The organism is Burkholderia lata, from assembly GCF_000012945.1.
Lineage (GTDB): Bacteria > Pseudomonadota > Gammaproteobacteria > Burkholderiales > Burkholderiaceae > Burkholderia > Burkholderia lata.
This window is the reverse complement of record NC_007509.1, coordinates 1-230,686: the sequence shown is the minus strand read 5'-3', so window position 1 is coordinate 230,686 and position 230,686 is coordinate 1. Positions and strand designations below refer to the sequence as shown.

General features: G+C 63.0%; 189 protein-coding genes, 2 tRNA genes, 3 rRNA genes and 3 pseudogenes (1 of these 197 cut by a window edge). 78 read left to right on the top strand and 119 right to left on the bottom strand.

What is annotated here, in order from left to right; genetic code table 11:
* The 3 genes from BCEP18194_RS00960 to BCEP18194_RS00950 form a co-directional block, all read left to right on the top strand.
* Nucleotides 1–682: the 3' portion of an amino acid ABC transporter ATP-binding protein gene (locus BCEP18194_RS00960; RefSeq protein WP_011349405.1), read on the top strand. 44 nt of this gene lie to the left of the window's left edge; the window shows 682 of its 726 coding nt (coding positions 45–726); its start codon lies beyond the left edge, outside the window; it ends in the stop codon at nt 680–682.
* A 49-nt stretch (nt 683–731) separates the two neighbouring features.
* The gene (locus BCEP18194_RS00955) at nt 732–1,646 is read left to right on the top strand and encodes a LysR substrate-binding domain-containing protein (protein ID WP_011349404.1); all 915 of its coding nucleotides are present in this window, start codon (nt 732–734) and stop codon (nt 1,644–1,646) included.
* 366 nt (nt 1,647–2,012) lie between these two features.
* Nucleotides 2,013–4,028: a glycoside hydrolase family 3 protein gene (locus BCEP18194_RS00950; protein WP_011349403.1), complete on the top strand. Its 2,016-nt coding sequence runs from the start codon at nt 2,013–2,015 to the stop codon at nt 4,026–4,028.
* Nucleotides 4,029–4,076: 48 nt separating this feature from the next.
* Here the strand turns inward: BCEP18194_RS00950 and BCEP18194_RS00945 are convergent, their stop codons facing one another.
* The 4 genes from BCEP18194_RS00945 to BCEP18194_RS00930 all read right to left on the bottom strand — a co-directional run bounded on the left by BCEP18194_RS00945 (nt 4,077) and on the right by BCEP18194_RS00930 (nt 9,693).
* Nucleotides 4,077–5,198, bottom strand: coding sequence for a Rieske 2Fe-2S domain-containing protein (locus BCEP18194_RS00945; RefSeq protein ID WP_011349402.1), 1,122 nt, complete (start codon nt 5,196–5,198; stop codon nt 4,077–4,079).
* Nucleotides 5,199–5,221: 23 nt separating this feature from the next.
* The gene (locus BCEP18194_RS00940; RefSeq protein WP_011349401.1) at nt 5,222–6,922 is read right to left on the bottom strand and encodes an NAD(P)/FAD-dependent oxidoreductase; all 1,701 of its coding nucleotides are present in this window, start codon (nt 6,920–6,922) and stop codon (nt 5,222–5,224) included.
* A gap of 72 nt (nt 6,923–6,994) precedes the next feature.
* The gene (locus BCEP18194_RS00935) at nt 6,995–8,080 is read right to left on the bottom strand and encodes a monodechloroaminopyrrolnitrin synthase PrnB family protein (protein WP_011349400.1); all 1,086 of its coding nucleotides are present in this window, start codon (nt 8,078–8,080) and stop codon (nt 6,995–6,997) included.
* Nucleotides 8,080–9,693 carry a tryptophan halogenase family protein gene (locus BCEP18194_RS00930; protein ID WP_011349399.1) on the bottom strand — a complete coding sequence of 538 codons (1,614 nt, stop codon included), beginning with the start codon at nt 9,691–9,693 and terminating at the stop codon, nt 8,080–8,082. Before BCEP18194_RS00930 ends, BCEP18194_RS00935 begins: the two co-directional genes overlap by 1 nt.
* 592 nt (nt 9,694–10,285) lie before the next feature.
* On the opposite strand from BCEP18194_RS00930, the gene BCEP18194_RS40955 reads away from it, so the two are divergent.
* Nucleotides 10,286–10,447: a hypothetical protein gene (locus tag BCEP18194_RS40955; protein WP_157687084.1), complete on the top strand. Its 162-nt coding sequence runs from the start codon at nt 10,286–10,288 to the stop codon at nt 10,445–10,447.
* 88 nt (nt 10,448–10,535) lie between these two features.
* Entirely contained in the window at nt 10,536–11,138 is a 603-nt protein-coding gene (locus BCEP18194_RS00925; protein WP_011349398.1) for a LysE family translocator, read from the top strand.
* Between the two features lie 83 nt (nt 11,139–11,221).
* On the opposite strand, the gene BCEP18194_RS00920 is transcribed toward BCEP18194_RS00925, so the two are convergent.
* The 13 genes from BCEP18194_RS00920 to BCEP18194_RS00860 form a co-directional block, all read right to left on the bottom strand.
* On the bottom strand, nt 11,222–11,776 hold the full coding sequence (locus BCEP18194_RS00920; protein ID WP_011349397.1) for a GNAT family N-acetyltransferase: 555 nt from the start codon (nt 11,774–11,776) through the stop codon (nt 11,222–11,224).
* Between the two features lie 9 nt (nt 11,777–11,785).
* Nucleotides 11,786–12,655 (bottom strand): class I SAM-dependent methyltransferase, encoded by an 870-nt coding sequence (locus BCEP18194_RS00915; RefSeq protein WP_041492399.1) that lies wholly within the window; start codon nt 12,653–12,655, stop codon nt 11,786–11,788.
* A 47-nt stretch (nt 12,656–12,702) separates the two neighbouring features.
* Nucleotides 12,703–13,875 carry a citrate/2-methylcitrate synthase gene (locus BCEP18194_RS00910; protein ID WP_011349396.1) on the bottom strand — a complete coding sequence of 391 codons (1,173 nt, stop codon included), beginning with the start codon at nt 13,873–13,875 and terminating at the stop codon, nt 12,703–12,705.
* 14 nt (nt 13,876–13,889) lie between these two features.
* On the bottom strand, nt 13,890–14,561 hold the full coding sequence (locus tag BCEP18194_RS00905) for a class I SAM-dependent methyltransferase (RefSeq protein ID WP_011349395.1): 672 nt from the start codon (nt 14,559–14,561) through the stop codon (nt 13,890–13,892).
* A gap of 44 nt (nt 14,562–14,605) precedes the next feature.
* A complete protein-coding gene (locus BCEP18194_RS00900; protein ID WP_011349394.1) occupies nt 14,606–16,069 on the bottom strand; it encodes an MATE family efflux transporter in 1,464 nt (487 codons plus the stop codon).
* The gene (locus tag BCEP18194_RS00895; RefSeq protein WP_011349393.1) at nt 16,062–17,297 is read right to left on the bottom strand and encodes a hypothetical protein; all 1,236 of its coding nucleotides are present in this window, start codon (nt 17,295–17,297) and stop codon (nt 16,062–16,064) included. The genes BCEP18194_RS00900 and BCEP18194_RS00895 overlap by 8 nt, the downstream gene beginning before the upstream one ends.
* A gap of 25 nt (nt 17,298–17,322) precedes the next feature.
* On the bottom strand, nt 17,323–18,789 hold the full coding sequence (locus BCEP18194_RS00890; protein WP_011349392.1) for a class I adenylate-forming enzyme family protein: 1,467 nt from the start codon (nt 18,787–18,789) through the stop codon (nt 17,323–17,325).
* The gene (locus BCEP18194_RS00885) at nt 18,786–20,060 is read right to left on the bottom strand and encodes a beta-ketoacyl-[acyl-carrier-protein] synthase family protein (protein ID WP_011349391.1); all 1,275 of its coding nucleotides are present in this window, start codon (nt 20,058–20,060) and stop codon (nt 18,786–18,788) included. Before BCEP18194_RS00885 ends, BCEP18194_RS00890 begins: the two co-directional genes overlap by 4 nt.
* Complete coding sequence (locus BCEP18194_RS00880; RefSeq protein WP_011349390.1) at nt 20,057–21,154, bottom strand: beta-ketoacyl synthase N-terminal-like domain-containing protein; 1,098 nt, start codon at nt 21,152–21,154, stop codon at nt 20,057–20,059. The genes BCEP18194_RS00885 and BCEP18194_RS00880 overlap by 4 nt, the downstream gene beginning before the upstream one ends.
* Before the next feature lie 95 nt (nt 21,155–21,249).
* Nucleotides 21,250–21,606, bottom strand: a complete 357-nt coding sequence (locus BCEP18194_RS00875; protein ID WP_011349389.1) for an acyl carrier protein — start codon at nt 21,604–21,606, stop codon at nt 21,250–21,252.
* 25 nt (nt 21,607–21,631) lie between these two features.
* Nucleotides 21,632–22,360: an SDR family NAD(P)-dependent oxidoreductase gene (locus tag BCEP18194_RS00870; protein WP_011349388.1), complete on the bottom strand. Its 729-nt coding sequence runs from the start codon at nt 22,358–22,360 to the stop codon at nt 21,632–21,634.
* Complete coding sequence (locus BCEP18194_RS00865) at nt 22,357–22,728, bottom strand: hotdog fold domain-containing protein (RefSeq protein WP_011349387.1); 372 nt, start codon at nt 22,726–22,728, stop codon at nt 22,357–22,359. Before BCEP18194_RS00865 ends, BCEP18194_RS00870 begins: the two co-directional genes overlap by 4 nt.
* Nucleotides 22,725–23,108, bottom strand: a complete 384-nt coding sequence (locus BCEP18194_RS00860; protein ID WP_244272819.1) for a hypothetical protein — start codon at nt 23,106–23,108, stop codon at nt 22,725–22,727. The genes BCEP18194_RS00865 and BCEP18194_RS00860 overlap by 4 nt, the downstream gene beginning before the upstream one ends.
* Nucleotides 23,109–23,551: 443 nt before the next feature.
* Here BCEP18194_RS00860 and BCEP18194_RS00855 point away from each other — a divergent pair, with 443 nt between their 5' ends.
* Genes BCEP18194_RS00855 through BCEP18194_RS00840 form a run of 4 tightly spaced genes read left to right on the top strand, consistent with a single transcriptional unit; the run spans nt 23,552 to nt 27,720 of the window.
* The gene (locus tag BCEP18194_RS00855) at nt 23,552–24,259 is read left to right on the top strand and encodes an ABC transporter ATP-binding protein (RefSeq protein WP_167315999.1); all 708 of its coding nucleotides are present in this window, start codon (nt 23,552–23,554) and stop codon (nt 24,257–24,259) included.
* Nucleotides 24,256–25,653, top strand: a complete 1,398-nt coding sequence (locus BCEP18194_RS00850) for an ABC transporter permease (protein ID WP_011349383.1) — start codon at nt 24,256–24,258, stop codon at nt 25,651–25,653. Before BCEP18194_RS00855 ends, BCEP18194_RS00850 begins: the two co-directional genes overlap by 4 nt.
* 15 nt (nt 25,654–25,668) lie before the next feature.
* A complete protein-coding gene (locus BCEP18194_RS00845; protein WP_011349382.1) occupies nt 25,669–26,454 on the top strand; it encodes an outer membrane lipoprotein-sorting protein in 786 nt (261 codons plus the stop codon).
* Nucleotides 26,455–26,457: 3 nt separating this feature from the next.
* Nucleotides 26,458–27,720, top strand: coding sequence for a hypothetical protein (locus BCEP18194_RS00840; RefSeq protein ID WP_011349381.1), 1,263 nt, complete (start codon nt 26,458–26,460; stop codon nt 27,718–27,720).
* 216 nt (nt 27,721–27,936) lie between these two features.
* Here BCEP18194_RS00840 and BCEP18194_RS00835 read toward each other — a convergent pair whose 3' ends face one another.
* Entirely contained in the window at nt 27,937–28,470 is a 534-nt protein-coding gene (locus tag BCEP18194_RS00835) for a hypothetical protein (RefSeq protein ID WP_041492398.1), read from the bottom strand.
* A 237-nt stretch (nt 28,471–28,707) separates the two neighbouring features.
* Here BCEP18194_RS00835 and BCEP18194_RS00830 point away from each other — a divergent pair, with 237 nt between their 5' ends.
* The 3 genes from BCEP18194_RS00830 to BCEP18194_RS00820 are packed head-to-tail and all read left to right on the top strand — an operon-like array spanning nt 28,708 to nt 30,929.
* On the top strand, nt 28,708–29,781 hold the full coding sequence (locus BCEP18194_RS00830; RefSeq protein WP_011349379.1) for a sensor histidine kinase: 1,074 nt from the start codon (nt 28,708–28,710) through the stop codon (nt 29,779–29,781).
* A gap of 1 nt (nt 29,782) precedes the next feature.
* Nucleotides 29,783–30,514, top strand: coding sequence for a LytR/AlgR family response regulator transcription factor (locus BCEP18194_RS00825; RefSeq protein ID WP_011349378.1), 732 nt, complete (start codon nt 29,783–29,785; stop codon nt 30,512–30,514).
* Between the two features lie 16 nt (nt 30,515–30,530).
* Nucleotides 30,531–30,929 carry a LysR substrate-binding domain-containing protein gene (locus BCEP18194_RS00820; protein ID WP_011349377.1) on the top strand — a complete coding sequence of 133 codons (399 nt, stop codon included), beginning with the start codon at nt 30,531–30,533 and terminating at the stop codon, nt 30,927–30,929.
* Here BCEP18194_RS00820 and BCEP18194_RS00815 read toward each other — a convergent pair.
* The 11 genes from BCEP18194_RS00815 to BCEP18194_RS00765 all read right to left on the bottom strand — a co-directional run bounded on the left by BCEP18194_RS00815 (nt 30,917) and on the right by BCEP18194_RS00765 (nt 46,089).
* Entirely contained in the window at nt 30,917–31,702 is a 786-nt protein-coding gene (locus BCEP18194_RS00815; RefSeq protein ID WP_041492397.1) for an ABC transporter substrate-binding protein, read from the bottom strand. The two genes, BCEP18194_RS00820 and BCEP18194_RS00815, sit on opposite strands and share 13 nt — an antisense overlap.
* 507 nt (nt 31,703–32,209) lie before the next feature.
* Nucleotides 32,210–32,533, bottom strand: a complete 324-nt coding sequence (locus BCEP18194_RS40950) for a hypothetical protein (RefSeq protein WP_011349374.1) — start codon at nt 32,531–32,533, stop codon at nt 32,210–32,212.
* Nucleotides 32,534–32,951: 418 nt separating this feature from the next.
* Nucleotides 32,952–33,542 carry an NUDIX hydrolase gene (locus BCEP18194_RS00805; protein WP_011349373.1) on the bottom strand — a complete coding sequence of 197 codons (591 nt, stop codon included), beginning with the start codon at nt 33,540–33,542 and terminating at the stop codon, nt 32,952–32,954.
* A gap of 513 nt (nt 33,543–34,055) precedes the next feature.
* Nucleotides 34,056–35,558 carry a flavin-dependent monooxygenase QhpG gene (qhpG, locus tag BCEP18194_RS00800; protein WP_244272862.1) on the bottom strand — a complete coding sequence of 501 codons (1,503 nt, stop codon included), beginning with the start codon at nt 35,556–35,558 and terminating at the stop codon, nt 34,056–34,058.
* 14 nt (nt 35,559–35,572) lie between these two features.
* Nucleotides 35,573–36,985, bottom strand: coding sequence for a radical SAM/SPASM domain-containing protein (locus BCEP18194_RS00795; RefSeq protein ID WP_011349371.1), 1,413 nt, complete (start codon nt 36,983–36,985; stop codon nt 35,573–35,575).
* On the bottom strand, nt 36,975–37,838 hold the full coding sequence (locus tag BCEP18194_RS00790) for a hypothetical protein (protein WP_011349370.1): 864 nt from the start codon (nt 37,836–37,838) through the stop codon (nt 36,975–36,977). Before BCEP18194_RS00790 ends, BCEP18194_RS00795 begins: the two co-directional genes overlap by 11 nt.
* Entirely contained in the window at nt 37,828–39,264 is a 1,437-nt protein-coding gene (locus tag BCEP18194_RS00785; RefSeq protein WP_011349369.1) for a hypothetical protein, read from the bottom strand. The genes BCEP18194_RS00790 and BCEP18194_RS00785 overlap by 11 nt, the downstream gene beginning before the upstream one ends.
* Before the next feature lie 9 nt (nt 39,265–39,273).
* Nucleotides 39,274–40,800, bottom strand: coding sequence for a ferritin-like domain-containing protein (locus BCEP18194_RS00780; protein WP_011349368.1), 1,527 nt, complete (start codon nt 40,798–40,800; stop codon nt 39,274–39,276).
* A 213-nt stretch (nt 40,801–41,013) separates the two neighbouring features.
* A complete protein-coding gene (locus BCEP18194_RS00775; protein WP_011349367.1) occupies nt 41,014–43,005 on the bottom strand; it encodes a hypothetical protein in 1,992 nt (663 codons plus the stop codon).
* Between the two features lie 33 nt (nt 43,006–43,038).
* On the bottom strand, nt 43,039–44,235 hold the full coding sequence (locus BCEP18194_RS00770) for an FAD-dependent oxidoreductase (RefSeq protein WP_011349366.1): 1,197 nt from the start codon (nt 44,233–44,235) through the stop codon (nt 43,039–43,041).
* A gap of 963 nt (nt 44,236–45,198) precedes the next feature.
* Nucleotides 45,199–46,089, bottom strand: coding sequence for a LysR substrate-binding domain-containing protein (locus tag BCEP18194_RS00765; RefSeq protein ID WP_041492395.1), 891 nt, complete (start codon nt 46,087–46,089; stop codon nt 45,199–45,201).
* 282 nt (nt 46,090–46,371) lie between these two features.
* Between BCEP18194_RS00765 and BCEP18194_RS00760 the strand changes: the two genes are divergently transcribed.
* The 4 genes from BCEP18194_RS00760 to BCEP18194_RS00745 all read left to right on the top strand — a co-directional run bounded on the left by BCEP18194_RS00760 (nt 46,372) and on the right by BCEP18194_RS00745 (nt 50,666).
* On the top strand, nt 46,372–47,808 hold the full coding sequence (locus BCEP18194_RS00760) for an amidase family protein (protein ID WP_011349363.1): 1,437 nt from the start codon (nt 46,372–46,374) through the stop codon (nt 47,806–47,808).
* 6 nt (nt 47,809–47,814) lie between these two features.
* The gene (locus BCEP18194_RS00755) at nt 47,815–48,024 is read left to right on the top strand and encodes a DUF3311 domain-containing protein (RefSeq protein ID WP_011349362.1); all 210 of its coding nucleotides are present in this window, start codon (nt 47,815–47,817) and stop codon (nt 48,022–48,024) included.
* A 16-nt stretch (nt 48,025–48,040) separates the two neighbouring features.
* A complete protein-coding gene (locus tag BCEP18194_RS00750) occupies nt 48,041–49,432 on the top strand; it encodes a sodium:solute symporter family protein (RefSeq protein ID WP_011349361.1) in 1,392 nt (463 codons plus the stop codon).
* A gap of 202 nt (nt 49,433–49,634) precedes the next feature.
* Nucleotides 49,635–50,666 carry a porin gene (locus tag BCEP18194_RS00745; RefSeq protein WP_157687082.1) on the top strand — a complete coding sequence of 344 codons (1,032 nt, stop codon included), beginning with the start codon at nt 49,635–49,637 and terminating at the stop codon, nt 50,664–50,666.
* Here BCEP18194_RS00745 and BCEP18194_RS00740 read toward each other — a convergent pair.
* Nucleotides 50,654–50,887 carry an Arm DNA-binding domain-containing protein gene (locus BCEP18194_RS00740; RefSeq protein WP_157687081.1) on the bottom strand — a complete coding sequence of 78 codons (234 nt, stop codon included), beginning with the start codon at nt 50,885–50,887 and terminating at the stop codon, nt 50,654–50,656. The genes BCEP18194_RS00745 and BCEP18194_RS00740 overlap by 13 nt on opposite strands.
* A 301-nt stretch (nt 50,888–51,188) precedes the next feature.
* Between BCEP18194_RS00740 and msrB the strand changes: the two genes are divergently transcribed.
* The 4 genes from msrB to BCEP18194_RS00720 all read left to right on the top strand — a co-directional run bounded on the left by msrB (nt 51,189) and on the right by BCEP18194_RS00720 (nt 55,785).
* Complete coding sequence (gene msrB / locus BCEP18194_RS00735) at nt 51,189–51,719, top strand: peptide-methionine (R)-S-oxide reductase MsrB (protein ID WP_011349359.1); 531 nt, start codon at nt 51,189–51,191, stop codon at nt 51,717–51,719.
* Between the two features lie 35 nt (nt 51,720–51,754).
* Entirely contained in the window at nt 51,755–53,626 is a 1,872-nt protein-coding gene (locus BCEP18194_RS00730; RefSeq protein ID WP_011349358.1) for a cytochrome c biogenesis protein DipZ, read from the top strand.
* Nucleotides 53,627–53,749: 123 nt separating this feature from the next.
* Nucleotides 53,750–54,445 carry a peptide-methionine (S)-S-oxide reductase MsrA gene (gene msrA, locus BCEP18194_RS00725; RefSeq protein ID WP_050781524.1) on the top strand — a complete coding sequence of 232 codons (696 nt, stop codon included), beginning with the start codon at nt 53,750–53,752 and terminating at the stop codon, nt 54,443–54,445.
* Between the two features lie 224 nt (nt 54,446–54,669).
* Nucleotides 54,670–55,785, top strand: coding sequence for an aromatic ring-hydroxylating oxygenase subunit alpha (locus tag BCEP18194_RS00720; RefSeq protein ID WP_011349356.1), 1,116 nt, complete (start codon nt 54,670–54,672; stop codon nt 55,783–55,785).
* A gap of 28 nt (nt 55,786–55,813) precedes the next feature.
* Here the strand turns inward: BCEP18194_RS00720 and BCEP18194_RS00715 are convergent, their stop codons facing one another.
* From BCEP18194_RS00715 to BCEP18194_RS00680, 8 genes are all read right to left on the bottom strand, one after another.
* Complete coding sequence (locus BCEP18194_RS00715) at nt 55,814–56,203, bottom strand: cytidine deaminase (RefSeq protein ID WP_011349355.1); 390 nt, start codon at nt 56,201–56,203, stop codon at nt 55,814–55,816.
* A 103-nt stretch (nt 56,204–56,306) separates the two neighbouring features.
* Nucleotides 56,307–57,623, bottom strand: a complete 1,317-nt coding sequence (gene deoA / locus BCEP18194_RS00710; RefSeq protein ID WP_011349354.1) for a thymidine phosphorylase — start codon at nt 57,621–57,623, stop codon at nt 56,307–56,309.
* 38 nt (nt 57,624–57,661) lie between these two features.
* Nucleotides 57,662–58,936 carry a NupC/NupG family nucleoside CNT transporter gene (locus BCEP18194_RS00705; RefSeq protein WP_011349353.1) on the bottom strand — a complete coding sequence of 425 codons (1,275 nt, stop codon included), beginning with the start codon at nt 58,934–58,936 and terminating at the stop codon, nt 57,662–57,664.
* Between the two features lie 341 nt (nt 58,937–59,277).
* Nucleotides 59,278–60,735, bottom strand: coding sequence for a dihydropyrimidinase (gene hydA / locus BCEP18194_RS00700; RefSeq protein WP_011349352.1), 1,458 nt, complete (start codon nt 60,733–60,735; stop codon nt 59,278–59,280).
* A gap of 70 nt (nt 60,736–60,805) precedes the next feature.
* Nucleotides 60,806–62,314 (bottom strand): NCS1 family nucleobase:cation symporter-1, encoded by a 1,509-nt coding sequence (locus BCEP18194_RS00695; protein ID WP_011349351.1) that lies wholly within the window; start codon nt 62,312–62,314, stop codon nt 60,806–60,808.
* Nucleotides 62,315–62,414: 100 nt separating this feature from the next.
* A complete protein-coding gene (gene preA, locus BCEP18194_RS00690) occupies nt 62,415–63,731 on the bottom strand; it encodes an NAD-dependent dihydropyrimidine dehydrogenase subunit PreA (RefSeq protein ID WP_011349350.1) in 1,317 nt (438 codons plus the stop codon).
* A gap of 73 nt (nt 63,732–63,804) precedes the next feature.
* Nucleotides 63,805–65,142, bottom strand: coding sequence for an NAD(P)-dependent oxidoreductase (locus tag BCEP18194_RS00685; protein ID WP_011349349.1), 1,338 nt, complete (start codon nt 65,140–65,142; stop codon nt 63,805–63,807).
* A 135-nt stretch (nt 65,143–65,277) separates the two neighbouring features.
* Complete coding sequence (locus BCEP18194_RS00680; RefSeq protein ID WP_011349348.1) at nt 65,278–66,558, bottom strand: Zn-dependent hydrolase; 1,281 nt, start codon at nt 66,556–66,558, stop codon at nt 65,278–65,280.
* Between the two features lie 356 nt (nt 66,559–66,914).
* On the opposite strand from BCEP18194_RS00680, the gene BCEP18194_RS00675 reads away from it, so the two are divergent.
* The gene (locus tag BCEP18194_RS00675) at nt 66,915–67,607 is read left to right on the top strand and encodes a TetR/AcrR family transcriptional regulator (protein ID WP_011349347.1); all 693 of its coding nucleotides are present in this window, start codon (nt 66,915–66,917) and stop codon (nt 67,605–67,607) included.
* 108 nt (nt 67,608–67,715) lie between these two features.
* On the opposite strand, the gene BCEP18194_RS00670 is transcribed toward BCEP18194_RS00675, so the two are convergent.
* The 3 genes from BCEP18194_RS00670 to BCEP18194_RS00660 are packed head-to-tail and all read right to left on the bottom strand — an operon-like array spanning nt 67,716 to nt 71,382.
* On the bottom strand, nt 67,716–68,906 hold the full coding sequence (locus BCEP18194_RS00670; protein ID WP_011349346.1) for an acetyl-CoA C-acyltransferase: 1,191 nt from the start codon (nt 68,904–68,906) through the stop codon (nt 67,716–67,718).
* Between the two features lie 18 nt (nt 68,907–68,924).
* Nucleotides 68,925–69,692 (bottom strand): 3-hydroxyacyl-CoA dehydrogenase, encoded by a 768-nt coding sequence (locus BCEP18194_RS00665; RefSeq protein WP_011349345.1) that lies wholly within the window; start codon nt 69,690–69,692, stop codon nt 68,925–68,927.
* A 22-nt stretch (nt 69,693–69,714) separates the two neighbouring features.
* The gene (locus BCEP18194_RS00660) at nt 69,715–71,382 is read right to left on the bottom strand and encodes an acyl-CoA synthetase (RefSeq protein ID WP_011349344.1); all 1,668 of its coding nucleotides are present in this window, start codon (nt 71,380–71,382) and stop codon (nt 69,715–69,717) included.
* Between the two features lie 144 nt (nt 71,383–71,526).
* On the opposite strand from BCEP18194_RS00660, the gene BCEP18194_RS00655 reads away from it, so the two are divergent.
* Nucleotides 71,527–72,546 (top strand): AraC family transcriptional regulator, encoded by a 1,020-nt coding sequence (locus BCEP18194_RS00655; RefSeq protein WP_011349343.1) that lies wholly within the window; start codon nt 71,527–71,529, stop codon nt 72,544–72,546.
* Between the two features lie 18 nt (nt 72,547–72,564).
* Nucleotides 72,565–73,938 carry an SMI1/KNR4 family protein gene (locus tag BCEP18194_RS00650; protein WP_244272817.1) on the top strand — a complete coding sequence of 458 codons (1,374 nt, stop codon included), beginning with the start codon at nt 72,565–72,567 and terminating at the stop codon, nt 73,936–73,938.
* Nucleotides 73,939–73,950: 12 nt separating this feature from the next.
* Here the strand turns inward: BCEP18194_RS00650 and BCEP18194_RS00645 are convergent, their stop codons facing one another.
* The 3 genes from BCEP18194_RS00645 to BCEP18194_RS00635 form a co-directional block, all read right to left on the bottom strand.
* Complete coding sequence (locus BCEP18194_RS00645; RefSeq protein WP_011349341.1) at nt 73,951–75,360, bottom strand: purine-cytosine permease family protein; 1,410 nt, start codon at nt 75,358–75,360, stop codon at nt 73,951–73,953.
* A 300-nt stretch (nt 75,361–75,660) separates the two neighbouring features.
* Entirely contained in the window at nt 75,661–77,052 is a 1,392-nt protein-coding gene (locus tag BCEP18194_RS00640; RefSeq protein WP_011349340.1) for an aspartate aminotransferase family protein, read from the bottom strand.
* Nucleotides 77,053–77,133: 81 nt separating this feature from the next.
* Nucleotides 77,134–78,639, bottom strand: coding sequence for an aldehyde dehydrogenase (locus tag BCEP18194_RS00635; RefSeq protein WP_011349339.1), 1,506 nt, complete (start codon nt 78,637–78,639; stop codon nt 77,134–77,136).
* A 384-nt stretch (nt 78,640–79,023) separates the two neighbouring features.
* On the opposite strand from BCEP18194_RS00635, the gene BCEP18194_RS00630 reads away from it, so the two are divergent.
* The 3 genes from BCEP18194_RS00630 to BCEP18194_RS00620 all read left to right on the top strand — a co-directional run bounded on the left by BCEP18194_RS00630 (nt 79,024) and on the right by BCEP18194_RS00620 (nt 80,661).
* Nucleotides 79,024–79,623: a hypothetical protein gene (locus BCEP18194_RS00630; protein ID WP_011349338.1), complete on the top strand. Its 600-nt coding sequence runs from the start codon at nt 79,024–79,026 to the stop codon at nt 79,621–79,623.
* A 92-nt stretch (nt 79,624–79,715) separates the two neighbouring features.
* Nucleotides 79,716–80,087: a nuclear transport factor 2 family protein gene (locus tag BCEP18194_RS00625; protein ID WP_011349337.1), complete on the top strand. Its 372-nt coding sequence runs from the start codon at nt 79,716–79,718 to the stop codon at nt 80,085–80,087.
* A gap of 109 nt (nt 80,088–80,196) precedes the next feature.
* The gene (locus BCEP18194_RS00620) at nt 80,197–80,661 is read left to right on the top strand and encodes a GNAT family N-acetyltransferase (RefSeq protein WP_011349336.1); all 465 of its coding nucleotides are present in this window, start codon (nt 80,197–80,199) and stop codon (nt 80,659–80,661) included.
* A 50-nt stretch (nt 80,662–80,711) separates the two neighbouring features.
* Here BCEP18194_RS00620 and BCEP18194_RS00615 read toward each other — a convergent pair whose 3' ends face one another.
* Nucleotides 80,712–82,541, bottom strand: coding sequence for a methyl-accepting chemotaxis protein (locus BCEP18194_RS00615; protein WP_011349335.1), 1,830 nt, complete (start codon nt 82,539–82,541; stop codon nt 80,712–80,714).
* Nucleotides 82,542–83,084: 543 nt separating this feature from the next.
* Between BCEP18194_RS00615 and BCEP18194_RS00610 the strand changes: the two genes are divergently transcribed.
* The 4 genes from BCEP18194_RS00610 to BCEP18194_RS00595 all read left to right on the top strand — a co-directional run bounded on the left by BCEP18194_RS00610 (nt 83,085) and on the right by BCEP18194_RS00595 (nt 85,111).
* Complete coding sequence (locus BCEP18194_RS00610) at nt 83,085–83,669, top strand: RNA polymerase sigma factor (protein WP_011349334.1); 585 nt, start codon at nt 83,085–83,087, stop codon at nt 83,667–83,669.
* A 12-nt stretch (nt 83,670–83,681) separates the two neighbouring features.
* Nucleotides 83,682–83,990: a hypothetical protein gene (locus tag BCEP18194_RS00605; RefSeq protein ID WP_011349333.1), complete on the top strand. Its 309-nt coding sequence runs from the start codon at nt 83,682–83,684 to the stop codon at nt 83,988–83,990.
* A complete protein-coding gene (locus tag BCEP18194_RS39020) occupies nt 83,987–84,289 on the top strand; it encodes a 4Fe-4S dicluster domain-containing protein (protein ID WP_011349332.1) in 303 nt (100 codons plus the stop codon). Before BCEP18194_RS00605 ends, BCEP18194_RS39020 begins: the two co-directional genes overlap by 4 nt.
* Nucleotides 84,290–84,394: 105 nt before the next feature.
* On the top strand, nt 84,395–85,111 hold the full coding sequence (locus BCEP18194_RS00595) for an O-methyltransferase (RefSeq protein ID WP_011349331.1): 717 nt from the start codon (nt 84,395–84,397) through the stop codon (nt 85,109–85,111).
* A 132-nt stretch (nt 85,112–85,243) separates the two neighbouring features.
* Here the strand turns inward: BCEP18194_RS00595 and BCEP18194_RS40945 are convergent, their stop codons facing one another.
* The 6 genes from BCEP18194_RS40945 to BCEP18194_RS00570 form a co-directional block, all read right to left on the bottom strand.
* Nucleotides 85,244–85,537 carry a hypothetical protein gene (locus tag BCEP18194_RS40945; RefSeq protein ID WP_157687080.1) on the bottom strand — a complete coding sequence of 98 codons (294 nt, stop codon included), beginning with the start codon at nt 85,535–85,537 and terminating at the stop codon, nt 85,244–85,246.
* 426 nt (nt 85,538–85,963) lie between these two features.
* Nucleotides 85,964–86,076 (bottom strand): 5S ribosomal RNA (rrf, locus tag BCEP18194_RS00590).
* 131 nt (nt 86,077–86,207) lie between these two features.
* Nucleotides 86,208–89,089 (bottom strand): 23S ribosomal RNA (locus tag BCEP18194_RS00585).
* A gap of 287 nt (nt 89,090–89,376) precedes the next feature.
* Nucleotides 89,377–89,452 (bottom strand) — tRNA-Ala (locus tag BCEP18194_RS00580).
* Nucleotides 89,453–89,549: 97 nt separating this feature from the next.
* A tRNA-Ile gene (locus BCEP18194_RS00575) sits at nt 89,550–89,626 on the bottom strand.
* Nucleotides 89,627–89,690: 64 nt separating this feature from the next.
* Nucleotides 89,691–91,223 (bottom strand): 16S ribosomal RNA (locus tag BCEP18194_RS00570).
* Together the 16S, 23S and 5S rRNA genes with 2 tRNA genes alongside form the textbook arrangement of a ribosomal RNA operon.
* A 612-nt stretch (nt 91,224–91,835) precedes the next feature.
* Between BCEP18194_RS00570 and BCEP18194_RS00565 the strand changes: the two genes are divergently transcribed.
* Nucleotides 91,836–92,306, top strand: a complete 471-nt coding sequence (locus BCEP18194_RS00565) for a hypothetical protein (RefSeq protein WP_011349330.1) — start codon at nt 91,836–91,838, stop codon at nt 92,304–92,306.
* A 172-nt stretch (nt 92,307–92,478) separates the two neighbouring features.
* On the opposite strand, the gene BCEP18194_RS00560 is transcribed toward BCEP18194_RS00565, so the two are convergent.
* The 8 genes from BCEP18194_RS00560 to BCEP18194_RS00525 form a co-directional block, all read right to left on the bottom strand.
* Nucleotides 92,479–93,165: a DUF429 domain-containing protein gene (locus BCEP18194_RS00560; RefSeq protein ID WP_011349329.1), complete on the bottom strand. Its 687-nt coding sequence runs from the start codon at nt 93,163–93,165 to the stop codon at nt 92,479–92,481.
* A 9-nt stretch (nt 93,166–93,174) separates the two neighbouring features.
* Nucleotides 93,175–93,699, bottom strand: a complete 525-nt coding sequence (locus BCEP18194_RS00555) for an HD domain-containing protein (RefSeq protein WP_011349328.1) — start codon at nt 93,697–93,699, stop codon at nt 93,175–93,177.
* Between the two features lie 121 nt (nt 93,700–93,820).
* On the bottom strand, nt 93,821–97,291 hold the full coding sequence (locus BCEP18194_RS00550) for an ATP-binding protein (protein ID WP_011349327.1): 3,471 nt from the start codon (nt 97,289–97,291) through the stop codon (nt 93,821–93,823).
* 3 nt (nt 97,292–97,294) lie between these two features.
* The gene (locus tag BCEP18194_RS00545; RefSeq protein WP_011349326.1) at nt 97,295–98,545 is read right to left on the bottom strand and encodes a metallophosphoesterase family protein; all 1,251 of its coding nucleotides are present in this window, start codon (nt 98,543–98,545) and stop codon (nt 97,295–97,297) included.
* Between the two features lie 64 nt (nt 98,546–98,609).
* Entirely contained in the window at nt 98,610–99,152 is a 543-nt protein-coding gene (locus BCEP18194_RS00540) for a CbrC family protein (RefSeq protein WP_011349325.1), read from the bottom strand.
* 54 nt (nt 99,153–99,206) lie between these two features.
* Complete coding sequence (locus BCEP18194_RS00535) at nt 99,207–99,803, bottom strand: hypothetical protein (RefSeq protein ID WP_157687079.1); 597 nt, start codon at nt 99,801–99,803, stop codon at nt 99,207–99,209.
* Between the two features lie 160 nt (nt 99,804–99,963).
* Nucleotides 99,964–100,734, bottom strand: coding sequence for a hypothetical protein (locus BCEP18194_RS00530; protein ID WP_011349323.1), 771 nt, complete (start codon nt 100,732–100,734; stop codon nt 99,964–99,966).
* A 273-nt stretch (nt 100,735–101,007) separates the two neighbouring features.
* Complete coding sequence (locus tag BCEP18194_RS00525) at nt 101,008–101,625, bottom strand: HAD-IA family hydrolase (protein ID WP_011349322.1); 618 nt, start codon at nt 101,623–101,625, stop codon at nt 101,008–101,010.
* A gap of 310 nt (nt 101,626–101,935) precedes the next feature.
* On the opposite strand from BCEP18194_RS00525, the gene BCEP18194_RS00520 reads away from it, so the two are divergent.
* Entirely contained in the window at nt 101,936–102,880 is a 945-nt protein-coding gene (locus BCEP18194_RS00520) for a LysR family transcriptional regulator (RefSeq protein ID WP_041492390.1), read from the top strand.
* Nucleotides 102,881–103,338: 458 nt separating this feature from the next.
* Nucleotides 103,339–103,956: an MlaC/ttg2D family ABC transporter substrate-binding protein gene (locus BCEP18194_RS00515; RefSeq protein ID WP_050781523.1), complete on the top strand. Its 618-nt coding sequence runs from the start codon at nt 103,339–103,341 to the stop codon at nt 103,954–103,956.
* Nucleotides 103,957–104,163: 207 nt separating this feature from the next.
* Here BCEP18194_RS00515 and BCEP18194_RS00510 read toward each other — a convergent pair whose 3' ends face one another.
* From BCEP18194_RS00510 to BCEP18194_RS00495, 4 genes are all read right to left on the bottom strand, one after another.
* Nucleotides 104,164–104,706, bottom strand: coding sequence for a hypothetical protein (locus BCEP18194_RS00510; RefSeq protein WP_011349319.1), 543 nt, complete (start codon nt 104,704–104,706; stop codon nt 104,164–104,166).
* 301 nt (nt 104,707–105,007) lie between these two features.
* A complete protein-coding gene (locus BCEP18194_RS00505) occupies nt 105,008–105,376 on the bottom strand; it encodes a hypothetical protein (protein WP_011349318.1) in 369 nt (122 codons plus the stop codon).
* Nucleotides 105,377–105,455: 79 nt separating this feature from the next.
* Nucleotides 105,456–107,441 (bottom strand): gamma-glutamyltransferase family protein, encoded by a 1,986-nt coding sequence (locus BCEP18194_RS00500; protein ID WP_041492389.1) that lies wholly within the window; start codon nt 107,439–107,441, stop codon nt 105,456–105,458.
* A 239-nt stretch (nt 107,442–107,680) separates the two neighbouring features.
* Nucleotides 107,681–108,637 carry a LysR family transcriptional regulator gene (locus tag BCEP18194_RS00495; protein WP_011349316.1) on the bottom strand — a complete coding sequence of 319 codons (957 nt, stop codon included), beginning with the start codon at nt 108,635–108,637 and terminating at the stop codon, nt 107,681–107,683.
* Nucleotides 108,638–108,739: 102 nt separating this feature from the next.
* On the opposite strand from BCEP18194_RS00495, the gene BCEP18194_RS00490 reads away from it, so the two are divergent.
* The 4 genes from BCEP18194_RS00490 to BCEP18194_RS00475 all read left to right on the top strand — a co-directional run bounded on the left by BCEP18194_RS00490 (nt 108,740) and on the right by BCEP18194_RS00475 (nt 113,096).
* Nucleotides 108,740–109,864 carry an aryl-sulfate sulfotransferase gene (locus BCEP18194_RS00490; RefSeq protein ID WP_011349315.1) on the top strand — a complete coding sequence of 375 codons (1,125 nt, stop codon included), beginning with the start codon at nt 108,740–108,742 and terminating at the stop codon, nt 109,862–109,864.
* 58 nt (nt 109,865–109,922) lie between these two features.
* Nucleotides 109,923–111,278, top strand: coding sequence for a uracil-xanthine permease family protein (locus BCEP18194_RS00485; protein WP_011349314.1), 1,356 nt, complete (start codon nt 109,923–109,925; stop codon nt 111,276–111,278).
* A gap of 285 nt (nt 111,279–111,563) precedes the next feature.
* A complete protein-coding gene (locus BCEP18194_RS00480; RefSeq protein WP_041492388.1) occupies nt 111,564–112,076 on the top strand; it encodes a DUF2165 family protein in 513 nt (170 codons plus the stop codon).
* Between the two features lie 81 nt (nt 112,077–112,157).
* The gene (locus BCEP18194_RS00475) at nt 112,158–113,096 is read left to right on the top strand and encodes a tyrosine-type recombinase/integrase (RefSeq protein ID WP_011349312.1); all 939 of its coding nucleotides are present in this window, start codon (nt 112,158–112,160) and stop codon (nt 113,094–113,096) included.
* A 41-nt stretch (nt 113,097–113,137) separates the two neighbouring features.
* Here the strand turns inward: BCEP18194_RS00475 and BCEP18194_RS00470 are convergent, their stop codons facing one another.
* From BCEP18194_RS00470 to BCEP18194_RS00460, 3 genes are all read right to left on the bottom strand, one after another.
* Nucleotides 113,138–113,617, bottom strand: a complete 480-nt coding sequence (locus BCEP18194_RS00470; protein ID WP_011349311.1) for an RES family NAD+ phosphorylase — start codon at nt 113,615–113,617, stop codon at nt 113,138–113,140.
* Nucleotides 113,614–114,069 (bottom strand): type II RES/Xre toxin-antitoxin system antitoxin, encoded by a 456-nt coding sequence (parS, locus tag BCEP18194_RS00465; protein ID WP_041492387.1) that lies wholly within the window; start codon nt 114,067–114,069, stop codon nt 113,614–113,616. The genes BCEP18194_RS00470 and parS overlap by 4 nt, the downstream gene beginning before the upstream one ends.
* 412 nt (nt 114,070–114,481) lie before the next feature.
* Nucleotides 114,482–115,390: an alpha/beta fold hydrolase gene (locus BCEP18194_RS00460; RefSeq protein ID WP_011349309.1), complete on the bottom strand. Its 909-nt coding sequence runs from the start codon at nt 115,388–115,390 to the stop codon at nt 114,482–114,484.
* Between the two features lie 87 nt (nt 115,391–115,477).
* Between BCEP18194_RS00460 and BCEP18194_RS00455 the strand changes: the two genes are divergently transcribed.
* Nucleotides 115,478–115,864, top strand: coding sequence for a MerR family transcriptional regulator (locus BCEP18194_RS00455; RefSeq protein WP_011349308.1), 387 nt, complete (start codon nt 115,478–115,480; stop codon nt 115,862–115,864).
* A gap of 193 nt (nt 115,865–116,057) precedes the next feature.
* On the opposite strand, the gene BCEP18194_RS00450 is transcribed toward BCEP18194_RS00455, so the two are convergent.
* A complete protein-coding gene (locus BCEP18194_RS00450) occupies nt 116,058–116,699 on the bottom strand; it encodes an HD domain-containing protein (protein ID WP_011349307.1) in 642 nt (213 codons plus the stop codon).
* A gap of 214 nt (nt 116,700–116,913) precedes the next feature.
* On the opposite strand from BCEP18194_RS00450, the gene BCEP18194_RS00445 reads away from it, so the two are divergent.
* The 3 genes from BCEP18194_RS00445 (at nt 116,914) to BCEP18194_RS00435 (ending at nt 119,544) form a co-directional block, all read left to right on the top strand.
* Complete coding sequence (locus tag BCEP18194_RS00445; protein WP_041492540.1) at nt 116,914–117,879, top strand: GlxA family transcriptional regulator; 966 nt, start codon at nt 116,914–116,916, stop codon at nt 117,877–117,879.
* 316 nt (nt 117,880–118,195) lie between these two features.
* The gene (locus BCEP18194_RS00440; RefSeq protein ID WP_011349305.1) at nt 118,196–118,507 is read left to right on the top strand and encodes a DUF4148 domain-containing protein; all 312 of its coding nucleotides are present in this window, start codon (nt 118,196–118,198) and stop codon (nt 118,505–118,507) included.
* Between the two features lie 323 nt (nt 118,508–118,830).
* On the top strand, nt 118,831–119,544 hold the full coding sequence (locus tag BCEP18194_RS00435; RefSeq protein ID WP_011349304.1) for a dienelactone hydrolase family protein: 714 nt from the start codon (nt 118,831–118,833) through the stop codon (nt 119,542–119,544).
* 141 nt (nt 119,545–119,685) lie between these two features.
* On the opposite strand, the gene BCEP18194_RS00430 is transcribed toward BCEP18194_RS00435, so the two are convergent.
* The 4 genes from BCEP18194_RS00430 to BCEP18194_RS00415 form a co-directional block, all read right to left on the bottom strand.
* The gene (locus tag BCEP18194_RS00430) at nt 119,686–121,218 is read right to left on the bottom strand and encodes an efflux transporter outer membrane subunit (RefSeq protein ID WP_011349303.1); all 1,533 of its coding nucleotides are present in this window, start codon (nt 121,216–121,218) and stop codon (nt 119,686–119,688) included.
* 2 nt (nt 121,219–121,220) lie between these two features.
* Nucleotides 121,221–124,412, bottom strand: coding sequence for an efflux RND transporter permease subunit (locus BCEP18194_RS00425; protein ID WP_011349302.1), 3,192 nt, complete (start codon nt 124,410–124,412; stop codon nt 121,221–121,223).
* A 15-nt stretch (nt 124,413–124,427) separates the two neighbouring features.
* The gene (locus BCEP18194_RS00420; protein WP_011349301.1) at nt 124,428–125,684 is read right to left on the bottom strand and encodes an efflux RND transporter periplasmic adaptor subunit; all 1,257 of its coding nucleotides are present in this window, start codon (nt 125,682–125,684) and stop codon (nt 124,428–124,430) included.
* Nucleotides 125,685–125,916: 232 nt separating this feature from the next.
* Nucleotides 125,917–126,801 (bottom strand): LysR family transcriptional regulator, encoded by an 885-nt coding sequence (locus tag BCEP18194_RS00415; protein WP_011349300.1) that lies wholly within the window; start codon nt 126,799–126,801, stop codon nt 125,917–125,919.
* A 65-nt stretch (nt 126,802–126,866) separates the two neighbouring features.
* On the opposite strand from BCEP18194_RS00415, the gene BCEP18194_RS00410 reads away from it, so the two are divergent.
* Nucleotides 126,867–128,378 (top strand): AraC family transcriptional regulator, encoded by a 1,512-nt coding sequence (locus tag BCEP18194_RS00410; RefSeq protein WP_244272815.1) that lies wholly within the window; start codon nt 126,867–126,869, stop codon nt 128,376–128,378.
* A 9-nt stretch (nt 128,379–128,387) separates the two neighbouring features.
* Here the strand turns inward: BCEP18194_RS00410 and BCEP18194_RS00405 are convergent, their stop codons facing one another.
* Entirely contained in the window at nt 128,388–129,335 is a 948-nt protein-coding gene (locus BCEP18194_RS00405) for a LysR family transcriptional regulator (protein WP_011349298.1), read from the bottom strand.
* A gap of 282 nt (nt 129,336–129,617) precedes the next feature.
* On the opposite strand from BCEP18194_RS00405, the gene BCEP18194_RS00400 reads away from it, so the two are divergent.
* Nucleotides 129,618–130,022: a hypothetical protein gene (locus tag BCEP18194_RS00400; RefSeq protein ID WP_011349297.1), complete on the top strand. Its 405-nt coding sequence runs from the start codon at nt 129,618–129,620 to the stop codon at nt 130,020–130,022.
* A gap of 374 nt (nt 130,023–130,396) precedes the next feature.
* Here the strand turns inward: BCEP18194_RS00400 and BCEP18194_RS00395 are convergent, their stop codons facing one another.
* From BCEP18194_RS00395 to BCEP18194_RS00375, 5 genes are all read right to left on the bottom strand, one after another.
* Nucleotides 130,397–130,960: a GNAT family N-acetyltransferase gene (locus BCEP18194_RS00395; RefSeq protein ID WP_011349296.1), complete on the bottom strand. Its 564-nt coding sequence runs from the start codon at nt 130,958–130,960 to the stop codon at nt 130,397–130,399.
* On the bottom strand, nt 130,957–132,135 hold the full coding sequence (locus BCEP18194_RS00390) for a hypothetical protein (protein ID WP_011349295.1): 1,179 nt from the start codon (nt 132,133–132,135) through the stop codon (nt 130,957–130,959). The genes BCEP18194_RS00395 and BCEP18194_RS00390 overlap by 4 nt, the downstream gene beginning before the upstream one ends.
* 5 nt (nt 132,136–132,140) lie before the next feature.
* Nucleotides 132,141–132,497: an ASCH domain-containing protein gene (locus BCEP18194_RS00385; RefSeq protein ID WP_208457223.1), complete on the bottom strand. Its 357-nt coding sequence runs from the start codon at nt 132,495–132,497 to the stop codon at nt 132,141–132,143.
* Nucleotides 132,481–133,548, bottom strand: coding sequence for a hypothetical protein (locus BCEP18194_RS00380; protein ID WP_011349293.1), 1,068 nt, complete (start codon nt 133,546–133,548; stop codon nt 132,481–132,483). Before BCEP18194_RS00380 ends, BCEP18194_RS00385 begins: the two co-directional genes overlap by 17 nt.
* A 773-nt stretch (nt 133,549–134,321) precedes the next feature.
* Nucleotides 134,322–137,420 carry a hypothetical protein gene (locus BCEP18194_RS00375; protein ID WP_063712402.1) on the bottom strand — a complete coding sequence of 1,033 codons (3,099 nt, stop codon included), beginning with the start codon at nt 137,418–137,420 and terminating at the stop codon, nt 134,322–134,324.
* A 520-nt stretch (nt 137,421–137,940) separates the two neighbouring features.
* Here BCEP18194_RS00375 and BCEP18194_RS00370 point away from each other — a divergent pair.
* From BCEP18194_RS00370 to BCEP18194_RS00355, 4 genes are all read left to right on the top strand, one after another.
* Nucleotides 137,941–138,303, top strand: a complete 363-nt coding sequence (locus BCEP18194_RS00370; RefSeq protein WP_244272813.1) for a TIR domain-containing protein — start codon at nt 137,941–137,943, stop codon at nt 138,301–138,303.
* 62 nt (nt 138,304–138,365) lie between these two features.
* Nucleotides 138,366–138,656 (top strand): H-NS family nucleoid-associated regulatory protein, encoded by a 291-nt coding sequence (locus tag BCEP18194_RS00365; protein ID WP_011349290.1) that lies wholly within the window; start codon nt 138,366–138,368, stop codon nt 138,654–138,656.
* A 178-nt stretch (nt 138,657–138,834) separates the two neighbouring features.
* Nucleotides 138,835–141,477: an AAA family ATPase gene (locus BCEP18194_RS00360; protein WP_011349289.1), complete on the top strand. Its 2,643-nt coding sequence runs from the start codon at nt 138,835–138,837 to the stop codon at nt 141,475–141,477.
* 24 nt (nt 141,478–141,501) lie between these two features.
* Complete coding sequence (locus BCEP18194_RS00355; protein ID WP_011349288.1) at nt 141,502–143,766, top strand: hypothetical protein; 2,265 nt, start codon at nt 141,502–141,504, stop codon at nt 143,764–143,766.
* Between the two features lie 299 nt (nt 143,767–144,065).
* On the opposite strand, the gene BCEP18194_RS40940 is transcribed toward BCEP18194_RS00355, so the two are convergent.
* The 6 genes and pseudogenes from BCEP18194_RS40940 to BCEP18194_RS00345 all read right to left on the bottom strand — a co-directional run bounded on the left by BCEP18194_RS40940 (nt 144,066) and on the right by BCEP18194_RS00345 (nt 155,035).
* Nucleotides 144,066–144,527 (bottom strand): hypothetical protein, encoded by a 462-nt coding sequence (locus BCEP18194_RS40940; RefSeq protein ID WP_157687078.1) that lies wholly within the window; start codon nt 144,525–144,527, stop codon nt 144,066–144,068.
* 117 nt (nt 144,528–144,644) lie between these two features.
* Nucleotides 144,645–145,346: an OmpA family protein gene (locus tag BCEP18194_RS39010; protein WP_081436514.1), complete on the bottom strand. Its 702-nt coding sequence runs from the start codon at nt 145,344–145,346 to the stop codon at nt 144,645–144,647.
* Between the two features lie 89 nt (nt 145,347–145,435).
* A pseudogene (locus tag BCEP18194_RS42410) lies at nt 145,436–145,712 on the bottom strand (YadA-like family protein); the annotation flags it as partial.
* Nucleotides 145,713–146,131: 419 nt separating this feature from the next.
* A complete protein-coding gene (locus BCEP18194_RS39000) occupies nt 146,132–146,815 on the bottom strand; it encodes a response regulator transcription factor (protein WP_011349286.1) in 684 nt (227 codons plus the stop codon).
* 569 nt (nt 146,816–147,384) lie between these two features.
* Nucleotides 147,385–151,365, bottom strand: a complete 3,981-nt coding sequence (locus BCEP18194_RS00350) for a YadA-like family protein (RefSeq protein ID WP_011349285.1) — start codon at nt 151,363–151,365, stop codon at nt 147,385–147,387.
* Nucleotides 151,366–152,098: 733 nt separating this feature from the next.
* Nucleotides 152,099–155,035 carry a Tn3-like element ISBusp1 family transposase gene (locus BCEP18194_RS00345; protein WP_011349284.1) on the bottom strand — a complete coding sequence of 979 codons (2,937 nt, stop codon included), beginning with the start codon at nt 155,033–155,035 and terminating at the stop codon, nt 152,099–152,101.
* Nucleotides 155,036–155,460: 425 nt separating this feature from the next.
* On the opposite strand from BCEP18194_RS00345, the gene BCEP18194_RS00340 reads away from it, so the two are divergent.
* From BCEP18194_RS00340 to BCEP18194_RS00285, 12 genes are all read left to right on the top strand, one after another.
* Nucleotides 155,461–156,120, top strand: coding sequence for a carbonic anhydrase (locus BCEP18194_RS00340; RefSeq protein WP_011349283.1), 660 nt, complete (start codon nt 155,461–155,463; stop codon nt 156,118–156,120).
* A 304-nt stretch (nt 156,121–156,424) separates the two neighbouring features.
* The gene (locus BCEP18194_RS00335) at nt 156,425–157,036 is read left to right on the top strand and encodes a sigma-70 family RNA polymerase sigma factor (RefSeq protein ID WP_011349282.1); all 612 of its coding nucleotides are present in this window, start codon (nt 156,425–156,427) and stop codon (nt 157,034–157,036) included.
* Nucleotides 157,033–157,767, top strand: a complete 735-nt coding sequence (locus BCEP18194_RS00330; protein ID WP_011349281.1) for an anti-sigma factor — start codon at nt 157,033–157,035, stop codon at nt 157,765–157,767. The genes BCEP18194_RS00335 and BCEP18194_RS00330 overlap by 4 nt, the downstream gene beginning before the upstream one ends.
* Before the next feature lie 132 nt (nt 157,768–157,899).
* Nucleotides 157,900–158,733: a DUF1295 domain-containing protein gene (locus BCEP18194_RS00325; protein WP_011349280.1), complete on the top strand. Its 834-nt coding sequence runs from the start codon at nt 157,900–157,902 to the stop codon at nt 158,731–158,733.
* Entirely contained in the window at nt 158,730–159,830 is a 1,101-nt protein-coding gene (locus tag BCEP18194_RS00320; RefSeq protein WP_011349279.1) for an SAM-dependent methyltransferase, read from the top strand. Before BCEP18194_RS00325 ends, BCEP18194_RS00320 begins: the two co-directional genes overlap by 4 nt.
* A gap of 8 nt (nt 159,831–159,838) precedes the next feature.
* A complete protein-coding gene (locus BCEP18194_RS00315) occupies nt 159,839–160,447 on the top strand; it encodes a lipocalin family protein (protein ID WP_011349278.1) in 609 nt (202 codons plus the stop codon).
* Between the two features lie 92 nt (nt 160,448–160,539).
* On the top strand, nt 160,540–161,847 hold the full coding sequence (locus BCEP18194_RS00310; RefSeq protein WP_011349277.1) for an NAD(P)/FAD-dependent oxidoreductase: 1,308 nt from the start codon (nt 160,540–160,542) through the stop codon (nt 161,845–161,847).
* Nucleotides 161,844–162,698 (top strand): DUF1365 domain-containing protein, encoded by an 855-nt coding sequence (locus tag BCEP18194_RS00305; protein WP_011349276.1) that lies wholly within the window; start codon nt 161,844–161,846, stop codon nt 162,696–162,698. The genes BCEP18194_RS00310 and BCEP18194_RS00305 overlap by 4 nt, the downstream gene beginning before the upstream one ends.
* Complete coding sequence (locus BCEP18194_RS00300; RefSeq protein ID WP_011349275.1) at nt 162,695–163,924, top strand: SAM-dependent methyltransferase; 1,230 nt, start codon at nt 162,695–162,697, stop codon at nt 163,922–163,924. The genes BCEP18194_RS00305 and BCEP18194_RS00300 overlap by 4 nt, the downstream gene beginning before the upstream one ends.
* Nucleotides 163,914–164,441, top strand: a complete 528-nt coding sequence (locus tag BCEP18194_RS00295) for a chalcone isomerase family protein (RefSeq protein ID WP_011349274.1) — start codon at nt 163,914–163,916, stop codon at nt 164,439–164,441. Before BCEP18194_RS00300 ends, BCEP18194_RS00295 begins: the two co-directional genes overlap by 11 nt.
* 58 nt (nt 164,442–164,499) lie before the next feature.
* On the top strand, nt 164,500–165,036 hold the full coding sequence (locus tag BCEP18194_RS00290; protein WP_063712408.1) for a DUF2878 domain-containing protein: 537 nt from the start codon (nt 164,500–164,502) through the stop codon (nt 165,034–165,036).
* A 569-nt stretch (nt 165,037–165,605) separates the two neighbouring features.
* Complete coding sequence (locus BCEP18194_RS00285) at nt 165,606–166,499, top strand: alpha/beta hydrolase family protein (protein ID WP_041492385.1); 894 nt, start codon at nt 165,606–165,608, stop codon at nt 166,497–166,499.
* A gap of 118 nt (nt 166,500–166,617) precedes the next feature.
* On the opposite strand, the gene BCEP18194_RS00280 is transcribed toward BCEP18194_RS00285, so the two are convergent.
* Nucleotides 166,618–167,172, bottom strand: a complete 555-nt coding sequence (locus BCEP18194_RS00280) for a fasciclin domain-containing protein (RefSeq protein ID WP_011349271.1) — start codon at nt 167,170–167,172, stop codon at nt 166,618–166,620.
* A 380-nt stretch (nt 167,173–167,552) separates the two neighbouring features.
* Here BCEP18194_RS00280 and BCEP18194_RS00275 point away from each other — a divergent pair, with 380 nt between their 5' ends.
* Nucleotides 167,553–168,530: a ferritin-like domain-containing protein gene (locus BCEP18194_RS00275; RefSeq protein WP_011349270.1), complete on the top strand. Its 978-nt coding sequence runs from the start codon at nt 167,553–167,555 to the stop codon at nt 168,528–168,530.
* 90 nt (nt 168,531–168,620) lie between these two features.
* Entirely contained in the window at nt 168,621–169,919 is a 1,299-nt protein-coding gene (locus BCEP18194_RS00270; RefSeq protein WP_011349269.1) for an Nramp family divalent metal transporter, read from the top strand.
* Between the two features lie 24 nt (nt 169,920–169,943).
* Here BCEP18194_RS00270 and BCEP18194_RS00265 read toward each other — a convergent pair whose 3' ends face one another.
* From BCEP18194_RS00265 to BCEP18194_RS00255, 3 genes are all read right to left on the bottom strand, one after another.
* Nucleotides 169,944–170,192: a hypothetical protein gene (locus BCEP18194_RS00265; RefSeq protein WP_011349268.1), complete on the bottom strand. Its 249-nt coding sequence runs from the start codon at nt 170,190–170,192 to the stop codon at nt 169,944–169,946.
* A gap of 163 nt (nt 170,193–170,355) precedes the next feature.
* Nucleotides 170,356–171,675 carry a chloride channel protein gene (locus tag BCEP18194_RS00260; RefSeq protein WP_011349267.1) on the bottom strand — a complete coding sequence of 440 codons (1,320 nt, stop codon included), beginning with the start codon at nt 171,673–171,675 and terminating at the stop codon, nt 170,356–170,358.
* 57 nt (nt 171,676–171,732) lie between these two features.
* Nucleotides 171,733–172,920 (bottom strand): MFS transporter, encoded by a 1,188-nt coding sequence (locus tag BCEP18194_RS00255; RefSeq protein WP_011349266.1) that lies wholly within the window; start codon nt 172,918–172,920, stop codon nt 171,733–171,735.
* A gap of 404 nt (nt 172,921–173,324) precedes the next feature.
* Here BCEP18194_RS00255 and pal point away from each other — a divergent pair, with 404 nt between their 5' ends.
* On the top strand, nt 173,325–173,828 hold the full coding sequence (gene pal, locus BCEP18194_RS00250) for a peptidoglycan-associated lipoprotein Pal (RefSeq protein WP_011349265.1): 504 nt from the start codon (nt 173,325–173,327) through the stop codon (nt 173,826–173,828).
* 71 nt (nt 173,829–173,899) lie between these two features.
* Here pal and BCEP18194_RS00245 read toward each other — a convergent pair whose 3' ends face one another.
* The 10 genes and pseudogenes from BCEP18194_RS00245 to BCEP18194_RS00200 all read right to left on the bottom strand — a co-directional run bounded on the left by BCEP18194_RS00245 (nt 173,900) and on the right by BCEP18194_RS00200 (nt 182,438).
* On the bottom strand, nt 173,900–174,154 hold the full coding sequence (locus tag BCEP18194_RS00245) for a hypothetical protein (RefSeq protein WP_041492384.1): 255 nt from the start codon (nt 174,152–174,154) through the stop codon (nt 173,900–173,902).
* Nucleotides 174,138–175,981, bottom strand: a pseudogene (locus BCEP18194_RS00240) (chloride channel protein). The gene BCEP18194_RS00245 and the pseudogene BCEP18194_RS00240 overlap by 17 nt, the downstream one beginning before the upstream one ends.
* Nucleotides 175,982–176,134: 153 nt before the next feature.
* A complete protein-coding gene (locus BCEP18194_RS00235; RefSeq protein ID WP_011349262.1) occupies nt 176,135–177,736 on the bottom strand; it encodes an APC family permease in 1,602 nt (533 codons plus the stop codon).
* A gap of 125 nt (nt 177,737–177,861) precedes the next feature.
* Complete coding sequence (locus BCEP18194_RS00230; protein WP_011349261.1) at nt 177,862–178,287, bottom strand: MarR family winged helix-turn-helix transcriptional regulator; 426 nt, start codon at nt 178,285–178,287, stop codon at nt 177,862–177,864.
* A 549-nt stretch (nt 178,288–178,836) separates the two neighbouring features.
* On the bottom strand, nt 178,837–179,265 hold the full coding sequence (arsN2, locus tag BCEP18194_RS00225) for an arsenic resistance N-acetyltransferase ArsN2 (protein WP_011349260.1): 429 nt from the start codon (nt 179,263–179,265) through the stop codon (nt 178,837–178,839).
* Nucleotides 179,266–179,287: 22 nt separating this feature from the next.
* Nucleotides 179,288–180,025, bottom strand: coding sequence for an arsenical resistance protein ArsH (gene arsH, locus BCEP18194_RS00220; protein WP_011349259.1), 738 nt, complete (start codon nt 180,023–180,025; stop codon nt 179,288–179,290).
* Nucleotides 180,003–180,425 (bottom strand): arsenate reductase (glutaredoxin), encoded by a 423-nt coding sequence (gene arsC / locus BCEP18194_RS00215; RefSeq protein ID WP_011349258.1) that lies wholly within the window; start codon nt 180,423–180,425, stop codon nt 180,003–180,005. Before arsC ends, arsH begins: the two co-directional genes overlap by 23 nt.
* A 21-nt stretch (nt 180,426–180,446) precedes the next feature.
* A complete protein-coding gene (arsB, locus tag BCEP18194_RS00210; RefSeq protein WP_011349257.1) occupies nt 180,447–181,520 on the bottom strand; it encodes an ACR3 family arsenite efflux transporter in 1,074 nt (357 codons plus the stop codon).
* 64 nt (nt 181,521–181,584) lie between these two features.
* Complete coding sequence (locus tag BCEP18194_RS00205) at nt 181,585–182,079, bottom strand: arsenate reductase ArsC (RefSeq protein WP_041492382.1); 495 nt, start codon at nt 182,077–182,079, stop codon at nt 181,585–181,587.
* Between the two features lie 23 nt (nt 182,080–182,102).
* A complete protein-coding gene (locus BCEP18194_RS00200) occupies nt 182,103–182,438 on the bottom strand; it encodes an ArsR/SmtB family transcription factor (protein ID WP_011349255.1) in 336 nt (111 codons plus the stop codon).
* A gap of 663 nt (nt 182,439–183,101) precedes the next feature.
* Here BCEP18194_RS00200 and BCEP18194_RS42350 point away from each other — a divergent pair.
* Nucleotides 183,102–183,230: a hypothetical protein gene (locus BCEP18194_RS42350; protein ID WP_341864752.1), complete on the top strand. Its 129-nt coding sequence runs from the start codon at nt 183,102–183,104 to the stop codon at nt 183,228–183,230.
* Between the two features lie 312 nt (nt 183,231–183,542).
* Here the strand turns inward: BCEP18194_RS42350 and BCEP18194_RS38995 are convergent, their stop codons facing one another.
* From BCEP18194_RS38995 to BCEP18194_RS00160, 7 genes are all read right to left on the bottom strand, one after another.
* Entirely contained in the window at nt 183,543–184,457 is a 915-nt protein-coding gene (locus BCEP18194_RS38995; RefSeq protein WP_011349254.1) for a LysR family transcriptional regulator, read from the bottom strand.
* A gap of 357 nt (nt 184,458–184,814) precedes the next feature.
* Nucleotides 184,815–185,720, bottom strand: a complete 906-nt coding sequence (locus BCEP18194_RS00185; RefSeq protein ID WP_011349253.1) for a LysR family transcriptional regulator — start codon at nt 185,718–185,720, stop codon at nt 184,815–184,817.
* A 1,159-nt stretch (nt 185,721–186,879) separates the two neighbouring features.
* A complete protein-coding gene (locus tag BCEP18194_RS00180) occupies nt 186,880–187,350 on the bottom strand; it encodes a MarR family winged helix-turn-helix transcriptional regulator (protein WP_011349252.1) in 471 nt (156 codons plus the stop codon).
* Nucleotides 187,350–188,834: an MdtP family multidrug efflux transporter outer membrane subunit gene (locus BCEP18194_RS00175; protein ID WP_011349251.1), complete on the bottom strand. Its 1,485-nt coding sequence runs from the start codon at nt 188,832–188,834 to the stop codon at nt 187,350–187,352. Before BCEP18194_RS00175 ends, BCEP18194_RS00180 begins: the two co-directional genes overlap by 1 nt.
* 2 nt (nt 188,835–188,836) lie before the next feature.
* Nucleotides 188,837–190,927 (bottom strand): multidrug efflux transporter permease subunit MdtO, encoded by a 2,091-nt coding sequence (gene mdtO / locus BCEP18194_RS00170; protein ID WP_041492534.1) that lies wholly within the window; start codon nt 190,925–190,927, stop codon nt 188,837–188,839.
* 7 nt (nt 190,928–190,934) lie between these two features.
* Nucleotides 190,935–191,990, bottom strand: a complete 1,056-nt coding sequence (mdtN, locus tag BCEP18194_RS00165; RefSeq protein WP_011349249.1) for a multidrug transporter subunit MdtN — start codon at nt 191,988–191,990, stop codon at nt 190,935–190,937.
* Between the two features lie 13 nt (nt 191,991–192,003).
* Nucleotides 192,004–192,318 carry a YtcA family lipoprotein gene (locus tag BCEP18194_RS00160; RefSeq protein ID WP_011349248.1) on the bottom strand — a complete coding sequence of 105 codons (315 nt, stop codon included), beginning with the start codon at nt 192,316–192,318 and terminating at the stop codon, nt 192,004–192,006.
* 474 nt (nt 192,319–192,792) lie between these two features.
* On the opposite strand from BCEP18194_RS00160, the gene BCEP18194_RS00155 reads away from it, so the two are divergent.
* The 6 genes from BCEP18194_RS00155 (at nt 192,793) to BCEP18194_RS00130 (ending at nt 200,159) form a co-directional block, all read left to right on the top strand.
* Nucleotides 192,793–194,193, top strand: coding sequence for a cytochrome ubiquinol oxidase subunit I (locus tag BCEP18194_RS00155; RefSeq protein WP_011349247.1), 1,401 nt, complete (start codon nt 192,793–192,795; stop codon nt 194,191–194,193).
* 3 nt (nt 194,194–194,196) lie between these two features.
* Nucleotides 194,197–195,204 (top strand): cytochrome d ubiquinol oxidase subunit II, encoded by a 1,008-nt coding sequence (gene cydB / locus BCEP18194_RS00150; protein WP_011349246.1) that lies wholly within the window; start codon nt 194,197–194,199, stop codon nt 195,202–195,204.
* 44 nt (nt 195,205–195,248) lie between these two features.
* Nucleotides 195,249–195,755, top strand: a complete 507-nt coding sequence (locus BCEP18194_RS00145) for a sugar dehydrogenase complex small subunit (RefSeq protein ID WP_041492380.1) — start codon at nt 195,249–195,251, stop codon at nt 195,753–195,755.
* Nucleotides 195,755–197,374, top strand: coding sequence for a GMC family oxidoreductase (locus BCEP18194_RS00140; protein WP_011349244.1), 1,620 nt, complete (start codon nt 195,755–195,757; stop codon nt 197,372–197,374). The genes BCEP18194_RS00145 and BCEP18194_RS00140 overlap by 1 nt, the downstream gene beginning before the upstream one ends.
* Before the next feature lie 2 nt (nt 197,375–197,376).
* Nucleotides 197,377–198,654: a cytochrome c gene (locus tag BCEP18194_RS00135; protein ID WP_011349243.1), complete on the top strand. Its 1,278-nt coding sequence runs from the start codon at nt 197,377–197,379 to the stop codon at nt 198,652–198,654.
* 263 nt (nt 198,655–198,917) lie between these two features.
* Nucleotides 198,918–200,159, top strand: coding sequence for a PucR family transcriptional regulator (locus BCEP18194_RS00130; protein WP_011349242.1), 1,242 nt, complete (start codon nt 198,918–198,920; stop codon nt 200,157–200,159).
* Between the two features lie 630 nt (nt 200,160–200,789).
* Here BCEP18194_RS00130 and BCEP18194_RS00125 read toward each other — a convergent pair.
* From BCEP18194_RS00125 to BCEP18194_RS00095, 7 genes are all read right to left on the bottom strand, one after another.
* On the bottom strand, nt 200,790–201,026 hold the full coding sequence (locus tag BCEP18194_RS00125; RefSeq protein ID WP_041492379.1) for an antitoxin Xre/MbcA/ParS toxin-binding domain-containing protein: 237 nt from the start codon (nt 201,024–201,026) through the stop codon (nt 200,790–200,792).
* Nucleotides 201,027–201,156: 130 nt separating this feature from the next.
* The gene (locus BCEP18194_RS00120; protein ID WP_011349240.1) at nt 201,157–202,125 is read right to left on the bottom strand and encodes a TniQ family protein; all 969 of its coding nucleotides are present in this window, start codon (nt 202,123–202,125) and stop codon (nt 201,157–201,159) included.
* On the bottom strand, nt 202,122–203,030 hold the full coding sequence (locus tag BCEP18194_RS00115) for a TniB family NTP-binding protein (RefSeq protein WP_011349239.1): 909 nt from the start codon (nt 203,028–203,030) through the stop codon (nt 202,122–202,124). Before BCEP18194_RS00115 ends, BCEP18194_RS00120 begins: the two co-directional genes overlap by 4 nt.
* Before the next feature lie 10 nt (nt 203,031–203,040).
* Entirely contained in the window at nt 203,041–204,990 is a 1,950-nt protein-coding gene (locus BCEP18194_RS00110; RefSeq protein ID WP_011349238.1) for a Mu transposase C-terminal domain-containing protein, read from the bottom strand.
* Nucleotides 204,971–205,606 carry a TnsA endonuclease N-terminal domain-containing protein gene (locus BCEP18194_RS41945; protein ID WP_011349237.1) on the bottom strand — a complete coding sequence of 212 codons (636 nt, stop codon included), beginning with the start codon at nt 205,604–205,606 and terminating at the stop codon, nt 204,971–204,973. Before BCEP18194_RS41945 ends, BCEP18194_RS00110 begins: the two co-directional genes overlap by 20 nt.
* Before the next feature lie 282 nt (nt 205,607–205,888).
* Nucleotides 205,889–206,245 (bottom strand): helix-turn-helix domain-containing protein, encoded by a 357-nt coding sequence (locus BCEP18194_RS00100; protein WP_011349236.1) that lies wholly within the window; start codon nt 206,243–206,245, stop codon nt 205,889–205,891.
* A gap of 503 nt (nt 206,246–206,748) precedes the next feature.
* Complete coding sequence (locus BCEP18194_RS00095; protein WP_041492531.1) at nt 206,749–207,039, bottom strand: helix-turn-helix domain-containing protein; 291 nt, start codon at nt 207,037–207,039, stop codon at nt 206,749–206,751.
* A 115-nt stretch (nt 207,040–207,154) separates the two neighbouring features.
* On the opposite strand from BCEP18194_RS00095, the gene BCEP18194_RS40930 reads away from it, so the two are divergent.
* Nucleotides 207,155–207,547 (top strand): hypothetical protein, encoded by a 393-nt coding sequence (locus tag BCEP18194_RS40930; RefSeq protein WP_157687076.1) that lies wholly within the window; start codon nt 207,155–207,157, stop codon nt 207,545–207,547.
* Between the two features lie 114 nt (nt 207,548–207,661).
* On the opposite strand, the pseudogene BCEP18194_RS00090 reads toward BCEP18194_RS40930, so the two are convergent.
* Nucleotides 207,662–208,060, bottom strand: a pseudogene (locus tag BCEP18194_RS00090) (response regulator transcription factor); the annotation flags it as partial.
* Nucleotides 208,061–208,370: 310 nt separating this feature from the next.
* On the bottom strand, nt 208,371–209,177 hold the full coding sequence (locus BCEP18194_RS00085) for a helix-turn-helix transcriptional regulator (RefSeq protein WP_011349233.1): 807 nt from the start codon (nt 209,175–209,177) through the stop codon (nt 208,371–208,373).
* Between the two features lie 132 nt (nt 209,178–209,309).
* Between BCEP18194_RS00085 and BCEP18194_RS00080 the strand changes: the two genes are divergently transcribed.
* Genes BCEP18194_RS00080 through BCEP18194_RS00065 form a run of 4 tightly spaced genes read left to right on the top strand, consistent with a single transcriptional unit; the run spans nt 209,310 to nt 217,781 of the window.
* Nucleotides 209,310–210,689, top strand: a complete 1,380-nt coding sequence (locus tag BCEP18194_RS00080) for a hypothetical protein (protein ID WP_011349232.1) — start codon at nt 209,310–209,312, stop codon at nt 210,687–210,689.
* Complete coding sequence (locus BCEP18194_RS00075; RefSeq protein WP_011349231.1) at nt 210,689–211,471, top strand: hypothetical protein; 783 nt, start codon at nt 210,689–210,691, stop codon at nt 211,469–211,471. The genes BCEP18194_RS00080 and BCEP18194_RS00075 overlap by 1 nt, the downstream gene beginning before the upstream one ends.
* Before the next feature lie 13 nt (nt 211,472–211,484).
* The gene (locus tag BCEP18194_RS00070; RefSeq protein WP_041492378.1) at nt 211,485–216,677 is read left to right on the top strand and encodes a hypothetical protein; all 5,193 of its coding nucleotides are present in this window, start codon (nt 211,485–211,487) and stop codon (nt 216,675–216,677) included.
* Between the two features lie 6 nt (nt 216,678–216,683).
* Entirely contained in the window at nt 216,684–217,781 is a 1,098-nt protein-coding gene (locus tag BCEP18194_RS00065; protein ID WP_011349229.1) for a hypothetical protein, read from the top strand.
* Nucleotides 217,782–218,070: 289 nt separating this feature from the next.
* Here BCEP18194_RS00065 and BCEP18194_RS00055 read toward each other — a convergent pair whose 3' ends face one another.
* Nucleotides 218,071–219,384, bottom strand: a complete 1,314-nt coding sequence (locus BCEP18194_RS00055) for a hypothetical protein (protein ID WP_050781519.1) — start codon at nt 219,382–219,384, stop codon at nt 218,071–218,073.
* A gap of 73 nt (nt 219,385–219,457) precedes the next feature.
* Complete coding sequence (locus tag BCEP18194_RS00050; RefSeq protein WP_011349227.1) at nt 219,458–220,285, bottom strand: hypothetical protein; 828 nt, start codon at nt 220,283–220,285, stop codon at nt 219,458–219,460.
* Between the two features lie 557 nt (nt 220,286–220,842).
* On the opposite strand from BCEP18194_RS00050, the gene BCEP18194_RS00045 reads away from it, so the two are divergent.
* The 3 genes from BCEP18194_RS00045 (at nt 220,843) to BCEP18194_RS00035 (ending at nt 224,827) form a co-directional block, all read left to right on the top strand.
* Nucleotides 220,843–222,174, top strand: coding sequence for an MFS transporter (locus BCEP18194_RS00045; protein WP_041492376.1), 1,332 nt, complete (start codon nt 220,843–220,845; stop codon nt 222,172–222,174).
* Between the two features lie 149 nt (nt 222,175–222,323).
* Nucleotides 222,324–223,379, top strand: coding sequence for a porin (locus BCEP18194_RS00040; RefSeq protein WP_157687075.1), 1,056 nt, complete (start codon nt 222,324–222,326; stop codon nt 223,377–223,379).
* A gap of 29 nt (nt 223,380–223,408) precedes the next feature.
* Entirely contained in the window at nt 223,409–224,827 is a 1,419-nt protein-coding gene (locus tag BCEP18194_RS00035; RefSeq protein ID WP_011349224.1) for a M20 family metallopeptidase, read from the top strand.
* A 12-nt stretch (nt 224,828–224,839) separates the two neighbouring features.
* Here BCEP18194_RS00035 and BCEP18194_RS00030 read toward each other — a convergent pair whose 3' ends face one another.
* From BCEP18194_RS00030 to BCEP18194_RS00015, 3 genes are all read right to left on the bottom strand, one after another.
* Nucleotides 224,840–225,811 (bottom strand): aliphatic sulfonate ABC transporter substrate-binding protein, encoded by a 972-nt coding sequence (locus BCEP18194_RS00030; RefSeq protein ID WP_011349223.1) that lies wholly within the window; start codon nt 225,809–225,811, stop codon nt 224,840–224,842.
* 266 nt (nt 225,812–226,077) lie between these two features.
* On the bottom strand, nt 226,078–227,019 hold the full coding sequence (locus tag BCEP18194_RS00025) for a LysR family transcriptional regulator (protein ID WP_011349222.1): 942 nt from the start codon (nt 227,017–227,019) through the stop codon (nt 226,078–226,080).
* A gap of 299 nt (nt 227,020–227,318) precedes the next feature.
* Nucleotides 227,319–228,617, bottom strand: coding sequence for an adenylosuccinate synthase (locus BCEP18194_RS00015; protein WP_011349221.1), 1,299 nt, complete (start codon nt 228,615–228,617; stop codon nt 227,319–227,321).
* A gap of 139 nt (nt 228,618–228,756) precedes the next feature.
* Between BCEP18194_RS00015 and gcvA the strand changes: the two genes are divergently transcribed.
* Entirely contained in the window at nt 228,757–229,662 is a 906-nt protein-coding gene (gene gcvA / locus BCEP18194_RS00010) for a transcriptional regulator GcvA (protein WP_011349220.1), read from the top strand.
* A gap of 179 nt (nt 229,663–229,841) precedes the next feature.
* Here gcvA and BCEP18194_RS00005 read toward each other — a convergent pair whose 3' ends face one another.
* Entirely contained in the window at nt 229,842–230,150 is a 309-nt protein-coding gene (locus BCEP18194_RS00005) for a hypothetical protein (RefSeq protein ID WP_011349219.1), read from the bottom strand.
* Nucleotides 230,151–230,686: the final 536 nt, after the last annotated feature.

Sequence of the window (230,686 nt, the reverse complement as noted above, 5' to 3'; positions counted from 1 at the left end):
GGTCCTCACCGACTGCACGACCGAGGTCAAGAAGGGCGAAGTGGTGGTGGTGTGTGGCCCGTCGGGCTCGGGCAAATCCACGCTGATCAAGACCGTGAACGGCCTCGAGCCGTTCCAGCAGGGCGAGATCCTCGTGAACGACCAGTCGGTCGGCGACAGGAAGACGAACCTGTCGAAGCTGCGCTCGAAGGTCGGGATGGTGTTCCAGCATTTCGAGCTGTTCCCGCACCTGTCGATTACCGAGAACCTGACGCTCGCGCAGGTCAAGGTGCTCGGCCGCGGCAAGGACGAGGCGAACGAGAAGGGCCTGAAGCTGCTCGACCGCGTCGGCCTGAAAGCGCACGCGCACAAGTTCCCGGGCCAGTTGTCGGGCGGCCAGCAGCAGCGTGTCGCGATCGCGCGCGCGCTGTCGATGGACCCGATCGCGATGCTGTTCGACGAGCCGACGTCCGCGCTCGACCCCGAGATGATCAACGAAGTGCTCGACGTGATGGTCGAACTCGCGCAGGAAGGGATGACGATGATGGTCGTCACGCACGAGATGGGCTTCGCGAAGAAGGTCGCCCATCGCGTGATCTTCATGGACAAGGGCGCGATCGTCGAGGACGACCGCAAGGACGATTTCTTCTCGAATCCGAAGTCGGAACGCGCGAAGGATTTCCTCGCGAAGATCCTGCACTGAGCGATACCGCGGCGCGCCGCCGCGCGCCCGTTCCACCCCGACGCTACCGATGAAACGACTTCCCTCCCTCAACGCGCTGCAGGTGTTCGACATCGTTGCCCGTCACGGCAGCTTCACGCGCGCCGCCGAGCACCTGTGCCTGACCCAGGGGGCCGTGAGCCGGCAAATCCTCGCGCTCGAGAGCTTCTATCAGTTTGCGCTGTTCAAGCGCACGCCCAAGGGGCTGACGCTGACGGCCGAAGGCGAACTCCTGTTGCCGACGGTACGCGAAAGCTTCGCGCGCATCGAGGAGGTATCGATGCGCCTTTCGCGCAGGCGTACCGAACTCGCACTGAAGGTGCCGACCTGCATGATGCAGTGGATGCTGCCGCGCATCATGCGGTTCCAGGCCGAACATCCCGAACTGCAGGTGCAGATCACCACCACCTGGGATCATCAGGTCGACTTCCGCATGGAGCCGTTCGACGCGGCGGTGATTTACGCGGCCGGCGCCGGCCCCGACATGCATGCGATCCCGTTGTTCGAAGAACGGCTCACGCCGGTCTGCGCGCCGGGCTTGCCGGACCGGCAGCCGCTCGCGAGCCTCGACGACCTGGCCGGCCACACGTTGCTGCATCCGACCCGCGATCACCGGGACTGGAAGCGGTGGCTCGATCATGCGGGCGCGCCGCACGTCGACTCGACGCGCGGCTTGAGCTTCGAAACGCTCGATCTCGCGACGCACGCGGCGATCGACGGCTACGGCGTCGCGATCGGCGACAGGACGCTCGTGGACGAAAGCGTGGCGGCGCACCGGCTGGTGATGCCGTTCGACCTGTCGTTGCCGACGGGGATGGGCTATTTCTTCGTGTATCCGGACGGTGCGGAACAGCAGCAGAAGATCCAGTTGTTCGGCGGCTGGATCGCTGACGAACGCAAGAGCGCCGTGGGCGTTGCGGGTGGCGCGGGTGGCGCTCCGGCCTGAGCGGATACCGCATCTCACGCATGCGGCACGACCCGACGAAATGTGTGATTGCGCCGGCTCGGGCGACCGGATCCGGCGCTCGCGCACATCGCGCCGAATCGTTCGAAAGTCCCGCCATGAAGGAGGGCAATGAGCGACCGCCTATCGCACGGTCGCTCAGCACGCCCGGATATCCTGCCTGACCTGTCCGTGCCGGCCGATCGGCTTGAAAGCCCGACGCCCCCATTGCCTCAAACATCGCGCCCCATCGGGGCAAAAACTGCACCCGCCGGTAAAACGTCCCCTGAAACAGCTCGGTAAAGTGGCCAGCGGCCATTTGTCACGCATCACGGCCGCGCCTAAAAAAATCCGATTCAGGAGACATGAATGCAACGTATCACGAGATCAGCCATTCGCCGATCGGCATGGACCGCGTCGGGCACCGCGCTCACCCTGGGGCTGTTTGCCTGCGGCGGCGTCGATTCCTCTTCCACGCCGGTCACGCAACAGGACTTTGGCTATACGACCTTGAACCTGATCACCAAGGACGGCCTTAAGTTCAAGGACATGGACAAGAGCGGTCAGCTCGAACCCTACGAAGACTGGCGGCTGAGCGCCGACGTGCGCGCGCGGGACCTCGTCGGCCGCCTCACGCTGGCCGAGAAAGCCGGCCTGATGATGCACGGCACCGCGCCGGTGCTGAACGACACCACCGGTGCGGGCACCGGCTCCGCTTACGATCTGGCGGCACTCAAGACGCTCATCAATCAGCGGGGCGTCAACACCTATATCACGCGCATGAGTGCCGACGCGCACACCATGGCCGATCAAACCAACCAGATTCAGACGCTGGCGGAGCAGTCGCGGCTCGGCATCCCGGTGTCGATCAGTTCCGACCCGCGCAACCATTTCCAGTACACGCTCGGCGCAAGTGCAGGCAGTAGCGGCTTCTCGCAGTGGCCGGAAACGCTCGGCTTCGCCGCAATCGGCGACGCGGCACTCACGCGAAAATTCGGCGATATCGCGCGCCAGGAGTATCGCGCGGTCGGCATGACCGAAGCGCTTTCGCCGCAGGCCGACCTGGCGACCGAGCCGCGTTGGTCACGCATCAACGGCACCTTCGGCGAGGACGCCGATCTCGCGCGCACGCAGGTTCAGGCCTATATCGAAGGCTTCCAGGGCGGCAGCAACGGCATTCAGGCCAATAGCGTCATCGCCGTCGTCAAGCACTGGGCCGGATATGGCGCGCAGAAACTCGGGTTCGACAGCCACAACTACTACGGTCGCTATGCGACCTATCCGGGCAACAACTTCGCCTACCACCTGAAGCCGTTCGAAGGCGCCTTCGCAGCCAACGTCGGCTCGGTCATGCCGACCTACTCCGAACCGGACATGACGGTCACGGTCGACGGCATCACGCTGGAGCCCGTCGGCGGCGCTTACGACAAGGCATTGCTGACCGACCTGCTGCGCGGGAAATACGGCTTCAAGGGCGTGATCGTGTCCGACTGGCTGATTGCCGACGACTGCGACGCGAATTGCATCAACGGCGTGTCGTCAGGGTCCCCGTCGTTCGTCGGACTGGGCATGCCCTGGGGGATGGAAGGCGCGACCCGCGTGCAGCGTTTCGTGCGAGCGGTCAACGCCGGCATCGACCAGTTCGGCGGAGACGACGATCCGAGCGACCTCATCGACGCCGTCAATCGCGGACAGTTGTCGGAAGACCGTCTGTCGGAATCGGCCTATCGCGTCCTGCTGCAAAAATTCCAGCAAGGCTTGTTCGATCATCCGTATGTCGATGCCGACGCGGCCGGCAAGATCGTCGGCAACGCCGACTTCCAGGCCCAGGCACTCGATGCGCAGCGCCGCTCGATGGTGCTGCTGCAGAACAACGGCAAGCTGCTGCCGATGACGGCGTCGGGCAAGAAAGTCTGGCTGTACGGTATCGATCCCGCGGTCGCACGGCAATACGGGTATCAGGTCGTCGATACGCCGCAAGCCGCGGACGTGGCGATTCTCCGCGTGAGCACGCCCTATCAGACGCTGCACCCGAACTACATGTTCGGCTCGATGCAGCACGAAGGCAGTCTCGCGTTCGTCGACGGTAGTGCGGACTACGAGGCAATCAAGCAGGCCGCGCTTGCGCCGAAGTCGATCGTGTCGGTGTACATGGATCGCCCCGCGATCCTGACCAACGTGCAGGACAAGGCCACCGCGATCCTCGCCAATTTCGGCGTGACCGATGCCGCGCTGTTCGACGTGCTGACAGGGAAAGGTCAACCGCAAGGGAAGCTGCCGTTCGAGCTGCCGTCGTCGATGGCGGAAGTCGCAGCGCAGCGGGAAGACGTGCCGCACGATACCGCGCATCCGCTGTATCCGTTCGGATACGGTTTGACGTATTGATGCGCTGACGCGTTGTCGATGCCGGCTCGCTGATCGGGCCGGCATCGACTAGGACCTTCGACTCACGCCCTGCCGCTCACCTGCGACGACACGTTCAACCCACCCCCGGTAAAACGCGCGGTACTTGAGCACGAGCTTGTCGTACTTGCTGTACGCGCCGCCGCCGTCCGGTTTCATCCCGTTCCAGATCTTGACGTCGTACCCTGCGGCCTGCCGGGTCTGCAGCCCGAACAGCACGAAGTCGGTCGCGCGGCGCAGCGGGCCGCCCACCTTCTTGATCGAGATGAGCATGTGCATGACGTTCTTGCCGTCGCTCACCGGCGTCACGCACTGGAGCAGCTTGTATTTGGCTTCACCGTCCAGTGCAACGGTCATGACGCACCCGCCGGGGTAGCCGTCGAAGTGCAGGTTCATCTGCGACATGTTCAGGCCGAGCGCGCGCGACAGCATGCCGAGGGGCCCGAAGTACCGGTTCACGGTGAAGTCGATCCCGGCGCCGAACCACGCGCCCGCCCGCGCCAGTGACTCGACCTCCGGCCACGGGCGCCAGTCGTCGAAGAGCTTGAGCTCGAACGCCGAGATCGGGAGCGCATGGACGGGGTGCGCGTGCTGCGCGTCGTAGAAGTTCTCGACGATCCGCAACACCGCCGTCGTCGTCTCGAACGCGAAGTGCAGGTGCATGAAGTCGCCGTTGTCGACGTCGGCCGCGGCGATTTCAGGCAGCGGATGCAGCGGCTGCGGGGAGCCGTACCAAACCCACACGTAGCCGTACCGCTCGGCGGTGACCAACGTCGGCTGACGCGCCCCGCGCGGGACAGGCTCCAGCCGGCGCACCTCCGTACTGTGGCCCGGAATGTGGACGCACTGGCCCTGCTCGTCGTACTGCCAGTGGTGAAACGGGCATTGAATGCACCCGTCCTTCACCTGCCCGTCGGCCAGGTTCGCGCCGAGGTGCGAGCAGTGGCGGTCCATCACCACGGCTCGCCCCGTCGCGCCGCGCCACGCGACGCATGGCCGGCCGAAGAGCGTCAACGCCGTCGGCTTGTCCTTGAGGTCGTCCGAGCGCATCGCGACGTACCAGCTCGCGGCGAGCCGCGTGGTCGCGTCGTACGCCCCCGCGGGATGCGCGCCGGCATCCGCTTGCTGCAATTTAAATTGAACGTCGTCCATGGTCTCGTGGCGGTGTCGGCCGGCTACTTCAGCGCCAGGCCGATGCGGGTCGTGACGTACGCCCTGAGCAGCGCGAACATCGGGTTGTAGTCGAAGTACTTCTTCACCTCCGCCGGCGCGCTGGTCTGCGTCCAGTGCAGCAGCTTCATCGCCGGCACCAGGCTGTACTTCGAGTTGTTGAGCTGCGGCCTGGCCCCGGTGATGCAGTACCCGAAGCCGAACATCGGCTTGGCGAACTCCCGTTCGTTGATGAGGACGTGAATCCGCGCCGCCGCCTCCCCGGCCGGCTTGCGCCCGGCGCTCACGGCCTCGACCTCGGTTTTGGCGTCGTTGAACAACTGGTAGTACCCCTCCATGTCCGCGCACAGGAAGCCGAGATACGGGGCGTTGTCGTCGAGGTGATCGAGGTCACGCTCGTTACGCGACGCACGGAACCTCGCGTGGGCCTGCACGAGCCGGAACTGTCCGAGGATCGTGCCGACCGCCCACAGCCTGTGGAACGCGTCCCACAGGCGGAAATCCGAGAACGCCGTGTAACAGCAGCTGACGAAATCGTCGTTGTGGTCCAGAAGCTTCTGCTGCAGGCGCTCGATGTACTCGAAGCGCTCGGGCGAGAAGTCGTCGTCGCGCAGCGCCTTGATGAGGCGCGCCGCGAGCGCGTGGATGGTCACCGCGGTGTTCTCGAGCCCGCGGGAGAAGAGCGGGTCGATGAACCCGTTCGCGTGCAGCATCAGGCAGTAGCGATCGCCGACGCAGGCGCTCGACGAGAACTGCAGGCGGTCGGTCTTGACCCAGTCGCGCACCGGCACGGCATCGCGGAACTGCGCCCCGATGCTCGGGAACCGCGCGAGAAACTCGTCGAATTCCTGCTGCGCGGGGATGTCCGTTTTCGGGTGGACCCGCGGGTCGAGCTGCAGGCCGACGCTCACCAGGTTGTTGGTCGACCGCGCGTGGTTGTTGAACGGAATCACCCAGAGCCAGCCGCCCTCGAACATGTGGTGCAAGGTCCCCTCGTGCCAGCGCCAGCGCTGCCCCTTGACCTTGAAGATGTCGTCGAACGGCTTGACCCCGAGCATGTGCGTGTAGAGGCTGCGCGAATGCGTCTTGAAGCGACACGGCTCTTCGCGGAGCCCGAACTTCGTCGCGAGCGGCGCGCGCGGTCCCCCGCAGTCGATCATGTACCGGCCGGTGAACCGTTCGCCCTGGGCGGTGGCCACCGCGACGCCGTCCTTGTCGGCGTGGTAGTCGGTCACGCTCGTCTTCTGGCGCACCGTGCAGCCGTATTTGATCGCGGCTTGCAGCAGGTACGCGTCGACGTCCTGCCGGTAATAGTGGCTCTCCGGCCCCCACGGCAGCTCGGGAATGACGCACTGCGTGAACTCCTTCGGGTCGTGCTCCTGGCCGGGCTTGTGGAACACGAAGCCGAAGTTGCGCTTGATGCCCGTGCTCGATGCGACGTAACGCTGCGTCGCATAGAACGACGTGATGTGGTCCAGCTCCGGAATGCCGTAGCGATCGGCGATGATGCGGTTCATCAGCGACGTCTCGGGGATCGACGATTCGCCGATCGTGAACCGTGGGTGCGACGACTCCTCGACGATCAGGACACGAAACTTCTGTTTGGCCAGGATGGCCCCCATCTGGGTGCCGGACATGCCCGAGCCGAGGATGATCACGTCGAAGTGGTTGCTGTCGTGCTCGTTCGCAGTGCGCTTCTGAGTCATGGGGGCAAGCTCTCCTGGTGAGATGGAACACATGGCCGCACGCGTCGGGCGCCAGGTGTCAGGCGTCGGGTGTCAGCGCTCGTCGAGCGCGGCGTGCAGGCGGGCCCGCACGGCCCGCGTAAGCGTGAGCAGATCGCCGAGCATGCTGGGCGCATACCCCCCGCTGCCGATCGCGGGGCCGCTTTGCCCGGCTTCGTACGTCCGCTCCGCCAATTTGAGGTGAGGCGCCCGGAAGTGCAGCAGGATCTCGAGGACCAGCTCGAGGGCTGCCAGCCCTGCCCCGACAGGCTCGCCCCGCACGCGCGCCGCCTGCGCCTCGGCGAGCACGCGGTCGACGAGCGCCGGCCTCCCGGCGAACCGGGCGTAGACCGCCCTGAACGCGGGAAGCACGTAGGGCAGATACGTCTCCTTGAATTCCAGATAAGCCGGGTGATCCGATTGCGAGCCCCACAGGACGTGCTCCAGCACGAAGAGGGGCATTTCCACGGCACCGGGGCCGAGGTAGCTTTGGCCCCCGACTCGAATCGGTTCGTAGAAGGGGCGGAGCTCGTCGTAGAAGACTTGCGGCGAGATGAAGCGGTAGGCGTAAACGATCGAGTCGACCATTTTCTGAAGGTAGACCGCCAGCTCGACGCACCCTTCCTCGAACGCGGGCGACCGCAGCGGCACGTCGGACAGCTCGACGGTCAACGCGATGGCCGCCTCGAGGGACGCCATCGAGATGCGCACGCTCTCGAGCAGGTGCGCTTCGTCGCTGAGCCCCGAGTAGCTCCGCTGCGCGTCGGCCGCCGCGGGGTTCCAGACCGTCACATGCAGGAGCGTCTCGCGCGGCGGCAGGTCGGTCACACGCGCCAGGTCGAGCAGCACCGGCTCGAGCCCGGGCACCACGTCCACGGGCTCGTGCCCGTGCCGCTTGAGCGACCCCAGGAAGAACCCGATGTCCCGCATCGCGGCGGCGGCTTCGACGAAGCCCCAGCCGGACGGCACGCCATGCGCCGGAAGGAAATCGCGCAACAGGCCGACGATGCCGGGCACGTCCTTCTTGCGATTCAGGCCCGGCAGCTGCAGCACGAGCGCCCGCGCCTGCAGCGGATCGCAGGCCGCCACCGCGGCGTGCGTGGCCGCGCATGCGCCTACCCGGCCCAGGGCGCGCTCCACTACTGGATCTCCGGCGCCGCGACCGCCTGCCCGGGCTGGCTGCGTGACCGCCCCGCCCCCTCGCGCAGCGACCGCAGGTAGTCGTAGTTCGTCGGCAAGCTCGTCCGCAGACGCTCGGACTCGCGCCGGATGCGGGCGAACATCGCCTCGGCCTTGTCGATCGACTCTGGCCGGTGCCGCAGGAGCGGCAGCGACCGGTCGGGCAGCATCCCCAGGCCGGCAAAGATGCAGTAGTAGTTGCCGTTCAACCAGAAGTTCTTGAATTCGAAGTCGAACGTTTCGTAGTACGTGGCGTCGTCGAACGACGTGGTGGTCAGCGGCAGCCCCGCCTTGTAGCGTTCGACCTTCTCCTTGATGGCGTCCGAGAGCCGCAGGTCGTGCCGGTTCGCGCGCCAGAACGGTGTGTCTTCGCGCGACGTGGTGAAATAGTGCGCCTGCACGAAATCCCGGCAGTCGTCGAACATGTAGACGATCTCGGCGTTGAATGCCTCTCTCAATCGCGGATCGAACGACGTGTCCGGGAAGTGCTTCACGAGCTGGTAAAGCGCCGCGTAGATGAAGTAGATCCCCGTCGATTCCAGCGGCTCCAGAAAGCACGACGACAGCCCGATCGCGACGCAGTTGTTGACCCACGCCCGCCCGTTGCGCCCCACCCGGAACTTGATCTGGTTGAGCGGCTGCTTGTCCGACAGGTTCCAGAGATGGAGGAAGTCGGCGGTGGCCTGGTCGCGCGACGTGAACTTGCTCGAGAACACGTAGCCGCTGCCGAACCGGCCCAGCATCGGAATCTTCCAGGTCCACCCCGAGTTCATCGCGATCGAGGACGTGTACGGCTCGATCCCCACACGTGCGTCGTCGTTGGGCACCGCGCTGGCGACCGCGCTGTCGCACAGCAGGTAGTCGGACATGTCGATGAAGGGCTCTTTCAGCGCCTGGTTGATCAGGAGCCCCCGCATGCCGGAGCAGTCGATGAACAGGTCCGCCTCCAGCGTCCGACCCTCCTTGGTGGACAGGCTGGAGATGAAGCCACGCTCGTTCAGGCGCACCTCCACGACCTCGTCGACCACGCGCTTCACCCCGCGTTCGACGGCCCAGCGCTTCAGGAAATCGGCCACCAGGTGCGCGTCGAAGTGCCACGCGTGGGGCATCTGGCGGGTGCCGTCGGGCAGGCACGGTGCCAGCTTGGCATCGAGCGCGTCGGGTTGCGGATAGCAGGCGTATTCCATCGGCTGCTGGAAGCCCTGTTCGCGCTTGCGCAGCCAGTAGTGGGTCAGCGGCACGCCGTCGCAGTTCGGCACGCTGCCGAACAAATGGTAGAAGTGGTCGTCGCGCGAGCGGTCGGGGGCCTTCCTCCAGTTAACGAACTTGATGGCGGCCTTGAACGCGCCGTTCACCTGGGGCATCCACTCCCGCTCCGGTATCCCGAGGAAGTCGAAGAACACCTTCTGCAAATTCGGGATGGTCGCCTCGCCCACGCCGATCCGGGGGATCGCCTCGGACTCGATGAGCGTGATGTTCGCCTGCTGCTGGAGCGCCCGGACGAGGTACGAGGCGGACATCCAGCCTGCGGTGCCACCGCCCACGATGACGATGTTCTTGATCGGATTGCTCATGACACGGTTCCCATAGGATTTAAAACCCGAATGGACCTCTGTGAGGGTGACCAATTGATCCGCATTCAGAATAGGTCGGCGATTACTTAAATTAAACTGATAAATTTGACAGGATTTTTATTTGCTTTCCGACGGATTTAATTACGCCATCCCAACACTGAGCACCATGCACATCACAAAGGAACGGCGCGATATCAAACCCGGAATTTGTGATCAATTTCATGATTAATGCATGATCGTTAAACTATCCCCATTTGCACGCCCAATATACGCATCAGTGACGCACGATCACATTGCCATGCGTGAACAAGGAGAAATTACACGAAGGAAAACAGGGATCCGATTATTACGGAAACTTCGACCTGGAACCTTAAAATTTCCGGATCAATAGCCATTACTATTGCATATCCGCCGGTCTAAATTGAGTACCGAATAAATCACGGCCCGGCCTCATTTATCACGATGAATAAATGAAGCAATCGCTCGCGGCATTTCAGGATCTCAAGCACGAGGAAGAAGGGTTGTCAGTGATACGCCCCAGCACCTATGATTCCCTGACGGATATTCCGGGAACCTGCCTGGCCTGACAAATATGGGTACCGACACCACCGCCTTGCATGCCATTTCCTGCTTTGCCGGCGTGGCCCATCGGAATGGCGAAGTCGATGAAGGTGGTTATTTTGCCGCCGGCGCCGCGCCATCGTTCTCGTCGTCGAAAAATCAAGTTATCGTGCGCGCGTCGAAATTCCGCTAACTCGCGACAGATTTACGCTCCGCCACTCGCAACCATCGCACCATCGGCAATTTCACGAAGCAAATCGTTGGAAAGACGAGGTTAGCCCATGCTGACATTGAGTCCCATGCTAAAAATGTCGTTCTACGCCGCACTCGTGCTGCTGGTACCCGGGCCGACAAACACGCTGCTGCTTTCTGCCGGGCTCAAGCTGAATCTGCGTGGTGCGTGCAGGCTGGTCGCGGCGGAGGCGTCAGGCTATGTAATAGCCATCACCGTCTGGGGATTTTTCCTCTGGTCGTTGGCGACGCAATATCCGTGGATCGTCAGTTGCGTAAAGTTGATCAGCTCCCTTTTCATCTTCTACCTCGCAGTGAAGATGTGGCTTAAAGGTGCCAACTTTGGCGCTACCGACTCAGCGCCACTCGGGTTCCGGGCGCTTTTCCTTGCGACCCTGATGAACCCCAAGGCTTTGCTGTTTTCAAGCGCAATCTTCCCGGAGTCGGCCTTCAGATCGCTCGAGATCTTCTTGTTGTCGATGGGCGCATTTCTGATCACCCTGATTCCGATCGGACTTCTATGGTCCCGGTCGGGGCGGCTGCTGATCATGAATCGCGCGGAGGGTCGCTTGGCGTCTATCGTGTTGCGGTGCTCTTCGCTCGTGTTGCTGACGTTCGCAGCAACGCTGGCCAGTTCGGTGCTCAATCGATGAGGCGGTGATGGCGCGGTCCGGCGGATCCCGATGATCCGCCGGACCGCCTACGCCACCCGAAACCGGCCATTTCCACCCAGCCGCTACACGCGATACCGGAAATACTGCTTGTCGACACACTCGACGCCGCGTCGCCCGTCGGCGAGCATCTCGTTTTCCACGCGTACCGAGCCGAACGGTTCGAACCCAAGCCGCTGGTAAAGCCGGTGCGCGGCGAGCGCATTGCTGTTGCTGCGCACGATGATGTCGCGGTAGCCGGGCGCTGCCTCGCCGATGCAGCGCCGCACCAGCGCTTCGCCGAGCCCGCGTGAGCGCCAGTGCGGGGCGACTGCCAGTTCGGCGATCGACATCACGGGCCCGTCGCCGAGCGTGGCGCGCAGCGACACCGGCAATTTGCGGTCGTAGCCCGCTTCGGCGGAGAGCAGGAAACCGGCCAGCGCGTCGCCGGCCACCCACAGATGGCAACGCGCGGCATGCTCGATGAAGAGTCCGTAGATCCAGCCGCGCTCCGCCGCCTCGTCCAGGTAGTGACCGGCATACGACCCCGTCGTAAACGCGTCCATGTAAAGCGCGAGCACCTGCCGCTCCCATGCATGGAACAGGCCGATTCCGCCGGAAAGAATCTCGTTCGTCGTCATCTCGCCCGCCTACCAGTCGAGCCGATAGGCCGTGCTCACCAGCAGCGACGAGCACAGCGTGGCCTGCTTCACGAGCGGCAGCCCGGCCGGATCGAACCCGTAGTTCGGATAGAAATACTGGCCGAGCCCCTGCACCTGTCGCTCGATCACGATCACGCTGCGATCGCGCGGCGCCGTCTCGATGATCCGTTCGACGATCTCCACCTTGTTCTCGATATGAATCGACAGGATGACGATGTCGCACGCACCGTAGTCGTACGCCGCGCCATCCGCGTGAACCATCTCGATCGCCGCGCGGCGATAGCGCGCGGGGTTCGATGCGCACAGGTGATCGACGAACCGCTCGCCGGTCCTGAGCGATTCCTCGCTGAGATCCAGCCCGACGATGCGGGCGCCGCTGAACGCCTGCATGAACAGGATCGACAGCGGCATCCCGCCGGAGCCGACCATCGCCACCGTCGAATCGGCGGACATGTCCGACAGGAAGATCTCGGTTCGCGCGAGCAGCCGGTAAATCTCGGCGTAGTACTCCTTGATGATCAGGAGCAGCCCTTCGCTCGACGGCCCCGCGCGCAGCACGTCGCTCATCTGCCGCTCGAAGCGGACCTCGTTGTCGAGCGACAGCGCCTGAAAGCGCTTCATGTACTCACGCACCGTCGCGTCGCGCAGGAAGCGCTCGGTCTCGATCGCATCGAGCACCGGGGACAGCAGGTAGTTGCGGATCAGCAGCGTCTTCGCGAAACACGCGCGCAGATCGTGCCGGTCGGGAGACGTGAACATCTCGTCGATCCAGCGATGGATCTGGCTCTTCACGAAGTCGATGCGTTGCTGGGTATCGTTGGCCGCACAATGCGGCGCCAGCGGCAGGTTGGTCAGCATGTCGGTGTCGATCCAATCTCGGGTTGAGGGGCGCCGGCGAGCCGGCGTCAGATCCAGGCCTTCGGCAGCGCGGCGAGGCGTTCGCGCGCCACCGGCCGGGTCTGGCCGAACGGCGGGTGCGCCTTCTTCTGCAACGCGTGCGCGAGCATCGTCGGCATCCGCGCAAACAGGAACACCGGCGTGGCCAGCACGGCGGGCACCCCCAGTTCGAGCAGGGTCGCCGCGGCGGCCGCATCGATGTTCGGCGGCAGCCCGCGCAGGTCCTGCATCGCGCCGCATACGGCCCGATACGCATCGAACGCCGCGCCGCCGACACCCAGCCGTACCGCGTGGCGCTCGAGCGCGGCCGGTCGCGGATCGCATTCGAGCAGCGGATGGCCGAAGCCGGGAATCCGGTCGCCCGCCTGCACGCGCTGCGCGACGCGATCGCGAATCTCCGCAGGCGGCCGGCCGACGAGGCTTGCGAGAAACCGCGTCGCGTCGCTGCACGCGCCCACATGCGCGGAACCACTGCCCGTCAAGCCCGCGATCAGGTTCAGGTCGATGCTTGCGTAGGTGCTCGCCGAGAAGCGCGGCAGCGCGATGGTCGGCGCGACGAGGCCGAAGCCGCCGTGCAGCGCCACCAGCAGGACGTCGAACAGGCGGGCCTGTGCGTCGCTCGATTCGCCGCCGAACAGGCAGTCCAGCACCGATGCGCTGAAACCTCGCGCGACGTCCGTCGGTCGCACCCGGGCCGGCGTCTCGTCGTCCGTCGCGCGCCACACCGCCAGCAGGCGCGGCAACGCGGCGACGATGCCCAGGCCCGTCGCCACCTCGTCGCCCTGCCCGATACCGGACAACGCGTCGGGCCAGGCGACCGGCCGCGCACGCGGCCCGGCGGCCAGCCCGGCCGCGATCGCCGCGACCAGGAACACCTCGGGCCGGCGCTGGCGGCGGGCCAGTTGCGCGACGAGCAGGCCGTCGTCGGTCGGCCCGTCGTCGGCAAGCCGCGCCGCCAGTGCGCGATCGAGTGCGCGCACGTCGCCCGCGTCCGGCATCCGGCCCGCGAGCACATGCAGGATCGCGGCAGGGAAATCGACGGACTCGATCAGCTGCAGCAGATCGACACCGCGTACGGAAAGCCGGTCGGGCGAGATCGAGACCGCATCGATCTCGCTTTCGTCGCGTGCGGCGCGCGGACGGGCGGCGTCCGGCGCCGGCAGATCGTGATCGGTGCGCATCGGCGAGGCCCCGCTTACTGCTGCGCCGGTTTCGCGATCAGCACCTCGAAGCCGATCGCGAGCATCCCCGATCCCTTCGATACGCTGGCGTGCTCGCCGATGCCGGCTTCGTGCAGGTGCCCGATCGACTCCGCGACGGTGAACTTGCCGTCGAGATGGACCGGATGAACGCCCGCGGCCGCGCGTCGCTCGTTGAAGAACGCGAGCGCCTCCGGCGCCGGATCGCTGCAGGGTTCGTGAATCAGCGCGAAACCGCCGGGCGCCAGCGTGCGGAAGATCTCCCGGTACGCGCCCACAGGGTCGGCCCAGTGATGCACGACCGAGCGGCCGATCACCGCGACGAACGTCCCGTCGTCGAACGGCAGCGCGTGGACGTCGCCCGCGCGTATGTCGATACGCCCTTCCAGCCCTTCCGCGCGCACGTTCTGTTCGGCGCGCCGCACCATGTCGTCGTAGTAGTCGACCCCGACGAAGCCCAGCGGCGCGAGCGACGGGACGCGGGCCAGCTCGATCAGCGTCCGCGCGGTACCGGTGCCGACATCGAGCAACCGGCCCGACGCGATGCGCCGCTGCGCGAGCTCGTGCTCGACGCGCTGCACCAGATTGCGGTTCCATTCGAGCGTGAACGTGTCGACGTAGTGATCGTAGGTGTCGGCGTTGACTTCGGCGGGGGTATTGGTACGCATGCAGGTCTCCGGTCGTGAGGTCTAGGGATACAACGGTCGTGGAATCATCCGGCCGCGGCGTGCGCGCCGGCCGGCGGTGCGGCCGGCGCGGCGCCGAGCCTGCGCATGAGCCGCAGGAAAATCGTCAGGTACACGGCCTGGCGCACGACGCTCACGCCCGCGAGCAGCGCGAACAGTTGCGTGAGCGCGAGATGGTGCGTGACGCCAAGGTAGATCGCGCCCGGGGTGACGACCCATGAAAAGAACAGCCCGAGCGCCATCGCGCGCGCCGGGCGTTCGAGAATCTGGAAGCAGCCGGTCACGAGGTTCGTCAGCAGATAGCTGAAGACGAACAGCGGCACGTAGTCGAGCAGCGCGGACGCAACCGCGATCACGCCCGCGTCCGACGCGAGAAAGCGCAGCGCGAGCGAGCGCAGCAGGAAGAACGCGATGCTGATCGCCGCGGTGAACAGCACGCCCAGCAGCATCACCGACTGCAGTGCCGCACGGGACGGCGCCCGGCTGCGCACGAGATGACCGATCCGGATCATGAACACCATGCTCAGGCCCTTGATGAGGATGAACCCGATCGTCATCAATTCGAAGCCGATGCCGTACCCGCCGATCGCGCGCACGCCATAGCGGGCGATCAGCGAATAGACGGCCGTATTCGCGAGAAAGGTCAACGCCTCGAGCGCGGCCGAGGGCAGGAAGATGCGCAGCAGCCGTCGCTGCGTCGGCCATTCCACGCCGGGACGCGGCAGCACGACCTGCTCGCGGCGCAGCCGCGGGCGGATACACCGGACGCACCAGCCGAGATACAGGCTCTTGGTGATCCACGAGGTCAGCGCGAGGCCGAACAGCTGCAGCGACGGATGCTGGCCGAACAGCCCGAACACGAGCAGCGGATCGAGGATGTTGTTGACCACGCCGCACGCGATGCTGATGCGGGCGGGCGACTTGGTATCGCCGTACGTGCGCATCGCCGCGGAAAGCGCGGTGCTGAGCAGCGTGAGCGGAAAGCTGCCGATCACGAGCGCGTAATAGCCGAACATGCGCTCGCCGTGGAACTGGCCGCCGGAAATGAACGTCATCAGCGGTGCCCGCGTGCCGATCAGCACCAGCACGACCAGCACGCCGATCGCGCCCGCGAACACCAGGCTCTGCACGAACAGCCGGCCCTGGTCCTCGCGGGGCGCCTTGGCGAACACCGCGACGAACGACTCCTCGAAGCTCTTGCCGAGCAGGAACAGGAACGTCGCGACGCTGCCGTTGACGAGCGCGAGCAGCGCCATGTCCTCCGCCGGCAGGTCGCGAATCCAGCGATAGTCGAACAGCGTCATGCAGTAGCCGAAAATCGACGACAGCACCATCGGATAGAGCATCAGCCAGGTCGCGCGCACCTCGGCCACGAACTGTCGCATGCGGTCGGCCCGCGACGCGCGCGTCGAGGCCAACGCGGCAGCGGCGGTGGATGTGGCAGAGGTGGCGGGCGCGGCAGGCGCGACGGTGGCGCGATCGTCAGACATGGGCATGCCTCTCGTCGATCAGGCGCGGCAGCTTCTGGCGCGCGGAGTAGCGCAATGCGTCGCGACCGAGCACGTCGAGGCGACCCTCGCCCTTGTCGATGCATTCGCGCACGTCCTCGATCTCCAGCAGCGCGTCGGTCAGCCGTGACGCGAGCGGCGCGAGTTCGTCGTCGCCCAGATCCAGCACGACGGTCAGGCAGTCGCGCCCGTGCGCGTCGGCGTCCAGGCGAAACTGGCAATCGAGCGGCCGGCCGACGCACGCCGCCAGCCGCTGCGCGAGCAGCTCGGTGCTGACGAGGTTGCCCGCAAACTTGAAGCGCTGATCCGCGCGGCCCTGCAGCACGACGACCGAGCCGCCCTCGCCGCACGTGCAGCGCACCGACGGCCCGACGCGCACGCGATCGCCGAGCCGGTAGCGCAGCATCGCGAGGCCAGGGTTCGCGCGGCTCGTCACGAGGAGCTGCCCGTCCTCCTCCTCGAGGAAGAACCAGTCGTCGAGCACGTGGTAATGCCCTTCCGCGCAGCGCGGCGTGTGATAGCCGAGAAAGCCCGTTTCGGTGGCGCCGTACAGCCCGAAGCATGCCGCATCGGGCCAGCGCCGCCGCACGATCGCGCGCTTGCGCTCGGGGAACGCCTCGCCGGTGTAGAGGATCTTCGTGACGTCGAGATCGACACCGTGCGCGTCGAGCAGCCGCAGGCATTGCAGCACGCTCGTCGGCGTGCCGACCAGGACGTTCGGGCGGGCGCGGCCGATCAGGTTCAGCATCGCCGGCAAATCGGCGCCGTAGGCGTCCAGCCGCCCGATCGGGAGTACGTTCGCGCCGATCGCTTCCAGCAGCCGGTTCACGCCGTCGTACAGCGTGGAGAAGCCGCCGGCGGTAAACAGGTTCGCCACCCGGTCCGTCGGCGCGATCGCCGTTCCCGCCAGCGCGTTCGCGAGCGCCCGGCCATAGGTCGTGTCGGGCCGCTTGCGCGCCGGCGCGTTGAGCAGCAGCTTCACGTCGCCGCTCGTGCCCGACGTGGTGTAGAACGTCGCGCCGGCCAGATCGTCGTGATCGAGATGGTCGAGCACGCGCCGCTTCAGGTCGTCGGCCGTCTCGATCGCGACCAGCGTGCGGAAGGCCGCGTAGCTGGCCACGCCCGTCGGCAGCACATGCGCATAGCGGGCATCGTACGAAAGCGCTTCGCTCACGGCCGAGGAATCGAAGCGGGTCGTGCGGTCGGACATCGTGGGCTCCAGGTTCAGGCCGCGGTCATGCGCTTTCGCGCAGGAGACGCAATGAGATCTTTCCGGTGCTCGTGACCGGGAGGTCGTCGACGAACAGCACGTCGGCGATACGCGGATACAACGGGAACGCGGCCCGGTAGCGGCTCAGGATGCGCGCCTTGAAATCCACGTCCGCACCGGCCGGCGTCAGGCCGGGCACGACGAACACCGTCAGCGCGCCGGTCTGCGGATCGGCGAGGAAATAGCTCTTCGCGATGTCGTCGAACGCGTCGAAATGCTGGTGCAGCAGGCTGACGTTGATCAGCCGGCCGTTGCACTTGACCGTCTCGTCCCGGCGGCCGACCCAGAACACCACCCCGTCGTCGCGGCGGAACACCAGGTCGCCGGATTCGAGCGTCGTGAAGCGCCGCACGCTGCCGTCCGGCAGCAGATAGCCGTGCATCGCATACGGCGTGCGGTAAAGCAGATGGCCGGGCTCGCCCGGTGCGCACGGCCGGCCCTGCGCGTCGACGATCGACAGCTCGATGCGCGGATCGATCGGGCGGCCGGGCGCAAGGACGCCCTCGAAGCAGTACGAATCGACGTGCGGCAGATCGTCCGGCGTGAGCGGCAGCGCGAAGATCCGCGGCCCCGATTCGGTCTGGCCGAAGTTGTTCCACACGCACGCGCCGAGCGCGAGCAGGCGGCGCACCTGCGCCGCGTAGATGCGGTCGGATGCATTGAGCACGACGATGCCGTCGAACCGCATGCCCGGCGTCACCTCGGCCAGGTCGCACACGCGCTCGGCAATGCTGCGGATCAACGGCACGAAGCGGATCCGGCCGCTGCCCAGGTAGCCGAGCACCTCGTGCGCGGTCAGCGACGCCCGTTCGAGCCAGACGGTCGCGCCGGCCAGCAGGCCGTTCATCATCGTGGAGAAGCCGTACATGTAGTGCGTCGGAAACATGCACAGCACGCCGTCACCGGGCTGCACGCCCAGATAGCGGCCGACGGCCAGCGCATTCTCGACGAGTTGCGCTTCGTCGTAGACGACCAGCTTCGGCGCGCTCGTCGTGCCCGACGTCATGAAGACGATCTGCGCGCGCGGCGCACCGGCGTCGGCCCACGCGAACGCGTCGGGCCCGGACGCCTCGGCTTCGGCCAACGCCGGGTCGAGCACGACGACGGGCAGCCCGTCGCACGCGATCGACCGGGTCGCGACGACCGCGAGCGCATCGAGCCGGTACTGGCGCAGCGCGGCGGACAGCATCTTCGGGTCGCACAGGACGATCCGGCAGCCGAGCGTCGACGCGAGCAGCGTGAACAGGAAATAGTCGAACCCCGAGAAGCCGACCGCGATCAGGCAACCGCGCCCGAGCAGGTGCGGCTCCAGCGCGCCGAGCGCACGCCGCGCGGCCCGCAGCCGCGCGCGCAGGTCTTCCGCCGTCAGGCGCGCCCCGTGCAGCACGATCTGCCAGTTCGCCTCCCGGGCAAGCAGCGACGCGAACTTCATGCAGCCGCTCCTTCCAGCACGAGCGAGGCCGCGAGGCCGCCCATCCCGAACGAGTTCTTGAGCACGCGCCGCGCGTCGCTCGGCGTCGGGGCGCGCACCACGTTGACGGGGCATTCCTGCGCCTGCTCGTCGAGGTTGATGGTCGCCGGAATGAATCGCTCCCGCAGCCCGATCGCCGTGTTCAGCACTTCCATCGCGCCCGCCGTCGCGATCAGGTGACCGTGCTGCGACTTGTTGGCGGTGACGGGAATCGCGGGCCGCGTCGGGAAGATCGCGCGGATCGCCTCCGATTCGTGCTTGTCGTTGAGCACCGTCGACGTTCCGTGCGCGTTGACGTAGTCGATATCGGCCGGCGCGCATCCCGCATCGTCGAGCGCGCGCCGCATCGCGAGCCGCATCTCGAGCGACTGCAGGTGCGGGATGACGATGTGCTCGGCGGCCAGGCTCGCCCCGTAGCCGGCAACGCGCGCGAGCGGCGTATCGCCGCGGGCGCGCACGGCCGATTCGCGCTCGAGCAGGAACAGCACCGCGCCTTCCGCGAGCACGAAGCCCGAGCGACGCACGTCGAACGGCCGCGAACGATGCCGGGGGTCGAGATTCACGTCGGTCGAGATCACGTCGAGCGCTTCGAGCCGCGCGAGATTGAGCGGATTGACCTTGCCGGACACGCCGCCGACGATGGCCGCGTCGACCCGCCCCTGGCGCAGCGCGAGCATGCCCATGCCGATCGCCTGCAGCGACGCGGAGCACAGGCCCACGTGCGCGAGCGCGCAGCCGCTGAACGGAATGTGGCGATGAATCGCGCCGAACACCGAGGTCGCGTCGCCGCTCACGAACTCGCTCATGCGCATGTGCGACACCAGCACGCGGATCAGCGCGTCACGCGATTTGTCGCCGTTGACCTTGTCGACGAGTTCGAGCGCGCTCTGCACGTCGGTGGCCGGCACGTCGACGCCGACCAGGCAGCCGATGCGCTCCGGCGCATAGTCGCGCACGACGAACGGCGCCTGCGCGAGCAGCCGCGCGGCGGCCAGATCGCCGTACAGTTGCTCGGTCCCGATCCGCCGCGTCGAAGGCCAGCGCACGCGCTCGTTGCCTTCGTCGGGCACGCCCGCGTGCCGGGTCGTGTAGGTCGAGCAATCGAATTTCTCGATCCGGCGAATGCCGGAGCGGCCTTCGCGCAGCGCGGCATGCAGTTCGGCGTAGCTACCGCCGAGCGGCGTGACGGCGCCGAATGCACTGATGACGATGGCGTCCGATCGCGGTTTCATCGCCCCACCCCGCTCAGCTTGCGCACCAGGATCGCACCGAGGCCCGACGACACGCCGATGCCGTTGACCAGCACGGGCGCGCCGACCGGAATGGCCGGATCCGCGATCGCGAGGACCAGGTCGATCAGGTTGTTCGCCCGCCCGGTATAGCCGACATGCGGCTTGTACGCATGCGTGACGGCATTCGGCCATGCCTGCTCAACGGCGTTACGCTCCGCCTTGCCCAGCGACGGCTCGCCGTTCTGGTACAGCACGACGTGCGGCACGCCGAGCGCGGCCTCGCCGGGAAAGCGGGCGAACAGCCGCGACCAGTCGGCGCTCGACACGGACGTGTCGGGCTTGTACAGCGAGTGAACGTCGAGCACTTGCGCACAAGGCGCGCACCCGTCGCGCGGCGTGCGTTCGACAACCGCGCCGACGGCCCCGAACGCGGGCACGATGCCGACCGGGTGCGACGTCGTACGCAACAGGCCCATCTTCTCGAACGCCGCGACGTTGTCGGCCGACGTCATGTCGCCGACGGCCGCGATGACGGCCCGGTCGATCGCGCCGCCCTCGATCTGCCGGTGCGCTTCCTCGAGCGCGCACAGGCTGGTCAGCGACATCCGTTGCAGCGGATAGCCTTCGCCGCGCAGCCCGAACAGTTTCGATATCTGGTACAGCGCGTTGGTGGTCAGCAGGCGCAGCATGTCGAGCGGATTCAGGTCCGCCTTGACCTCGCCGAAGTAGCCGCAGCCGTCGAGGCCGTGACGCGCGTGCAGCGGCGTGAGCACGGCCATCGTCGCGTCCTCGCCTTCGACACCCGTGAATACCGCGAACCGTTCGCGCTCTTCGTCCGTGTAGGGCCGGCCGGCCGATGCCGCGTCGAACGCCTCGGCGGCCACCTGCAACGCGAGACGCGAACCCGGGTTCAGCAGCGAACGATCCTCGCGCGCCATGCGCTGCACGAGCGGAAACGGCAGGTTGGCGCGCACGTAGTCGCCGGGCTTCTCGGCCGGCGCGAGCGGCGCGCGCGCGGCGAAGTCGACGTCCAGCAGCGACGCGATGTCGGGAAAAGCGGCCGTCGCGATGCCGAGGCCGGTGATGTACGACATGGCAAGTCCCCATTCACGTGAGTCGAAAACCGGGCGGGTGCGCGATGCCGCACCGCGCGGTGCGGCGTTCCTGCGACGCGGGCGGAGCGCCCGGGTCAGCTGAACTGCGCGATGCGGTGCTCGATGTAGTTCACCGAGAAATGCTCGTAGAGATCCTGCAGGCTGCATTTCTCGTGGCCGTTCCAGCTCATCACGTCGCACACCTGCTGCCAGCCGGCGTCGGTCCACTCGGTGCCGGTGTGGCATTGCGGATCGAGCAGCATCCGGTTGAACGGCCACAGGTTCTCGAGGCTGATGCGGTTGTCCACCTTGTCCTTGAGCTCGTAGCACAGGTCGACGTAGTCGATCGAGCTCATGTTCAGCTCGCGGAACAGCGACGCGGAATCGGTCACCTGCTCGGGACCGCTCAGATAGAGGATTTGCGCGACGATGTTCTTGATGTCTTCCTTCATGGTCCACTCTCCTTGAGTCACTGGGTCAGCCACTGATGTTTTCGCCATTGCCGAGATCGACGACGCTGCCGGTCGTTGCGAGCGAGCCGTTCGCAAGCAGCAGGACCGCGCGCGCGACCTGGTCGGGCTCGAGGATCTTTCGCATCGGAATCTGGCGATAGAACGCCGCCGCGTCCTGCGACGCGAGGAAGCGCTCGAACAGGTCGGAGCGCACGAACCCCGGTGCGACCGCGTTGACGCGCACGCCGAAGCGCGCCATCTCGAGCGCGAGCGTCTTCGTGAAACGCTCGATCCCCGCTTTCGACGCGCCGTACGCGCCGTTGCCAGCCTTCGGCTTGCGCGCGGCGATCGACGAGACGTTGACGATCGCGCCGCGCCGGCGCGCCTGCATCCCGTCGCCGAACGCATGGCAGAACGCCATCGTCGCGCCGAGGTTGATCCGCAACGCCTCCCAGTAGCGGGCGAACGGGCTGCCGATCAGCAGCGCGTCGTCGTTGATGCCCGCGTTGTTCACGAGCACGTCGACGGCCGCTTCCGCGTTCACGCGATCGGCGAACGCCTGCACCGCGTCCCAGTCGCCGCCGTCGACCCGGAACGCGCGCGCCGCGCCGTCGTACGTGCGCTCCAGTGCGTCGGCCAGCTCGGGATTCGATCGGTAGGTGAAGTAGACGGTGTGGCCGTCGGCGATCAACGCGTCGACGATCGCGCGTCCGATCCCGCGGGTTCCGCCCGTGACGATGGCGAGCTTCGTCATGCGTCGTGCTCCCAGCTGAGGATGCCGTCCATCACGCCCTGGCCGTTCGCGTTGCGCAGCTCGACGTGCGCGGTGGTGCGCGCCCCGTCCTGCTGCAGGCGTCGCAGGCGCGCGGTCAGGCGTTCGCCCGGCCGTACCGGGCAGATGAAACTGACCTTGCGGAGCGTGAGTGCCGGCGCCGGCCGGTTCGCCTCGATGCCGAGCGCATCGAACAGCATCCCGATCGCCAGGCTGAGGCTGAACGAACCGGGCAGCACGGGAAACTGCTCGAAGTGCTCGTCGAAGAGCGGTGCGGTGTTCGCCACGTCGATCACGCCGAACTGTTCGCCGGTGATCATGGCCGCCGCCGTCGCGGTGGCCGGCATCATGGCCGTGCTCCCGGCGCGGAGAACGCGGGCACGCGGGCCGGCATCAGCGCGACGAACACGGTACCCGACGCGACGGCCGGATACATATTGGCATCGGCATTGCGCGCCGACACGTCGACCCGGTATCCGTCGCCGTGCTTCGCGACCGTGCCGGACAGCGCCAGCCGCGGATAGCCGTCGACGCGGTGCAGCGTCAGTTCGCGCAACTGCGCCGGCACCATCAGCGCCGGCGCGCCGTGCATCGTGCGCGACGCCTTGACCGCGAACTGATGCAGCGCCTCGATGACGAGCAACGCCGGCTGTGCGCTCGACCAGTCGCCATATCGCCGCGGATCGGCATCGCCCGCGAAACGCGCGGGATCGGACGGATCCCGGACCACTCGACAAAGAGCAAGAAAGCCCGGCCGCGCTGTCTCGCTCCCCCTCTCAAACCTGGTATCGCTCATTTTTATGCCTTGTTATGTCTATGTTTCGGCTTCTCGCACCCCGGTGACTGCTCTCACGTCGGCCGTTGTCGTGCGGATCAAATGCTGATCGGCTGCGAGTGTATCGATTCGTCGCCGGAAGAAACGATCGTGCGACCAATTGCAGAAACGGGCGACGAACCGCGCATGGAGCCGATGGAATGCAACGCGGGGGGACGGCCGCCGACGGGCCGCGACCCGCTCGCCGCGCCGGTGCGCGACAGCGCCCGCCGACGCCCGCCGTTCGTCGGGGAGGAATGCCGTTCGTCCGCGCGTTCCGCCGTTCGTCGCACTGCGCCATGCGGGCGCGCGGTTGCCGCTAAGGTGGCGACATCGATCGAATACCCTGGGAGGTGTCCGTGTTGGCGGCCAGCTTGAGTCATGTCACGAAAACCTATGGAACCGGACCGCTCGCGGTCGCGGCGGCCGACGACGCGTCGCTCGAGATTCTCGCGAACCGCTTCACGGTGCTGTCGGGACCGTCCGGCAGCGGCAAGACGACGCTGCTCAACCTGCTCGGCGGCATCGATCGCCCGACGCGCGGCGCCATCACGGTCGCGGGCCAGCGAATCGATGCGATGCGCGAAAATGCGCTGGCCGATTTCCGCGCGCGCCACGTCGGCTTCGTGTTCCAGTCGTTCAACCTGCTGCCCGTGTTCAGCGCGTTCGAGAACGTCGAATATCCGCTGACCCTGCTGGGCGTCGCCCGCGCGCGGCGCCGCGACCGGGTGCTCGCGCTGCTCGACGCCGTCGGCATGGGCGACAAGGCGAATCGCCGGCCCGGCCAGCTGTCGGGCGGCCAGCAACAGCGCGTCGCGATCGCACGCGCGCTCGTCACCGAGCCGGCGCTCGTGCTGGCCGACGAGCCGACGGCCAACCTGGACAGCGCGACGGGCGCGGCCATCATCGCGCTGATGCGCACGATGCAGCGCGAACGCGCAACGTCGTTCGTGTTTTCATCGCACGACCCGCAGGTGATCGCCGCCGCGGACGATGTCGCGACGATCTGCGACGGGCGCGTCGTCGACACCCGCTCGGCCACCCTGCACGAGGAGGCCTGCCAATGAGCCTCTGGGTCCTCGCCTTCCGCAACCTGTTGCGCAACCGCCGCCGCTCGTCGACCACGCTGCTCGCGATGGTCGTCGGCCTGGCCGCGATCCTGCTGTTCGGCGGCTATGCGCGCGACATCAATTACGGACTCCAGACCAGCTACGTGCGCCAGGGTGGCCATCTGCAGATCCAGCACCGCGACTATTTCCTGTACGGCAGCGGCGACCCCGTCTCGTACGGGATCGCCGACTACCGGAAGATCATCGACACCGTGCTCGGCGATCCCGAGCTCGCACGCGAGGTGACGGTCGTGACGCCGGTGCTGGCGATCAACGGCATCGCCGGCAACTTCGCGGCGGGCGTCTCGCGCACCGTCTCGGGCAGCGGGATCGTCGTGGCCGACCAGAACCGGATGCGACAGTGGAACGACTACGGTTTCGCCGACCGGGCAACGCCCCTCGCGCTGACCGGCAGCGCCGCGAATGCCGCCGTGATCGGCACGGGCGTCGCGCGCGTGCTGCACCTGTGCGACGCGCTGCGGGTACCCGATTGCCGCGATCCGGTGACGGCCGCCCCGGCCGGCGCGTCGGACCTGCCCGACGACATCGCGTCGCTCTCGCAGGCCGAGGCCGCCGCGAAACCCGTGCACCGCAGCGGGCTCGCCCGTCTCGAGCTGCTGACGTCGAACGCGTACGGCGCACCGAACGTCGCCGAACTGTCGGTGATCGCGGCGCAGAAGCAAGGCGTCAAGCAGGTCGACGACCTGTTCGTGCAGGTGCATCTGCCGCAGGCGCAGCAACTCGTCTACGGCAGCGGCCCGAGTGCGAAGGTGACGTCCATCGTCGTGCAGTTGAAGCACACGGCCGATCTGCCCGCCGCGCGCGCGCGCATCCAGACGCTGCTGCGCACCCGGCTCGCGGGCGAGCCGCTCGAGGTGCTCGGCTTCGCGACGCTGAATCCGCAGTACGGCCAGGTCACCGGCATGTTCGGCGCGATCTTCGGCTTCATCGCGGTCTTGATCGCCACGATCGTGCTGTTCACGGTCGGCAACACCATGAACATGGCCGTGATGGAGCGCACGCACGAGATCGGCACGCTGCGCGCACTCGGCCTGCGTGGCGCCGGCATTCGCCGCCTGTTCGTCTGCGAAGGGTGCCTGCTCGGCCTCTGCGGCGCGGTGGCAGGCACCGTCCTCGCGCTGGCGGCGGGCGTCGCGATCAACCGCGCCGGCCTGCACTGGACACCACCCGGACAGACCGATCCGGTCGCGCTGTCGGTACGCGTGTGGGGCGAGTTCGGGATGATCGCGCGCTACGCGCTCGGCGTGACGGTGGTCGCGACGCTCTCGGCCTGGCTGCCCGCGCACCGTGCCGCCCGCCTGCCGATCGTGGACGCGCTGCGTTTCGCCTGACCTGGAGCCGCCACCATGAGATTCCCCCTCCCGATCCTGCGCACCGCGGCGATGCTGCTCGCGATTGCCACCACCGCGGCCGCGGCGGCAGAGCCGTCGGCGCAACAGCTGCTCGCGCAAAGCGACGCGGTGCGCAACCCCGACAAGCCGTTCGGCCTGACGACGACGCTGCTCGAATTCCGCAACGGACAGCAGACGGACGCCGAGGTGCTGAAGATCTACTCGAAGGCGGACCCGGCAACCAGCCAGTTCCGCACGCTGGTGCAGTTCGTCGCCCCGGCCCGCGACGCGAACAAGCTGATGCTCAAGAACGGCAACGATCTGTGGTTCTACGATCCGTCGAGCCAGGCCAGCGTGCGGATCTCGCCGCAGCAGCGCCTGCTCGGCCAGGCCGCGAACGGCGACGTCGTGACCGTCAACTGGGCAAACGACTACGACGCGTCGCTCGCGGGCGAGGAGAACGTGGCGGACGGCGAGCACCAGACCCGGCACTGCTACCGGCTGCACCTGACGGCGCGCGCGCCGGACGTCACGTATCACGCGATCGACCTGTGGATTGCCAGCGACACGAAGCGGCCGGTCAAGGCGCGCTTCTTCGCGGCCAGCGGCAGCGTGCTGAAAATCGCGTACTACCGGCACTACCAGGATCAGCTGGGCGCGGCGCGGCCGACGGAAACCGTCATCATCGACGGGCTCGATCCCAGCTGGGTCACGGTGATGCGCTACACCGACTACGCGTGGCGCGACATTCCGGACGCGTGGCTGCAGCGCGCGTACCTGTCCCGCTTCAAGGCCGACTAGACGATGGCGCGATCCCGGGTCGCGGTGCTGGTCTGCGCGGCGGGCTTCGCGGCCGCGCAGGCCGCCGTCGCGGCCGACGACGCGGACGGCGACGCGCTGCGGCTCGCCGACACGGCGACGGCGGCGCCCGTGACGCCAGGCAACTGGCGGGGCACGTTCGAGGCCGCCGTCGCGAACTACACGGCGGCGAGCCAGACCGGGCCCGTGACGCTCAACGACAACGCGCGCGTGTCGAACACGCTGTCGTACGACGGCACGTCCGGCAACTGGCGGGTGATCGTGTCGAATCGCTTCGATGCGGGATGGCGCGCGGGCACGTCGCAGTACAACGCGGTCGACACGCTGAAGCAGGCGTACGTGAGCTGGCAGGCGAGCCCGAACGCGATCGTCGATGTCGGCCGCGTGAACCTGCGCGAAGGCGTCGCGTCGGGCTTCAATCCCACGGACTTCTTCAAGGCCGGCGCGCTGCGCTCGGTCGTATCGATCGATCCCGAGAGCCTGCGCGAAAACCGGCTCGGCAGCGTGATGGCGCGCGGGCAGTTGCTGTGGAGCAGCGGCTCGATGACGGCCCTGGTGTCGCCGCGGCTCGACACGCATCCGAACGAAGCAACCTTCAATCCCGATCTCGGCGCGACGAACGCGCGCACCCGCTACATGCTGAGCGGGTCGCAACGGCTGTTCGGCAACTTCTCGCCGCAGTGGCTGCTGTACGGCGGCGAAGGCATCGCCCCGCAGCTGGGCGTGAACGCGACCACGCTGATCGACGATGCGACGGTCGGGTTCCTCGAATACGCGATCGGCCGCGGCAGCGCGGTCGCCGATTTCTCACAGGCCGCATCGTCCTGGACCTCGAAGCTCGCGACCGGCGTCACCCATACCTTCGCGAACAAACTGTCGCTGACGCTCGAATACGACTACGACGGCGCCAGCGCGAGCGCCGCCGCATGGCGGGCGCTGCAAAACGATCCGTCGCGATACTGGCGCTATCGCGACTCAGCGAGCATCGCGCAGGAGCTGATGACGCGGCGCTCGCTGTTCGTCTATGCATCGATGCCCGATGTCTTCGTCCAGCATCTGGGGCTGACCGCGATGGCGCGCTACAACCTCGACGACCACAGCTACTTCACGTGGCTCGAAGCGCGCTATCACTGGCCACGCACCGACTTTGCCGTGCAATGGCAGAGCAACCACGGCTCGGCGCGCAGCGTCTACGGCGCGCAGGCGCAAAGCGAGATCGTGCAGGCGATCGCGACGTTTTTCTTTTGAACAGGGAAACGCGAGAAGCGAGGAAAGCGTGACCGCCGGCACGCATCATGCAAGACGCGCCCGGCGCAGTGCGTCGGGCGCGGCAGGCAGCGTGACGCTCGGCAGTGTGTTGCGGCGCGCGGACCGCGCTCACGCGGGAACGGCGGGTGCGACCCTGCGGCCTGCCGGATTCGCGACGGCGCGCGACATCCGTCCTCGCCGGCGCTCCGGCCGCGCTCAGCGCGACTCGAGCGCGGACCCGCCGCCTTCCTCCGGCGCACCGTTCGCATGACGGATGCTGCGCGTCACCACGTTGATCGCACGGCCGAGCGGCATGCCGACGAGCCCGCCCCAGACCGCGAACGACAGGGCCGCGAAGGCGCCGGTGGCCGCCCACGGCCGCGAGGTCGCGATCGCGTAATGAATGAACGTCTCGGCGGCGAACGTCAGGAGCAGCGTGACCAGCAGGCTCGCGTCGCCCGGCAGGCGCACGAACATGCCTTCCGGCCCGGTCCTGAACTGCAGGCGCCAGCGGCGCGCGTGGAACCAGCCGCCTGCGGTGCCGACCACGAGCATCGCGACAGCCGCCGCGTACGCATCGGCGCCCGCCCGGGGAAACAGGTGGCCGAGGCTCGACAGGCCGAGACCGACGAACACGACCGGAAACAGGAGCGGACGCACGGGCCGGACTTCGCGCACGAAGCAGCGCTTCACGCCGATATAGACGAGCACGCAGAACAAGACGTAAACGTAGGCAGGGAAATGGGGCATGGTGAGTACCTGTACGGAAGCGCCGCAACCGGCGGACATGTCAGCGACTATAGCGGCCGGCCGGACCCCGCGCCGCGCGTTGCGATGAACGGTGGAAATCGACCGATGAACGGCCCTCAGGTCCGGCGAACGTCCGTGCCGACTGCCGCGCCCGCGTCGCAGCCCAGCGCCGATCACCGGTCGCATTGCCGTCGCGAATTACGCTACCATCTCCGCAATCCGCTCCCGCTCGCTCCCATGCCAAGCAAGCCGTTCGCCTTCCTGTCGTTCGAACCGCACGTCGGCCCCGCGCAACGGGGCCGCTCGCTGCTGGGGCTGTTCTGTTTCAACTCGGCGGTCGGGCTGATCTTCTGGGCGACGCGCCGCAACGAGGCGCTGCTGCCGTACCTGGTCGTCGCGAACGGCATCGGTTTCAGCGCGACGCTGCTCAGCGTCGCCATCGACCGCCTCGTGCGCGGCAAGCTCGCGCTGGTGCCGAAGATCCTGATCGTCGCGCCGGCCAGCGTGTTCATCGGTTTCGAAGTCGCGGCCTCGACGATCGGGCACGTCCCGCACCTGATCGGGCATGCGGGCGTCAAGGTCTGGCTGGCCTACGGCTCGTCGTTCATCGTCGCCGGCGCAGCCTGCGCATTCGTCTCGGTGTTCGTGCAGGCCGCCCGCATGCGCACGTCGCTCGAGACGCAGCGGCGCGAGGCCGCCGAGGCGCGCCAGGCCGAAACGGCCGCGCGGCTCGCGTTGCTGCAGGCCCAGATCGAGCCGCATTTCCTGTTCAATACGCTGGCGAACGTGCAGAGCCTGATCGAGCGTGACCCGGCCCGCGCGACGACGATGCTCGACAGCCTGAACCGCTATCTGCGCGCGAGCCTCGGGCGCACGCGCAAGGCCACCTCCACGCTGGAGGAAGAACTGGAACTCGTCGAGGCGCTATTGAAGATCGCGACGATCCGGCTCGGCGAGGAACGCCTGCGCTATACGATCGACGTGCCGGACGCGCTGCGGGCCCTGCCGCTGTCGCCGCTCCTGCTGCAGCCCCTGGTCGAGAACGCGTTGCTGCACGGCATCGAGCCGTCGGTCGACGGCGGCGAAGTCCGCATTCGCGGCACGCGCGACGGCGGCCTGCTCGTCCTGAGCGTGAGCGACACCGGCGTGGGGCTCGGCAACGGCGGCACGAAGCTCCACGGCGGCGTGGGACTCGCGAACATTCGCGCCCGGATGATCAGCCTTTATGGCGAGCGCGGCCGCGTGTCGGTCGGCGCGAACGCCGACGCCATGCGGGGCGTGACCGCAACCTTGCAGATCCCGATTGCCTGATATGCCGACAGCCCTGATCGCCGACGACGAACCCAACCTGTCCGCCGAGCTCGCCGCGCGCCTCGCCACGCTGTGGCCCGAGCTGGAGATCGTGGGGATGCCGCGCAACGGCGTCGACGCGCTCGCCGAACTGAATGCAAAGCGCCCGGATTTCGCGTTCCTCGACATCCGGATGCCCGGTATCGACGGGCTGAAGATCGCGAGCCTGGTCCCGCACGTGCACGTCGTATTCGTGACCTCCTACGACGAGTACGCGGTTCAGGCGTTCGACCAGTCGGCGATCGACTATTTGCTGAAACCCGTGGCCGACGATCGCCTCCTCCGCTGTATCGTCAAGCTGCAGCGCGGTGGCCCGGCCCCGACCGACACCGAACTCCTGGCCAATGCCGCCGAGCCGCGCGATGCGGCGCCCATTCGCTGGATAACCGTGGGCCTCCGGGACACGACCCGGCTCGTTTCGGTGGACGAAGTGCTGTATTTCCAGGCAGCGGACAAATACACGGAGGTCGTGACCGCGAGCGAGCGGCACGTGATCCGCACGCCCCTCCGGGAAATGCTTCAGCGGCTCGATACCGAGCGTTTCGCGCAGGTGCATCGCGGCGTGATCGTCGCCTATGCGGCGATCGATCACATCGAACGCGACCTGCTTGGCCGCCAGCGCATCCATTTGCGCGGAAGCGGAGACGTTCTGCCGGTCAGTCGTGCGTGTGCGGGCCTCTTCAAGCAGATGTAAATCCAGTCGCGGCGGCATGATCTCGCATACGACGGGGATCGGCGTCGCGCTGGTGGTGCGCACCCCGCGATCGGTTCAATCGACCGACGCGGGCGCGCAACTGGTGCAGTCGCTGGAGGGACCGCTCGTCGATATCGGCAGCGCGCTCGATGCAACGGACACGACCGACGCGCCGCGCGGCCATCTTCGGCTCACGGCCACGTCGATTGCCGAGTCCTTCCTGTCAGGCCCGTTGCTGGCAAGCTTTGCCGAGCGTTATCCCGACGTGACCATCGACGTGACCGTCACGGAGGAAGAATTCGATATCGTCGAGCGTGGCTTCGATGCCGGGATCCGGCTGGGACAGGTCATCGAGAAGGACATGATTGCCGTGCCGCTGGGCGGCGAGCAACGCGCATGCGCTCAATTGCCGTAGATGTCGAAATTGAAATAGCGACTGGCGATCTTGTCATACGTCCCGTCGGCACGGATCGCGGCGAGCGCCGTGTTGATCTTGTCCTTCAGGTCCGTGTCGTCCTTGCGAATGCCGATGCCCTGACCCGGTCCGAAAATCTTCGGATCGCTCAGCTCACCGCCCGCGAACGCGTAGTCCTTGCCTTGCGGCGTATTCAAGAAGCCGCGCGATGCTTGGACGCCGTTTTGCAACGCCGCATCGAGCCGGCCGTTGGTCAGGTCGGCATACACCTGATCCTGGTTCTGATACGACAGGATGCGCGCGCCGCCACCTTCCCAATGCGCCTTCGCATACGTCTCCTGCATCGAGCCTTGCAGCACGCCGATGGCTTTACCGTTGAGCGATGCCGGCGTCGGCTGGATACCCGAGCCCTTTTTCACGACAAGAAACGTCGGTGCGTGCGCCGTCTTGTTCGAGAAATCGATTTGCTTCAATCGCGCAGGCGTCATCGACATCGACGACAGGATCGCGTCGAATTTCCGCGCCTTCAGGCCGGGAATCATGCCGTCAAATGCATTTTCGACCCAGAGGCATTTCGCGTTGAGGCGCCTGCACACTTCATTGCCGAGATCCACGCCGAAGCCCGTCAATTCGCCAGACGGTTTCTTGTATTCAAACGGAGGATAAGACGGGTCGACGCCAATGCGAATCGTCGTCCATTCCTTGGCAAACCCGGTTGCGGACATGGCAAGTGCAACCAGTCCGATCATGATCCTCTTCATTCTTTTCTCCATGTAGTTGAAATAACTGCGTTGGCATTTACCCTTCGAACCGATCGATTCGAAGCGGGTGACGACGCCTGATTCGTCGAAACCGGAACCTGCACGGCAGCCGTCGAGTTCCCCGCCGTCGGTCGTCGCGCCGCCTCAATCCTGCATTCCACCGGACGGAGGATTTTCCATCCTCTGTTTCGAGAAATAGCGGGCGCTTCCGCCGTGCTTGATTCGGCACACGCAAGCGTGGCCTTTTCAGATCACCGATTCCGGTTGTATTGTGCCTTATCCGATTGAGCATCCAGAATTTCGACGCGTCCTTCATTCGATTTCCATGCGACACATCGAAAATAATCGACCGCATTCCGTGCAGTGCCACCTATGCGCGTCGAACGTGTTGGCGACCCAGCGAGCGATCGAATTGGCAATCGTCATATGCCGGACGCGGCTATCGTCCTCAAGGGCAACCATCGAAAGATCGTTGCCATAGCTCGACATCTTCATGTTGAAGCTTTTTGAGCCCGCTCGTCACTCCAGTTCGAACACTAAAAAAACACCAGAAATCGGACGTGAAATGTTCCAGACGATGCGACAAGCCCGCGCGTCCCGGTGATAAGCCGTGCTGCGTGCCGTGTTGTCAATTCCAGTCGTTCGCGCGATGGCTTGCAATTGTGCCCAAAGCGGATCGGCGTCCTCGACTGACAACGTGTCGGTTGCCGCCCCAAGCGCAGCGATGATCGCTTCAACGTGTTGGGGCGCGTCCGCCAGTACCAGAAGAGCGCGTGCGCGGGCCTGCTCTTCTTGATTCACAGCGATCCAACGTGCGAGCGTGCTGCGTTCGTGGCGATTCAACGCGTGGCGTCACGCCGGTGGCATGGGTTCGTCGACGTGAAACGATCCGACCACACGACGTACACCTCGGCCGGCCTGACACAATTGCCTGACTGCTGCGGGTCTTTTCGACGGTTCGACACGTCCTGGCGCGACTCAGGGATGGTGGAACACGTTCTTGAAGAGTTGAAACGGATCGGATTTCCCGCTCGACAGCATCGTCAATCGAGCGAACCTGCCGGAAAGCGCCAATTCGATGGAAGGCGGCGTCCGACGCCGTGTGCGTGATACGCATTCGCGGCGACACTGCGCGAATGCGCGCCGATTCCGACCGGACAGTGCACCTGCCATGAGGTGGACGCCGCACATCGGGACGACACGCGGAGCATGTCGCCACGATGCGGCTCACTCGCTCGTTCCAGCCGGGAAATCGTCCTGATCAAATATTATTCTTGAGATTCTTGAGAATTTCGTAGAACCAGCTGGTGCTTTGGCTGTTGTTCAATGCTTGAATCCTGCTCCAGTCCCTATCGAGATTCCAGACCGAGCCGGTTGCGAGTTCATTGTCTGCCGGGCAATTTGGATACGTTTTGAAAATATCCTTGTAGGTTTTGATTTTCCCATTACGAATAGCGGCAGCTGCGTCGGCGCCCGTCCTGAGGTTGGCAATTGCCCTGCTGCTGATATCGTTGAATACCGCGCTCGAGAACTGGTAGTAGACGCCGTAATACTCGTACTTGCCCGTCACGCCATGCCACTCTTTCGGCATCAACTTTCCGTCGAAATTGCGAAGCTCGACGCCGGTCTCCTCCTGAAATTCATTTGCCGCGCCGATCGCCGGATCGGTGTTCGCTGCCAGCCCTCCGCCGGGAAGCGCGGACTCCCCAGGGCCGTTCTTGATCACGGTGCCGTTCTGATAGATAACGCCGTTGCCGTTGTTGTCGGTATGAAAAAAGAACCCCTTAGTATTCTTGACGGCAATAAAGAAATTCTTCGAAGAATCGCGCACGACAGCATATGTCTGAGCCATGTTTTTAATTTCACTCCGGATCGGGTTGATGGAACGACACGACCATACACATTGGATGATAGTGCCTTCCCGAAATTTCGCCAGTTCCGATCGGCATGTCACTCAACATCAAGATCATTTATTTTTATATTTTAGCCATTTGATTTTTTGGCGATGATCGTTAATTTTTTTGAACCTATTTGCGATGCTTGCTGCGTTTAATTGCAATGCGTCGGATCGAATTGGCGAAACGCAGACCGAAAAAAGTCGTCACCGTTTGCGACGCAAAGATGTGTCGCGAAGACCGTGTCAACTCGCCGTGATGTTGGGCCACCGCCTGGCAGCCGCCGTCATCTCCCGATGGCTCCGTCGAGCACGCTTGAGTCAGTGCTGAGCGCTCGCCAGTTCATCAGAAAGCCTCGACAGTTCAAACCGCGTTCCCGCAACAGACGAGCGATGGTCCGGGAAATATCGCTGCACGACGGGACAAGCGCTCGCGAAGCGAGTGTGCTCGCGCCGCCCAATAGCAGGCATTCACGCGCCGAAGACAGCGGGCTCGACCATTTGCCTGCTCCACAGCCATTCGAGCAGCTGTTGCGCGCTGGCCGCTTCCATCGACCTGCCGAGAAACGCCATCAGCTCGAGCGGATGCGTTGCCCGCGTCAGCATGTCGAGGAGCGGAAACAGCGCCACGCCATTCCAGAACGCGACGGGTCGATCAAGACTCGGATGCTGCAAGGCGGGATGCGCGGTGACGCGGTCGTCGGTCGCGCAAGGCACCACGACGATGCCGGTATTGCGGGCGAAGCGGATCGGACTGTGCAAGGGCAACGGAGGCGGAGGCGCGGGCTCGCCGGGCTGCGGCTGGTCCGACGGCACGCGCGCCCATTCATCTTGCAGCGCGTGCGTCATGAGGTCTACGCGCGCCGCGGTTTCGTCGCCGAGCGAGGGTGTCGCAACCGTATCGGACGTCAATGCGGGCGCCGAGCGCAGGCGCCAGAAAGGCGCTTCGGCGCACCATGCCTGACGGTAGTACCCGGCAGTCCATGCGAGATGACGCGCCGCGCCTTCGATCAGCCGCGATTCGTAAAAGCGCTGCGCCAGTTCGCGCTCCGAAGCATCGCTTGCGCGGCACCACGTGTTGATCGCGATAGCGGCCTGGAGCGAGAAGCGCATCGCCTTCTCGACGCCCGAAGACGAGATCGGGTCGAGCGCGAAGGCCGCGTCGCCGAGCTTGATGCGTCCGTCCTGCCACGAGAGCGCGTCGACGTAGGGCGTCGATACGCACATGCGCGGCGAATCGCACCAGCGCACACCTGCCATGTCCTTGAACAAGGCGCTTCGCGTGCAGGCGTTGCGCAAGACCGATGCCGGCTCGCGTTCGCGCGCGTCGTCCCGCGCGGACGGATCGAACGTGAACATCACGCGGTAACGGCCGCCCGGCAGCGCAGCGCCCCACATCCATCCATCATCGAGCGCTTCCACGCGCGTGGCGGCATCGGCATGCGCTGCCGGTGTTGCCATCGCGGCTTCGGCCCATACCGTGGACAGCCGACGCGCGTGCAAGCGCTGCGGCTCGCGCCGGCTCTGCCGGCCCCGGGCATCGAGCAGCACGTGTGCCTCGACGCTCCGCAGCCCGTCGGGCGTAGCGATCTGCACGCGCCAGGCACCGGGCGCTCCGTCGACTTGCGCGAGGCTCGCCGGCCGCAGCACGTCCACGCCGCGCGCCACGGCCAGGCGCAGCAGCGCCGCATCGAATGCGGCGCGCTCCACGACGGCGCCGTCGTGCGCCACCGTCTCGATCGATTCGCTCGTCCAGCGTACGCGCGTGGGCTTGCCTGCGACGATGGGAACGGATTCGAGCACCTCGTCCGCGTCGAGGTAGTCGATGATGTTTCTGACACCCGGCGTCAGCGCTTCCCCGATCTGCGGACGCGGCCATAGCGGGCTTCGCTCGACGAGCAGCACGCGATGCCCGAGATGGTTCAAGCGCAGCGCCGCGCACAGGCCAGCGGGACCGGCGCCGGTCACGAGCATGTCGAACGTGCGATTCACGCCGTTCCCGCACCGCTCGCCGACGCGCCGGGCGAACCGGCAAACCAGGCCGGCGCATAGCGCGCGAGCCTGCCGTGCGCGCCGATTGCATAGTGCAGCCAGCCGCGGATGTAGTCGCACGCGCTGCGTCCGCGCTCGAGGACCTCGTGATGGCATCCGCCGCCGCAAAGATAGCGTGCCCAGCACGTATTGCAGGGCTGTTGCTGGTGCACGTGACGCTCGGCGAGCCAGATCGTCTGGCGCGCCTGATCGACGCCCGTGGCGAGATGCCCCATGACGCCGGCCTCGTCGCCGACGAAGCGGTGACACGCCGCCAGCTCGCCATCGGCGGAGACGCCCAAATACCCGGCCCCTGCGCCGCACGGATACGGCCGATGCGTGCCGCGCTGGATTTCTCTCAGCGCGTTCTGCATGTTCGAGAACGGGTAGCGCTCGCCGCGCATGACCTTTTGCTCGAACGCGAGCCCGCAGGCGATCATCCCTTGCAGCATGTCCGCCATATCGTCCGGGCCCATTTCCGCGCGGCCGTTCGACGCGCGCAGCAGCGGCGAGAAGCCGACGCTGTGGAACCCCATGTCGACGAACGTATCGAGCGTGCTCGGCAAGTCGAGATTGAACGGCGTGACGGTCACGCGCGCCGAGACCTGCATGCGCCGCTGGCGCGCCAGCAACGGCGTCACGCGCTCGACGATGTGATCGAACGAGCCCATGCCGCCCTTGAACGGACGCAAGCGGTCATGCACGGGCGCGGGGCCGTCGAGGCTGACGGTGACAGCGAAGCCGTGCTCTTCGAAGAACGCGCCGTCGTCTTCCTGCAGCAGGCTGCCGTTCGTCGTCACCGAAAATTGGCATCGGATGCCGCGGGCATCGGCGCGCTCCCGCGCGTGGACGGTCGCCGCGCGCAGCACCGCGCGATTGGCGAGCGGCTCACCGCCCATGAAGGCAAGATTGATCTTGCCGCCCTCGCTCGCCTGCTCGATCAGCAGGTCGACTGCCGCCAGCGCGGTTTCGAGCGGCATGTTCTTCGCCTTGCCGCCGAATTCCCCTTGCTGGGCGTAGCAATAGGTGCAGCCGAGATTGCATTTCTGCGCGACGGCAAGCGACAACGCGTGCACCGGCATCTCGGTCAACGGCGCGTCGTCGATCGCCGGGCGCATGTCGAGCCCGCGGCTCGCGACCAGCGAGGCGACGGCCTGCGCATCGCCGTCCTCGAGCGCCGCCTGAAACGCGTCATGCAGATCGCGTGGCACATGAAACAGGCGGCTTCCGTTCACGAGCAACAGTTGCGCGCCCTCCGCATCCTCGACCACGTGGATCCCGGGATGCCGCGGGCGCGACGCCGCGACGATGCGCGTCGCCATCGCCGACGCCAGCGGTGCGAGCGGCTCGACGGCGCGGTCAGGTTTCATCGGCATCCTTGCCGCGAATCACGAACTGCAGATCCTCCTGCCAGGACCGGAACAGATCGTCATAGGACCACAACCGCGTGTCGACGCGATTGTCCGGCACGTACGTGCCCGTGCGGCGCTTGGCGAACCACATGTCGCCGCGCGCGAGCCCGTCGTCGCCCGGCTCGACATTGACGAAGTCGGGTCGCGACGCGGCCCAGTAGTAGCACGCGCATTCGCGATAGTCGTTCTGCCAGGGTGCGCAGAGGCCTTGCGTCAGCTCGCCCGGCTTCAGCATCTCGAGATTGAAGCTGGCGGTGTCGCCCTCGAAAAAGCGCCTCAGCGTGAGCGTCACCTTCAGGGTCTCGGTTTTGCCGTGGTCGTAGTACACCTCTTCCAGCGCGTTGTCGTGCGCCGTGAATTCACATTCGACCGGCTTGCCCTGCAAATGCACGATGCGGGCGATGGAGTTCGACCACTCCATGAACGACACCGCATTGGGATTCGGCTTGCTCGCCAGCGTGACAGGGTCCCCGCCCGGCAGCACCGGCCCTGTCGTGAGGACCATCGTGCCGACCTTGTGGCCGTCGAAGCTCAGCAGGCGGCGCGTCTTGAGATGCTCGTAGCCCGGCTCCGCATCGATGACGTAGTTGTTGTTCTCGACCAGGGTGATGCCGACGAATGCGCGCCGCCAGAGATTGCGGAAATCGAACTCCAGGCCCGGGAAGCAATTCGAAATCGCCGTGCGCGGCAGCACCGAGACCGGGTTGCCCACGCCACGATGGTGAATCTGCGCGGTCAGGTTGGACGCGCGGATCTCCCCGTTGCCGGGCTGCTCGAGGTCTTTCGGAACGTTCGGATCGTTAACCGACATGCTTGTCTCCCTTCGGATCAGGTTGTCCGAACATCGCGTCTCGCGCCGCCTTGATCACCAGGTTGATGTGGCGGCGCGTGAGCGTCAGGCTACGGCCATCGGCCCCGCGCATCAGGGCCGGCATCTTGCGCAAGCCCTCGGCGGTCAGGTCGCCGATCTCCTCGGGCTGGCGCAGCAGCCTGGCGAACCACGGCGCGCCACCCGCCGCCAGCGTGCTGAACACGCGCTCGTGCAGCGCACGCAGCGCGAGATTGTCGACGATCGACTCGGCGGCGATCGGCTCGTAATAGCGCTCGAAGTCGGCCGTGTTCTGCCGCACCATCGTGCTCGCGACGTTGAGCCTGCCGTTGACCGGGTTGCCGTTCATGACCGCGGTGTTCATGAGGCGGATCGTTTCGAGCGCACGCAGGACGATCTCCGTCGCTTCGTCGATCGATACGCTCTCTTCCGGGACGTGGATACCCTGGAGAATCTGCTCCATCTCGTCGGACACCACGCGCACTGGCATGGTATCGGGCGCATAGGCCGGCGGCCCGGCGCCGATATAACCGTGCGCGCGCAGCGTGGAGCCGTCCCGCTTCGTCAGCACGACTTGCACGTGGCCATCGCATTCGTCGTCGAGATAGCCCCAGCTGACCTGATTGCCATCCTTGTCGGCGTATCCGGCAAAAATCTGCGCGGGGTTGGTCGGCGCGGGATGCGCCTTCGTGGGGCCGCCCGCCTCCCTGAAGCCGAGCCACTTGCCCGGCGTCTCGGCGTAGAGCAGGAGATCGTCGCGATCGATGACGGGATCGGGCTTCAGCTCGCTTTCGCGTTCCTTGTCCGACGTGCGGCGCACCAGCCGCGTGCCGTACACGATACCGGCGGCAGGGGTGTAGCGCAGGCGGATCTCGGGGAACTGCGCCGTCGGCTTGACGAACTGGACGTGACCGAGCGGAAGAAGCCGCCCCGCACGAAAATGTTCGCAATGGCCCAGCATCGCGTGCCGCGCGTGGTCCTTGAGGCCGGTCAGGTTCGCGTGGATCTTGTCGTTCGGGTCGTTGGTGCGGCGGTAGATCTTGATGTTGCCCAGATGGATATCCCAATGCAGCGCGTCGAGATCGAGTTGTTCCGCCGCGAGCAATTGCAGCGTGAGCGGCTGCAGCGTATGGGGCGCCTCGCTCGTGCGCGCAAACACTTCGAGAAAAGGCGCGACCGGCCGCACCTTCCTGTTCTCGTCCTTGAAGCGAATCGTGTCGGGCACATAGGCCTTCGCGATCTCGCCGCTTTCGGGATCCACTTCCAGCGTGGTGCACGGCACGATGCGTCGAAAGTCGAGCGGGTTGTCGGGATCGACGACGAGGTCGAACGCTTCCAGCGGCGTCGCCGCGGCGCCCAGCCTGCCGACCGCGACGGGCGGCAAAATCCGGAGTTCCAGTATCGGCATGTGCGGCTCCTAGAGTAGCGCCAGGTCGACTTCGCCGGACAGGATGCGCCTGGCGACGGCGGCCAGGTTCCTGTCGGCTTCGCGCAGACTGAGCAAATACGGATGGCGCCCGGCATCGGTGTTGGCCAGCAACTCCACCACGAGGTTCTCCGAGGCCGCGAGCAGATCGAGGTGCCCGCGCCAGCGGTTCGCCTCGCCGAACGGGCTGTTGAGCGTATAGGGCATCTGGAACGGCGGCCCTGCGAGCGACGCGTCCGGCTCAGCCGACACGCGCGACTGCATCAGGATCTCCGAGAGCGCGCGCAGGTTGTACATCTCGCCGAACGCCGCGTTGACGATCGTGCCGCGCGGCGTGAACTGCCCGGCCGCATTGAGCCCGCCGTAGAGCGTGAAGCTGTGGATCAGGTACTGCAGCAGCATGCGGTAGCGCAGGTTGAACAGCGACGCCCACAGCTGGGTCACCGGCTCGGTGATCGGCGTCACGGGTGTGCCCCCCAGCTCCGGCTCGAACTCGGGGTCGAGCGCCACGTAGGGATTGACCGCGACGGGCCGCGAAGGCCGCCAGGTTTCGTCTACCTGCGCCGCCTGCAGATCGGCCGCCGCTGCCGGATAGGCTTCCGTCCAGGCTTCCTCGAGAAAGTCGTCGGGGCGTGCGGCACGCCAGGTGTCGACGCCGAACAGCTCGCCTTCGACGACCGCAAGCATCTCGACATAGATCCGCAGGAAGCGCACGAAATGCGAGGGATCCTTGCCGTGGGGCGCCTCCCCTTGCTGGGCGATTTTATCCAGCGCGTTCACCGCGTCGTCGCGCGAGGTGGCGGGCATCACGAGCACGTCCGGCGTTCCGCCCGGAGCGCGACCGCCGCCGCCCCTGTGGCCGCCCTTGTACCCGCGTCCCCATTCGGCGAAATCCGCCTGGCAGCGGTAGGTGTCGGCCTGGAAGACCTCATCGGGCAGGTGGTCCCTGACGAGCGGAATCAGCGTATCGAACAGCTCGGCGACCTGATGAGGATTGGATGCCTGCTCGCCGACGCGCCGGCGGATATCCGCGCCCAGCTCGCCGCCGTCCCAGTCGGGCGGCGCCTCCGTATAGACGTATTTCGCGAGCGAATCCAGCGTCAGCGGTTCGAGCATGAAAGGGAACGGATAGAACGGCGTATCCCACGGGTAATCGTCACGCTCGAAATGCAAGGGCGAGCCGATCAGGCGCAGCACGTTCTGCACCGTGATCAGGTGGCCCATCTCCTCCTTGGCGATGCCGAGGATGGTCTCCTGCCAATTGCGGACCGTGTCGCGAAACGCCTCCGGCACCTGCGGCCCGCCCAGCGAATAGCCGGCGTACAGGTACTGCACCATCAGGCAATGCTCGATTTCCGCGTCGATGGACAGCAGGTAGGTGACGTAGTCGCGCGTCGATAGCTCATTGTTGAGCACAGGCTTGGTGGTAGGGCCTTCGGCGGCCAGCTTGCCAAGCGCAAGCCGCCCTGGGGATGAACCGCCGGGCGCGAGATGCCGCCACAGTCTGAGAGATTGCATTGCCGCTCCTTATTACCTACGTCTGAAATAGAGGGTCGTGCAGTACTGCAGGGAATGGCTCGTATTTCGGTACTGATGCGCGCCAAACGTCTTTCGACGCAACGCGCGGTCAATCGAGCGGGCGCGTCGCCGCCCCGCCCGCTCGTCTTTCCCGGCCCCGGCGCTCCATAGAGAACCGCGGCACGTTCAACTGCAACCGCATGCGCCGAACAATCAGATTGGCTTGCAGATGAACGGGTACTCGGAATCATCGATCAACGGCTCGATGTCGAAGAAATCGTTGAGCACCGATTCCGCCGTGCAATAGGCGCCTTCCACCCAGGCCTGATCGTTTGAGTAGCACTCCCCCACGATGAAGATGGGCGCATCCTTGCCGTCGATCAGCTGCGACGGCTTGCGGATTTTTTGCTGGACGTCGGCAACGTCATAGTGCGCGGCCCACGCGTGGTAGCCGGCACGGAACGGCGGCAGCGACCAGTCGACATAGGCCGCCTCCAGCGGCTCTGGCACGTCCGCATAGTTCGAGTTCGGCCCAAAGTGCAATTCCGCCAGCTGCTTTCGCAGCATCTTGACCATTCTGTCGGGCACCTTGCGCGGCCCGATCAGCGGCTGGATATCGTCGGCGATCGGCACATGCCGCTCTTCGTTCGGCCCGAGCTCCAACTCGCGCCAAAACGTGGTGAAGGTTTCGTCGTCGTAGGACGCCAGCAGGCCGTAGACCGGCTTTGCATGCTTGTCAGCCGCGTTATTGCCGAAGTAGACCACCATGCGGATCGGCGTGTCGGTCACGCTCGGTCCCATCGTGTTGCGCGTTGCGGCGATGAGCAGCGACGTTTCCTGCTTGACGGTCATCCGCTCGCCGGCCGCTTCTTCCACGGCCTTGACCAGCGCGTCGGCGCTCGCGAACTGGACATTCAGGATCTTGTGCGAACCGGACATCGCGTGCACGAACACGGGCGGAAAGTCCTGCTCCTTGAGCGACGCGATCACGGCGTGCGTCACTTCATAGCCGTTGATCTTGGGCGGATAGGTCGTAGCCGGGTCCAGCCACCATTCCTTCTCGAAGAACATGCCGACCTTGTAAGACGGCTGCATGATGGCCGACTCGAGATAGAGCTTGACCTTCCGGTCGTTCAGGACGTCCAGTCCGCCCCGATCGTCGTAGCGGGAGCCCTGGGCAACCTGTTCGAGCGCCGCGCGCGGCATGGCCAGCCAGGCGGCCGCCGTGGCCCGACGGGCAGCCTCCCGGTAGGGATCTTCCCGCGTCGCGATCGTGTAATGGACGACGCCGTTCTCGACATGGATGGAGCGCAGCCGCTGGTTCGGGTAATACTGAAGCGTGACGCCTCGCTGCCTCGCCAACTGCTCGATGGCCGCAAACAATGCTTGAAACATGCCCGAGTAGCCGGTCGTCAGCGTCATGTACTGATTGCCCGGCGTGAATTCGTTGTTCGCCTCGAAGGCGACCGCGGTATTCCAGTTGATCACGTTGGACGAGTATCCGTTGCCGTCCGCGGCGTACTGATAGCCTTCCGAGCCGAGCTGGTCGTACATCAGGTTCCAGTAGCCGATGTCCTTGAGCAGATCGCCTTTCTGGAAGATGGAGCTCGACGGCAGTTCGGCCGTGATGCGGCCTTGCTGATAGAACGCATCCCACTGCTTGCGTGTGCCCGGACCACTGGTGCTCGTGACCGCCACCGCTTCGACGGCGGCGAAGCCCTGGTCGGGCGTGGTCGCGGCACCGAAGTTGTTGGCCGCGTACGGCGCCGGATTGCGCGAAGAAATATCGCTTTGATAGAGATTCCTGGCGCGCAGGTAGTAGAGGGGATCGCTCGATTCGTTGAAAGGCACGGCATAGCGGTCGAGCCCGAGCTTGGCGATCACCGTCGTGACCAGCCGGTGGCCCTGTGCTTTACCGTCGTTTTTGCCGTTCCATTGCGAATAGCGCATGCCGCCCAACTCGAGGTACGAATGGTCGGGATTGTTCTTGTAGTGCCACGTGCAGACCCGGGCACCGGGCGCACGGGTGCCCTGAAATTCCTGCGAAAAATCGTACTTGCCCCAGTCGAAGAGTTCCAGGACGTCGCCCTGCTGCAACTGCCGATTCGGATCGCCCCCCGCTCGCGCCTGGCCGTTCAACAGTCGCCAGGCCGTGTACAGACCGGCGGCACCACACCCGAAGATCGAATAGGTCTTGCTTGCCATGGTGTCCTGCTCCCGTAGATGCGCGGCCTGTGCTCAGGCCAGCTTGTTGAAATAGCGGCTACCGGTGGAGAAGTGCGAGATGTCGAATGGGGTGTGACCGTCGAGGGTCAACTGGCAAAGAATTTCGCCTAGCAGCGGAACGAACTTTCCGGCCCAGCCGGTCGCATAGATGACGATGTCGCGGTGGTTCGGCACATAGTCGGGCGCGAAGTCGATCAGCAATTCCTTGTTCGCGATCTTGCTGAGTGCAACGAGGCAGGTCGACGTGAAGCGCGGAACCGGCTCGAGACCCTCCATGTGCTCGCCGACCCATTCGGCCGTGAACGCGAGCTCCTGAGGATTCGGAATGGGCGTGCGCTGATCGGGGGACGTCAGCGGCGCGAGGACGAAATCGGACGCGACACGGATATAGCCCGGGTAATTCCAGGCGACCTCCGGGAAGCCGTAGAACTGATTGCCGTTGTCGCCCACCGGGTTCTGGAAAACGAACCAGGTCGGGTACTGGATATCCGGCCGGGTCTTGCGGTAGTAGGCCGAGGCCATGTTCCAGTAGGTCGCCGCGATACGGAACCCCAGCAGCCTGAACACGTCGTCGGCATAGGGGCCCGGCGTCAGCACCAGCTTTTCGGCACTGAAGGTCCCAAGCGGCGTCTTCACTTCGAAGAGGCCCTGCCGACGCTCGATGCCGATGACCGGCGCCTCCTGCAACAGCTGCACGAACGGAGAGCGCTCATTCCAGTCGAGCAGCGTCCGCTGCGTGGCCGCGAGATCGATGCTGGCGCCCTGGGCCTGAAAGAGTCCCGTATACGTCGACGGCAGATTGCGAAAGTGAAAACGCTTCTCCAACTCGTGCGCGTCCAGCGTTTCATAGGCAACCCCTTCGGCCTTCAGCTCCTGCTCGGCGGCGGGGATATTGCCCTCTGTCGACTTGACTGACGGATCGCCGAACCACAAGGTGCCGACCGTGTCCATGAGCGGCACCGGCGTCAAGCTTTGCAATTCGTCCCAATAGGGGATCGACTGCTTGACCAGCTTGACCATGTAGGCGTCGGGATAGGGAATGCGGAACTGGCGCGACACGCCGGCCGAGCTGCCAAGCTGGTTCACGAAGGTGAACTGCTCGAGCACCAGCGTCCTGGCCTTGCGCTTGCCGAGATGGTAAGCGGTCGCCAGGCCCATGGGCCCTCCACCGACAACGATGACGTCGAAGCGTTGCGTTGCGTCGTGCATGTGGGGCTCCAGGGCATCCGGAAGCACATCGATTACAGCGATCCGTGAGATCACGGTCCCGATTGATGCAGCAATGGCCGAGTTGCTGAGCGAACTTCAGAGAGGCTTTGAAAAACGGAATGGATGACGCCATTTTCATAATTGGCGATGCGTCGTCGTCCGTCTCACGCTGAGCTAGTCGCTGCGGTCGAATTACATGCGAGCGGCGGTGTGTGAGCAAGCTGGCAATCCTGACAGGAGGTCGAGATCTCAATCGCGGCGCGTCGCGAATCAGGGTTTCTTCTTATGCTTTTGTGGCCGAGGTAGATGTGGTGTTGCTGCGATCGCGAGCCCGGCGAGCGTATCAGTGCAACTGCTCAAACTGTTCGCCACTGCAGAGATCGCGACCGGCGTTCGCGTCAACCAGGGCGTTCTCGAAGCGCTGCAAAAAGCCGAAACCACCCATTCGGCGCGTATCGCTTGGTAGCGAAGACAGCGCACAGTGCGCTGCGCATCAGACGCGCGGTGTGATGCGCGATCGCATTCAAACAACGTTCGTGCCCCAGTCCGATTCGATCGGCAAGCCAAAGTCCGGATTCGCCGCGCCGCTCGACGAACACTAAAAATCGCAACGCGAACCCGTGCTCGGCAAGCATCGGTGACTCACCCGTTCGAAGGCCCTCGCCAGTTCGAGCTTCGACGCATTCCACCGCACCCTCACGGAACACCCCATTCATCACGATTCATTTAACGTTGAATCGCGAATGTGTTCCAAGGCAATGCCAGCAAGGCTTTGCGCTCTAGCCCCCAAAACCGGATTTCCCTTACCCCAGTCTGAACACTAAAAGGCGGGCGTGACGAAGACCGAAGCGTCATGGATTCGATGTACGGCATCCGGGCATAGCGTCGATCGACGGGGGATGCATGGTCACAAAGCACAACGTCACGGGCAACCGTGTCACCGTTGATCGCTCGACGCCCTGATCAATCCGCCAGGTCTTGCCTGAACAGTGCGACCAGCGTCTCCGCGGCCAGCGACAGCGGCGCATCGCGCAGCTTGAGGATGCCGAGCGTGAGCGGCGGCAGCGCCATGCGCAACGGGATCCGGCATGCCTGCGCGGCATAGGGTTCCACCGCGAGCATCTCGGCCGGACACGAAAGCAATGCGTCGCTCCGCGTCATCAGGTTCCAGCCGACGCCGAACGTATTGACCCTGACGATCGAATCCGGCAGCGCATGGTGCGTTCGCCGCAAATGGTCGAGCAGGTTGCTGTGCTGGCTGCCTGGCGACAGGTTCATGACCCACGTGCAGCCGACAAGCTGATGCCATTCGGTGGCTGTCTCCAGCGGATGTCCGCGCCGGCATGCCACGACCGTCTCCATCACCTGCAGCGGTTCGAAATGGAACTCGCCTTTGACTTCCTCGTCGGCTGGCGCCGCCACTGCGAAATCGATCGAGCCGTCGCGCAGCGCGTGGAGGACGTGCGGCATCATCCCTTCCTCGACCGTGAGCTTCGCGAGCGGCATGCGCTTGCGGAAGCGCTCGATCACGCCAGGCAGCACGCCGAGAAACACCATCGGCGTCACGGCAACGGATACGTGCCCATGCTTGCCGCCGAGAATCTGCCGGATATCCTGGCGCGCAAGCGTCAGCTGGGCTTGGGCGAGCCGTGCACGCACGGTCAGTTGCTGGCCGCACTCCGTCAGCGTCACGCCGCGCGTGCTGCGCGAGATCAGCGGCGCCTCCAGGTCCTGCTCCAGTTCGCGGATCGCCTTGGTGACTGCCGCCTGGCTCAAGTGAAGATGGCGCGCGGCGCCGCGAATGCTGCCGGTTTCAACCAGCGCAAGCCACGCCTTCAATTGGTGGTCTTTCATGTCTCCTGCCGCGGTTCTGCATTCTTGTATTTCACGCCGTGGCATGACTGCCGGACGCCCTGTCGTTCGGCCCAGATTCTATCCGCGTATGCGCGTCGGAGCGGCCGATCCACGCGGTCGCGGCGCCGCATGCGCTCCGGCGGCGCTGACAACCACAAGTTGTCTTCGCCGAAAAAAGCTCGTCTTATGCGACCAATACTGTCCGGTTAGGCTTCCTTCAACGCGTGCCCGGTCGGGCGTTCGCGGCCAACCATAACGATGTAGAACAAGAAGGAGCGAGACATGGAACAGCAATTGTGGCGCCTGAGCGCAACTGAAATGACGGCGCTCGTCGCGCGCCGCGACGTGTCGTCGAAGGAACTCGTGCAGAGTTGCCTGCAGCGGCTCGAGGACGTCAATCCGCGGATCAACGCGATCGTCGACGTGCTTGCCGACAGCGCGTTGGCCGCCGCCACGGCAGCCGACGAAGCGGTTGCGCGACGAGAACCGACCGGTCCGCTGCACGGCGTGCCGGTGACCGTCAAGGTGAACGTCGACATGGCCGGCTTCGCGACGACCAACGGCGTGAAGGCCTTCGGGAACCTCGTCGCGCACGAGGACAGCCCCGTGGTGGCGAACCTGCGCAAGGCCGGCGCCATCATCATCGGACGCAATAACGCACCGGCGTTCTCGTACCGCTGGTTTACGGACAACGACCTGTACGGCCGCACGTTGAACCCGTGGCATCCGGGCCTGACGCCGGGCGGCTCGAGCGGCGGCGCGGCGGCGGCCGTTGCGGCCGGCATCGGCCCGATCGCGCACGGCAACGATCTCGGCGGATCGATCCGTTACCCGGCCTACGCGTGCGGCGTCGCTGGCCTGCGCCCGACCTCGGGCCGCGTGCCGGCCTACAACCCGACGCAGTCGCATGACCGGACGCTCGCCGTTCAGCTCGCGTCGGTTCAGGGGCCGCTGGCGCGCACGGTCGGCGACCTGCGTCTTGCACTGTCGGCGATGGCCGCGCCCGATTCGCGGGACGCGTGGTGGATGCCCGTCGCGCCGGACGGCGGCCCCGCATCGACTGCACGGTTCCCCGCACGCGTTGCCGTATGCCCATCGATCCCGGGCGTGCCGACCGACCCCGTCGTGGCCGACGCCGTGCGTCAGGCGGCACGCTGGCTCGAAGATGCCGGATGCCTGGTCGAGGAAGTCGTGCCGCCGCGGTTGAACGAGGCGAGCGACCTCTGGCTCGCCCTCGTCACCAACGAGGCGGTGAGCGGCTTGGGCAAGACGATCGAGACGCATGGCGACCAGGCGATTCGCAACACGTTCGCGAGCCAGCGTCGCCTCGCGACACCGCTCGACCTGGCCGGCTACATGAACGGGCTCGCCCAGCGCACGGGCCTGCTGCGCGAATGGCAGGCCTTCTTCCAGCAATACCCGCTGCTGCTGATGCCCGTGTCGTGCGAGCAGCCGTTCGCGATCGACGAAGACCAACGAGGCGACGACGTGTTCCGGCGCATCCTCGATGCGCAAGGCCCGCTGCTTGCGACGGCGCTCCTCGGCCTGCCGGGACTGTCGGTGCCAACCGGCGTTCGCGATGGTGTGCCGACGGGCATCCAGATCGTTGCGGGTCGCTTCCAGGAAGCGCTGTGTCTGGCGGCCGGCGAGGCGATCGAAGCGCGCGCCGGCATCTGCACGCCGATCGATCCGGTCGGTGCAGCGCGACAGGAGGCGTGACAGGCCATGCCCAAGTTTCTGATCGGCATCGCCGTGCCTTATCTCGGCGTATTGGGTTTGCTGCCCTGGGTCTCGTCCGTCGATGCGTACGTGTTCGGCGTGCCGTTCATCTACGCGTGGATGTTCGCGTGGTTTGTGCTGACGTCCGCATGCCTGTACGTCTGCTGGCGCTGTTTCGACAAGCCGGCGGCCGATGCGGCGCGGCTTGATGTCTGATTTCGCGGAGAATCACATGTCGTCTGTGGTATTCACGGGTTTCATCCTCCTGTCGTTCTGCCTCGCGCTTTACTCGCGCCGAGGCGTAGGCAAGCAGAGCGTGCACGATTTCTTCGTCGCATCGCGGCAGTTCGGTGCATTTCTCGTCTTCTTCCTGGCAGCGGGCGAGATTTACAGCGTCGCGACGATGGTCGGCTTCGCGGGCGGCATCTATGCGAAGGGGCCGACCTACGGGATCTGGTTCCTCGGCTACATTCTGCTCGCCTACCCGCTCGGCTATTTTCTCGGCCCGAAGATCTGGGAAGCAGGGCAGCGCTACAACGCGATTACGCTTGCGGACCTGTTCGGCGGCTATTTCCGAAGCCGCTCGACCGAGTTCGTCGTCGCGCTGTCGTCGATCGTGTTTCTGCTGCCGATGGCTCAACTGCAGTTCACGGGCCTCGTTGCCGCGTTTCGTGGCCTGGGCTGGCAATTCGAGCCGCTGCACATGGTGCTGATCGCTGGTGTGCTCGCGTTTCTATACATCATGATCGCCGGTATCCGTTCGTCGGCGTACGTCGCCGTGTTGAAGGACATCCTGATGGTCCTGGCGATCGTGATCACGGGCCTGGCCGTGGCGGGACACGTCGGCGTGACGGAGGTGTTCCACGCAGCGAGCCTGCACGTGGGCAACCAGATGAATGCGGAACAGCTGCGGTTCTCGATGAGCACGATCCTGCTGCAATCGCTCGGCTTCCTTGCGATGCCGTTCGGTGTGCAGATTTTCTTCACCGCGAAAAGCGCCGACACGATCCGACGCTCGCAGATCGCGATGCCGCTCTATATGCTGATGTATCCGTTCCTCGTCATCGCCGCGTACTACGCAATCAGCCAGAACCTGCATCTCCGCTCGCCGAACGAAGCGTTCTTCGCTGCCGCGAATGCGTTGCTCCCGTCGTGGATGCTCGGGCTCGTCGCAGCGGCGGCAGCGCTCTCCGGCCTGCTCGTGCTGACCAGCATGTGTCTCGCGATCGGCCCGATCGTGAGCCGCAACCTGCTGCCGTCGCTGCCGTCGCAACGGCAAACAGGGGCGGCGAAGATCGTCATTTTCGTGTACCTCGGTGTGTCCATTGCGATGACGTCTGCAGCACCCACGCTGATGCTTACGCTGATCAACGTCACCTATTACGGCGTCACCCAGTTCTTCCCGGGCCTGATCGCCGTGCTGTTCTCGCTGCGTATCCGGCCGGTGGCGGTGACGGCAGGCATGCTCGTTGGACAAGGTCTCGCGTTGGCGCTGTATCTCGGGAAGGTTCAGCTCGGCGGCATCAACCTGGGTTTGCCGTGCCTGGCCGCCAACATCGCTACGGTCGCGGCGATCCATTACCTGCTGGGCGCGGCCAAGCCCCGGACGTTGGCCTCGCAATGAGCGTGCCGGCTGCGGTGCGTCCGATCATCCGGTCATTGCCGACCGGGTCGATCGCGCGCCGCAGCCATCTGTAGCAGAAGCCGGTGTCCGGTCGGGCAATCCGCCAGACCCGATGTCGATAAATTCCGGCTCTGCCGCCGTCCTGCTTTTGCTGTTCGGAAATCCACCGGGATTGCTGATTTCAACAGGCGACAATTTTTCGATGAAACGATTCGTACAACTACTTTTAATGTCGATTCCTGGCCTTGCAATGGCTCAAAGTTCCGTCACCCTGTACGGGCTTGTCGACACGGGGATTCAATATCTCACCCATGCGGATAGCGCAGGGCATCGATCGATCGGGATGGCGCCGAGCGCGTATTTGCCATCGCGTTTCGGCTTCAGAGGCGTCGAAGACCTCGGAGGCGGCGTGAAAGCCGTGTTCCAGCTCGAGAATGGCTTCAATTCGGCGACCGGATCGATGGTCGTGGCCAACACGCTTTTCAATCGCCAGGCGTGGGTGGGCGTTGACGGCAGCATCGGGAAGTTGACGTTCGGACGCCAGTACAGCGTGCAGTTCGACAGAGGGATCTACTACGACCCGACTTTTTTCGCGGCCTATTCGGCCCTGTCGCTCAATGCCATTCCGCTGGCGACGATCCGCGTGAACAATTCGGCGAAGTTCACGTCGAGCCGTTTCGCGGGTTTCACCACCGAAGCCATGTACGGTTTCGGCCAGCAGGAACCGGGCAACGCGCTGGCCGGGCGATATATCGGTGCCGCACTCGAATATACGGTCAATCGCTTCACGGCGACGGCGACGTACGAGCAGGCTCGCGGCATGGTGACGGAGACGGGCGACCTGTCGTCGCGCATCGACAACCGCTACGCATTCGCCGCACGGTACAACGCAGCGAAATTCGCGGTGATGGCCAACGTCACCCGGGTGACGGGCGACCTGCAACTCACGCCCCGCGGCACCGTATATTGGCTGGCCGGCAACGTGTTCATTACCCCTTTCCTGCAGGTGTACGCGATCGGCGGCCGTTACGACTACCAGGGGTGCGACGCACACCCGATGATCTTCGTCGCGGGAACACTCTACTCGCTCTCGAAGCGCACGATGATGTATGCGAACGTCGGTACCGCCCGAAACAATGGTGGCAGTTCACTCGGCCTGAACAACTACGCGTCCGTCGGACAGACCGGCCACAGCCAACTCGGTGTTGCGGTCGGTATCGATCAAAAATTCTGAGGAAATTGCTCAGACCAGGGGGCGCTCGAATCGGTCATGGTGCGCCCCCACGCCTTGCCGAGCGGCTTGTCGCGTTGCTTGCCATCAATGCTGACGCGAACGAGCGTGGTTTTCGAGCCATCCGGGCCGATGCGCAGGAACCGCCCGCGCCCGTCCGAGAGGAGATACAGTTTCCCGATCGCGTTTGCAGCTTCGATTTGTCTAACCGTCAGCGCACCCATGATCGTCGTCCTTTGATATCGCAACGAGGTCGGTCCGCGTATCTCTAAACCGAGTCTCCCCCACATCGCGAACACTAAAAAAAACCTACAAGGTTGCGGCTCGCGGAGGATTTCCGCGGAACTTGGCTGACCACAAACTTCCCGAAAGCCCCTGTCAGACGGGGCTTTGATGGATTTCAACGGACCTGGCCGGATCCCCCCGGAAAGTCTCACAATTCATTTAACTTTCCGTGAGGACTTCGACACCGGCCGCTGACTACGATGGGCGCATATTTTCAGGACCTGCCGCCAGGAGCCCATCATGCCCACCCGCAGACATCTGCTGTTCGCCGGCGCCACCGGCCTCGCCGTGCTCGCGACGCTGTCGTCCGTCGGCCGCCGCGCGCTGGTCGGCCGCGCGTTCGCCGCGCCGCCCGCCACGCCGCAAACGGCCGCCCCTTTCGAGGTCACCCTCAGCGACGCCGAATGGCATCGCCGGCTCACGCCCGCCCAGTACTCGGTCCTGCGCGAAGCCGGCACCGAACGGCCGTACACCAGCCCGCTGAACGACGAGCACCGGCAAGGCACGTTCGCGTGCGCCGGCTGCGCCCTCTCGCTGTTCTCGTCGGCCACCAAGTTCGACAGCCATACCGGCTGGCCAAGCTTCTGGAAGCCGCTCGACCACGCGGTCGCCACCACCACCGACGCGTCGTTCGGGATGATCCGCACCGAAGTGCACTGCCGCCGCTGCGGCGGCCATCTCGGCCACGTGTTCGACGACGGCCCGCAGCCGACCGGCCTGCGCTACTGCATGAACGGCCTCGCGCTCACCTTCCACCCGGCCGCCGCCTGATCCGGCCCCACTCCCGACCGACTGGAGAACGCACCATGCTGCTCATCGTCCTTGCCTACCTCGGCGGCGTGCTCACGATCCTGAGCCCGTGCATCCTGCCCGTGCTGCCGTTCGTGTTCGCGCGCGCCGACCAGCCGTTCGTGCGCACCGGCCTGCCGCTGCTCGCCGGCATGGCGCTCACGTTCGCCGTCGTCGCGACGCTCGCGGCCGTCGGCGGCGGCTGGGTTGCACAGGCCAACCAGGCCGGCCGCTGGGTCGCGATCGTGCTGCTCGCGGTATTCGGGCTGACGCTGCTGATGCCGCGCCTCGCGGAGCACCTGACGCGCCCGCTCGTCGCCGCCGGCAACCGGCTCACGGGCCTCGCGCAACGCGACGGCCGCCCGGCCGGCCCCGCTTCGTCGCTGCTGCTCGGCGTCGCGACCGGCCTGTTGTGGGCGCCGTGCGCGGGCCCGATCCTCGGGCTCGTGCTGACCGGCGCCGCATTGCGCGGTGCCAGCGTCGGCACGACGCTGCTGCTGGTCGCGTACGCGGCCGGCGCGGCGACGTCGCTCGGCGTCGCGCTCGTGATCGGCGGCAAGGTGTTCGCCGCGATGAAGCGCTCGCTCGGCGCCGGCGAATGGATCAAGCGCGGGATCGGCGTGGCGCTGCTGGCGGGCGTCGGCGCGATCGCGCTCGGCCTCGATACGGGCGCGCTCGCCCAGTTGTCGACCGTCACGACCGGCGGACTCGAAACGAAGCTCGTCGACCGGCTCGGCGGGCGTTCGAACGGCGCACCGGCGGCGATGTCCGCAACCGTGTCCGCAACCGGCAAAGCCGCCGACAACACGAGCGGCGGCGCGATGATGGCCGCGGCTGCCGATGGCGCGCAGGCCGGCGGCGCAATGGCCGGCAGCGCGATGATGCGCGCGGTCGACGCGACGCCTGCCGCGCTGCCCGTCGAAGGCAAACTGCCGTCGCTCGACGGCGCGGTGCAGTGGCTGAACTCGCCGCCGCTGACGGCGGCCGGCCTGCGCGGCAAGGTCGTGCTGGTCGACTTCTGGACCTACTCGTGCATCAACTGCCTGCGCACGCTGCCGTACACGACCGCGTGGGCACGCAAGTACGCGCCGTACGGGCTCGTCGTGATCGGTGTGCACGCACCGGAGTTCGCGTTCGAGCGCGACATCGGCAACGTGAAGAAGGCCGTGCACGACCTCGGCATCGACTACCCGGTCGCGATCGACAACGGTTATTCGATCTGGCGCGCGTTCGGCAACGAATACTGGCCCGCGCACTACTTCATCGACGCGCAAGGGCGCATCCGCCATCACCACTTCGGCGAAGGCGAATACGCGCAATCGGAGCGTGCGATCCAGTCGCTGCTCGCCGAGGCCGGCCATCCGGAAGCGCTGAACGTGCCGCTCGGGCTCGCCGGCGCACCCGCGAAAGGTGCGCTCGCAGCGGCCGACGCCGCGGACGTCCGTTCGCCCGAAACCTATGTCGGCTACGCACGTGCGGAGAGCTTCACGTCGCCGGGCGGCGCCGTGCGCGATGCGGCGCACCGCTACGACGCGCCGGCACACCCCGATCTCAACGACTGGGGCCTCGCCGGCACGTGGCAGGTCGGCGCCGAACGCGCGTCGCTCGACGCACCGTCGGGACGGATCGTCTACCGCTTCCACGCCCGCGACCTGCACCTCGTCCTCGGCCCGGGCGCGAACGGCCAGCCCGTGCGCTTTCGCGTGACGATCGACGGTGCCGCGCCCGGCAACGCGCACGGCACCGACGTCGATGCGCAAGGCTACGGCACCGTGACCGGGCAGCGCCTGTACCAGCTGGTCCGTCAGCCCGGCGCGATCGCCGACCGCACGTTCGCGATCGAGTTTCTCGATCCCGGCGTGAATGCGTATGCGTTCACGTTCGGCTGATCCCGGCAGGACGCGGCGCACCGGCGCCGCCTCCGGGCCACTCGCTTTCCATACCGCCTTTCGAAGGAGCACACCGTGAACACCACCTCCCCCCGCGGTCCCGCACCGCAACGGCGCACGGCGATGCTGCGCCGCATCGGCGCGATCGCCATCGCGGCCGCCGCCGTGTTCGGCTACCAGCGCATCGTCAATTCCGCCGAGCCGATGCGCACCGTGCCCGCCCCGACGCTCGACGAAACGCCCGGCACCTCGCACGACGAGACGGCCGTGCTCGCCGGCGGCTGCTTCTGGGGCGTGCAGGGCGTGTTCGAGCACGTGAAGGGCGTGAAGCAGGTCACGGCCGGCTATGCGGGCGGCGCGTCCGAAACCGCGCACTACGCGCTCGTCGGCTCTGGGCTGACCGGGCACGCGGAATCGGTTCGCATCGTCTACGACCCGACGCAGATCACGTACGGCCGGCTGCTGCAGGTGTTCTTCTCGGTCGCGCACGATCCGACCGAGCTCAACCGGCAGGGCCCCGACGAAGGGTCGCAATACCGGTCGGCGATCTTCCCGACCACCGCGCAGCAACGCGCGGTCGCGACCGCGTACATCGCGCAGCTCGGCACCGCGCACGTGTTTCCGGCACCCGTCGTCACGCGGGTCGAGGACTACAAGGGGTTCTACCCGGCCGAGGCCTATCACCAGAACTACCTCGAACTGCATCCCGACGCGCCGTACATCGCGTACAACGACATGCCGAAGATCACCGGGCTGAAGCAGCACTTCCCGGCGCTGTACCGCACCGACGCCGTGCTGTGGCGCGACGCGCGCTCGTGACCGGGAAGCGGCTGCGTGACGGGGTGACACCCGCCGAGCGGCCACGCGCGGCCAGCGCGCGCCGCCTTCGGCCCGGTTTGCGCTGCATCAACGAAACCGCGGCCGCCTTGCCGGGGCAAACCCGCATCGCGTCCGCCGCGACAGGCAACTTCGCGTAGACTTCTCCAGATCCCCGCCGCATCGCGCGGCGCCCGGAATCCCAGTCCAGCCCGGAGACGTCACGCATGCGCGCAGTGCCCATTCCTGACAGCGGCACCCTTGGAGAACCCTCTTCCGGCGCGGCCGTGCGCGACCTGCGCCGCGTGCCGATCCATCCCGATCACTGGTATCCGCTCGCGTGGTCGCGCGAGCTGAAACGCGGCAAGACGCTCGGCGTGCACTTTGCCGGCGATCCGATCGTGCTCGTGCGCACCGAATCCGGCGCCGTGTACGCGCTCGAGGATCGTTGCGCGCACCGCCAGGTGCCGCTGCACGCCGGCGTCGTGAGCGGCGAGACGCTGCGCTGCTGCTATCACGGCTGGACCTACGCGTGCGACAGCGGCCGCTGCGTCGACGTGCCGTACCTCGGCCGCGAGCGCCTGCCCAACGGCGTGCGCGCGTATCCGTGCCGCGAAGCGCACGGGCTGATCTTCGTGTTCCCGGGCGATGCGACGCTCGCCGACACCCGGCCGTTCCCCGCGCTCGAATCGGCGGACGACCGCGCGTACAAGACGCGCCGCTTCGGCCGCGAAGTCAAATGCCACTACTCGTTCATGCACGAGAACCTGATGGACATGAACCATCAGTTCCTGCATCGCAAGCAGATGGGGCAGATGCGCGCGCGCTCGGTGGGCCGGCGCCGCGGCGACGACTGGGTCGAGGTCGACTACACGTTCGCGCGGATGGAAGGCAAGCAGCCGGTGGGCGAAGCCCTCGTGTTCGGCGCGAGCAAGAAGCCGGCCGACCAGTCCGACAAGAGCGTGATGACGGTACGCACCGGCTATCCGTACCAGACGCTGCAGATCCGTTCGAGCGAAGGCACGCTCGTGATGGACCTGTGGATCGTCTACGTGCCGCTCGACGCCGAGCAGCGCACCAACCGCACGTTCGGACTACTGTCGATCCACAAGCCCGGCATCCCGTTCGCGCTCGATCTCGCGTGGCCGCTGCTCGTCTGGTTCACCGAGCGGATCTTCCGCGAGGATCGCTGGATCGTCGAGCGCGAGCAGGAAGCGCACGACGCCCAAGGCGCCGACTGGAACCACGAGGTGTTTCCGGTCATCAACGAACTGCGCGACCTGCTGCGCCAGTGCGGCGCGCGCACGGTGATCCCGATCCGCGACATGCGCGACGGCGCGTGACGTGAGTGGCGCGTGACGTGGCGCGCCGTTACAACCGGAACGCGCCCGGCAGCAATGCGTGGGCCGTCGTCACCTCGACGGCCCCTTTCAGGTTGGCCAGGATCACTTCGATGTCGGGCGTGCCGATCTCGATGATCACCTGGCGGCACGCGCCGCATGGCGCGATCGGGCCGTCCGTGTCGCCGACGACTGCGAGCCGCGTGAAATCCCCCGGACGATAACCTGCGGCGATGGCCGAGAATATCGCCGTGCGTTCCGCACAGTTGCAGAGTCCGTAGGACGCGTTCTCGACATTGCAGCCGTGAAAAATCGTCCCGTCGCGCGCCTGCAGCGCCGCGCCGACCTTGAAGCGCGAATACGGCGCATACGCGCGTTCGCGCGCCGCCTTCGCCGCTTCGATCAGTTCGTGTCGTTCCATCTCGTCGTGCCTCCGATTGTGTGCCGGGATGTATCGGCGCGGCCAAACCCCGGCCGTCGCGATACTCCCGTGACGTGAAGCGATCGCCGGCGCCGGCGATCGCTCAGCCGATCTGCTGATAAATGGTCGGCGGCGCGTCACCCGCCTCACCCAGCACGTAGCTGCGCTGGATCGTGTCCACCGCATGCGCCGCGGCGGCGGCGTCACGGGCATGCACGTAACCGAGCGGCTGGTCGGCTTCAACACGCTGCCCGATCTCCGCGAGCGCCGTCAGGCCGACACTGTAGTCGATCGCATCCGCCGCACGCGTGCGGCCACCGCCGAGCGCGACGACCGCCAGCCCGAGCGCGCGGCAATCGACCCGCTGCACCACGCCGCTCGCGCGCGCCGGAACCGGCACGACCACCTTCGCCCGCGCGAGATGACGAGCAGGTGCGTCGATCAGGTCCGCAGGGCCGCCGAGCGCCGTGACCATCCTCGCGAAGCGTTCCGCTGCCGCACCCGAATCGAGCGCGCGCAGCAACTTCGCGCGCGCGTCTGCGACGTCGTGCGCCAGCCCGCCGGTGACGAGCAGCTCCGCCGACAGCGCCATCGTGACGTCATGCAGGCGGGCCGGACGCGACTTGCCCGTCAGGTAGTCGATCGCGCACGCCACTTCGAGTGCATTGCCCGCGCATGGCGCGAGCGACTGGTTCATGTCGGTCAGGATCGCGGTCGTCTTCATGCCGGCGCCGTTACCGACGTCGACGATGCTGCGGGCCAGTTCCGCCGATTGCTCGGCGGTCGGCATGAATGCGCCGGAGCCGACCTTGACGTCCATCACGAGCCCGTCGAGCCCGGCCGCGAGCTTCTTCGACAGGATCGACGCGGTGATCATCGCGACCGACTCGACGGTCGCCGTCACGTCGCGAATCGCATAGATGCGCATGTCGGCCGGCGCCAGCCGTGCGGTCTGTCCGATGATCGCGACGCCGACGTCGCGCACCGCACGGCGAAACGCGTCCGTATCGGGCGTCACGTTGTAACCGGGAATCGCGCTCAACTTGTCGAGCGTGCCGCCGGTGTGGCCGAGCCCGCGCCCCGAGATCATCGGCACGTAGCCGCCGCACGCGGCCACCATCGGCCCGAGCATCAGCGACACGACATCGCCGACGCCGCCGGTCGAGTGCTTGTCGATCACCGGCCCGTCGAGCTCCAGCGCATGCCAGTCGAGCACGTCGCCCGAGTCGCGCTGCGCGAGCGTCAGCGCGACGCGCTCGTCGGTGCTCAGGTCGTTGAAATACACGGCCATCGCGAACGCGGCCACCTGGCCCTCGGTCACGCTGCCGTCGGTCACGCCGCGCACGAACGCGGCGATCCCGTCGCGATCGAGTGCCTGCCGGTTGCGCTTCTGGCGAATGAATTCCTGCGGTAAAAACATCGTTGCCTCTCCTCGATCGGTCGATGGCCGCTGCGGGCTCAATGCAGGGAAAAGAACAGGCCGGCGATTGCGGCGCTCATCAGGTTCGACAGCGTCGCGGCCGTCAGCGCGCGCAGGCCGTGCCGCGCGACTTCCGAGCGGCGCTCGGGCGCGACCGCGCTGAAGCCGCCGGCGAGAATCGCGATCGACGAGAAGTTCGCGAAGCCGCACAGTGCGAACGACACGATCGCGAGCGTCTTCGGGTCGAGCACCTGCAGGCCGGCCGCCGCGACGTGCGCGCCGCCCTTCAGGTACGGCGACAGGTCGCCATACGCGACGAACTCGTTGAAGATCAGTTTCTCGCCGATGAAGTTGCCGGCCAGCGCCGCGTCGTTCCACGGCACGCCGATGATCCACGCGAGCGGCGCGAACAGGTGGCCGATGATACCGACCAGCGTGATCTGCGGAAAGCCCGCGAACGCGGCCACGCCGCCGACGATCAGGTTCATCAGCGCGATGAGCCCCACGAACGCGATCAGCATCGCGCCGACGTTGATCGCGATCCGCAGCCCGACCGACGCGCCGGACGCCGCCGCCTCGATCACGTTGGCGGCCCGCTTGTCGTCGAAGTCGAGCCCGTCGACCACGACGCGGCTCGGCTCGACCGTCGGATACAGCAGCTTGCCGAACAGCAGCCCGCCCGGCACCGCCATGAACGATGCGGCGAGCAGGTATTCCATCCTCACGCCGAGGCCGGCGTAGCCGACCAGCACCGAGCCCGCGACCGACGCCATGCCGCTCGCCATCACCGTGAAAATCTCGGCACTCGTCATGTTCCGCACGAACGGCTTCACGAGCGCGGGCATCTCGCTCTGCCCGAGAAAGATCGTCGCCACCGCCGAGCACGCCTCGATGCGGCTCACGCCGAGCAATTTCGCGAGCGCGGCACCGAGGATCGCGACGATCCACTTCATCACGCCGATGTAGTACAGCACCGCGATCAGCGCGGTCACGAAGATGATCATCGGCAGCACGCGCAGGCCGAACACGAACCCGCCGTCGCCGAACAGCTGGAACATCCGGCTGTCGACCAGCCCGCCGAATACGAATGCGATGCCGTGATTACCCATGTCGAGCACGCGATTGACGCCGTTCGCGGCGCCCGCCAGCGCCGTGCGTCCCGCCGGCACGAACAGCACCAGCGCACCGATCGCCAGTTGCGTGCACAGCGCGGCGATCATGGTCCGGCCGCTCACCGCGCGCCGGTTGTTCGACAGCAGATAGGCAACCATCAGCAGGAACAGCATACCCAGGAGACTGCGCAGAATATCCACCTCGTACTCCTTGCTCTCAATGTTATTGGACTGTTCGGCGGGCGGCCCGGCACGCCTGCGCAACGCCGTCGGTGGATATTACTCGCCGGCATGCATGGCGACAACGCAAACAAAATGGTCGCATTTGCGCGACATCGTGTGCCGCATCAACTTGCTCAGTTCTTCTATGTACCGAGGGATTGGAAAGACGAGATCACACGCAATTCGTCCCAAATATTGAGAGAATTGTCGGGATGCGGAGAGGGGAATTCGGGCCGGAGGGGTGCCCGCACGAACGGGAAAACAGGTTCACGCGCGGAGCGTGTCGCTCGAACCGACACGCCCCGCGCGCTACGCAACGTTCAACCGGTGCGTTCGACCGGATGCGGTTCGCGCAACCGGTTCGCGATCCGCGCGGCCTCGTAGTAACTGGCCGCCGGCGGACGCTTCAGATAGCGGCCCGCGCCGCGCACGGCGCGCAAGTCACCGTCGGCCCACGCCAGTGCACCGCGCGTGAGCGTGTGCGTCGCGACGCCCTGCACCGTCATCCCCTCGAACACGTTGAAGTCGACCTGCTGATGATGGGTCTTCACCGAGATCGTCTTCGTCGCGGCCGGGTCCCACACGACGAGGTCGGCATCGGCACCCACCTGCACGGCACCCTTGCGTGGATACAGGTTGAAGATCTGCGCGGCGTTCGCCGACGTGATCCGCACGAACTCGTTCGGCGTGATGCGGCCGTGATTCACGCCGTGATGCCACAGCACCGACATGCGATCCTCGACACCGCCGCAGCCGTTCGGGATCTTCGTGAAATCCTCGCGGCCCATCGCCTTCTGCGATGCGCAGAACACGCAGTGGTCGGTCGCCGTCGTATGCAGTTGCCCCGCCTGCAGCCCGCGCCACAGTGCCTCGCGATGCTCGGCCGAGCGGAACGGCGGGCTCATCACGTGCGCGGCCGCACGCGTCCAGTCCGGATCGCGATAGACGGCCTCGTCGATCACCAGGTGGCCCGGCAGCACCTCGCCGAACACGCGCAGCCCTTCGCTGCGCGCACGCGCGATCGCATCGACCGCATCCTTCGCGGACACATGCACGATATACACGGGCACGCCGAGCACCTGCGCGATGCGGATCGCGCGGTTCGCGGCCTCGCCCTCGACCTCCGGCGGCCGCGACAGCGGATGCGCCTCCGGCCCCGTCATCCCGCGCGCGAGCAGCGCCTTCTGCAGCTGGAACACGAGCTCGCCGTTCTCCGCGTGCACGGTCGGCAGCGCACCGAGTTCGAGCGCACGCGAGAAGCTGTTCACGAGCACCTCGTCGTCGGCCATGATCGCGTTCTTGTACGCCATGAAGTGCTTGAAGCTCGACACGCCGTGCTCGCGCACGAGCGTGCCCATGTCGCGGTGCACGCTCTCGTCCCACCACGTCACGGCCACGTGGAAACCGTAGTCGGCCGCCGCCTTCTCGGCCCAGCCGCGCCAGGCGTGGAACGCGTCCATCAGCGACTGCTTCGGGCTCGGGATCACGAAGTCGATGATGCTCGTCGTGCCGCCCGAAAGCCCGGCGGCCGTACCCGTGTAGAAATCGTCGCTCGCGGTCGTGCCCATGAACGGCAGTTCCATATGCGTATGCGGATCGATGCCGCCCGGCATCACGTACTGGTCATGCGCATCGACGACGGTCGCGCCGGCCGGTGCGTCGATCTGCTCGGCGATCTGCAGGATCGTGCCGCCGTCCTCCGGGGCTGCGCAGAGCACGTCCGCGCGATAGGAGCGGTCCGCATCGACCACGGTGCCGCCACGAATCAGGATTGCCATTGGGTTGCCTCCTCGTTGACTGTCGGGTGCCGCATCAAGCGCATCAGGCACATCACACGCATCGCGCGCGTCATGCGCTCGCGATCTGCGCGTGCTGTCCGGCGCGCCACTTCATCCAGGTGCCGTACACGCACGACGCCAGCACGAGGCCGACGAACCACGCATACGTGTAAAGCGTGTTGAAGAACGCCGGCACGTTCGGAAACGACGCCGGAAACGCCGTGTGCAGGAAACCGGGCAGGTTCGGCAGCACGCCGACCGCGAGCGCGGCCAGCGCCGCCGGATTCCAGCCGCGCGCGTAGCTGAAGCCGCCGCGCTCGTCGAACAGCGCGCGCGTGTCGAGCCGCGTGCCGCGAATCAGGAAGTAGTCGACCATCAGGATCCCCGCCACCGGCCCGAGCAGCGCCGAATAGCCGACGAGCCAGGTGAAGATATAGCCGTCCGTCGTCGCGAGGATTTTCCACGGCATCATCACGATCGCGATCGTCGCGGTGATCATCCCGCCGGTGCGATACGAGATCGCCTTCGGCCACAGGCTCGAGAAGTCGTAGGCCGGGCCGACGAGATTCGCGGCGAGGTTGCAGCACATCGTGTCGAGCGTGAGGATCACGAGCGCGATGCCCACGCCGATGCCCGTCATCCGGCTCGTCAGGTCGATCGGATCCCAGATCGCGTTGCCGTAGATCACGACGGTCGCCGACGTCACGACGACCGATACCACCGACAGCAACGCCATCGGCAACGGCAGCCCGATCGACTGCCCGATCACCTGGTCGCGCTGCGAATGCGCGAAGCGCGTGAAGTCGGGAATGTTCAGCGCAAGGGTCGCCCAGAAGCCGACCATCGCGGTCAGGCCCGGCCAGAAGGTCGCCCAGAACAGCCCGGCCTTCTTGCCGCCCGCCGCGAACTGCGACGGTGCCGACAGCATCGTGCCGAAGCCGCCCGCCTTCGACGTCGCCCACCACACGAGCGCCACGCACATCACGACCTTGATCGGCGCGGACCAGCTCTCGAGCCAGCGGATCGAATCGGTGCCGTGCCAGATGAAGTAGAGCTGCAGCGCCCAGAACACGAGGAAGCACGCGAGCTGCCCGAACCCGATGCCGATGACCGGCAGCGCGGCGCCGTGCAACGCGTTGCCGGTCAGGATGTTCAGCAGCGTATAGATCGCACTGCCGCCGAGCCAGGTCTGGATCCCGTACCAGCCGCACGCGACGATCGCCCGCAGCAGCGCCGGCAGCTTCGCGCCCTGCGTGCCGAACGACGCGCGCACGAGCACCGCGTACGGAATCCCGTGCTTCGTGCCCGCATGGCCGATCAGCAGCATCGGCACGAGCACGATCAGGTTGCCGAGCAACACGGTCGTCACCGCCTGCCACGGCGACATGCCTTCCTGGATCAGCCCGGCCGCGAGCATGTACGACGCGATGTTCATCACCATCCCGACCCACAGCGCCGCGAAGTGATACCACTTCCACGTGCGCTGCGCCGGCGTCGTCGGCGCGAGATCGTCGTTGTACAGGCTGCCGCCCTGCGCCGCGGCGCTATCGGGATCGGCGGGATTCGCTGCGTGATTCATGGAACGCACTCCACTGAAACGTCAGCGCCGGCATCATGCGATGCCGGCCCGGGTGGAACGAAAGGCGGCGATGCAGGATGGCCCGCATCGCCGGATGCCGTCAAGCAGCCTTCTTCGCGTGCTTCTCGGGTGCCGCCGCGCCTGCACTCGCCCCCGCCTCCGCGCTCGCCGGATTGTTCGGATGCGTGGTCCAGTTCGCGTAGTCACCCGAATCGACCCGCTCCATCGTGATGCATTGCTCGACCGGACACACATGCATGCAAAGATTGCACCCGACGCATTCCGAGTCCACCACTTCGAAGTGGCGCACGCCATCCTTCGTCGCCGTGATCGCCTGGTGCGACGTGTCCTCGCACGCAATATGGCACAGCCCGCACTGGATGCAACGGTCCTGGTCGATGCGCGCCTTGATGTCGTACTTCAGGTTCAGGTATTTCCAGTCGGTCACGTTCGGCACCGCGCGGCCGCGGATGTCGTCGAGCGTCGCGTAGCCCTTCTCGTCCATCCAGTTCGACAGCCCGTCGGCCAGGTCCGACACGATCCGGAAGCCGTAGTGCATCGCGGCGGTGCACACCTGCACGCTGCCGGCGCCAAGCACCATGAACTCCGCCGCGTCGCGCCAGCTCGAGATGCCGCCGATGCCCGAGATCGGCAGGTTCGGCGTTTCCGGATCGCGTGCGATCTCCGCGACCATGTTCAACGCGATCGGCTTGACCGCCGGGCCGCAATAGCCGCCGTGCGTACCCTTGCCGTCGACCATCGGCATCGGCGCCATGTGGTCGAGATCGACCGCGACGATCGAGTTGATCGTGTTGATCAGCGACACGCCGTCCGCGCCGCCCTTGTACGCGGCGCGCGACCCCATCCGGATGTCGCTGATGTTCGGCGTGAGCTTCACGAGGCACGGCAGTTTCGTGCCTTCCTTCACCCAGCGCGTGACCATCTCCACATATTCGGGTACCTGTCCGACCGCCGCGCCCATCCCGCGCTCGCTCATCCCGTGCGGGCAGCCGAAGTTCAGCTCGACCGCGTCGGCGCCCGTATCCTCGACGAGCGGCAGGATCCATTTCCAGTCACGCTCGTTGCACGGCACCATCAGCGACACGATCAGCGCGCGGTCCGGCCAGTCGCGCTTCACCTGCGCGATCTCTCTCAGGTTCACGTCGAGCGGACGGTCCGTGATCAGCTCGATGTTGTTCAGCCCCGCGATGCGCTGGCCGTTCCACTGCACGGCGCCATAGCGCGAACTGACGTTGACGACATGCGGATCGAGCCCGAGCGTCTTCCAGACGACACCGCCCCAGCCCGCCTCGAACGCGCGGTTCACGTTGTAGGCCTTGTCGGTCGGCGGCGCGGACGCCAGCCAGAAGGGATTCGGCGAAGTGATGCCCGCGATGGTGCAGCGAAGGTCGGCCATGTTCGGCTCCGTGAGAGTGGGGTCGTGTTCGTTGTGCTCGTGGTGCTGATGGCGAGTGACGCGCGTCGTGCGGTCACGCAGCCTTCGCGTCGCGTTGTGCGAGCGTCGCATCGATCGAAGCGGCCGCGCGCTTGCCGTCCTGCACGGCCTGCACCGTGAGGTCGACGCCACCCGTCGCCGCACAGTCGCCGCCGGCCCACACGTCGGGCCATGCGGTGTGCCCGTCCGCATCCACCGCGATGCGCGCACCGTCCGCCGTCAGCAGCGCGGCGTCGATGGCGTCCGGCACCAGCGTCTGGCCGATCGCCTTCAGCACCATGTCCGCATCGACGGTGAAGCGCTCGCCCGATGCCGCCTCGAACTCGACACCCGTCACCTGCCCGTTCTCCCCCGCCATGCGCACCGGCTTCGCATGCGTGACGAGCGTGACGCCGCTCTTCTGCGCAAATTCGCGCTCGGCCCACGTCGCGCTCATCGCGTCCACGCCGCGCCGGTACACCATCGTCACGCGCTCGGCGCCGAGCTTGCGGCTCTGCACCGCCGCGTCGATGGCCGTGTTGCCGCCGCCGATCACGACCACGCGCCGCCCGACCGCCACGTTCTCCAGCGCATCGGCTTGCCGCACCTGCACGATGAAGTCGACCGCGTTCATCACGCCGCCCAGTTGCTCGCCATCGATCGAAAGCGCACGCACGCCGCCAAGCCCCATCGCGAGAAACACCGCGTCGTGCTGCTCGCGCAGCGCGTCGAGCGTGATGTCGTGGCCGAGCGCGACACCGGTTTTCAACGTGATGCCGCCCACCGACAGCAGCCACTCGACCTCACGCTGCGCGAAATCGTCGACGGTCTTGTATGCGGCGATCCCGTATTCATTGAGGCCGCCGCCCTTCGGGCGCGCATCGAACAGCGTGACGCGGTGCCCGGCGAGCGCGAGCCGGTGCGCGCATGCGAGCCCGGCCGGCCCCGCGCCGACCACCACGACATGGCGGCCCGTGTCCGGCGCGCGGGTGAAGCGCACCGCGCCGGTCTCCATCGCCCAGTCGGTTGCATGCCGCTGCAGCGCACCGATCGCGACGGGCTGTGCGTCCTGGTGATTGCGCACGCATGCGCCTTCGCACAGGATCTCGGTCGGACACACACGTGCGCACATCCCGCCGAGCGGATTCGCCGACAGGATGTCGGTCGCGGCGCCCTTCAGGTTGCCGTTGCCGATCTTGCGGATGAAGCTCGGGATGTCGATCTGCGTCGGGCAGGCCTGCACGCACGGCGCGTCGTAGCAGTAATGGCAGCGGCTGGCGGCGGCCGCGGCGGCAGTCGGATCGAGCAGCGGCGCGATATCGGCGAATTCGCACGAGAGTTGCGTGGACGACAGGCGATGCGCGGCGATATCGCCGGTTGGCTTGGTGGTCATACGCGTTCCTTCGACTGGGTGGAGACAAAGCCGTCCCCGCCGGCTGCGAATGCACAGTCGGGGCGGTCGTGCTTAGGAATGCTACGGTCAGGCTGTCAGGCGTCGAGCAACCTGCCGGCTGCTACGGTCCTGGCGTCATGAAGCCGGCTCGCATGCGCGCGACAGCATCGCGTGCAGCAGCACGTTCGCGCCGGCCTCGATCCATGCGGGCGTCGCGTCCTCGATCTCGTTGTGGCTGATGCCGTCGACACACGGCACGAACACCATCGACGTCGGCGCGACCTGCGCGAGATAGCACGCATCGTGACCGGCACCCGACACGATGTCGCGATGCGAGAAGCCGAAGCGATCGGCCGCACTGCGCACGGCTTCCACGCAGGCAGCGTCGAACGCGACCGGCTTGTAGTAGAAAATCTGCTCGAGCTCGGTTTCGAGCCCGATATCGGCTGCGATGCGCGCCACGCCGTCACGCAGCGCGGCATCCATCTTCGCGAGCACCGCGTCGTCCGGATGACGGAAATCGACGGTGAAGAACACGCGGCCGGGAATCACGTTGCGCGAGTTCGGGTAGACCTGCATCATGCCGACCGTTGCGCAGCCGAACGGCGCATGATCGAGGCCGATCCGGTTGACGAGATCGACCACGCGCGACGCGCCGAGCAGCGCATCGCGGCGACGCGGCATCGGCGTCGGCCCCGCGTGCGCTTCCTGGCCCGTGAACGTGATCTCGTACCAGCGCTGCCCCTGCGCGTCGGTCACGACGCCGATCGTCTTGCACTCCGCCTCGAGAATCGGCCCCTGCTCGATATGCAGTTCGAATGCCGCGTGCAGCTTGCGTCCGCCGCACGGCACGTCGCCCGCGTAGCCGATACGCGCCAGCTCCTCGCCGATCGTCTTGCCGTCCACATCCTTGCGCGACAGCCCGTATTCGAGCGGGAACACACCCGCGAATACACCGGAGGCGACCATCGCGGGCGCGAAGCGCGAGCCTTCCTCGTTGGTCCAGATCACGACCTCGACCGGATGCTCGGTCTCGATGCCGTGATCGTTGAGACTGCGAATCACTTCGAGGCCGCCGAGCACGCCGTAGATGCCGTCGAAGCGGCCGCCCGTCGGCTGCGAATCCGCATGCGAGCCCGTGACGACCGGCGCCGCATCGGCCACGCGGCCCGCGCGGCGCATGAACACGTTGCCCATCGTATCGACCGTCACCGTGCAGCCGGCGGCCTTCGCCCAGCCGACGATCAGGTCGCGGCCGGCCTTGTCGAGATCGGTCAGCGCGAGGCGGCACACGCCGCCCTTCGGCGTCGCACCGATCTTCGCGACTTCCATCAGGCTGTCCCACAACCGCTTGCCGTCGACCTTGATCGACGTGTCGAAAGCTGCCCGCTTCACTGTTTCCGATACCGCGTTCATTCGTATCGCTCCTGTGGGGTCGGTGATATCGTCAGCCCGGTCTGTGCCGGTGCGTGTCATGCCTGTTTCGGGGCAACGCCGCCCAAGCGCGGTGCATGCCCCGATCGTTCGCGAAGATCGTCCGACGAATCCGGTTGAAAGGTTTCCGCCGCTCGTCGAATCCTGTCCGATTGGACAGGTTTTAGACGATCAAAATCACCAAATCAATCTCTTTCTTGCGTGAGCGAATGGAGCGAGAAACGTGCCACCGCAACGCAGCATGGCGATGAATGCGCGATATCAGTACGCGTGCGTTCGATGCGAATCAGCGGCTAGAATGAAGCCCAACGCGGCACGCCCGCCGCGCGAGGGCAACGATGAGACATGACGAGGCGGCAACCGAAGTCACCGACAGCGACGAAACGCCCGCGCCTTTGCGGCGACGCAAGGCGCACATCCGCGAGTCCAACGAAGCGCATCTGCTCGCCTGTGCGGAGGCCGTGTTCGCGGAACGCGGGCTCGACGGCGCGAGCACCGCGATGATCGCGGAGCGCGCCGGCCTGCCGAAAGCCAACCTGCATTACTACTTCCCGACGAAGCTTGCGTTGTACCGCCGCGTGCTCGACGACCTGTTCGAGGACTGGCATCGCGCGGCCGGTTCGTTCGAGGCCGACGACGATCCCGTCGAAGCGATCGGTGCCTACGTGCGCGCGAAGATGGCGCTGTCGCGGCGGCGTCCGCTCGGCTCGAAGGTCTGGGCCAACGAGATCATCCACGGTGCGGAGCACATGCAGGACATCCTGTCGGAACGCGTGAAGCCGTGGTTCGATACACGCGTGAAGGTCATCGACGGCTGGATCGCGCGCGGCCTGCTTGCGCCAATCGACGCGCATGCGCTGATGTACCTGATCTGGGCCACCACGCAGCACTACGCGGATTTCGATGCGCAGATCCGCGCGCTGAGCGGCAAGCGCACGTTCACGCAGAAGGCGTTCGACGAGAAGACCGAACAGGTCGTGCAACTCGTGATTCGTGCGTGCGGGGCGGTGTCGCCGCACGCGAAGGATTAGCGCGACAACGCGATCCGCGAAAAGCAAAACGGGTATCGCACAGGTGTTTCCCGTGCGATACCCGTTGCCCGCATCGCAGCGTACGGGCGATGCGTTACACGTCGTGCGTTAGACGATGCGCTCGATCGCGATCGCCGTCGCCTCGCCACCGCCGATGCACAGCGACGCGACGCCGCGCTTCATCCCATACGTTTCAAGCGCGGCCAGCAGCGTCACCATCACGCGCGCGCCCGATGCACCGATCGGATGGCCGAGCGCGCACGCGCCGCCATGCACGTTGACCTTCTCGTGCGGCAGGTCGAGATCGCGCATCGCTGCCATCGGCACCACGGCGAATGCTTCGTTGATCTCGAACAGGTCGACGTCGCGCAGGTTCCAGCCGGTTTTCTCCGACAGCTTGCGCAGCGCGCCGATCGGCGCGGTCGCGAACAGGCCCGGCTTGTCCGCGTAGGTCGAATGCCCGACGATCACGGCCTTCGGCGTGAGGCCGAGGCGCTCGGCTTCCGAGCGGCGCATCATCACGAGCGCGGCCGCGCCGTCCGAGATCGACGACGCGTTCGCGGCCGTCACCGTGCCGCCTTCGCGGAAGGCCGGCTTCAGCGTCGGAATCTTGTCGAGCTTCGCGTTGCCCGGCTGCTCGTCGATCGACACGACGGTTTCGCTCTTGCCGGCCTTCACGGTCACCGGTGCGATTTCCGACACGAAATGCCCGTCGGCGATCGCACGCTGCGCACGCGTCAGCGATGCGATCGCGAACGCATCCTGAGCCTCGCGCGTGAACTGGTACGCCTGCGCGCAATCCTCGGCGAACGTGCCCATCAGACGGCCCTTCTCGTACGCGTCCTCGAGCCCGTCGAGGAACATGTGATCGAGCACCTGCCCGTGACCCATGCGCATCCCCGCGCGCGCCTTCGGCAGCAGGTACGGCGCATTCGTCATGCTCTCCATCCCGCCCGCGACGGCGACACCGGCCGAGTCCGCCAGCAGCAGGTCGTGCGCGAACATTGCGGCCTTCATCCCCGAGCCGCACATCTTGTTGACCGTGGTCGCGCCCGCCGCGAGTGGCAGCCCGGCCTTCAGCGCGGCCTGCCGCGCCGGCGCCTGGCCCTGGCCCGCCGGCAGCACGCAGCCGAACACGATTTCATCGATGCGTTCGGCCGGCACGTTCGCGCGCTCGAGCGCCGCGCGAATCGCTACCGCGCCAAGGTCGCTCGCGCTGGCGGCCGCCAGGTCGCCCTGAAAACCACCCATCGGCGTACGCGCCATACCAACGATTACGATCGGATCCTGAGTCGTCATGATTCGCTTCCTCCAGTGTCAGCGCGGTGCCATGCGCAACGCGCCATCGAGACGGATGACTTCGCCGTTCAGCATCGTGTTCTCGGCGATGTGGCGCACCAGCGCCGCAAATTCTTCCGGGCGGCCGAGCCGCGGCGGGAACGGCACGCTCTTGCCGAGCGCGTCCTGCACGTCCTGCGGCATGCCGGCCATCATCGGCGTCGCGAAGATGCCCGGTGCGACCGTCACCACGCGAATACCGAACCGCGCGAGCTCGCGCGCGATCGGCAGCGTCATGCCCACCACGCCGCTCTTCGACGCCGCATACGCGGCCTGCCCGATCTGCCCGTCGAACGCCGCGACCGACGCGGTGTTGACGATCACGCCGCGCTCGCCTTCCGCATTGGCGTCCTGCTTCGACATCGCTTCGGCGGCCAGCCGGATCATGTTGAACGTGCCGACCAGGTTGATCGACACCGCACGTGCGAAGCGGTCCAGCGAATGCGGACCCTCGCGGCCCACCACCTTCTCGCCCGGCGCGACGCCCGCGCAGTTGACGAGCGCGTCGATGCGGCCAAACGCGTCACGCGCGGCGGCGACGGCCGCCTGGCCGTCGGCTTCGCTCGTCACGTCGGTCTTCACGAAGCGTGCGGCCGCACCGAGTTCGTGCGCGAGGCCGGCACCGGCCTCTTCGTTGACGTCCAGCAGTACGGCCTTGCCGCCTTCCGCGACCACCATGCGCGCCACCGCGGCGCCGAGGCCCGAACCGGCGCCCGTAATCAGAAAAACACGATCCTTGATATCCATTCGCAATCCGTACAGGTTGTGTTCAGGGTTGAGCGACCTTCTCGGCTTCCATCTTGCGCAACACGAAGCGCTGGATCTTGCCGCTCGGGGTTTTCGGCAGCGCGTCGACGAAGTCGATCGCGCGCGGATAGGCGTGGGCGGACAGCCGCCGCTTCACATGCAGGCTCAGTTCTTCGGCCAGTGCCGGCGTGCCTTCGTAGTCTTTCGACAGCACGACGAACGCCTTGACGATCTCCGTGCGCTCCGCATCGGGCACGCCGATGACGGCAGCCTCGCTCACGGCCGGATGCTCGATCAGCGCGCTTTCCACGTCGAACGGGCCGATCCGGTAGCCCGACGACGTGATCACGTCGTCCGCGCGGCCGATGAAGCTCACGGTGCCGTCCGGTTCCAGTTCGACGTTGTCGCCGGTCCTGTAATAGCCGCCCGCGATCGCCGGCGTGTCCTGCTGCCAGTAGCCGTGGAACCACAGCAGCGGCGAGCGCGCGATATCGATCGCCAGGTTGCCGGGCTCGCCCGGACCGAGCTCGCGGCTCGCGTCGTCGAGCACCGCGACGCGGTAGCCCGGCATCGCGAAGCCCGCGGAACCGGCGTGGACCGCATGTGCGAGGCCGTGGTGATTGTTCACGACCATCCCGAGTTCGGTCTGGCCGTAGTGATCGTAGATCGGCGCGCCGAGCGCCGCGTCGAACCAGCGCACGACTTCCGGATTCAGCGGTTCGCCCGCGCTGCTGACCACGCGCAGCTTGCCCTTCAGCCGCGCCGCCGCTTCCGTCCCGGCCGCCATCAGCATCCGGTAGGCCGTCGGCGAACCGGCGAGGCTCGTGATCCCGAGCCGTTCGATCACGTCGTACGTGCTGTCGACCGTGAAACCGCCTTCGTAGAGCGTCGTCGCGTGGCCCAGCAGCAGCGGGCCCGTGATCGCGTAATAGAGGCCGTACGCCCAGCCCGGATCGGCGATGTTCCAGAACCGGTCGCCGGCACGCAGGTCCACCGCCTCGCGCATGTACGCACCGAATGCGAGCAGCGCGCGCAGCGGCACCGGCACGCCTTTCGGCAAACCCGTCGTGCCCGACGTCGACATCATCATGAACAGGTCCGTGCCCTTGCGCAGCACCGGTTCGAACGTGTCGGGCTGCGCGTCGAGCGCCACGCGGAAATCGATGTCGCGTTCCGGCAGCGTCTCGCCCGGCTCGCGCACCGTCGCAACGCTCGGGCAACCGGCGATCTCGTCGAGCTTCGCGCGATTCGCGACGTTGGTCACGACCAGGCGCGCGTCGCTCATGCGCAGCCGGTGCTCGATCGCTTTCGGGCCGAACGCGGTGAACAGCGGCTGGTAGACGGCGCCCGCGCGCCACGTGCCGAGGATCGTCGCGACGAGTTCCGGCGTGCGCGGCAACAGGCCCGCCACCACGTCGCCCGGCTTCACGCCCTGCGCGACCAGCAGGTTCGCGACGCGTGCCGACAGCGCCTTCATCTGCGCAAACGTGTAGCGGTGGTGCTGCCCGCCGGCGTCGATCCAGTCGAGCGCGACCGCGTCCGCCGATGCGTGCCGGTCGCAGCATTCCACGCACGCGTTCAGGCTGCGCTCCAGGTCGCCGTGCAGTTGCTGCGCGGCGGTCTCGATACTGAACCGGGCCACGGCGTCGGCGTAGGCCGGCACCGCTTGGGCGGTAGCTCCATCAGACATGCGTGTCTCCTGTGCGTTATGCCCGCCGGCGAGCCAGGGGCGCGACGGGGATAGTTCGATAGTAGACAGCCCGCACATTGCAATCAATGACAAACAGAATCTAGAATCGTGATCGCTTTTGCCATGTCGGGAGGACGCAGGAAAATGGGGCCGCAGATGATTTCGCCGGATTTCGTCGACGACGCGCTCGCGTGCCTGCGCCGGCAAGGGCTTCCGACGGAGCCCGTGCTACGCACCGCCGGCCTGCCGGCCGCCGTGCGCGAGCCTGTCACGCCGCAGCAGTACGGCCGGCTGTGGCTCGCGATCGCCGGTGCGCTCGACGACGAGTTCTTCGGCCTCGCCGCACGCCCGATGCGGCATGGCAGCTTCACGCTGCTGTGCCATGCGGTGCTGCACGCCGGCACGCTCGAGAAGGCGCTGCGGCGCGCGCTGCAGTTCCTGCGCGTGGTGCTGGACGAGCCGCATGGCGAGCTTGTCGTGGCCGACGGGCAGGCGCAGATCGTGCTGACGCAGACGGGCGCGCCCTACCCGGCGTTCGCGTACCGGACGTTCTGGCTGATCCTCCTCGGCGTCGCGTGCTGGCTGATCGGCCGGCGCATCCCGCTCCAGCGCATCGACTTCGCGTGCCCGAGCCCCGACCAGCGCAGCGACTATCACCAGTTCTTCGGCGTGCCCGTGCATTTCGACCGGCCCGACAGCCGGCTCGCGTTCAACGCCGCGTACCTTGCGCTGCCGACGATCCGCTCCGAGCAGGCGTTGAAGACTTTCCTGCGCGGCGCGCCCGGCAACCTGCTGGTTCGCTACCGGCACGACACGGGCTGGGTCGCGAAGACGCGCGCGCAACTGAAAACGCTACCGGCGGCGGAGTGGCCCGACTTCGACACGCTGGCCGTGCGCCTCGGCACGACGCCCGCGACGCTGCGGCGGCGTCTGCGCAGCGAAGGGCAAAGCTTCGCGGCGATCAAGGACGAGCTGCGCGGCGCGCTGGCGCAGTCGCTGTTGCGCGGGGATGCGCTCAGCGTGGCGGAGATCGCGGCCGAGCTCGGGTTTACCGAGCCGAGCGCGTTTCATCGCGCGTTCCGGAAATGGACGGGCACGAGTCCTGGTGCGTTCCGGCGGGATGTGCATGCGGCGGAGGGGGAACCGGGGGTGGCGAGCGGATGATGCGGCAGGCCGTCGTCAATGCTGAATGCCCAGCCGACACAGAAGCGCTCACGTGACGCTGCTAGGATGCGATCTATCGACTGCCGTTCGCAATCCATGAGCGACGGCAACATCCGACCCACCACTACCGCTCCCGCTCCGATGCAAGCAACCCACTTTTCCGACGCTGAACTGGCCGACCTGCGCGCGCACGGCATCGTACTGTTTGCCGACCGCGTGATCTTCGACGCGCAACCACCGATGCCGGCTGACCAGATCGCGACCGTGCAGGCCCGCTGCCACGGCGACATCCCGCCCGCGCTGCTCGATTTGTGGCGCACGACGGCCGGCGGCAGCCTCGACTACGACCTGACGCTGGAGATGAACGGACACATCGAAGGGATCAGCTGGGGTGAGCTGTTCTACAACGACAGCAACGGCTACCGCGACCTGCAGGGCTGGATCGACCACGAACTCGAACTGGCCGAGGAAGCCGCCGAGGAGGATTCGCGCGCCTGGAGCGGCAAGCTCGACGTATTGCCGTTCGGCGGATTCGAGTACTGCGACCGCATCTACATCGTGACGGAACCCGACGCAAAAGATTGCGGCCACGTGCTCGCGTGGAAACAGGGGCTGCCGCCTGCGTGGCGCGGCGCGATGCATGAGGATGGCCTCGCCACGATTGCGCCGGACCTGTACGCGGCATTCGGCGCGCTGCAGCTGAACACGGATCCGCTGGAACCCGGCGACAGTGGAACCGGCATGACGTTTCTTGAGTATGTCGATGAACGCCGCGCCGGGCATGGCCTGTCCGAACCACTGGCAGACAAGCTGATCGCGTTCTATCGCCGGGCCATGATCGACTGGCGCACGCCGCTCGCCGCCGGCACGCTCGCTGCCCAACCCGCCCTCGCGCGCCAGGCGTTGCGAGACGCGATCGACCACGACGACACGGCGCTCACCCTGCAACTGGCGCCGCTCGTCGCGAATCTCGGCACGGCGCTCGCCAACAGCTCGATCCCGACCGACTACGCGCTGCGGCGCAAGAAGTTTGCCGCCGCGGCCGCGTTGCTCGAATCCGGCGCGCCGGTCGCGCCGGATTCGCTGGAGTCCGCGTCCGGCAACGTACCGGCCGCGCTGATGCGCGCGCTGCTCGACGCCGGTGCACAACCCGATGTCGACGCGATGGCGCGCTGTGTCGCCGGCGGCGGCGCCGACAGCGCGCGCCTGATCGGCGCGGCACTGGCGGCACAAGGCGTTGATACGGAGGCCGCCTACCGCACGGCGAGTGCAACGCTGCTGCGCAAGTTCACTGCCGACATCGCCGAGGTCCGCACCGGCAAGCTCAGCCACTACCTCGGCCTCGACGGCCTCGAAGCCCACGCCGAACGCCTGCGGACATTCGTGCTGTAACCTGCCGCAGACTCACCGGGAAACCCCGTCAACGCTCGCGGCAACGCCCTGCAGCGGTCGCGAGAACAGCTTGCACCCCGCGTAGTAGACGAGCGACGTCAGCGACAACCCGACGATCCACGACACATCCGCGCCGCCGAGCCGGCTCGCCAGTTCTCCCGTATAGAGATCGGTCGCCATGAACGGCGCCTGCGCGACGATGCCGATGACATACGAACCGACGGCGATCGTATTGAAGCGTCCGTAGATACCGCCATCCTGCCGGAAGAACGAATCGACGTCGTACTCGCCGTGACACACGAGGTAGTAGTCGACGAGGTTGATCGCGGTCCACGGCACGAGCACGTACAGCAGCAGCAGGATGAAGTTCGTGTAACCGGCGAGGAAATTGTTCTGCCCGAACAGCGCGATCGCGAGCGCGACGCCGCACAGAACGATCGCGGTAATCGCCCGCGCACGCGCCTTGCCCGACCACGACGGAAAGAGTGTCTGCAGCACGGTAATCGCCGACAGCGCACCGCAATACAGTTCCATCGCATTGCTGGCAGCAATGCCGAACGACAGCACGACGATCACGAGCACGCTGATCCCTTGCGTAAGGCCCGTGAGGCCGCTCACGACATTGCCGTCGGGCGTCGCAAGGCCCACTAGGCAACCGAGCAGCATCGGGAAAAACGAGCCGAGCACGCAGCCCCAGTAACTCGACCAGAACGCCGTGCGCGGCCCGGTATCGGGCGGCAGGTAGCGCGAATAGTCCGACACGTAAGGCGCATAGGCGATCTGCCACAGCGCGGCGACCGACATCGCGCCCAGGAAGCCTGACAGGTTCAGCGAATGCTTCGAGAACGTATCGGCGGGCAATCCGTGCACGAAAATGATCCACACGAACGCCAGCACGAGCACGCTGCCCGAGCACCAGCTCAGCAGTCGCGCATACGCGTGGATCAGCTTGTAGCCGTAGATCGATCCGAGCAGGCTGATCAGGCCGATCACCACGACGCCCGCATCGAGCGGAATGTCGGCACTCAGGCTGTGCAGTGCCTGCCCGCCGAACACGCAGTTCGACGCGAAGAAGCCGACATACATCACGACGACCAGCGCGACCACGAGCAGCGCGCCGAACGACCCGAACTGCCCGCGGGTCTGGATCATCTGCGGCACGCCAAGCTGCGGCCCCTGCGCGGAATGCAGCGCCATGAACACCGCGCCGATCAGGCTGCCGACAAGCGTGGCGAGCGCCGCCCACCAGAACGGCTGTTTGAACACCGTGGTCGAGAGCGATCCGGTGACGATCGTCAGCATCATGATGTTCGACCCGAACCAGATCGTGAACAGGTCCTTCGCGCTGCCGTGCCGCTCGGTCAGCGGAATCGGCTGGATGGTGCTTTCCTCGAGATGAGCAATGGACTCGCCCTGACTCATTTCGTCTCCTTGTTTCTGTTGTGATGTTCGTGGATTCAGGGGCTGGCGGGTAACCCGGAATGCGTGACCGACTCGAAGCACACGCGCTTCAACAAACCGGCCACACCATTTGCATTCCTTATCAATGAGCGGTCAGCGACGCATTGCCTTATCGCGACCACCGCCCACAAAGCCCAATCTTCAACCTGTCGGATTGCCACTCCGGTGGCCGCACGCAGTCGGCTCGTCTCCGAATCGGATCCTGTGGTTCGGTGCGCTCCCGCCCGACTCCCATCGGGCGAAAGCGCGCCGCTCAACCCGTCAGCAGTCGATCCCGAGCACTTCGCGCGCGGTGGCATCCACGGCCTTGCGCATCGTGTCGACCAGTTCATCGATTTGCGCGTGATCGATCACCAGCGGCGGCGCAACGATCAGTCGGCCGTTCGTCGAACGCACGATCGCGCCGAGTTCAAACCCGACCGTCCGGCTGTGCCAGGTCAGGTCGGCCTCGTTCGCAAAGCGCTCGCGCGTCGCCTTGTTCTTCGCGAACTGGATCGCGCCGACCGCGCCCACGCCCTGGACCTCGCCGACGAGCGGATGGCTGCCGAACGCATCGCGCAGCGCCTTCTGCAGGTAGGGCCCGGTATCCGTCTTCGTCCGCTCGACGAGGCCTTCGCGCTCGAGCACGTCGAGGTTGGCCAGTGCGACGGCGGCCGCGACCGGGTGCCCCGAATAGGTCAGCCCATGCGCGTAAACGCCGCCCTTGTCGACCAATGCATCGCCGACGCGCCGGCTCATGATCAGCCCGCCCATCGGCACGTAGCCCGAGGTCAGCCCCTTGGCCACGCAGATCAGGTCCGGTTCGAAGCCGAAGTGGCGGTGCGCGAACCACTCGCCGGTCCGGCCGAAACCGCCGATCACTTCGTCCGCGCAGAGCAGCACGTCGTACTGACGACAGATGCGCTCGATCTCCTGCCAGTAGCCATCCGGCGGAAAGATCATCCCGCCCGCCCCCTGGAATGGCTCCGCGACGAACGCGGCAACGCGGTCCGCGCCGATCTCGAGGATCTTGCGCTCGAGCGACAGCGCCGCCTGCTTGCCGAATGCCTCGGGGCTCAGGTCGCCGCCGTTCGCGTACCAGTACGGTTCGTCCACGTGCGTGATGTTCGGAATCGGCAGGTCGCCCATTTCATGCATGAACGCCATGCCGCCCAGCGACGCGCTGCCCACCGTCGACCCGTGATAGCCGTTCACGCGGCCGATCAGCACCTTCTTCTCCGGCTTGCCCATCACGTCCCAGAACCGCCGCACAGTGCGAATCAGCACCTCATTCGATTCGGATCCCGAATTGGTATACACCACATGACTGAAGCGATTGCCGAGCAGCGCAAACAGACGCTCCGACAGTTCGATCACCGACGGGTGCGTCGTATGAAAGAACATGTTGTAGTAGGACAGTTCCTTCATCTGCCGCGCGGCGGCATCGACCAGCTCTGGCCGCCCATAGCCGACGTTGGTACACCACAGCCCGGACATGCCGTCCAGGTATCGGTTGCCGTCGTTGTCCCATAGATGGACACCTTCGCCGCGCACCATCACGCGCGCGCCTTCCTCGTTCAGCGCCTTCTGGTCGACGAACGCATGCAGATGATGCGCGGCGTCGCTGCGTTGATAGTCCTGCGTCGTACGATGCGGAAAGTTGGGCGCATTCATAGGCGAGTCTCCGGTTCGTTTTGTGGATGAAAAGCGTTGTCGTGTTGCGCGGCGCCACCGCTTGCGGCCCGCCGCATCGAATCAGTAACTGATCCAGGTCGTCTTGAGGCCCGTGTACTTGTCGATCGCATGCAGCGAAAGATCGCGGCCGAAGCCCGACTGGCGGAACCCGCCGAACGGCGTCTGTGCGCTCAGCGCATCGACCGTGTTGACGGACACCGTGCCGGCGCGCAACCGGCCCGACACACGGTGCGCGCGCGACAGGCTGCCGGTCCAGAGCGACGCGGCAAGGCCATAGATCGAGTCGTTCGCGAGCCGGACGGCCTCGTCCTCGGTGTCGAACGCCATCACCGACAGCACCGGCCCGAAGATCTCCTCGCGTGCGATGGCGTCGTCGTGCTTCACGTCGATGAAGATCGTCGGCTCGATGAAGTAACCCTTGCCGTCGACGCGCGGCGCGCCTCCGCCGATCGCGAGCGTTGCGCTATCGCGGCCGCGTGCAATCCACTCGCGCACGCGTCGATGCTGCTGCTCGTCGACGATGGCGCCCATCCCGCTCGACGGATCGAGCGGATCACCGGGCATGAACGCAGCGGCATGCGCAATCAGCCGGTCGACGAACGCATCGTGAATCGAACGCTGAACCAGCAGCCTCGAGTTGGCGGAACACACCTCGCCCTGGTTGAAGAAAATGCCGAAGCACGCCTTGCGTGCGGCCAGGTCGAGATCGTCCGTATCGTCGAAGACCAGGTTCGGGCTCTTGCCGCCGCACTCAAGCCACACCTGCTTCATGTTCGACTGCGCGGCGTACTCGAGGAATTTCTTGCCGACGGCCGTCGATCCCGTGAAGGCGAGCACGTCCACGTCGGGATGCAGCCCGAGCGCGCGCCCCGCGGTCTCGCCATAGCCCGGCACGACGTTCAGCACGCCCGGCGGCAGGCCGGCCTCGAGCGCCAGTTCCGCGAGACGCAATGCGGACAGCGGCGATTGTTCCGCCGGCTTCAGCACGACGCTGTTGCCGGCCGCCAGCGCCGGCGCCACCTTCCACGCGACCATGTCGAGCGGGAAATTCCACGGCACCACGGCGCCGACGACGCCCAGCGGTTCGCGCGTGACGACCGCGAGGTTGCCGGGGTCGGTCGACGCGACTTCGCCATGCAGTTTGTCTACCGCTTCGCCGTACCAGCTGAACAGACCGCCTGCGGCTGGCACGTCGATACTGAACGCATCCGCCACACGCTTGCCCATGTTGAGCGAGTCGAGCAGCGCGAGTTCCGCACCGTGCGATGCGATGAGTTCGCCAAGCCGGCAAAGCACACGCTTGCGCTCTGCCGGCGCGCAGCGCGACCAGGCGCCGGATTCGAACGCGTGACGCGCGGCACGTACCGCGTCGTCGACGTCCGGCGCATCGCACGACGCGACTTCCGCGATGACGGCCTCCGTCGCCGGGTTGATCGCGGCGAACGTCCGGCCGCTTCGGGCCGGCACGCTGCAGCCGCCGATATGTGCGAGCGTTCTCGGGACCACATGCGCCGCAAGACGTCTCCAGTCCGCGTGCTGATGATTTTCTGCTGAAGTTGGGTTCATTCAAGACTCCGTTTTGACGACCAGGCGTTTGTGCGTTGTTCTCCGCCTGAACTCGACCCGACGAAAGACGCCAGCGGGCACGACCGACACCCATGACCGCCGCGCATCGCCGCAGTCGTCCGGTTGGCAAACTGTCGGTCATCAAAAAGAGATTTGAAAGAACACTTTTTCTTCTCATTGAAGAGGTTATTTCTATTCATCCTGCAGTCGTGCAGTGGGTTTTCCTGCCACGTCACGATCCCGGTGCCGTTTGTTTGCGTGCGATCGCACCGGCCTTCTGTCGCGATACGAGGCGGCTCCCGCTGCGACACCAGGCCGGGACGACGTTGCACCCCGGCCCGTCCGACCACATACTGGTCGGCCTGCGCGAACGAGGATGCGTCGATGATGAGTGTCGATCAGGGCGCCGCTTCGATCTTTGGCGCGATCGGAACGGCCGTGTCTTTGCTGGCGGCGATTCCGTATGCGCTCGCGATCTACCGGCGCACGGTTCGTCCGCACCTGTTCACATGGCTCGTGTGGTCGGTCGTCACGGCGATCGCGGCTGCCGGCCAGTTCGTCGCAGGTGCGGGGCCGTCCGCGTGGTGCACGGCAGCAATCGCCGTTACATGCTTTCTGACGCTGGTGGCAAGCCTCTTTCGCGGCGAGCGCGGCTGGACACGCATCGACTGGCTTTTCCTGATAGCGGCCCTGTCGGCCATTCCGCTGTGGATACTGACCGACGACCCGACGATCTCGATCTGTCTGGTCACGCTGATCGAGCTTGCGGGCCTCGGCCCGACCGTCCGCAAGACGATCCGCGATCCGTGGAGCGAGAGCCTCGCGTATTTCGCGCTGTGCGTGCTCAAGTACGCGCTGGCGTTGCTGGCGCTGAGCACGTGGAGCGTCGCGGTTGCGTTCTATCCGGCCGTCAACGTCATTGCGTCGATCGGTATCTGCGTGGTGATGCTCGTCCGGCGTCAATCACTGTCGAACGCGCGGTAGACGGTATCCGTCAGTGCGGTATGTTTGTTGCTGCCGTTGCTTGCCGGTATGAGTGGAACCACAAACCTTCAGAGACGATGCGAGGCCCTGAAATGGATGCAATCCGTACCGCCATCGAACCCAGCGAAGCCGCGCTTCGTGCCGCGATGCTGACCAACGATGTCGAAGCGCTCGATGCGTTGCTGGACGACAATCTGGTGTTCACCGTTCCGACCGGACAAGTCATCTCGAAGGAGGACGACCTGGCGACGCATCGCGCGAAGCTGCTGCGTCTCGACAGACTCGATGTGCAGGAAACCCGCGCATGCGCGATCGGGGAAATGATCCTGACCACGACGAAGGCGACACTCGCCGGCCATTTCGACGGCGCGGCGTTCGACGGCGTGTTTGCCTATACTCGGCTGTGGCGGCGATCGCCCGCCGGCTGGCGCGTCGCCGCCGGGCATGCATCGCAGGTCACGTAGCCACGTCGCGCTCGGCCTTCCTTCGAGCAGGCGAGCGGCAAATCCGGAATGGAGTCCATGCGAGCCGGACGATACCTCGACGAAGGTATCGTTCATGACAGGAGACGAGATGCACCCACCATTCACCATACGTGCTGCCCGTACCGCGGACGCGGACGACCTCACGCGACTGGCTCGCATTTCGAAGGCGCACTGGGGCTATCCGAAGGACTGGCTCGACTTGTGGCAGAGCGATCTCACGATTGCACCGGAGACGATCGACGGGTCGATCGGTTACGTCGCGGAATCCGGCGAGGCAATCATCGGGTTCTGGGTCAGGGCATCTTCGGAATCGGATCGCCCGACGCCCGGATGGCTGTTCGTTCATCCCGACCACATGGGCCGCGGTGTCGCCCGAGCGCTGTGGGAAGAGGTCCGCAGGGAAAGCGCTGCGAGAGGGATCAGAAGCTTCGTGATCGAAGCGGACCCCAATGCGGTTCCGTTCTATCTGGCGCTCGGCGCTGAAAAAATCGGCGAAAAGGAATCGAGCGTCGTCCCGGGCAGGTTCTTCCCGATCTTGAGGATCACGATCTGATTGCAACGTCCGCCGGCGCCGCCGCGAGACGTACCCGGCATCGCCCCTTCTCAGGCTGACTGCAACTTCATCGCGCGGCTGTCCTCGAGCTTGAACTCGCCGACCGTCTGCGCGAGCCTGGCGGCCTGCTCGCGCAGCAACGTCGCGGCCGCCGCCGACTGCTCGACGAGCGCCGCGTTCTGCTGCGTCGCATTGTCGAGATGCGACACCGCCTGATTCACCTGCTCGAGCCCCGTGCTCTGCTCCTTGGCGGCGACGGTAATTTCCGCAATCACGCTCGTGATGCTGCGCACGCCCTCGACGATTTCGTTCATCGTCGCACCGGCCGTCTGGACGAGCCCGGAGCCCCCCTCGATCTTCTCGACCGACGAGTGAATCAACTGCTTGATTTCCTTGGCGGCCTGCGCGCTGCGCTGCGCGAGCGCACGCACTTCGCCCGCGACGACGGCGAAGCCTCGGCCGTGCTCGTTCGCACGTGCGGCCTCGACGGCAGCGTTCAACGCGAGAATGTTGGTCTGGAACGCGATGCCGTCGATCACGCCGACGATGTTGGCGATCTCGCTCGACGCTTGCGTGATCTCGTTCATCGTCGAAACGACCTCGCTGACGACCGCGCCGCCGCGCACCGCGACGTCCGACGCCGATTCCGCCAGATGGCTCACCTGGCTCGCCGCATCGGCCGAGTTGCGGGCCGTGCCGGCGATTTCCTCGAGCGCAGCGGCGGTTTCCTGCAAGCTCGATGCAGCATGTTCGGTGCGGCCCGACAGATCCTGGTTGCCCTGCGCGATCTCGGCGCTCGCGAGGTTGACGGATTCGCTGAACTCGCGGATCTGCAGCAGGATCGTACTGATCTTTTCGGCGAACAGGTTGAACGCATGCGCGATCTGCGCGGCTTCGTCCGCGCCGTCCGCGGGCAGGCGTTTCGTCAGGTCGCCGCTGCCGCTCGAGACATCCGTGAGCGCGTCGCGAACCAGCAGGATGCGCTTGAAGGCCGCGTTCGTCATCGCGCCGACGAGTGCGGCCGCGATCACCGCAACGATCAGGATCGCCGCCAGCGTCGTCGTCGCGACTGCGCGCATGCCGGCCGTCACGTCCGCCTTGTCGAGCGCGAGCACGAGGGACCAATCGGTACCGGCGATCGGCTGTGCTCGCACCAGCTTGGTGGCGCCGTCGATGTCGACGGCGACGGGCTCGGATGCCGTTTGCAGCGCGCCCAGGTGGTCGGCATCGAATGCAGGTGAAAGACCGGTTGCCGGCTTCATGATGAGGTCGGTCTTGGCCGACGCAATCACGCGCCCGCCCTTGTCCACCAGAAATGCAAAGCTCGCGGGTGTCGGGTGTACCGAGGTCACGATCGAGCTCACGCTCTCCATGAACAGGCTGGCGGCCAGCACGCCCTTCACCGTGCCGTCGCGCACCACGGGCACCGCGAACGCAACAGCGGGCTTGCCGGTCGTTGCATCACGGTAGAGTGCCGTCACGACCAGGCTGCCGGCACTGACCGCCTGCTTGTACCATGGGCGTGCTGTCGGGTCGTAGCCGGGCGCGAGCGGCACGTTCGAGAACGCAGTCTTGTCCGGCAGGCCGAGCGTCAACACCTCGAAGCCACCCGACTTGCCAAGCAGCTTCAGCGCCGGCAGCGGGTCGCCCTCGCCGATCGCGATCGTGTCCGCGAGTGCCTGGGTCTCCCGGCCTCTGCTGGCCACCCATTCGTTGATCGCAAGCGCATGCCCGGCGAGGATCGACTTGTGATTCTGGTCGATTGTCTCGTCGTTGTGTTGCTTGACGACGTAATAGACCAAGCCGCCTGTCACGGCCAGCGCCGTGACCACGATGGCGACGCAGGTCGCAAGTATCCGAGCACGAATCGAGGACAACATGATGACTTCGATCTCCGTTACCGCGTTATATGAATGAGGTCTCCGAAAACAGGCAACGTCCTGTTTAACGACTTAACGACTGCGGTTGCGGGAACTTAAGGCCTGACTGGCCAGACCAGTGCGGGTAACGGATCGGCGGAACCGCGGAGTGGGGAGCGGAGGGGCTGATCCGGCAAGACCGGATACCGCGCCGACTGGCTGGGGCGCGTAGCGGGGAGCCTTGATGAACCGGCGACGATCGTCCGGATGCACGGGCGGTTGCCACGTTCCCGTTCGGCGAAGGGCTGAAGATCCATCTGCCTCACGATCCGGTCGACTGCCTCATGGGCGGCGGCAGGAAGGCATGCGGTTCAGCGTATCGAAGCAGAGAGACGGGATGAGGTACCCATTCCTTTCTCTCGCAGGCATGTTTGATGGGACGCCTACGATTCCTGTTCCCCAGGCTGGGTCAGCGATAAAGGGTATGTCCGCAAAGCCGATGCGCTCAGCTGCAGATTTTTACGCTCGCCACAATATTCGCGCGCCTGAAACGTCTTCAAGCGCATGGAATCGCCACCCACTTCGCACATGATGACCGACCCAGACCGCGACATCACAGCGACAGTGATGCGTGAACGAACGAGGCTAGTGAAATTTATCCGGCGCCGGATACGCGACCCGGACGATGCCGAGGACATCCTGCAGGATGTGTTTCACGAGTTCGTACAAGCGTATCGACTTCCAGCGCCCATTGAACAGGTGAGCGCGTGGCTTTTCCGTGCCGCGCGCAACCGAATCGTCGACCGCTTTCGCAAGAAGAAGGAGCAGCCGCTGGCCGACCTGTCGGAGGTCGACGATGACGCGAACAGCGAGTATCGCCTCGACCTCGCGCTACCGGCGCATGATGCCGGCCCCGAAGCACTCTACGCTCGGACGCTCGTGCTCAAGGCCTTACAGGATGCGCTCGACGAGTTGCCGACGAATCAGCGTGACGTCTTTATCGCACACGAGCTGGAGGGTCAGTCTTTCAAGGAAATGGCCGCGCAAAGCGGTGTCGCGCTCAATACGCTGCTCGCTCGCAAACGCTATGCGGTCCTGCATTTACGTGCCCGGCTGCAGCCCATTTATGACGAATTGGATAACACCTAGAGGAATCGACAGATGAATTTCCGAATCAGATGTGCAGGCAAGGCGCTGCTCGTGTTGGTCGCGATCGGCGTGCTCGGATGGGTCGTCATGATGTTATGGAACTGGGTGATTCCGGCGCTCTTCGTCGGCGCCCGTACGATCGACTTCGCCCATGCGTTGGGCCTGCTCGTGTTGAGCCGCATCCTGTTCGGCGGATTCCGCGGGCATCACGGCTGGCGCGGTCGACGCCACTGGCGCAAGTGGGAATCCATGACACCCGAGGAGCGCGAGCATTTCCGGACCGCGTGGCGATCCCGCAGCAACCGACCCACGGGAGAGTGAACGTGCGTGATGAATCAACGGGCGACTGCAAACAGCAGCCGGGGGTGATTGCGCCGGTCGTCGATCTGAAACGCTGCGAAGGCAAAGGCGATTGCGTCGCGGTTTGCCCCGAGCACGTGTTCGAGATCCGACGCATCGACCAGACCGATTTCCAGGGCCTCGATCTGATGCATCGCCTGAAGCTGCGCGTGCATGGAATGAAGGTCGCCTACACGCCGAATGCGTATGCCTGCCGGTCATGCGGACTTTGCGTGACGGCGTGTCCCGAACGCGCCATCACGCTCGCCCGAACGGCATAGCGCCATCCGTGTAGCGCCGATATTGAACGACGGCGCAGAAACCCTGACGGGAAAAGCAGTCGTTGGATACATCGTCGACCGGATCAATCTCCTCAAGGAACGCATATGGCTTCACCCACCATCGCCCTTCTGCAAAGGCTCCACGAAGAGAGTCGAACCGAAATCGTCGCCCGCGCCCGTGCGCAGTTCCAGGGATCGAATGAGGATTTCCTGTCGTTAGCCGAGGAATACGAAGCGATCGCCCCTCGTCTGCGGGGACGGTTTCTCGAAACGTTCGGGCTGTCCAGCGACGACTTCGAGTCCCCGGAAGGCAGTCCGCTGTCGTTGGCCGTGTCCCCGGAAACGGGAAAATTTTTACGCAACATGGTGCTCTCGCAACGGCCGGCGAGAATCCTCGAACTCGGCAGTTCATGCGGCGTGTCCACGCTGTATTTCGCCGAAGCGCTGCGCACGTTGGGCCGTGGCATGGTCGTCGCGACCGAACGCGATGCGCTCAAGTGCGCACATTTGCGCGCTCACGTCAGGACGGCTGGCCTGGACGCCTATGTCGACATGCGGGAAGGCGACGTATTCGAGACCGTTGCCGAACTGGACGGTACGTTCGACATGGTCTTTATCGACGTATGGGCCGATGCCTATCTGAAACTGTTCAAGCAGATCGAGCGCCTGCTGCGCCCGGGTTCTGTCGTACTTGCCGACAACATGTACACGGCCGAGGACGCTGTTCGACCGTATAAGCACTACCTCGACGACGGCCCGCGGTATTCGACCACAACCCTCGACTTTGAATCGGGGGTCGAATTTACGGTCGTCGTTTCTTGAATCGGGACGCCGTCGAAGCGTTTGTGCGGTGGGATCTCGGGATAAAGAACGACGCCATCGCTCGAAATTGCGCCGCGCAGAAAATCAAGAACATCGTTCATCCGATACATCGCGAAAATCGGGTGCCCGGCGCTATCCGTTGCGGCGCTTTTGCCATTCATGGATCGCAGTAATTGAACGCGCTTCCCAATCAGGAGGAAGGGGTGGCGCGGACCATTCGCGCATCAATGCCTTATGGCGCATTGCGGTCGAGAGGTCGCACAGGTAACGGATGCCTTCGTGGGCGTAGCGCGTCGCCTGTTCAGGACTGAGTTCGGACGTTGCGCTAAATGAGACAGCGCTGTGTTCAACCAGTACGTCCAGATATAGCTTCCCGTCCTCCTCCAACAGGAACCAACTCCACGGCTCTTCTGCAATTACGCGCATCGGCATCTCCTCACTGATGAACAGGCCGGCCTGTGTGGCTCCTGAAGACGGTACTACATTGTCTGGGGGCAATAGCCGGAGGATGGATGTTTGAATGTGGGTTTCGGCCAGCGCCAGCCACGAGTGCGGGGCCAGCTCGATCGGTTTGATTAGTGGCGCAGAGCTGTCGACCGCTCGAGAACAATGGAGACCCGAATCGACTCATTCGACGCTTCGGCTTCAGCCAGATTGATGTGGAGCGCAACGAAACGCACCTAAAGATTTGCGTGGCGACGGTGTCATGGATCGCTCGAGAACGGCAGGTGCCTGGATCGGCGCATTCGGCGCCCCAGCTCCAGCCTGGCCGCCCGTCCCGATCCTTGGTGCATTTCTGCCGCCGAAATGCAAAAACCCCCGCCTTTCGGGCGGGGGTTCTTGGCTTAGGGAGCCTGACGATTACCTACTTTCACACGGGAATCCGCACTATCATCGGCGTAGAGTCGTTTCACGGTCCTGTTCGGGATGGGAAGGGGTGGGACCGACTCGCTATGGTCATCAGGCAAAAGGGGTTGTTGCGCTGGCTTCGCAGCACAACCAATCTTGGAAGAAGCAGTAATTTTGAGTTGTGTGTATCACACACGAGAATCAACCAGTCCGACGCGCTGTGTTCAGCGCGAGACAGACTTGTTATAGGATCAAGCCTTACGGGCAATTAGTATCAGTTAGCTGAACGCATTACTGCGCTTACACACCTGACCTATCAACGTCCTGGTCTCGAACGACCCTTCAAGGGGATCTAGTCCCCAGGGATATCTCATCTTAAGGCGAGTTTCCCGCTTAGATGCTTTCAGCGGTTATCTCTTCCGAACATAGCTACCCGGCGATGCCACTGGCGTGACAACCGGTACACCAGAGGTTCGTCCACTCCGGTCCTCTCGTACTAGGAGCAGCCCCCTTCAAATATCCAACGCCCACGGCAGATAGGGACCAAACTGTCTCACGACGTTTTAAACCCAGCTCACGTACCTCTTTAAATGGCGAACAGCCATACCCTTGGGACCGGCTACAGCCCCAGGATGAGATGAGCCGACATCGAGGTGCCAAACACCGCCGTCGATATGAACTCTTGGGCGGTATCAGCCTGTTATCCCCAGAGTACCTTTTATCCGTTGAGCGATGGCCCTTCCATACAGAACCACCGGATCACTATGACCTGCTTTCGCACCTGCTCGACTTGTCGGTCTCGCAGTTAAGCACGCTTATGCCATTGCACTATCAGCACGATTTCCGACCGTACCTAGCGTACCTTCGTACTCCTCCGTTACGCTTTGGGAGGAGACCGCCCCAGTCAAACTGCCTACCATGCACTGTCCCCGACCCGGATCACGGGCCAAGGTTAGAACCTCAAACAAACCAGGGTGGTATTTCAAGGACGGCTCCACCGAAACTAGCGTTCCGGTTTCATAGCCTCCCACCTATCCTACACAGATCGGTTCAAAGTCCAATGCAAAGCTACAGTAAAGGTTCATGGGGTCTTTCCGTCTAGCCGCGGGTAGATTGCATCATCACAAACACTTCAACTTCGCTGAGTCTCGGGAGGAGACAGTGTGGCCATCGTTACGCCATTCGTGCAGGTCGGAACTTACCCGACAAGGAATTTCGCTACCTTAGGACCGTTATAGTTACGGCCGCCGTTTACCGGGACTTCAATCAAGAGCTTGCACCCCATCATTTAATCTTCCGGCACCGGGCAGGCGTCACACCCTATACGTCCACTTTCGTGTTTGCAGAGTGCTGTGTTTTTATTAAACAGTCGCAGCCACCAGTTTATTGCAACCCCTTCACCCTTTGCCCGCAGGGGCATCAAGCTACAAGGGCGTACCTTATCCCGAAGTTACGGTACCAATTTGCCGAGTTCCTTCTCCCGAGTTCTCTCAAGCGCCTTAGAATACTCATCTCGCCCACCTGTGTCGGTTTGCGGTACGGTCATCATTAGACTGAAGCTTAGAGGCTTTTCTTGGAACCACTTCCAATTGCTTCGCTCCCTAAGGAGCTCGCGCCACACCCTTGAATTCCGCGCCCGGATTTGCCTAAGCGCCTTCTCCAATGCAGCGACCGGGACTTCCAACACCCGGACAACCTTCCGCGATCCGTCCCCCCATCGCATCTAACAATGGTGCAGGAATATTGACCTGCTTCCCATCAGCTACGCATTTCTGCCTCGCCTTAGGGGCCGACTCACCCTACGCCGATGAACGTTGCGTAGGAAACCTTGGGCTTACGGCGAGGGGGCCTTTCACCCCCTTTATCGCTACTCATGTCAGCATTCGCACTTCTGATACCTCCAGCATCCCTTCCGAGACACCTTCGCAGGCTTACAGAACGCTCTCCTACCATGCGTGCAAAGCACGCATCCGCAGCTTCGGTATATAGCTTAGCCCCGTTACATCTTCCGCGCAGGACGACTCGATCAGTGAGCTATTACGCTTTCTTTAAAGGGTGGCTGCTTCTAAGCCAACCTCCTGACTGTTTTAGCCTTCCCACTTCGTTTCCCACTTAGCTATATTTGGGGACCTTAGCTGGCGGTCTGGGTTGTTTCCCTCTTGACACCGGACGTTAGCACCCGATGTCTGTCTCCCGTGATTGCACTCTTCGGTATTCGGAGTTTGCTATGGCGGGGTAATCTGCAATAGACCCCCCAACCATGACAGTGCTCTACCCCCGAAGGTGAGACACGAGGCACTACCTAAATAGTTTTCGGAGAGAACCAGCTATTTCCAAGTTTGTTTAGCCTTTCACCCCTATCCACAGCTCATCCCCTAACTTTTCAACGTTAGTGGGTTCGGACCTCCAGTACGTGTTACCGCACCTTCATCCTGGCCATGGATAGATCACTTGGTTTCGGGTCTACGCCCAGCAACTGAACGCCCTATTCGGACTCGCTTTCGCTACGCCTGCCCTATACGGTTAAGCTTGCTACTGAACGTAAGTCGCTGACCCATTATACAAAAGGTACGCCGTCACCCCTTACGAGGCTCCGACTGTTTGTATGCATGCGGTTTCAGGATCTATTTCACTCCCCTCCCGGGGTTCTTTTCGCCTTTCCCTCACGGTACTGGTTCACTATCGGTCGATCACGAGTATTTAGCCTTGGAGGATGGTCCCCCCATCTTCAGACAGGATTTCACGTGTCCCGCCCTACTTGTCGTACACTTAGTTCTTTCATACTGTTTTCGCCTACGGGGCTATCACCCGCTATGGCCGCACTTTCCAGAGCGTTCGGCTAACAATACAAATAAAGAGTACAAGGCTCATCCCATTTCGCTCGCCACTACTTTGGGAATCTCGGTTGATTTCTTTTCCTGCGGTTACTTAGATGTTTCAGTTCACCGCGTTCGCTTCGCATGGCCTATGTATTCAGCCATGGATACTCCAAAAGGAGTGGGTTTCCCCATTCGGACATCTACGGATCAAAGCTTGTTTGCCAGCTCCCCGTAGCTTTTCGCAGGCTACCGCGTCCTTCATCGCCTGTGATCGCCAAGGCATCCACCACATGCACTTGTTCGCTTGACCCTATAACGAGTCTGTCTCTCGACAGTCGTTACAGGTTGAGTTCTCGCATTTGTGCCGTATTCCAATTGAGTCAAACATAGAGTTCGAATCATCTTGAGATACATCGATACAATCACAACCCGGATAGTTTTCACGTCCATCTCATAGACGCTTCCGCTATCCAAATTACTTACTTCTTCCAGATTGTTAAAGAACGACAGCCGATATGGTTTTACTCATATCAATCTGACTGGCTCAATCGCCAATGACAAAGATTCGACCCAAGTCGAACGCTTGTCATTGAAGATTGGTGGAGGCAGACGGGATCGAACCGACGACCCCCTGCTTGCAAAGCAGGTGCTCTCCCAGCTGAGCTATGCCCCCCATGAGTACAGATGATCTCAGGTACCTACAGCCTGTCGGCATGAGGTGCTCGCAAGCGCTGAAGCGCTACCGATCACCGACACGTCAGACAAGACATTGGTGGGTCTGGTTGGATTCGAACCAACGACCCCCGCCTTATCAAGACGGTGCTCTAACCGACTGAGCTACAGACCCCTGAGTCTGTCTTTAAATTTACAGCCGATAAGCGTGAGCGCTCAACTTTGCGAGATAGCTCTGGAAAGGAGGTGATCCAGCCGCACCTTCCGATACGGCTACCTTGTTACGACTTCACCCCAGTCATGAATCCTACCGTGGTGACCGTCCTCCTTGCGGTTAGACTAGCCACTTCTGGTAAAACCCACTCCCATGGTGTGACGGGCGGTGTGTACAAGACCCGGGAACGTATTCACCGCGGCATGCTGATCCGCGATTACTAGCGATTCCAGCTTCATGCACTCGAGTTGCAGAGTGCAATCCGGACTACGATCGGTTTTCTGGGATTAGCTCCCCCTCGCGGGTTGGCGACCCTCTGTTCCGACCATTGTATGACGTGTGAAGCCCTACCCATAAGGGCCATGAGGACTTGACGTCATCCCCACCTTCCTCCGGTTTGTCACCGGCAGTCTCCTTAGAGTGCTCTTGCGTAGCAACTAAGGACAAGGGTTGCGCTCGTTGCGGGACTTAACCCAACATCTCACGACACGAGCTGACGACAGCCATGCAGCACCTGTGCGCCGGTTCTCTTTCGAGCACTCCCACCTCTCAGCGGAATTCCGACCATGTCAAGGGTAGGTAAGGTTTTTCGCGTTGCATCGAATTAATCCACATCATCCACCGCTTGTGCGGGTCCCCGTCAATTCCTTTGAGTTTTAATCTTGCGACCGTACTCCCCAGGCGGTCAACTTCACGCGTTAGCTACGTTACTAAGGAAATGAATCCCCAACAACTAGTTGACATCGTTTAGGGCGTGGACTACCAGGGTATCTAATCCTGTTTGCTCCCCACGCTTTCGTGCATGAGCGTCAGTATTGGCCCAGGGGGCTGCCTTCGCCATCGGTATTCCTCCACATCTCTACGCATTTCACTGCTACACGTGGAATTCTACCCCCCTCTGCCATACTCTAGCCTGCCAGTCACCAATGCAGTTCCCAGGTTGAGCCCGGGGATTTCACATCGGTCTTAGCAAACCGCCTGCGCACGCTTTACGCCCAGTAATTCCGATTAACGCTCGCACCCTACGTATTACCGCGGCTGCTGGCACGTAGTTAGCCGGTGCTTATTCTTCCGGTACCGTCATCCCCCGACTGTATTAGAGCCAAGGATTTCTTTCCGGACAAAAGTGCTTTACAACCCGAAGGCCTTCTTCACACACGCGGCATTGCTGGATCAGGCTTTCGCCCATTGTCCAAAATTCCCCACTGCTGCCTCCCGTAGGAGTCTGGGCCGTGTCTCAGTCCCAGTGTGGCTGGTCGTCCTCTCAGACCAGCTACTGATCGTCGCCTTGGTAGGCCTTTACCCCACCAACTAGCTAATCAGCCATCGGCCAACCCTATAGCGCGAGGCCCGAAGGTCCCCCGCTTTCATCCGTAGATCGTATGCGGTATTAATCCGGCTTTCGCCGGGCTATCCCCCACTACAGGACATGTTCCGATGTATTACTCACCCGTTCGCCACTCGCCACCAGGTGCAAGCACCCGTGCTGCCGTTCGACTTGCATGTGTAAGGCATGCCGCCAGCGTTCAATCTGAGCCAGGATCAAACTCTTCAGTTTAAACCTGTTACTGTTTTCGGTTCAGTTAAGAACCGGTCGCTCACTCAAAGCTGACAGGAATATGAATTGCTTCATAAACCTGACTTACTTTAGTGTGAGACTCTTGATACTTTCGCTATCTGATCCGAGGATCAGCTCGCTTCCATCAAGCGCCCACACTTATCGGCTGTTAATTTTTAAAGAGCGTTTCTGCGAGGAACTTCGTGTTTCTCAGCAGCGCTGCGTTTTCAGCAGCAGAGAAGCGAGATTATGAACCGTGTTTCGCATTTCGTCAACAACTTTTTTCACTACATCGTTGCGACTGCGGGGCTCAACTTCCAGGCCAGTTGCGCGCTCCAGACTCCAGCACACCGCCAACCCTGCTTCCCTCTTCCGCGCTGCGTTTCCGTTAGCGCGAAAGAGGCGTGATTCTAAGCACCCGCCCCCATCTGCGCAAGCCCCTTTGTGAAAAAAGTTTGAAAAAGCCCCCGTGCGCTGACGCGCACGGGGGCGTGGGGCTCGACGGACCCGGCATCGCAACACGGGCCGCCCTCTATTGATGTGACGTATGCCTCTCGTCCCCCTATATATGATGTCGCGAAACGAGCAAGGAATCGGGTGCGGTCGAGTATCATGCCGCGACCGAACCACGCACTCATATCCACGATGGACAGCACCACTCAACCCGGCGACGCCGACCTTCGCGACGAATATGCAGCGCTGCGCGAGCGCGCCATCATCCTGGAAGAACAGGCGCCGCCGCTTCTGCAACGCATCTCGGATGTATTGCCGCGGATCAGCGGCGAATCCGAACTGGCGGACGAGCACCGCGAGCGACTCGTCGGCGCGCGCAATGCAGCGATGGTCTCGATCGAAAACTATCAGCAGGCGATTCCTTTCCTGCAGACCGCCGACTCGATCATCGAGCAACTGGACAAGACGCCCGAGCGCGACGAAGACATCGAGTGGCGTGAATCGCTGCTGCAACGGCTCGACGAGTTGATCGACGTCGCCGTCGTGATGATCAACGATGCCGACGGCTACTTCGAACAGGCACAAGCCTGCGACCTGTCCAGCGTGCCGAAGGCCATCCTCGAGGATTAAGTCACGCCGCTCGGGATCGCGTCGCGCACCGGCATCATGTCGTGTGCGTCAGCCATCCCGATGCTGGCCGGCCGAAAGTCGCAGCGTGACGCCTCAGTCGTCACACTGGCCACGCCCCTCCCGCAAAAGCTCACCTTTTCGCTGCGCCTCTCGCCCGGGACGCGCGACACGACTACAGTGCGTCGAGAACGATTGTCTCGTTCACGATCGGCACGCGGATATATCCACCCTCCGCATCGCCATACGCGTGTGCATTCCCGTCGATGACACATTGCGCCGTCAACGCGCAAAGGGTCGCGTCTCGCGCATCGACGGACTTCAGCGTCGACACGTCGACTCCCAGTCGCTCCAGCAATTGCCGGCGCTGGTTGCGTTTCTGCTTCGCCGATGCGACGTCCCGACCCAGCATCGCGCAGGTAATCGCATAAGGATAGGTTTCGAAGCTCGCGCGCCCGCCCGCATAGCAGGCGTCGGTCAATAGCGGATAGGCATCCGCGAGCGCGCGGTAGACACGCTCTCCCATGAACATCCAGTCGAAGAAGCCTGACGTGCTCGCAACCGCCTGCTCCCGCGACGGCGTCGGAAAACACGAGATCCGCTCGCGCGCGAGCGCCTGTTCGGCCGCCCGGCGCCCGCTCCCCGTCCACCACAGGCTCGGTGCGTCGACACCCACGGCCACGACGTCATGGGCAAGGCACAGCGCAGGCACCGCCTCGGGTGCGATCCGTGCCTCGCGGCAGACGACCGCCTGTCCGCGCAGGATCACGAGATCGCATTGCTTCTTTTCGCCGCCCACATCGACGCCCGCCACGGCCAGCGATTGCCGCGCGGCGGATTCAATGGATCGAGCCGATCGCATGCGGACGCCTCAATCCGCCGGCCGTGCGTCGTACGCGGTGTCGAAGATCGCTTCGAGGCCGGGATGCACGCCGCGCATCGGATCGACGACCGACTTCGCCCAGTCGAAGTACGCCTGCTTGCGTTCAAGCGGCCAGTCCGCGGGCGGGTGCCGCGCGATGTCACGCAGGTTGCAGATCTTGTCGGCCAGCTTCACGAGCTTCGCGCGCCGGCTGATGGTCGACGCATGCTCGACCTGCAGGCGCTTGCGCTCCTCCTTCGGCAACGACTTGTCGTCGGTGACTTCCATCACGATGTCCGCCACGTCCTTGCCGAACAGCCGCAGCAATTCCTGCTCGGTCGTCTCGGTATCCTCGACCGTATCGTGCAGCACGGCCGCGACGATCACGCGCTCGTCCTCGACGCCGGCCTCGTTGGCCAGCACGTCGGCAAGCGCGATCGGATGATTGATGTACGGCGACGCTTCTTCATCCTTGCGGCGCTGATTGCGATGCTTGTCCGCCGCGAACGCAATAGCGGCTACCAGCTTTTTCATATTCACCCCTCGTGTGGCCAGACCCGCGACCGGCCGAACCGGCCGCGTGTATTTCGGAACCGCACATACTACCTGTACGCGATGACCCTGCCCGTGCGCAAGCATCCCTGCACGCACCGCATCACGCACCCACCGGCGCGCGCTGCAACTCGACCACGTTGACCCGCGCGCCGAATACGTCCCTCACGAGCGGCAGCAGGTGGTCGTGGTGCGTCAGGAACAACACCTGGGTTCGCGTCGACAGATCGCGCAGCGCATCGAGGCCGGCCTTCGCGCGCGCATCGTCGAAGTTGATGAACAGGTCGTCGGCCACGAACGGCAGCGCGGTCCGGCTGCCGAGCTGCAGCTCCAGCGCCGCGATCCGCAGCGCGAGGAACAACTGGTCACGCGTCCCTTCGCTCAACCCGGCGACCTCGACCGATGCGCCCTTCGACCGTCGTGCATAGAGTGCGGGCGGCGTCCGTTCGGTATCGACGGTCAGCCGTGCGAATTCGCCCAGCGTGAGCCCGGCAAAGATCTCGCCCGCGCGCCTGAGCATCGGCCCCTGCTTCTGGTCGCGATAGCGATCCGTCGCCCACTTCAGCAACCGGCTCGCCGTGGCCGCCTCCAGATACTGTTCGGCTGCATCGCCCATCGCGGCCAGCGCTTCCTGCCGTTTCGACTCGGCAACGGCCGCGTTCGCCTGGCCGTCGATCGCACCGAACGCCTGATCGGCCACGACCTGCTGCTGTGCAAGCTCGTTCAGCCGCTTGCCGACATCGCCGAGCGACTGCTTCACCGCTTCGAGGTGCGCCGGTACGTCGGCGATGTCCTGCTCCGCGACTTCCGCTTCGACGGCGGATCGGGACAGGCCGTCACCATCGCGCACCAGTGCCTCGTGCGCGGCATCGACCGACTGCCGAAGCTGGCGCTGGCGATCCGAGCGTTCGGCCAGCGGCAGCGCCGCGTCGATCGACGCAACGCCGGCCAGTTGCAGCAGCGGCTGGATGCGCGCATCGGCCCCCGCCACCGCGGCAGCCGCGTCCGCGACCTTGCCGTCGGCCTGCCGCACGGCTTCATCGGCACGACCGATCGCACGCGCGATTTCCCGGGCACTCGAAAGGCGCATCGTCAGCCGGCGCGCGACGTCCGGCCAGTCGCCGCTCGTCAGCCATTCCGGCGCGAGCGCTTCGGCAAGCCGCCTTGCGCCCGCCTCGAGCGCGGCCAGCTCCGCGCGGATCGCCGCGATCCGGTTGCGTGGCGCGTCGGCATCGGCCAGTTCGGTCGTCACCGCGTTGGCGAGCCCCAGCGCACCTTCCGCCGCCGCCAGCGTCGCCGCACTCGTGGACAGTTTTGCGTCGGCCAGCGCGTCGCGCCATTGCGCGTGCCACGCATCGTAGGCCGTCTGCGCGTGGCCGGCGCGCGACTGCGCCGTCGCACATCCGCGTTCCGCTTCCCGCGCGCGATCCTCCAGGCTGTCCTGCTGCGCGAGCGCTTTCTCGGCCGACTGTACGAACGTCTCGGCGATCGCGACGAGTGCCGTCAGGCCGTCCGACTCGCCGCCTCGCGACACGGTGCGCAGCGCAGCGCGCAACGTGGTTTCGGCACCAGCCCGCGCGGCGCGAATCGTGTCGAATTCGCGGCGCTGCCGGTCGAGGTCGGCCTGCGCAGCGAACACCGCATCGCGCTTCGCGAGCCAGTCGCCCATCGCCGCCAGCGGCATGCCGGGCACCGCTGCCGTCGTCGCGAGCGCGGCCCATGCGTCGCGATGCGCGGCGAGCTCATGTTCGCGCTCGTCCAATGCGGCCTGCCTGCGCGTCACGCCGGCACGTGCGGATTCGACCTGCTGACGCAGCGACTGCAACGTCGCCGCCGCCTGCGTCGCGCCGAGCTGTGCATCGACGAGTTCGTCCGCGAGGCGAATCGCGTCGTCGACTGCCGGTGCGCCCGTTGCGAGATCGACCGCGCCGCTGCGGATATCGCCCCACGCGCCGTCGCGCCGCGCACGCGCCGCCAGCACGTCGGCGGTCGTGACGACCTTGTGGTTCTCCGCGAAATGCTTCTCCTGCAGTTCGAGCCGCTCGAGCTCTTCAAGCGTGCCGTCCCGTGCGTCGCGTGCCGCAGCGACCGCGCTCGCGCGTTCGCTGTCCTCTTTCAGCAGTGTGCCGAGCCGCGCCGCCGACGGCACGTCGAGTGCACGCAGCGCATCGACCGGCATGCGCCACTGGCCGAGCGCATCGAGTGCGCCGGACAGTGTGCGTTCGGCGGCGGCGATTTCATGTTCGAGCGCCTGCTCGCGCTGGCCACTGTTGCGAAAACCCTGCGCATCGGCCAGCGCCGCACGCAGCGCCTCCGGCACATCGACGGTCGACAGGCGCGCCTGTTGTTCCTGCACCTGCGCAAGCTCGCGCGTGCGTTCATCGAGCGACTCCCGTGCGCCGGCAAGCGCCTGATGCAGCGCGCCGTGTTCACGCAACAGGTTTGCAACGGTCTTCAGCGACAGCGCGGTCGGCAGCGACGCACGCAGCGACGCTTCGTCCGTCGGCCAGTCGAGCTGGGCGGCCGCAGCGAATGCAGCGGCCAGGTGACGCTCGACATCCGCGCCGAGCAACAGCAGATCCTGCGCGTGATTCATGCACGCACCGCGCAGCCGGTCGAGCGCTTCGATGTCGGCTTCGAGCGCCAGCGTGTCGGCGTCGGCGTCGATCGCATCGCGCGTCTGCCGCTTCGCGAGCAGGTCGGCACGCCGTTCCTCGAGCACCTTCTGTTCGGCCGCGAGATCGCCCTGCGCCTTCAGCAGATCCGCATACGCGGTGGGCGGCAACTCGACGACCGCGCCCAGTTCCACCAGCGCCGCGTCCTTGACCGTCAGCTCCTTCAGGTACGGTGCCAGCCGCCGCACGCGTTCGAGCTTCGAGCGCAGCGCTTCGAGCCGACGCTGCTCCGCGCGCGCCTGCTCGATCTGCTGTTCGACCGCTTCGCGCGCGTCCTTGCGTTCGACCCAGTCGCGCGTGCGCACCTGAACCGTCTTCAGTTCGGTCACGGCTTCGTTGAACGACGTTTCTGCGAGTGCAAACGCGCTGCCGCTGCGGCGCGGCGCCCAGAGCTCGACCGAACGCGCATCGAGCTCTTCGCGCACCGGCCCGAGACTGCCGACACCCGCCGCCGATTCGAACAGCACCTGGCCGAGCTTGTCGGATGCGTCGAGAATGCTCCGGCCGCCGTCGACCAGACGCCCGTGGTCGAGCCCGAACATCTGCTCGAAGAATTCGCGCGTGGCGCCGTCGAGAACAGCGGCCAGAAAGTCGTCGGGGAGTTTGTCATCGGCGGGGGTTCGCAGCGGACTGCGCCCGCGTGCGCGGTGGAACGCGAGTTCGCCCGTGCCGCTCCCCAGCACGCCGCCGATCCGCAGTTCGGGCGTGCTGTGCAGGAAATCGAGCGGCGTCTGCAGCTTCATCCCGAACAGCAACTCCGATACAGCCGTGCGGATCGTCGACTTGCCGGCCTCGTTCGGCCCCACGATCACATGGAAATCCTCGCCGGACGACGGGAAACGCAGCGTCTCGTCGGTGAACTTGCCGTACTTGATCAGATCGAGCTGGTTGATCCGCATCGCTTACTCCCCCCTCGCCAGCCGCGCCAGCAACGCCGGCCCGACCTGCTCGACGAGCGCCGTGAGCTCGCCCGCGCGTGCCATCGTCAACAACGGCACCTCTTCCTTCACGTCGCTGCGCACCTTGCCGACGAATGGTTTCAGGTCGCGCTCAAGCAGTTCGAGGAAATCCGGATCGCGCGCGGCGTCGGCCAGGATCTGCTTCAGGTCCTCCAACGCTTCAAGCTGCTCGCTTTCGCCCGGCTGATGATCGGCCGCGGACGTCGCGAGCCGGACCTTCTCGAGCCACAGACGCTCGTTGCCGATAATGCCGATCTGGTTCAGCACCTCCGCACGCAACTGCGGCGCGCGTCCGAAAAAGAGGCCATGCGCGGGGGTGCGCCCCGTGACCGTCACGCGCACCGCGCGCGGCACATGGCCGTCGACAGTCAGCAGCGCTTCCAGCGACTGGCCGATCTTTCTCGAAAGGTCGGCAACGGTGAAGCAGTCGGACGCGTCCACCGACACGGCTTCCCAGCGCAGCACGTCGAGATACAGCCGCTCGACCTGCGTGCGGCCTTGCTCGACCGTCACGAGCACCGCGCCGCGACGGCCCGTCTCGCGGATATGGCGCCCCTGCAGGTTGCCGGGAAACACCACGGTGGACGGCCCCGACCATTGCTGGAATTCGTGCACGTGGCCGAGCGCCCAGTAGTCGTAGCCTTTCGCGTGCAGTTCGGCCAGCGTGCACGGCGCATAGTTCGCGTGCGCCGCATAGCCTTCGAGTGCCGTGTGCAGCACGCCGATGTTGTAGTAACCGGGCACCGGGTCCGGATAGCCGATCGCGAGGTTGTCGACGACGGCCTTGTCCTTGAAGCTCTGCCCGTGCAGCGCGACGTCGAATTCCGGCAGCTTGTGGGTTTCCGCCTTGCGGTGGCCGAACACGGTGACGTTGTCGGGCAGCGTCAGCTTCTTCGTCATCTCGCTTTCGGCATCGTGGTTGCCGCCGAGGACGAACGCGCGGATGCCCGCCTTGCGCAGGCGCCCCATCTGCTGGCCGAAGAAGATGCCCGTGTTGTGGTCCTTCCAGTCGCCGTCGTACAGGTCGCCGGCGATCACGAGGAACGCGACTTCCTCTTCGATCGCACGATCCACGAGTTGCCGCAGCGCCTCGCGCGACGCGTTGCGCAACTGCGCGGCCGGCGCGTCGGGATACGCGCTAAGGCCGTGCAACGGGCTGTCAAGGTGTATGTCTGCCGCGTGGATGAACTTCACGAAGATTCCTCTGTTTCATGACGATAGGGCCTGCGATCGCGGTGCGATGCCGCCAACCAGGCCATCAGTCGCAATCCTGGTAGCCGCCGAGTTCGCCGCAATGGATACAGCGAAACATATACGCTGTCGGCGAGCCGTCCTTGTCGAGTGCGGCAAAGAAGCGCTCCCACTCGGCGCCCTCGTCGAGTCCGGCCGACTCCCGAATCGACGCAACGGCCTGCGGGCCGAGCGTGGTCAGTTCGCCGGCGCCCGCACGGCCGATGAACTGCCCGCCGTCGCCGCAATGCGTCCACCACCGTTCCTGCTGCCAGCCCTGAAAGCCCGGCGTGCGACAGGCGATTTCGTCGACGACCGCGTCGGGCACTTCGTCCCATTCGCCGCCACCGATGCCGTCCGTGTCGGTAAAGATTGCGTCGAACCGCGCGTGCGCCGAGCCGTCGGCGATACACCACGGGCAGATGCATTGCTCATACTCGTCGACCGCATACACGGGGCCGGCGTACACGTAACCGCGCGCAACGCCGCAACACGCACAGCGCGCGTCCGAGCGGATCGCGCTGCCCGTTGCCAGCGGGTCGGGATGGTACCTGAAAGCGGGTAACGACATGAGGCTCTCCGTCGATCCGGAACGTGGGGAAGCACGCGATGCGCATTCGAACGGCTATTGTGCCGCAGCCCGGCCGCGCGACTGCGGAACCTCAGCCTCGACAAACGTGCCGTTCACGAAACGATAGACGCGATGCGTTGCACCGCCGTGCGCGAGATATTCCCACCGGATGTCGATGCCGATCGGGTCTTCGCGCCACGCGATCGCCAGGTAAGGCGATTGCGCTCCATCATGGGTGTCGAGCGAAATGGAGTCGACGCAGCTTTGAACCGGCAGCGAAAAGCGCGACACCGCACGGGCGCGGTGCAGTTCCAGCACATATAGCGCCCCTTCTTCGCCCGCGCCGCAATATCCGGTCGGTTTGCTATTCGACGATCGGTTGACGACGACCAGCAGATAGTCTTTGCCGTCGATCCGCTTCGCATGGTCCGACGGGAACGCGAGGCTCGATGCATCGCGCAATACGCGGCGGAGCGCGGCCGGCACGATCAGTGCCGATTTCTGGTGGCGGGCTGCATCGACGTCGACCAACCCCGGGCGCACCCATTCGATTTCGTGACCGTTGGCGAGCCGCACCGATTCGGGGGCCGGCGTTTCGGCGCAGGCAACGACCGCATTCGAGGCCAGCAGCGCCAGCGCCGCGAGCTTCAACGCAACCGATTTCGTCGGGTTGATCCGTGTCCGCATGAATCGCGCAGGATTGTCGTGAAGTTCATCGCATGCGCGGGCATGCCGTTCGGGCAGCCCCGAATCGGGAGCGCACCGCGTGCATCGTTCGTCACGACGCACGCGGCTGATCCACGAGGCGCCGTCACTCGCCGCGCGGCACCGGCGGCGGCGCATAGCCGTTGTCATTGCCCGGGAACGGATTCGCGTTGCGGCGCAGCGCTTCCTCCTCACTCTCCTTCTGTGCGAACACCGCGACGCCGATCACGCCGACGTTCGCGGCATCGCCGTACTTGGAATTCGCGACATAACTGTCGGGCACTGCCGCGAAGCGAAACGCGGCGACTTCGTCGCGGCTCTTGCGGAAGCCCTCGATCGTCAGCGTGCGACCCGGATACAGCACGTAACCGCCGTTCGTATAGCTGCCCGGCCGGCCCGACAGCACGTCCAGCCCGTCGACGCTCGACACGACCTCGAAGGTGCGGCGCCCCTGGTTGCGCAACACGATCATGTAGCGCGAACCTTCGACGCCCGCCATGTGCCAGCGGCCATCGCTGCGCGCCAGACGCAACGGCGCACCCTTTTCGTCCGTAAACGACAGCGCGATGTCGCCGTTGGCAAGCGCGACACGCGTCGGCAACCGGCGAACCTGGGACGCGGCCGGGTGTCCGGGCAACGCATCGTTGTAGTAGACCGATGCGAGATCCGTCGGCTTCGCCGGATCCGCGCGTTCGAAATCGACCTGGCGGGTTTCGGATCGTACCGACTCGCCCCACGCAGTGCCGAGCCCGCGGCGTTCGCTGGCATCCGGTGCAGCGGCGGACGCACTGGTGCTGGCGGGCGGCGGGGGCGGCGCTGCGCAGGCGGCCAGCCAGAGCGCGCAGGCGAGCGCGAGAAGACGGAACAGGATGGTCATGACGTGAAGCCTCGGAATGTTATCGGGCCGCGCCGGACTGGCCGGAACGGCGTTTTGGTGTCGTCTGTCGTCACGATGTCGATCGGACATGCTGGCCCGTATCGGCCGGCGCCGCGATTGCGGCGGCCCGGCAACCGGGAGCCCCGCTATTTAAGCATGGCGGACCGGCAATGGGCAGGGGGCGCGCACGCCGCCCGTCGCGGGCCCGTGCCGGTGACGTCGCACGGCGCACCAGCGACGAGCCCAACCGGCAGCACGAACAGGTACGCGATGTCAGCTCAACCTGAGATCGAATTCCGTCGTCAACGTCGCGATCAATCCGTCGATATCGTTCCGGCTGTCATCGTGCAGGATCGCGTGCATGCCCAACTGTCTCGGGGCAATCAGGTTTTCGGGTGTGTTGTCGATAAAAATGGCTTCTTCCGGCTTCACATCGAGACAGCCTAATGCGTACTCGAATACTGCAGCCCCTTCCTTGCCTGATCCTCTTTCCGCGGACACGACAATCGGATCGAACAGATCGTCGAGCCGCTGAGCCTTCCGCAGACAATCGATTCGGTCCTTCTTGTTATCCGTGATGATTCCCAGCGCATAAAACGGTTCCAGGCGTCGAGCGAGGTCAAACATTCCGGCGTTCGCCGGCGTGCTCAAAAATGCCGCTTCAAGCCAGCCGAAATCGAGCTCATGCCGAACCGACTCACAGACGGCTCGCCATATCGCGTTGTGCGTCGTCTTTCCAAGCAACAGGTCCGCGTTATGGCGAGCAAAGGCATTCCGAAGAATGTCGTACTCGACGCCGAACTGTCCGCTCAGGTATCGGATTGTCGTGACCGACCCGGTTCTATCCGTCGTCAGCACCCCATCGTAGTCGAAGAAGATCGCCTTTATCACGCTATCCCTTTGAATCGCATTTGGAGTATCAGAAACCGACGCGAACCACCGCGCCCGGCGAGTCTGCCCTCGTCAGCGCGCCGAAGCGGATTATCAAGAGCCGGCCATCCACGCTGCAAGGGGCTTGTCGCGCAAGTACCCGTCTCAGCGCAACCGTTGAAGAGAGTCCGTACAATAGCGCGGCGGGAAAATCCCCATCCCCGACTATCCTCGACCCTCACGCTTGCTAGCGGCACATTAACTCTCTTCGACAGATCTTTTCGGGTTTCATCCGATACCCGCATTCTGCCGGATCAACAACAGACGAATCGTGGACATACTGCAGAGCATGAAGGCATTCGTACGCGTCGCCGAAGAGGGCAGCTTCACCGGCGCGGCGTCACGCATGAACACGACGACTTCATATGTATCGCGCGCAATCAGCGCGCTGGAAACGCACTTGCGCGCGCGTCTCTTCAATCGTTCGACGCGTCGTATCGCACTGACGGAAGCCGGCGAGCGCTATATGCGGCGTTGCGAGCAAATATTTGCATCGATTGACGAAGCCGAGGCAGAGGCGGCAGATGCGCAAGCGCGCCCGTCGGGTCGCCTGCGCGTTCACAGCCCGACGAGCTTCGGGCAGTCGTACGTCGTGCCGGCCGTCGTCGCGTTCCGCAAGCAGCATCCGGCGGTGTCGGTCGACCTGACGCTGTCCCAGAAGGTGCCGGACATGCTCGAAGAAGGCTACGACGTGTCGCTGCAACTGACCGCAACGACACTGCCCGATTCGGGTCTTATCTCACAGCGGCTCGGCGTACTGCACAGCGTGCTTTGCGCGTCGCCGTCGTATCTTGCGCGACACGGCCTGCCGCGCAGTGTCGCCGACCTCGACGGACACCAGTGCGTGCCGATCGTGTCGTCGTTGTTTCCGCACGATCTCTGGCATTTCGACGGGCCGCACGGGGACGAGCCGTTTCGTCTGCCGCCGGCGTCGTTCCTGGTCAACGGCGCCGACGCGCTCGCGACGGCATTGCGCGAAGAAGCGGGTATTGGCGCGGTTCCGATGCCGACCGCATTGCCGGCGATGCGCAGCGGCGCCCTTGTGCGTGTGCTGCCCGAACATACGTTACAGCCGCTGACCGCACACGTCCTGTACCCGTCTCGACAATACCTCGATGCGAAAATCAAGACCTTCATCGAAGCGCTGCATGCGCTGATTCCGCGAGCGCTGGAAGCGGACAGCGCCGCACTCGCGGCACTGAGCGGAAACGGATGAGCGCGTCCGCGTTCTTGTCGATGCCATGTTCCGTACTTCGAAATATGGCTCGCATCCGGGACGCGCGTGAATACTGACGACTCGCGCATCGCTTCGCAAGGTGAAACGATATGTTGCCGCCCGTCCATCTCGACGCGATCCGGCTATCGGTGCATGCTCCACCTTATCGCACGACACGCTTTGGCGACGACCGCCCTATTCCCCGGCGCAACTGAAACACATGGAACGCCGCACGGCGTCGTTTCGAGCAAGAAACCGCGTGACATCACGTACACGGCCGCCATGCTCCGTCTTTGCCACAGTTCACTGCGTGCCGCCGCGTTCCTGTATTGACGGCAGCCAACTTCATTGAAGTTGGCTGCCGCACCAATGCACCCCTGTCGCAGCACACTTTCAATGCAAAGATGCGAAACCATTCCCGAAAACTCATCGTCTGCTGTTCGCTTGTGTTGGGCTCGATGGCCTGCCCGGCAATCTGTAGCGCGAGCGACAGCGGCAACTATGTGCATATCGAGGATCAAACCGATCCGGGCGTATTGATTCAAACCGCGACCGAGAAAGTGCAGGACGAATTGCGCAAACGCGCGATCGATCCCGCGGATACGTCACGCATCATGGATATCGTCAACCGCGACATCCTTCCGTACACGGATATTCGCCGCACCACGCGTCTGGCGACGGGACGCCACTGGCGCGAGGCCACGCCCGCGCAACAGGACGAACTCACCGCACAATTCCAGCGTCTGCTGATTCACACGTATTCAGGCGCACTGGGCTTGCTCACGCCCGATCAGAAATTTCAGTATCCCGGCACACACGGTGACGCCAATCGCGCCGATACAGTCGTCCGCACGGTCGCGATCTATAACGGGCAACCGGTCGAGATCGACTATCGCCTTTATCGCACGGCGAACGGCTGGCGCGTCTACGACCTCAATCTGCTCGGCGTGTGGCTTGTGCAGATTTATCGCCAGCAATTCAGCGACGAAATCGGCAAGCACGGCATCGACGGCCTGATCGCATTGCTCACCGCGCGCAATGCAGACATGGCCAATCACGGCGGCTCTGTGCGTTGAGCGTCGGGGCGGGTGTTGGATGGGTGCGAGTGATGCCATGTCCCCTCGGCAGGATCAGGCATGTTCGATCTCGGACTTTGCGTTGCCGAATCTGCGTAGCCGGATGAACTGATATCGAGAACGGGATGAACGGCGCGCCGCGCGCGCCAATAAAAAAAAACCCGGCCCGCATCGAAGCGGGCCGGGCTGTGTCGGGAAGCGTGACGCTTACAGCGCGCCGCCCTGCGCCGACGCCGAACCCTTCACGCCGACCGATGCGCCACCCTGCACCGAGTTCGTTGCGCCTTCGAGCGCCTCACCGGCCTTCGCCTTCGCGCCGCCTGCGACGTCACCTGCCGTCGACACCGCGCCTTGCGCGTGGCTCTTCGCCGTGCCTGCGACGTGCTTCACGTGCGATTTCGTCGAGTGGACGGCCGATGCGGCGGCATCCTTCGCGGTGCCCGCTGCCGAACCGACCGCATGCGTCGCGCCGCCCACTGCATTGCCGGCTGCCGAGCCCACGCCGCCGACCGTCTTGCCGACGCCGTTCAGTGCGCCGCCCACGGCGTTGCCCGCACCCGAACCCGAGCCTGCCGCATTCGCGCCGGCGCCAGCCTGCACGCCCACGCCGCCACCGAGCAGCGGCGTCTGAACCTGCGCGCCGACACCTGCGGAACCCTGGGCACCGGTCTGGGCCGTCTGTGCGAACGCAGCCGAAGTCGCCATCGCCGTCAGTGCAGCACCCACCAGAATCGTACGAATCTTGTTCATGGTCATTCTCCCCAAAGACGTTGTTGCTGCGGGCCGCCTTCATGCGGCTTGTCGCATGCCTTGCCACGACGTGCGGCAGGTGGAGCTAATGTAGCGGCGCGGACGAGCAAAACGATTGTTTTGCGGGGACTGTTACTTCCGTTGCAAATGCTGACGATTGACTCACACTGTTTGACAATCGGCGGCTTGCGGCGGGATTGATTGGTGGACTGGATGAACCTGGGAGGCGCACCACGCGGAGCATTCCGCGACGGCAATGCGATCGATCGCAACGGATCGAGAAACCAGGCAAGCGAAACGGCTAGCAGGGAAACCGGCCGCTTCTATAAGCATGCCAAAGAACGTGCGTCGGCCAGCCGTCGATGCTGCCCGACAACCTGCTCCTCGCGATGAGTTCGATATCGTCGGATACGCAAGCCGCCACAGCGGCGTTCCCCGACGCGCCGAACGCGAGCTTGAACGCCTTTTCCCTCAGCACGCTTACGGCCGGCCGGTCGACCGCTGCGCCTGGATCGTCGTCGACTTCGTCGAACGACGTCATCCATTGCGTATCGAACGGCTCGGCATCGCGACTGTCCAGCGCGCGGTCGCAATCCAGGTCGCCGAGGAAGTCGAAAAAGCCCGGCACCGACAGGATGGCGTCCATTTCAAGCAGATGCGCGTTCGTCATGCCGACTCCTTCACGATGTGCGGCCCCGATGGCCCGCCGGTGAATGCGGGCAGATCGGGGCCGTGCGCGTACCGCCCGATTACGGCCGGAACGTATCGCCGAGCACGACGCCTTCACGCCGCGGATCGGTGCCGCCCTGCAACGCGGGCGACTGGCCGACCGTCACGCGCATCACCGTATTGACGCCGCTCGCCTGTGCGGACGTCGACACCTTGTGCCCGAGCGCGAGCAGCCCCGTGATCAGCGGATCGTTCGCCCCGTTGTTCGCCGTGTTGACGTTCGGGTGCTCGCCGCCGATCGTGGTCGTCGGGCTGTTGCTCGCGCCGAAGTCGACGAGCCCCGCGGACTGCTGCGCGTCGAGCCCCCAGTCAAGCGCGCCGACGAGCGTCTTGACCACATATTGCGGAATCGTGCCGCCGCCCGGCGAACCGGTCGCCATCACGAAATCGCCACGCGAGCCGTCCGCGGCCTGCCCGAACACGATCGTCGGCGCCATCGAACTGCGCGGCCGCTTGCCCGGCTGCAGGCGGTTGGCCACCGGATTGCCCGCGCTGTCGACCGGGTTCGCGGAAAAGTCGGTCAACTGGTTGTTCAGCAGGAAGCCGTTGGTCATGTGGAACGAGCCCATGCTCGACTCGACCGTCGTCGTTGCGCTCAGCACGTTGCCGTCGCCGTCGACGATCGTGAACTGGTTCGTGCCGTGCTCGATCAGCGTCGTGTCGACACCGAGCGGCACCGCGCCGAGATTGCCGGGCTGTGCGGTACCCATGCTCTTGGTCGGGTCGATCAGCGCCGCACGCGATTTCAGGTACGGCTTGTTCAGCAGCGTATCCCACGTGCCGCCCGGCAGCGGCACGAAATCCGTATCGGCCACGTACTTGTCGCGGTCGGCATACGCGAGCCGCTCGGCCTCGGTGACGAGGTGCACGCCCGCGACGGTCGGCTTGCCGCCTTCGAGATCGATCGCCGTCGGCTTCAGCGACTTCAGGTCGTAATTCTCGAGAATGCCGAGCGCCGACGCGACCGCAATGCCGCCCGACGACGGCGGCGGCATCCCGCATACCCAGTAGCTGCGATAGGTCGTGCACACGGGCGTGCGACGCTTCGCCTGGTACGCGGCCAGATCCGCAACGGTCGTCTTTCCCGGCGTGAGCGTCGAACCGTCCGCGCCCTTCGTCGTGGCAATCTTCGCGACGATGTCCTGCGCGATCTGCCCCGTGTACAGCGCATTCGCACCCGACTGCGCCATCAGCGTCAGCGTGTGCGCATACGCGGGATTCTTCAGCACGGTGCCGAGCGTCTTCGGCGAACCGTCCGCATTCAGGAAATACGCGGCGGCCTCGGGGTCGCGCTTCAGGTTCGCAGCGTTCGCCGCGATCGCATCGGCGAGCCGGCCACCGATCGGGAAGCCGTTGGTCGCGAGCGTGATCGCATCGCCGAACAGGTTCTGCCACGGCAGCCGGCCGTGATCCTGCTGCAGCGCCTCGATGAGCCTCGGCACGCCGATCGTGCCGATCGAGCGGCCGCTCGCCCGTGCGTTCGGCAGCGGCGCGGACTGGTCGGTCGCGTCGTCGACGTAGCGCAGGTAGTTCTCCGTCGCGGCGGCTGGCGCGGTTTCCCGGCCGTCGTACGCCTGCAGCGTCTTGCCGCGCGCATCGTAGTAGAGCAGCACGCCGCCCGAGCCAAGGCCCGTCGCTTCGGGTACGGTCAGGCCAAGCACGGCCTGCACGGCAACCGCCGCGTCGGCGGCCGTACCGCCTTTCTTCAGCACCGCGCAACCGGCCGCGCTTGCGTACGCGTTGGACGTGGCCACCAGATAGGTCTTCGCGTAGACCGGTTTCATCCCGGTGCGATAACCCGACGACGCTTCCGGCAACGACGGGTCGCCCGGCTGGTTCGAGCCGACCACGACCGTCGCACCGCTGTTGTCGACCGCGAGGCAGCTCGCATCGGTGGAAGGTGTCGGCGTGCGGGCTGCTTCGTTCTCGACGTCGCCGCCGCATGCCGTCAACAGGGCGGCCGCGAGCAACGCGGACGCATACGGAAAAATCGCTGTTCTGTTCATTGTCTGCCGATGTTCTTGTAGGTCGTTGCGATGGACATCACGCTGCCTGCGACCCCCTCGGTGCGCCGGCAACGCGTTCGATAGTCCCATGAACAAAATTTTTTCCGCAATAAGGGAATGACGTAATGCGACCGGACGTTGCGTACGCAACGTCGCCGATCTCGCATGGGGGTTCGCGTGCTGCACTGCATCGCAGTGCGATGCGCTTGCGCGGCCGATATCGTTGCGTCGCGGCTCTCTTACTTTGCTGCCCGACGGCGCTTGCCGGCTGCCCGGCCGTCGGGCGCGAAGCCGCTTTCCATGGCTTCGATCGTCTCGGAGAAGAACGCAAGGAACATCGTCATCGCGACGGTCGCGCTCATGTCCGCCCGCTGGTAGATGCAGCTGAACGAGCGCGCCCCCGCATCGGCAAGCGGCGTCCATGCGAGCCGGCCGGCGGCCACGTCTTCCGCGACGTTCTCGGCAATCAGGAAGCCGACGCCCGCGCCTTCGGCCACAAGACGCCGCACCATCGGCACCGAACCCGTCTCGACCAGCGGCCGCACGTTGCGCGGCTGTCGCGCATCGATCTGGTCGAACATCGCGCGCAGTTCCGTGTCGGGTGTCATCAGGATCAGCGGATGCGCGAAGCAGTCTCGCATCCGTACCTTGCCGCCGGACGCCGCGAGCGGATGGCCCGGTGCCGTGACGACGCCCAGCGGCTGAGCGAACGCGCGCACTTCGACGACGCCCGCCGACGTGCGCCGGCGCAGCGCATAGCCGATGTCGGCCTCGCCCGTCTCGACCCAGCGCACGATGCTCTCGCCGTTTCCCGAGCGCACGCTGTACGTGACACCCGGGTAGCGCTGCATCGCGGCAAGGATCGCGTCGGGCACGAGCTTTTCCGCGGTGGATGCGGGCACCGCCAGGTTCACGTGCCCGCGTCGCAGCGCGCGCAGGTCCTCGACCTGCGTGAGCGCATTGTCGAAATCGCGCTGGCCGCGCCGCACTGCCGCGATCACGATCTCGCCGGCCAGCGTCAACTGCATGCCGCGCGGCAGCCGGTCGAACAGCGGTACGCCGACCTGCTCCTCGAGATTGCGGATCTGCTGGTGCACCGCCGCAGCGGTCAGGTGCAGCGCGTCGGCCGCCTTGCGAATCGAGCCACGTCTCGCGACTTCGTCGAAACAGCGGAATGTCTGCGATATCGAACGCATAAGAGGTCCGTTAGATTTTTCCGAACAGGGCGTCAAGAATAATCCGATTTTACTGACCGTCCGGATCGTCTAGATTCCGCTGCATCCCCGTGTCCGATTCGAATGGAGACCGCAGTGACAACCGTCGACCAGATTACCCAGCGCCGCCGTGGCGTCGGCCTCATCGCCCACGATCCCGCCCTGTCAGCGGGCGGCTATACGCTCATCGCGCCGCAGACGGCCGACGGCAACGTCTATCTCGTCGGCATCGACGGCGAGGTCGCCCATCAGTGGAAAATGCCCGTGCGCCCCGGACGCCATGCGGTCATCCTCGCGAACGGCAACCTCGGCTACAACGGCAATCATCCGCAATCCGAATCACGCTATGCGCCGTGGTCGATGTGGCATGGCGGCGACTTCTACGAAGTCACGCCGCAAGGCGAAACCGTGTGGCGCTACGAGGATCCCGCGCACCACCACGATGCGCAGTGGCTGCCGAACGGCAACCTGCTCTATGCCGCGTGCGAGCCGGTCGACGCCGCGTTCGCGCGGCGCGTGCCGGGCGGCACGCCGCACGGCGACGACGAGGTGATGTATTCGGACGTGATCCGGGAAGTCAACCGGGCCGGGCAGATCGTCTGGGAATGGCATGCGCGCGACCATCTGCGGCCCGAGGATTTCCCGATCGCAGCCGGCTTCGGGCGCTATCACTGGCCGCTCGTCAACGGCCTCGCGGTCGATGCGAACGGCCGCGTGCTGATGAGCCTGCGCACGACGTCGGGCATCATCGGCGTGGACCGCGCAACCGGCCGCGTCGACCTGCGGATCGGGCCCGACGTCGTGTCGCACCAGCATGCGCCGGTGCCGCTCGCGAACGGCAACATCCTCGCATTCGACAACGGCAATTTCCGCCACGGCACGCACGTCGTGTTTTCGCGCGTCGTCGAGATCGATCCGGCGACGCAGCGCGTCGTGTGGTCGTACGCGGACGACGTCGTGAACCTGTTCTACACGCCGTTCATGGGCAACGCGCAGCGCTTGCCGAACGGCAACACGCACGTCACGGAATCATCGACGGGCAGGCTGTTCGAAGTGACGCCCGCTGGCGAGGTCGTCTGGGAATACGTGATTCCGTGGTTCGCCGAATACCCGGACGAAGCCGCGCGCAAGACTGGGCCGGGCCAGCTCAACAGTGTGTTCCAGACATTCCGCTACAGCGCCGCGCAACTGCCCTGGCTGCGGGACTGACCTTCCGTTCTTCGCCGGTTTCCGGCGCTCGTCGCCGTTCGCTTCGAAGGGGCCCGCCGTGTCGCACGATCCGACCTCAACGCCCGTCGACGCACGGCTGCCCGCATGGCAGCTCGTGCTGTTCGGGCTGCAGCACGTGTTGTCGATGGCCGCGTCCCCGATCACGGCCGTGTTCCTGATCGCAAAAGTGCTCGCGCTGCCCGCGGAGCTGACGGTCCAGCTGATCGGCGCGACGTTCTTCGCGTGCGGGATCGGCACGCTGCTCCAATCGCTCGGCGCCGGGCCGATCGGCGCACGCATGCCGTTCGTGATGGTGCCCGGCGGCGCACCGACGATGCTGTTCGCCGGCATCGCCGCGCAATCGGGCCTGCCGACGGCGGCCGGCGCGGCGTTGCTCGCCAGCGCGTTCTACTGGGTGCTGCTGCCCGTCTTCACACGCTGCCTGCGGCTCTTTCCGCGCATCGTCGTCGGTGCGATGCTGTTGCTCGTGTCGGTCAACCTGATCCGGATCTACGCGACGATCGTCGTCGGCCAACCCGGTTCGGCCGATTTCGCTCAGCCACGCGCGCTCGGTCTCGCGCTGGCGACGATCGTCGCCACCGTCGTCGTGGCCGGTACGTTCCGCGGCACGCTCGGGCGGCTCGCGGTGCTGATCGGCCTGATGGCCGGTGCCACGCTCGGCTGGGCGCTCGATGCGATGCCGGCGCTCGCCGACGTGTGGCGCGGCCCGCTGTTCACGCATCCGGTATGGCTGCCGTTCGGGATGCCGCGCTTCGACGTGCTGGCCGCGCTGCCGCTGCTGATCTTCACCGCGATCTCGATGGCCGAGGCCACCGCGCAGACGGTCGCCGTCGGCGAAACGTGCGGCAAGCCGATCTCGCTGTCGCGTGACGTGCCGAAGACGATACGCGGCGATGCACTGGCGTCGTTCGCCGGTGCGCTGTTCGGCACGCCGCTGATCGTGACCAGCGCCGAGAATATCGGTGTCGTGCAAACGACCGGCGTGCGCTCACGCTACGTGACGGCTGCCGCCGGTGCAATCCTGATCGTCATCGCGCTGTTCGCACCGCTCGCGCGGCTCGCGTATGCGATTCCGGCCGCCGTGGTCGGCGGCACCGCGCTGGTCGTATTCGCGATGATCGGCGTGATGGGCATCCGGCTGCTCGCCAGCGTCGACCTGCACGCTCGCGCCAACCAGTACACGCTCGCGGCCGCGCTCGTCGTCGGCCTTGCGCCGATCCTGGTGCCGAACCTGTATCGCCATTTCGGTACGCCGGTGCAGATCGTGCTCGGCAACGGCATGGCGGCCGGCACGCTCGCGGCCATTGCGACGCAACTGGCGTTCGCTGCATTGGCGCGGACAAGGGGACAGGCAGGCACGGTAGCGGCAACTGCGCCTTCGCGCGACGCATAACGGCGACGGCCGGCAGCGCGATACGCGCGCAGGCCCCGCTTGACGACGCTCGAGGTTCGACCGACAATCGCCGCTCCCTCCTGGCGCGGGCACTCGATCCAGCCGGCGCGTGCGTCTCCTCGACGCCGCCCCGGCTTCAGGTTTTCCAGTCCCGATCTCCGCGCCGCCGTGCCACGCACGCAAACCGCCGGCTCCGCCGGACACGCTCATGCAGGAATCGCCCCGAACGCCGGCTGATCGCCGCGCGGTCGCGCTTTCGCCTGCCCATTCATTTCGGAGTCCATTGTGATAGTTCGTCTTTCCAAGGCAGCCATGGTGCTTGCCATGGCTTTTTTCGCATCGCTCGTCGCGTTCGGCAACATCACCGACTACGCGACGAATTTCGCGTTCGTGCATCACGTGTTCCTGATGGACACCACGTTCCCCGGCAACGGGATCATGTATCGCGCGATCGGTACGACGTGGGTTCATCACGTCGGCTATATCGGCATCATCTCGATGGAAGCGCTGACGGCCGTGCTGTGCTGGATCGGCGGAGCCCGTCTGCTGCGCGCGCGACGCACCGGCGATGCTGCATTCCGTGCGGCCAAGGCGTATGCGATCGCCGGCCTGACGCTCGGCTTCCTCACGTGGCAGGTCGCCTTCATGTCGGTCGGCGGCGAGTGGTTTGGCATGTGGATGTCGAAGCAATGGAACGGCGTGCCGGACGCGTTCCGCTTCTTCATCACGCTGCTGCTCGTGCTCGTCTACCTGACGATGAACAACGACGGCATCGACGACACGCGTACCGCGCACTGACGCGTCGCTTGCATCGGGCCCGGCGGCCGGAAGGACATCGGGACGATTGCCGGCGTCACCGCGTCCGGCTATAAATCGTGCATGGACACGAATCGCTGGATTCACGACCCCGTTGGCGCCTTCCGCGCGTGGCAGGAAACCGCCGCGACTGGCGCCGATCGCCGGCCGTTCGCGCCGCGATCGGTCGTGCAGCACGTCGCGATGTTCGAACGGTTCCTGCGTTACCTGATTGCACAGCGCGTGTCGCTCGCCACGTTCGGGCCCGACCACGTCGCCGCCTTCCTGGCGGAACTCGAGCGTACCTGCGCGCCCGGCACGTCAACCCGCGTGCGCTACGCGAAGCTGATCGACCGGCTGAGCCGGCATCTGGTCGAAGCCGGTGTGCGCACGCTCCATCCGGCCGGCCGGACGACGCGGGATCTCGCATGGCCGGACGGTGAGCCCGAACCGTGCTACCTGCCGCCCGATGCCGACACGGCGCTGCAGCGCCATGTGCAGCCACGAGCGGGCGACACGCCGGCCGACTGCAGGAATCGCGCGATCGTCGCGCTGCTGCTTGCGAGCGGCATCACGTCGGCCGAGATACGCGCGACAACCTGCGGCGCGCCCGATCTCGACGCGCGGCCGCCTGCGCTATCCGTGCCGCGCGATCGGGCACGGCCGGCACGCCGGATCGCGCTCGCCGAATTTGCGCTGGCGCCGCTCGCCGCATGGCGCGTGCGCTCGCCAGACGCACCGGCATCCGCGTTGCTGTTTCCCGCGCCGCGCGGCGGTGGCGCGATGAACGACATGTTCCTGCTGCTTGTGGTGCGCGACGCGTTGACCGCGATCGGCTTCCACGCGGCGGACCTGAGCCCGCGCGTGCTGCGCAATACGTATGCACGCCGCCAGTTGCTTGCAGGTCACGCGCATGCCGACGTCAGTGCGATGCTGGGTCTCGTCAGCACGCGAACGGTCACGCGCATCCGGCAGACGCTGCCGCCCGACGCGGCTGCTGATCGCGCCGCACACGAGCGCTGATCCCACCCGCGCCCGGCGCGGATCGCGTGTCGATCGGCGCCCTATTCGCCCTGCTTCGACTGGATCAGCCGCAGAATTCGAGTGTCGTACGGCGATTGCATGACTTCCGCGACACGGGCCTCGGAAGCGGCCGGATGCAGCGGATTCAGCAGGAAGTTGTGCGCGTGCGGCACGACGACGCTCGGCACGCGCAGCAGCGCACTCGGCTGTGTGTGCAGCCACTCGGTGCCGGCGCTGCGGGTCCAGTCGATGTTGGTTCGCCAGTCGTCAGGCGCGTCGCCCTCCGCGATTTCGGCGATATCGACCGAATCGGCCACCTCGACGCGAAGCAACTGGTATCCGCTCGGCAGCTGCGCGACCGTGGCGATTTCGAAATGAACGAGCGTCTCGAGCAGCGCGAGCGCCGGATGCTCGGCGAGATACACGACGGGCTGCCCGGCAAAATGCCAGCGCCCGCCGGCGCGCAACCCGCCGATGCCTTTCAGGTCGGCGAAATTGCTGATCCGCCACAGCGTCGTCAAGCGAAGTACCCCTCGTCGATCTGCGTGAGGACTTCCTCGACGAGCCGCGCGCCATGCTCGGTGCTCGCCATGTCGAGCGACGTGCGGCCGCCGAAGCGCTGGAGCCCGTTGCGCAGCCACGCCATCGCCTTGTCCTGGTCGCCGAACGTGGCCGTCGCCTGCGCGACGATGCGCGCGAGACGGATCGCCTTGTCGGATTCCTCCTGCGACAGGCGTTCGTGCGCCTGGCGACGATGGCTCAGCGTGCGGCGCGGAATGATGAAGGCCAGCTCGTCGGATTTCAGCCCGCGCTCGGACAGACGGTCGATCACCGAGACGTCGACGCGTGCGCTCGCCAGCTCGGCAAGATCGGCCCCTGATCGGACACGGATCGCCAACAGCTGCTCGAGAATCGTGAATTCGGCCTGACGCGGATGCGCGACACCCGAAGGATGGAAAGCGATGGTGCTCATGACCTCTCCCGGCAATTTGCCCAATCATTATAGGCGTTTTGCCGGAAATAAGCGGAAACGGGTTGGAGGGCGCAGGTGGCACCCGGCGAAGCCTTCGTGAGAGCAGCGGCGGGCGGGCGTCGCCGGTCTGAAAGCAGGTGAGTACGGCCGCGAATCGAAGATTCGCTTCGGCTGAAGGTTGTATTTATTCAGTATATAAAGTCCATGCAAACATCACATGGTTGTCACGTAACAACTTTTTTATCGATTAGCGTTCCGACGATAAGATGGGCGTGAACAGTCCCCGTAGCCACGCGCAGATTCGCGAGATGGCGAAATCGCTCGATCGAGGCTGACAGAACCGGGAAAGAAGTCCTTGTCCGCGGTTCGTCCGACTTCGTTTGCCATCCTTCCCCGCTGGTGCACGACGGCTTCAGCGACCGGACGCCGACCTGACGAACGCCGCCAGGTCGTAGTTGAACCGGTCGGGCTCCTCGATAAACGGCGCGTGGCCCGAATCGGCATATACCTTGGTGGCGATCCGTGAATTCAGCGTGATCGCACGTGCAAGCGTCTTGCGCGTATCGACCAGTGCGTCGTGACCGCCGTAGACAAAACGCAGCGGTACGCGCGCTGCGCCGAGCCCCTCGGCAGCGGAAACCGTCATCGTCGGGATTGCCCGCTGCATATCCCACGATGCCATCGCGGCATTGGCAAGAAGCCGGCTGAAGGTCTCCGCACCCGGTCGATGGTTGAAGCAAAATTCCAAGAATCTGCGCTCGCCGTCCAAATGCGTTTTCAGATCCGGCGAATTCATATCGCGATAAACCTCGGGATGATCGACGATTTGACCAGGTGCGAGTTCGACCACACCATCGACAAAGACGGCACCTGCGACGTCGCGGTCCCCGTAGGCTGCGAGGTAGTTGGATATCACCACGCCACCCAGCGACCAACCGACCACAACGGGTTTGCGCGCATGCGCGCCCTTGACGACGGCATCAAGGTCATCGGCCCAACGACGTCCATCGCGATACGGCGCAGCTCCGGACGGCTTGTCCGAGAGACCATGGCCGCGCAGATCATAGGTAATGATGCGGTAGTGGCGCAATTCGGCGCTCTGCACTTGCCCGTCCCAGTCCAAACGACTGCCGAGCAGACCGTGAATCAGGATCACCGGTCGGCCATCGGGGTTGCCGTCTTCCTGAACCGCAAGTCTTACGCCGTCTTTCGACGTAACCATGTAGCTTTTGGGCGCAGCCACGGCACTTGGCACCGACGTAATCAGTATTGCCGCCGTTACTACTGCGTTCAGCAAATCAATCAGCGATCGGATCCGCATGAAAAAGTCCTCGGAAGTGAGCAGTTCTCCGAGTCTCAACCCTTACACTGATGTGAGAGTCAAGCGGCATGTGCCAGGCTGACTTTCATGGACACGATACTCATGCAGAAATGGCTGACGATCGGGGCGCTCTCGCAACATACCGGCGCAAGCGTGCGGTCGATCCGGCACTACGACGAACATGGCTTGCTCGCGTCGGTACGTGCAAGTAACGGCTACCGCATGTTTCCCGACAAGGCAGTCACACAGGTCAGGCAGATTCAGCGCATGATTGCGACCGGTTTCACCATCGACGACATTCGCGGCTTTCCCGACTGCATGCTTCTGATCGAAGGCGCGCGCTCGTGCGATCAGGTCACCGAGGTCCAGCAGCAACGCCTCGCAGCCATCGAGCGTCAGTTGGCGGATCTCGAGCGACGTCGCGCCCGGCTTATCCAGACCTTGTCGGAAGGCAGGATTCCGCCAGTCGACTGATGCCGGCCGATGTCCGGACAGACGAACCGCCATGCAACAGGAGCGATGCTGAATGGACACGCTCGCCGCAGGCGCGAGTCGGTTCTCGAGCGTCCTGCTTTCACTACATGATTGGACTCCTGATCAATATTGCAACCCCGGCTCTTGTTTCCCCCTACTCAGTGCCGGGGATCGTGTGCCATAAGCAAGCCGATCAGCCGGCCCACGCGGACGACCGGATCACGCTGCAGAAATTGCCCGCGTGGAAATGCGGATCCTTGTCTGCGAGCACGTCGGCCTTTACGTTGCCGAATGTCGTGTCAGGCTTGTGCTTGATCCCGTCGTAGAACGCCTGAATGATGTCCTCCTTGAAGTGCGGCGTACGCGGATGCGCACGAACGACGGCCTCGCGCTCGACGTCGCTGTATTCCGGATACGTCAGGCCCAGCACGTCCATCTCGACGCCTGCGGTAACGAGCGCGATCACCGGATGCATGTGCTGCGGGATACCCGGCGTGGTATGCAACGCGATCGAGGTCCACACGACGTCGATATCCTGCTGCGAGATGCCCTTGCCCTTCAGGAAATCGCGGGCGGCGTTGGCGCCGTCCACCTCGAAACGCTCGCACGCGCTGCTGTGTTTGTGCGTGAGCCCCATGTCGTGGAACATGCAGCCGCAGTAGAGCAGCTCGGGATCGTATTTCAGCCCGCGCCGCTGGCCCGCGAGCGCCGCGAAATAGAACACCCGGCTGGAATGATGGAACAGCAACGGAGACGCGGTATCGCGAACGAGCTCGGTGATCTCGCGCGTCAGTTGGCTATCGGGAATGGTGATGCCTGCAACGTTCTCAGTCATGATCGACCTCCATTGGAAACACCCTTGATTTTCCGGAGTCCGATAGCTGTCTTCAATAGACGCAATACGTCAAATCCTGCCATTTTGTGCGACGGACGGACACGGTATCCGCGCGGCAAGAAGAACGCCGGAAACAGGCTCATCAGCCCGCGTCATGCGCCGCTGGCGCCTCTATACTGCTACCCGTCACGTTCGACACGCCATGCAATCGATCATGCCGAAGGTCGTAGGAATTTTCGCCGTTCCGGGCGTTCAACTGCTCGATGTCTCCGCACCGCTCGACGTCTTCGCGCAAGCGAACGCCGAATGCGGGAAGCCGTTCTATACGTTGCGGATCATTGCAAGCGAGTCCGGTCCGATCCGCAGTTCGTCCGGTGCGCAGTTGCTGCCCGACTGGATCGTTCCCGACATTCCTGAGCGCATCGACACGCTGCTGGTCGCCGGTGCGCCGAGCGCCGGCCGGATCGCACTGCGCACCGACGTCCTCGCGTGGCTGCGAGCGGCAGCCGTGCAGAGCAAGCGCTACGGCTCGATCTGCACCGGCGCATTCATCCTAGCGGCCACCGGCCTGCTGAAAGGGCGTCACCTGACCACGCACTGGGCCGCCGCCGACGCGCTTGCCGAAGCCTATCCGTCGCTCGCTGTCGACGCGGACGCACTGTACGTGCGCGACGGCAAGCTGCGTACCGGCGCCGGCGTCACGGCCGGGCTCGACCTCGCGCTCGCGCTGGTCGAGGAAGATCTCGGACGCGAGATCGCGCGGCGCGTCGCCGCGCAACTGGTCATGTTCTTCAAGCGCCCGGGCGGGCAACTCCAGTTCAGCCGCAAGGGCGAGGCGCGCCCCGCCGGGCGTTCGGTACTGCAGGAGGTCCAGCGCTGGATCGCGGCAAATCCGGAGCTCGAGCATTCGGTGGCGGAAATGGCGAAGCATGCGGGCATGAGTCCGCGTCACTTCGCACGGCTGTTCCGTGCGGAAGTCGGCATGACGCCGGCCGCATGGGTCGAGGCGACCCGCATTTCGGCCGCCCGCCACTTGCTCGAGAACGGCCACGACACGCCGAAACAGGTCGCCGCGAAATGCGGCTTCGCGAATGTCGATACGCTCAGGCGGTCGTTCACCCGGCATGTCGGAATCACACCTGCCGAATACCGGAAACGGCAGGCGGTCGTGGTCGAGTGACGCGGCAGTGCGCACGGACGGCGCGGCCGATATCGAAGGCCTCGTTCAAATATTTCGGAATGCGATTCAACTGATCGTTGTGTGGCCCCGGCCGATCGACGACATTGCCCCACTCGAAGGTCCATCCGCAGTCCCTGCCAGGCACCGGACGCCCTCGCAATCATCAGACGAAACACCCGCCTGCTCGGATCGTTTACCCAGTTGCAATAATTAATCGCTGGAACGCGTATTTCCGACCGGTAGCGCGATCGCTACGATGCAATCAACCGCTGAACGCAACAAGCGAAGCGCGAAATCAATGAAACCGGAGGTCATCATGAAGTCGTTCATCTACGCAGTCGTCGCCGCAACCGCCCTGTCCGCCTCGTACGGCGCATTTGCACAATCGAACCCGTCGGGCCAGCTGACGCGTGCCCAGGTGCGCGCGGAACTCGTCCAGCTCGAACAGGCCGGCTACAAGCCCGAAGTCTCCGATCAGTATTACCCGCGCGCACTGCAGACCGCCCAGGCTCGCGTGACGAACGCCGATGAAACCGGCTACGGCGCGCAAGCCGCCGCTGGCGTACGCGCCGGCCGCGCGATCGCAGTCAAGCAGGATGGCCGCGACTCCGTGTATTTCGGCCAGTAAGCCGGACACGCGCCCGCGTATTCCGATACGCGCGCTGCAGACGAAACACCCCGCTCCCGTTCATCGGGGCGGGGTGTTTGCTTTCCGGTCGTCCGCTCCCGGAACGGATTGCGTGCTCCCGATCGATGCGATCTTGCGGATCGCATACCGCGCGGCTCCGTTCACGACGGTAGCTGGTGTTTGCGCATAGAATGGCCGCGTGGTCGGTGCCGGCCGAAACGAACGCGAGCGGAACCACGACGCCCGGCTTGCCCGATCGTCGCCGTGCCCGCGGGCCGGCCCCGATGCCGCACTCATCGCATTTTTCGAAAAGGAGCGGTTTCATGTCTCAAACATCCGGTTCCATGATCACGTTTCGACGCCCGGACGGCCAGGAACTGCAGGGCTATCTCGCCACGCCGGCAAAGACCGAAGGCGCGCCCGCGGTCGTCGTCATCCAGGAATGGTGGGGGCTGAACGACCAGATCCGCGGCGTCGCGGATCGCCTCGCGCGCTGCGGCTACTTCGCGCTCGTGCCCGACCTGTATCGCGGCAAATCGACGGTCGAGGAAGAGGAGGCGCATCACCTGATGACCGGGCTCGATTTCGGCGACGCAGCTTCGCAGGACATTCCGGGCGCCGTGACGCATCTGAAGACGCTGGCCTCGCGGGTCGCGGTGACGGGTTACTGCATGGGCGGCGCACTCACGCTGCTGTCGCTGCAGTTCGCCGATGCGGACGCTGGCGTCACGTGGTACGGCTTCCCGCCGCTCGACTACCTCGATCCGGCCAAGCTCAAGGTGCCGCTGATGGGCCACTGGGCCACGCAGGACGCATTCTTCGCGATCGACCAGGTCGATGCGCTCGAAAAGAAGCTGACCGATGCGAAGGTCAATGTCGAATTCCATCGCTATCTCGCGCATCACGCATTCGCGAACGAAACGGCCGTCGGCCCCGGCCGCATCGCTGGCACGCAGTTCGATCCGGTGTGGTCGCAAACGGCGTGGGATCGTACGCTGACGTTCTTCGGCCGCACGCTTTGGGAAAAGCAGGGGTAACGTAACGCCGCGTCCAATGCGCGCGGCTACTTTGGCTGCGTAAAAAGAAACGCCACGGATTTTCATCCGTGGCGTTTTCGTTTTCGCGTCGGGCAGCCTCTGCGAACAGGGGGCGTGGCTTGCCCCTGCCCTTGGTCTTGCTTACCCGTTCGTCGCTACTGCCGACGCGGGCGCCGGAGCAGCCGCCCTGTCGTAGTCGACCGGTGCATCCGGCGCGCGCGGCGTCTCGCCGGCCCGCTCGACCCACCCACCGCCCAGCGCGCGGTACAGGGTGACCAGGTTCGTCCAGCGTGCCAGACGTGCGCTGATCAGCGACTGCTGCGCGTTGTACAGATCCGTCTGCGCAGTCAACACCGACAGGTAGCTGTCGACGCCGTTCTTGTAGCGCAGGTCCGACAGGTCGAAACGTCGCTGCTGCGCATGCTCGTTGCGCTCCAGCGCCGCGATCTGCTGATCGTACGTGCCGCGTGCGGCGAGGCCATCCGACACTTCGCGGAATGCCGACTGGATCGCCTTCTCGTAGCTCGCGATCTCGATGCGCTTCTGCACGTGTGCAAGATCGAGGTTCGCGAGGTTCGAGCCGCCTTCGAAGATCGGCAGCGCGATGTTCGGCGCGAACGACCACGCCGCGGTGCCGGCCTTGAACAGGCCGCCAAGCGTCGGGCTGGCCGTGCCGAACGCGGCCGTCAGCGAGATCTTCGGGAAGAACGCCGCGCGCGCCGCACCGATGTTCGCATTCGCGGCCAGAAGCGTCTGCTCGGCCTGCATCACGTCGGGACGACGCGTCAGCAGGTCCGACGGAAGGCCTGCCGGCACGTCCGTCAGCAGGTTCTGCGCGTCGAGCGGCATGCCTGCCGGCAGGTCGTCCGGCAGCGGCTCGCCGATCAGCAGCACCAGATAGTTCAGCGCCTGCGCACGGTCGCGCGCCTGCGACTGCTGGCTCGCGAGCGCCGTCTCGACCACCGTCTGCGCCTGACGCAGGTCGAGCTCGGAGCCCGTGCCGTTGTCGAACTTCAGCTTCGTCAGGTTGTACGAGGCCTGCGCGGACTTCAGCGTATCCTCCGTGACCTTCAGTAGATCGTCGCTCGACAGCAGCGTCAGGTATTGGTCAGCCACCTGCGATACCAGCGAGATCTCCTGCGCTTGCCGCGCATAAGACGTCGACAGGTACTGCGCGAGTGCCTGGTCCTTCAGGCTCTGCACACGGCCGAACAGGTCGAGCTCCCACGACGCCGACAGCCCGACGTTGTAGGTCGTCGTGATATTCCGGCCCGACACCGAGGTCAGCGCATTCGGCAATCGCTGACGGCTGCCGGTACCGATGCCGTCGAGCGTCGGGAACAACCCCGCGCGCGTGATCTGGTACTGCGCGCGCGCCGCCTCGATGTTCAGCACCGACACGCGCAGGTCGCGGTTGTTTTTCAGCGCGATCTCGATCAGCCGCTGCAGGCGCGGATCGACGAAGAACTCGCGCCAGCCGATGGCGGTCGCCGCCTGGCCGTTCGCGCTGCGCGCGCCGGTCGCACCCGGCTGCGTCGCGTAGACGCCACCGGCCGGGTACGTCTGCGCGACGGGCGCATCGGGCCGCTTGTAATGCGGCGCCATCGTGCAGCCCGTGGCGAACAACGCGGCAGCCAGGGCGGCCGCGGTTGCAGTCAAAGCGTGTTTTTGCATCGTTACTGCCCCTTCGAATCGTGTGCGTCGTCGTGACCGCGCTGCAGGTCGCCCTGCACGAGACGCCATGCGTCGTCGACGTTTTCCGTCTCGCCGCTGAAGATCGCACGAACCCGCACGAAGAACATCGGGATCATGAAAATCGCGAGGAACGTCGCCGTGATCATCCCGCCGATCACACCCGTGCCGATTGCATGCTGGCTGGCCGAACCCGCGCCGTTGCTGATCGCAAGCGGCAGCACGCCGAGCATGAACGCGAGCGACGTCATCAGGATCGGACGCAGCCGCAGACGCGCCGCCTCGATCGCCGCGCGCACCGGCCCCATGTTCTCTCTCGTCTGCAATTCGCGTGCGAACTCGACGATCAGGATCGCGTTCTTCGCGGACAGGCCCACGGTGGTCAGCAGGCCGACCTGGAAGAACACGTCGTTCTCGAGCCCACGCAGCATCGTCGCGAGCAGCGCGCCGACCACACCGAGCGGCACCACCATGATCACCGAGAACGGAATCGACCAGCTTTCATACAGCGCCGCGAGACACAGGAACACGACGAGGATCGAGATCGCGTACAGGATCGGCGCCTGCGAGCCGGACTGTATTTCCTGGAACGACAGACCCGTCCACGAGTAGCCGATACCTTCCGGCAGCTTGCTCGCGAGCGCTTCCATTGCAGCCATCGCCTGGCCGGTCGACTTGCCTTCCGCGGCCTGCCCCTGGATCTCGATCGACGACACGCCGTTGTAGCGCTCGAGCTTCGGCGAACCGTAGCTCCAGTGGCCGGTCGAGAACGCACTGAACGGCACCATGCCGCCCGCGCTATTGCGCACGTACCAGATGTTCATGTCTTCCGGCGTCATCCGGAACGGCGCGTCCGACTGCACGTACACCTTCTTGATCCGGCCATCCATATCGAGGAAGTTGTTCACATACTGCGACGCCCACGCGATCGAGAACGTCTGGTCGATCGCAGCAGCCGTCACACCGAGCGCGTTCGCCTTCTCGCGATCGATGTCGACCTTGTACTGCGGCGTATCGTTCAGGCCGTTCGGGCGCACGAGTGCCAGCGCGGGATCCTTCGCGGCCATCCCGAGCAACTGCCCGCGCGCGGCCATCAGCGCTTCGTGGCCGAGACCGGCGTTGTCCGTCAGCTCGAAGTCGAAGCCGGCAGCCGTCCCGAGTTCGGGAATCGACGGCGGGTTGAACGGGATCACCATCGCATCCTTGTACTGCGAGTAGTGCGCGAAGGTCCGACCGATCAGCGCCTGCACCTTCTGGTCCGAACGCTGGCGATGCTCGTACGGTTTCAGCTTCACGAACACGAGACCGGCGTTCTGGCCGCGGCCCGCAAAGCTGAAGCCATTGACCGTGAACACCGAGTCGACCACGTCCTTCTCGGTGGTGGTCAGGTACGTGTTGATGTTGTCGAGCGTCTTGCCGGTCGTTTCCTGCGTGGAGCCGGACGGCGTCTGCACGATCATGAACATGTAGCCCTGGTCTTCATCCGGCAGGAACGACTTCGGCAGGCGCACGAACATCACGCCGACCGCGATGAACACGGCCAGGTAGATCACCAGCCAGCGTCCCGAGCGACGGATCACGTGATTCACGCCCCCCGTATAGCGATCGCGGCTGCGGTCGAACGTGCGGTTGAACCAGCCGAAGAAGCCCTTCTTCTCCTCGTGATGCCCTTGCGGGATCGGCTTGAGGATCGTCGCGCACAGTGCCGGCGTCAGAATCAACGCGACGAGCACCGACAGCACCATTGCCGACACGATCGTCAGCGAGAACTGACGATAGATCGCGCCGACCGAGCCACCCGAGAACGCCACCGGCACGAACACCGCCGACAACACGAGCGCCACGCCGACGAGTGCGCCGGTGATCTGGCCCATCGCCTTGCGGGTCGCCTCCTTCGGTGACAGTCCCTCCTCGGCCATCACGCGCTCGACGTTCTCCACGACCACGATCGCATCGTCGACCAGCAGGCCGATGGCAAGCACGAGGCCGAACATCGACAGCGTGTTGATCGAGAAGCCGGCGACGCCCATGATCGCGAACGTACCGAGCAGCACGACCGGCACCGCGATCGTCGGGATGATCGTTGCCCGCAGGTTCTGCAGGAACAGGTACATCACGAGGAACACAAGCACGATCCCTTCGAGCAGCGTCTTGACCACTTCCTCGATCGACAGGCGCACGAACGGCGTCGTGTCGTACGGATAGTGGACGACGAGACCGTGCGGGAAATACTTCGACAGTTCGTCGATCTTCGCCCGCAGCGCGGTCGCGGTCGCCAGCGCGTTCGCGCCGGTCGCGAGCTGGATGCCGAGGCCAGCCGTCGGCTGCCCCATGTACTTCGTGTCGAACGTGTAGTTCTCGGAGCCGAGCGCCGCGCGGCCGACGTCCTTCAGGCGAACCTGCGAACCGTCCTGGTTGACCTTCAGCAGGATGTTGCCGAACTGCTCGGGCGTGCGCAGCAGCGTCGATTCGGTGATCGTCGCCTGCAGCATCGTGCCCGGCTTCGCCGGCGTGCCGCCGATCTGGCCGCCCGCGATCTGCACATTCTGCTGCGTGATCGCGGCCGACACGTCGGTCGGCGTGAGGCTGTAGTTGGTCAGCTTGACCGGGTCGAGCCAGATGCGCATCGAAAACTGCGAACCGAGCAGCAGCGTCTGGCCGACGCCGTTCACGCGGCTGAGCGGATCAAGCACGTGCGACGCCACATAGTTCGTCAGGTCCTCCTTCGACATGCTGCCGTCGTCGGAATTGAACGCGAACCACATCAGCCAGTTGCTGCTCGACTTCGTGACCTGCATGCCGAGCTGCTGCACGACCTGCGGCAGGTTCGGCGTCGCAAGCGACAGCTTGTTCTGCACCTGCACCTGCGCGACGTCCGGATTCGTACCCGGCGAGAAGGTCAGCGTGATCGTCGCGTTACCCGAGTCATCGCTGGTCGACGACATGTACAGGAAGTTGTCGAGACCGCTCATCTGCTGCTCGATCACCTGCGTCACCGTGTCTTCCACCGTCTTCGCGGAAGCGCCCGGATAGTTCGCCTGGATCTGGATCGTCGGCGGTGCGATCGTCGGATACTGCGCGATCGGCATCTTGAAGATCGATGCGACGCCGGCCAGCATCAGCACGATCGCGATCACCCACGCAAAGATCGGGCGATCGATAAAGAACTTGGCCATGAAACGGACTCCTCGTTATTGCGCGGTCGACGCGGCGGTCGAACGCGCGGCAGCATTGGCGGCGTTGCTCGCCGGCGCGACGCCGGACGCATTCGCGGCGCTTGCCGGTGTGCCGGACGCAGCGTCCGGCGCCGGTGCGAGCTGCGCGGCGACCGTTTTAACGGTCGCGCCCGGACGCACCTTGTCGACGCCCTGCACGATCACGTGATCGCCCGCTTCCAGACCGCCTTCGACGACCCAGTCCTGGCCATACGTGCCGGCCGTCGTCAACGGACGTGTCTCGACCTTGTTGGCCGCGTTCACGACCAGTGCGATCGCCTGCCCCTTCTGGTCATGCGTCACGCCGATCTGCGGCACCAGGAACGCGTTCTCGTTCACGCCTTCCTCGATCCGTGCACGCACGAACATGCCCGGCAGCAGCACGCGGCCCGGGTTCGGGAAGATCGCGCGAATCGTCACCGAGCCGGTGGTCTGGTCGACCGTCACGTCCGAGAACTGCAGCTTGCCCGGCTCCGAATAGGTCTTGCCGTCTTCCAGGATCAGCGACACCTTCGCCGCGCCCGGGCCGCTCGTTTTCAGCTTGCCGCTCTGCACGTCCTGGCGCAGCTTCAGCCCGTCGAGGCTCGACTGCGTGAGGTCCACGTACACGGGGTCGAGCTGCTGCACCGTCGACATCAGCGTCGCCTGGCTCGCCTGCACATACGCGCCCGGCGTCACCTGCGAGATGCCGACGCGGCCCGAAACCGGCGAGACGACATCGGTATAGCCGAGGTTGATCTGTGCGGTATCGACCGCCGCCTTGCCGGCTGCGACGTCCGCCGCGGCCTGCCCTTGCGTGGCCACTGCGTTGTCGTAGTCCTGCTTGCTGACCGCGTTCGCGGCCACCAGCACCTTGTAACGTGCGACCAGCGCGTTCTGCGTGACGAGGTTCGCCTGTGCCCTTGCGAGCGTCGCCTTTGCGCTGTTCAGCGCGGCAACGTACGGTGCCGGGTCGATCTTGTAGAGGCGCTGACCGGCCTTGACGTCGGTGCCTTCGGTGAATTCGCGGCGCAGCACGATGCCGTCGACCCGCGCACGCACCTGTGCGACGAGGAACGCGCTGGTGCGACCCGGCAGTTCCGTTACCGCCGGCACGGCCTGCGGCTGGACGGTGACGACGCCGACTTCCGGCGTTTGCGGCGGCGGTGCCGATTCTTTTTTTCCGCACGCGGCCAGAAAAACGGCAGCCGTTGCAGCAGTGATTAAGCGGTATGGAACCCGTTCGACGCGCATGGAGCGACCTCTCACAAATAGACGACCTTCAATGGGAATCACCAGATCTCCTCGTGACCTGCACGCGCGGCCGGAATGCTGTCGCTTCCTGTTTGCCGCAGCTGCGGTCGCGTATTTCGGGCGTGCGTTGCGCCCTGCGGAGCGTTCGTTCGTCGAACTGCTTCCGTGGAAAAAAGAACCATGAGCCCGCGGCCCTGGCGGGCGGGCATTGTTGCGGCGACCAACCGGGCCGTTAGCTCGCGGGCCGGAATGCAGCGCCGGCAAATTCGATGAATACCCGTGCAGCGGCCGGCAGATGCGCAGTGCGCGCATGCGCGAGCTTCAGCGTGACGGGCGCGAGCGGGCGAATCTGTGCAACGCGCACCAGCGTGCCGGCCACCAGATCGGCGTCGACGAGATACGCGGGCAGCACCGCAGCGCCCATGCCGGCCACGGCCAGCCGCCGCGCCATATCGAGATGGCCGACGCCCGGACTGCCTCCGGGCGTCGTGTCGGGTCGAAACGCAGCCGCATCGTCTTCGCCGGTCGCCGGCAGATCGAGCCGCACGGCCGTGATATCCGGCCAGTCGCCCGACGCAGCCGCGCCGCCATGCGCGTCGACATAAGACGGCGCCGCGACGCGCACGGATTCGTAGGCGGCCAGCGTGTGCAGCGCATGCGCACCTGTCACCGGCATGCCGTCGGTCAGGAACGCGACATCGATGTCTTCGGATGTCAGGTCGACATGGGCATCGGTCAGCGTCACGGTCGGCCGCACGTCCGGAAACCGGTTCACGAAGCGATCGAGCAATGCGCTCAACTGGCTGAGCCCGAACGCGACCGGCGCGGCAATGCGGAGTTCGCCTTCCGGTTTGCTGCCCATCGCAACGACACGACCATCGATCTCGTCGATCGCACCGAGAATCCGCTCGACACGCGCGAGATACAGCTCACCGATTTCCGTCAGCGACTGGTGGCAGGTGCTGCGTTGCAGCAGGCGTGCGCCAAGGCGCGTCTCGAGCGCATCGACCAGCCGGCTCGCCATCGCCGTCGACACGCGCAGCCGCGTCGCCGCCCGGCGAAAGCCGCCTTCCCTTGCCACCGTCACGAATGCCCGAATCGATTGAAGTTGGTCCATTTGTCCGGATTCCCCTGCGCGGTCGACTGCCTTGACGCGCGCCCCGTCGCAGCATCGCGACCGGCATGCAGCGGCTCGGCCAATGCGGCGGCACCGACGCCGGCTACACCGGGTCGGTCGGCACGCTCGCGCCAGACGCGCGCCGGCACGCAACGGACGCAAGCCGGCCTCGGCTGGCCCGATGCATGAACATTCGAATAGCAGTCCTGAGTCTTTTCCAGTGGTTCGCAGCGACAACGCCGGCGGCATTCGCCGGCCATGCGGCAGTCATGCCTGCATCGCCCGAGTGCACTGGATCACGTTTGTTTCAGCAGGTGCAATGGTATGGAAACCGCCGGAAATTGGCTTGCCCGATCCTGCGATTGTTTTGCCTTAATTTCCGAATTTGTGCGCTGCACACCGCGCAGCGACGCGCGATGCGGTCGCCGGCCATGCAGATCCGGATGATCGGGCTAATTTCCCACAGGTTTAGGCAATCGCGTGTGCGCGACTCGCCGTACGATGTGACCGCCATGCCGGCCCCCCCTGCCGGGACACCAACACGAAATCACAGCCGCGCACCTTGCACTGATCACTCCGCCATCCGCTCACGCATTATGGAAATCGACGCCCGAACGCCGCCGCTACAGCGCATCACGCCCGATCACGACACTCAGTCTCCTGCCCGGGCGCCCACCGCCCGGCTCGCTGCGCTGATCGCTGCCTACGCACCGCACGACGGCATGTTCGATCTCCCGGTACGCGGCATGCGCATCGCGCGCGCGTCTGCGTCGCCGCCGCACTGGAACCATGGCGTGCTCCACGCGTGCCTGAGCATCGTCGGGCAAGGCGCGAAATCGACACAGGTCGGCGACGACACCTACGTGATCGACGAATCGCGGATGCTGGTGGCAACTGCCGACCTGCCCGTCACCGGCCGCGTGACGCGCGCGAGCCCGGCCGAGCCGTTCCTTTATGCGCAACTGGAGCTCGACCCGGCCCGCATCGTGGCGCTCACGCCGCGCGTGTTTCCGCTGGGGCTGCCGAAGGCGGTCGACTGCAGCGCGCTCGATACGCACGATGCACAGCCTGAAATCGTCGACGCCGTCGTGCGCCTGATGCAACTGATCGCGCAACCCGACGACATCGACCTGCTCGCGCCGCTGATCGTCGACGAAATCCTCATCCGGCTGCTGCGCGGCCCGTCGGGTGCGCGCGTCGCGCAGATCGGCCTGGCCGATTCGACGACACAACGCATCTCGCGCGCCGTCGCCTGGATTCGCGACCACTACCTCGATCCGATGACCGTCGAGTCGCTCGCGCGGCAGGTGGACATGAGCCCGTCGACCTTCCATCACCACTTCCGTGCGGTCACGTCGATGAGCCCGTTGCAATGCCAAAAGGTACTGCGGCTGCAGGAGGCACGCCGCCTGATGTGCGTGTCGGCGATGGATGCGCGGCAGGCATGCCGCAGTGTCGGCTATGTGAGCGCGTCGCAGTTCAGCCGCGAATACGCACGCCTGTTCGGCGATGCGCCTGGCCGCGATGTGCTGAAACTGCGCGACGAAGCGGTGCCGCTATCCCGCGTCGCGCCGTAAGCCGGCACCTCACGCGCGCGGCGCACGCGAGCGCGTCCCGCGCTTCGTCCCGCCGGCATTCGCGCGCTCGGCCTGCACGGCTTCGTCGATGCAACGCACGAAATACTCGGCCGACGCCGTGAGCACCGCGCTGTCGCGGAACAGCAGATAGAGGTTGCGCGCGGGCGGCTGCCCGACGAGATCGAGCGTCTTCAGCGTATCGGATGCATCCTCCCCGCGTAGTGCGAGCTGCGTCCATGCCGTCACCACGTCGCTGTTGACGGCCAGTGCGTAGAACAGCGTCTGCGACGCGCAGCGTGTCACGCGGCGCGGCGCCGGCAGGCCGGCCTGCGCGAACAGCTCCGCAAGAAACGCGCGGAATTCGGTGGATGGCCCCGTATGCAGCCACTCCGCGTCCTGCAGGTCGGCCAGCGAAGTCGCACCGGCAAGCTTGCCCTTGCGGCTCACCGCGAACCACATCGGAAACGAGTCGAGATGCTCGCAGCGCACGGACGTGAAGTCCTGCGCATCCGCGCCCGCACCCAGCGCGAAATCGAGTGCACCGTTCTTCAGCTGCTCGACCAGTTGCGACGGGCTGCCCTCGACGAATTCGAGCTGGACGTCAGGCATCGCGCGGCGAAAGCGGTTGTACGCAGCCGGCAGCACCGTGATGCCCGCCAGCGGCGTCATCCCGATCGCGAGCCGGCCTTGCCGGTTCTCGCGCAACTGCGCCATTTCCTCCTCGGTGCGCGCAACCTCGTTGACGACCAGTTCGGCCCGCCGCAGCATCGCACGCCCCGCATCGGTCAGCGTCACGCCCGACGAACTGCGGGCGACCAGCATCAGCCCGAGTTCGTCCTCGAGATCGCGCAGCGAGCGCGTGACCGCAGGTTGCGTGAGATGCAGGGTGCGCGCGGCTTCATGGATGCTGCCCGAGCGGGCAACGGCCACGAGCGCGCGGAGCTGGTGAAGTTTCATGCGACGAATTGTGGGCTCTCAGAAAAGGTGTCTTTGGTCCCCTCGACAGATCAAGGGCTTGGACATCTTTTTTGAGAAATCTACATGCCTCTCGTCTCAGAAATGATGTCCGTGGCCCCGGGAATTCTCAGAAAAGTCGTCCTTGGGAATGTCGCGGCCCTGCGAAGGTATCTCGACCGACCTTGGCGACCAAGAGCGCCATGGATAAGGGTTTCGGCGACCAGTGCAGTCGGTACTCTTTGTGCTATAAATGTGCAGATAGTGTGCTTCGGGTAACCTGCCATGAACCACGATCTAGCCCCAAACTCGACGCCGCCCCTCGATTTCGACCAGTTCATGGCATCTTTGAGGGACTCGGAAAGCGTCGCGCCGATCGTCTCGGCGCGACGCTTCGCGGCCGCCCTGCATATCGATATGCAAACACTCGCAAGGCTGGCCCATGTGCATCGCAATACGGTAAGCCGTTTGGCTGGCTCCGAAAGTGTGCAAAAGTATCTTCGGGAAGCGATCCGGATCATCCGAGCTGCAAACGATACCTCTGGGGACATACAGAGCACGCTCTTCTGGTATCGCAATGAGCCGTTGCCGACCTTCGACTACAAAACGGCTGAAGAGCTAGTGTCGGAAGGACGCGTGGACGACGTACTTCGCTACGTCGTTTCGCTCGAGGCAGGCGCGGCCGGATGAGAAGGAATGCCTACGTTGCGGTCCTGAAAAATAGCGATTACTCTAAAGCCATAGCTGACCTAGGCTCAGCAGCAGCAAACAGGGAGCGGGGCATACTGGGCTGGACGTCGTTCCGCGGTATGTTGCCTGCCCCACCTCTTCAAATGCCCGCTTGTTGAGCGGGCATTTGTTTTTCGTGCCCAACCAACTGGGCGTCCGCTCAGAAACTGTGTATTTCGGACCCGAGTGCCGTGAACGGTAGTTCGTCCGCCTCATTCGAATGTAGCGCACAATTGAGACTGCGTCGTGAACCGTAATGGCCGGAGAGGACTTAACACATTCGGTGCCCACATCCCAGCTCCATACCATCGTCAACTGCCATCGCTCTCACTCGTCTAAAGCCTGCACGCGAGATGCTGCCTGTCGTGAATCGACGGTAACGCGCGATCTTCCGAATTCGCGCGCTGATCGTGGAACATGTATGCAGGATCCAGAAGGCCGTTATACGAATATTCGTCCACATCCGGAAGATATCGCCCCTGGTACACGGCTTCTTGTGCGAAGCCGAAGTACCTGAAAAGACGCTCAAACTTCGGCGCTGCCGGCGCGGATACCGACAATAGCGGTTGCTCCGTCTCGAGCAGGTGAAAGGCGGTCTGGAAGAGACGCACGCCCAGTCCCTTGCTCACAAAGTCGGGGCGGACGCGAAGCGTACACAGTTTCTTTTCAACGGCCGTATGCTTCACGATCAGGAATCCGACGGTGACGGATCCGCGTCGCTCTAACAACAGCGTGCGCTCGCCATCGTGGATTCCCGGTATGACCTTTGTCGCAAACCAATGATCGAACTGGGGGTAGCTAAACCGTAAGAACTCGACGTCTTCGGATGCAAGCCTCAACGCTTCGTCCAGCAGCCAAGGACTTTGCTCAAGAGAAGCTTTCGTTATCAGATAGCTCATCCGCCCTCCTTCCTTTCTGTCGGCAGCTTGACTCCACTCGCAGCAGGCCGCTGGTTAGCTGCGCGACCGGCAGTCCCAACCTCCACAGAACTGGTCATCGTCGCACGCTCGCTACCGTGACTTGTCACCAAGCCGTACAGACCCTTTGTACCATCCCAGAGCATGCTTCCCATCGCGCCGACAATCATCGCCACTGCCACAAACTTCCCGACCCCGAATTCGACAATCTTGAACCTTGCCAGAGTCCCAAACTCTTTCACTGGCTCGGAACCCGCAGCCTTCCAATGATAACCCAGGCTGTTTTGCACACGCTTGAGACTGTCATCGCGGGACAACTGCGTGCCGTATATGGAATATTGTGCCCAGAACTCTTCGTCTTCAAGAGACCGGGAGGCCTTGAACAGTTTGTCCTGAAATACGATGTCCTTGTCGCGGGAGCGCATCAGGAAAAGGTGAACCTTCGAGAACTCGAGAAATCGGCCAATCTGGCTTTCAAGGCGCGGAGGCGCACCGCGCCTGACGTTCAGACGAAAATCAATGTCCTCCGTTCTCTGCCAAGAGGGTTGCCACCAAGCGTTTGCTCGCTCCCCAGCGCCAACACAGTAATACTGCTTCTTGAACTCGAGCAGTCGAAAGCGCACGTACACTCGCTCGATATCTCGCCCCGTCAACTGAGCCACGGCGTTTGCCCGTAAAATCAGCTCAGATACGGAAATGGACAACGCATCATGTCCGGCGTGCCGGGTTTCCGTGATTGCCCCGGTGATGCTGACCACGGCGAAGCTCCTGTCTCCGTTGGCTGGATCGTAAACGACCGAGTCTGAACCTTGGGACCCCACGTGTGCGATCGCCCAGCTTTCATTAAATATCGCGGGGATCGCCTGGGCCTGTGCAATCGTTGGGGACAAGTCAACGATCGATGTTACGGGCATCTTCTGCGGAAGGACCAGCTCAATAGAGTCCGCGTGTTCGCCAAGATCCAGCATCAGGCCAACATCCAAAAAGGAGTCCGGATTTTTTGAATGTCGATCCGGGTCACGCTCCCATATGTTTAGATGGAGCTCGGGCAGTGTTGCAGTGGACGGAGGATGTGCCGCAGCCGGAGTGGATGGCGGCTGGCCGCCGCGGGCAAAACAAAGCAAGCCGAAGGTCGAAGTTGCGTAACTGGTTGCCATGAGCTTCAGATGTAGCAGAACGACTGCGGCGGCGTATTGGACGGCAGATACTTGGACAAGGGTTGCGGCCGAGAGAAGCGGGTCGGCTCGGAAACCTTGATCGCAAAAGCTTTCACGCGATCTTTGAAATACGAATCGAACATTTCCCGAGTGACCCCGGCTCGGGCCTCAGTCTTGACCCAAAGTTCGCCGGGCGTGTCCTGGTAAATCTCCTCGATCTTGAAGCACCCGATGACGCGCGAAATCGGAGAGGTTGCGTAGACAACGACCTCGCTCACGTCCTCTTTGAAAATCACCCGCCGAAATTCAAATCCCTTTTCCCCCGCAAAAATTGCATTCGCGTACTCAGGATGAATAGACAAGAGAACTCGCTTTTTCATAGTCACTGGAAAGCTGGAGAATATGTTTAAGTTGCAGCGTTGATATCTGGAAGAAGCCCCAGTACATGCCCGGGTTCATGCCAACCTGCTCGACCAGTGCCTTACGGTTCGGCCGCCGGCTAAGCGCAAGATTGTATGTGAACCGGATGACCCACGGGTACCGCCTGCTCTTGTAAAAGTTGCGCAGCTCCAGCTCAGAGAAAATGCTGTACGGTGCACAGTACGCCAAAAACTGCTCGACCGTTGCAAAGTTCTTGACATTTGTCAATTCCTCAACCACGCATAGCGAAGTGACGACCGAGGTGTAGTAGGCAGACCCGCCTTCCGCGGTGCGGTAAATCAGTAGCGTGTCACCCCTGCGCAGTTGTTCGACGCCGCTCATTGCCGCCAGATAAATTTTATGGATGCTGTTCGTGTGCGAGATGTCTTGAAGGATCGACGAGCTCTCGGTCCTGAGCAGGGAATCGGGAAGCAGACGGGAATGCCATTGCGGGTACAGCGACAGAACGAAATGACGCCCGGTTCCGATAGGGATGCGCGGATAGTCCAGCACGACATCCTTGAATACCAGATCTAGGCGGCGCTCAAGAACCAGCTCCTGGCCGTTTGCCGTCTGTTTGATCGCCTTCTGCAAAAAACCGTAACGAAAGAACAGATCGACGAGTGCTTTGTGTTTTGCAAAAATCGTTACATATATGGCATCCACGCGCGCATGAACTGCAACGTCGAACGCCCTCTTGATGAACCGCTCGCCAAGCCGTGTGCCGTGCGGGTTAATCTTGAACGTGCCAATTTTCAGCCTGCGCGCGCCGGGAAGCGGTGGCGTGCTGTCCAGAACCGGCCCATCTTCCTGCTTAAGATACAAGAACCCGTCGAGTAGCCCCGCTTTGTTTCGGAACGTGTAGGCCTGGTGCTCGCTTTTTTTCAGAAACCACTCGCCAAATTCATCGTAGTCGGACTTTAGGGAGTCGAAGAACGGGTCGCCAAGCGAGATGTTTTTGAATTTCTCGAATCCGAGAAGTAGATCGTGCATACCGCGCCCTCAGGCTGCCGCAGCTATTTTGGTTATGTTCGCGATCGACTTCGTCTTAGAAGGACGAATTGTTCACGGTGACCCCGAACCCCTGTCGACCATCCGCGACCCCAAAGGGCGTAACAGCCTGGGTGGGACGGCATATTTTCTTGGATGAGATTCTAATACATGCAGCAATTTCTGCGGGTGCAACGATACCCACGGTATGCACATGCGAATGACTGTTACGACTTTTGATACGTGATCGACGCGTTTCGCCGCCAACAGCGCTCACGGGTCGGTTTCCGCCGGTCATATGTCGCAGTTAGCTATCCCGGCACTTCCATCGTTTCTCGGCAAGCCCGACCCACTCGGCCCGGCGCAATAGCTGCTCACACGATTCCGGCTTCGTACAGTCAGGTACCTGGACCTGTCCCGCGTGCCAATCTGCAGCGCGGACGGCAAATGAGGAAGCCGGATTTCGCGCACTTAGGTGAATGATCAGATCATATCGGGCATGCTGTCGAAGACTCGATGCCTGTTGGGTTTAGGCACCTTCCTCGCGACACAGAGATCGACAGAGCAAACATTGGCGACCGTGCCGCAACCATCGAGTGAGCGTTGGACCTGCGATTGAACAATTATTCACCACTGCGGGTGATTTGGACCAACTACAACAAATTCCAACCTCCGCCAAGGGCGGCAATCGACTGCACCGGTGCTTTCCAGCACAACTGCAATCGCCTCATCTTCTGTTTACGCAAGTGGATCGAAAGCTGCTGTCAGTTGCGCAGCTAGCCTGACCGACGTCGCGACCTGCCGAAATGCGGCGTATCAGTCGGCGCAGTTGAAGCCTTGGGAAATCGCGCCCGTATGCGTCGGGCCGCATGACCAACAGGGTCATCCAGCACTATCGCAGACTCGATGACAGCAGCAACTGTGCGCCGATGATCTGCATTCCCTTTGAGACATTCGGCGAAGTTCTTCTCTATCGTTACAGGATCAAGTTTGCCCAAGACTGCGCGCCAAGTGGCAGGTGCATGTTCAATCACAACGCGAACAAAACCCTCCGCTGGTCCAGTAAAATCGCGGTTATATTTCATCAGCCCGTGCGCTATCACATCAATGAATGGCGTAACCGCCCTCTCGGTCAATTCGGGGTGCGTCTCTGCGATGAGGACCAAGGCAATGCCACCGTCGGTCCAATTCACGTGGTCAAGTTGTGCAAGACGTAGTAGGCCACCGTTGGCTAAATGCGTGAAGCCGACCTCGGGCGCCATCAGCAGTAAGCGTGGCGGAAAATGTACGATCCGGTTTGACCTTGTGGAGATGAAATTCTGTACCAGTTGCTGCGCAAGCGTACCCGAATAGAGCGTACTCAAAAGCACCTCGGTATCATGGGGCATATCCCTCCAATCGTCACCGATAGCTAGATCAAGCTTGTCCCAGTCGATCTGTTGTAAGACCGTCTCGTATTTCCGCGGTGCCGACTGGAAGAGAAAATGAAGAAAGAAACCCGCTGACTGAAAATTCCGAGGACGCACTGTCGAGATATGTTCCGCAGCCTGCTTGGGATCAATTTTCTCGCAGATTCGCCGCGCGATCGCCCACTGGCGGCGAGTCGGTCTCCACTTTCCAACATATACTCCCAGCACATCGAATACACGAAGCACCGTTGAAGCGAAATCCTGACTGAGCTGTTCAAAGCCTTCAACGGGATCCTTAGACAGGACTTGCTGTGCCGTTGGGACGAAAAGTTCGGCCATCTCGAGCGCCAGATCCTCCTCCCACCAAACCACCGAAGCGCAGAATTTCGAGAAGACGAAAGCATCTTCCAAAAAGCCCTCGTGCTTAGCAAGCTCACGCAGTCTGTTTCGATCAATAGCGGCCCGGATCTTGGCATTGACATCATCGACCTTAACGTTGGCAACAGCACACAGAAGATCGGCCAAGCCATATGCCGTCTCGGGATTGGCGTTGGAATAAGCCGCTGCAATTGCTACTGAATCGACCTTTGCGATGACTTTCTCGGCAACCTCTTGATTAATCCGAGTGAGAGCGTTCAGGAGGTGACCGAGTCCGTAAGCGCTGTCGCTTGGGCTGGAAATCCATTTTGCCAGTGTGCTCACGTGCGGGCCCACGACGGCGGCTGCCCCGCCCCCCATGAAATCCCACAAGTCTGAAAGGGCGAGCGCCGCGAAGTTGCGATCCGAACCTGCGGCTATCCAGCAGCGTGCCACCGCAGCCTCGACCGCTGGTTGCCCGAGAAGATGCGTCCAACTATAGCGATCGCCGAAGCTAAGCTCATGTATCAGGACCCGCAAACCGGCAAATGGATAGTGGGAATCGCACAATACACTTTCGATCATTCTGGCAATCTTGTCGCGCCCGCTCGTATCCTGCCCCTCCAAAATACGTTTGAGCACAACCGACGCGAAGCGCTGGTGCGGTGTCCGACAATCCGTGGCGCCGACTATTAGTCTTTCCCTCTCCAACCACTCCAATCCTTGCTCAACTACGCTCGAGTTGATGCCCACGCGCTCACAAACCTCCATGATCTCTGCCGGCATCGCACGGGCATCGCGAGACACCATCTGGCGCATCGCGACCGCTGCCAAGACGAGATCGGCCGCCGCTAGACGTGCGGAATCTGCCGCTTGCTTGGACCGACGCCAGCCACCCCCAAGCACGAAACAGAATTGCCACGGACGGTCCGCAACGGCTTCCGCATGTTCCAGGCGCTCACCGAGATCAGCGTCCAACATGCGCTCGCCCACGTCGTCGTCGGCGAGGCGTACAGCTTCTAGCGTCTTTGGCAGATCAGCTCGTAGCGCAGCTGCGATTGTCTTCACCGCACGCTTTGCATCGAGTGTAATCGCTCCTCGATGCCCGAGGCGCCCGACAACGTTGTGCGTTGAAAGGACGAGACGAGACGGACAGGCCTGATTCTCGATTCGACTGAGAATGTGAGGTTTGAGGAGGTGAGCATCGTCAATAAGATACAGACGGGGTTTGTCGGGCAACACCGCCTCCAACGCGATACTATCGGCTTGGGGATCAAGCAAGCGCAGCACTTCGAAGCCGCCACTCGCAAGCTCCCTCGCAGCTTGATACGAGCAGATCGATTTTCCTGCGCCAGGCTCGCCAATGAGACGTGCTGAATAGGCGACCCTCAGTTGCGCCTGAACAGTGCCCACCTCGATCAAACACGGACAGGCCACGGCGTCAGACGGCCCCAGCGCATAGCCCATTAGCGCTGGCCCCAATCCGCGGTCGCCATCAAATGTCACTGCCTCCCAAACTGCGCTGCCATGGAGATTCGGAGGCTTAAGTAGCGTCGCCTCGATCCTTTCGACTAGGTCCACGACCTTTGCTTCGAGCAAAGGCACGGCACGCAGTGCCTCAATCACCTGCGGTAGGTGATCGGCGTGCTCGGGATAAAACTCAGTTATCACTCCAGGAACGTCAGCCATCAACGCCTGGATTTCCTCCCAACCCAGTACGTCGACACTGAACAGGCCTTCTGCCCTACGCGCGACTGACAGTTCCCGAGCAGCCTTTTGCAAAAGCGCATCGGTCGGAGCTGTGGTAGCAAATATCCACTTTTCCAGCCGAGGGGAGAATTTTTCCGCTTTGGCAACTTCCAACAATACTTCGGACCATTCAGCCTTACTGCCGTAGTTGCAATCTTTTCCCTTGCACTGAACACCCCAGTACGATGAGCGGTCGCCGCCGGGAGAGCCGAAGACATCGACACCGTGCTGAGCCTGCCCCCTCCGCCCATTTTTTTGCGCGAACGGATCCCGCCATACTCGCTTGAATAAGGCGTGGCACAAATCCTCAAATGTTCCCCACTCCTTAGGAGGAGCAATCTGTTTTGCGCGAAACTGCATTTGGCCTCTGTGATCTATTTGCGTACAACTCAGGATTCTCACGTCCATTTGTCTATGGAGCGCCGACCGTAAGTACATACCCCCTTAGGACACGGTGATATCGCGCAATATGTTGCGGGGCACCATCGGCCGCTTAGGAGTCGAAGCCTCCGCGGTCACTCATCGTCGCGCTGTCTCGATGAAGCGATTGATTCAGTTACGACAGGCTAAGACCCGACTTTCGTGAATGAAGGATGGCGGTGACGTCGGAAAAATCGTTTTATCATCCAGCGACGCTTACATGGCGACATGTCTCGTACCCGAAGCGCGCGTTGGAAGCCGACAGGATCGACCGTTTCGCCGGAAGGTTCCGCGTCATCTGTACGTTCGCGCGACTCGTCGTTACCATAACAATACAGTGAGTCGATTGGTGGAATCTGAAAGCGCGAAGCTGTTGCCCTTTCTCACACTTAGTCACCTGCACCAACTACTTGAATGTTAGCATCGGCAACACGGACACTTGAGGACTCGCTTCGCAACCTTGCCAAAGGACATCCTGCACGAACAGGCCAACCAGGGACACACGATTCTCGAAAAGATCGACGCGTACAGCGATGTCAGCTTCGCCGTTGTGCTGCTAACGCCAGACGATGAGGGATGTGTGAAGGGAGGCCATCCGCAACCCCGTGTCCGACAAAACGTCCTGCTTGAACTCGGCTTTTTCATAGGACGACTTGGCCGAGAAAAGGTGTGTGCATTGAAGCGCGGGGATCCGGAAATCCCCAGCGACTACCTTGGTGTCATCTGGCACTCGATGAATGTAGGGGATTGGAAGAGCGCCCTTTGCCGCGAGTTGGACGCAATGGGCTTTGAAATCGATTGGAAGAAGGCGATGCAGGCATGATTCACGAAATGGATCTTCATGCTGAACACGCTATCATGCGTACATAGTCAAAGGAGAAAGGTATGGCGACTTACAAAGAACTGAAAGCCAAGATGGATGCTCTTGCGGAGCAAACCGAGGCTGCCCGTGTTGCGGAATTTCAAGCGGTTGTTGAAGAAATCCGCGCAAAAGTTGCAGAGTACGGAGTGACCGAGAAAGACATCTTCGGCAAACAGCGTGGCCGCTCTGCGAAGGCGGTAGTCGACGCAAAGTATCGCGACCCCAAGACTGGTGCGACCTGGTCAGGCCGCGGCCGCGCACCCGCCTGGATCAAAGACGCCAAAAACCGCGATCGCTTTCAGATTCAAGAATAAACCTCTTCGGTTCGTTAATCCTTTGGAAAGTGGTACGGCGTGTAGCGCATGGTTGTTGCATACCTTGCTCTAGCCACCTCTGGTTCACGCGATACCCGACAGCCCGGAGCAGCAGGATCCCTTCAGGCAGAGCTATCTGAGCTTAGCTGCGTGTACTTGAATTGGAGGGTGAAGCATCATGGCTCAGCCGACGTTCAACATCTTTGACGCCCTGTCCGTTTGGGGCAAGACACTTCCGACCTGGCAGCATTTCCTGCTGAGCAAATTGGTGGAGGACGTTGAACTGCCCGACGCCGTGCTCGATGATGTTTTCTCTGAGTACCTGATTGACCAAAACCTGGCTGGCCCCGACGCGGCCCGCGTTGCTTGGGACCCGGAACCTCCTCAGTTCCAGCCAGATGCTCCTACAGTGGTCAGTACCTTGACGACGATGACAGGCGTCTCCGGCGTCAACGCGCTGGCCGCCGGTGAAACGCTAAGCTTCGGACCCAAGCTCACGGTGATCTACGGACCCAATGGGGCCGGAAAGTCTGGCTATGCACGGGTGCTGAAATCCGCGTGCTTTACGCGATCGAAGGATATTGGGATCTTGGGCGATGTGAAGCTTGTGAAGAGCAAGCAGCCGAAGCCAACTGCGAAGTTCTCCTTCGACGATGGTTCCGCCGTGAACTTTGTTCATCAGGAACCCTGCCAGCGAATGCGCGATGGCTTCGCGGTCTTCGACTCAACCTGCGTAAGCGTGCATCTGGACGGCCGCAACGCGTTCCAGGTCATGCCGTACCTGTTCGATGTATTTCCGCGCATGGTGGCGGCATTCACCGAACTGCAGACCAAACTCCGAGACCAGATCATGCGGCGCACGCCTGCCGCCGACAAATTCGTCATCCAGAACAGCACATCCGAAGTCGCGACGGCACTCTCTGCCCTCACTGCAAAGACGGATCTGGCTCGACTTCAAGAGCTTGCGGTGTATGGTGACGCCGAAGCTGCCCGGCTCTCTGCGATCGAACAAAAATTGGTCGAGTTGCGCACCACGGACCCGCAGGAGATCATCAAGAGGAACGAACAGCGTATTGCCGACCTGAAGGCCGTCCACGCGTCCATCGGTGCCCTAGCGCAATCGATCCAGCCGTCGCTCGTGCAAGGCATCGCTGAAGCGGCGGCGCGTATAACGGCGCTGGTGGAGCAACGCGCTGCGCTGTCGGCTGCCCGTTTTGGCGGCGAGCCGGTTCAACCTGTCGGAACCCGTGCGTGGCTGGATCTGCTGGCCGCTGCGATCACCTATGGCGAGGAAGCGTATCCAGGCGCCCCATTTCCTCCGCAGACGGACGGTGCGCGCTGCGTGCTATGCCAACAAACTTTGGATGCCGCCAGTGCGGATCGCCTGACCAAGTTCTACCAGACGGCCACCAGCGATGTGGAAGCTCAGCTCGCTGCCACTCGGCGCACGCTGAAATCGCACAGCATCGCTCTGGGCGAGGTAGGACTGTCTTTTTTCGACGAGGAGAGTGCCGCACGGCGCACCGTGGAAGAACTCGATGCGGCACTGACGGCGGCGATTGTCGGGCACGTTGAGGGCTTTCGTACCGTTGTGGGCGTGCTAAGCAATGCAGTGGCGACAGAGATAGGTCCGGCACTGTCGTTGCTCGCGTATGACGCCATCTCGGACCGAGTGTCCGCGCTTGCAGATCGGCTGGATCAAGACAACGTAAAGCTCCGGCAGAGCGATCCTCAGGTGTTGATCGACGCGCTGCTTCTGGAGTTGCAACTGCTCAAGGACCGACAGTGGTTGGCCGGCCAGTACGTTGCCGTGGGAGACGCAGTCGAAGACCTGAAATGGGTGGCAAAAGCGAATGCATGTCTCCGCAGCCTGCCCACCATCCAGCGCGACGTCACAAGCAAGCAGAAGGCCCTGGCCAAGGAACTCGTTGCACAGGGTTTCATCGCTCGATTCACTGAGAACTGCACCGCGCTTCAGCTGACGCTACCGGTGCAATTCAAGTTTGCCGGCGAGGCAGGGACCACGGAACGGAAGATCGAAATTGCCAACGCCGGGATGACCGGAGTCGATCCTTCGCAAGTGCTCAGCGAGGGAGAGCAGACGGCAGCTGCGTTAGCCGACTTTTTGACAGAGGTGGAACTCAACGGCGCTTGCGCAGGGGTAATCTTCGACGATCCAGTAACGTCGATGGATCACGTGCGCAAGGAGGCGATCGCGCAGCGGCTGGTGACCGAAGCCGATCGGAGACAGGTCATCGTCTTCACGCACGACATCTTGTTCACAAACTATCTCGCGACGGCTGCCGAGGAGAAGGGGGTGGCGTTCGCCGGACGCACCGTTTGGCGCGATGATACCAATTCGCCCGGAGTCATCGATCGGCTGGCCTTTCCACACGAACACTATGAAGGGGCTGCGCATGACCGGGCGAAGGGGCACTACGAGTCGTCGCGGACCTTGGTGGGCGACCCTCAGCGGGACGCATTGGAGAAGGCCTGTGGCAGTCTGCGAACCGCCTATGAGGACTTCATCCAGAAGAAGCTGTTCCATAACGTGGTGCGGCGTTGGCGGGAGAACATCCCCTACACGGTGAATCAGGTGTACTTCGACGAAGCGATTGCGGCGCGCGTTCATGATCGAATGGTTGTGCTATCGCGCTACATCGACGCACATTCTCATTCTGAAGACTTCTATGAGATGCCGCTCACAATCGATTCTGTCAAGAGCGAATTGGCCTATTTCGATGCGATCAAGTCGGACTACAAGAAGGCCCGTACGGAATGGGAAAAGACGAGGCCAAAGGCCGGCAGTATCTTCAGTTGAGTCACTTTTGGAAAACGCTTGAACATGTATGACCTGCACCGACTGGGGTGGAACAGCTTCCAGCAGCTTTGCCTCACCATCGCCCGGGAAGTTCTTGGGCAGACGGTGCAGTCATTCTTGGATTCGAACGATGCTGGGCGCGATGGTGCTTTCGCGGGAAGCTGGACCCCGTCATCAAAACAGCACTTCAGCGGTAACTTCGTCATCCAATGCAAATTTTCCAGCAAGCCAGGCAGTTTGCTGACGAAGTCCAGCATCGCGGATGAGATTCCAAAAGTCCGAAAGCTCGTTTCCGACGGACTTTGTGATGTCTACATCCTGATGACGAACGCCGGCGTGTCCGCAAAACAGGAGGCTCAGATCAAATCTGCGCTGAGCGGCGCCGGAGTGAGGGACGTGCTGATATGCGGGTCCACCTGGATCGAGGACCAGATTAGAGAGAACACGCGGCTGCGGATGCTTGTGCCCCGCGTCTATGGCTTGGGCGATCTGAGCCAGATTCTGGACCAGCGCGCCTACGCTCAGGCTCGCGCCGTCCTTGAGTCTTTACGTGATGATCTAGCCAAGGTCGTCATCACGGAGTCCTACCGCAAGGCCGTCAATGCGCTCGACGAGCATGGGTTCGTCTTGCTAATCGGTGAACCGGCTGCAGGCAAGACGACAATCGCCTCGATGCTGGCGATGGCGGCCGCCGACAAATGGAAGTCGTCGGTTCTCAAACTGGCCGACCCGGCCAAAATCGTGGAGCGGTGGAATGTTGACGAACCTTCGCAGTTCTTCTGGATCGATGACGCATTCGGCGTAACGCAATACGAATCACCGCTGGTGCATGGCTGGAACCACTCGTTGGCGCAGGTCAAGACCATGCTGCGCCGAGGTGCCAAGATAGTCATGACGTCCAGAGACTACATCTACAACAGGGCCCGCCACGATCTCAAGGAAAGCGCATTTCCTCTGCTCGGCGAGAGCCAGGTTGTGATCGATGTACATGATCTGTCCGACTTGGAAAAGCAGCAGATTCTTTATAACCACCTCAAGCTGGGCAAGCAGACCACCGAATTCCGAGTCGCCATCCGACCTCACTTGGAGTACATGGCTGCGCATCCGCGCTTCATTCCAGAGACCGCACGACGTATTGCAGACACCTTGTTTACAAAAGATCTCTACCTTGGCAAATACCATTTGGGCGCGTTCGTGGAAAAGCGGGAACAGCTTCTTCTCGAAGTGATCCAGGGACTGGACGCGAGCAGCAAAGCAGCGCTGGGCCTGATCTACATGAGAAAGGACCATCTTGAAAGTCCGATCATGTTGCAAGGCGCCGAGCAAACCGCCATCGAGAGGCTGGGCAGTACGTTGGGAGAGTGTATTCAGGCGCTCGATGCACTTAATGGCAGTCTCGTGACACACATGCATGTGGACGACCAGCCGGTATGGCGATTCAAGCATCCGACGATCGGCGATGCCTACGCCGCGACCCTGGCTTTCAGCCCGGACCTGCTTGGCATCTTTCTCAGCGGCAGTTCCACCGAGAATCTTCTGTCTCAAGTCACATGTGGGAAGGTCGGTGTCGAGAAGGCTGTCATCATTCCCAAGTCGCTGTTTCCGGCGATGATGGAGCGTCTAAGGGACTTCTCGAGCAGCAACCAGTACAAGGTTGAGTGGATGTCATCGTGGGGTGCTCGGTGGACGCTCTATCGGTTTCTCGCCAATCGCTGTTCGAAGGATTTCCTAGCAGCGTATCTTGAGCAATCTCCAGATGTCTTGCAGCGCGTGGCCAAGCCGGGTCTGAGTCTCAGTGCAGTTCCCGAAGTTGATCTTGCCGTGCGCTTGCATGAATTCGGCCTTCTTCCTGAGGAGGCCCGCAAGGCATTCGTCGAGACGGTGAGCACTTATGCCGTCGAGGGCGAAGATCTGTATGCGCTGGATGATCCTAGTGTGCGGAGTGTGTTCCAGGACAGCGAGTTTGACGAACTGGTGGAAGCGGTCAGAACGGATTTGCTTCCCAAGCTGCAGGATGTCCGGATCAATGCGCAGAGCAGTCACCTGTCTTCTGACGCGCCGGATGAACACATGCAGGGAATCCTCGAATCGTTCGGCACCCTCAAGAAGCGGTTTGGCGAAGACGAACAACTGGTCAATCTCATTGACAAAGAAATCGATCTTGTGAACAAGTGGATCTCCGAAACAGAGCCACCGGAGCCGAAGGTGGGTCCGAGAGTTCTCGGAGCCGTGGAGCATTCAGAGGAGAAGCACGGCACGAGAAGTATCTTTGATGATATTGCCGATTGATGATTCTAGGCCCCCAGTCGGATTGAAGGGTATTGTCATCGAGCACCTGAAGCCACGATCGCAAAACTGCGCCGCATGCAGACCGGGCAGCTCGAATTGAGGCCGGAGGATCTGAATACCAACGAAGGCGCCGTCGAAGTGGCGGCCGCTCACGACAAGAGCTTCATCTCCTCATCTGATCTGGCCGGCCTCGCCGGCCTGACAGCGCCTGACACGAAACTGCGATCGGCATCGTTACGCGGCCCACTATGCTGTTTCCGTCCCTGAGCACAGCGGTAGCGCTGCAACTACCATGCCGCCTACCCTGCATGCTCGCCATCAGCACTACGGCTCGCCCAGTACGCACTTAACCAGCGCTCCAGAGAAGATATTTCGTCCGACGTAAGCAGGATGACAAGTGAAGGTGGGATACCCTCGCTCGCCTTGAACTCCCCAATGAACACCGAACTGGTACGCTGTGTGCCCGCCAATCGCTTCACACGAAGCAATTTAACCATCGAGCCCTGTTCCCGTATCAACATCACCGTTCCCCAATCGGCAGCGATATTCCAATCACATTGATTTTCTCCCGTCTGCCGGCGAAGCCGTTGCAATGCCTCAATGCCACGGCGGACCACCTCACCGAGTGGTACGCGCTGCATTCTTGACTCCTCGGTCAACGCATCAAACGTTGACCATGTCATGCTGATATTTCGATGGGCGCAGCGCCCCGTACGCTTCCGATTGACAAGCGAGAACACAAAGTCTCCGTCGTATTGCATGTAGTCGACTGCCTCCTACTCGTAGCCCTCAAGACGAGGCGGAACTCAAACGAATATGGCAACAATGTCTGAAACCGACCGGAGTGTGGAATGCCACTCCCCACTGCGGGCAAACGACTATTGCGCGTGACTCGCTCGTATCTCGACACGACGATCGGGAGATAGACAGCGAATCAATTCCGCACGAATGTGCATCTCGCATGAGGTACCAGGAAGCACCTTGCCATGGCCACGCGCATCGATCGCTGCGGTCACGCCCCGGCTTGTCAGATACCACTTCACGACCTCGGCTCTGCGCTGTGACAAGGCGACGTTGTACTCTTTCGAGCCCAATCGATCCGTGTATCCCGCGACATCAATGTGACGAACGGCCGGCATGGCGATCAGCTTCGCTGCAATCTCATCTAACTCGGCTCGCCCTTCTGGATTGATTGCATCGACATCGCCCTCGTCGAATGCGAACAGAGCATCCGCTGCCAATACGATAGGCTTTTCTTCGACCGGCACCGGCGTCGCTACTACAGGCTGTGGTGGTGCTCCACACTGAAAGGTCATGGCGTCTGTATCATCGATTTTCTGCACCGGATCGCTCAGCCGCTGCTGCTGATCAAGCAGCCGAACCGGCTGATCGCCACACACGCGTTGTGCTTCACGCATACACGCACTCAACGGCTCGAAGAGACCGTGGCACTCGACACGAAAAGCTCGGGATCCGTCGGCAAGATCGACCGCATACGCGTTGAAGGTTGGGCCGGATGCGGATGAACACGCCGCAAGCGTCGAAACAGCCAACGCTACCGACACAAGGGATTTCAGCATAGTCACTCTCCAGGTTCGTGATCGGTGGTAGCCGATTCAAAACCCATACGGGTCGAATTCATCTGTCAGTCCTCAATTACTCGCCCCGGTTATTTCAACTGGTACAACATGCCGGCGCCAACCACCCGCTGCGATCCGCTAAAGCCGCCATCGAGCAATGCCTTCAGGTTTTCAGTAATCCGCATCTGCAAGCTGACGGCCATCGCCTTTTGCCTCTGGAACGTCGATGCCCCCACGCCCGTGCCGAACAGTGCATCCCGGATCGAATTGCGGAATCGAGGCCATCACACCGACCGCCGCAATCCTCTGGCGAGCCATAGCATTGGTCTGTTGCAATTGCGAACCGAGACTATTGATCGGAGATTGCTTCCCGGTGGCGCCATCGCCAATCGTGCGCCCGGCGCACCCACTGCTATCATTTCCACCGACACGTTGACAGTCCGCTGGGTACTACTGGAGCGCCAGTTATCAATCAAAGGACCAGACCAATTTGTTCCGCCCAGGCAGCTGCAATGCCGGTCGCGATATCGCTTTTGCGCACGGGCGACCGCGTTGTTGCCGGTCGCGACCGACGCCGTCCCGCGGCAGTAGCATAGTTCCCAATCACCATCGCATATTAGGCCGACGCCATGCAGAAACCCGCATGGACAAAGATGTTCAAACAACCGAGTCGATTACACAAGTCACATCAACCAAATTTAAGACGATACATATCATCGCAGCCAAGCAACCGAAATCACACCAATCACATCCGACAAATTATATTTCAACCTATCGCATCAACTTCACCTCACCAAATCTAGAATATACCCAAATCCATAAATCGGCTTGAAAACATAACCATTTTCAGGATTAAGATTTAGTTTTGTTCTAACATTCGATATATGAGTATCGACAGTTCGAGACACCGAAACAGGATGCTGCCTCCAAACAATATCCAACAAGTGACCACGAGACACCGAGTTACCCAAGTTTCTAAAAAATAATAAAGCAATATCAAATTCCTTAGGTGTTGTCTCCACACACGCACCATTCGCGAGCAAGATCTTCCTTCGAAGATCAAACTCAAACTCCCTAACGCTTAGCCTGCCTTTCAAATCAACTCCCGCAATGGATCGCGCGAGAGCATTGACGTATGCCGCCAAAACATCACCGGATATCGGCTTAACCAAATACCCATCTGCTCCAGCAGCAAGAATCCGAACGAGATCTTCGTCACGTCCGCGCTTACTCAAAAATATAACGGGTACACGTCCAGGTAGATTTTTATGCGCCCATAGCATGACCTCTTCACCCGAAATATCGGTCACCAACCAATCGAGTATCAGAAGATCGTACGTTTCACGACGGAGTTGACGAATTATCTCGTTCCCCGATGAAAACGTTTGACATACGTGACCAACTCTCACTAGCGCCTCCTTCGCAAAACCACGCGCGACAGGATCAGGCCCGAGTATCGCAATTCTCATAAAAAAGCCACCTTAAATACCTAGAAGGTAAATTCAGATAGAAAAATGGTTATATCAAAGTATTTCCACGACGATCTGTCCGATACGTCTTGCCTGCTCTGAATCCATCGGTATTTCGTCGGCGTATGGCTCCGCTCTGGTGGACACTTCCTACACATTCACTAGCAACAGCACCCACACTCGCAAAGTCCATCTCACTCTCAGGCGTCAGCTCCGATATCCTCGCCCCACAGGCGTAAAGATTCGTCCCCGATACAGCGGTAGAGGGCCTCCGAATTCAGCGCCGAGCACCCTTGATGGTTGAGGGGCAGCGGTGCTTGACGAATCAACCCATGCCGTCCAGCACCGCCTATTTGCCCGTTGCAGAAGCCGGTCAACCGTGTTCAACGGTCAATCGCTACGGCCCGATACCGCCGCGCCTAAATGAAAGGCGGACGACATTACAAAATCTCGACACGCCGATCAGAGCACAAGCTCTTCTTGGTCGGCCATACCGACTGACCGTCCTCGAATTGGAAAGCATGAAACCCGTCCGAACACGGGGCGTGGAATCACACCCTGCGATGCGCTCACCACTGCATCGACGCCCCCATCCCAATCGCAGTACCGCTCCCGCCCAGAGACGCGCCCGCACGCATCTTGATGTTCTCGGTAATCCGTGCCGTGGCGCCAAGCGCGACCGCACTGTAGCCTTGGTATGAACCCACGCCCACACCCACCGATAGCACCTTGTCTTTATCGACGTCGGGAATCATCGTCAGCGCCGTTGCAGCTGCGACGCCCGAATAGGCCTTGCGAGCCGTGTCGTTGATGCCTTGTTGCAGTTGACCTGCCGTCTGATTCAATGCCACATTCAACTGACCCAAATTGACGGCATCGGTCGGCGCGGTACCCGGCGCGACATTTGTAATCTGTCGTTCATGCCCCGGTGCACCCACCGATACCGAATTGTTGCGATCCGCCACGGAGCCAGCACCGAGCGCCAACGAGTTACTCCCCGAGGCCTGTGCGCGGGCACCGAGCGCGACGGAATCGTTACTCGACGCTTTCGCGCCATTTCCCAACGCCGTGCTGCTATTGCCCGAAGCAACTGCACCCGCACCGCCGGCAGTTGATTGCTTCCCGGACGCCCGGGGTGCGGTCGCATCGTCCTGACCGGTCTGAAACATCCCGGCCGAACCCGTTTTGACGCTCGACATATCGCTCTGCAACTGCTGCACGTTGTTTGTCACGTTCGCGACCGAGCCTTGAACGTCCTTCACTTGCTGATTCGTATAGCCGTTGGCGGCCTGCACGGCCCCGTCGAGCTGCCGCAGATTCACCGCATCAGTCGCCTCCTTACCGTCCGCGACATTACTGATCGTGCGCTCCTGACCCGATGCACCGACTGATACCGTGCCAGCCGTATCGTTCTGTGCTCCAGAATATTTGCCGGTATACTTTTCCGCGCCGCGGTCTGCAACGGAGCCAGATCCGAGTGCAACGTCGCCATCCCTCTTGGCGCTCGCATTGTTACCGATCGCAACCGAGGTATCACCGGCCGCAGTCGCACCAGGCCCGATCGCCGCGCTGCCCGCACCGACCGCCTGCGAATCTGGCAGCGAATTGGTGGTGCCACCGTTAGCGTGAAAGTACTTGATGCCACCACCATTCGAGATATTCGCTACCTGCTGTCCGAGGTTCGCTACGTTTTGGTTCGTCTGATAAAGCTGCGCACCATTGACGGCATCCGCGCTCTTTTCGGACAGATCCCCCTGTGCGAGATTCGACAGCTTCGTCCCGCCCGTCTTACCCCCGTCCGTACTCGGCGTGCCGCCCAACGTCACGCTGTTGTAGTTGATTGATCCGTCCGGATTCTTGTCATACTTCACCGCTTGGTCATTCGCCTGCTGCTGCGCTTGCTCCACCTGGTAAAGCTGCGAACCATTAATCGCGTCCGTGCTGCTCGATGAAACATCACCCGTCGCAACGTTCGTGATCTTTTTGCCCGCCATGTTCAAGCCAGATCCTGATAGCGTCGGTCCTCCGTTGTCGATACCGACGCTCGTAAAGGTCGGCGTATCGCTCGTTGCGATCGTGATATCAGCACCGTTCTGCGTAAGCGCGATATTCTTGCCGCCGTTGAACGTGACGGTCGAACCAGGCTGCACCGCCGTCACGGACGACCCGCTCGTGTTACCGCCCGTTGTTACGTTCCATCCCTGATTCAGCGCATTGATCGCATCGCTCAGGTTGGTTTGCTTGCCACCCGCGATGCTGAACGTCGGACCGGTCATCTGACCCGTCGACGGATCGTAAGAGGCACCACCACCGATCACCGCCGCCGCATTGTTGCCAAGCGTCGACACCGTTTGATTGGTCTGATACAGCTGCGAACCATTGACGGCATCCTTGCTGTTCTGCGAGATGTTGCCCGCCGCGAGGTTCGTCATCGTCGTGGGCGAGCCGCCCGGATTCAACGTCACGCTGCTGTAGTTGATCGATCCGTCCGGATTCTTGTCGTACTTCACCGCCTGGTCATTCGCCTGCTGCTGGGCTTGCTCCACCTGGTAAAGCTGCGAACCATTGATCGCATCCGCGCTGCTCGATGAAACCTCACCCGCTGCGACATTCGTGATCTTTTTGCCCGCCATGTTCAAGCCAGATCCTGATAGCGTCGGTCCTCCGTTGTCGATACCGACGCTCGTAAAGGTCGGCGTATCGCTCGTTGCGATCGTGATATCCGCACCGTTCTGCGCAAGCGCGATATTCTTGCCGCCGTTGAACGTGACGGTCGAACCAGGCTGCACCGCCGTCACGGAAGCCCCGCTTGTGTTGCCGCCCGTTGTTACGTTCCACCCCTGATTCAGCGCGTTGATCGCATCGCTCAGGTTGGTTTGCTTGCCACCCGCGATGCTGAACGTCGGACCAGTCATCTGACCCGTCGACGGATCGTAAGAGGCACCACCACCGATCACCGACGCCGCATTGTTGCCAAGCGTCGACACCGTTTGATTGGTCTGATACAGCTGCGAACCATTGACGGCATCCTTGCTGCTCGATGAAACATCACCCGTCGCAACGTTCGTGATCTTTTTGCCCGCCATGTTCAAGCCAGATCCTGATAGCGTCGGTCCTCCGTTGTCGATACCGACGCTCGTAAAGGTCGGCGTATCGCTCGTTGCGATCGTGATATCCGCACCGTTCTGCGCAAGCGCGATATTCTTGCCGCCGTTGAACGTGACGGTCGAACCAGGCTGCACCGCCGTCACGGAAGCCCCGCTTGTGTTGCCGCCCGTTGTTACGTTCCACCCCTGATTCAGCGCGTTGATCGCATCGCTCAGGTTGGTTTGCTTGCCACCCGCGATGCTGAACGTCGGACCAGTCATCTGACCCGTCGACGGATCGTAAGAGGCACCACCACCGATCACCGACGCCGCATTGTTGCCAAGCGTCGACACCGTTTGATTGGTCTGATACAGCTGCGAACCATTGACGGCATCCTTGCTGTTCTGCGAGATGTCGCCCGCAGCAAGGTTCGTCATCGTCGTGAGCGAACCGCCCGGATTCAACGTCACGCTGTTGTAGTTGATTGATCCGTCCGGATTCTTGTCGTACTTCACCGCACTGTTACTCACTGCGGTAAGTTGATTGACGTTGACGGCATCGGTACCCACCGTCCCGCCAGCAACATTCTTGATTTGGCGTTCGGCACCCGCTTGACCGACGGATACCGCCCCATTCACTGGAATGGCATCACCGCTAAAAGCCGCAGGACCTTGTGCATTCGACTCGCCAACACTATTCGAGCCAAGTGCTACGCTGTCGTCAGGCGCGGCCACGGCACCCGCGCCGAGTGCAACGGTCCGTGCCCCACTCGCGCGGGTTTGAGTATTCGGATCGTAGTTCGCGCCCGTCGATATGCCGTCGTTCCCGGCGAGATTTGTGTCGGCCGAACCAATCGCAACCGACCGATATCCCGATGCGAGCGCGGAATCCCCCATTGCGATGCCACTCACACCACTCGCATAGGCGACGTTGCCGATTGCGGTCGAGAAGTCGGCAGTGGCGGCCGACTGGCGTCCAATCGCAATACTGGTGTTGCCGCGGGAAAGCGCCACTACCCCAATTGCGACACTCGAGTTTTGAGTACTCGACGCTCCCACGCCGAGTGCAACACCGCCAACGCTCGCGTTGGCACGATCACCCAGCGCAGTACCCGCGGATGTTGCCTTCGCATTGTTACCCACCGCTGTCGAGCAACCGCTCTGGAGCATATAAGTGCTGCCGCTCGACGGTGGGTTTCCGGGGTTATTCCGATTAACGAAATTTTGACCACACGTCGAGTCGGTGGACGCGGTCCGTCCAGATCCGCCATTGTTCGCCGAGCCCGACACCGTGGTCTGTGCCGTCGCGAGCGAAGCAGTCACCATCCCGACAGTGGCAATAGACGACAGCATGGCGCCGCGCCGACTGCTACGCCCCAGCCTCCCTCTCGCCTTACCATTTTCCTGAACAGCGATCCAAGCACCAAGTGCGTCATTCCAAAGAGAGCGATATATCTTGTTCATATAACGATCACCTACCGTTTCCCGTGAATTAAGTATAAAAATTAGGACTATTGATTTTCATATAAACAAATTCCATAGCGCACACAAAACATTCAATCCACGATCCGATGCATTTTCGCAGCGAAGAATACTAGGTCGCCAAATCACGGTCCACCTTGTGATTTCTGTTTTTGCAAAACTTCGCGACGAATAACACGATAAATACAATCGCACACTCAAACTAACTACTCAAAAAAATCAATCTTGACAATTTCTGAAATTTAACTACGCACGCGAATTAATTATTTTATTTAGACATGCAATACGCCATACAAAATTAGATCGACTTCGCAGGCTCGACCAATAACCCCTATGCCACGCGTTAGAAATGCGCAGGGTTATTTCCCGCCCGAAGTAACGTGCAGTGAATGTCGAGAACTGGAAGAGGCACCAATGAGCGGAAGCCCAAGGCTGAGCCCGTGCGGAGCCGGACGGAATGCGAGCAGTTCATGGACCCGACGACGTGCCGCAAGACGGCGCAGACATTGGCATTGGGGGCGCCTTTGATTTTCATGCGTTTTTCCGGTTAGGCGCTTTTAGGCCCGACAAGGCCTTGCCTTGCGGCCCTAAATATTAATTCCGATAAAACAATGGCTTAGTGTCTACCCTACGCTATCGAAGCAGAGGGTGTCTCCGGACGAGGTGAATCGAAGATGAGAGGTCCCTTCACCGGCGGCGCCAGTTCACCCCGTCGTTAGGCGCTCCGACTGGTTGACGGAATGGGGTTGTCGGCCGCGATGCTCGGCAAGATCCGCTTTGCGTACAGTGACACGGGAAAATTGAAGGTGCCGCGCAAGTTGATGCCCTCGATATGAGTTGGGGCGATTCGCCGGAGTTGCTCGGCCGCGATCGGCTGCCCCCGGGTAGCTTCGATGTTCTCCAGGGCTCGTTGCATGTGGGTGGTATTCCAGGCCATCAAGATGTTCGAGAGCAGGGTCAACGCCGACGACACTGCCGCGAGCGATTCCTGGCGCCGAGCTAGCTCCACCGGAATGCGACCGATGTGAATTGCGCGTTGCACGGTATGCACGGCTTCTCCCCGATTCAGGGCATGTTGCAACTCCGACCGGAAAGAGGCATTGGTGAAGTAGTCGATCAGAAAAATACTTCTGAATAGGCGGCCGATGTGAACGCCGCCATCGTACACAGCCTGCCCTCGAGCAGCTGATCCGAATCTGGCAATCGCTTCGACCGCCGTGCATTGGCCAGAGCGAATTGATGCGGCGATCCTCACGAATTCGTCCCACACGTCAACGATGAGACCGAGTCGGACGTCGCGATCCGTGACCCCTGCGAGCCGCGCCGGCACCACCTGACTGCGAGGCACGTGCAGACGTCGGTCACGAAGGTGTGACAGGCGAGGGCATAAATCAAAGCCAAGTGCCCGGGACACGCCCATCGCGAAATCGGTGTAACCGTGCGTATCGACGGCGAGTTGAGCGATGTCCTTGGTTGCGCTTTGCCGGACGACGCCCTCGATTGCTGCGCCTGCTTGTCGCTCATTCAGGATGATGGGCTGGTCGTAGAAAATGCCCCAACGATCCAGCACATGCGTGTACATCCCGATGGATGCCGTACGGCGACGAGGGTCTGCACGTGCTCGCCAAATCGTCCGGGTTGTCTCCAGCGACATCATGTCAGACGATGCGAGATCGGCTCGGCCCCAGTGGGCGGCGATTGGGTGCTCGTGCATGAACTCGAGAACGGCGTCGGCGGCTGCACGCAGCATTCGTTCGTCCGCGAGACGCTTCATCATTTGGCGAATCGCTTCGGTTGACACCTCCGGGACCATCCGAGAAATATCAGCAGCCGTCAGCGAGGTCCCGTGAGCCAGTATCGCCGAATACACCATCAGTAACTCGGTGCGTGACCGCGGCTCGCGTCCGAGCAGGATCCAACTGAAGCGTGTCGCACTATCGATCTCGAGGATGATCTCGGGAAATTGGCCAGGCGGATGTGCTTCGAAGATCTGGCGGCGAAGTTGATCGGTTTGTGCGTCTGGATCCTGCGCAGCCAACGGGTCGAGGTGGACAGCAGTATCCACGCGGATCGAACCATTGACCACCGCATCGTCGAGTAGAGCAAGGCGCTTATCGAGCTGCTCAAGGATCGGCCCGAGAAATTCGTTCGGGTCTTGGGGCAGGCCGAGGTGTCCGTAGTGATTATTGCGCTTTGCCTGCCACTGCTCGGGCGAGATCAGCATATGCGACTGACTTCTGAACGAGAAGCTGTGGTTGATGAAAACCGAGCCGTTGCGCAGGGCGACACGGAGCGCAAAGAGGGTGGCCCACTCGAAAGCAACCATGGCCCGCAGCCGATCGTAACCATCGATCGCCTCGCGCCACGTGCGCCCAAGCCTGATATTGACCCCGTCGGGCAGGAGATAAGCGCGACGTCGATATAGCACACGTAGTAACGAGAGCGCATCGACTACAGGATGAGCACCCTCGGCCTCGAACGGCAGCTGCACGATCCGATTCAAAAGGTTACGGGCGTAGTACCGCTTTCGGACCAGGCACTGCCGGATCTGGCTCCGACGGCTGGTGGGATGCGGTTGCAAAACATCGTCTGCAAGCAGACAAAGCTTCTCCCCGAGCTGTTCGCGCGAGAGGGTTTCATCATTGGCAAGTGCTTTGACGGCAAGCGCGAACTCGCGGAGTTGATCCGCGGCCTTCATCCGCATCGCATCCACTTCGCGTGACGTGTCGTTGACAACCTTCAGTACCCATCGCCGGAGCATCTCGAGTACCTGATCAGTCGCAATACAGAGGGAATACCGCATGAAGCAGGCGGCTTCGATTCGTCGGCTTTGGGGTTCGATTCGCTTGCTGATCGATGGCGGACGGCTTGCACAACGGCGGGCGTAGTGGCGCACCATGGCATCGTTGCATTCAACCGGCCAACGCGTTGCCACCTCGTGCATCGTGAGCAAATTGACTTTGTCGAGGATCTCGCTCATCTGATGGGTCGAGTTGCGCAGCGGGACGGCCCACAGCCACCGCTGGAGACTTGAATGTTCTCCATGGGGCTGCGCCAGTACTCGCGCCCAACTCTCGAGTTTTTCCATACCGACGGCAGACTCGAGCGCGCCATGCAGTTGCCCCTCAATGTCGCGTACGGCCTGGACGACAAACTGCCTGAGCATGCGCTCCGGTGGTATCACGATGCGATGGTCGTAGAACCAACGTTTGAGATCGTTCGTCAACTGGCCGCGTTCGGGGCGGCCGGTGAGTTGTTCTTTGAGCCAACGGATGACATACCGACGTTGATGTTCCGCGACGGCTCGAAAATTGATGGCATCCCGAGCAAAGCGCTGGTGGTCGGATAAGGTCTTGAGGTTGCCATCGTAAAGTGAACGTAAAGTGCCAAGGTCTGGCGGCTTCACATTCAGCTGTCGTCCAAGATGTCGCCAGAGAACCGTGGGAATCTGCTTGTACGAGCCGAGCGGCCGACCGGTCATGCGAAGAAAACCGATGTGCAACGCGACTGCGAGCCGAAAGAGATCGGTGCGTCGTGAATCAATGGCAACACGCTCGCGCTTGGAGAACGTGAAGAATGTGGCGAGCTCGAACTCGCTCAGCTCGCGCGGCACCTGCCGGATCCCGAGATAAGCCAATCGCCAGTGGTCCATCAGCCACTCCGCATCGATGACGAGAGCGGCCCAGCGTAGCGAGGTAAAAAATGAGGTGCTACGGGGAAAGTCGGGATGGCGGCTGCAGGTGTCGATCGCCTAAGAATGGTGTCGGAACGAAAACGAGCCGATGCGCTCACGCTGCGCGAGCTGTCGTCTTTGAGACTAGGTGGCGTACATAAGCAAGGAGCTTGCTCGACCTAGAATTCTCTTGCGACCCTAAAAAATCGCTAGTTCACCTTATGTCAAATATAAGATAGCGAAACCCACGTTTCGATCGTGACTGCGGTCCCCGGCCAGGCATCATAAGCCCCCACACGCTATTTCCACGCCCGCTCGACGTCGGCATAATAGCGCGCGCCGCGCAATCGAACCCGACTGCGCCGGCGATCTGAACCTGTAGCATTCGTAGTCCTGGAGCAGCCATGCGTGACGTCATCGACGGTTTTCTGCGCTTTCAGCGCGACATCTACCCGCAACGTGTCGAGCTTTTCAAGCAACTCGCGACGTCACAGAACCCCAAAGCGCTGTTCGTCACGTGTTCGGACAGCCGCGTCGTGCCCGAGCTGCTCACGCAACGCGAGCCTGGGGAACTGTTCGTGATTCGCAACGCGGGCAATATCGTGCCGTCGTACGGCCCCGAACCCGGCGGTGTATCGGCCACGGTCGAATACGCGGTTGCCGTGCTCGGCGTCCGCGACATTGTGATCTGCGGCCATTCCGATTGCGGCGCAATGGGCGCGATTTCGCGCTGTACCTGCCTCGACAATCTGCCGGCCGTCGCGAACTGGCTGCGCCACGCCGATGCCGCGAAGGTCATCAACGCAGCGCATGAATACGATACGCCGCGCGCGAAGCTCGATGGCCTCGTCCGCGAAAACGTCATCGCGCAACTTGCCAACCTCCGTACCCATCCGTCGGTCGCGCTCGCGCTCGAGCAAGGGCGCATGAACCTGCACGGCTGGGTCTACGACATCGAGACGGGAGGCATCGACGCGCTCGACGGCGCCACCCGAAGCTTTGTCTCGCTGGCGGAGTCGCCCACGGTGGTCGCCGTGGACTCGCGCAATCGCGGCAGCATCTAGTCCACCCGTCCGGCGCGTATCGGCCGGCACGATGCCACATGTGCCGGTACCTTGCCCGCCATTCGTGCCCGCGATCGAACGGCGCGGTGCTTCCTGCAGCGCGTCGCCCGACGCGACTCTGGCGCATGCCCTCGTCTGCATCCGTCCGACCGACTCTCTCGTATGTCTTAGCAGCACGATCCTACGGGCTATCGCCATGCACAACGTCCAGCTTGTCAGCCGCCGATTGCCCGATCGACTGCGTTCGGCAGTGCTATATTCGGCACGATATTCACGCCGAGGCGATCCACGCCCCTTCCCCCGCATGAACGACACGCCGGATAGTGCCGAGCGCTTTGGCTCGTCAGCCCCTTCGCACGATGGCGACGCCGATGCCGCGCGTCGTGCGCATCTGAATCAAGTCATGCTGCAGGTCGCGCGAGGCGATCAGGCGGCGTTCGCCGAGCTGTACCGGCTGACGTCGTCACGCGTTTTCGGTATCGTCATCCGCATGCTCCACGATCAGGGTGAGGCGGAGGATCTGCTCCAGGAGGTCTACGCCACCGCGTGGCGCCGCGCCGATACATTCGACCCCGTACGCGGTGGAGCAATGACCTGGCTCATCGCGCTGGCGCGCAACCGGACGATCGATCGGTTGCGGCAGCATCGCGAGGTGCCGCTTGACGAGGAACAGGTGCTCGACCTTCCCGACGAGGCCCCGACGCCCGCCGCGCTGGCGGAAGCAAGCCAGGAGCGGCAGCGCCTCGAGCGCTGCCTGGAATGGCTCGAGCCGCCCCAGCGCCGCGCAGTGCGTGAAGCCTTTTTCAGCGGTGCGACCTACAGTGAGTTGGCGGTGCGACTGCGTGTACCGCTTGGAACCATGAAAAGCTGGATCCGGCGTAGCCTGATGCAGTTGAAGGAATGTCTGGAGCAATGAATACGCCGGCCGATCACGATCCTGAACTGCGTTGCGCGGAATACGCTCTCGGTTTGCTCGACGCCGACGCGCGTCGCGCACTCGAGCATGCCGTCGATGCCGACCCGGCGTTGAAATCCACGCTCGAGCGCTGGCAGCGCCGTCTAGCTCCTCTTGCCGAAGACATTGCGCCCGTCGAGCCGCCCGGTCACGTCTGGACACGGATTCAGCGGGATGTCGGGTTCCTCCTTAGATCGTCCGCACGCGGCGCAGCGCCGACGGGTGGCTGGTGGAATAGCGTGAACCTGTGGCGCTGGGTCGGCATTAGCGCGAGCGCTGCCGCGCTGGGACTGCTTGCGATCAATTTGGTATGGGTTCGGGAAGCGTCACAGCGTACAACCGCCGTCGAAAGCAACTACATGGTGGCTACCATTTCCCGCTCGGATGGTGTCGCGCACTGGACTGCCACGGTTGATCTACCGCGCGCCCGGATGGTCGTAGTGCCGGCCGACAAGCCGACGATTGCCGTGAACCGCTCGACAGAGCTCTGGCTGATTCCACCGAACGCGAAACCGATTTCTCTCGGTGTCTTCCCGCCCGACGCGCCCGCGTCAATGACGCTGCCGCCCGCGGTCGTCGCGCAACTCAGCGCACGCGCGGTGCTTGCCGTGTCGATCGAGCCGAGCGGCGGCTCGCCGACTGGTCAACCAACCGGCCCGGTGCTCGCTACCGGCACGTTACACGCCGCGTAACGAGCACTGCCCCTTTGCGCCGACCGCCCGGAGCGCTTGCCGCAAGCGCGGCAAGCGTACATCACGCGGCTGAATCGCATCCATCCGGCCTCCGGCTCCGTATATGACGATTATCCCGTCCACGGAGCCCGCATGCCTGCCGCCGCCGTCGCCCTCGCCGCTTTCGTCGGACTGATACTCGCGTTCACGGCCGTGTGGATCGTTCAGCTGCGCTCGCGCAACGCCGGCATGATCGACCCGGTCTGGGCCGCGACGCTCGGCGGCGTGGCCGTGCTCGCCGCCGGATTCGGCACCGGCGCGGAATTGAACCGCGCGCTCGTCGCACTGGGCGGCGGCCTTTGGGGGCTGCGGCTCGCGCGGCACCTGTGGCACCGCAATCACGGGCAGCCGGAAGATGTGCGCTACCGGCAATTTCGCCTGCAATGGGGCGATGCGGCCGCGCGCAACCTGTTCTGGCTGTTCCAGTTGCAGGCGCTGATCTCGATGGCGCTGTCCGTTGCGTTCTTCGTCCCCGCCTACAGCGCGGCAGCCCCGTCCCGGTTCGCGCTTGCCGCCGCGGTCGCGATCTGGTTCGCCGCCGTGGCAGGAGAGACGGCCGCCGATCGCCAGCTCAAGCGCTTCCTGGCCGATCCCGGCCAACGCGGCCAGGTCTGCCGGGCCGGCTGGTGGCGCTATTCGCGACACCCCAACTACTTTTTCGAATGCCTGCACTGGTTTGCCTACACGGTCCTGGCGATCGGCATGCCGTGGGGCGCGCTGGCCCTGCTGCCGCCGTTCCTGATGGCATGGCTGCTGCTCAGGGTGTCCGGCTTGCCGCTGCTCGAAGCCCGCCTCGTCGACACCCGCCCGGGCTATCGCGAATACATGCGCACGACCAGCGCGCTGATCCCGTGGCCGCCCGCGCGGGCCGCGCCCCCTTCCCGCACCGGACCGGATCGTCCCGAAGACAGGAGCACGCGATCATGACCGCTACCGCCTCGCAACCGTCGCCTGCCGGGATTGCCGCGCCCGGCGACACCTGGCTGATCCGCTGCTGTGAGCGCGGCTGGCTGCCGGATCCGCTGATCCGCGCCGGGATGCGTGCGCTGATGCGACAACGCCTGCGCGACGAACACGCCGACGACGGCGAGCGGCGCGCGATGGCCCACGACACGCTGCTGCGCGAACTGCGCGCGAGCCCGATCGCGGTCGAGACGCAAGCGGCCAACACGCAGCATTACGAGGTGCCCGGTGCCTTCTTCGAAGCCCATCTCGGCCCCCGGCTGAAATATTCGTGCGGCTATTACCCGGGCGGCGACGAGACGCTCGCGCAGGCGGAGGACGCGATGCTCGGCTTGACCGCACGGCGTGCCGAACTCGCGGACGGACAGCGCATCCTCGATCTCGGCTGCGGCTGGGGCTCCCTGGCGCTGTGGCTGGCGGAGCGCTATCCCCGCGCACGGATCGTCGGCCTGTCGAATTCGCACGGTCAACGCGGTTTCATCGAGCAGTGCGCAGCCCGCCGCGGGCTGACCAACCTGCGGATCGTCACGGGCAACGTGGCCGAATTCGATTTCGCCTCCGGCGAAGCGGGGTTCGACCGCGTGCTGTCGATCGAGATGTTCGAGCACATGAAGAACTACGGGCAGTTGCTGTCGAAAATCGCCCGCTGGATGCCCGACGACGGCAAGCTCTTCGTGCACCTGTTCGCGCACCGGCTCCTCGCCTATCACTTCACGGCGCGCGACGGGTCCGACTGGATGTCACGCCACTTCTTCACCGGCGGCACGATGCCGTCCGCCGATCTGCTGCTGCACTTCCAGGACGACGTGCGCATCGCCCGCCAGTGGTGGCTCGACGGCACGCACTATGCCCGCACGGCCAACCAGTGGCTCGCGTCGCTCGATGCCGCGCGCGGCCGGGTCATGCCGATGCTCGAAGCGGTCTACGGCGCCGACGCGCGCGTCGGATTCCAGCGCTGGCGGATGTTCTACATGGCGGTCGCCGAATTGTTCGGCTATGCCGGCGGCCAGGAATGGGGTGTCGCCCATTACCTGTTCGACAAACGGCCGGCGCGCAGATGAGGTGCTTCATGCCGTATCGCATCGTCCGCCGCGTCGCCGTCCTGCTCGCGCCGGGTCTCGCGCTCGCCGCCGCCGGCTGCCCCGGCACGCCCCCGAACCCGAACCCGCGCGCCGCCGTGCCGCTGTCGACCGTGCCCGTCGACCTGCCGCGCTACATGGGCCGCTGGTACGTGATCGCCAACATCCCGTATCTCGCGGAACGCGATTACGTCGGCAGCCGGGCCGAGTGGACGCTGCGCGCGGACGGCCGGATCGACGACGCATTCGTCGGCCGGAAAGGCGGCTTCGACCAGCCCGAGAAACGCTACCGCTTCGTCGATTCCGTGACACCGGGCAGCGCAGGCGGCGAATGGCGCGTGCGATTGTTCTGGCCGGTGTACGTCACGCAATTGACGCTCTACGTCGATCCCGGCTATCGCTACACGATCCTCGGCTACCCGGGCAAGACGCTCGGCTGGATCTTCTCGCGCACGCCGACGATGGAGGACGCGACGTACCGCGCGCTGCTCGCCCGGCTCGACGCGATGGGCTACGACACGTCGCGCTTCAGGCGCGTGCCGCAAACACCCGGGCAGATCGGCCAGCCGGGCTTCGCATCGCCGGGCGAGCGCGACTGACCGGGCCCCGCGCATCCGCCGCCCGCTTTGCTCCGTATCTGGTGAAAAGCCGCTACCGAGACCACTCACGCGCCTGCTGGAGACCCATCGCGATGCATCCGCACCCCACTGCCTCGCCGCCCGGGCGGCGGATCGCCGTCGTCGGCGCCGGCATCGCCGGCCTGGCGAGCGCTTACCTGCTCGCCCGCCGTCACCGCGTGACGCTGTTCGAGGCGGCCGACTACCTCGGCGGCCATACCCACACCGTCGATATCGAACTCGACGGCGCGAGCCATCCGGTCGATACCGGGTTCCTCGTCTTCAACGAGCGGACCTATCCGAACCTGATCGCGCTGCTCGACGAAATCGGCGTGGCTGCGCATCCGAGCGACATGTCGTTCTCGGTTTCGGTCGACGGCGGCCGGCTCGAATGGGCCGGCAGCAACCTCAACACGGTGTTCGCGCAACGCCGCAACCTGTTCTCGCCGTCGTTCCTCGGCATGCTGCGCGACATCCTGCGCTTCAACGCATCCGCGCAGCGTCACCTCGAAACGGCGCACCGCCAGCGTCTGTCGGTCGGCGAGCTGCTCGCCGCGGGCGGCTACGGCACATCGTTCCAGGAGCACTACCTGCTGCCGATGGCGGCCGCGATCTGGTCGAGCAACGCCGACGACATCCTGCGGTTTCCGGCGGCGACGTTCCTGCGCTTCTGCCTGAACCATGCGCTGCTGCAGGTCAACGACCGCCCGCCCTGGCGCACGATCGCCGGTGGCGCGCGGCGGTACGTCGAGCGCATTGCCGCGACGCTCGACGACGTCCGCGTGAACACGCCGGTTCGCACGATTCTGCGCGACGAACACGGCGTCACGGTGGCGACCGACGCGGCCGGCCATGAGCGGTTCGACGCCGTCGTGCTCGCGTGCCACGCGCCGACCAGCCTGCGGCTGCTCGCGGACGCCAGCGACGCCGAGCGCGGCGTGCTGGGCGCCGTGCGCTACCGGCACAACGTCGCGGTGCTGCATACCGATACGGCGTTGCTGCCGCGCCGGCGGCGCGTCTGGTCGGCGTGGAACTACCTGAGCCGCCGTACCGCGCCGGCCGCCGGCGGTGCATCGCCCGTGTGCGTCAGCTACCTGATCAACCAGCTGCAGCCGCTGCCATTCCGCACGCCGGTCGTCGTCACGCTGAATCCGGTCGACGCGCCCGCGCCCGGCACGCAGCTCGGTAGCTACGATTACGAGCATCCGCTGCTCGATCTCGCCGCCGTCGATGCTCAGCAACGCCTGCCCGCGCTGCAGGGGCGGCGCCGCACGTGGTTCGCGGGTGCGTGGACCGGCTACGGCTTTCACGAGGACGGCCTGAAATCCGCATTGCGCGTGGTCGACGATTTCGGCGTGAAGCCGGCCTGGGCCACGTCATGAATGCGCCGTTCGCACGCGACGGCAGCGCCGCGCGGCTTCTCGTCGGGTACGTGACGCACGAACGGCTACGGCCCGTGCGCCACGCGTTCACGTATCCGCTCTTCCAGGTCTGCTGCGACGTCGAGCGGCTCCACGAGATCGACGGCCGCTGGTTCGGCATCGACCGCTGGCGGCCGCTCGGCCTCGCGTCGCGCGACTACGGCCCGCGCGACGGCCGGCCACTTGCACCGTGGATGCGTGCCCGCCTCGCCGAAGCCGGCATTCCGGCCGATGGCCCGATCTGGCTGCAGACGATTCCGCGCATGTTCGGCCACGCATTCAATCCGGTGAGCTTCTGGTACTGCTACGACCGTGCGGGCCGGCTCCGCGCGCTGTATGCCGATGTGCGCAACACATTCGGCGCGCACCACGGTTACCTGCTGAGCGCGCCGTGCCACGCGCCGATCGGCGGCGGCACCGTGCTCGTGTGCCGCAAGACGTTTCACGTATCGCCTTTCTGCGACGTCGTCGGGCATTACGCGTTTCGTGTGCGGCAGTGCGGAGACCGCCTGCTCGTCGCCATCGACTACCGCGACGACGGCGGCCTGCTGCTGCGTACCGCGCTCGGCATGCGGGCCCAACCGCTGACCGCCGCGCGCGCGTGGCGCGCGCTCACGCGGCAGCCGCTCAATGCGCTCGCCGTCGTCGTCCGCATCCATTGGCAAGCGCTGCGGCTCTGGCTCAAGCGCGTGCCGTTCCACGGCAGGACGCCCCCGGCCCAGCCGCCCTCCGGGGACGCGCCCGCGTCCCCGCCCGTGCAGGCCTCGCCGCCATGCAGTCCAGCGATGTCCGATCACGAGGTCCGCCCATGACCCTGCTGCATCTGCTCTCGTGCGCGTCGCAACCGGCGATGCCGCTCTCGCCCCGGCTGTTCGTCGCGCTGCTGCGACGCCTCCGGCACGGGCACCTGACGCTCGTGACGCCCGACGGTGCGCAACACGTATTCGGCGATCCGCATCGCCAGCCGGCCGCGACACTACAGATCCACGACTGGCGGGCGTGCCGCGCGATCCTGCGTGCGGGCGACATCGGGTTCGCCGAGGCGTACCGCGCATGCCGGGTCGACACCCCCGACCTCGTCACGCTGCTGCGCCTGGCGATCCGCAACGAGCCGGCGATCGCGCAGACGCTCACGGGCGGCCGCCTCGCCCGCGTCTGGTATGCACTGCGCCACCGGCTGCGGATGAATACGCGCGCCGGCAGCCGCCGCAACATCCACGCGCACTACGATCTCGGCAACCGCTTCTACGGACTGTGGCTCGACGACACGTGGACGTATTCGAGCGCCTGTTTCGACGGCGACGAGCAGCGCCCGCTCGCCGATGCGCAGGCGGCGAAATACCAGCGCATCGTCGAGTCGCTCGGCCTGCGCGCCGGCATGCACGTGCTCGAGATCGGCTGCGGCTGGGGCGGCTTCGCGATGCACGCCGCACGCCAGGGCATCCGCGTGCATGCGCTGACGATCTCGGGCGCGCAATACGTGCTGGCGGTCGAGCGGATCGCACGCGCGGGGCTGTCCGATCTCGTGACGGTCGAGTTGCGCGACTACCGCGATATCGACGGACAATACGATGCGATCGTGTCGATCGAAATGTTCGAAGCCGTGGGCGAAGCATTCTGGCCGGTGTATTTCGACACGCTCAGGCAGCGCCTGAAGGTGGGCGCGCGGGCGCTGATTCAGTCGATCACGATCGACGATTCGCAGTTCGAGGCCTACCGCGCGTCGAGCGACTTCATCCGCGAGTTCATCTTTCCGGGCGGCATGCTGCCGAGCCCCGGACGCTTTATCGAGGCGGCGCGCCGCGCGGGTCTCGCCGCCGAACCCGTGCTCGCGTTCGGACTCGACTATGCACGCACCCTGCGCGCCTGGCGGGCCGCGTTCGAGGATCACCTCGACGCCGTGCGTGCACAAGGGTTCGACGACACCTTCATCCGCACCTGGCGCCTGTATCTCGCCTATTGCGAAGCGGGGTTCGCCGAGCGACGCACGGACGTGATGCATTTTGTCGTCTCGTCGGGAGACCGACATGGCGCGTAGACTTGCGATCGTCGTGGCCGTGGCAGCGTTCGCCACGACACAGGTGGCGAGAGCCGGTTGTGTCGACGACGTGGCGCCGGCGCGTCTGATCGGGTCCGGCCGATTCTGCGTACTTGGTATCTGCCTGTATGACGCGCAGCTTTGGGCACCCCGCGCGCCCGCGGCATTCGACACGCCGTTCGCCCTCTCGCTCACATACCGCCACGACGTGAAAGGCGAACGGCTCGTCTCCACCGGCATGAGCGAGATCGAGCGTCTCGCCCCTGCGCCGCTGCCCGCAGCGACCCGTGACGCATGGCGCGCCGACATCGCGCGCGCCTTCACCGACGTGCTGCGCGGCGATGTGCTCTGCGGCGTTTACCTGCCGGGCCAGGGCGCACGCTTCTACACGAACGGCCGCCTCACGGCCGATGTTGCCGATCCGGACTTCGCGCGCGCGTTCTTCGACATCTGGCTCGATCCGCGCACCCGTGCGGGATCGCTTCGCCGCCAGTTGCTCGGCGACCCGGGCGGTTGACGACGAGATGAGAGAGCCCGCGAAGACCACCGCCGTCATGTCGGGCGCGTGTCGGCCCATGATTCGTTCCGCTGCGGCCGAGACTGCCGCCTATCTCGCGCTGTCGCAAGCCGGCTGGTTCGTCTGCGTGCTGAGTGCAGCGCACGGGCGCGGCTGGATCGGTACGCTGTGTGCGGGTCTGCTTGCGGGCGCCCACCTTCTGCGCGCCCGTGCCCACGCCCGCGAAGCTGCATTGATGGCGATCGTCACAGCGCTCGGCTGGAGCTGGGACGCCGTGCCCGTTGCGACGGGCTGGTTGCGCTACCCGAACGGCGTCCTGCTGGAGGGCGCAGCGCCATACTGGATCGCGGGTCTGTGGGTGCTATTTTCCACGCAGCTGAACGTCTCCCTTCGCTGGCTGCGCGAGCGCTGGCTGACTGCCGCGTTGCTCGGCGCCGTCGCCGGCCCGCTCTCGTTTCGTGCAGGCGCGACTCTCGGCGCCGTACAAATCGCAAGCCCGGCCGCTTGGGTACTGCTCGGGTGCGGCTGGGGGATATTGCTACCCTCGGCCGTCTGGTTGGCTCGCCGTCTGGACGGCACGCGCCATGAACCTTAGCTAACGCTAGACATCAGCGCTCGCGCACCTCCAACCAAACGACCAACGCGCTGACCTTTCCTCGTTTTTACGTACCTCCAGTCATGTGGCGAAGAACGCCACCTTTTCGATAGCACACGGCATCTCCGAAAACTTGCGATGCTCGCGCCCAATCTCCCGAAAGGAAATGCATCCGCAAAGAGGCTTCTACCGTAATTAGTTGCACTGTCGTCCCGACAGCATAATCCTAGGAGCACGCGATGAAAGCGCAAACAGCTATGGCGACAATCCTCGTTGGCCTGGCATGCAGCACCGCTGCGCACGCGGGGCAAGGTTCAGGAAATGCACATGGCGCTGCAACGGCTGGCATGACCTATCAGGGTGATCCCGTTTCGGGTCCGACCAGCCCTTGGCCCGTTCACCCACGCATGGCGCCTGCCAACCGGCACGACGGCGCCGATTCAAGTCCGGATCCGTCGAAGATGAATGCGGCCCCCAAGGCAAAAGACCAGTAAATGCGCTCCGGCTGGACAGGGAGGTCGTGGCGCCGCTCGCTTCCGCGGAAAGTGTTGACGTCCCCGTGTCGGATATTGACAGCGCTGCTGTTATCCGCCGTCGCCGGGGCGCGAGCGGAACCCGTCAGCCTAGAAACCTACCTCGTGATGCACGGGCCCACTCCGGACACGGTCGTACACTACGGACCGGCGCCTTCGCAGGTTGTCGATTTTTTCCGCCCGCCGGGTCAAGGCCCGTTTCCGGTCGCGATCCTGGTTCACGGCGGTTGCTGGCAAAGCCGTTATGGCGGACGCCTGCAACTTCGCGTGCTGGCCGCGCAACTCGCAAGGCAAGGCATCGCGGTATGGAATGTGGAGTACCGCCGGATCGACGAGCCAGGGGGAGGCTATCCCGGGACGTATCAGGATATCGGAGCGGCTGTCGACCTTCTGGATGTCCAGGCTGCCTCGCTCGATCTCGATAGCAGCAGAGTCGTTGCAGTCGGGCATTCGGCAGGCGCCCAACTTGCGGTATGGGCCGCCTCGCGAGCCCGTTTGCCGCGGGGCAGCGCATTGTTTGTACCACGTCCGCTCTCGATCCCGACGGTAGTCAGCCTGGGCGGCCTACTGGACTTGAGGAGCGATGCGAATGCGATACGGGAATCATGTGGTATCGATATCGCTGCCTTGACCGGCATGCCCAGCGAGTTGCGTCCGGATGTGCTGTCCGACACGTCGCCTGCATCGCTGGTGCCGAACGATATGAACGTGATCGCCATTACCGGCGCACTCGACTCGGTCGCACCGCCCGGTCTGGCGCGCCGGTATGTGGCGCTCGTTCAGCGAGCAGGGGGATCTGCCCGGGCAATTGTCGTCCCTGATGCCAACCACCTCGACGAGGTCATACCCGACTCACCGGTCTGGCCAATCCTCGACGCAATCGTCCTCGACGCCCTTCGCGTTCCCTCACGCCAGGGCGGACATCGGTGATGAGCTCGCTGCGCGTGAAACTGGGGGCCAAGCACGCAACCTCGATCAAAAAATAGAAACGACAGAAAAACGCGGTTCGACGAATAATGTGCAGCCACGTCGTATATGAACACGCTGCTCACTTCGGCATCAGCACCTTGTCGACCACCATGATGACGCCATTGCTCTGGTAGACGTCATAGGTCGAAATGTCGGCGGTGTGCCCTGCCGCGTCCATCACGACAATATTATGCGGACCATTTTCCGAGAACACCAGCGTCTCCCCGTTGACGGTCTTCAGTTCCGCTTTGCCGCCTCCTTCCCTGATTGCCTGGTCGAGCTTGCGGAAGTCGTAGCGCCCCGGTAACACGTGATAGGTGAGGATGCGAGTCAGTATTGCCTTGTTTTCAGGCTTGACGAGGTTGTCCACAGTTCCGGCCGGAAGCGCTGCAAACGCTTCGTTGGTCGGCGCGAACACCGTAAAGGGACCGGCACCTTTCAGTGTGTCGACGAGCCCGGCGGCCTTCACCGCAGCAACCAGCGTGGTATGGTCCGCCGAATTGACGGCGTTGTCGACGATGTCCTTGGTTGGATACATGGCTTGACCGCCGACCATCACGGTCCCGCCCGCAGCGAGCACGTTGATCGCGATCACCGACAGTGCGACAGCGGAAAACAAAACAGTGCGTTTCATGATGGTTCTCCTCAACGAGCAGCGCCTGATTGCGCTGCGTTGAACTCCCATACGGTCCGCGGCATGGATTGGATTCATCCGTTGCCTAAAAATATGCAGCTCCTGTCCAGTCGGCACTCAGCAGTCCAGCGTCGTCTATATTCGATCGATATCCTAATAATTATTCAAAGAGACTGCATCCGGCGAATCCGCCGCTCCGTATAAGCCGTCGAGGACTCGCTTTCCCAATGCAATATGTTTTCGTTCAGTGCGGAACGGAAGGGAGTCTTTGCGTCCGCGATTTGCGTCATTGCGTCGCATCTGCTGTCTCTTTTTCTCCGCGCATGCAGCGTGATCGCGAGTCTTGCGGCTTTCCTGCGAATCTCTTGAGGAGCATGGTCATGTCTGATGTCAAAACCGATTCGTCAGCACTTATCGATGTGTTTGACCGCCGCGTCGAACGTCGTTTGCAGCGCCGGCAGTTTTTCAGGAACGCGGGCGGACTCGGCCTCGGGCTGATGGGCGGCACGCTCATCAGCGCGTGTGGCGGAGGCTCGGGAGTCGACGCAACCGCTGCAGGTGCGCCCACCGATGCGGAAATTCTCAACTTTGCATTGAACCTCGAATACCTCGAGTCGCAGTTCTACACGTACGCGACCACCGGTAGCGGCTTGCCGGCCGGCATGGTCACCGGTGTAGGCACGCCGGGTGCGGTAATTCCTGGACAGCAGGTGCCTTTTCAGGATCCGGTTGTTCAAGCCTATGCCAACGAAATCGCGAAGGACGAGCGCGAGCACGTTACGTTCCTGCGCACCGCACTCGGATCGGCTGCGGTTGCCCAGCCCGCGATCGATATTGGCGGCACCGATCCGAACGGTGCGTTCTCGGTTGCCGCGCGAGCCGCTGGACTCGTTGGTTCGGGCGTAGCCTTCAATCCTTATGCAAGCGACAACAACTTCCTGCTTGGCGCGTTCATCTTCGAAGACGTCGGCGTCACGGCCTACAAAGGCGCATCGCCGCTGATCACCAACAAGACCTTCCTCGAGGCGGCGGCAGGGATTCTCGCCGCGGAGGCCTATCATGCCGGCCTCGTGCGGACCGTGCTCTTCGCGAAAGGTGTCGACATGACGAGCCTCGTCAACGCGGCCAATGCAATTTCCGCCGCGCGCGCAAGCCTCGATCAGGTTGGAAACGACGACCAGGGCATCACCGGCAGTACCCCAGGCTCGTCGAACATCGTACCGCTCGACAGCAACGGCCTTGCCTACAGTCGCGGCTACGGCAACGTGCTCAACATCGTGTACCTGACGAGCACTGCAGCGATGAAAGGCGGCTTTTTCCCGAATGGCGTGAACGGCTCGCTCAACATGAGTGCATGAGCGGCGCATATGCGGAACCCGCGGCGTCGGCTCGATGCGTCGCGGCTCCAACACTGCAACGGAGAAGGTTGACGACGTACAGGAGCAGTCATGAACGAAGCGATGATCCAGGCAGTCGTGCCCAAGACGCTGACCGAGCAAACCTGCTCCGACATTCGCGAAACGCTGGCGGGACGCCGGCGCGGCGCAAGAACGGTGTTGTCGTTTGCGGGGCCCGCAGTGGTCGCGTCGATTGCCTATATGGATCCCGGAAACTTTGCGACCAACATTCAGGCTGGCGCAGGCTATGGCTATACGCTGCTGTGGGTGGTGGCACTTGCGAACGTCGTCGCGATGTTGTTTCAGTCGCTCTCGGCAAAGCTCGGGCTGGTCACGGGCCGCAATCTCGCGGAGCTGTGCCGCGATTCATTGCCACGGCGCTGGGTGATAGCAATGTGGGGAATGAGCGAGGTCGCCGCAATGGCGACCGATCTGGCCGAGTTCGTGGGCGGAGCGATAGGCGTGTCGTTGCTGCTGCATCTGCCGATGATCCCGAGCATGCTGATTACGGCCGCTGTGACCTACGGCCTGCTGCAATTCGAGAAGCTCGGTTTCCGGCCTTTGGAACTCGCGATCGCGGCACTGATTGGCGTGATCGGTTTGTCGTATCTTGCAGAACTGCTGATTGCGCCCGTGCACTGGCCATCGGTGGCCCTGCACTCGGTTACGCCGAGCATACCGGATAGCAATGCATTGACGATCTCCGTGGGCATCATTGGCGCGACGGTCATGCCGCATGTGTTGTTCCTGCATTCCGGACTGACGCAGAACCGAGTGAGGCCGCGCAACGATCGAGAATGCTCGCAGCTGCTTGCATTCTCGAATGTCGAGGTGGTGGTGGCGCTCGGCATCGCCGGGTTGATCAACATGGCGATGGTGATCATGGCATCGAGCGCGTTTCATCTGGGGCACGCGGACATCGCGAGCATCGAGACCGCGTGGCGCACGTTGACGCCACTGCTCGGCGGTGCAGCCGCAGGGCTTTTTCTCACCGCGCTGATTGCATCGGGAATTTCGAGTTCGGTCGTCGGCACGATGGCAGGCCAGATGATCATGCAAGGCTTCGTCGGGTTCCGTATCCCGGTGTGGGTGCGACGGCTTGTTACGATGGCGCCAGCTTTTATCGTGGTGGCAAGCGGAGTCGACGCGACCCGCGCGCTTGTACTGAGCCAAGTCATGCTGAGTATCGCGCTACCGGTGCCGATGATCGCGTTGGTGTGGTTTACGTCGCGCCGCGATTTGATGGGGCGACACATGAACCGTCGGGTGACGACAGTCAGTGCGGTGCTCGGGACGCTCCTCGTACTCGCGCTCAATGGCGTTTTACTGGTGCAACTGGCGTTGGGGTGAGCGGCGGAATCAGTTGGATGGCTTTTACGGCAGCACGCTTTGAGCGGACCCGGTTGCCACCAGAGCGATCGCGCCGGCCGCCGCCATCACGAAAAAATGCGCGTCCTGCCCCACCGACAGCCGGTGGCCATGCGTGAAGGACCTCATCTCTGCAACCGCGATGACTGGCATCCCGAATCCGCTCGAGAATGCATCAAGAAAATGCAATATGCCATACGACACCGGAGATTCCGTCGCGAAGAAGATCAGCGCGTTTGCTGCTGCGATCGTCATGATCCATCATTCGAAGCCAAGCAGGAAATTGACGATATTCCCGCTGTACGCGAAATCGAGGCGTGGTCAGCATCAACGTGGCAAGAAGGCTCAGCAGGCCTATCACGAGTCGAGACGAACGCGGTTAATGATCTTCTATGCCCTGGAACAATGCCCCGGAAGGTCATCGGTGGTCAGCGGGAAAATAGCGTGTCGACAACGCTTCGTACAGCGGCGGAGCAAAGAATCGCGACACGCGGCTGGCGATCAGCGCCGTGGCCATCAACGAGATGACGAGTGCGTGGCCGTTGATCATCTCGATGACGATCACGAACGCAGTGATCGGGCTCTGCGTGACCGCCGCAAGATAGCCGACCATGCCAAGCGCGATCAGCATCTGCAGCTGCATGCCCGAGAACAGGGTATGCAGCGTGTTGCCGATCCCGGCACCGATCGCGAGCGACGGTGCAAACAACCCGCCCGGCGCGCCGGGCAGGTACGAGCCGATCATCGAAACCATCTTGAACACCGGGTACAGCACGCTCACGTTCGTGTGGCTTTCGAGCATGCTCCGGGCTTCCGCGTATCCGCTGCCGAACGTATGGCCGTGCGTCGCCACACCGACGACCGCGACGACCAGCCCGCACGCCGCGCCGAACAGCACGGGCTGGCCGGCACGAAAATCCTGAAGCCGTCGCGGCATCCAGCGTCGCGTGTTGAGCAACAACCAGCAGAAGATTCCGCCCATGACGCCCGCGATCACACCGATGAGGATGACCGCAAGCGCCAGCGACTGAGGCAGGTGCGCCCCTACGTCGATCGTACCGAAATAAACGTAGTTACCCTGAATGCCGAGCGACACGATACCGGCGAAGATGATCGCCGTGATCAGCACGCCACTCGTCCGTTGTTCGAAACTGCGCGTGAGTTCCTCGATCGCGAACACGACACCGGCAAGCGGTGCATTGAACGCGGCGGAAAGGCCTGCCGCCGCGCCCGCGAGGGCCAGCCGGTGCTCGAGCACGCCCGGGCGAATCGCCCGAAACCGCTGAGGATAAAACTGCCGCAGGTTGAACATGAGTGCGGCCCCGACGTGAATCGTCGGGCCTTCGCGGCCGATCGTGAACCCGCCGAGAATGGCCAGGAACGAGACGAGTATCTTCCCGATCAGGATCCGGAACTTGAGCAGCCGCGCACCCGTGTTGCCCGGCGCATGCAGCATGGCAATCACCTGTGGAATGCCGCTCCCCTCCGCACCATCGAAGAATCTCCGCGTCAGCCAGACCGTCACCGCACCGATCAGCGGCGTGACGATCAGCGGCAACCATGCATGTTCGGCGGCATAGCCCAGAAACACCGCGTAGCCGAAATCGATCAGCTTCGCGTAAAGCACCGCGACAAGGCCGACCGCCACCGCACCCAGCCAGAACACGCCATAGTGAAGCCACAGACGCCGCGCATGCAGCAACGCGCGTCGATCTGCGAGCGCGGAAATGCGGATCATCGGTCTCCCCCTGCCCACTCGTCAGTCTTGTTCATTTTCAAACGCTGTCCGGATCGTTCAGGCTCGCCGCGGCGGCGGCTTCATGCCGAATGCGATCGCCAACCATACTGCAACCATGCCGGCACACATCAGAAACACCATGTTCGGGCCGCCTTGCTTGAGCAGCCAGCCGCCCACGATGCCGCCGAGCGCGAGCCCGATCGACTGCGTGGTGTTGTAGACGCCCGTGGCCGCGCCCTTGCGCGAGCCGGGCGCAAGCTTCGACACGAGCGACGGCTGCGACGCTTCCAGGATGTTGAAACCAAGGAAGTAGACGAAAAGAACCGCCGCCACAATCAGGATGGTATGCGGCGCGCTGCCCAGCAGCAATTGGCCGATCAGGATAGCCAGGATGCCGCCGAGCAGCACCGGCTTCATCTTGCCCCGTTTTTCCGCGACGATGATCGCCGGGACCATCATCACGAACGCGAGCCCCATCACCGGCAGGTAGACCTTCCAGTGCGCGGCGACCGGCAGGCCGCCGTCGACGAGCAGGCGGGGCACGACGAGAAACAGCGCCGTCTGCGTCGCGTGCAGCACCAGCACGCCGAAGTTCAGGCGCAGCAGCTCGACGTTGTGCAGCACCTCGGCGAACGGTGCGGGCACGTGCACGGGCTTCGCCGCGTCGGGCACGATCCACAGCACGACGCCGATCGCGAGGATCGACAGCACGCCGACGATCGCGAACAGCCCGCTCATCCCGACCCAGTGGAACACGATCGGCGCACCGACGATCGCGACCGCGAACGATACGCCGATCGACCCGCCGACCATCGCCATCGCCTTCGTGCGGTTCTGCTCGGAGGTCAGGTCGGCGATGAACGCGAGCACCGCGGACGACACCGCGCCCATCCCCTGGATCACCCGGCCGACGATGATCCACGTGATGTCGTGCGCGGACGCGGCGACGAAGCTGCCGATCGCGAAGATCACGAGGCCCGTGGCGATCACCGGCTTGCGGCCGAACTTGTCGGACGCCCAGCCGTAAAAGATATAGAACAGCGACTGTGTGACGCCGTAGGCCCCGAGCGCGATGCCGACGAGCAGCACGTTGTCGCCGCCCGGGATGGTTTTCGCGTAGACCGAGAACACCGGCATGATCATGAACAGGCCGAGCATGCGCAGCGCGAAGATCGCCGCGAGCGACGTGGTCGCGCGCAATTCGGGCGCGGTCATGCGGGAAGACACGATGGACGACTGGGACATCGTTGACGCGATTTACCGAACGGATCCAACAACGGACAAAAAAACCCAGCTGGGTAGCCGGGTTCAAGAAGCTCGCCCCGGCCTTTCGTATCGGGACGACCGGACGTCGAGTGACGCGAGCTGAGGGAGCACATCTGAATTCACGATTTCGCAGAATTTCCGCATCGTAACATGGCAACTAGTCACGATGTGACATTTCTCCTAATCTGGTTAACGTGGCTGTATTCACCCACCATGTGACCAAGAAAGTCTTTCGAATCACCCTTCAATTCATTTACAAAACACCGTCGCCCGTCAAACAGGAGCAGCTCCGTTCACTGTGCTTCCGGCAGTGATGCCGCGCCCCGTTCCGTTGATCTGCGACCCATTCCGTTCGATCGAACGCCCTCTTCGGGAGACCAGTGATGAAAAGCTTGACGCGATATGCGGTGCTGTTGGCCCTTGTGCTGTTCGGTGGATGCCACTCCGCGACAAAGACGCCCAGTACTGCCGGCATGATGAATCAGGGAACCGCAAATGGTCAGGCGATCGGGACGCCATCGACCATGGCTGACGAATTGAACAACCCCAACAGCCCGCTCGCAAAACGCAGCATCTATTTCGATTTCGACAGCTATGAAGTGAAGCCTGAGTACCAGTCGCTTCTGCAGGCACACGCCGACTATCTGCGCCTTCATCCAGGCCGGCACATCTTGATCCAGGGGAATACCGACGAACGTGGCACCAGTGAGTACAACCTCGCGTTGGGCGAGCGCCGGTCGCAGGCCGTGCTTCGCACACTGGAAACGCTCGGCGTACCCGATGCACAGATCGAGGCAGTCAGCTTCGGCAAGGAGAAGCCGGTTGCATTGGGCCACGACGAAGCGTCGTGGGCACAGAATCGTCGCGCGGATATCGTTTATCGATGAAGCGCCAGCGTGGCGGGAGCCCGCTCGCGCCACGCATTGACCGACAGAACGGTTCGGCACCGATATCGCGGTCACAAGCCCATGAAGTAGGTCCGGACATCCATCTCGGCGGACCACGACTGCACATCGGGGAGTTCATCGAACTCGACCGGCCGCCCCCGGTAAAGACAACAATATCCATTCGCCGTTCGGTAGACGATGACCCACTCGCGATCGTCACTCGCCTCGTCTTGCAGGTTGCCGGCCAACACTTCCTTCCAGTCGTCGAGATGCAGGGCCACCGCAAGGCGCCGGCGCAGAACGGCCAGCTCAACGCTGAGTTTCATGCTGCCCCTCCTTGCCGGCATGCGCTTCGGCCCGCGTCGACGCATGGCTGTCACCGTGCTGTTTCCCTGACCGCAGGCTGCGCTGCGTTCCGCGCTGGTTCTCGGGAAAGATCCTGATGCTGCTCGCCACCGCGTCTGCGATGTGTTCCTTGGCAATGACCCCGACCACCTCCATTGCGCCCTCTTCTTCGGGCTGGGTGACGACCACCGCCATGGTTGCGTGCTTCTGGCGCAGCTTGCTGATCACATCGAATGCCGCTTCACCCGGCGCGACCACGATGAAATTGCGTTGAGCGAGCATACCGAGCGTCACCGACGGATGGTCGTGCGAGATCGCCCGGCGCAACCCCGTGTTGATGCGAAGCACACCGTCGATCCGGCCCGATCGCGTAACGACCACGTGGCGGAACGGCGGGCCGTCCAGATTGCCCAGAATGTCGCGGAACAGTACCTCGGCGTCCTGCACGAGCACGTCCGTCTCCATCACTTGCGCCGCGTTCTGGACGAGGAACATGTTGGCATGCAACGCGTTCGGAATCACGTGACCGCGACGCACGAGCTTGAGCGTATAGATGCTTTCGCGGCAAAGCAGGCGCCGGGTCGCAAGGCTGACCGCAACGGCGATGATCATGGGCAGCACGATGTCGTAGTCGCGGGTCATCTCGAAGATCATCGCGACCGCCGTCATCGCCGCACCGGTTCCCCCGCCCACCATCGCCCCCATCCCGACCATCGCGAACGCAGGCGTGCTGATACGGCCTGGACGGATGCGGCGAACGCCGCGCCCAATGCCGCACCGATGAACAGCGACGGCGAGAAGACACCGCCAGAGGATCCCGAGCCCAGACTGATCGACGTTGCGAGGGTCTTGCAGAGCGCCAGCGTGATCAGAAACAGGCCACCGCCGAGCTGTCCGTAAAGCAGCGCCTGAATCGTTGCATATCCCACGCCTTCTACGTAGTAGTGCCCGGCGAAGCGCATCAGCAAGTAGATCGTCACGCCGACGAGCAACATCCCCAGCGCGTGACGTGCATAGCGGCCCGGAATGCGCTCGAAGATATCCTCCGCAACATGAAGACCATGGGTCAGCATGGCTGCGCCGACACCGGTGACGATGCCGAGCGCCGCATACAGCAGGAGTGTCAGCACACTGCCCGGACGATCGGGAATCGCACCCAGTTGGGCCGGCACCAGAAATGCCGGCGCACTGCCGAAAAACAACCGTCCGACGAAGGTGGCCGTGCCGGTCGCGAGCGCAACGGGAAGGAACGTGTTCACGCTGATCTCCGGCATCATCAGCTCGGTCGCGAACAGGACGCCGCCGATCGGCGTATTGAACGTCGCGGCGATCCCGGCACCCGCACCCGCTGCCACGAGCGTGATGCGCTGGCCGGTGGTCATCCTGACCGCTTGCCCGAGCGTCGAGCCGAGCGCCGAACCGATCTGAATGATTGGCCCTTCTCTACCGACCGCCGCGCCGGTGCCGATGGCGAACGCGGACGCCAGAGATTTCACGATCGCGACCACCGGCCGAATCACGCCGCGCTTGAAGTAGATCGCGTCCATCACCTCGGGCACGCCGTGCCCCTTCGCTTCCGGCGCAAAGGTGCAGACGAGCCACGTCACAACCAGGCCACCGACAACCGGCACGAGTATGACGAACGCCCCCCATACGGAAGTGGGCGTGAACTCGCTCGCGTTGTACGAGGCCGAAAACCGGCCGAGGAAAAACGCGTTGTGCACGAAACCGATCAAGCCGCGAAAAGCCACGGCGCCGATTCCGGTGACGACGCCGACCACGATCCCGAGGCAACTCAGGCGATACATGTCGATCGGCGACGCGTCGTCTTCCGTTTGCGACGCGCGCTGGACGCGACCGGTTTCCACGCGAAGCGATGCGAGTTCGCCGGCCGCGCCGTCCTCTCCTCCTGTCGATCCCGATGTCATGGCGCCCGCCTGTGTCGAGTGTGTGTCGATCCGTCAACTGGTCTCGTTCATGCGCCCCATCATCTCCAACGTCTCGCCGGCATCGAGCGCACTGCGCACGGCCAGCACGAGCACCACCACGCTCCAGGCGGCGACCAGCAGAATGTCCCAGCCGAATCCGATGACGCCCAGGCCGCCGCCGATACCACCCATCCATGACAACAGCCACAGCCCGCCGAACCACGGGAGCAACCACGCGATGTGCTTCCAGCCAAAGTCACGCGCGCTACGGCGCAACACGACGTGATGGTGAAGCGCGTAGAGGACGAAGCCGATCGCCACCAGCGAGAACAGGAAGTTGTTGGTCTTGAAGCCGGTCCAGTAGATGACGAGGTTGCTGCACACGAATGCGAGCGGCGCGATCAACCCGGCCCCGCTCATGCGGAACGGCCGCTGCAGCTCCGGTACGTTACGTCGCAGGACAAGCAGCGCGATCGGCCCCAGCCCATACGTGAGCACGGTGATCGACGTGATATAGCTCACCATCTGCTGCCACGCCGGGAACGGCATCAGGAACAGCACACCGACCGCCCACATGATCAGTACGGCAACCCAGGGAATCCTGTTGGCATTCAACCGCGTCAGCATGCGTGGGCCAGCGTCCAGTTCTCCGGCCGCGAACAGGATGCGCGAGCCGCCGGTGACGTACATCAGGCCAGTGCCCCCAGGCGACACGTAGGCGTCGATGTACAGCAGCGTGGCCATCCATCCCATGCCGAGGGTCGTTGCGAGCCCTGCGAACGGCCCCATTTCGCCCTTGAAGCTGAGGTTGTTCCAACCGGCGGCAAGATCGGCCGGCGCAAGCGCGTAGATGAATGCGACCTGCAGCAGGATGTAGATGACGGCCGCCAGAAGGACCGCGCCGATCACGGCCAGCGGAATGTTTCGATGCGGATTGGCGCTTTCGCCGCCCAGGTCGATCGCCGTTCGAAAACCCAGATAGCTGAAGACGATGCCGGCGGCCGGCAGCGCGGTGAACATGCCGGACACATGGTAGCTGCCCGGCGCCGCGTGCATCACGCCCCAGTGCGTGCTCGCGCCCAGCAAGCCGGCAATCGTCAGAAGCGGCACGAGTATCTTCCACCACGTAATGGTCGAGTTCACGCTGAGCAGCCAGCGGATCACCATCAGGTTCAACAATGCCATGATGCCGAGCAGGCCGGCGCATGCGACGAAGCCGACAGCCGTCAGCAAGCCTGCGCTTCCGGGCTGGATGAACCAGGGGAGATAGTTGTTCGCGTACGTGACGATCGCCTCCGCCTCGACCGCCGGAACCGGCACGTATGCCAGAAACAGGAGACCGCACCAGATACGGCCCAGCCCGACGCCATGACTCGCATGGCTCATGTGCACCAGTGCGCCGCTGCGCGGAAACATCGCCGCGAGTTCGGCGAAACACAGTGCGATCAGCATGATGATGATCGCGCCGAGCACCCAACTGCCGATGCTCAGCGGGCCGGCGATGCGCGATGCGTGATAGGCGCCGAACAACCAGCCGGAACCGACCATGCTGGTCGTGCTGGCGAACAACAGCCCGATGATTCCGGCGTCACGCCGGAGCTTGCCTTCCAGATTGAGGCTCGAGGTCGTGCTCATATGCCACTCCTTGCAAACGACCTCCCCCTGCTGCGTGTGTGTTCGTTCTCCCGCCCTGCCCGTCGTCGCGACGACCGATACATATCGGCCGTCCCGGCGAATCCGCGCACGTTGCTGTCGCGCGTTCAGTTGATATCGGTGACGTCATGGAAAGCCCAGCCGAACGACTGAATTTCCGACTTGTGCAAGGCCGCAACCTTGCGCAAGCATTCCGCCCCTTTTTCCGTCAGATGGATCTCCGCTTGCCTCCGATCCTGCTCGCTCGTCTGGCGCCGGACGAGCCCGGCTGCTTCGCAGCGCGTGATGAGCGCCACCGTGCCATGCGAGGACGCCTGCAGCCGCTCGGCTATCTCGCCGACCGTCGCCCACGAGCGGTCCGGAAACGCACAGGTGTGCAACATCAGCATGTATTGCAACGGCGTCAGCCCCTCGGCCCGCAGGATTTCCTCCGAGAAACGCAGGAAACGCCGCAGCCGGTAGCGAAATTCGGATAGCTGCTCGAGGTCGTGTTTCGTGGCGCTTGCGCCGGCCTTTCGATTGCTTGCTGCCATCACGAACTCCGTGAACACCGGGAGTTTTCTGGAATCATGTCATCACGTGACCTAAAATATAGGCGCGCGTGACGGGTAGTGCAAAGTGCTTTCATCGGTCGCTGCTCCGGTCGCTGCGTGGATTGACCCCATCAACCTGAATCGGTGAGGAGAAGTGGACGGCATTTCAATACCGCTGCTGGTCGCCCTGGTCGTCGTACAGCCCGGTCATTCGATAAGCTCACGTGCGGGAACGGCCAGCCACGTCGTTGCCCCGGCGCGGAATATACTGCATGTGGGCAACCCTTGGGCGTGGCCGAGTCTCATACCCAACGTCAGTCGTCCGGTGGCAAGCAATCCGACGCCCACCCCGGTCTACATCCCTAGCGTGACATATCACCCCGACGGTTGGGGCGCACATTCCAGGTTGGCGGGTGATCGGTTCAGGTGGTGATCGATCGGCGCCTGGGTCCGCTCGCCGCGGCAAGGCGCCCTGCCTTCGCCACGCGGTGCGGGGCCATTCAATCCCCCTGAAGCGTCGCGTCGATCGGCCGACGCCTGTCTCGAAGACTACAGAACCCGCAGCATCGAAACGGCCGAGCCTGGACATACCCCCTGGAATTTGCTCGACGTCCGCACCAGGTGCGGTACGTCATCGCGCGCGACGCACACGAAACCAAGACGGGCGAAATAGTCTTCCGCCGTCGTTGTGAGGAGCACCAGCGACCTGACTTGCAGCAAATGACACGCGGCGACCAGCCGCGACACGATACGCTGCCCCAATCCAGCATCCCGGGCATGCTCCGCCACCGCGATGGAGCGCAAAAGCGCAGCGTCGTCGTAGCGCTCGATGCCACCGCACCCGCACATCGTCGAACCGTCCATCGCGACCACAAAATCCTGCAAATGATCGCTCACACCGATGACGGGCAGACCGCACTGATGCAGCAGGGCTTCAATCGACGCCAGGTCGTCGACCGTGGCGGGACGGATCTCCATTTGTCACTCCTTTGATCGGGATCTAGATGCTCCGCTGATTCACGCGATTCGACAGCGCCTCGGCGCTTTCCTTCCGCTCGCTGTATCGGTCGACCAGGTACGGGCCGATGTCTCTGGTCAGCAAGGTGAACTTCACCAACTCTTCCATGACGTCGACAACGCGATCGTAATAGGACGACGGTTTCATTCGCCCGGCTTCGTCGAATTCGGCGAACGCCTTGGCGACCGACGACTGGTTAGGGATGGTCAGCATGCGCATCCAGCGCCCCAGCACACGCATCTGGTTCACGGCGTTGAACGACTGCGACCCGCCGCTCACCTGCATCACCGCCAGCGTCTTGCCTTGCGTGGGCCGGACCGCGCCAACCGACAGCGGAATCCAGTCGATCTGCGACTTCATGATCCCGGTCATCGCGCCGTGCCGCTCCGGCGAGCACCACGCCATCCCTTCAGACCACATCACCAGTTCGCGAAGCTCGACCACCTTCGGGTGATGCTCGGGCGCGTCATCGGGCAGTGGCAGGCCACTCGGATTGAACACGCGCACCTCTGCACCCATCGCCGTGAGCAGCCGGCCGGCTTCCTCGACCAGCAGGCGGCTGAACGAACGCTCGCGCAGCGACCCGTACAGCAGCAGGAGCCGAGGTGGGTGTGTCGACGGCGAGGCAGGCCGCAGTCGAACGGCATCCGGCACGCGGAACAGCGCTGCGTCGAGCTGCGGCAGGTCTTTCAGTTGCTCAGACACGCTCGCCCTCCGCACGGATCACGACCTCGCCGTCTTCCTTGGTGAACGGTCCTTTCTGCGGGTTCGGCAAGATGTCCAGGACGGCTTCCGACGGCCGGCACAGCTTCGTGCCGATCGGTGTGACCACGACGGGCCGATTCATCAGAATCGGGTACTGCTCGATGAAGTCGAGCAACTGCCCATCGGTCCACTTCGGATCGCCCAGGCCAAGTTCCGCATAAGGCGTGCCCTTCTCACGCAGCACCTCGCGCACGGTCAGGCCCGCGTCGGCCAACAGCTTGACCAACGTTTCGCGCGGCGGCGGTGTCTCGAGGTATTCGATAACGGCGGGTTCCTCGCCGCTGTTGCGGATCAAGGCCAGCGTGTTGCGCGACGTGTCGCAGTCGGGGTTGTGATAGATCGTGATGGCAGTCATGTCGAGATTCCTCCGTTCGTATCAAGTGCGGCACTCGTACCAGCCCTTCGACTGGTTGACGATGCGCACGACGAGCAGCATGACCGGCACTTCGATGAGCACGCCCACGACAGTCGCAAGCGCCGCACCGGAGTGGAAGCCGAACAGGCTGATCGCGGCCGCGACCGCCAGCTCGAAGAAGTTCGACGCACCGATCAGCGCCGATGGGCATGCGATGTCGTGTTTCTCGCCGACCGCACGATTGAGCCAGTACGCGAGCGCCGAATTGAAGAACACCTGGATCAGGATCGGCACGGCGAGCAGCGCGATCACCAGCGGCTGCGTCAGGATCGCTTCGCCCTGGAACGCGAACAGCAGCACGAGCGTGGCCAGCAGCGCTGCGATCGACCACGGGCCGATCTTCGCCATGGCCGCGTCGAACGCCGCCTGCCTCCTCGCCAGCAACACCTTGCGCCAGATCTGCGCGAGGATCACCGGGATGACGATGTAGAGCACGACCGACGTGAGCAGCGTCGCCCACGGCACCGTGATCGCCGACATCCCCAACAGCAGACCCACCAGCGGCGTGAACGCGATCACCATGATGCTGTCGTTCAACGCGACCTGCGACAGCGTGAACAGCGGATCGCCGCCGGTCAGCCGGCTCCAGACGAACACCATCGCCGTGCAAGGTGCGGCGGCCAGCAGGATCAGTCCTGCGATGTAGCTGTCGAGCTGGTCCGCCGGCAGCATCGGCGCAAACAGATGGCGGATGAACAGCCAGCCGAGGAACGCCATCGAGAATGGCTTGACGAGCCAGTTCACGACGAGCGTGACGCCGATGCCTTTGACGTGCCGACGCACTTCATGCAACGCGCCGAAGTCGACCTTGACCAGCATTGGGATGATCATCACCCAAATCAGCAACCCGACGGGCAGGTTGACCTGCGCGTACTCGATCCGGCCGATCTGCTGGAACAGGCCGGGCAGCACCTGGCCGAGCGCGATGCCGGCGACGATGCACAGTGCGACCCACACCGTCAGGTAGCGCTCGAAGAAATTGATGGAAGGCTTTGCGACGACCTTTCCCGGCGGGGCGACGTTGGACGTGTTCATGGGACGGTGTTCAATCGTGAAGTCGTGGGCGACCGCTCGGTTCGGCAGACCGCCATGCAAATGATCAGTTTTGCGAGATCTCGATCAGCGCCGTCTGGAGTTCGGCGTCGTTCATTCGATCCAGCGGCAGTGCCAGCAACTGCAGCATCCGATAGCCGATCGCTTGGCGTGTGAGTTCGAATGCGAGGCGCCTTCCGTCGTCGCCACCCGCCGCATTCGACGGATCGGCGTAGCCCCAGTGCACTTTGACGGGGCTGCCGGGCCAGTATGGGCAAGTCTCTGCTGCCGCGCTGTCGCACACCGTGATGACGACGCGCATTTCAGGCACACCGTCGCCGACGAACTCGTCCCAGCTCTTGCTGCGGTATCCGTCGACGTCGATGCCGGCGTTCGTCAACGCTTCCAGCGCGAACGGATTGAGGCGACCGCTCGGCGCACTTCCGGCGCTGTAGGCACGCACGTCCTTGCCGAGCTTCGCAGCCCAGTGATTGAGCATGCCCTCGGCAAGCACGCTGCGCGCCGAGTTGTGGGTGCAGAGGATCAGGATGTTCGTCGTCATGGGCGGAGGCATGCGAATGCGAATCAGGATTGGCGGGTGCCCGACGTCGGGCATGCGGACACCGGCGAGCACGGATTGCCGCCGCAACAGTTCTCCGTGAGGTAAGCCAGCAGGCCGTTCATCGTCGCGAAGTTCGCGCAGTAGAAGACGAAGCGGCCTTCCTGGCGGCTGGTGACGAGTTGCGCATGCGCCAGTTCCTTCAGATGAAAGGACAGGGACGACGGCGGCACGTCCAGCAACGTGGCTATCTGCCCGGCCGGCAGGCCTTCCGGGCCTGCCTGCACGAGTGCACGAAACACGGCGAGCCGGGATTCGTGTGCGAGCGCCGCAAGAGCGGCAATAGTCCGATTTGTTTCCATTATTCGATAATAGTAGAAATATGGAATCAAGGATAGCCATGGGCAGCTGATCGCAACCGAGCAACTCCGGATAATTGCTCCCACTCATATCGAGGGCATTAACTTGCGCGGCCCCTTCAACTTTCCGGTGGCATTGTACGCAAAGCGGATCTTGCCGAGCATCGCGGCCGGCACCCCAATCCGTCAACCAACCGGAGCGCCTAACGACGAGATGAACTAGGACCGCCGGTCGAGGGACGCCCATCTTGTATGCGGCCATACCTGGAGACGCTCTCTGCTTCGTTCGCGGAGGGTAGACACTAACCCATTGTTTTGTCGGAGTAGTTATTGGGGGCCGCAAGGCAAGACCTTGCCAGGCCTAAAGTCGCCTAACCGGAAGCGAGCACGGAAATCAAGGTCACCCCCATTGCGAGCGCAAATCGTGCTGGCCTGTTCCGAGGACATTGACAACCAGACGGTCGAGGGAAAAATGCGGCTCACCCAGCAAATGAATTCGAAGTGGCGTGAGCGCTATGCGACGCATCGACAGGATGGTCTTCCGGGTCCACCTAGATCGATCGAGTATCGATGCCGTTACCGCAAAGACACTGGAGTACGCGCGCGATGGCTCAGGAGATGAGCCTTTCGCAGGCGGCCGTGCCGTGAATCCGGCGAGCCGCCGGCTTGCAGCCGCATCAGCAGAAGACCTTCAAGCTCTCAAGCGATCCGCCGTTCGTCGATGATGTTCGCGACATCGTCGGCCTACACCTCTATCCGCCGCTGAAGGTGATGGCGCTATGCGTCGACGAGTAGAGCCAGATCGAGGCGTTGGACCACACGCAACCCATACCGCCATCGGCACCCCGAATTCCCAAGCATCGAGCCGACGACTACATGCGCCACCGCACCACCACCTCGTTTGCCGCGCTGGACAATGCCACCGACGAAGTCATCGGGGCATTACATCGTCACGATCGTAGTAATGAATTCCTGCAATTCTTTCGCACGATCGATGCCAATTTTTCCGCGGATCGGAAGGTTCATTGGGTGGAGGGCAACTACGGCACACATACGATACCGTCTGTCAAAGACTTGTTTGCTCGATACTCGTGCTTCCAAATGAGGCTAGGCACGAGCCTGAGCCAGTTGCCCCGGCAAGCACTCTTCGATAATACTGAGAATGGCGCGCGTCTTGGGAGGCAACGGCCGCGCAACAGGCAGAACCGCATGTAGATCAAGACCAGATACGTTGTATTCGGGGAGAATCTGTTGCAATCGCCCGTCAGCGATTGCTTCAGCACACACCCTCCGCTGGAGAATACCAATGCCAAATCCGGCAATTAAATGCTCGCGAGCCGGACGCCAGTGATTAACAGAAAATGCAACATTGACGCGGACCTTCACCATCGCAGAATCCGCAGCGATCAGTTCAATGTCCCGAGCGTTATAGATACCACGCGCTCGAATGAATGGATGATCGGCAAGCTCTGAGGGCTCACTAATCGGCGCATGCTTCGCGAGATAGACAGGGGAAGCGACCAGCGTACGATGGACGTGACCCAAGTAATAAGAATCCTGCGCTGCAACTCCAGGTTGGCCCAGCCTCAACGAGAGGTCTACGCCTGCAGTGGCGGGATCTATCACCGCATCTTCGAGGACCAACTCCACGCTCAGCTCGGGGTACCGCTTGCGGATATCGACCATAATCCCCGCCAGAACAATTTCACCAAAGGCATGGGGCGCAGCCAACTTGAATATTCCGCGAACGTCATGTTGCTCCCGGCTGACACCCATCGCGATTTCAATCAGGGCGATCGCTCTCTTACTGCGCTCGTAGAAAATCTGACCATCGTCCGTGCAGGTCAGTGTGCGCGCGTGGCGAAACAACAGTGGCAAGCCGAGATGACGTTCGAGCCGATCCAATCGCTCGCTGACTGTGGATTGTCCCATACCCAATCCATGCGCGGCGTCGGAAATACTGCCGCACTCGACAACTCTGACGAATGCGCGCATAGCTGTCAGGATATCTAATATACGCATTTACTTCGTAAAAATATTGTCGACTTCCTTACAATGGAACACTGCAAATCCTTATTGCACGCACATCGGTAAATCACGATTCTTTTTGTATGAATCAAGTACAAAAAAAAGCCCGTGGGATATAGTCACCACGGGCCAACCCTCTGCAGGGAACGAGGTCGTGGCTGCCCTCAGTTGGCCCTACCGGGGCTCGGATAACCCAACCGGAGAGGTAAGCAACCACAGTCCATTGTGGCTCGGGGAAACAATTCAGAGCAATACGACAATACACGATAGATAAATTCGCTCGCGAGATGAAGCCTGCGTAGATCGGTGCATGCGTCCAATCTTCCTGCAGTACTAAGTGCCTGATCCGTCTCACCCGGCCAGTCGGGCTGGTAGTTGGTGTTCCAAGATTTGGAGAATAGCGCGCGTTTTGGCTGGAATCGGTCGGGTCACCGGGAGGATCAAATGCAGATCAAACCCAGGCACCGTGTAATCCGGAAGGATCTGCTGCAATCGCCCGTCGGTCAATGCGTCGAGGCAAGCAGGCAACTGCAAGACGCCGATCCCTGCTCCACCTAACAAGAGTTCACGTGCCGCTCGCCAATGGCTGACGGTCATACCGAGGTCTAAGCTAATAGAAATCGACTCGCCCCTGCTGTCGTCGAGCTCCAGCAACCTGTCTCCATAGACGCCGCGCACCCGGATAAACGGATGCTGACTCAGTCCGTGCGGATCCTCAATCTCGGGATAGCGCGCAAGGTAAGAAGGAGCGGCGACAAGCTTGCGACGAACATGACCCATACGGTACTTAGCCCCCCGACCTTCGACTGGTCGACCAAGTCGTAGTGAGATGTCCACGCCCGCCGTGACCGGGTCGACGATCGAATCGTTGAGGTCCAAATCGATATACAGATCCGGGTACTGTGCCTTAATCTCTAACAGAACTGCCGGCATGATGATCTCACCCAAACTCTGCGGCGCACTTATTCGAAACATGCCACGTATTTCGCGGTGCTCTTGCGCCACCGCAAGCGCGTCGTCCACCGCGCTCAGGGCTGCCTTGCAGCATGCATAAAAGGCCTGTCCGTCGCTGGTCCGCGTCAACGTGCGTGCGTGGCGATATAGCAGGGGGATCCCGAGATACTCTTCAAGCCTGTTGATACGCTCACTGACTGTAGACTGCCCCATATCCAAATCGCGAGCAGCCATCGAAATGCTGCCACGCTCTATGACGCGTACGAAAATTCGCATCGCGGAAACGATATCTAGAGCTGCCATCTACTGATTTTTATGACGTTTATAGTCACACAAAAAATATGGGGAAATTCCACAATCAGGCGGGGCAATGCACGTGTAAAAATACGATGTTCGATGTCGCATCTTCATGCGTACCATAGCTCCGAATACCTAAACGATATGCGGCGCACATTTCCATGCATCATGCTGCCGATTGCCAAATCGTAAACACACTCGCTTACGCTCGAGTCAGGATAGCAACAGTCAATCCGCAACCCACGCGTTAGGCCCTATTAGCCCTCCGCCGACCCATGCCAACTCAGCGATCGCCCTGTACGGGGTCAGTATTGAATGTGTACAACACGATCCTCCAGCGGCCATTCATCTTATGCAGCGTGAGACGTCCCATTCTTAGATTAGTGATGGGTCTGCCGTTCTCAATCACTGCCGCACCCTTATGATGGTGCGTATGCACGACGGCCGTGTGTCAACTTCGGACACAACTTTCCCAGAAGTATCGAAGTAGAATTCCCCACCCTGTTTGGACGCTGATCAGTCGGTGATGTGATCGGTTGGCTCCTTCGAAGACGGCCAGGATGCCGGCGAACCGGCTCGGTCGGCACGAAACTCAAGGCTGACGTGCCCCCTTGTTCAGAGCACTCTCGTACGCGTGAACGGGCACATAGACTTGCTGCTGAACGACCCGGACAGCAACGTCGCTCGAACACGACCGCAACGGGGCGTCGCCATCGGCATAGGCAACAGCAACGCACTCTATCGACAGCATAAGAACAGGGGCAGCACGTCCAGACAGCACACAATGCGTTTTCATTTGATTCCCCCTAAAACGAAAGCGAATATGCTTCTTGGGACCCTAGCGGTCCTTAGTCATCGATAGGGCAACCTAGCCCTTTCATATCAGCGAACTTGACGTGATCAAAGCGACGAGCGTGATGACAAAAACCCGGTCCAGCCATGACGTGCCTGTGCGATTCAACCGCTCACATTGCGACGCGGGCAGTGTGCGAGCACCTTGCCAACGAGCGATGGTTTGCTCAATGACGTGCCGCAAGTCTGGTGGGCGATCAACACGACACACGACATAAAATGACACTCCTTCGAATGGTTTCGTAGAGCAGGTCGCCAATCGCCGACGTATGAGTCGAGCCCGGTCGGTTACTCGGGGTCGCGGCATGTCGAGTCATGCGTCGATCTCACGGAGGATCCGCTGGAGAAACCGTTTGAGGATCATCCTCTCCTCCATTGACAATCGTCCCAGCACGACCTGCTCGGCCTCCGACACCACAAACGGGACCCGCTCCGCAATCTCCATTCCCCTAGACGTGAGCGATAGATCCAGCGCACGGCGGTCTTGGCCGTTTCGCCGCCGCACAATCAGCGCGCGACGTTCGAGGTCCTGCGCAAGACGCGTGAGGCGGCTCGTCCCACAGCCGAGCAAATTCGCGAGTGCCTGACACGACATCGTGTCGCTGCGCGCAAGATGTACGAGCGCACTGCCCTGCGAAAACTGAACTCCGAGTGCTATCAGCATTCTCTGGTTCACCACGTTCCGGATCATGAGCTGGACGCTCTGCATCGTGCGAAAGCCGTCCGCCTCAAACGGCACGTCACAAAAAGTCGGTCGTAACGATTCGCCGGACATGATCTGCATTACCGTGGGTTCAGCACAACTGGCGCATCCGACCGGTAGCCACCGCCTAGCGCCTTGGTCAACGCGATGTCTTGGCCGATTCGCCGGCCGTCGAGGTCGAGCAGCGCGACCCGCTCCAGGATCACGGCCTGCTTCGCCTCGACCGCAGTCAACCGGCTCGCCAAGCCGCGCTGATATTGGGCGTCGGCGCTGTCCTGGGAAAACGTCGTCGCCTGGATCTTCTCTGTTTGCAGCTTCGCCTCGGCATCGAGGTCCTGCAGCTGGCTGCCCGTTGTGGCGATATCGCGTACGGCGTTAAGAATCGCCTGGTTGTACTGCAGAATCAGCAGATTGCTTGCGCTACGGGCGCCGCCAAGGTTCGCGTTGAGTCGACCTCCGTCAAATATCGGCAGGTACAGGCCTGGAACGAGATTGATCTGCTGGCTCGCGTGCGTGAACAGGTCGCCCAAATGCAATGCGTTGACGCCGAAGAATGCCTTGATATCGAAGCTCGGATAGAACGCGGCCTTAGCTGCATCGATCTTGTCGAAAGACCCTTCGACATACCAACGCATCGCCTGCAGGTCCGGGCGCCGCGCCAGCAGTTCGAACGAGAGCGTCGCAGGCAACGACGACGGCGGTGTCGGCAACGCCACGGGCCGAATCTCTGCAAGATCCACCGCCCCCGCACCTATCAGCGCGCGCAACGATTCGCGTAGTTGCTGGATGCGCCCTCGGGCAGCCACGATCTGCCGCTCTGTCGCCAGTTTTTGCGAGCGAGCGATCTCCGTCTGCGTCTGCGGTTCGAGCCCACGCGAAGCACGAGCGGCGTGCGCGTTCATTGAGAACGTCACAATGTCGTGCAGTTGCTCCAGCAGATCGATGAGATGATAGGTAGTCTGAATTCCGTAGTAAATCTGCGCGACGTCGGCCGAGATTTCCAGCTCGATCGCCGACGTCTCGACCACCCGCGCATTGTGAACGCCCAGTGCCGCCGCCACTTGGGCGCGCTGCTTGCCCCAGATATCGACGTCGAGACTTGCACCAAGGCCGACGACACCTTCCGTGTACCACGGACCACTCGCCCCCAACATTGGCTGGTTGCCTGAATAGGCGCTCAGGAAGCCGTTGCTCGACACACGCTCCCGGTTCACCGATCCGAGCGCGCTCACCTGCAGACTGGTGCCCGCCTTTACCAGGTCGACGTCGGCCTTGGCCTGCGAGACCCTCGAATGGGCACTCGCTATCGTAGGCGAATCCGCAAGCGCGCGATCGACCAGCGCGTCCAGTTGCGGATCGCCGTACCGCATCCACCAGCGTGCCGACGGCCAGCCGTCGTTCGCCAAATGAATGTCGTTGGCAATGCGAATGCGCTCGGGATCGAGCGTCGCCGACGGCTTCACGTCGCGATGGATCAATGCGCACGCGGCCGAGCCGCACAGAAGCGCGGTGACAGCGATATGACGCAACAACAGACAGAAGGATCGAATCAATGAATCAGTCATGCTTATGAAGCTCGGGAAGTCAATACGGTACCGACAGATCCCGGCGCCCAGGCCGGCAGGCCCGCGACCTGGACGGCGAGGTTGCTTGCGCGGGTCAGCAACCGGTCGTATGCGGCCCGCAACGCATCGGTCGGCAGGGTCGACAGTTCGGCCGCGCAGCAATCCGACAGTGCCGCCAGCGACGCACAAGGCGGCGCATTGATCGTCAGCGGACGCTCAGCCAACGCGCTTGCATAGCCGTCGAGCAATCCGGCCAGCTCGGCCTGAAACGCAGTCGTCGCGGTAGCGATCCCGCCTGGCAATTTCTGTGCATTGCGCTCTGCGCCGAAGGCGTCGGTTGCCAGCAGAATTTCCCGGACCCGGGCGAGCAAAGTCTGCATGCGCAAAGTCAGACTTTCCTGCTCTCCGTCCGCCATCTGCCACCCCGGTTCCAGCGCGACTCGCGCCGACATCGCTTCGCTGTCACTCAACTCGGCCCACAGGGTGACTGGGATCGGCCCCGTCCCATCCGAACGAAGCTGCGCGCCAATCCGTCGCAGCAGCTTCGCAGCACGCTGACGCAGTGCTTCGCCTTCGGCCTCAGGCCACAGACACGCATGAACGACTGCCGATACGGCGACGCCGAACAAAATTCCGATCATCCGGTCGCGGATTTCAGTCAGATTAATGGCGGGGCCGAATTGCTCTAGCACGGCCAGCGAAAACGTAAACATGATCTGGGTACCAGCGTAGCTGATGTGCTCCGAACCAGCCGAGACCCAGGCGGCCAGCGCGATCACGGGCAAGACCATCATCAGCAACCCGACAACCCCATCAAGATGCGGCATAACCCAGACGACCATTGCGAGCGCCAGTACACTACCGACGGCGGCACCGCCGATCCGCAACACCGCGCGCTGGACCGAGGAGCCGAGGCTGGGTTGCGCTACGATCAGACAGGTCAGCATCATCGTGTGAATACCTTGCCAGTCGGTCGCAATGTAGAAGAGATAGCTGATCATGGCCGCCATCAGCGTCTTCAATGCGAACTGGGCGTAGACCGGATTGGTGACGGCGTCCGGCACAAGCAATCGCTCCTTTTCGGCTGGCGATTGAACGCCCTGTGGTGCAGCCGATCGCCCAGAGAACTCCAGCAACGCGTCGCGCATTTCCGCAAGCGCGCCGGGCAACCCATCCCCCCCCAGATCAATCAATGCTCCGGGCGCAACGAATTGACCATCCGCCTCCACCGCATCAGCAAGTCGCTGTATGGCATCACGCAGCACAGGAATCGCGTCGACCGTCAATCCTGCTGACGAAGCCGGCAGATGGCCAGTCGCAGCATACAGACGCGACACAGTCGCCACCCGCGCCAAATGCAACGCCTGGTTTGCGCGATACGCGGCATCACGCATCGTCGCGAAGCGGAGCAGCTTCTTGAGCGTCAACGCGCCAACCTGGATTTCATACGCTCCGGGCGCACTCGCCACCAACGCCCAATGCTCGAGTCCTGCCAGACTTGTGTCGATTGCTTTCAGCTGACCGCCCATAGCGCTGCAAAGTTGCCGCATGGGTTCGACGGGCAGGAACAGCGTATTGATCAGGAGCGTCAGCGCAATCGCATAGGTGACTGCGACCCACGCCCACAACTCCGCGCGCACCAGCAGTTCGGCCTGGTCGGTACTATCGACGAATGTTTGCCCGTAAATGACAGTGAGCCCGACAATAAAGAACACGACACCAATCTTTGCCACCCGCATCATATAAACGCTGAGAAAGACCAGCGTGCCAGCCAACAGGATCCGTAGCAATGGATAGTCGTAGGTGAACTTGAGCACCAGAATCGTGCTGCCTACGGCAATCGTCGACCCGACGACGAACAGCACGCCGGTCAAGCGCGTCACCACGACGTTCGACTGCGTCACGAAGAACACCACGATCAGTGACACCGGCAGAAGTGGCACCTGCAGCGCCATCGACGTGACGATGACAAGCGCGCTGGTCAGCAGGCAACGCAGCATCACATTCATGCGCCCCGGGTACGGCCGGACTTCGCCGCCAATGAAGCCAGCAAGGCGTTGAAGATTGCTCGATGCGAATTGCTCAGTGCTCATGCGATGCTCACTGAGCCGCGCCGCGGGCGGAGGCATCGCGCCTCAGTGTGGCCACCGCCGACGTGCCAATGCGGAACGTTTCCGGGTTCGGATTTCGAACCGCGATCTTGACAGGGAAACGCTGCGACACGTGCACCCAGTTGATGCTTCGCGCCACACGCGGCAAACCTTCCTGGACCACGCCACCGTCGTCGGGCAGCACGCCGTAGCTGATCGAATCGACCTCGCCGTCGAAATGCTTGCCGGTGTCGCTTAGGAGATAAACGGTCGCCGATGTCCCTGCTCGCACGCCTTTCAGATCGGTTTCGCGGAAATTCGCGATCACGTACCAGTGACGTATATCGATCAGAGTAAAGACTGGCTTGAGCGCCGACGCGAATTGCCCGACTGTCGTGCGCAGTGAGGCCACCCGACCGTCGAACGGTGCGCGGACTTCGGTGAACTCGAGGTTCAGCTCCGCAATCGCGATCTGCGCTTCGACTTCGGCACGCTGCGCGACCAATGCGTCCACGCCGCTCACCGCCGCGGACGCCTGCTGCGCCTGCAGCATCGCTGCGTTCAACTCCGCCTGCGCCGCCCGCTCCGCGGTGCGCGCCCGATCGACATCTTCCGCCGACATATAGCCCGGCGCAAGCAGCGGCTCCATGCGATGCAGCGTATCCGCCGCCTGCACGGCCTGGGCGCGCGAGCGCTCAACCGCTGCCTTAACGGAATCGGCGTTGTACTGCTGCGCATTGACCGTACGCTGCGTGAGTCCAATCTGCCTTTCGAGCGTGACCAACCTTGCACGCGCCTGATTGAGCGCATCCTGGTACGGTCGCGGATCGATCCGGAACAATAAGTCTCCCCGCTTCACCGGCTGGTTATCGCGCACTGGCATCTCGACGATCTTGCCGGTCACTTCCGGTACGACGTTGATCGTGTCGGCATAGACATAGGCATCGTCGGTCGTCAGCGCCTGATCGAGACGCCACACAACAACACCGAGCAGCACCAGTGTGGCCACCACAATAAGCCACGCAGGCAGGGACTTTTTGCGCGATGCGCCAGAAGCGTCAGACATAAGGTACGAGGAATCAGTGAGGAAAGAAGAGCAGCCAGAAGGCCATGGCAAGCAACGCACACAGGGCGGGATAGCTGATCGCCAGCGGCGCGAGCAACGCGCGTTTGCCACGCTTGCCCAGCACGACGTGAACGATTCCGGCCCCCAGCACGCCGACAACAATGCAGAACAGCCAGTCCGGAAAAGCAGCGCCGAATACGGCGACCGACGGCGCTGGCACACACCCTCCGAGCAACAGGCTGGCCGCGATCGAAATGAAACTCAGGACGGTAGACGAACGCATCAGAAAAATATGCAAGGCAACGGACGAAGGCAGCATGGCTGCCATGCCACAAGGTTGATTCGATCATCGAATGAACGCGATTGGATAAGGCTCGGACACACCGCCCAAAAAGCCTGGGGCCCTGGGGCCCTTCCTGCCTCCAAGCATCGCGCCAAGATAGTAATCGGATCACCAGTTCGATAAAACCGTTAAATAAACCATTCGAATTGTGCGTTCTCACAAAATTGTGAGAAGTAACAAATTGCTTTGTTGCAAATAACAATCGGCTGAAATCAAAAGCAATTTGACTTCCATCTCACGACTTGTAGCGAGCCGTTCTCAATGCGTTTGCGACATGCGCACGGATCGATCACCTCGCGGAATATTCGACCGTACCGAAGTCCCTAGAGCGATCCGGCGGATTGCTCTTCGATACAATCCACGCAGCATTTCGCCTAATGATTTGATGATATTTATATTGACTGCGCGAACCGCTATTGATTATAAGAACGAAACTTTTGAACTGAAGATGGAGCGGTGATGGATATCTTCGACGCATTTCATCTCGCCCGGTTGCAGTTCGCGTTCACGGTGTCGTTCCACATCGTGTTTCCCGCGATCAGTATCGGTATGGCGAGCTTCCTGGCGGTGCTGGAATGGCGCTACCTCGTCACCGGCGATGCCGTCTACAAATCCATGTTCCAGTTCTGGTCGAAGATCTTCGCGATCGGCTTCGGGATGGGCGTGGTCTCCGGCGTCGTGATGGCGTACGAGTTCGGCACCAACTGGGCCGGCTTCTCGCGCGTCGCGGGCAACATCACGGGCCCGCTGCTCACCTATGAAGTGTTGACGGCGTTCTTCCTCGAAGCCGGCTTCCTCGGCGTGATGCTGTTCGGCTGGCAGCGCGTCAGCCCGCGCGCACACTTCTTCGCGACGCTGATGGTCGCGGTCGGCACGCTGATCTCGACGTTCTGGATTCTCGCGTCGAACAGCTTCATGCAGACGCCGCAGGGCTACAAGATCGAGAACGGCCTCGTCGTGCCGGTCGACTGGTTCAAGATCGTCTTCAATCCGTCGTTCCCGTACCGGCTCGTGCACATGACGATCGCGGCGTTCATCGTCGCGGGCTTCATCGTCGCCGCGTGCGGCGCGTGGCACCTGCTGAAGGGGCGCCGCGACGAGCCGGTGAAGCGCAGCTTCTCGATGGCGCTGTGGATGCTGCTGATCCTCGCGCCAATCCAGATCGTCGTCGGCGATGCGCACGGGCTGAACACGCGCGAATACCAGCCGGCGAAGATCGCGGCGATCGAGGGGCTGTGGGAAACCGAGAAGGGCGGCACCGCGCTGAATCTCTTCGGGTTGCCCGACATGCAGGCCGAAACCACGCGCTATGCGATCCAGGTGCCGCACCTCGGCAGCCTGATCCTCACGCACAGCTGGGACGGCGAGATTCGCGGGCTGAAGGAATTCCCGCCGCAGGACCGCCCGTATTCGCCGATCGTGTTCTGGACGTTCCGGATCATGGCGGGCCTCGGGATGCTGATGCTGCTCACCGCGCTGCTCGGGCTGCTGCTGAGAAAGGGCGGGCGTCTGTATGAAACGCGCTGGTTCCAGTGGTTCGTGGTGGCGATGGGGCCGTCGGGCATCCTCGCGCTGCTGGCGGGCTGGATCACCACCGAGGTCGGGCGGCAGCCATGGACCGTGTACGGCGTGCTGCGCACCGTCGATTCCGTCGCGCCGCTCAGTGCGCAGCAGGTCGGCGTGTCGCTGCTGATCTTCGTGGTCGTGTATTTCCTGGTGTTCGGAACGGGTATCTACTACATGATGAAACTGATGAAGCGCGGGCCGGCTGCCCAGGCCGGGTATATCGAGCTGCACCGGCATCCGGGGCTGCGCAAGAGCGCGCTGTCCACGCCGCTGAACGTGACCGAAGCGGAGTAAGCCATGCAAATCGATCTTCCTGTCGTTTGGGCCGCGATCATCGGCCTCGGCGTATTCATCTACGTGATGCTGGACGGCTTCGATCTCGGTATCGGCCTGCTGTTTCCGTTCTTCGATGCGAAGGCCGAGCGCGAAGTGATGCTCGACACCGTCGCGCCGGTGTGGGACGGCAACGAGACGTTCCTGGTGCTCGGCGGTGCGGGGCTCTATGGCGCATTCCCGGTCGTGTATTCGACGCTGCTGCCGGCGAACTACCTGCCGCTCGTGCTGATGCTGGTCGGGCTGATCTTCCGCGGCGCGGCGTTCGAGCTGCGCGCGAAGGCCACGCGCACGCAACACATGTGGGATCTCGCGTTCATCGGCGGCTCGGCGCTTGCCGCGTTCTGTCAGGGGATCGTGCTCGGTTCGCTGCTGCAGGGCATCAAGATCGAGAACAACCAGTTCGCGGGCGGGCCGTTCGACTGGCTGTCGCCGTTCAGCCTGCTGTGCGGGATCGGCGTGCTCGTCACGTATGCGACGCTCGGCTGCGGCTGGCTGATCCTGAAGGTCGACGGTGAGCTGCAGCGCAAGATGCGGCTCCTGATGAAGCCGCTCGCGGGCGTGCTGCTCGCCGTGATGGGCGTGGTCAGCCTGTGGACCGTGCTCGGGCTGCCGGCCGTCGCGCATCGCTGGTTCGGCAGCGGCAACCTGGGCTGGTTCCTGCCGGTGCCGATCCTCGTCATCGCGTGCGTGTGGGGCATCTTCCACACGGTGAAGCGCGAGCACGAGGCCACGCCACTCCTGCTGATGTTCGGACTGGTCTTCCTCGGCTACACGGGATTTGTGATCAGCATATGGCCGAACATCGTGCCGCCGTCGCTGTCGATCTGGGACGCCTCGTCGAGCCATTCGAGCCAGCTGTTCGCACTCGTCGGCACCATCATCATCTTGCCCATCCTCCTCGTCTACAACGCAATGCAGTATCACGTGTTTCGCGGCAAAGCGCGTGAAACGGATGTAACGCATTACTGATTTCGTTTTTTTGCTTGTCATATGACTACCTGAAAATCCCCAACATGACCAACAAAACGGTTCCCCACCCGCGTCGCGATATCGACGCAGCCGTAACAGGCATTACGCGGCGTCAATGGCTGCAGGGCGCACTGGCGCTGACGGCGGCGGGCCTCACCGGCTCGCTGGCGTTGCGGGCCCTGGCAGACGATCCCGGCACCGCGCCGCTCGATACGTTCATGACGCTCTCCGAAGCATTGACAGGCAAGAAGGGGTTGAGCCGCGTGCTCGGCCAGCGCTTCCTGCAGGCCTTGCAGAAGGGCTCGTTCAAGACGGCCGACAGCCTGCCGCAACTCGCCAGCGCACTCGCGTCCGGTTCGCTGAATCCCGATCAGGAAGCACTCGCGCTGAAGATTCTTGAAGCGTGGTATCTCGGCATCGTCGACAACGTCGTGATTACCTACGAAGAAGCATTAATGTTCAGCGTCGTATCCGATACGCTCGTGATCCCGTCGTATTGCCCCAACAAACCCGGCTTCTGGGCCGAAAAACCGATCGAGAGGCAAGCCTGATGGCCGATACCGATACGCAAAAGGCCGACATCGTCGTCGTCGGGTCGGGTGTCGCAGGCGCGATCGTTGCACACCAGCTCGCGATGGCGGGCAAGTCCGTGATCCTGCTGGAAGCCGGCCCGCGCATGCCGCGCTGGGAAATCGTCGAACGCTTTCGCAACCAGGTCGACAAGACCGATTTCATGGCGCCGTACCCGTCGAGCGCGTGGGCGCCGCATCCGGAGTACGGCCCGCCGAACGACTACCTGATCCTGAAGGGCGAGCACAAGTTCAACTCGCAGTACATCCGCGCGGTGGGCGGCACGACGTGGCACTGGGCCGCGTCGGCATGGCGCTTCATCCCGAACGACTTCAAGATGAAGACGGTGTACGGCGTCGGCCGCGACTGGCCGATCCAGTACGACGATATCGAGCATTACTACCAGCGCGCCGAAGAGGAACTCGGCGTGTGGGGCCCGGGCCCCGAGGAAGACCTGTACTCGCCGCGCAAGGAGCCGTACCCGATGCCGCCGCTGCCGTTGTCGTTCAACGAGCAGACGATCAAGAGCGCGCTCAACGGCTATGACCCGAAGTTCCACGTGGTGACCGAGCCTGTGGCGCGCAACAGCCGCCCGTACGACGGCCGGCCGACTTGTTGCGGGAACAACAACTGCATGCCGATCTGCCCGATCGGCGCGATGTACAACGGCATCGTGCACGTCGAGAAGGCCGAGCAGGCCGGCGCGAAGCTGATCGACAGCGCGGTCGTCTACAAGCTCGAGACCGGGCCGGACAAGCGCATCACCGCCGCGGTCTACAAGGACAAGACGGGCGCCGACCACCGCGTCGAAGGCAAGTACTTCGTGATCGCCGCGAACGGCATCGAGACGCCGAAGATCCTGCTGATGTCCGCGAACCGCGATTTCCCGAACGGTGTCGCGAACAGCTCGGACATGGTCGGCCGCAACCTGATGGACCACCCGGGCACCGGCGTGTCGTTCTACGCGAACGAGAAGCTGTGGCCGGGCCGCGGCCCGCAGGAGATGACGTCGCTGATCGGTTTCCGCGACGGCCCGTTCCGCGCGAACGAAGCCGCGAAGAAGATCCACCTGTCGAACATGTCGCGCATCAACCAGGAAACGCAGAAGATTTTCAAGGGCGGCAAGCTGATGAAGCCCGAGGAGCTCGACGCGCAGATCCGCGACCGTTCCGCGCGCTTCGTGCAGTTCGACTGCTTCCACGAAATCCTGCCGCAACCCGAGAACCGCATTGTGCCGAGCAAGACGGCCACCGACGCGGTCGGCATTCCGCGCCCCGAGATCACGTATGCGATCGACGATTACGTGAAGCGCGGCGCCGTGCACACGCGCGAGGTCTACGCGACGGCCGCGAAGGTGCTGGGCGGCACCGAAGTCGTCTTCAACGACGAGTTCGCGCCGAACAATCACATCACGGGCGCGACGATCATGGGCGCGGATGCACGCGACTCGGTCGTCGACAAGGACTGCCGCACGTTCGACCATCCGAACCTGTTCATCTCGAGCAGCTCGACGATGCCGACCGTCGGTACGGTGAACGTGACGCTGACGATCGCGGCGCTTGCGCTGCGGATGTCGGACACGCTGAAGAAGGAAGTCTGACCGTGCGGAAATCTACTCTCACCTTCCTCCTCGCCGGCTGCCTTGCGCTGCCGGGTCTCGTACGCGCGGCCGATGCGGCCGATCCGGCGCTGGTCAAGCGCGGCGAATATCTCGCGGTCGCGGGCGACTGCATGGCGTGCCACACCGCGAAGGGCGGCAAGCCGTTCGCGGGCGGTCTCGGCATGCCGATCCCGATGCTCGGCAAGATCTACACGAGCAACATCACGCCCGATCCCGAGACGGGCATCGGCAACTGGTCGGCCGAGGACTTCGAGCGCGCGGTGCGCCACGGGGTGTCGAAGAACGGCGACAACCTGTATCCGGCGATGCCGTACGTGTCGTACGCGAAGATCAACGACGACGACGTGCAGGCGCTGTACGCGTACTTCATGCACGGCGTCGAGCCGGTCAAGCAGGCGCCGCCGAAGAACGAGATCCCCGCGCTGCTGAGCATGCGCTGGCCGCTGAAAATCTGGAACTGGCTGTTCCTGAAGGACGGCGCATACGAACCGAAGCCGGCGCAGAGCGCCGAGTGGAACCGCGGCTCGTATCTCGTCCAGGGTCTCGCTCACTGCAGCACGTGCCACACGCCGCGCGGCATCGCGATGCAGGAGAAGTCGCTCGACGAGACGGGCGGCAGCTTCCTGTCGGGCTCGGTGCTCGCGGGCTGGGACGGCTACAACATCACGTCCGACGCCAACGCGGGGATCGGCGGCTGGACGCAGCAGCAGCTCGTCCAGTATCTGCGCACCGGTAGCGTGCCGGGTCTCGCGCAGGCGGCCGGCCCGATGGCCGAGGCGGTCGAGCACAGCTTCTCGAAGATGACGGAAGCCGACATCGGCGCGATCTCGACGTACATTCGCACGGTACCGGCCGTCGCCAGCGGCGATGCGAAGCAGTCGCGCTCGTCGTGGGGCAAGCCGGCCGAAGATGGCCTGACGCTGCGCGGCGTCGCGCTCGCGTCGTCGGGCATCGATCCGGCACGGCTCTATCTCGGCAACTGCGCGACCTGTCACCAGATGCAGGGCAAGGGCACGCCGGACGGCTATTACCCGCCGCTGTTCCACAACTCGACGGTCGGCGCATCGAATCCGACCAACCTCGTGCAGGTGATCCTGAACGGCGTGGAACGCAAGGCCGGCAGCGAGGACGTCGGGATGCCGGCGTTCCGCCACGAGCTGTCGGATGCGCAGATCGCCGCGCTGACGAACTACCTAACCGGGCAGTTCGGCAATCCGGCCGCGAAGGTGACCGAGCAGGACGTCGCGAAGCTGCGCTGACGTCGCGCACCGCATCCACCGACAACAGGCCCAGCCGGTCGACATGACCGATTGGGCCTGTTGTCGCAGCGCCCGACATCGAGACATTACGCATACCGGGGTCAATCAATTCGTAGCACCCAATCATGCCTGCTGGATTTCCCACCCTGCTTCGTGAACCTTTGTGTCATTTATCTTCAGCAGCACGATCGCCCCGGACGTACCATTCAAGCAACCGGGAGCATTGCCCGACCGCGCGGAGCCTTCGCTAGGAGCGAAATCGTATGACAACCGCCATCCCCGAAATCTCCCCAACCCTGCGTCAGTGGACCGCTAGCGTTGCCGAGCACAACGATACCTTCGTCGAACGCGTGTACAACACCCTGATGAACATCAAGCCCTATGCCGACCTCGATGCGACGACGCTGCTTGATGTCCGGGATACGATCGTCTTGTCGTCAAAGCTCTGGCTCGACAGCCTCGTATCGGGCAAGATGCCATCCGAGGAGGCGCTTGAAGGGTTCCGCGCACACGGACGCCGACGCGTCTACCAAGGTGTTCCGCTTGAAGCATTGTTGCGCGCATTCCGGCTCGGATCTCGCGAACTGTGGTGCGTCTATATCGGAGTGGCCGGGGAGAACGACGCCCTTCGCGACGAACTTCTGCTCCGAATCTCACCGTATCTGCTCGAGTTCTGTGACATCCTGTCGCAGGAAATCGCGCAGACCTTTCTGGAAGAGCAATACAAACAGGCCCGCTGGCGAGAATCGTTGCGCTATCAGCTGCATGGCATCATTCTCAACTTCCCCGACGACACAGAGGGATTCAATAAAACCGCCGCGGCGCTACGCCTCGACGTGGCAGTGCCGAGAGTGGCCTTGGCCATCGACATCGAGTTGATCGACAACAATTCGGCCACCATCAGGAATGAGATCGACCGCATCGTGGCGGCAGCCGCCCAGTGCCTCAGACTCCCCGTCGACAATATTTTCGACATCTGGTTTCGCGAACAATTGCTCATGTGGATCCCCGTGCGGCCCGAAGCGATGATCGGGGCGAACGATCTTCAGATGGCCAAGCAGATTGCATCGATCGCAGATACGCTACCTGAAGTCAAGGCGATCGGCGTCGGCCTGCCAGGCGAAGGCGCGTCTGGCTGGGCCATGTCCGCCGATGAGGCTGGCCGGGCGCTCAGTTTCGGTCGGAACCATCTCAACGAGGAACGCGTGCGCCTGTATTCCGAAATCGCCGTAGAGGAATGCATACGCGGCACGAAACGTGCGTTTGCCTACCTGACATCTCTGATCGAACGACTCGCCCGCGAACCCGACTTGCTCAAAACGCTTCGAACCTACTTCGATCAGCTTCAGCGACGAAAGGCAACCGCGAGTGTATTGGGGATCCACCCCAATACACTCAACTACCGCTTGGAGCGCATCGAGAATATTCTCGGCGCGCGCCTGGACGACGTCAGTTGGATCTCGAAGCTCGACATTGCGATCAAGCTGGGCAATACGGTCCAATGACGGCAGTCGATGGGGCTCGGTCCACGCCCGATTGGCGCGGCGAGCATCGGCAGAAGCATGTCACTCAATTCGCCGGCTACGACGAGCTGTATCGCGGTAGCACCGTCTCAGAAACCGCGTGTATGGCGCACGCGCACCGCGAGATCCACGACCTGCATGAAGGTCGGCCGGGATTCGTGAATATGCTCAGCACAGGATTACGCGAAGCGACGGCTTTTCCTCGATGCAGTCTAAGGTCCTGCGGGCGGCACAGGCCGAAAGTAGGTCTAGTTCGTGATGCACTTCCAGCACGAATGGATTTCAGACGCTCCACTGCAATGGCAGCGCCTACGGATCACCTGAGGTAGTACACCAATCGCCCTGGACACCGCTGCCATGCAAGACAATCGAACATCTTCTGCGTGCCGGACCATCAACAGCAACGCAACCGGTGCTGCGCAGTAACGCTCCAACACTTTGAAGACCATTCACATCGACCAGACGCATAAGTACCGACGATAGCGACTCGTCGAGATAGGATTCGACGCGAAACGCTAGCGGTTGCCGCAACGTCGACTTCGTAAGACCAGCGGGACAAGAACCAAACCTACGATTTTCCATATCTAACTCACGATCAGTTCAACGTTCTCACTAACGATAGGCACCTGACTGCAAACTCTTCAGCGTCGCGATCACCAGCGCCTCGCCATCAGTGGTATCGAGATAGGCAACAGGCTTCTTCCATCCGAGCGATGGCACCTCCTCGTGCAGCCATGTGCACAACCACTTTCTCGCGTCGAATCCCTCCGGCTCACCGGACTCATCGACCATTTGTTGTACAAGGCTCACAAGCCTATTCCAGACGTCATCGGGCAAACGCTTGATCATGCAATCGGATCTACATGCGCCACAACGACACGCGTTCATGATGTTCACCTCGCCAGCTTCAATGTTTCATGTCGAAGCCGGCAGCAATCCGACCCAAATCGGATCGCCACCGTCCATCTACAAGGCCGTGTTATACGGCTCGAGTCACATTGCGATCAATCGCATCGACAAGTGCGGTGTGGAGGAACGCGAACTTCGGCTCGGGGAGCTCCGTAAACAAGCGCAACGAGATATGTTCAACGCTTCGCGCCACGACCACGCGAGACACTGAGCGAGGCCGATATAGCCGCTCTGCCTTCACGAGCTCAGTGAAGCCAATTGGCCAATTCAACATCACACGTCCGACTTTCTGCATTCGAGGAGCAAGTTCATGAATAGCCTTCGACCTCAACCCCTTGTCCGGTGACCCGTTTGTCGCGCCACTTGTGCGATAGAGAAACGACAACGCACGCAGGAGTTCTCCGAGATCAAGTGCCCGAAAATCCAGTGGTGCATCGTGCGGGAAACTTGGCACATCTCGCTCAAAGCTCATGCGCCAACGTCGGTCGATGAGTCTCGCTATCATCATTTCGCCCTGCTCCACGGGCTGACACGTTGCCGAGCCGAGATCACTTCCGCATTGACAACGCGTTAGACTGAGGCGCAAGCACGACAACTCACGTTTGCAGTTCGGACAGCGGTCCAGAAGGCGTACACCGTGAACGGCACAGCTTGTCGCGAATACGTAAGCGTTCACGCCAAGCACATGTTTGTGTTCCGCGATGCATGCCGGACACACGCGCTCGTTCTCTCCAACCATAACCAAACTCGGTTCGACCCAATGGCCGTACATGCCGACCTTGACGTGCTTCGTTCCGTTACGGTCGATCGCTCCCACCGTCAATGGCGTGATCGCCCGTACCAACTTTGGAGAAAGCCGGCAAACTCTGGCAAGCGCATCAGCGTCCGAGGGAAAGCGCGGCCGAACAGCGGCCACGCCCGCTCGTCGCAGCACCATTCCTGGCCCACTCAACCCATTGACTTCGGCAACGCGGTGTAGCAACGAGGAGAGCGACTCGCCGCGATGCGGTGCAACGCTAAGAAGAAGAGGGGTCGTCATTGCACGTCTCCCGCAAACGGCTCACCAGGCTTGTCGAGCGGTCCCCCCTTGAACCTCGCATCGAACGGATTGCGTGCCGGCGGAGCGTCCTTCCAGATGTGGATGAGAAACGCCTCTGCAAAGTCATTCAGACCGACATTTTTCGCTCCGCGTCGCTCGGCAATCAGGCACGCGCCGTTCAACAGCTTGCAGATGTAGTCCACCAAGCCTGCAGTCGCGTAATACAACTTCATCGCAACTCGCTTATCGGTGATATCCACCATCGGCAGGGGCATATCTTTGGCGAGTGCCTGCATAACACCAATAAATGTCTCTGCGCCTTCCTGGGTGCTAACATCGAATGGCCGAATCTCCGTCACGCGTGAAAACCGACGCCTCAATTGTCCGTTGACCCTCAGCACCCCAAGCAGCGACGGTAGCCCTGAAAGCACGACCGCTGTCGGAAGCCGATCCAGAAGCACCTTCAACCAGTTCGAGACCTGCCTCAACGAACGACGATCGCCTTCGACAAAATGCTGAAATTCGTCGAGCATGATGATCTCCACGCCACAACCGTGCACCAATTTGACAATCTGTTCGGTCAAGCGAGCACTCGATTGACCGGCTTGCGGAAGCTCGCCGAGAGCAATCAGAATGGCTTCGGCCAGCGACCTGACGGTTGGTACGGCAGGCACGATGACATACAGAACCGGTACGTGCCTGCGTAGCACCTCCTCCCGCATCGGAAACCGAGCTCGATAGCATTCGAGTACGGTGGACTTCCCAGCGCCGGACTCCCCGACCGTCGCCAGACAACCGGCTTCGCCAGATTCCCGCAGCCACTGGTGGATGTCCTCGATACTCTTGAGCGCAGCAACGAAGTCGGGGTGTTCGACGATGCTTTTACGGACATTAAATCGCTTCATGATTTTCTCCTTACCGCTCTGTACGCTTCATGACCAAAAATTCAGGAATACTATTGAATTTGACGACCGCTGGATCCACTTGATCGGATCTGACGGAATCGTCCACGCCCATTCCACCATCGACTCCCGACACAGGATCCTTGCTCGACTTCCCCTTGATCTGCGCAACCCATTTACGCTTCTTGAGTTTCTGATCAAGCTCCGCCCTAGCAATGTCGTCCGCGAGACGAATACGTGCTTTCCGAAGCGAGACAGAGCTGATATCGATGCGGCTGTTGCGCATGCCGTCGGTGACTTCGTTGTGCATCCATCTGGTCAAGTCCTTCGTGTAATCCGGATCGGTACAATCAACGCGAAAGTATTCCTTCTGTCGTGTGTCATAGACGTAGACATAGCCGGTCTGCTCGTTGAAATACCGAACCTTGACCTTTTCGCATTCCGGGATGCTGTGACGGAGCAACTGCAACGCGCTGGAGTTGTAAGACAGGTGATCAAACGTCACACCGCTATTCGTGATCGGACGCATGATGTCGTCCGAGAACGCGATGGAGAGTTGGTCGGGATCGGCCGGCATGTAGATGGGTGTCAGCCGTGCACTTTCCTGCCAGGCCTGAAGCGGCGTCTTGTTCTTCAGGCCACGATGCGGCGCGTGCTGATAGCACTCCACAATCCAGCGCACCACCAGCGCGGTCAGCTCGTCGAGGGAGACACACGCAAGCTTCTCGGACGGGTACTCTCCACGTTCCGTGGTATTCGACCAAGTTGTCCCAGGAATCGTATGGAAGAGTTGTTCCGATATCGTGCGCATGAACCGCTCGACGCGGCCCTTGAACCATGGTGCCCGCTTTGGGCAGTACATGAGTGAAATCCCCAGCTCGTCGCAGCCTGCGCGCATGGCCGATCCATGGAATTCCCACGCGTTGTCACCGACGACCATCTCGGCCACGCCTCGCGCCCGCCATTCAAGATGTCCCATGCCTAGTCGATTCAACAGATCACGCTTGCTGAGCATGGCCATTCGCATTGCCCATCCGACCTCCTCTTGACCGGGCGAGCGCGCTCCGATATGGAATCCCATCACCATGCGAGTGTGCGCGTCGATGATCACCGTCAGAACCGGCCGAACGATGACCATGCGCGTTCGTTCGCAGACGCACATCAAGTCCACCGGCGTGTGGTCGATCTCCCACCGTTCGTTAAGTCTTTTTGTCTTGAGGCGACGAAACACTGGTCGATATCGCTTCAGTGCTTCGGTGCGACCCTCCCGGGCCGCGGTAACGAGATAGCTGTTCAGTTTCTCGACATGACGATAAATCGTCGCTCTACTGATCGTTGGCAACGGATTTTCAGGATCGCGTTCGTTCTGTAAGGCAATGGCCTCCTCTACACGATCGAACAATCGAGCAACGTTCAGTTTCTGGTCGTTCAGGTAGTGCGTTTCGATGACATCTTCTACCAGCGTGAGCAGCGGACCCTCAAGGATTTCACGTCGCCCCTTGTTTTCATGTCGCGGCACCACGTCCATGACATCACGTGAATGCTGATAGCGCTTTTTCCAGCGACAGAAGGTTCGATAGTTTGGTGGCGTTAATGCACCAACTTCGCACGCTACCCGTCTGATGACGGTTTCGACCTCGCGAACGCGCGAACATTTCGCTTCCTCGACAGCTCTCAGGTAGACAAGCCTCGCGCGCATCACAACGATATCTTTTTCTTCGAAGGTCGAAACGTCTCGCCGAGCGACTATGATCGGCGACGCTCCCGTCTCGAGCAGCGACTCGATTCTGACCGACCATCGCCCGTTGCTGTGTCGTTCCCAGACTTCAGTTTCGGGTATGCGTATCGGCGAGTTATAGTCAGAGCTGAATTCGATTCGACCATCGGGAAGTCCACCCTGAACGCGCCAGACGTATTCGCCCTCCTGGAATTCGACGCCACGTTTAAGCAAAAATTTCTGCATGGCGCACCTCCGAAGGAGCGACGTAAATGGCTGCGTCGGAGGTCAGCGGCACATCGAGATCGATACCCGCGGCGCCGTTGGCGATCCATGTCAACGCGACATCACGCGTACGGGCCAGATGCACAAGGTTTCGGAAAGTTTTCGGATGCGTCTTTTCAACGAGCCACTGTGCTTCCCGAATCCGTTCGGCCGACATCCGCCCCCGCCACGGCCGCAAGAGCCGCAGAGTCTCGTGGCGCGTGCCGCAGATGTAGGTACGTTCATCCCAGATGAAGAGGGCGTATCCATGCTCCGCGAGGACGGCTCTCGCACGCGCCATACGAGCCTGCACTGAAGGCTTCTGTAAATCCTTTGCAGGCTTGGCTTCGACGAATACAGTCGAACCGTCGCGACGCACAATTTGGTAGTCGGGCGTGTATCGAAAAGTCTGGCCGGCCTCGCGAAGAAGAAATGTTCTATCTTGCGCACCGCGAAAGCGCAGTACGTCCGGACTAAATTCGAGCAAGAGGGTCGACGCCTCTTCGGCAAGCGAGTACCAAGGCATCGAGCAAGCGTTTTTGACGGAAGGCGTGAAACCTCGAAAATTCCCGCCACTGCGTGTATCGTACGAAGGCATGATGATGTCTCCTGCGCCCTTCAGGGCGCGTGGATGTGGGGGCGCCAGTCCGAATGGACGAGCGCCGGCCGCGCGGATGTCATTTCCACGCGACGAGGAGACGAGCTGGGGCTTGACGCGAACGAGAAGGGAGCTATACTGAAGTCACCAAGGCATCAGTATTTCCCGACTCACCGGGTCGAAAGAACCAATCCGTCGTAAAGGGTTGGTTTTTTCTTTTTTATCGAATAGGCAGTACTCCTAAATCAATAGGTTGATGAGGAAGAGCATTTTCTGATGACGTTACCGGTCCAGCCTCGTCACCAGTTCATCAAGCATGGTGACTTCGTCAACGTTCAGACGCGTCGATGCTCGCACCAGGCGATTGATCAGACGCAATGTATCGGAATGCAGGTCGTCAGGTAGCCGCACCCTCCTCTGCGAGTCGAGTGCGGCCTCGAGCAGTGAAGCAATGTCGGCCTCGGTCATGCCGAGTACTGCTGCAATCCGCTCGATTTGCTCGGTCGACGGCGGCGGCTTAATCGCACGCTCGAGCTTCCATAGATATTGAATCGCGACCCCAAGTTGCTTGGCCACGTTCGTCTGGCTAAGACCTGCTCGCTTTCGGTAGTACACCAATGCATTTGAAAACGGAGTCATCGCCTTGCACCTATACGTGTCCTATCTCTCAATGTATGTGGTGACCCAGCCGGCGGACAAGTAAATTTTTTCTTTTTCTGCAAGACATGGGCGGCAGAAGAAGCCTCCCGAGAGCAAAAAATAGACTACCGAGTTACGGAAACGCCGAAAAGAAGAAGAAAATAATTTCCCTTTTTGTACAAGTGCCGGCTCGTGCGTTTCCCGAATAGGGTCAATTCATTCGTTAAACTTCTGGGCGTAACCGATGGGGAAATCGCGAAAAATTGATCTATAGGTGTTCAAACCACGCACAGATATCCGGCGACAGATGAACGGCGCCCGCCGGCCAGCACAAGTCCGTTGCGCGAAAGTTACACTTTTAGTGCAAGTTGAGCTGGATTGAAAATGACGTGCGGAGTCGACCTGATGCCCGTGCGATGAGGAATCGCTTCAGCGTGAGTCTGAACGCGCGTGTCTCTGCGCTCCAATCTCACCTCTGGGCCGGCCTTCGAATGAGGTGACTACTACTTCGGCTGGGTTTCTGCGACCAGGGCCGGTGTCTCATCTGGGCGTTGAAGCAAAATGTAAGCAGCTACGCCCAATGCGCGCGCTATGCGTTCAATATTATCCAGGGACACATTAATTCGCGCCCGCTCCACCTGGCTAATGAACGTTCGGTCCAGGTCGGCCGCGAATCCGAGTTGCTCTTGACTGAGCATGTTTCTGACTCGAACCACCCGCACGTTAAAGGCAAGCACATCCCGCAACGACACAAGTCGTTGATTCGGATCTGGACCTTTGAGCGAGGCTGGCATGGCCTCTATGGTTCCGATATGATGCGTTCGCATCCACGGTCTTTGCGTCACGTATCGATGCGACTTACCAGACCTAGGGAACCTTGTGCAGTCAGATCATTCGCGGGATGGCTACATGCGCTTCATACTTCTGATCGTGATGTCCGCCTCGTTAAGCGCACATCCTTTGGCCGTAGCGCAGCAGCCTCAGAAACAATCAGATGGGAAGCAGCGGGATGAGATGGGGCGCGAAATAATCAGGGGGCCGGTCAGCGGCGTGTATTTCAACAATGTTCACGTCATCTCAGACTCTGTTGGAATTCGGGGATGGTCGGTGGTAGTGACCAACTCAGTCATCGAGGCGCCCGTATGCATCCGAACCAGCGGACAGAGTTCGACAATAAGTAATAACGATCTCAAGTGCGATTTAGGGATCGAATTCACCGAAGCGGCCCTGATCCGCAACACGCTCACGAACAATCGATTTACGGGCCGCGGAACCAATCGTCCCGATGTCCTCGGATGGTAAGCATTCAGGGTAGTGTCACTGTTCAGGCCCAACCAGCCGTCGTCAGTTGCGCTGGTCCAAGACTACGGGCGCGAGACAACAAGCATCTTGGCCAGGAAGCATCAGGGAACCAGGGGCCCAACACAGCGCGATCTCGGCAACCTGCCCGCGGTAGCCCTTGACCAGTGCGCCGAGACGCGCGCCGACTTCCTTGAGCGAGAACGGCTTGACGAGATAATCGTCGGCGCCGTGGCCAAACCCGTCGAGCTTGTCATCCAGCGTGCCCCTCGCCATCAGCATCAGCACCGGCGTATCACGATGATTCTCTTCGCGCAGCTTGCGGCACAACGTCAGCCCGTCCATGCCCGGTAGCGACGTGCCGAGCAGGATTGCGTCCCAGGTCTGCGACACGGCCAGCTTCCGGCCGGCAGGGCCGCTCATGGCCATGTCGACCCCGTAGCCGGCACCCTCCGGATGGTCGTAGAGGTTGGTCGCGATGCTGGCGTCGTCTTCGATGACGAGTACACGTACGATGTTCTCCAAAGGTCCGCATGTCAGATTGATTCTGCCACGCACCTATGGCGGAGGGATTTGACAAGACGCCGCCTACGTAGAGCAACAATTGCCCACGTGACATACGACGGGTCTCGCCGAAATGCTTAGACCCGGTGTACCCGCGATCAGTCGGTTGTCGCCTGGGGCGGCTTTGCTTGCCTCCGAGCCCGATCATTCACGATCTGGTGACGCCGCGGGAAAAACCCAGCATCGAAGCTGGCAGCGTACATGCCTCTCGTCCGCTGCTTGTGCTAGTTGGTCATATCACCAGATCGTTGTTGCGCAAACCCTACTTGATTTCCGCCACAATCAATTGATGTGCTTCTGCCACCCAGTCGGGTTTTGGCATGAACCGAGCTTCCAAATAGAAAAGCATCGAGCGTCGCAGCCGTAATTCCATTTTCTGGCTTCGCGGCATGTTGTACTCGGCCGCGATGGCTGCGCACTGCTCTTCGGATAGTTGAGGATTCGGTTTCACGATGACGGTCGCAAAAGTCTGCCAATCGGTATCCTGATCCGCGACCACATCGGTCGACCTAGTCCGTCGAGTGGCGATGATGCGACCAAGAACGAAGTCACGAAACTCCTCATGCTTATGACAGAAGGCACGCACATGCCACCGCTCTCCGTCGGACGCAAATGCATGAGGCGAAAGCCAGCGCCACGAAGACTTCGGATCCGTCATGGACTGATAGCGGACTTCCAGCGCCTCCTTCTCGCGAATCGCCCTGACTACAGCTTGCAGCGTCTCAGAAGAAGCTGCGCGCTGCGGCAAAGGCCAAGGCTCAACTCGCACCAACGACGACGCCATCGGCACAAACTCGTCTAGTGATTGGGGCTGAATGAACCTCGGTTTAAAGCCGGGGGTTGGCAAATACCGCTTTCGCGATTTGTTGTAGTCCATGTTGCCGACGGCAACTGCCATATAGGTGCTGAAATCGGTTGCCGCCTGGGCAGGATTCACACCAAAGCGATCCACGAGATCGGCACGCTGCAGTTCCCCCTTCCAGAGCAAGCATCGTTCAATGTGCTCCAGCCGCTGACGAACCGTGAAGGGGAGATCGGCCGCAGCAGGTGACGAGATATCTTTAGACATACGAGAGAACTGTCGAAGTTAACAGGTTGCGGAGCCTAGTACGACCTGTTAGGTTGATCGATATGTAGCTTTACACGACATATTATTTATCGACGGAAGAGAATCGAACAGACTGCCCACCACAAAAACATAATGGACTGGATTCCCCTCATTGCATCAACTGCTCGTCTGATCGATTTGCATGATAGCAATCGCACGGCCGGTCATGCGGCGAGCCAATACGATTTGTATCGAGAAGCTCGGACGGGGAACCAGAACGGGCTATGGCTAGATGTAGGCCTGACAGTGATCGAGTATTTGCGCGAACGCGAAAACGAGGTCGTGGGTGGGTTTGTCTCCGGAACGGAGGTCCGTGAAGCGCTCCAGAAGCGAATTGCCGGGCTTACCGATGAGGATGTAAGGTTTGTCTTGTCCGTGCTCACGACACCTGCGGAACTATGGTTCGTCGAGCGGATGGACAATGGAGGCAGGCCGATCAATTCGACGAAAGAGACCAATCTCGTCGAGCGTTCGCGGACGGCGGATGCCTATCGCCTCGCGCCAGCTGGTCGGACCGCGTCGGGACTGGCGGCAAATGTGCGTGACATCGCCTACATTGCCGGATCTGCGAAGAACCTCCTTACGGCAATCAAAGCCCGTGATTTCTGGAAGATCACCGAACTCTCGGCCGCCATTATCGATGTCCTGAGGGCGTTCAGGCTCGAAATCGAATCTCGCCGGGAAGGCGGTCGACTGAATGGCGTTCAGGCGTTCTTCAAGGAGCGGGGAGAAGTCATCAAGGAGCAAATCGAAGAGGCCACCGAGATCCTCATGGAGGCCAGCGAATTCCTTTCCCTTCAATCGACAAGAAACGAATTTCAAGCCTGGATCGGCGCGATGGATCGGATCGGCAAACCGTCTTTCGGTCACGGATACGCAATTGAGCACTTACGACGGGTCGCGGAACAAACGCTCAAGCTGCTGGAGTCGTTCACACAACTTGTCGACGAGAGTCTCGCCGTAGACGGCCCCGTATGCCAAACCGTGTCCTTCATCGATCTGTCCACATCACTGGCTGCCCAACCATTCCAGGAACGGCTGTATTTTGCATTGATCTGCTCTTTCGGCCCAACGTCTTTAAGGCAACCCATGCCCTGCATCTTCGACTTCCTTGGGATCGTCGAACCTCGACAGATTGCCGATACCCGGGAAGAAGACGTAGACGCCCATGGCACGGAAGACATTGGTGTCAGGGCTATCAGCTTCGTTGCGGAACACGGCGCGGCGATTCTCACCGAGCTTCGCCGAGGGCCACTTTCCCTCACGGATGCCCTGAAGCACGAGTGGATTCGACTCGGTTCGAGTGGCATGAACGATCTAAGCGCATTGATCGGCACTTACTGTGACCCGTCGATGCTCGGTGCCGACTTGAATATCGTTGTGCGCCTCGGCAGTGGTCGTGATGTTTTTGAAAGCGACGCTATCGGACGACTGACATTTGATAACTTAGTCATGGTCATGGAGGAGGCGTAGTGGACACGGAAGATATTGGACGAGTCGTTGCGTATCTGCTCCAGCACCGCATCGTCGAAACACGCCCCGCCAGCGGACGCAGCAGCGACGAAGAGAGAGCGGTGGCCAAACTGCTGACGTCCATGATTCCCGACGAACGGCGCTCGCTCGACCGGATGTTCGCCGGAATGCGGTTGGGGTTCGTCGATTTCGACTGGGATGCAATTCCGGCCTTACCCAAAGGTGGCCGCGTCTTTCTGTTGGCTCGAGATATAGGGAAGGGCGAACCTCCTGGCGTCCTTTCACCCGGAGTCGTGATCGAAGCGATGCGAGAGAAAGGAAACGAGCCCGCCCGGGAGGCAGCAGCGTGGTTCGTCCATCTGTGGTTAGTCCACCTCGATCTCATCTATACAGACCAGGAACGCTCGCCATCTCAGATGCAGACCTATCCTAAAGGTATGTTCGACTTCGATGTATTCCTCGGCCGAGTCCGCAGCCATTTCGAGGACTTGCGACAAGGTTTGGATCGCAATGAAGTTCCTGCCGATGCAGTATTCAAAACGTTCGAGAAAGCCAGCCACGCCGAGGGAGAGCGACGCTGCAGGCGCTTCGTGAACCTCATGCTCGACGCCGGACTCCTCACAACCATCGCCAAAGATCTGTATCAACAGACATTACTTTCTGCATATGAGATCAAGCGGAATTACGAGCGCGGGTTGCAGCAGTTCGTGACAGATGCCAGCTCGAAGAAGTACAAGATGGCTACGTCGATTTTGACCGGAATTGACATTGACTCAATATAGAGGATAGCGAATCATGTCGCTGATAGCACGCATCCAGTATGTCAATTTTCTGACCTACAGCAACCCGGACAGCAGGGACCGCAAACCTGCCATGCGGGTCGTGGAATTCTCGCCGCTAAAGTACTCGACCGCGATCAACATCCCGAACGGCCACGGGAAAACCAACATGATCTCCGCGTTGCTCTATTTGCTGAGCCGCGACACCAAACTCAAGGGTATCGCCCTACCGCTGTTTACCCCCCGTCGATGTGGCGCCCCGTCTCATATCCGCGTTCAGTTATGGGACTTGCAGGACGATCTTTCACAGACTGACCTGAATCTCGACGAAGGTTTGCTGGACCCCAAAGACCTTCCCAACAAGAACGATCATCATGTATTCGGTCTGTGTGCTTATCAGGGCGACGAACCGAGGTTCTACTACTACCGGGGCGTTTTGGAAGACTGCCCGGTCTTCGATCGTACTGAAGGCGGATATTTGTATCATCACGAGGCGGAGGTGCAGCAGGTCGTGAAGCTCGTAGGCGGCACGTGGAATATTTCGTCGGTGCACGAGTGGCGCTCCCTCATCACCAGCCACATCCCGAGCCGCGTGCTAGCACAGCAGGTCAAGTTCCATCTTGCCGGCGGCGGCGACAAGTCCGCTCAGCTTCATCAGGTCGAGGTGGATGGCGACGAAAGCTTCGATCAGGCGTTTTTCCGGACAGTTATTGCGCAGGAACTCCTTATATCAACCAGTGAACCGGAAAGCGATCCCGACGATCCGCGGGAGAATTTCGAGGACTTGTTGTATGCCCATTTCAGCAAGATGGCGTCAGCCACCATCAAAGCGGAACAGGAACAACAAGTCATAAGGGAACAGGAAGGAATCGTGCACGATCTCGCCGGCTTGGTGATCGCCGGCGAGAAGGCCAACGAGGGCCATGGCGAGTATCAAAGGCTAATCGCGAACATCGCCCGCGACGGTGCGCTGGTCTGGCATTTTGTGCGTAACGATCCGCTTCCAGGACTGCTGGATGTACGTCGACAGCCGTCCGGACGCGTGGGCGAGATCGTACCCTACATTGTGATCGACAAGATATATGGGGCAATGATCCTGGATGCAGGCCTCGAAAAGCTTACGAATGTCGAGGCGAGTGCTCTAAACCAAGTTTCTGGACGACAGCGCCTCTTGAAGCAAGAAGTAGATCAAACGCAAGTCATTGATTTTGCTTGCAATCTCGATCTGAAGACAAGCCCCAAAGGCGGTGGTTACGCCCGAAAAGGCTACACATTGGACACCGCCCTTGAACTTGTGCCGCTACTGCGAGAAGTCGGCACGGCAAGACTAGCCGGAGCCACCGACACACTCAAGCAGGCGTTCGCCTGGGTGGAAAACACTGCCGACACCAATAGCTACCGCACGATCGCACGTCGGCTTGCGACAGAAATCAAGCAGCATCAGGAAGAAATAAGATGTCGGGCGAGTGAAATCGTCGAGTGGGAGATCGAAGTCAGAGAATTGAGCGACAGGATTACGAAATACGACCAAGCCAAGGGGGCTTACGAGGATTTGGCCACGAGCGGCCATTTCACTTCGGACGAGTTAAACGCCCCCGAGTTGCTCACTGACCAGGTCAAAAAAGAGCTTCGCGCAGCAGAAGGCGCCCTATCGGACCACGACAAGCGCGTCGGCAGCCTCGAAAGTATCTTCGACAGCCACCGAGCCTTCTGCCAGAAGAACGCCGGTATCCCAGCGCGCACCCGGCTAGAGGAGTTATCCGCACGGGCCACCAGTACTCGGGACGACCGGACCCACGCTGAGCAACGTTTGGAGCGTTCCAAGGCAGAATTAGCCCAGCTCAATGTGTCGAAGGTGGAACAGGAGGGGCAATACAAGCAAAATCAGCAGCAGCTTGACGTACTGCTCGAGTTGCAATCACATCAGCCTGCCTACACGAAGTGGTTCGGCGATACGTTGCCCCATGACATTGACATCCGCGGGAACATCAAAGAGATTACCGACGACGAGAAAGCGCTCGCGCAGCGCCGTGAGGAGCGTGAACGATTCTTGCACACGATTTCAGTGCTCTCGCTGACTGTTCCGCGCTACCGCGAACTGTTCGGTGATGCGGATGCAGAGAGCATCGACATTTCCGGTGCTCTTCAAAATATCTCTACCCAAGAAAAAGCACTAGGAGCGAGGCGAGGCGCGGCCGATGCACTCCATACGCGCATCCAGAGCTTGAAATCGTTCGTCGAGATATTCCACCGGATTTTCGGGAACACCGATCCAACGATGCTCGATCCCGGCCAGGAGCGTGCCGACTTGCAGAAAGATATCGCTCTGACCGAAGCCGTCGTCGAGTCGCTCGGATCTCAAGTGTCCAGGCTCAACCTGTTTCGCGACGAGCATCCAGGTTGGACCGCTGCCGCATGGCTCGCTGATATGGAATCACAGCGCGCGACACGACTTCGTCAAATTGCCCAATACAACCAGCAGATCCTGACGGCAGAACGCCAACTCGCTGAGTTGATGTCCGATCCGGTGGCCCGACCGGAAGATGTAGCTTGCGCCCATGCTCTTCTCGACGAAGCGGTTCCGTTCGTTCCACTTCACATCTTCGTCGAGAGTCACTGCCCACCTACCGTGAAACAGCAATGGCTAACGCACTTCTCCGCGTTGCTATTTGCGCCGGTCGTGGAATCCATCGAGGAGGCGGCCGAGGCCGCTCGCATCCTGCATGATGGTCAGTTCATGATGCCCGTCCTAATCGCCAGCCGGTTAAGGGACGTAATGGAGAGCGACGCACCGGCACTGGCCCTGGAAGGCGAATGTGCATATACGTGGCTTGCCGGCATCAAGACACGCCTGGTGCATTGCCTCCTGAATCCAGCCGCCGTGGAAGAAGAGCGAACTTTGGCCAAGCAACGGCTCAGTGAGCTTCGGGAGCTGCTCGCGCGAGAGGAAGAGGCACTTGGCCACCTCTCGGAGACGTCCCCATCCGTGCTGCTCGCCCGCGATGCTGCACGGGCCGAAACATCCAATGCAGAGACAGAACTGACTGCGAGTTCCGAGCGATTCAAAGAACTGCGCAAGCAGTTGCCCGATGTCTTGGCTCGGAATTCCTCTGAAGCACTGGACAGTATTCAGAATACACGCGAATACCAATCGCTCATCAGGCAGCACGGCGAGAATGTTGCAGAACGGATTGAGGAGGAATTGCATCAACTCGATGAGCAAGCTGACGTCTTGAGGCAAGCACGAGAATGGCACGAGGCGCGCAATTCCGACACCGTGCGTGAAGTCATCATGGATATGCGTCGCTATCAGGCTTTGTTGGCAGAGCACGGCGTCGATGCGCTTCAAAAAGCCACTCAGGATCTTCAGAAAATCGCCGAAGAAGCCGAGGATCTACGGCGCTCGCGAGAATGGTACGAGGCGAGAGATCAAGACGACATACATGCCGCGGTCAGCGCGATGCGTCGATACCGGGACGTTGATGGTGATGCGGAAGTTGTGCGACTTGAGAACGTAGTTAAGGTCAGTACGGAAAAACTCAGTGCGATAGCAACGAAGATTGTCTCGGCAACTCACAACGTCAACGAAGACGAAAATCATTTATCCACGGCACGCGACACTGAATCAAACGCATCGGCAGCTTACCTCGAGAACAAGCAATATCTCGAAGCGTTGGTAAGCTTCAGCGAGAGCAAAGATCTTGCGTTCATGGAGACTCATGAAGAATCACGCATATCTCTGGAAATCGACAAACGTCGCGCAGATGCACGGAAAAGCTACCAGAGTCAGTTCCCTCACGCCCAACGTTACGTCAATGCAACCAGAGATGGCCAGACAAGCGAACAGGAATTGCTTACTCGCAAAGCCAGCGTGGAAATTAAGGTGACGGAGGCGAATCGACAGCAGGAACAGGATCGTTTAGTCGTAGAGGAAAAAATAGAGAGGCGCGACACGCTGAAGAACTATCAGGATGCCCTACATGAAGCAGCCTGCCAGCTGTTGGGCGAGTTCCGTGCGGTATCGAACAGCCTCAACGAAATTCGCGCCGCGGTGACTGAAGGTGCCCCCCGTTTTGAGAATACCGCGCTTTATCAGCACGCCGATTCGATACGCGGTAAGCTCGAACGTGCAGATGGCGATCCGTTCTTCCTCGATGATATTCGCACGATCAGCCGTTTGGCTGGTGAACTGGGGTTAGCAGGACAGTCCAAAGACATCGCTCAAGCAAGACGCCTTACCGAACGCCTGACCCGCGAATACCAGGATCGCAAGAGTAGCTTCTGCACGGAGATCATCACTGGAACTCGGAGAGGACTATCTGTACTCAACGCCGAATGGTTGCTAAGTCAGGATCGCTTTGATGCACCGCTGGAAATGAAGACTCAGATAGAGGTCAGTCTTGCGAGCAATAGAGCGCTACTACAGCAGGCGACCACAAGCCTCGAATTTGCCCGCGACAAGACAACAGAGATGCTGACGATATTGGCAAAGGACGCAGAACGGGCTCTGTCAATTCTGGATGAGGCGATGACGACGACTCCGACTTCTCGCTTCTACGTCAACGCAAACGTCATAACCGAAGATAAGATTGGCGATCTTCTGGATCACCTCTATAGCAACATCGAGGCCGAAATGCGACGAAAAGCTGATTCCAGCTCCCTGGTCGCTGAGAAACGACACCGCAAGCGTGCACTCGACGAACTGCGCACCGAAGTCTATCGCTCGCTGTTCTCCGATGTCAGTGTGGAGTTTCGCCATCCCTCCATCTGGGAAGGCGGGCAGCACCCTTTGACTTCGAAGGGGTTGAGCGAGGGCATGCGGACCGCGATTAGTCTGATGTGGATCGCGAAGCTCGCCGAGTTCCGCCTGCGGCAGGCAATCGATCAAGCGGGTGGCATGAGGCGGCAAAACCGTGCCGCGCTTCGCAAGGAGCGGTACTTTGTCATCCTGGATGGACTCTTCTCCAATCTCAGTCACGACGACATGATCGATTCGGCGATGGAGTCGCTTCGTCTGTCTGCCGGCCATTTCCAGTTAATCGGGATGATCCATCACCCGAGATACATCAACAACCCTAAGATATTCCCCGCGTACTTCGTCGGGCGGCCATATCGCGCGAACGGCGGCAAGCATTCGTGGCTCACGGTCGACCCGCATAAGGCTCCGCCCGGCTCGCTAGGCGTGTTCGGATCGCAATTCAGCAGCTAGGACATCATGGCGGCCGAAAACATAGAAAAACTCGTCAATGTACTGAGGCAACAGACCCGTAAGAGCACCGTCTTGCAGGGTGGTACGTTGATCGACCGGCTGACACACGCGACTGGCCTGGACGCGGCAGCAATTCGGGCCGGTTTCAAGGACATGCGAACGCGCGGGTGGATCGAAGCAAGCTCGTGGTCAGGAACCGGTAATCCAGTGGGTCGCGTGAAAGTGAACTTGCCGCCGCTGCCGCCACCATCCTGGGCCGAGGGTTGGAAAGATGCCCTGATTACTTGCGAGCGGCTTTCCGATTCCGACCGCGATGCGCTGTTCGAGTGCGGGGCCAGCCTAGCTGACATGGACGCCTCGGAATTCCCTAAAATCCTTGACGGACTTATTCGGCTACGTGAGGATCAGCTCGCACTCGCCGGCAGTCCTGCCTACTTGGTAAGTGCAAGGTATCTGCGAGGCTCATCGAAGATGTTGAGCAAACTAGGGGCCCGCGCCATCAAAGCGTTCGGTATCGATCTTTCTAGATTTCCCTACCATCCTCCCTATGTCATCACCGCCGGGGCATCCAATCCTGAGGCAGTAGTGCTGGTGGAAAATCCGGCAGCTTTTGAACTGGCAGTCACGACATCGGCTATTGAGCACTGCGCATTTATCGCCACCTTTGGTTTCGGATTGAGCAAAGCATCGGAGGATTTCGGCAACCAACTCGCGGGCATGGTCGAGGAGTATTTCTACAGTGCTGTGACATTGGTACGTGAGGGATCTAGAACACCCTCTGCAAGAGAGTTGCTCAATCACCCCAACATCACCTTCTGGGGCGATCTTGACATCGCCGGGATGGAGATTCACGAGCGAATCGCCAAACGCCATTCTCATGTACGACTATCGGCACTATATGGACCGATGCTCGAGGCCGTCCTGGTGGAGGACAACCGGCATCCTTATGTGTCAGCCGTCGGAAAGTCTGGTCAGGCTATGTTTCGAGCCACACGTTCGGATGCCTTGGCCATGCTCCGCTACTGCAACGAATGGGCTGCAGATCAGGAATTGGTCACAGCAAACCAAATCGAGGAATTCGCTGGCAAGCCACTCGCGATCTAGAGCTTGCTGGGCTCTGGAGATGATGGAATCTTCGAAAGCAGGCGGCACTAAGCCACAGGTTGACGGAACGTGTCTTAGACGTCTGCCTGCTCTATGACACCAACGCGGTCAAGACACTCATCCAAAACTTTGATGGTTACTCGCGATACGGTATGAGGCCGGTGATCACCGAGGCATGGATGCGCAAGAAGCAACGCGAGCAGGTCAGGGAGACCGAGCGCGGCATCGGGAACCAGTAAACGACAATGGGGCCGCGAGGCCCCGTTTCTTGTTTGGCCGATGTGGTCCGTTACAACCAATGGCTGGCGGTAGCAAGCAACGCGCCCAACGAGAACCACCAAACCCAGCCCAGGCGCTTGTTCAGCGCCTGGATGGAAGCGCTGACCTGTTGGAGTCCGAGACCGGTGTTCGAGCCCGTCAACGTTTCGAGCACGCGATGCATATCTGCCCGAGTTGCCGGCAAGTCTAGATCATCGGGATCACAGGCTACCACGTTGCTGAACCACGATGGATGCTCATGTTCCATCCGTTCCCGCATCCTGGTGAAGAGGTTGTGCGGCAGCAGATCGGAGTGTGAATCGGCGTTGATCACCACCCAGGAAGCTGCACGCAGCGCGTCGCGATGCTCTTGCTCGCGCCACAACTTCGTGTTGCGCACCATCTCGTCGAACCCCATGGCGCCGTCGCGCTCAACGGCACATGCTATCTGGTCCGTGCTCAACGGACTCGATGCGTACACCGCTGCACGCAGAGCAGGATCGTCGCTCGTCAGGAACTCATCCGTCCGCTTGGCATTCTTCGCCAAGGCAAGACGCGCAAGCCCCTTGCGAACGTTTTGGAACGATGAGAGTGACCCGTGTTTGATACCCTCGTCATCGTCGGGCGTCCATCGGGCCGCAGAGGTCAGGGGGTCATCGATGCCGTGGCCGACGGGAAGCAAAACATCGAACAGCCACCCTAGCGTAAATGCCCAAACACGGGTGTTTGGCACAGTCGTCGCCATGTTCCAGGCGGCCTCAAACACCTTGTTATGCAAGAACTCGGCGTAACCGTCAGCGAACGCCTGATCGTAAGGTATCCTCATGCGAGGATTACCCGTCACAGCGCGTAGTGCGGTCAAACGCTGCGGCTCCGAGAGGCATGTCCAGGATGGACCGCCGTTGAAAAACGCTTCAAAAAACTCGTTGCTCAGGGATGGATTCTTAAAAAAAGCAGTCAGTTCCTCATCCGTTGCAGACGGGAACCAGTCCATCGGGCTGTTGGCGAAGAACTCCATCGGCCCGTTGCTCATAAAGCTCGCACCGACGGCAACGTTCGAGAGAAGAGACAAACGGATGGCAAGGGCATGCGTGCCATCACCAGCGTTGGCGGCAAGCAAGGCCCGCCCTGTCGGAAGGTAGCAGCACCATCGTGCAAGGGCGAGATCGATCAGTGGATCGTGCCGTTCTAGCAGCGCCTGTTCGAACTGCTCGTCAACCGTATCGCTGAACGGCTGCTTTGCGACCTGCACGCCGCGATCTTCAAGGTATTTGGCCACCGTCTCAGCCGGACTGGCGACCAACCGCGCCTCGTCCACCACGCTGTTGAAACTTCGCACGTTCATCCCCCGTTGTTTTGTCGAGGAATGTAGCACGTCAAGCAGTACCGCTGATCGCACACGGTGCGGGTTTCGTCCGTCAGCCGTGCCCCAGATGTTTCAAGGCCCAGCCCCAAATCTGGACGATTTGATCGCGGTAGTTCCAGGCTCCAAAACCCACGGCAATCAACGCCCCCCAGAACCAATGCTCCCTGATCTTTTCGATTCCGGCTTTGAACGAGCGCCCGTTCCGCTCGAACCAGTTGGCATTGGTTTTCAGCGTCCCGCTATGCGCGCGCTCCGCGAAGTTGGCGAACACGTCGACTTTCGACAGGGTTGAACGGTGCATGTCCAAGAACCGCTTCTGCTCGAACGCGTCGGCCTCGCTCTGTCCGACCATGAAATCGCGGGGCGTGATGTGGTTCTTTTCCATGAGCGACTGGATGCGTGGGTGACCCGTGTACTTGTTTCCGTAGATCGCAATGAGCACGCGAGACAAGTCCACCAGTTGCTTCTCGTCGATGTGGAAACTTTGTGAGCCCAACACCGCCGCACGGTGTTCCAGCGCCGGGAAACCATAGTTCATGTCTCGCATGTTCCAGTGCAGCCAGGTGTGAAACTGATGGTCGCGAGCGAACGCAAAAAAGTCCGTCAGCATCGCCTGCTCAAACTCGTCGTACCGATTTTCAATCTGGTCGAGAGCATGAGCGCGCTCAGCAGCAAAATGGATCGAAAACGAATGCGTCTGCCCGGATTGCAGGTTTCTTACTGCGATCGATGTGACACGTGGCGAGTCCGCCTTGGTCTGGTCGTAGAAACTCTCGCAAGAGTAGTGAACGATGAGTGTGTTTTCAGGCTTCTTGAACAGGTCGTTCAGTTGCGCTTTCGCCCGTTTCCAGCGGTCGTACAGGTCTTGTTGTTGGCCCATGGTCCAGTGGCTTTTACTTGTTCCGGCGCATAAACATAGCACGACTCAATCTGGTCGACGACTGTCGGAACGATGATCAGACTCGACCACGGGCCGGCACGGCCCCATTTCATGGATTACAGCGCCATGCTTTCAGAGACCCCTTCCCGTCTCGATCTTTTGGTAGCAAAGAACGTCTCGGCCCTCGCACATACGTCGAGAGTAGGCCCGCCGCACTCGTTAATTACTGATGCATCAACGATGCAACGTCACGATGAAAGAATGCGTCAAGATCTTCTTTCCCCAAAAATTGACTAAATATTCTGCCCAAGACACCGCAGATTGAGCTCATGCCCCAGAACGGGCCACTTTTTATTCAAAGACAACTTATTGAGACTGCGGACATCTTTTCTAAGAGACAACACGAATGGACGAGACGGACGAAAGGCATCAGGAGATAAACAAATGTTATCAGGATAAAAATTTGCGCGTATCGCGATGTTTTGCCGGGTCTTAACATGCGGCCAGCTCTCGCAGGATGCCTGACGATCCATGCGGCGCTCACGATACCGATACCCATGGAGACATCCCCGATGCAAGACGCCGCCACGCCGCTCGTCGACGCGCCGCCTGCCCCGCGCCGCCGCTCGGCGCAGACCCGGACGATCATCGCCACCTCGGCCGGCAACGCGCTCGAGATGTTCGACTTCACCGTGTTCAGCTACTTCGCCGCGCTGATCGGCAAGACGTTCTTTCCGGTCGACTCGGGCGCCGGGCCACTGCTGCTCGCGATGGCGACCTTCGGCGTCGGCTTCGTGATGCGCCCGCTCGGTGGCGTGCTGATCGGCAACTACGCCGATCGCGCAGGCCGGCGCGCGGCGCTGACGCTGACGATCCAGCTGATGATCGCGGGCACCGCGCTGATCGCGCTGACGCCGTCCTATGCGCACATCGGCGTCGTCGCGCCGGTGCTGGTCGTGATCGGCCGGCTGCTGCAAGGCCTGTCGGCCGGCGGCGAAATCGGTGCGTCGACTACCTTCCTGATGGAATCGGGTCCGCTGTCCGGCCGCGGCTTCATGGTGAGCTGGCAAATGATCAGCCAGGGCGTCGCGGCGCTGCTCGGCGCGCTCAGCGGTGCGCTGCTGTCGGCCGTGCTGTCGGCAGACGCGCTCGAAAGCTGGGGCTGGCGCGTGCCGTTCCTGCTCGGCCTGCTGCTCGGCCCGGTCGGCTTCTACATCCGCCGGCATCTCGACGAAACGCATGTGCCGACGCACGATGCCGACGGCAGCGCGGTGCGCGAAGTGTTCACGCGCTACCTCGGCCGCGTCGTGCTCGGCACGCTGATGATCATCGGCGGCACGTCGACGCTCTACATCTTCGTGTTCTACATGCCCGCCTATGCGGTACGCACGCTTCACCTGCCGATGGCGACGTCGCTGCTCGCCGGCTGCGCGTCGGGGCTTGCGATGATCGTCGCCGCGCTCGTGTCGGGGCTGTGGATCATCGATCGCCTGCCGCGCCGCAAGCCGATGATCGCCGTCACGTGGCTGCTGTCGCTCGCGTGCGTGTATCCCGCCTTCCGGCTGCTGATCGCCGCGCCGTCGGTGGGGCTGATGGTCGCGATCGTCACCGTCGTGATGGCCTTCGCCACCGCAGGCAGTTCCGCGTTCCTGCTGCTGATCATGGAGGCGTTCCCGCCGCGCGTGCGCGCCACCGCGCTCGCAACGATCTACAGCTTCGGCGTGACGATCTTCGGCGGCTTCGCGCAGTTCAACGTCACGTGGCTGCTGCATCGCACCGGCGATCCGATGTCGCCCGCGTGGTACGTGCTCGCGTGCGGCGCCGTCAGCATGATCGCGCTATGGCGCTTCCGCGAACGCCCGGCCGACTCGCATCACGACGGCCGCTGAACAGCGCGCCGCTTCATTCACGGCGACGCCGGATACCGGCCGCGCCACCCACTATCAGACAACAGAATCCGCGACGTCGACGCGTGCGCGGGCGGGCCCTTGCACGCCTGCGATTCGCGCGCCGACGATCGCGACATCACGAGACAAACGTGCGCAATTCAACCCTGATGGCCGCGTGCTGCGCGGCAACCTGCATGTGGGCCGCGCCGGCCCGCGCCAACGTACAGATCTACGGCGCGCTCGACAGCTTCCTGCAATACGCGCGCATCGGCAGCCAGACGAGCGTCGGCCTGATGAGCGGCGGTGCGTCGACGTCGCGCTTCGGCTTCATCGGCAGCGAGGATCTCGGCGGTGGCCTGCGCGCGAGCTTCCGCCTCGAAAGCGGCTTCGACCTGATGTCCGGGCGCCCGCAGAGCGCAGCATCGTTCTACAACCGCGAAGCCAACGTCGCGATCGGCTCCGCGGACTGGGGGACGATCAAGCTCGGCAAGCAGTATCCGGCGATCGTGCCGGAAGCGGCCGATCCGTTCTATCTCGTCGGCCAGTTGTCGCCGTTCGCGAGCACCGCGCTGATCGGCAGCGATCTCGGGCGCGGTGCCGCGTCGCTGCCCGGGCGCATCGAGAACGCGATCAGCTACAAGACGCCGACCTACGGCGGGCTCGACGTCACCGTGCTCTACGCGTTCCGCAACGCGGCAGGCGCGAGCCCGATCGCCAGCAACGCCGGGGCCGTCGCCAATTTCGCACGCGGCCCGGTGATGCTGAGCGGTGCATACAACGCGATGTGGGCCGCCACGTCGTCGACGCCGGGCGGCGCCCCCGACGGCCCGCGCACCGATTCGGTGATGGCCAGCGCGTCGTATGCGTTCGGTCCGACACTCGCGTCGTTCGCGTACACGCTGATGCGCCCCACCGCGCCCGGCACGCTCGTCGCACAGGTCTATTCGCTGGGTGCGATCTGGCAGCGCGGCCCGCACGCGATCCGCGCCGACCTCGCGTATCGCACGATCGCCGGCCAGGCGAGCCACGCGCTCGGTGCGCTGCTCGGCTACGACTACCAGTTCTCGAAACTCACCGGTGTGTACGTACGGCTCGGCGGCTTCAGAAACACCGGACAGTCGGCGCTGTCGTTCGGCTCCGCACCGATGTCCGCCCCCGGCATGAGCAGCACCGTCTTCGCCCTTGGCCTCCGGCAGAAATTCTGACCGCGCCAGTCTCTTCACAGGAGCAATTCATGACTTCACTCGCCCTCGATTTCATCGACAGCCAGCGTGCACAATTCACCGAGCTGTCCGACCGGATCTGGAACCTCGCCGAGTTGCGCTACGAGGAATTCGCGTCGACCGACCTGCACATCCGGATGCTGGAAGAAGCCGGCTTTCGCGTGACGCGCGGCGTGGCCGACATTCCGACCGCGTTCGTCGCCGAAGCCGGCGACGGCGGCCCCGTGATCGGCATCCTCGGCGAATACGATGCGTTGTCCGGGCTCAGCCAGGAAGCCGGCGCACTCACCTGCCAGCCGTCGGGCGAGATCTCGAACGGCAATGGCCACGGCTGCGGCCACCACCTGCTCGGCACCGCCGCGCATCTCGCCGCGACAGCGGTGAAGGCGCATCTCGAACGCACGGGCCAGCCCGGCACCGTGCGCTTCTACGGCTGCCCGGCCGAGGAAGGCGGTTCCGGCAAGACGTTCATGGCGCGCGCCGGCGTGTTCGACGATCTCGACGCCGCGCTGTCGTGGCACCCGCACGTGTACACCGGCATCTTTCCGGCCGGTTCGCTCGCGAACATCCAGGCGTACTTCCGCTTCACGGGCAAGGCGTCGCACGCCGCCGCGTCGCCGCATCTCGGCCGCAGCGCGCTGGATGCCGTCGAGCTGATGAACGTGGGCGTCAACTACCTGCGCGAACACATGCTGCCCGAAGCGCGCGTGCACTATGCGGTGACGAACACGGGTGGCTTGTCGCCGAACGTCGTGCAGGCCAATGCGGAAGTGCTGTACCTCGTGCGCGCGGCCCGCAACGACCAGGCGGCCGAGCTGTTCGAGCGCGTGAAGAACGTCGCGCGCGGCGCGGCGATGATGACCGATTGCCGGCTCGAGATCGTGTTCGACAAGGCCTGCTCGAACCTGCTGGAAAACGCCGTGCTGAACCAGGTCATGTACCGGCATCTGCAGTCGATCGGCACCGCCGGCTTCGACGCGGACGACGCCGCGCTTGCCGATACGTACCAGCGCCAGACGCTCACTGCTCAGGATATCGAAACGTCATCGCGTTCGCTGAACCAGGCGTGGCGTAATCCGAAAGCGTTGTTCGACGGAATCGATCCGTACGAGCCGGGCAAGGGCCGCCCGATCTGCGGCTCGACCGACGTCGGCGACGTGAGCTGGGTCACGCCGACCGCGCAATGCCATACGAGCTGCTACGCGTTCGGCACGCCGCCGCACTCGTGGCAGTGGGTTGCGCAAGGCAAGACGCCGCTCGCGCACAAGGGCATGCTGCTTGCAGCGAAGACGATGGCCGCGACCGCGATCGACCTGCTCGGCGCACCGGACACGCTCGCGCAGGCGAAGGCCGAATTGCTCGAGCGGCGCGGCGGCCGGCCGTACGTGTGCCCGATTCCGGACGACGTCGCACTGCCGTTCCGCCGTTGACCGGCAGCACCTTCAAGCGAGCGCGGGTGGCGCGGCCAGGCTGACGTCGACGCGCTTCGGCAGCACGCCGGCCTGGTAGAACACGTCGGCGATGCGCTGCTGATACGCGAGCGTGTCGCGCGTGACGGGCTCGACGCCGAAGCGCGCGCGGCGAAACGCGAGCGCTACCGCGGGCTCCGGAATCCCCCACAGCTTCGAGAACTCGGCCGCGCCCTGCGCGCGGTTCGCATCGAGCCATCGCTGGACTGCCGTCAATTCCGACACGGCCACGTCCAGCACGTCGGCATTGTGCTGCGCATACGTGCGCGACGCAAAGTAGTAGCCGCGATTCTCGACGAGCCCGGTGCCATCCGCGACGATGCGTGCACCGAACGCCTGCTGGACTACCGCGAGAAACGGATCCCAGATGATCCACGCATCGACCGAGCGATTCTCGAATGCGGCGCGCGCATCGGACGGTGACAGCCAGACCGGCGAGATGTCGGCATAGTTGAGCTTGGCCGCCTGCAGCAGCCGGACCAGCAGGAAGTGCGTGTTCGATCCCTTCACCAGCGCGATGCGCTTGCCGCGCAGGTCCGCAAAGGTCTTGACCGGCGAATCCTTCGCGACCACCAACGCCTCGGCTGCGGGGCCGGCCGGCGTCTGCGCGTAATAGACGAGTGGTGCGCCGGCCGCGAGCGCGAAGATCGGCGGTGCCTCACCGACATCGCCGAAGTCGATCGATCCCGCGTTCAATGCCTCGAGCTGCGGCGGACCGGACGGAAACTCGGTCCACGTGACGGTCACGCCGAGTGTCGCGAGCTTGCTCTGCAGCGTACCGCGTGCCTTCAACAGGCTGAGTGGCCCTTTCTGATAGCCGATGCGCAACGTACGCACGCCGGCCGTGCTCGCCAGCGCGAAGCCCGGATGCACGGCGGCGCCCGCCGCGATGGCCAGGCCGGCATGCAGGAGCCGGCGGCGGGTTGTGGAGTGTTGGTCTGCCATGTCGTATCGGGTTCGATGAAGAGGATGCAGCTTTGCGCACGCATGCGATGAAGCCGGTCGAACCGATTCTAGGGGGTTGGCGCCACGCACCGAACCAACGATGTTCGATATCGAAAGCAAGCGCTTTCATAAGGGCACGCCGGTTATCCGCGCGTCATTGCCCGGGCCGTCGTGACGAGGCGGCCGATATCCGCCTCAAATACAGGACTACATATTATTCGTGCGATCGATGCACGGCGCCGTGCTCATATGCCGACAGCATGACCTCAGGACTTGCAGGACGCGTGCAGCGCAGCCTCGTCGGTGGCCAGCATTTCGGGCACGCATTCGCGCAGGAAATCGACGAACGTACGGATCTTCGCGTCGAGATACTGACGCGATGCATACAGCGTGTAGACCGTCAGCTTCTGCAACCGGTAGTCGGGCAGCACGCGCACCAGCGCGCCGCTCGCCAGCGCGGGCAATGCCGACGACATCGGCAGCGAACCGATGCCAAGGCCCGCGCGCAGTGCGGCGCCGAGCGCATCGGCGATGTTCACCTGGAAATCCGGCAACGGCAGGTCGAACGTTTCGGGGCCGTCGGGGCCGTCGAGATGCCAGCGATCACGTGGAAACACGGGCGTGACGATCTGCAGGCACGCATGGCCGTCGAGCTCGCGCACCGTGCGCGGCGTACCGCGCTCCTTCAGATACGCGGGCGACGCGCACAACACGCTGTGCACCTCACCGAGCCGCTGTGACACGAGCCCCGAATCGGGCAACTCCGTCGCGCTCAACTGCAGCGACACGTCGTAGCCTTCGTCGATGATGTCGGGCACGTGCTGCGACAGCGTCAGCTCGACCGCGACCGATGGATAGCGCTGCCGGTATCGCACGACCGCGGGCACCACGTAGGCCTGGCCAAAGCTCGTCGTCGCATGGACATGCAGCCGTCCGGACGGCTTTGCCTGTGCGTCGGCCGCCTCGGATTCCGCTTCTTCGATATAACCGAGGATGCGCTGGCAGCGGTCGAGATAGCGCTGCCCGGCGTCGGTCAGCGCGATGCGGCGCGTGCTGCGGTTGAGCAGGCGCGTGCGCAGGTGCGTTTCGAGCTGCGCGACCGACCGCGAGGCGTAGGCCGTCGTGATGTCCAGGCGCTGGGCCGCGCTTGTGAAGCTGCCCTCCTCCGCCACCCGGACGAAAATGCGCATCATCTGTAACGTGTCCATCGACCTGTCCCCGGGATTGAGATCACGTCGCGCCACCGCGCGGCCACGGTGCCGGCGGCTCCGGCGCAGGCCGGTCTGGCGCGAATTGTGCGGAACAGTACAGCAGCAGTGCTGACGTGTCCAGTTCGCCGTATGCGGCGTAATCCGGACGCCGAATCGAGTCGCCGAGTCGCCGTGTGCGCGATGTCCGGCCCGAGCGAATGCGCGACCGGTCGCGCCGGCACACGAGCGGCATCGGATCGGCAAAAACTACCCGGCGACCACGGTGCCGCCCCGCGATTCACGGCATGGTTGACGCATTACGCCCCGGCGGCCGCATCGAACGGATTGCGCAACACGATCGTGTCGTCGCGCTCCGCGCCGGTCGTGATCATCGAGACCGGTGCGCCCGCGACCGCTTCGACGCGTGCAATGAAATCCTGCGCGGCGCGCGGCAGCGCCGCACGTTCACGTACCCCCTTCACGGTACCGCGCCAGCCGTCGAACCGCTCGTACACCGGCTTCGCGCGCGACTGCGCATCGAGGCTCGCGGGCAGATGATCGACCCGCGCGCCATCGAATTCGTAGCCGACGCACAGCTCGATCGACTCGAAACCGTCGAGTACGTCGAGCTTGGTGAGCGCCAGCGAATCGATGCCCGAGATCCTGACGGCCTGACGCAGCTGCGCGGCATCGAGCCACCCGCAGCGGCGTGGCCGGCCGGTATTCACGCCGAACTCCTGCCCGCGCGCGCGCAGCGTTTCGCCGGTCGCGTCGGACAGCTCGGTGAGGAACGGGCCGCCGCCAACCCGCGTCGCATACGCCTTGGTGACGCCCAGCACGTGGCCGAGCTTCGACGCACCCAGCCCCGTGCCGGCCGCCGCCGCCGATGCAACGGTGCCGGACGACGTCACGAACGGGTACGTGCCCCAGTCGATGTCCAGCATCACGGCTTGGGACCCTTCAAACAGGATGCGCTCGCCGCGGTCGGTCGCGTCGTTGAGATCGGCCCAGACGGGGCGCACGAACGGCAGGATCCGCGGCGCAAGGTCGACCAGCGTCGCCAGCATCGCGTCGCGGGAATACTCGTCGAGCCCCAGGCCGCGGAACCACGCGTTGTGATGGTCGACGAGCACATCCAGTTTGGCGGCGAGCCGGCCCGGTTCCGCGAGATCGCCGACGCGCAGCCCGCGGCGCCCGACCTTGTCCTCGTAGGCCGGCCCGATCCCGCGCAGCGTGGTGCCGATCGGCTCGCGGCGCAAGCGCTCCTGAGCCTGGTCGATCGCGCGGTGGATCGGCAGCACCAGCGTCGCGTTCTCGGCGATCGACAGGTTGTCCGGCGTCACCGACAGCCCGAGCTCGGCCATCCGGCCGATTTCCGCGAGCAGCGCTTCCGGATCGAGCGCCACCCCGTTGCCGATCACGCCGCGCTTGCCGCGCACGACGCCGCTCGGCAGGAGCGCGAGCTTGTACGTCTTGCCGCCGACCACCAGCGTATGACCCGCGTTGTGGCCGCCGTTGTAGCGTGCAACGAGATCGGCCTGTGCCGCCAGCCAGTCCACGACGCGCCCCTTACCTTCGTCGCCCCATTGGGCGCCCACGACCACCACGTTCGGCATGCTCCGCACTCCATGTGAGAAATTCAGACAATCGTTCGGCCGAGCCGGCCGTTTGTGTGCCATATTGGCGGAGCTTAAGCACCCGATCAAACGATTAATCCTGAACCATCGTGTGAGTAAATTTCACACGAAAGATGCCATGGCCCGACGACTCCCTCCGCTGAATTCCCTGCGTGCGTTCGAAGCCGCCGCGCGCCTCGGCAGTTTCACGCTGGCCGCGGACGAACTGTGCGTGACCCATGGCGCGATCAGCCGGCACGTGCAGCAGCTGGAGGCGTGGCTCGGACGCCCGCTGTTCGAGCGCCATAACCGGCGGGTCGAGCTGACCGACTCGGGCCGCGCGTATCTCGCCGAGGTCGGCGCGTCGTTCGACCGGATCGCGCTCGCCACCGCACAGCATTTCGGCCATGCGCAGCAGCGCGTGCTGCGCGTGAGCGCACCCGCGACGTTTTCGTTGCGCTGGCTGGTGCCGAAGCTGTCGTCGTTCCAGGTCGCCCATCCGGCCATCGAGGTGCGGCTGTCGACGTCGAACGAGCCGATCGACAAGCTGCGCGACAAGGTCGACCTGATCGTTCGCGGCGGCCCACAGGCCATCGACGGTTACGTTGCCGAGGAATTCCTGTCCGAAGTCCGGCTGCCGGTGTGTGCGCCGAAGCTGCTCGAGGGGCGGCCGTTGCATACGCCCGCCGATCTCGCCGGCTTCACGCTGCTGCACGCGGCCACCTATCCCGGCATGTGGCCCGAATGGCTCGCGGCAGCCGGGCAGCCGAATCTCGTGCCGCGCCACTCGCTCACGCTCGAGCATTTCTACCTGACGCTGCAAGGCGCGCTCGACGGGCTCGGCGTCGCGATGGGGCCGATCGCGCTCGTCGCAGACGACATCGCCGAAGGTCGGCTCGTACAGCCGTTCAGCGAACCGGCGCTGCCGCCGTGGCGTTACTTCACGTACGTGGCGTCCGCACGCGCGAACGACGAAGCGGTGCGGGCGTTCAAGGAATGGCTGAAGGTGACGGGAAATGCGGCTGCGCCGCTGGGGCCGAGCTGACCGCGTCGGTGTGCGGGTCGCGCGCGCCAAGACACGCAGGAATCCGAATCAAATGATGCAAGCGTATGGATTGCGTTTGCGTTTGTCGATACCTGGAATGTCGTTTTCGATGTGCGCCGCGAGGCCGCGACGCACGCGGCAAGCCGCGGATCGAACCGTGGCTTGCCGCCGGACGACGCTTACTGACCAGCGCCGGCAGCCTTCTTCTGCGCGTTCTGCAGGTTCTGCGGATAGTTCGGATCATTGGCCGCCGGCTTGTAACCAGCGTCTTCGAGTTTCTTCAGCTCGGCGGTGTTCTTCGCACGTGCCGCCTTGTGCTCTGCCTTGCGTTGGGCCCTGGCCGCCTTGCGTGCCTGGCTCTTCGCTGCCTTCGCGTCCTGTGCCGCGGGCGCGCTGGCGTCGGTCTGCGCAAAAGCAGGAACTGCCGAGCCGAACAGGAACGCGGCTGCAGTAGCAGCCAGCGTGAGTTTTCTGATCTGGATTCGCATCGCTGAACTCTCTTTTCTGGTTTATCACGGATTGAAAGACCATCGAGATACCGCCCCTGCCCCGATCGGTTGTCATGCCGCGCTCGGGACCTGTGCATCATAACCGCGCCGCGAAAAATGTGGCGTCAACGTGAGAGCGGAATTGGGATACACGTATGGGAGAAAACGTGGATGCCGCTCGACGGTCACAGGCAGGACGAACTGTGTGGCGCGTGTCGGCGCGCGCCGACACGCGCTGTGGTGGAAACAGGAAACGGTCGGTGTACCCGCGCTTCGGTGACGAGGACGGCTCATGTACGCGCGGTGCAGTGCGGTGTGAGGTACCCGAGACTGTTTCATAGGTGGGGTTGCCGGCACGCCGACGCTTGATTTGACTGTTATCAGATCAATCGCGATCACAGCATCAGCAGTCGAACTGTGTGTTGCGTTGCCAGTCGACGCGGTTCAAGTGACGGTTCCTCCCATAAACGACCACGATTCGGCTTTTCCGTGATCAAGGCATGCGCGATTGCATTGCCACAGCGCACAGCAGTCGC

What these genes read in the sequence shown, in the direction of transcription:
- BCEP18194_RS00895 (WP_011349393.1), bottom strand. Translation starts at nt 17,297, where the DNA reads ATGTCCGACCGCACGACCCGCTTCGATTCCTCGGCCGTGAGCGAAGCG.
- BCEP18194_RS00640 (WP_011349340.1), bottom strand. Translation starts at nt 77,052, where the DNA reads ATGAATGCGCCCAACTTTCCGCATCGTACGACGCAGGACTATCAACGC.
- BCEP18194_RS00315 (WP_011349278.1), top strand. Translation starts at nt 159,839, where the DNA reads ATGCCGTATCGCATCGTCCGCCGCGTCGCCGTCCTGCTCGCGCCGGGT.
- BCEP18194_RS00920 (WP_011349397.1), bottom strand. Translation starts at nt 11,776, where the DNA reads ATGACGACGAACGAGATTCTTTCCGGCGGAATCGGCCTGTTCCATGCA.
- BCEP18194_RS00760 (WP_011349363.1), top strand. Translation starts at nt 46,372, where the DNA reads ATGGAACAGCAATTGTGGCGCCTGAGCGCAACTGAAATGACGGCGCTC.
- BCEP18194_RS00115 (WP_011349239.1), bottom strand. Translation starts at nt 203,030, where the DNA reads ATGAAGCGATTTAATGTCCGTAAAAGCATCGTCGAACACCCCGACTTC.
- BCEP18194_RS00375 (WP_063712402.1), bottom strand. Translation starts at nt 137,420, where the DNA reads ATGCAGTTTCGCGCAAAACAGATTGCTCCTCCTAAGGAGTGGGGAACA.
- BCEP18194_RS00950 (WP_011349403.1), top strand. Translation starts at nt 2,013, where the DNA reads ATGCAACGTATCACGAGATCAGCCATTCGCCGATCGGCATGGACCGCG.
- BCEP18194_RS00670 (WP_011349346.1), bottom strand. Translation starts at nt 68,906, where the DNA reads ATGACGACTCAGGATCCGATCGTAATCGTTGGTATGGCGCGTACGCCG.
- BCEP18194_RS00515 (WP_050781523.1), top strand. Translation starts at nt 103,339, where the DNA reads ATGGCCTGCCCGGCAATCTGTAGCGCGAGCGACAGCGGCAACTATGTG.
- arsC (WP_011349258.1), bottom strand. Translation starts at nt 180,425, where the DNA reads ATGACTGCCATCACGATCTATCACAACCCCGACTGCGACACGTCGCGC.
- BCEP18194_RS00645 (WP_011349341.1), bottom strand. Translation starts at nt 75,360, where the DNA reads ATGAGTCAGGGCGAGTCCATTGCTCATCTCGAGGAAAGCACCATCCAG.
- BCEP18194_RS00865 (WP_011349387.1), bottom strand. Translation starts at nt 22,728, where the DNA reads ATGATGCCGGCCACCGCGACGGCGGCGGCCATGATCACCGGCGAACAG.
- BCEP18194_RS00400 (WP_011349297.1), top strand. Translation starts at nt 129,618, where the DNA reads ATGAACCACGATCTAGCCCCAAACTCGACGCCGCCCCTCGATTTCGAC.
- BCEP18194_RS00145 (WP_041492380.1), top strand. Translation starts at nt 195,249, where the DNA reads ATGACCAACAAAACGGTTCCCCACCCGCGTCGCGATATCGACGCAGCC.
- BCEP18194_RS00015 (WP_011349221.1), bottom strand. Translation starts at nt 228,617, where the DNA reads ATGCCGAACGTGGTGGTCGTGGGCGCCCAATGGGGCGACGAAGGTAAG.
- BCEP18194_RS00620 (WP_011349336.1), top strand. Translation starts at nt 80,197, where the DNA reads ATGCACCCACCATTCACCATACGTGCTGCCCGTACCGCGGACGCGGAC.
- BCEP18194_RS00500 (WP_041492389.1), bottom strand. Translation starts at nt 107,441, where the DNA reads ATGAACAGAACAGCGATTTTTCCGTATGCGTCCGCGTTGCTCGCGGCC.
- BCEP18194_RS00775 (WP_011349367.1), bottom strand. Translation starts at nt 43,005, where the DNA reads ATGGCAAGCAAGACCTATTCGATCTTCGGGTGTGGTGCCGCCGGTCTG.
- BCEP18194_RS00835 (WP_041492398.1), bottom strand. Translation starts at nt 28,470, where the DNA reads ATGCCCCATTTCCCTGCCTACGTTTACGTCTTGTTCTGCGTGCTCGTC.
- BCEP18194_RS00330 (WP_011349281.1), top strand. Translation starts at nt 157,033, where the DNA reads ATGAATACGCCGGCCGATCACGATCCTGAACTGCGTTGCGCGGAATAC.
- BCEP18194_RS00005 (WP_011349219.1), bottom strand. Translation starts at nt 230,150, where the DNA reads ATGCGAATCCAGATCAGAAAACTCACGCTGGCTGCTACTGCAGCCGCG.
- BCEP18194_RS00765 (WP_041492395.1), bottom strand. Translation starts at nt 46,089, where the DNA reads ATGAAAGACCACCAATTGAAGGCGTGGCTTGCGCTGGTTGAAACCGGC.
- BCEP18194_RS40930 (WP_157687076.1), top strand. Translation starts at nt 207,155, where the DNA reads ATGCGCTTCATACTTCTGATCGTGATGTCCGCCTCGTTAAGCGCACAT.
- BCEP18194_RS00630 (WP_011349338.1), top strand. Translation starts at nt 79,024, where the DNA reads ATGATGAGTGTCGATCAGGGCGCCGCTTCGATCTTTGGCGCGATCGGA.
- BCEP18194_RS00615 (WP_011349335.1), bottom strand. Translation starts at nt 82,541, where the DNA reads ATGTTGTCCTCGATTCGTGCTCGGATACTTGCGACCTGCGTCGCCATC.
- BCEP18194_RS00840 (WP_011349381.1), top strand. Translation starts at nt 26,458, where the DNA reads ATGGCGCGATCCCGGGTCGCGGTGCTGGTCTGCGCGGCGGGCTTCGCG.
- BCEP18194_RS00605 (WP_011349333.1), top strand. Translation starts at nt 83,682, where the DNA reads ATGAATTTCCGAATCAGATGTGCAGGCAAGGCGCTGCTCGTGTTGGTC.
- BCEP18194_RS00890 (WP_011349392.1), bottom strand. Translation starts at nt 18,789, where the DNA reads ATGAAGTTCGCGTCGCTGCTTGCCCGGGAGGCGAACTGGCAGATCGTG.
- BCEP18194_RS00265 (WP_011349268.1), bottom strand. Translation starts at nt 170,192, where the DNA reads ATGACGATCGCAGCAGCAAACGCGCTGATCTTCTTCGCGACGGAATCT.
- BCEP18194_RS00325 (WP_011349280.1), top strand. Translation starts at nt 157,900, where the DNA reads ATGCCTGCCGCCGCCGTCGCCCTCGCCGCTTTCGTCGGACTGATACTC.
- BCEP18194_RS00610 (WP_011349334.1), top strand. Translation starts at nt 83,085, where the DNA reads ATGGAATCGCCACCCACTTCGCACATGATGACCGACCCAGACCGCGAC.
- BCEP18194_RS00025 (WP_011349222.1), bottom strand. Translation starts at nt 227,019, where the DNA reads ATGGACACGTTACAGATGATGCGCATTTTCGTCCGGGTGGCGGAGGAG.
- preA (WP_011349350.1), bottom strand. Translation starts at nt 63,731, where the DNA reads ATGGCCGACCTTCGCTGCACCATCGCGGGCATCACTTCGCCGAATCCC.
- BCEP18194_RS00740 (WP_157687081.1), bottom strand. Translation starts at nt 50,887, where the DNA reads ATGGGTGCGCTGACGGTTAGACAAATCGAAGCTGCAAACGCGATCGGG.
- BCEP18194_RS00755 (WP_011349362.1), top strand. Translation starts at nt 47,815, where the DNA reads ATGCCCAAGTTTCTGATCGGCATCGCCGTGCCTTATCTCGGCGTATTG.
- BCEP18194_RS00445 (WP_041492540.1), top strand. Translation starts at nt 116,914, where the DNA reads ATGCCGAAGGTCGTAGGAATTTTCGCCGTTCCGGGCGTTCAACTGCTC.
- BCEP18194_RS00180 (WP_011349252.1), bottom strand. Translation starts at nt 187,350, where the DNA reads ATGCAGATCATGTCCGGCGAATCGTTACGACCGACTTTTTGTGACGTG.
- BCEP18194_RS00280 (WP_011349271.1), bottom strand. Translation starts at nt 167,172, where the DNA reads ATGAAACGCACTGTTTTGTTTTCCGCTGTCGCACTGTCGGTGATCGCG.
- BCEP18194_RS00065 (WP_011349229.1), top strand. Translation starts at nt 216,684, where the DNA reads ATGGCGGCCGAAAACATAGAAAAACTCGTCAATGTACTGAGGCAACAG.
- BCEP18194_RS00510 (WP_011349319.1), bottom strand. Translation starts at nt 104,706, where the DNA reads ATGAACAAGATTCGTACGATTCTGGTGGGTGCTGCACTGACGGCGATG.
- BCEP18194_RS00825 (WP_011349378.1), top strand. Translation starts at nt 29,783, where the DNA reads ATGCCGACAGCCCTGATCGCCGACGACGAACCCAACCTGTCCGCCGAG.
- mdtO (WP_041492534.1), bottom strand. Translation starts at nt 190,927, where the DNA reads ATGAGCACTGAGCAATTCGCATCGAGCAATCTTCAACGCCTTGCTGGC.
- BCEP18194_RS00490 (WP_011349315.1), top strand. Translation starts at nt 108,740, where the DNA reads ATGGAGACCGCAGTGACAACCGTCGACCAGATTACCCAGCGCCGCCGT.
- BCEP18194_RS00450 (WP_011349307.1), bottom strand. Translation starts at nt 116,699, where the DNA reads ATGACTGAGAACGTTGCAGGCATCACCATTCCCGATAGCCAACTGACG.
- BCEP18194_RS00850 (WP_011349383.1), top strand. Translation starts at nt 24,256, where the DNA reads ATGAGCCTCTGGGTCCTCGCCTTCCGCAACCTGTTGCGCAACCGCCGC.
- BCEP18194_RS00440 (WP_011349305.1), top strand. Translation starts at nt 118,196, where the DNA reads ATGAAGTCGTTCATCTACGCAGTCGTCGCCGCAACCGCCCTGTCCGCC.
- BCEP18194_RS00235 (WP_011349262.1), bottom strand. Translation starts at nt 177,736, where the DNA reads ATGAGCACGACCTCGAGCCTCAATCTGGAAGGCAAGCTCCGGCGTGAC.
- arsN2 (WP_011349260.1), bottom strand. Translation starts at nt 179,265, where the DNA reads ATGGAGATCCGTCCCGCCACGGTCGACGACCTGGCGTCGATTGAAGCC.
- msrA (WP_050781524.1), top strand. Translation starts at nt 53,750, where the DNA reads ATGCTGCGCCGCATCGGCGCGATCGCCATCGCGGCCGCCGCCGTGTTC.
- BCEP18194_RS00955 (WP_011349404.1), top strand. Translation starts at nt 732, where the DNA reads ATGAAACGACTTCCCTCCCTCAACGCGCTGCAGGTGTTCGACATCGTT.
- BCEP18194_RS00680 (WP_011349348.1), bottom strand. Translation starts at nt 66,558, where the DNA reads ATGAACGCGGTATCGGAAACAGTGAAGCGGGCAGCTTTCGACACGTCG.
- BCEP18194_RS00425 (WP_011349302.1), bottom strand. Translation starts at nt 124,412, where the DNA reads ATGGCCAAGTTCTTTATCGATCGCCCGATCTTTGCGTGGGTGATCGCG.
- BCEP18194_RS41945 (WP_011349237.1), bottom strand. Translation starts at nt 205,606, where the DNA reads ATGCCTTCGTACGATACACGCAGTGGCGGGAATTTTCGAGGTTTCACG.
- BCEP18194_RS00805 (WP_011349373.1), bottom strand. Translation starts at nt 33,542, where the DNA reads ATGGCTCAGACATATGCTGTCGTGCGCGATTCTTCGAAGAATTTCTTT.
- BCEP18194_RS00345 (WP_011349284.1), bottom strand. Translation starts at nt 155,035, where the DNA reads ATGGACCACTGGCGATTGGCTTATCTCGGGATCCGGCAGGTGCCGCGC.
- BCEP18194_RS00380 (WP_011349293.1), bottom strand. Translation starts at nt 133,548, where the DNA reads ATGCACGATCTACTTCTCGGATTCGAGAAATTCAAAAACATCTCGCTT.
- BCEP18194_RS00845 (WP_011349382.1), top strand. Translation starts at nt 25,669, where the DNA reads ATGAGATTCCCCCTCCCGATCCTGCGCACCGCGGCGATGCTGCTCGCG.
- BCEP18194_RS00820 (WP_011349377.1), top strand. Translation starts at nt 30,531, where the DNA reads ATGATCTCGCATACGACGGGGATCGGCGTCGCGCTGGTGGTGCGCACC.
- BCEP18194_RS39010 (WP_081436514.1), bottom strand. Translation starts at nt 145,346, where the DNA reads ATGCTGAAATCCCTTGTGTCGGTAGCGTTGGCTGTTTCGACGCTTGCG.
- BCEP18194_RS00100 (WP_011349236.1), bottom strand. Translation starts at nt 206,245, where the DNA reads ATGACTCCGTTTTCAAATGCATTGGTGTACTACCGAAAGCGAGCAGGT.
- BCEP18194_RS00685 (WP_011349349.1), bottom strand. Translation starts at nt 65,142, where the DNA reads ATGACCACCAAGCCAACCGGCGATATCGCCGCGCATCGCCTGTCGTCC.
- BCEP18194_RS00415 (WP_011349300.1), bottom strand. Translation starts at nt 126,801, where the DNA reads ATGGACCAACTTCAATCGATTCGGGCATTCGTGACGGTGGCAAGGGAA.
- BCEP18194_RS00815 (WP_041492397.1), bottom strand. Translation starts at nt 31,702, where the DNA reads ATGGAGAAAAGAATGAAGAGGATCATGATCGGACTGGTTGCACTTGCC.
- BCEP18194_RS00255 (WP_011349266.1), bottom strand. Translation starts at nt 172,920, where the DNA reads ATGTCCCAGTCGTCCATCGTGTCTTCCCGCATGACCGCGCCCGAATTG.
- BCEP18194_RS00340 (WP_011349283.1), top strand. Translation starts at nt 155,461, where the DNA reads ATGCGTGACGTCATCGACGGTTTTCTGCGCTTTCAGCGCGACATCTAC.
- BCEP18194_RS00125 (WP_041492379.1), bottom strand. Translation starts at nt 201,026, where the DNA reads ATGATCAAGCGTTTGCCCGATGACGTCTGGAATAGGCTTGTGAGCCTT.
- BCEP18194_RS00830 (WP_011349379.1), top strand. Translation starts at nt 28,708, where the DNA reads ATGCCAAGCAAGCCGTTCGCCTTCCTGTCGTTCGAACCGCACGTCGGC.
- BCEP18194_RS00650 (WP_244272817.1), top strand. Translation starts at nt 72,565, where the DNA reads ATGCTGAATGCCCAGCCGACACAGAAGCGCTCACGTGACGCTGCTAGG.
- BCEP18194_RS00460 (WP_011349309.1), bottom strand. Translation starts at nt 115,390, where the DNA reads ATGCGGATCCGATCGCTGATTGATTTGCTGAACGCAGTAGTAACGGCG.
- BCEP18194_RS00030 (WP_011349223.1), bottom strand. Translation starts at nt 225,811, where the DNA reads ATGGCAGACCAACACTCCACAACCCGCCGCCGGCTCCTGCATGCCGGC.
- BCEP18194_RS00795 (WP_011349371.1), bottom strand. Translation starts at nt 36,985, where the DNA reads ATGAAACCTGACCGCGCCGTCGAGCCGCTCGCACCGCTGGCGTCGGCG.
- BCEP18194_RS00390 (WP_011349295.1), bottom strand. Translation starts at nt 132,135, where the DNA reads ATGGCAACCAGTTACGCAACTTCGACCTTCGGCTTGCTTTGTTTTGCC.
- BCEP18194_RS00420 (WP_011349301.1), bottom strand. Translation starts at nt 125,684, where the DNA reads ATGCGCGTCGAACGGGTTCCATACCGCTTAATCACTGCTGCAACGGCT.
- BCEP18194_RS00200 (WP_011349255.1), bottom strand. Translation starts at nt 182,438, where the DNA reads ATGGAAACAAATCGGACTATTGCCGCTCTTGCGGCGCTCGCACACGAA.
- BCEP18194_RS00635 (WP_011349339.1), bottom strand. Translation starts at nt 78,639, where the DNA reads ATGAACCCAACTTCAGCAGAAAATCATCAGCACGCGGACTGGAGACGT.
- BCEP18194_RS00365 (WP_011349290.1), top strand. Translation starts at nt 138,366, where the DNA reads ATGGCGACTTACAAAGAACTGAAAGCCAAGATGGATGCTCTTGCGGAG.
- BCEP18194_RS00050 (WP_011349227.1), bottom strand. Translation starts at nt 220,285, where the DNA reads ATGGGCCAACAACAAGACCTGTACGACCGCTGGAAACGGGCGAAAGCG.
- BCEP18194_RS00720 (WP_011349356.1), top strand. Translation starts at nt 54,670, where the DNA reads ATGCGCGCAGTGCCCATTCCTGACAGCGGCACCCTTGGAGAACCCTCT.
- BCEP18194_RS00335 (WP_011349282.1), top strand. Translation starts at nt 156,425, where the DNA reads ATGAACGACACGCCGGATAGTGCCGAGCGCTTTGGCTCGTCAGCCCCT.
- BCEP18194_RS00130 (WP_011349242.1), top strand. Translation starts at nt 198,918, where the DNA reads ATGACAACCGCCATCCCCGAAATCTCCCCAACCCTGCGTCAGTGGACC.
- BCEP18194_RS00885 (WP_011349391.1), bottom strand. Translation starts at nt 20,060, where the DNA reads ATGAAACCGCGATCGGACGCCATCGTCATCAGTGCATTCGGCGCCGTC.
- BCEP18194_RS00320 (WP_011349279.1), top strand. Translation starts at nt 158,730, where the DNA reads ATGACCGCTACCGCCTCGCAACCGTCGCCTGCCGGGATTGCCGCGCCC.
- BCEP18194_RS00875 (WP_011349389.1), bottom strand. Translation starts at nt 21,606, where the DNA reads ATGAAGGAAGACATCAAGAACATCGTCGCGCAAATCCTCTATCTGAGC.
- msrB (WP_011349359.1), top strand. Translation starts at nt 51,189, where the DNA reads ATGCCCACCCGCAGACATCTGCTGTTCGCCGGCGCCACCGGCCTCGCC.
- BCEP18194_RS00205 (WP_041492382.1), bottom strand. Translation starts at nt 182,079, where the DNA reads ATGACGACGAACATCCTGATCCTCTGCACCCACAACTCGGCGCGCAGC.
- cydB (WP_011349246.1), top strand. Translation starts at nt 194,197, where the DNA reads ATGCAAATCGATCTTCCTGTCGTTTGGGCCGCGATCATCGGCCTCGGC.
- BCEP18194_RS00530 (WP_011349323.1), bottom strand. Translation starts at nt 100,734, where the DNA reads ATGACCATCCTGTTCCGTCTTCTCGCGCTCGCCTGCGCGCTCTGGCTG.
- BCEP18194_RS00410 (WP_244272815.1), top strand. Translation starts at nt 126,867, where the DNA reads ATGCAGCGGCTCGGCCAATGCGGCGGCACCGACGCCGGCTACACCGGG.
- BCEP18194_RS00430 (WP_011349303.1), bottom strand. Translation starts at nt 121,218, where the DNA reads ATGCAAAAACACGCTTTGACTGCAACCGCGGCCGCCCTGGCTGCCGCG.
- mdtN (WP_011349249.1), bottom strand. Translation starts at nt 191,990, where the DNA reads ATGTCTGACGCTTCTGGCGCATCGCGCAAAAAGTCCCTGCCTGCGTGG.
- BCEP18194_RS00110 (WP_011349238.1), bottom strand. Translation starts at nt 204,990, where the DNA reads ATGCAGAAATTTTTGCTTAAACGTGGCGTCGAATTCCAGGAGGGCGAA.
- BCEP18194_RS00045 (WP_041492376.1), top strand. Translation starts at nt 220,843, where the DNA reads ATGGAGACATCCCCGATGCAAGACGCCGCCACGCCGCTCGTCGACGCG.
- BCEP18194_RS00360 (WP_011349289.1), top strand. Translation starts at nt 138,835, where the DNA reads ATGGCTCAGCCGACGTTCAACATCTTTGACGCCCTGTCCGTTTGGGGC.
- BCEP18194_RS00565 (WP_011349330.1), top strand. Translation starts at nt 91,836, where the DNA reads ATGCCGCGACCGAACCACGCACTCATATCCACGATGGACAGCACCACT.
- BCEP18194_RS00230 (WP_011349261.1), bottom strand. Translation starts at nt 178,287, where the DNA reads ATGGCAGCAAGCAATCGAAAGGCCGGCGCAAGCGCCACGAAACACGAC.
- BCEP18194_RS00270 (WP_011349269.1), top strand. Translation starts at nt 168,621, where the DNA reads ATGAACGAAGCGATGATCCAGGCAGTCGTGCCCAAGACGCTGACCGAG.
- BCEP18194_RS00355 (WP_011349288.1), top strand. Translation starts at nt 141,502, where the DNA reads ATGTATGACCTGCACCGACTGGGGTGGAACAGCTTCCAGCAGCTTTGC.
- BCEP18194_RS00540 (WP_011349325.1), bottom strand. Translation starts at nt 99,152, where the DNA reads ATGTCGTTACCCGCTTTCAGGTACCATCCCGACCCGCTGGCAACGGGC.
- BCEP18194_RS00435 (WP_011349304.1), top strand. Translation starts at nt 118,831, where the DNA reads ATGTCTCAAACATCCGGTTCCATGATCACGTTTCGACGCCCGGACGGC.
- BCEP18194_RS00715 (WP_011349355.1), bottom strand. Translation starts at nt 56,203, where the DNA reads ATGGAACGACACGAACTGATCGAAGCGGCGAAGGCGGCGCGCGAACGC.
- BCEP18194_RS00555 (WP_011349328.1), bottom strand. Translation starts at nt 93,699, where the DNA reads ATGAAAAAGCTGGTAGCCGCTATTGCGTTCGCGGCGGACAAGCATCGC.
- BCEP18194_RS00770 (WP_011349366.1), bottom strand. Translation starts at nt 44,235, where the DNA reads ATGCACGACGCAACGCAACGCTTCGACGTCATCGTTGTCGGTGGAGGG.
- BCEP18194_RS00475 (WP_011349312.1), top strand. Translation starts at nt 112,158, where the DNA reads ATGGACACGAATCGCTGGATTCACGACCCCGTTGGCGCCTTCCGCGCG.
- BCEP18194_RS00925 (WP_011349398.1), top strand. Translation starts at nt 10,536, where the DNA reads ATGCTGACATTGAGTCCCATGCTAAAAATGTCGTTCTACGCCGCACTC.
- BCEP18194_RS00730 (WP_011349358.1), top strand. Translation starts at nt 51,755, where the DNA reads ATGCTGCTCATCGTCCTTGCCTACCTCGGCGGCGTGCTCACGATCCTG.
- BCEP18194_RS00505 (WP_011349318.1), bottom strand. Translation starts at nt 105,376, where the DNA reads ATGACGAACGCGCATCTGCTTGAAATGGACGCCATCCTGTCGGTGCCG.
- BCEP18194_RS00155 (WP_011349247.1), top strand. Translation starts at nt 192,793, where the DNA reads ATGGATATCTTCGACGCATTTCATCTCGCCCGGTTGCAGTTCGCGTTC.
- BCEP18194_RS00245 (WP_041492384.1), bottom strand. Translation starts at nt 174,154, where the DNA reads ATGAAACTCAGCGTTGAGCTGGCCGTTCTGCGCCGGCGCCTTGCGGTG.
- BCEP18194_RS00550 (WP_011349327.1), bottom strand. Translation starts at nt 97,291, where the DNA reads ATGCGGATCAACCAGCTCGATCTGATCAAGTACGGCAAGTTCACCGAC.
- BCEP18194_RS40940 (WP_157687078.1), bottom strand. Translation starts at nt 144,527, where the DNA reads ATGCAATACGACGGAGACTTTGTGTTCTCGCTTGTCAATCGGAAGCGT.
- BCEP18194_RS00395 (WP_011349296.1), bottom strand. Translation starts at nt 130,960, where the DNA reads ATGAGCTATCTGATAACGAAAGCTTCTCTTGAGCAAAGTCCTTGGCTG.
- pal (WP_011349265.1), top strand. Translation starts at nt 173,325, where the DNA reads ATGAAAAGCTTGACGCGATATGCGGTGCTGTTGGCCCTTGTGCTGTTC.
- BCEP18194_RS00290 (WP_063712408.1), top strand. Translation starts at nt 164,500, where the DNA reads ATGATTCGTTCCGCTGCGGCCGAGACTGCCGCCTATCTCGCGCTGTCG.
- deoA (WP_011349354.1), bottom strand. Translation starts at nt 57,623, where the DNA reads ATGTTTTTACCGCAGGAATTCATTCGCCAGAAGCGCAACCGGCAGGCA.
- BCEP18194_RS00695 (WP_011349351.1), bottom strand. Translation starts at nt 62,314, where the DNA reads ATGAATCACGCAGCGAATCCCGCCGATCCCGATAGCGCCGCGGCGCAG.
- BCEP18194_RS00095 (WP_041492531.1), bottom strand. Translation starts at nt 207,039, where the DNA reads ATGCCAGCCTCGCTCAAAGGTCCAGATCCGAATCAACGACTTGTGTCG.
- BCEP18194_RS00310 (WP_011349277.1), top strand. Translation starts at nt 160,540, where the DNA reads ATGCATCCGCACCCCACTGCCTCGCCGCCCGGGCGGCGGATCGCCGTC.
- BCEP18194_RS40945 (WP_157687080.1), bottom strand. Translation starts at nt 85,537, where the DNA reads ATGCGCGTAATTGCAGAAGAGCCGTGGAGTTGGTTCCTGTTGGAGGAG.
- BCEP18194_RS00260 (WP_011349267.1), bottom strand. Translation starts at nt 171,675, where the DNA reads ATGATCCGCATTTCCGCGCTCGCAGATCGACGCGCGTTGCTGCATGCG.
- BCEP18194_RS00160 (WP_011349248.1), bottom strand. Translation starts at nt 192,318, where the DNA reads ATGGCAGCCATGCTGCCTTCGTCCGTTGCCTTGCATATTTTTCTGATG.
- BCEP18194_RS00910 (WP_011349396.1), bottom strand. Translation starts at nt 13,875, where the DNA reads ATGCGCACCGATCACGATCTGCCGGCGCCGGACGCCGCCCGTCCGCGC.
- BCEP18194_RS00300 (WP_011349275.1), top strand. Translation starts at nt 162,695, where the DNA reads ATGACCCTGCTGCATCTGCTCTCGTGCGCGTCGCAACCGGCGATGCCG.
- BCEP18194_RS00035 (WP_011349224.1), top strand. Translation starts at nt 223,409, where the DNA reads ATGACTTCACTCGCCCTCGATTTCATCGACAGCCAGCGTGCACAATTC.
- BCEP18194_RS00495 (WP_011349316.1), bottom strand. Translation starts at nt 108,637, where the DNA reads ATGCGTTCGATATCGCAGACATTCCGCTGTTTCGACGAAGTCGCGAGA.
- BCEP18194_RS00870 (WP_011349388.1), bottom strand. Translation starts at nt 22,360, where the DNA reads ATGACGAAGCTCGCCATCGTCACGGGCGGAACCCGCGGGATCGGACGC.
- BCEP18194_RS00790 (WP_011349370.1), bottom strand. Translation starts at nt 37,838, where the DNA reads ATGTCGGTTAACGATCCGAACGTTCCGAAAGACCTCGAGCAGCCCGGC.
- BCEP18194_RS00055 (WP_050781519.1), bottom strand. Translation starts at nt 219,384, where the DNA reads ATGAACGTGCGAAGTTTCAACAGCGTGGTGGACGAGGCGCGGTTGGTC.
- BCEP18194_RS00665 (WP_011349345.1), bottom strand. Translation starts at nt 69,692, where the DNA reads ATGGATATCAAGGATCGTGTTTTTCTGATTACGGGCGCCGGTTCGGGC.
- BCEP18194_RS00900 (WP_011349394.1), bottom strand. Translation starts at nt 16,069, where the DNA reads ATGTCTGACGATCGCGCCACCGTCGCGCCTGCCGCGCCCGCCACCTCT.
- BCEP18194_RS00595 (WP_011349331.1), top strand. Translation starts at nt 84,395, where the DNA reads ATGGCTTCACCCACCATCGCCCTTCTGCAAAGGCTCCACGAAGAGAGT.
- BCEP18194_RS00295 (WP_011349274.1), top strand. Translation starts at nt 163,914, where the DNA reads ATGGCGCGTAGACTTGCGATCGTCGTGGCCGTGGCAGCGTTCGCCACG.
- BCEP18194_RS39000 (WP_011349286.1), bottom strand. Translation starts at nt 146,815, where the DNA reads ATGAGAATTGCGATACTCGGGCCTGATCCTGTCGCGCGTGGTTTTGCG.
- BCEP18194_RS00655 (WP_011349343.1), top strand. Translation starts at nt 71,527, where the DNA reads ATGGGGCCGCAGATGATTTCGCCGGATTTCGTCGACGACGCGCTCGCG.
- BCEP18194_RS00930 (WP_011349399.1), bottom strand. Translation starts at nt 9,693, where the DNA reads ATGAGCAATCCGATCAAGAACATCGTCATCGTGGGCGGTGGCACCGCA.
- BCEP18194_RS00915 (WP_041492399.1), bottom strand. Translation starts at nt 12,655, where the DNA reads ATGCTGACCAACCTGCCGCTGGCGCCGCATTGTGCGGCCAACGATACC.
- BCEP18194_RS00275 (WP_011349270.1), top strand. Translation starts at nt 167,553, where the DNA reads ATGTCTGATGTCAAAACCGATTCGTCAGCACTTATCGATGTGTTTGAC.
- BCEP18194_RS00675 (WP_011349347.1), top strand. Translation starts at nt 66,915, where the DNA reads ATGAGACATGACGAGGCGGCAACCGAAGTCACCGACAGCGACGAAACG.
- BCEP18194_RS00080 (WP_011349232.1), top strand. Translation starts at nt 209,310, where the DNA reads ATGGACTGGATTCCCCTCATTGCATCAACTGCTCGTCTGATCGATTTG.
- BCEP18194_RS00660 (WP_011349344.1), bottom strand. Translation starts at nt 71,382, where the DNA reads ATGTCTGATGGAGCTACCGCCCAAGCGGTGCCGGCCTACGCCGACGCC.
- parS (WP_041492387.1), bottom strand. Translation starts at nt 114,069, where the DNA reads ATGAGCACCATCGCTTTCCATCCTTCGGGTGTCGCGCATCCGCGTCAG.
- qhpG (WP_244272862.1), bottom strand. Translation starts at nt 35,558, where the DNA reads ATGCTCGTGACCGGCGCCGGTCCCGCTGGCCTGTGCGCGGCGCTGCGC.
- BCEP18194_RS00085 (WP_011349233.1), bottom strand. Translation starts at nt 209,177, where the DNA reads ATGTCTAAAGATATCTCGTCACCTGCTGCGGCCGATCTCCCCTTCACG.
- BCEP18194_RS40955 (WP_157687084.1), top strand. Translation starts at nt 10,286, where the DNA reads ATGGGTACCGACACCACCGCCTTGCATGCCATTTCCTGCTTTGCCGGC.
- BCEP18194_RS00070 (WP_041492378.1), top strand. Translation starts at nt 211,485, where the DNA reads ATGTCGCTGATAGCACGCATCCAGTATGTCAATTTTCTGACCTACAGC.
- BCEP18194_RS00880 (WP_011349390.1), bottom strand. Translation starts at nt 21,154, where the DNA reads ATGTCGTACATCACCGGCCTCGGCATCGCGACGGCCGCTTTTCCCGAC.
- BCEP18194_RS00560 (WP_011349329.1), bottom strand. Translation starts at nt 93,165, where the DNA reads ATGCGATCGGCTCGATCCATTGAATCCGCCGCGCGGCAATCGCTGGCC.
- BCEP18194_RS00940 (WP_011349401.1), bottom strand. Translation starts at nt 6,922, where the DNA reads ATGACTCAGAAGCGCACTGCGAACGAGCACGACAGCAACCACTTCGAC.
- BCEP18194_RS00120 (WP_011349240.1), bottom strand. Translation starts at nt 202,125, where the DNA reads ATGACGACCCCTCTTCTTCTTAGCGTTGCACCGCATCGCGGCGAGTCG.
- BCEP18194_RS00750 (WP_011349361.1), top strand. Translation starts at nt 48,041, where the DNA reads ATGTCGTCTGTGGTATTCACGGGTTTCATCCTCCTGTCGTTCTGCCTC.
- BCEP18194_RS00185 (WP_011349253.1), bottom strand. Translation starts at nt 185,720, where the DNA reads ATGGCAGCTCTAGATATCGTTTCCGCGATGCGAATTTTCGTACGCGTC.
- gcvA (WP_011349220.1), top strand. Translation starts at nt 228,757, where the DNA reads ATGGCCCGACGACTCCCTCCGCTGAATTCCCTGCGTGCGTTCGAAGCC.
- BCEP18194_RS38995 (WP_011349254.1), bottom strand. Translation starts at nt 184,457, where the DNA reads ATGCGTATATTAGATATCCTGACAGCTATGCGCGCATTCGTCAGAGTT.
- BCEP18194_RS00350 (WP_011349285.1), bottom strand. Translation starts at nt 151,365, where the DNA reads ATGAACAAGATATATCGCTCTCTTTGGAATGACGCACTTGGTGCTTGG.
- BCEP18194_RS00905 (WP_011349395.1), bottom strand. Translation starts at nt 14,561, where the DNA reads ATGCGTACCAATACCCCCGCCGAAGTCAACGCCGACACCTACGATCAC.
- BCEP18194_RS00780 (WP_011349368.1), bottom strand. Translation starts at nt 40,800, where the DNA reads ATGCAATCTCTCAGACTGTGGCGGCATCTCGCGCCCGGCGGTTCATCC.
- BCEP18194_RS00745 (WP_157687082.1), top strand. Translation starts at nt 49,635, where the DNA reads ATGAAACGATTCGTACAACTACTTTTAATGTCGATTCCTGGCCTTGCA.
- hydA (WP_011349352.1), bottom strand. Translation starts at nt 60,735, where the DNA reads ATGGCAATCCTGATTCGTGGCGGCACCGTGGTCGATGCGGACCGCTCC.
- BCEP18194_RS00175 (WP_011349251.1), bottom strand. Translation starts at nt 188,834, where the DNA reads ATGACTGATTCATTGATTCGATCCTTCTGTCTGTTGTTGCGTCATATC.
- BCEP18194_RS00305 (WP_011349276.1), top strand. Translation starts at nt 161,844, where the DNA reads ATGAATGCGCCGTTCGCACGCGACGGCAGCGCCGCGCGGCTTCTCGTC.
- BCEP18194_RS00945 (WP_011349402.1), bottom strand. Translation starts at nt 5,198, where the DNA reads ATGGACGACGTTCAATTTAAATTGCAGCAAGCGGATGCCGGCGCGCAT.
- BCEP18194_RS00625 (WP_011349337.1), top strand. Translation starts at nt 79,716, where the DNA reads ATGGATGCAATCCGTACCGCCATCGAACCCAGCGAAGCCGCGCTTCGT.
- BCEP18194_RS00455 (WP_011349308.1), top strand. Translation starts at nt 115,478, where the DNA reads ATGGACACGATACTCATGCAGAAATGGCTGACGATCGGGGCGCTCTCG.
- arsB (WP_011349257.1), bottom strand. Translation starts at nt 181,520, where the DNA reads ATGAACACGTCCAACGTCGCCCCGCCGGGAAAGGTCGTCGCAAAGCCT.
- BCEP18194_RS00785 (WP_011349369.1), bottom strand. Translation starts at nt 39,264, where the DNA reads ATGCCGATACTGGAACTCCGGATTTTGCCGCCCGTCGCGGTCGGCAGG.
- BCEP18194_RS00405 (WP_011349298.1), bottom strand. Translation starts at nt 129,335, where the DNA reads ATGAAACTTCACCAGCTCCGCGCGCTCGTGGCCGTTGCCCGCTCGGGC.
- BCEP18194_RS00140 (WP_011349244.1), top strand. Translation starts at nt 195,755, where the DNA reads ATGGCCGATACCGATACGCAAAAGGCCGACATCGTCGTCGTCGGGTCG.